Here is a 230,686-nt window from a genome sequence, read left to right as displayed (position 1 = left end):
TAGGCATTTGTTACAATAAATGGGAGAAAATATTTTATACTAATGGAGGATGTATTATAATGAGTGAAGAAAATTTCAACACTGAAAATGGAACGAATGAGCAGACATATAGCCAGCCACAGCAGACATATAGTCAGCCACAGCAGACATATAGCCAGCCACAGCAGGCATATGAACAGCCACAGCAGAATTATGACCAGCAGGCTTATAACCAGAATCAGCAGTATGCACAGCAGAACTATGGTTATGACCAGTCCCAGCAGGGATATGGAACTTATCAGCAGCCACAGCAGCAGGCATATGGAATCTTCGACCAGACACAGTATGGTTACAACCAGCCGGCTTCATCCGGAAAAGGAATGGCAATTGCATCCATGGTACTGGGAATTGTATCCATCCCGGCAATCTGTTTCTGGATTGTAGGACTTCCTTGTGCAATTGTAGGATTAATCCTTGGCATTCTTTATAATAAGAAAAACGAGCATTCCCCAATGGCAACAGCAGGTATTGTCTGCAGTATTATTACCATTGCACTTCTGGTGCTGGTACTTATCCTGTACATCGTTGGTGCAGTATCATTAAGTTCTTTGGGATATAGCTACTATTATTAAAAAGGAATTGGTGAAGCAGAATGTATCCAGATAACAGGAATCCATATCCGTTGAATCAAAATCAGAATCCGCAGTATGGGAATCCATACCCGCCGAATCAGAACCAGAATCCGCAGTATGGGAATCCATACCCGCCGAATCAGAACCAGAATCCGCAGTATGGGAATCCGTACCCGCCAAATTACAATCAGCGTCCGGCAGATAACCGGAAAGAGGAGCCGGGAAAAGGTTTCGCAGTTGCATCCATGGTGTTGGGGCTGATTTCACTGGTATTATTTTGCACCGGAATCAATATTATAACTGCAATTCTGGCAATTGTTTTTGGAATTATACATCTGGTGAAACAAAAACAGAACCCTGGAATGGCAGTTGCAGGTATTGTAACAGCTGTAGTTGGTATACTTGCATTTGTAACGTACTGGCTTTTGATTATTCATGCAGCAGGCAGAACCAGTGGGCCGGATGAATTCCTAAGACGTTATGAATATCAGTTTGATGGTGAAATGAAAGCACCGGATGACTATCAGGATTTAGAGGATTATCTGCAGCATAATTTTGAGAATTTTTAAGAAGAACATAAGAAGCATTGAATGGAGAATCAAATCTGTTCAGTGCTTTTTGCTTCATTTACCTGGAAATACCGGAAAGTAAAAGGAAAGCACTAACCGTTGAAAAAAATAGTGCTTGACGCACAGATACACAAGTGTAATAATACAATAGTACAATCAAGACGATAACTGAAAGGAGAAGTTATGGAGGAGATTATGAAGGTAAAGGGTCTCAATAAGACCTTTACATTATCCCAGAAACAACAAAAGATTGAGAAAACCAATGAGAAGAAGCGAATTGCAGTGCATGATTTATCATTTACTTCTTATCGGGGAGAGGTGTTTGGACTGCTTGGACCAAACGGAGCCGGAAAGACAACCACACTTCGTATGCTGGCAACACTGATTAAACCGGATTCTGGAGATGCTGTTTTAGATGGCAGCAGTATTGTTAATGCACCGGAAGAAGTACGTGGCAAGATCGGCTTTCTGACCAGTGAACTGAAATTAGAGGGCTTTTTTACACCAAATTATTTATATAATTTCTTTTCGGATTTATATGGAGTAGAGCCGGCTGTCCGGGATGAAAGAAAGAAGAGACTTTTTGACCGCTTCGGCATCACACAGTTTGCAGAAGTGAAAGTAAAGGATATGTCTACCGGTATGAAACAGAAGGTTTCTTTGGTTATTTCCTTAGTCCATGACCCGGAAATCATTATCTTTGATGAACCGACCAACGGCCTTGATGTTCTGACAGCCAAAGTAGTAACGGATTTCCTGTTAGAGCTTAAGAAAGAAGGAAAGAGCATCATCGTTTCTACCCACATTTTCAGCCTGATTGAGAAAATCTGTGACAGAGTCGGAATTATCATCAAGGGAGAAATGATTATCTGCGATACATTAGAGGCAGTGAAAAATGGCAAATCATTAGAAGACAGATTCTTTGAAATCTATGAAGAAACGGTAGGTGAAGCAGAATGAGAAACAATCTTATGACAATTATAAAGAAAGAACTTGCCCGCTTCTTCGGGGATAAGAGAATGGTATTTACGACTATTTTAATGCCGGGCTTACTGATTTATATCATGTACAGCTTCATGGGAAGTGGACTGACCTCCAGATTCGAAGCAGATGAGGATTATACTTACCGTATTTATGCAGAAAATATGCCATCTACTGTTTCTTCCATGATAAAGGGCAGTGATATTAAATTGGAATATTTAGACAGAGATGGCATCAGCGAAGAGGATATGAAGCAGGCAGTAACTGATAAAGATGCCGAACTTCTGATGGTATTTCCAGAGAATTTTGAAGCGGATGTGCAGGCATATGACAGTATGGCAGCAGCTACACCGGCTCCGCAGGTAGCCTTATATTATAATTCTGCAGATACCGAATCCACAGCATGTTACCAGATTATGACTGCAGTATTAGATGGATATGAAGCTTCTATGGCAAACAAGTTTGATGTCAACAGCGGGGACACAGAATATGACCTTGCCAGCAAGGAAGACAGCACCGGACAGATTTTCTCCATGATGCTTCCAATGCTGCTTATGATATTCCTCTTCTCAGGATGTATGGCAATTGCACCGGAATCCATAGCAGGGGAAAAGGAGAGAGGAACCATTGCTACCTTATTGGTAACACCGATGAAACGTGGGCAGCTTGCTATGGGAAAAATCATCAGCCTTGGCATTATCGGACTTTTAAGTGGAATTTCCAGTTTTGTGGGTACCATGTTATCCCTTCCAAAATTAATGGGAACAGAATCCAATGCAATGGATGCCAGCGTATACAGCGTCACCGATTATATCCTTTTATTGCTGGTGATTCTTACCACAGTATTGGTACTGGTTGGAGCATTAGCTGTAATTTCAGCATTTGCAAAGACAGTAAAGGAAGCCGGTTCTATGATTATGCCGCTGATGGTTGTGGTAATGGTAATTTCCATTACATCCATGCTTGGAAGCGGAGCATCGAAGGAATTTTACTGGTATCTGATTCCTTTCTATAACAGTGTGCAGGGCATGACCGGAATTTTTGATTTCTCCTACAGCGGAATCAATATTGTGGCATGTCTTGTCAGCAACCTTATTTATACCGGTATTTTATCAACGGTACTGGCGAAAATGTTTGGCAGTGAGAAAATTATGTATTCCTAGAAAAAAATACTAGACAAATAGCTTTTATAGGACTAAAATAATGAAAAAACATAGAACAATAGAAAGCTATAACACCAGGTTATAACATCTATTTGCGACAAATGAATGGAGGATGTTATTATGGAAAAGAAGGACTTAGACTGGTCTAATCTTGGATTCGGTTATGTAAAGACCGATAAGAGATATGTATCAAATTTCAAAAACGGAGCATGGGATGAGGGAGCTTTAACCGATGATGCAGATATTGTATTGAATGAATGCGCGGGTGTATTCCAGTATGCACAGACCGTATTTGAAGGATTGAAAGCATATACAACAGAGGATGGACATATCGTTACTTTCCGACCTGACTTAAATGCAAGCCGTCTTGCAGATTCAGCACGCAGACTGGAAATGCCGGTATTCCCGGAAGAGCGTTTTGTAGATGCAGTACAGAAGGTAGTAGAAGCAAATGCAGCATATGTTCCACCATATGGTTCCGGTGCAACACTTTACATCAGACCATACATGATGGGAACAAATCCTGTAATCGGTGTAAAACCAGCGGATGAATATCAGTTCCGTATGTTCTGTACACCGGTAGGACCATATTTCAAGGGTGGCGCAAAGCCAATTACCATCCGTGTCAGTGACTATGACCGTGCAGCACCTTGCGGAACCGGTAATATCAAAGCTGGTCTGAATTACGCAATGAGTCTTCATGCAATCGTAACTGCACATGCAGACGGATTTGATGAGAATATGTACTTAGACCCTAAGACAAGAACTAAGGTAGAAGAGACAGGTGGAGCAAACTTCATCTTCGTTACCAAGGATAATAAACTGGTTACACCGAAGTCAGATTCTATTCTGCCATCTATTACACGTCGTTCACTGGTATATGTTGCAGAACATTATCTTGGAATGGAAGTAGAACACAGAGAAGTATACTTCGATGAAGTAAAAGACTTCGCAGAGGCAGGACTTTGCGGAACAGCAGCAGTTATTTCCCCAATCGGAAAGATTGTTGACCACGGTAAAGAAATCTTAATCCCAAGTGGAATGGAAGAAATGGGACCTGTAACCAAGAAACTTTATGATACTCTGACCGGAATCCAGATGGGACGTATCGAAGCTCCAGAAGGATGGATTAAGAGAATCCTGTAAGAGACATATTGTAAATGAAATATAAGAAACACTCATTGCGGGTTTCCTACATAAACGAGAGGCGGTATCCGGAAGGATGCCGCCTCGTTTTGTGTTGTTCAGTATTTGTAAGAAGCTGCCAGAAATCTGTAAGAACTCCCGGTGGCAGCATCTGTAGATATAGAAAATTTGAAAATAGGAATTGACATTTAAAAATACAGGTTCTATACTTATTAAGAATATGAAAAGACGATGACGAAGAGAGTAGTTTTCCATGGAAAGTCAAAGAGAGCCGGGGCAGGTGGAAACCGGCATGAGTAAATGGAAAATGAAAATCACTTCCAAGTTGCAGTTCGAACAGGCAAAGCTGCGTTAGTAGAAACTGACGGATTTCCCCCGTTACGGGAACGTATATGCGAAGCTGTAAGCTTCAAGTATGTTGTAACAAGGTGGTTAGAAACGACAGGCGCGCGTCCTTATTACAGGACGGCGCCTTTTTTACTTTACAGGAAATTGCTTTCCTGTAAAGTAAAAAACGCTCCGCGAGGATGCACACTGCGGCGTATAAGGTAGATGTCGCAAGCGACCGCCGCAGGCGCGAGAATGTGCCAAGGCACATTCTTTTTTACGCGGCTAGCGAGAAACTGAAAATTTTAAAGGAGGACTAACATGTACGAAAAAGTTTCCCCAAATCTGAATTTTGTGGACAGAGAAAAACAGACCGTAAAATTCTGGAAAGAAAATGACATTTTTAAGAAAAGTATGGAGAACCGGAAAGAAGGCGAGACCTATACTTTCTATGATGGACCGCCAACAGCAAATGGCAAGCCACATATCGGTCATGTATTAACCCGTGTTATCAAGGATATGATTCCAAGATACCAGACCATGAAGGGCAAATATGTCCCACGTAAAGCCGGATGGGATACCCATGGACTTCCGGTAGAGCTGGAAGTAGAAAAGCTTTTAGGCTTAAACGGAAAAGAGCAGATTGAAGAATATGGTATGGAGCCATTCATCAAGAAATGTAAGGAATCCGTATGGAAATACAAAGGAATGTGGGAAGATTTTTCAGGAACCGTTGGATTCTGGGCTGATATGGAAAACCCATATGTAACCTATGATGATAATTTCATTGAATCTGAGTGGTGGGCTCTTAAGAAAATCTGGGATAAGAAGCTGTTATACAAAGGTTTCAAGATTGTTCCTTACTGCCCGAGATGTGGAACTCCGCTTTCTTCCCAGGAAGTAGCACAGGGATATAAGACGGTAAAAGAACGTTCCGCAATCGTAAGATTCAAAGTAATCGGAGAAGATGCATATTTCCTGGCATGGACCACAACTCCATGGACACTTCCATCTAACGTTGCACTTTGTGTAAACCCGGACGAGACTTACTGTAAAGTAAAAGCTGCTGACGGATATACTTATTATATGGCAGAAGCACTGTTAGATAAGGTACTTGGCAAATTTGCGGATGAAGAAAATGGCGTAAAAGCATATGAAGTATTGGATACTTTCCCAGGAAAGTCCTTAGAGTACAAGGAATATGAGCCATTATTTGACTGCGCAAAGGAAATCTGTGAGAAACAGCATAAGAAAGGCTACTATGTAACCTGTGATACTTATGTAACCATGACAGATGGTACCGGTATCGTTCACATCGCACCTGCATTTGGTGAAGACGATGCCCAGGTTGGCCGTAGATATGACCTTCCATTTGTCCAGTTAGTAGACGGAAAAGGAGAACTTACCAAAGAAACTCCATATGCCGGTGTATTTGTAAAGAAAGCAGACCCAATGGTATTAAAAGACCTGGAAGAAAAAGGACTGCTCTTTGATGCACCAAAATTTGAACATGAATATCCACACTGCTGGCGTTGTGATACTCCGCTGATTTACTATGCAAGAGAATCCTGGTTCATTAAGATGACCGCTGTAAAAGAGGATTTGATCCGCAATAACAATACCGTAAACTGGATTCCGGAATCTATCGGAAAAGGACGTTTCGGTGACTGGCTTGAAAATATTCAGGACTGGGGTATTTCCCGTAACCGTTACTGGGGAACTCCGCTTCCTGTATGGGAGTGTTCCTGTGGACATCAGGAGTGTATCGGAAGCCGTGCAGAATTAGCAGAGCGCAGTGGTAACCCGGATGATGCCAAAGTAGAATTACATCGTCCATACATTGATGCAGTAACCTTCAAGTGCCCGGATTGTGGCGGCGAAATGCATCGTGTACCGGAAGTAATTGACTGCTGGTTTGACTCAGGAGCAATGCCATTTGCACAGCATCATTATCCATTTGAAAATGAAGACCTCTTTAAACAGCAGTTCCCTGCACAGTTTATTTCCGAGGCAGTAGACCAGACCCGTGGATGGTTCTATTCCCTGATGGCAGAGTCTACCTTATTATTTAATAAAGCACCATATGAAAATGTTATCGTATTGGGACATGTACAGGATGAAAATGGACAGAAGATGAGTAAGTCCAAAGGAAATGCCGTTGACCCGTTTGATGCATTAGAGACTTACGGAGCAGATGCAATCCGCTGGTATTTCTACATCAATTCTGCACCATGGCTGCCAAACCGTTTCCATGGAAAGGCAGTACAGGAAGGACAGCGTAAATTCCTTGGAACACTTTGGAATACTTATGCATTCTTCGTGTTGTATGCAAATATTGATGAATTTGATGCAACCAAATATACACTGGATTATGAGAAACTTTCTGTTATGGATAAATGGCTTCTCTCCAAACTCAATACACTGATTAAGACTGTAGATAATAATCTGGGTAATTATCGTATTCCGGAAGCTGCAAGAGCACTGGATGAATTTGTAGATGAGATGAGTAACTGGTATGTAAGACGTTGTCGTGAGCGTTTCTGGGCAAAGGGCATGGAGCAGGATAAAATCAATGCATATATGACTCTTTATACTGCACTGGTAACTGTATGCAAGGTAGCAGCGCCGATGATTCCTTTCATGACAGAAGAAATTTACCAGAACCTGGTATGCAGCATCGACAAGAGTGCGCCGGAAAGCATCCATCTTTGCGACTATCCGGTGGCAAACGAGAGCTGGATAGACAGTGAATTAGAGAAAAATATGGACGAAGTATTGAAAATCGTTGTTATGGGCCGTGCCTGCAGAAATACTGCAAATATCAAGAACCGTCAGCCGATTGGAAATATGTTTGTAAAAGCACCATTTGAATTATCCGAATACTTTACAGAGATTATCGAAGATGAGCTGAATGTAAAGAAAGTGACATTTACAGAGGATGTCAGTGCATATACTAGCTATACCTTCAAACCACAGCTTCGTACCGTTGGACCGAAATTCGGTAAATATTTAGGTCAGATTCAGAAAGCACTTGCAGAATTAGACGGCAACAAGGCAATGGCTGAGCTTAAGAGCACAGGTGCACTGAAACTTGACAGTATAAGCGACGAAGTTGTATTATATGAAGAGGATTTACTTATCACCATGACACAGCAGGAAGGTTACATGACAGAAGGTGATAATGAAGTGACCGTAGTTCTTGATACGAACCTTACTCCGGAACTTTTAGAGGAAGGAATGGTAAGAGAATTAATCAGCAAAATCCAGACAATGCGTAAGGAAGCAGGATTTGAAGTAATGGATAAAATTACTGTTTCTTATAAGGCAGATCAGAAAGTAAAAGACATCTTCGCAAAATATGGAGATGAAATTGCAAAAGAAGTTCTGGCTGAGAGTGTTGTGGCTGATACGGTGAGCGGATATCAGAAAGAATGGAACATTAATGGTGAAACGGTTGTGCTTGGCGTGGAAAAGAAATAAGCAGAATAAAGATAAGGGAGCGGAGCCGACAGTGGCTTGCTCCCTTTTTGCACAAAAAACACCGGAATCGAAACAAAAGGAGAACATTATGAAAAGCAAAATGTTTGAAAAGGAAACCTTCAAAAAAGAGGTAGTTGAGAACGTAAAATACCTCTATCGTAAGACAATGGATGAAGCAAGCGAGCAGGAAATTTTCCAGGCAGTATCCTACGTTGTAAAAGATGTAATCATTGACCAGTGGCTTGCAACCCAGCAGGAATTTGATAAAGCAGATCCAAAGATTGTATACTATATGTCCATGGAGTTCTTAATGGGCCGTGCATTAGGCAATAACCTGATTAACTTAACGGTATACAATGAAGTGAAAGAAGCTTTAGAGGAAATGGGAATCAACTTAAATGCCATAGAGGATCAGGAGCCGGACCCGGCGCTTGGAAATGGTGGACTGGGAAGACTTGCTGCCTGCTTTATGGAATCTTTGGCAACTCTGGGCTATCCGGCATATGGTTGTGGAATCCGTTACCATTATGGAATGTTCCGTCAGAAAATAGAAAATGGTTATCAGGTAGAAGAGCCGGATAACTGGTTACAGAATGGATATCCATTTGAATTAAAACGTCCGGAATACAATTTCGAAGTAAAATTTGGTGGATATGTACGTGCAGAGGCACAGCCAGATGGAAGAACCAGATTCGTACAGGAAGGCTATCAGTCTGTAAAAGCAATTCCTTATGATATGCCAATCGTAGGTTATAACAATAATGTAGTAAATACATTGATGATCTGGGATGCAGAGCCAATGGAATGCTTCGAGCTGGATTCCTTTGATAAAGGTGATTATCATCGTGCAATCGAACAGCAAAACCTTGCAAAGAACTTAGTAGAAGTTCTCTATCCGAATGATAACCATATCGCAGGAAAAGAGCTTCGTTTAAAACAGCAGTACTTCTTTGTATCTGCCAGCTTGCAGCGTGCTATTGCAAGATTTAAGAAGAATCATCCAGACATCCATATGCTTCCTGAAAAAGCAGTATTCCAGATGAATGATACCCATCCAACCGTAGCAGTTGCAGAGTTAATGCGTATCTTACTGGATGAAGAAGGCTTAGAGTGGGAGGATGCATGGAATATTACAACAAAATGCTGTGCATATACCAACCATACCATCATGGCAGAAGCATTAGAGAAATGGCCAATCGAGATTTTCTCAAGACTGCTTCCTAGAATTTACCAGATTGTAGAAGAAATTAACTGTCGTTTTGTACTGGAAATCCAGCAGAAATATCCTGGAGACAACCATAAGATTGAGAAGATGGCAATTGTATATGATGGTCAGGTAAAAATGGCTCATCTGGCAATCTGTGCAGGATATTCTGTAAATGGTGTAGCGGCACTTCATACAGAAATCCTTAAGAAACAGGAATTAAAAGATTTCTACGAGATGTTCCCGGAGAAATTTAATAATAAGACCAATGGTATTACACAGCGTCGTTTCTTAATGCATGGTGATCCATTACTTGCAGACTGGGTAACCAAATATGTTGGAAAAGACTGGATTACAGACCTTTCCCGCATCAAGAGATTAGAGTTCTATGCAGATGATGAAAAGGTTCAGCAGGAATTCTTAAATATCAAATACCAGAATAAGCTGCGTCTTGCATCTTATATCGAAGAACACAACGGAATTGAAGTAAATCCTCGTTCTATCTTTGATGTACAGGTAAAACGTCTGCATGAGTACAAACGCCAGCTCTTAAATATTCTTCATGTAATGTATCTTTACAATGAATTAAAAGAGCATCCGGATATGGAATTTATTCCAAGAACTTTCATTTTCGGAGCAAAAGCAGCAGCAGGCTACCGCAATGCAAAACTTACCATCAAATTAATCAACTCTGTTGCAGATGTCATCAACAATGATAAGTCTATCAACGGAAAGATTAAGGTTGTATTTATCGAAGACTACAAGGTATCCAATGCAGAGATTATTTTTGCAGCAGCAGATGTCAGCGAGCAGATTTCTACCGCAAGTAAGGAAGCTTCCGGAACCGGTAATATGAAGTTCATGCTGAATGGAGCGCTTACTATCGGAACCATGGATGGTGCAAACGTTGAGATGGCAGAAGAAGTCGGCAAAGAAAACATGTTTATCTTCGGTATGAGCTCTGACGAAGTGATTGCTCATGAGCAGAAACGCGATTATGACCCAATGCAGATTTTCAACAATGATCAGGATGTCCGTAAAGTTCTGATGCAGTTAATCAACGGATTTTATTCACCAAATGATCCGGAATTGTTCCGTGACCTTTACAACTCACTGCTGAATACACAGTGCACACAGTACGCAGATACTTACTTTATTCTGGCAGACTTCCGTTCTTATGTGGAAGCACAGAAGAAGATTAATGCTGCATATGCAGATGAAAAAGAATGGGCTAGAAAAGCAATCTTAAATATTGCAGCTTCCGGCAAATTCTCATCTGACCGTACGATTCAGGAATATGTGGATGATATCTGGCACCTGAACAAAATCACTGTTACAGTAGATGACAAAGCAGAATAAAATTAAGAAATAAGAGCATAAGCATAAAAACAGAAAGAGGCAGCAGCCCGGCAGGGCGGCTGTCTTTTTCTGTTCAAGCAAATCAATTCTGCTCTTCCACAAGACTGCTATAGATTATGTTTTCGGGTTATGTCTGCCGGAAAAAATTTACTTGTATTCAATGGGCTTATTTGTTACAATCAACACAAAGCATATATTCTGATTTTCGAATGGCGAAAGCCAGTCTAAATTTCTAGTATCAATTCAATGAATTCTATGCTTTTAAATTCTAATTACAATTAATAAACGCATAGTGCATTGAATAGGCGGAAGTTTAGGAAAACATGAGATATATGCAATCCTGCTTTTCACTGCATTATGGGAAAAGGAGGAAAAATGAGAACTTTAGAAGAACTGAATCTGGTGGATGACTTTCTAGTAAACAGCTTAACCAGTCACAAAATTTATGGGGAACAGTCAGCGAGGTATATTTTGGAATGCATTCTGCATCGACAGATAGGAAAGCTTACGGTAGTGCCGCAGCGTTTCTTTTGCGGAGAGAATACAGAAACCCACGGAATCCGGCTGGATGTATATCTGGATGAAGAGAATGGTGAAATCTTTGATATAGAACCGGATCAGAATGATGGGAAGAACGAGATGGCAGCATTACCAAGAAGAGTCCGGTTTTATCATGCAAAAATTGATGCCGGAAATTTACCATCGGGCGAAACCTATGGAAGTCTTCGGAATGTTGTTGTTATTTTCATTACAACCTATGACCCCTTTGGACTGAATCGTATGGTGTATACCGTTAAGAACTGCTGTGTAGAAGTGCCGGAGTTAAAGTATGAAGATGGGGCACAGACCATATTTTTGTATACAAGAGGAAGTGAAGGAAATCCGCCGGAGGAATTAAAACAGCTACTGCATTACATGGAACATTCATCCGTAGAGAATGCTTCCACCGAGAAACTGAAAAAGTTACACCGGATGGTAACAGCAGTCAAGCGGGATGGAGAGGTAGGTCTTGCATATATGAAGAGCTTTGAGAGAGAAGAAAGAATTCGGAAACAGGGCGAAGAGGAAGGTAGAAAAGAAGGTCTGGAAGAGGGCGAAATAGTAGGAAAAGCGAAGGAAGTTATAAAACTTGGACGCAGATTCGGAAAGTCAGAGAAGGAAATTATTTTATTGCTGCAGGAGGAACTGCAGATAGATAAAGATAAGGCAACGTATTTCCTGGAAAAGTATGATAAGTAAGACGATTAGAAAGAATGTGAGAATTACAGCATGAGCAACAAATTGGCGAAGCATCAGAAACAAAAAGAACGATTAACCGGAAAGCAGAAGAAAGTTCTGTTCTGGAGTTGTTTTGCTGCTTTAAGCATAGCTTTTCTGGCGGTCTGGTTAAACGTATTTTTGACGTCGAAGGCACTTCACAGGCAAATGGAAGATATGGTATTAGGAGAAGATTATGATAGAGAAGATGTTGTGATAACGGATAAAAAGAGTGAAGATGCTACGGCGGATAATGCCATTTCTCAAAATTATTTCTTCTATTATCATGATGGCAAAACGAATGAATATAATAAGCGGATGCAGGTGCCGGAAAGTGTATATGCAGAATATAAAGTGGGAGATACCATAACTGCATATACCACAGATCATATAAAATATTCTTATAATAAAGCGGGCATTCTTCCAGATAAAAAATTTAGGAACAATGAATTAATGAAAGTAGCCGGAGTGGTGCTTGGTGCTGCAATAGGTTTCCTGAGTTTGTGGGGCTTATTAAACAGAAAGATAAGTTAAAAACTATGATTTTAGGAGAAATTCAAAATGTTATATATTATGCGGCATGGAAAAACGGAATGGAATGCATTACATAAAATACAGGGAAGAACGGATATCCCATTAAATGAAGAAGGACGCCTGATGGCGGAAAAAGCATGGGAAGAGTATAAGGATTTGCACATAGATGTGTGTTATTGTTCTCCGTTGATAAGGGCTGTTGAGACAGCACAAATTGTGTTAAAAACCCGGAAAATTCCAATAATAAAAGACGAACGGCTGATGGAAATGAGTTTTGGCGATTATGAGGGAATCGAAAACAGCTTTGCTATTCCGGATTGCCCGATTAATATTTTGTTTCAAAAGCCGGGAGAATATCACGAATCGATAGGTGGAGCAGAAACCTGGGAGGAACTCTTTGCAAGAACCGGAGCATTTTTGAAGGAAGTGATAGACCCGCAGCTACAGGAAGGTAAGGATATCCTGATTGTGGGACATGGTGCGATGAATGCAAGCATTATCTGTCAGGTGAAAGGTATGCCGATTGAGGAGTTTTGGAGTGCGGGACTTGAACAGTGTAAAATTTTGGAAGTGTAAATTGGATAGATGTTGGAATATGATAAGTGAATGGAATGGAAAAACGGAATGACATGAGTAAATTGGAGTGGACAATAAAATTAATTATTATAGTGGCTGGTTCAGTCGTTGCGGCATATGGCATTACGCTGGCGCTGTATGCGGGATTTGGTGGTGCCACCCTTGCGGTATTATGGCAGGGAATTTCAAAAACATTTCATGTAAGCATCGGTATGGCATCCATGATAGTAGCCATAGTTATGATTGTATTTGCGTTTTTCTATGACAGGTCACAGATACATATCGGCACGATACTTTATCAGATTGTATATAGCCTTTGTGTAGATTTGTTTGCAAATGCACATGTGTACAGTACGCATATATGGGTGAATGCACTTATCATGTTATTTGGAATTGTGCTTTTTGCCATAGGAACTGGCTTTTATGCGGCAGCCTCCCTGGGGCGGGGTTCCTATGAGGCACTGACTTTTTCTCTTGCAGAGAAGAACAACTGGCAGGTAAAAATTGTACGAATGGTACTGGATGTCGTGATGGTTGTGACAGGTGTTATGCTGGGTGGAAAATTTGGCATATGCACCATAGTAACAATCCTCATTTCCGGACCGGTCATCCAGTTTACTGCGGCAAAAACGAAAAAGTTAATTTGTGTTGCTTGTGGCAACGACCGTTCTGATATCTAATAGAGGTATCAAAACATAGGAGGTACACAGGATTGTCCCACTGTGCATCTTATAATTCAAGAATAACTCCTTTGCCGGCATATGGAGAATGCGAAGAATAAGAAACAGACAGAGTCGGAGAGGGCAGAAGCAGAGAGAGTGGAAGCAGAGGCTGAATTGGAGGAATAGACATGGCTGCTACAATTATTTATTTGGTAATTTCATTATTGGTTTCACTTATTTTTATTATACTTGGAATTATGCAGTATAGGTCTGAAAAACCAGTATCAATAAATACGGGAGAGAAACCACTTCGTAAAGAGGAACTGACAAATGTTACGGAATGGAACCATAGACATGGCAGAAATTTTATTATTTTTGGTTGTGTGCTATTTATTACACAAGCTGTTTTTGGATATTTTATTAAAAAGCTGGATGGCGTTGTGGTTCAGGTGGTTATTTATATGATAGTTCTATTTTCTGAAATCGCATGGGTTGAGTTTGAACATAATATGATGAAAAAGAAAATGATAAAAAAGCATTGAAATAACAACTTATAATTGACCGAGCTCTTTGAGCGAGGGATACTTCTTGTCCGAAGGGCAAGAAGGTGGAACTGAGAAGAATTAAAACAATCGGGAGTTATAAAGGAGAAACACTATGGGATTATTTGGTAAAAGCAAAAAAGAGCAAGAAAAAGAGTATATGAACAGATTAGATGTTCCATTATGTTTAAAAGAAGACTTTGAATTGATTATTGATGATGTATTTACAATTATGGGGGTTGGAACAGTTGCCACAGGAAACATATCAGCAGGAATGTGTAGAGAAGGAGAAAATGCGTGCGTTTATAAAACAAATGGAGGTGTATTAGAGACTATAATTACTACCATCGATATACATACAAAAGAACGAAAATCAAATGGTTGTGGATATAAAACAGAGCATGTTGGACTTGGGTTAAGAGGAGTTTCTAAGGAACAATTAGAAAAAGGAGATAGAGTGATTGTAAAGAATGCCAATATGTATGGAATGTAATTACAAATTCCAGTTTGATGGAGAAAAAATCATTCATGCCCTATGTTATATAGTTTTTGTATGTTTTCAGGAAGACTCCTTTATATAGTTCGTTTTGCCTTCCTGATAATGTTCTTACACATAGGCGTGTAAGGAATGTTATTCCTTGATTTTTTTCATACGCCAAATCCATGAAGTCGATGAAGATAATCTTGATGTCAGGAGTGCCATTCAGTTCAATGATTCTATCGATATATTTTGCTCTCGTGATTGTTTTTATATAGGCACCCACTTTCAAAAACACAAATTTTTTTATTTTTTGAAAGTGGAAACTATGTAAAGGCAACCCGAAGGCTGCCCGGACATCAAAGCCTATAGAAACGCTCAGAGGCTGTTTTACAGTGGGAAAAAGAAAAAATATCAAAAAATTGATGATTAATGGTGAGCTTGTGATAGAATGAAAAAAGAGAAAAGCAGAAAGGATGTAGTTGTGGAGAATATTTGTTATGATTAGAAAGTTGCTGAACGGAGATATCGATAGAGTTGCTGACATATGGTTAAAGACAAATCTGAAAACGCATTATTTTATTTCCAATCAATACTGGAAAAGTAATTATGAATTAGTGAAAGAAATGATGTCACAATCCGAAGTCTATGTGTTTGAAGTGGATAAGATGATACAAGGATTTGTAGGACTAAATAATGAATATATTGAAGGTATTTTTGTTCCTGAAGAAATGCAGTCATGTGGCATAGGTAAGCTTTTATTGAATTATATTAAGGATAAAAAAGATAGATTACAATTAAATGTATACCAGAAGAATGCCAGAGCAATTTCTTTTTACCAAAGAGAAGGGTTCATTATTCAATGTAAAGGTTTGGATGAAGCTACTGGTGAAAAAGAATACACTATGCTATGGAAACAAAAATAGAAATCAAAATTTGACGGAGTGACAATATATGAAGTATTTATATTTGCATGGACTAGGGCAAAAACCAGACAGTTGGAATAGAGTAATAAAAGAAACGAAAGTATCGAAAAGCAGTTGCAGTTTGAGTTTATCAGAGCTGTTAGAAAGGAAATCTGCTACATATAAGGAATTATATTCAGCATTCTCATCAGAATGCGACAAGGAGAACGAAGAAATTGTCTTGTGTGGGCTTTCTCTAGGAGCTGTTCTGGCACTTAATTATGCGATAGACCACCCGGATAAAGTAAAGGCACTCGTATTAATTGCAGCACAATATAAAATGCCCCGAAAATTATTGAAAGTTCAGAATATATTGTTTCATCTTATGCCGAATTCGGCATTCAATAAAATGGGCTTCAAAAAAGCAGATGTTATTAAACTATGTGGTACGATGGCTGAATTAGATTTCAGTGACTCACTGCATAAGGTGTCTTGTCCGGTATTAATCGTTTGTGGAGAGAAGGACAATGCAAACAAAAAAACTTCAAAAGAACTTTGCCATTATCTGAACAATTCCTACTTCCATGAACTTATGAAAACAGGTCATGAAGCAAACATAGAAGCCCCGGAAGAGTTGGCGATTGTGTTGCAAAGATTTTATGATAGTATCAGTTAACTTCCTGCTTGTGAGGATTGCACCATTTGCATTATATGTAAATAATCTGGAAGAAGCAAGAAATTTTTTTGTGAAATATTTTGATGCAAAATCAAACGATGGATATCATAATTTTCAGACGGATTTCCGCTCTTATTTTCTTTCATTTGATGATGATACACGCATAGAGATTATGAATAAACCAGAAATGTCGGATTGTCCCAAAGAGCTTACTCGTACCGGATATGCGCACATTGCTTTTAGCGTAGGCAGCAAAGAAAAGGTTGATGCTTTGACTGCAGAGTTAAGGGCGGATGGTTATAAAGTTGTCAGCGGTCCAAGAAAGACTGGAGATGGTTATTATGAAAGTTGTATTGTTGCGTTCGAAGATAACCAAATTGAAATTACAGTCTGAAAAATAGGAGGCACAAATCGGAAATGGACGAGGTTTGGAGAGATAATCAAAAAGCAGGCAATGCAGGAAGAGAGGGAAAACCTTGAATCCTGCATTTTTTATACGCACTAAACCAGGAGTAGAGTGCAAAAATATCGAAATTCATATAGAATAAAGGTATCAAAATATCAGGGAGGAGAAGAAGTCCGGCAAACGGACGAGGATGGGTATGGATAAAGAAAAAACAGGCGAATATATCAGAAACCTTCGGAAAAAGAAAGGCTGGACACAAATGCAGCTTGCAGAACAGCTTCATATTTCAGACAAAGCAGTTTCGAAATGGGAGCGCGGAATCTCATTTCCAGATATTGAATTAATGGAGGAGCTGGCACAGGTATTTCAGGTGGATGTTGCTGATATTATCCGGGGAGAAGAGGCTGGCAGGGCAGAGCATACGGTAAATGAGCTGGTAAAGGATACTATAGATATTGCAAAACGGGAGAAAAAAAGACAGATACGAAAGTACCGGTGGGTGTTGTGTATTCTGTTTGTGCTATTTGGAGTTTTAATCGGATACAGTGTAGAGAACATTCAGAAAAATTATATTTTAGAATATCATTTATGCATGAATGCAGTGGTTGAATCGAAGGGTGAGGTGATTTATGTAAGAGAGACAGATGCAAATGGAAAAAATCCCGGAAAGGTATATCGTCTGGCGCAAGATGATGCAATCCCGGTAACATTACCGGATGGAAGTGCCGGAAGTTTTAAAGATATTAAAGAAGGACAACATATTCAAATCTGGTATTTGGGACACCGGGTATTATGGAAAAATGCATGGATACCGGGCGTAGAGGAAGTAGAGATTACAAAGGAGGTTAAAAAAGATGTATAGAATAAAAAGTAATTTGTTGTGTGATAGTATTGGCAATATTGGGGAGTATGCCAGTAAATGCAAAAGAAGTATTACAGAATGAAAATGAGGCATGGGATATAGAAAAAGGAAACGCAAGAACTATATTAATAATTACAAAAGATGTTTGGAGTCCTTCTGATAGAGTGTGTGTACGGGCAACATTACAGATTCAAGATTCATATGGCCAGATAGTGGGAATATCAAATGTAGAAATATGCGGCTCGTTAGCAACAGGAGTATCAAAAATGAAAGCAAGTACACCTAAAATATGTGCAGATGGAAGTTATGCTACAGTAGAGGTAACATATAAATATAAAGGCAAAAATTATCATGAAATATGTACGTTTTATCCAAATTAGAAATAGGACATAAAGGGGAAGAGTGATTGCGTTAAAATCCCAAAGGATTTCTTTGTCTTGCTCGGATTGGAACAAATACCTTCAAATGAGGTTGTTATACTACCATCATTACTTAATTACGGTTGCAAAAAAATAAGCTAAAAAGAAATATCCACTTGTAAGGACAATCTTATAAGTGGATATATTTTTACTGATATTTTTCAAAGTAAAGGTAACGATTTGCTACTTTAGATATGAAAAATTACCGTAGAAAATAATTTAATACTTTTTTTAATAGATTTTCTCAATAAAGTATGCTATCTTATAAATGTTTATGGACAAACAAATGTGATAAAAGATCAATAATTTACAAAGGAAGGGAAAACTATCATGGAAAAGATTAAAAAGCGTATAGCTAACTTAAAGGTTGCAGGAAAATTAAAAGTATATCGAATGACAGTGCTTGTTATGACATTATTTTTAGTGTTCGTGGCACTGATCTCGACATTAGTGATCCGTTCAAATATAGAGAAGATTACGGAGGTCTGGTCTCCGTCATTGGAATATCTGCAGGATTTAGAGACAATGACTGCGAAATACAGAATCAAACAGTATCAGCATCTGGTAGAATCAGATGATGCAGTCATGAACTCCTGTGAAGAAGAAATCCAGAAGCTGGAGAGTTAGATCCAGGATACCAGTGTGAATCTGGATGCAATCATGTCCGCAGACAGTGATGCTCAAAAAGGACAGGATGATTACAAAGCAGCAAGCGCTGCATGGGAAACATACAGAGATGCTTCAGATGAAATCCTGAAGTTGAGCCGTGAGGGTAAACAGCAGGAAGCATCGAAACTGATGACCGGAGAGGTGTATGAAGACTATAAGTCATTTGCTGAGAAATTAACTAAATTAAGTGATGCGTTCCAGGCAGAATTAGACCGGGCAAAGACCATGGCCAATGTATGCACCATCATCATATTTGTCGTGATCGTGGCAGCAGGTCTTGCGATTGCTGTAGTGACGACACTGATCGGAAAGATCATTACCAATTCCATTACCGAGCCGGTAGAACAGATAGAGGCAGCAGTTGCCAGCCTGCGTAAGGGCGAACTGTCTAATGTAGAAATGCTTACCTATGAGTCTGAGGATGAGCTTGGCGATACCATCAGGAATCTGAAAGAAGCCATGGGTATTCTGGCAGATTATGTCAGCGAGATCTCTGTGGAGGTAAAGGCAATAGCGCAGGGTGACCTGACCAGAAATGGTGATGATATTACAGATTTCCTAGGAGATTTCTCGGAATTGAAGGCATCACTGCTGTATATTCTGAAACGGTTTAACAGTACCCTGACTGAGATCAGCAATCTGGCAGAACAGGTATCATCGAATTCATCCGAGGTGGAAAATGCATCAAAATCCCTGGCGGACGGTGCAACAGAGCAGGCAGGAGTCATCGAGGAATTGAATGCCACCATTGATACGGTCGTGGATCTGGCGGCAAATACGGCGAAGGAAACACAGAGTGCATCTGCACGTGTAAAAGCCTCTGCAAATAAAGCGAATGAAGAAAAAGAAAAAATGAACGATCTGCTGAAGGAAATGGAGCACATTACAGAAATCTCCAAGGAGATCGGTAATATTATCACAGATATCGAGGATATTGCATCCCAGACCAATCTGTTATCCCTGAATGCTTCCATTGAAGCTGCCAGAGCAGGAGAAGCAGGAAGAGGATTTGCAGTAGTGGCAGATCAGATCGGCAAGCTGGCAGCAGACAGTGCAAAATCTGCTGTAAATACAAGAGATCTGATCGATAAGACCTTAGTGGAAATCGAAAAGGGCAATATGATTACAAGAACAACAGCAGAATCATTCAATCAGATCATTGCAGATATGGAGTCCTTTGCAGAGCTTGCAGAGAACACCATGGAGAAAGCCAACTCCCAGGCAGAGTCCTTGGAGCAGATTGGCCAGGGAATTGAACAGCTGTCCGGCGTAGTACAGGGCAATGCTGCATCCTCCGAAGAGAATACTGCGATTAGTATTAATCTGGCAGAGGGAGCATCCAAGATGCATGACCGTGTGAATATCTTTAAGCTATTCTAGAAAATGGCAGGAATAGAGTGAAGTTGTCGGAAGGAAGGTTCTTGTTGTGATTAATGATATATTTAGAGTGTTTGGAGAGCAGACAGCAGAAATCTTATTTGAGATCATTACAGGATGTATGGATGATTACCTGTATATATTTGATTTGCAGAATAATACCTTTGAGATTTCACAGTCAGCTGTGAAACGGTTTAATATGTCGAAAAATGTTCTGACAGATGCTGCAAATGAAGTTATGAAGGTAGTATATGAGGAAGACCGCAGGATGCTTGCAAAGCATCTTGCGGATATATGCGAAGGAAGAGAAAATGTACATAATCTTCATTACAGGTGGCTTGATAAAGACGGTATGCCGGTCTGGATTAACTGCCGTGGTATCGTGATCATTGATCAGCAGGGAAAGGCAGAGTATCTGGTCGGGTGTCTGAATGAGACCGGCAACAGGAGAAGAGCCGATAATGTCACAGGACTGCTTGGCGAGCCGGAATTCCTTGCTTACCTGCGTGCACAAAAGGAACCCATTTCCAAGGGTTTTCTTATGCATATAGGAATTGATGATTTCGGAGCAATCAATAGTTCCAGAGGAGCGGATTATGGTAACTATATCTTAAAAAGTGTTGCCGACTGCATGGAGAGCTGTCTTTCTGATAATCAAAGGCTTTACCATCTGGTTGCGGATCAGTATGTGATCGTGGATTTGGAAGCTTCCTCTGCAGAAGACGCTGTGGCACTGAAAGAAAAGATTACAGATAAACTTCGTAATTTCATAGTAGCCGAAAATTATGAAGCTATATTTTCTATTTCGATTGGTGTTATAGATGCAGCAACCTTTTGTGAGGGAATCGAAGAATGCCGCAAAAAGTTTGAATTTGCCTTGAAACAGGCAAAAAGCATGGGTAAAAATGGATTCTATATTTTTGACCAGGATGACTATGAGGTCTTTTTACGAAAAGGAAGAATCATAGCAACACTTCGTAATGCTATTGTGAACCATTATGATGGCTTTGAAGTATACTACCAGCCGATCGTGGACTGTCAGTCCGAACAGATCATTGGAGCAGAGGCACTGATGCGTTTTTCCATGATAACGGAAGAAGGGCGGGAGTTTGTTTCACCGATGGAGTTTATCCCATTATTGGAAGAGACCGGATTGATCATTCCCGCTGGAAGATATATTTTGAACGAAGCTGCAGCAATGTGCTGTGAAATGCAGAAATATATTCCTGACTTCCGGATGAATGTAAATGTATCCTATGTTCAGATTCTGCAAGGCAATGTGGAGCGGGATATTCTGGATGCAATTCAAAAATATTCATTACAGCCGGAATGCTTATGTGTTGAAATGACAGAAAGCGGATTTATGGATATGACACCTTCGTTCTGTAAATTTCGTAAAACTCTGGACAAGAACGGAATTCCCTTTGTGGTCGATGATTTTGGAACAGGATATTCGAATCTTCATTGTATCCGTGATATGAATCCAAGTTACGTGAAAATGGATAGGGATTTTACTGCCAAGGCGATGAACAGTGCGAGGGATTATGAATTATATAAAAATATCATCCCAATGGTACATAGTATTAACGTCAGGATATGCGCAGAAGGCATCGAGGAAAAAGAATGGCTTCTGAAAATGAAAGAAATGAAGGTTGATTATCTGCAGGGATATTATTTTGGAAGACCATGCGGAAAAGAACAGTTTCTGCAGCAATATGTCAGTGGCAGCAATGTTAAATAAAGAGAGTAAGGTAGACTCAGCTATGTGGGGCTGCCTTATTTTATGGTCTTATCAGAAGGATGAGTTCCTAACGGCTTGTCTGAGTCTCTCCAGGTCATCTGCATCAGGGTGAGACAATGCACAGTCAAAATTCTGGATCAATACATCAAGATTTGCCGGATGATCGGGAGCATCCTTCATTTTTAAGTAGCGTTCCCGGACAGACTGTGGCATTCTGCCCTGACACATATACTCTCCGACGATAACATTACTTGCATCAACGAACTGCTTAACCTGATTCAGGATTTTCCGGAAATAGATATCACTGCCACCAAAGCCAGCAGTTCCAAACAGAAAAATCTGTTTATTCTTTAACTGTGATAATAGCTGTAATGTCTTGGTATCGGCATTTCCCTTGTCTGTCCAAAATCCGATATAGAGCAGTTCGGAAGAAGGGATCACTGTGTCGGACACACCGAAATACTCACATTCATCCTGAGGTAATGCCTCGTGGATTGCATCAGCCAGCACCTTGGTATTACCTGTTAAGCTGCTATAAACGATGGAATATTTTTTATTCTTCATATCATGTTGTCTCCTTTCATAGGATCATGAAATTATCATATCGCATTCCTATTTTAGCTCGGAAAGCATGATTTGTCGAATGAATTTTCCATAAACATTTTACAGAGCGAAATGGATAGTTGCTTTTCCTGCCGCTTGTGATAAACTTGTTCATAAGTGGGGGAAAAATCATGGACAGAACCCCGATAAGGGAAATGGTCACGGAGGAAAGCATTACTTATACCGGAACCTTTTACCGGGTGCTGGCAGACGGAACCAAAGAGGAAATCCCGGTTCCGGGCAAATGTGATGTGCCTGCCGGAGAGCCTCTGGTTATCCGGTCAGTGCTCCCACAGGATTATCATGAAAATACAATCGCCATCAGGTCCTCTCTGGAGAATGTGCGCATTTACATCGGTGGGGAACTGAGGGCGTTGTATGATACGGAGAATACCAGACCTTTTGGGAAAAATTCTGCCAGTGGGTATGTGTTCTGCGAGACATCCGGCGAGGATGCGGGGCAGGAAGTGCGGATTGAACTGCAGTCCTTTACCGACAAGTATTCCGGTGTCGTCAACACGGTATATTGTGGGGACAAATCAGATATCTGGGCATATATACTCCACTGCTATTTTATGGTAACTCTGATCGCCTGCACCATGCTGTTTGCCGGACTGGTCGTGCTGATCATCAGTCTGGTGCTTGATATTATATATAAGACGAGATTTGATCTGGAGTACCTGGGATGGTGCATGATTCTGGGAGCAGTGTGGATGCTGGGAGAATCGAAGCTGCGCCAGCTGTTCGTTTCCAATGCTTCTATTCTGTCGAATATGTGCTTCTTCGTTGTGATGCTCTGCCCGGTTCCGCTCATGTTCTATATTGACAGTGTGCAGCAGGGAAGGTACCGGAAGGCCTATCATGTGGCAGAGTGTATCACCTGTGTGAACTTTGTACTATGCACGTCCTTACAGCTACTGAATATCGCAGATTTTATCTCGACAATGTTCTTGTCCCACCTAGTGATTGCAGGAACGTTCCTGACAATATTTATCACCATTTGCCGGGATCTCATCAAGGGAACGGCGAAACATTACAAGCTTCCGCTGATCGGACTGGTAGTTGCCATGATTGCAGTCATGCTGGAGGTGACAGAGGTGTATCGAGTGGTGTCAATGTCAGGAATTTTTATCGCAACCGGACTGGTGGTCCTGCTGGTCGTTACGCTGATCCAGACAATGGACCGCATCCGCGAGCTGGAGCTGGCCAGGCAGAGAGAGGCCAGGGAAAGCCTGGATTATCTGACGGGTCTTCCTATGCGTCATAAGGGTGAAAAGCTGATCCTTGAGAAAATGCAGGAGCATGATGGCTGTCTGGGATTTGTCGATATGGATAATCTTAAGAAGATCAACGATGTCTATGGACATAAGGCGGGGGATTGTGCTCTCAGGCTGGTAGGAGCAATGCTCACAGAGTGCATGGAGAACGCAGTGGTCTGCCGGCTGGGAGGAGATGAATTCCTGTTCTATCTGCCGGAGGCATCAGAAGAAGAGATGAACATGCGGATGAGAAAGCTGTTTGAAAGCTTTGGTGCGGCAAAAAATCTCACGGCAGAGACTTCACCGGCATCCCTGTCCTGCGGTCTGTGCATGTGCAGACAGGGAGGAAACTTTGAAGAATATTATATAAGAGCGGACAAGACATTGTATTATGTCAAACAGAATGGTAAGAACAGTTACCGGTTTTATGAGGAGCTTGAGGAACAGCAGACGGATGCATAGGCCAGAAAAAATGACCTGGAGGTAATCGCCGGAGCATCATCCTTGCGTGAAGCCATCAAACGATTCTGGACCTTCCGTGTTCCATGGGGATGGACATACATGTGGTGAACATGGATGTGGAAACCATAGCTGTCATTAAGAAGAATAAAAAATACAACACGAAAGGATGTGTCAAGGTATTGCAAGAATTATCGTGATACATCCTTTTGTATTTGGATTGATTATTTTTCTTTCCCTGCTTGTCGGAAGTAATGGATGGAATGTATAATATTGTTAATGATCCAGAGATATTTATTTTGGAAACAGCTTAATCAATTTGGAGGTATAAAATATGTTAGAAGTAGGAAAAAAAGCACCGGACTTTGAATTGCCGGATCAGAATGGAGAAATGCATAAATTAAGTGATTATGCAGGAAAAAAAGTAATCCTATATTTTTATCCAAAAGATAATACACCAGGATGTACGAAGCAGGCATGTGGCTTTTCTGAGCGTTATCCACAGTTTACTGAGAAGGGAGCTGTTATTCTCGGAGTAAGCAAGGACTCTGTAGCGTCTCACAAGAGATTTGAAGAAAAATACGGACTGGCATTTACGCTATTAGCAGATCCGGAGCGTAAAGTTATTGAAGCATATGATGTCTGGAAAGAAAAGAAAAATTATGGAAAAGTATCTATGGGTGTAGTAAGAACTACATATCTTATTGATGAGCAGGGAATCATTATAAAGGCAAATGATAAAGTCAAGGCGGCAGATGATCCTGAAAATATGCTTAAGGAATTGGCATAATGAAGATTATTTTATCACCTGCAAAAAAGATGATTGTAGATACCGATAACTTAGCACCGGTTGAACTGCCTGTCTATATTGATAAGACAGCAGAAGTATTAAACTGGATGAAAAGCAAATCAAAAGAAGAACTGAAAGCTATCTGGAAATGTAATGACAAGATTGCAGAGCAGAACTTTAACAGATTGGAAAATATGGATCTTTATAACAGGCTTACTCCGGCTGTTTTAGCATATGAAGGGATTGCATTTCAATATATGGCACCATCTGTGTTTGAAAACCAGCAGTTTGAGTATTTGCAAAATCATTTAAGAATCTTGTCTGCGTTTTATGGCATTTTAAAACCAATGGATGGTGTGACTCCTTATCGTCTTGAAATGCAGGCAAAGGTTGGAATTGGAGATGCAAAAAATCTGTATGAGTACTGGGGAGAATTGTTATACCGCTTAGTAATCGATGACAGTAGGATTATCATTAATCTTGCATCAAAAGAATACTCAAAATGTATAGAAAAGTATCTGACACCACAGGACAGATATATTACGATTGTATTTTGTGAGTTATCCGGAGATAAATTGGTAACAAAAGGTACCTATGCCAAGATGGCTCGTGGTGAAATGGTCAGATTCATAGCGGAAAATAATATTGAAAATCCGGTGGAGATTCAGAAATTTGACAGACTCGGATATTCGTTTAGGTCTGATTTATCTTCAGATTCAGAATATGTATTTGAACGCAAAATAAAATAGTTATTCAGGTAAAAGATGCTCAGTTTGGCATCTTTTATAATAATGAGAATTATTACTATTTTTATTGACAACGGGATGATAGTGATATATAATCGTTATTAAGAACTAATCCTAATAAGGAGGACAAATGACAAGTAGGAGAAATACCATTCAAAAAGATCTTGTAAGAAATGCCGTATACGAAATGAGAAGACACGTTACGGCAAATGAAGTGTATGAATTTATAAAAGAAGCATATCCAACAATTGGAAAAGGAACGGTATATAGAAATCTTGATATATTGGTAGAGGAAGGTGCATTAAGAAAGGTTGAAGTTCCGGATGGACCGAACCGATTTGATTTTACATTGAAAAATCATTACCATGTAAGATGTATAAAGTGCGGTGAAATTTTTGATGTGGATATGGATCAAATACCGGATTTGCTGGAAAGAATTCATAACACTCATGGAATTGAATTTGTGGATTATGATATTTCATTTAAAGGCATTTGCCAAAAATGCAGGGAGAAAAAGTAGTAAAGAAAATGGAGGTAAAAGAGATGGCAGCAAACAAATATGCAGGAACACAGACAGAGAAGAATTTGCAGGAGGCATTTGCAGGGGAATCACAGGCAAGAAATAAGTATACCTATTTTGCTTCTGTAGCGAAAAAGGAAGGTTACGAGCAGATGTCAGCATTGTTTTTAAAGACTGCAGATAATGAGAAAGAACATGCAAAGATGTGGTTCAAGGAATTAGCAGGAATTGGTGATACAAAGGAAAACCTGGCGGCAGCGGCAGAAGGCGAAAATTATGAGTGGACAGATATGTATGAAGGCTTTGCTAAAACAGCTGAGGAAGAAGGATTCCCTGAGCTTGCAGCGAAATTCAGGGCAGTAGGTGAGATTGAGAAGCACCATGAGGAAAGATATCGTGCACTTCTTAAGAATATTGAAACTGCACAGGTATTTGAAAAGAGCGAAGTTAAGGTATGGGAATGCCGTAACTGCGGACATATTGTGGTAGGAACTAAGGCGCCTGAAGTATGTCCGGTATGTAATCATCCACAGAGCTATTTTGAAGTACATGAAGAGAATTATTAAGGAGATGAGATTATTACGAAGAAGAAAGTGATTAATTCAAAAAAAGCAGTAATGATAGGCTGTGGCTTTGTTGGTTCTGCATCGGTATTTGCTCTGATGCAGAGTGGCTTGTTTACAGAGATTGTCCTTATCGATGCAGATAAGAACAAGGCAGAAGGAGAAGCGATGGATATCAGTCATGGTATTCCATTTGCGAGTCCGATGAAAATATATGCCGGAGATTATGATGATGTGGCTGATGCTGCAATTGTTGTCATATCTGCCGGAGCGGGACAGAAACCGGGAGAGACAAGGCTTGATCTCGTAAATAAAAATGTAGCAATATTTAAGTCAATCATTCCTGAAATAGCAAAGAGAAATTTTGCAGGTATCATGCTTGTAGTTGCGAATCCGGTAGATATCCTGACTCAGGTAGCCATAAAGTTATCAGGACTTCCAGAAAACAGGGTTATTGGATCGGGTACTGTATTAGATAGTGCCAGATTAAGATATAAGCTTGGTGAGCATTTATCTGTGGACAGCAGGAGTGTTCATGCATTTATAGTAGGTGAGCATGGAGACAGCGAAGTTGTAGCATGGTCATCAGCCAATGTATCTGGTGTTCCATTAAGTGAAATGTGTGAAATGCGTGGACATTACAAGCACAAGGAAAACACGGCAGAAATAGCTACAGCAGTCAAGAACAGTGCTTATGAGATTATAAACAAAAAGCACGCTACATATTATGGAATTGCAATGTCTGTAAAAAGAATCTGCGAAGTGATTATGAGAGATGAAAAATCAATACTTCCTGTATCACACATGATGCATGGAGTATATGATATTGACGGAGTATCGTTAAGTATGCCAGCTATTGTAGGTGCAGATGGTATTGAGTCTGATATACCTATTAATTTAAGTGGAGAGGAAGCGCTAAAGCTTAAGGAATCTGCAGATTCATTGAAAAAGATTATGGAGACAATTGAATTATAAATTTTACACATGGAAGGAGAAAAAGGCATGGAAGTAAGATATTATATTTGTAAGCATTGTGGAAACATTGTTGAAAAGGTAAAGGATAAGGGTGTACCTGTAATTTGTTGCGGAGAACCTATGCAGGAATTAAAAGCCGGAGTGACAGATGCTGCTGTCGAGAAGCATGTACCTGTATATACGATAGAAGGCAGTCATGTTCATGTCGTGGTCGGAGAGACAAAACATCCAATGCTTGAAGAGCATTTCATTGAGTGGATTACATTAAATACAAACCAGGGAATATACAGAAAACAGTTAAATCCAGGGCAGGAGCCGGTAGCAGATTTTTGTCTTTGCGATGGTGAACAGGTAGAAGAAGTATATGCATATTGTAACCTGCATGGATTATGGAAATGCTAGAAGCATAAATGTGTTATGATAGGATTATACCAATGAAAGAAGAACTAAGTATAGATATCATCGGACTTGCAGGAGCCTGTTCTTATGCTTTGGACTGTATAGAAGCAGAGTTGGTGAATATCAAAAACAAACATGGAAAAAGAGTGGCTTATATAAGTATATGCATGGCTGAATATTGGAAAATTCAAGGTGATGAATTACAAGATTTAGCCATGTGTGCTTTACTGCATGATAATGCTTTGACACAATATATTTCGGAAGAACTGAAAAAGGATTCCATCATTAATTGCAAAAAAGATTTATCCGAGAAAAAAACAAATCTTCATTGTATTTATGGTGAAAAAAATATTACTAAAATTCCATTTAAAACAGATGTGTCAAATGTGATTTTGTATCATCATGAACATGCCGATGGAACTGGTCCTTTTCAAAAAAAGTGGAATCAAATTCCATTGTTTGCAAGGATTATTCATCTTGCAGATACCATTGATATTATAGGAAATAACACGGGATCTGGAAATAACAGTTGGAATTTTATATGTCAGTACCTTTTAAAAAATAGGGATGGATTATTCGATTCAGAATGTGTGAATGCCTTTTTTCATGCATTCACACATTCTGAATCATTTATATGTTTAAGTGATAATTCTTTTGAAATGAAGCTATGGGAGATTATCCCAAGACAAAAACGGGTTTTTGATTGGAAAACGTGTAAAAATGTCGCAGATTTTTTTGCAAAGATTGTAGATTATAAATCTTCTTTTACAAGCAGACATTCTATAGGAGTGGCTGAAAAAGCAGCTTTTTTTGCTCAATATATCGGATATGATTCTATTAATGTGCAAAAAATTTATCTGGCTGGTGCACTGCATGATATTGGGAAGATGGCAGTAGGCAATGAAATTTTGGAAAAACCGGATAAGCTTACGGATGATGAATTTTCAAAAATGAAGAATCATGCTGGCTATACATACCTTATATTATCAGAGGTTAATGATTTTGAAGAAATACGAGACTGGGCAGCTTTCCATCATGAAAAATTAAATGGAAAAGGGTATCCTTTTGGAAAAACCGCAGCTGAATTAAATGAGCCGGAACGTATTATGGCATGTATTGATATTTATCAGGCATTAACCGAGGACAGACCATATAAGAAAGGTTTATCGCACGAAAAAACGTGTGAGATGCTCGATGACATGGCGCAGAAAGGTTTTGTTGATTCTGATATTTCCAAGAAAATTAGGGAATGTTTTGGTGGAATCTATTAATTATAAGAAGATATTTACACAGAAAGTTCAACATCAGGAATTTATGCATAAACTTGATGAATTTATGGAACATCACAATGATGAGGTAGAAGATCAAGATGAACAGATTATGGGAATTTTAAAATATCTCACAGAGTGGTTAGTTAATCACATTCTGTATGTCGATGGTCAAATTCCAAAAGGCTGATATAGTAAGAAAGGCTGTTATTTTTCAGAGTAGCAGCTTTTTTTATTTTGAATATAAAATATGACACATACACTTGACAATATGCATACGTAGAAGAAACGCATCAAGTGCTTGCTAAGCGAAACTTTGTGCTGGCAGTAAGAGGAGGTATCTTTGGTGATAAACCAACTGCTTACTATGACTTTGGAGAGTGGAAAGCGACAAGATAGCTGTTTATTGGATGAAATAGGACATTTCTTCCCAAAAACAGTATGTTTATGGTATACTAGCTATTAGTAATGCGATTTCAACCGATATTACATATTATGATGAGAAATTAATACAAAGGACTATTCTTTCACAGCTTATGATGCAGGTGCAGGGCAGTGCTGCCCGGGTAAATGGTGAAGGTACCTATACGGACAGCAGAGACCATGGTAAACAGTTTTCAGTGGGCAGATTAGGTAACTTTGACAAGAGCGAGGAAACGAAAATGACGGAAAGTAAGATACTTCTGGTATTAGATAAAAAAGATTATAAGGATGGCATGCCGGTATTTGAAAGAAAGTGCGTCCGGGCAATCATAAAAAAGAATGGAAAAATTGCAGTCCAGCGCGGCAGGGCTGGGGACTGCAAAATATTAGGCGGCGGCATGAATGGTGAGGAAGATTTTGAAACGGCACTTTCCAGAGAAGTATTAGAAGAGGGCGGATTGATATTATGCCCGGGAAGTATGCAGCTGTTGGGCGGGATAGAAGAAAAACGCCGTGATTTATTTGAAACAGATAAAATATATCACTGTCACACCTATTTCTTTGCCTGTGCAGTTGAGGAGAGAACAACAGAACCGCATATGACAGAAAGCGAGAAGGCAAAAGGCTATCATCTGGAATGGATGATACCGGAAGAGATTGTAAAAGCAAATGAGCCATTTTCGAAGGAACCGTGGATATATCGCGATACTGCATTTATTAAAATGTTGATGGAGGGAAATTTATGAACACAGGATATGAGGGAATCCTGCAATTTCGGGGAAAATGGAGAGATTATCAGGAAAGAGTACTCTTACATGCACAGCAGTATTTGAAGGATGGAAAGATACATATTGTGGCAGCGCCGGGTTCCGGCAAGACTACACTTGGAATAGAACTGATTCGGAGGCTGGGAGCACCCTGCCTTATTTTTTCACCCAGCATTACCATCCGCCAGCAATGGCTGATGCGTATACAGGAGGGCTTCTTAACCGAAGAGGCAGATCCGCAGGAAATATTATCCAATAATTTGAAACAGATGAAACAGATGACTGCAACGACTTATCAGGCATTGTACAGTGCCATGAAGCGGGAACAGGGCACACTGGAAGAGGACAGTGGGGAAGCGGCAGAGGAAGAAGCAGCAGCCAGTGAAGCGGTGGATGGAGTAGATGCGGCAGACAGTAAAGTGGCAGCCGGCGGAGTGACAGAAGAAGCAGATGGAGAGAAGGAAACGGAGCAGGTTGACTACCGGGATTTCGATATTTTTAAGGCAGTAAAGGAAGCCGGTATTACAACAATTTGTCTGGATGAGGCGCATCACCTTCGCAGTGAGTGGTGGAAGGCACTGGAGACTTTCTTAGACAAGCTGCCGGATGTGAAAATCATTGCATTGACAGCAACACCGCCATATGACAGCACACCGGCACAGTGGAAGCGTTATATCGATATGTGCGGACCGATTGATGAAGAAATCTTTACGCCGGAACTGGTAAGAGAAGGAAGTCTCTGCCCGCATCAGGACTATGTTTATTTTAACTGGCCGACAAGAGAAGAGGAAGCATATGTCAGGGAACATCAGAAGCGGATGCAGATGCAGGTGCAGAAAATGATGGCAGATGAGACTTTGCGAAGAATCGTATCTTCCCATCAGGGGCTTATGCATCCGGAAGAATACAGTGAGCGGTTCTTAGATAAACCGGAGTATTTTACAGCGCTGCTGGTATACTGCCAGGCAAAAGGGATTCCATTTTCAGGTTATTTAAGGAAGCTCATCGGAACAAAGGGAAAGCTGCCGGGAATGGATGCACACTGGATGGAAGTGTTACTGCAGGGTGTTCTTTATGAGGACAGAGAGTCCTATACCATGCTGGAAGCAGAGCGGGAAAGCCTGCTGCAGGAATTAAAAGAGGCAGGAGCCATCTACCGGAACAAGGTTGCACTGCGGGATAATGAATCCATTAAAAAGGTACTTATGAAAAGCCAGGGAAAGATGGAGAGCATCCATACCATTGTGCAGGCTGAGTATGAGGCACTGGAAAATGATTTACGCCTTCTGGTTCTCTGCGATTATATTAAGAAAGACAAATTGCCGGAGATTGGAAGTAAAGATACACTGGTTACAGAGCTTGGTGCAGTGCCGATTTTTGAATATTTAAGGCGGCAGAACATGGCTGGAATCCGTCTTGGTGTGCTGAGTGGAACAGTGATAATCGTTCCAATGGAAGTCGAAGCAAAACTGCCGGAATTGCTGGCACAGTATGGCTGCAGCGGAACGTTAAATCCACTGGGAGATACCGGATACGGACAGCTTATGATAAAGGGAAAGAGCACCCACACCGTAGCTGTTGTGACGGAGTTATTCCGTCAGGGAGAGATTCATACATTGATTGGAACCAAGTCATTGCTGGGAGAAGGCTGGGATGCACCGTGCATCAATTCCCTGATACTGGCAACCTATGTAGGGTCTTTTATGCTGAGTAACCAGATGCGTGGAAGAGCAATCCGTACCGACAGAGAGCAGCCGGATAAGACCGGAAACATCTGGCATCTTGCCTGTATTTTTCCAAAAGAGCGGGGACAGCAGAGTAATACTGAGGCAGAGGGCGATTATGAAATGCTGGAACGCCGGTTTGAATCATTTTTAGGAGTATCCTGCAGGGAAGATGTAATCGAAAGCGGAATCGGTCGGCTGGGCATTCCAAAGATAACATCAAAATATGAGGTAGATAAAGCAAACCGCATGATGCTTGAGCGTGCAAAGGACAGAAATGCATTGAGGCAGCGATGGAACCAGTCCTTGCAGGAAGTACGAAATCAGATGGAAATAGAACAGATAGATGAAATTGCAGCAAAAGAAATAGAAACAGGATATATCTTTATTAATGCGGTCTGTATAGAAATCATACAGGTGATACTTGCAATGCTCTTAATGAGTGGAAGAATGATGGCACAGAAGCTTGGTAATCATCCAGCTTTCCTGTTACTTGGAATTGCGCTGTTAGCCGCATTTGCCGGAATTGTCTATCAGGGGATACGTCTGTTTAAATTCAGCACCCCGGCAAGACGGATGAAACAGCTTAGCGAAGCAATGCTAGATGCATTGAGGGAATGCGGGGAATTAGAGGATGGTGCCCATTGCAGGACAGAAGTAGAATCCTTTAACGGACTTGTGGTAGGTACCTGGCTTAAAGGTGGAACCACCAGAGATAAGACAACCTATTCTGCCTGCATGGAAGAATTGTGGGGTGTTATTGATAACCCAAGGTATCTTCTTATCCGGGAAAAAATCTTTGGCACATCAAGAGAGTGTTACAGTGTCCCGGAAATATTCGGAAGACAAAAGGAGCGTGCCCTGATTTTTGAAAAGCATATGAAAAGGGCTCTTGGACCATACCATGTGGTATATACAAGAACCCCGGAAGGACGAAAATTATTATTAAAAGAGCGGACACGCTCCTTTGTAAATCAAAACCAGAGCCTTTTGCAGGGAAAGAAAATTGCAAAAGGATATTAAGAATAATAAGAATTTTCAATTTTCGGATACTTTTTATTTACTCCAAAGAAAAAGAGGAACAGTCCTGCAACCAGTAGTCCTGCACCAACAAAGAACCACAGGAAGAAGAACGGAACGGTATCTGCTTTGTACATAAACCAGTCCGGAGAGAAGGTTCCCCAGATGTTAAAGAGGATATGGAAAAGCATGGAAGGATAAATGCTGCGGCTTTTCTCGCAGATAAATCCAAGAACAATTCCTACCACAAAAGCATAAACACCCTGAATCATATTCATATGGAACACACCAAAGAGCAGTGCCTGCAAGAGGTTAGCAACCCAGAAAGGCATTGCTCTTTTGGCATATTTCAAAGTCAGTCCACGGAAAATCAGTTCTTCACAGACAGGTCCAATCAGAACGGAATAGAGAACCAGAATCAGGGAAGGCTCATCCAGTCCCACCGATTCTACCAGGTTACTGTAATATTCCAGCCAGTGCGGGTTAATGGCTGCAGTAAAAGATACAATGTAATTGGTAATATACTGTAATCCTACTGCAGTAATAAGAATGCCGAAGATAACCGGAATATTAAATGGTTTCCGTACATTTTCCGGTTCTGTCTGCCGGAACTTTTTATAATACCAGTAGGCAAATACCACAAGGGCAACAGTACCGTAGGCTGCACTGACACCGGCATTAAAATTGGCGGTGGAAATAATATTTAAAAATGCATTCATACAGTCATCGATAGAAGTTGCCCCTTTGGTATAAAAACCACCCAGCAGGGCAAGCCCTACTGCCGGAATGGAGATAAGCTGCTGCAGGCCAAATGCCAGCAGAGCCGGAAGAAAACAGAACATAATTCTGCCAAATCGCTTCATGAAAAAACCTCCTCAAGTATCATCACTTTTCTTGGCACATTATAACAATTATGAAGCGAATATGCAAACTACTGAGGTACCGCCTGTTTAAAAATACATGGAAAAATGTATTTTTAAATGCAGACAAATACTCTCCGGGTACTTGTGAAATAGGCGGAATCATGCTATACTAGGCGTTATGTTGATATATTTTATGATGCTGTATGAAATATAAATTCACATAATTATAATCAGAGGAGGAATAAATATGAAGAACATGAAGAAATTTGCAGCACTTTTATTAACTGCAGCAATGACAGTAGCAATGGTAGGATGTGGCTCATCTGTAGCTGCAAACACAGTAAATTCCAAGGATGACCTTCCGGGAAAGAAAATCGGTGTTCAGCTTGGAACAACCGGAGATGCCGATGCAACAGCATACGAGGACGAAGGAAGCACCGTAGAGCGTTACAACAAAGGTTCTGATGCAATCCAGGCATTAAAGACCGGTAAGATCGACTGTGTAATCATCGACAAGCAGCCTGCAGAGGCATTTGTTGAGAAGAATGATGACTTGAAAATCTTAGATGATACCTTTGATGCAGAGGAATATGCAATCTGTATCGCAAAAGATAACACAGATTTAACAGACGAATTCAACAAAGCAATCGAAGAGTTAAAAGCAGACGGAACAATCGATACTATCATCAGCAACTATATTGGTGATGAAACAGGAGAGCATCCATATGAGACTCCGGAGGGAACAGAATATCCAAACGGAAAACTTACCATGGCAACCAATGCACAGTTTGAGCCATACGAATATTATGATGGTGACAACGTAGTTGGTATCGATGCAGATATCGCAAAAGCAATCTGTGACAAGCTTGGTTATGATTTAGAGATTGAAGATATGGAATTTGATGCAATCATCGCAGCAGTATCTTCCGGTAAAGCAGATTTTGGTGCAGCAGGAATGACTGTAACAGAAGACCGTCTTAAGAACATTGACTTTACAGATACTTATGCAACAGCAAGCCAGGTTATTGTAGTAAGAAATAAATAATCGGTATAGGAGGAAAGACCTTGAGCGATTTTTTAAGCAGCTTTCAACAGGATTTTATAGAGAAAGACAGATATCTTTATCTGTTACGTGGCCTTGGCAATACACTGCTTATTGCAGTGCTTGCAGTACTTCTGGGTATTGTGGTTGGATTTTTAGTCGCAATTATCCGTTCCACCCATGATAAACATGGTGGATTAAATGTTTTGAATTTTATATGTAAAGTGTATCTTACCATATGGCGTGGAACCCCTACGATGGTACAGCTTTTGATTATGTACTATATTATTCTGGTTGCACTCGATAATAAGATTGCAGTGGCTGTAATCGCTTTTGGTTTGAATTCGGCTGCCTATGTGGCAGAGATTGTACGTTCCGGAATCATGTCTGTAGACGAAGGACAGTTTGAAGCTGGACGAAGCCTCGGATTGAATTATTCGCAGACCATGCGTCTGATTATTCTGCCACAGGCATTTAAGAATGTACTTCCGGCACTGGCAAATGAGTTTATTACCTTACTGAAAGAGACTTCCATCAGTGGATATATTGCAATCCCGGATTTGACAAAGGGTGGCGATATCATCCGCAGCCAGACTTATGACCCATTCTTACCATTGTTCGGGGTTGCAATTATCTACCTGATAATCGTTATGATTTTAACGGCTGGTGTACATAAACTGGAAACGAGGTTGAGAACAAATGAGCGATAAGAAGGTATTGATTGAAGTAAAGGATTTGTGTAAATCCTTTGGAAATGTAAATGTATTAAATGGTATCTCCACAGAAATCGCCCAGGGAGAGGTGGTTGCCATCATCGGACCATCCGGTTGTGGTAAATCCACATTCTTACGTTCCTTAAATCTTTTAGAGGAGCCGACTTCCGGTGTGATTACTTTTGAAGGAACAGATATCACGGATAAATCCGTAGACATCAACAAGATGCGTCAGAAGATTGGAATGGTATTCCAGCAGTTCAATCTGTTCCCGAATTATACCGTAAAAGGAAATATCATGCTGGCACCGGTTCAGACCGGACTTATGAATAAGGAAGAGGCATCTAAGCGTGCGGACGAGCTTTTGATGAGAGTCGGACTGTCTGATAAAGCAGATACCTATCCGGCAATGCTTTCCGGTGGACAGAAACAGCGTATTGCAATTGCAAGAGCACTGGCAATGAATCCGGATGTCATGTTATTTGACGAGCCGACTTCCGCACTGGATCCGGAAATGGTAGGAGAAGTTCTTGAAATTATGAAAGAACTGGCACAGGACGGAATGACTATGGTAGTGGTAACGCACGAAATGGGATTTGCAAGAGAAGTGGCAAGCCGTGTCATGTTTATCAATGAAGGACAGATTCAGGAAGAGAATACACCGGCAGAATTCTTCGCCAATCCACAGAATCCGCGTCTTTGCGACTTCCTTTCCAAAGTATTGTAGGGAAAGAACAGATAAAACGGAAAAAATAGTTGATAAAAAGTTTTCATAAGCTATTGCAATCAGAAAAGAAATAGTCTATGATAAAACCGTTATATGACTGACGGATAAGTGGAAAAACCACATGAAGTATAACGAAAACGAGCCGACCGTCTGGGCGATGAACCTGGAGGACTGGCTCGTTTTCTTTTGTATGTTATTTTGAACACCAAAAGATATTGACAAAAAAATGACAGTCAGTATATACTAACTACAGTTAAACAAGACTAATTAGTAACCATTCAGTGTTCATACTGAATACATTTTTTTAGGAGGATATCGTAATGATTGAAATGAAAGAGTGGGATGGATTCGAAGGACGTCTCTGGAAAGAAGAAATCAATGTTCGTCAGTTCATTCAGGACAACTACACTCCATATGATGGAGATGAGAGCTTTTTAGCTGAGCCGACAGATGCAACCAACAAGCTATGGGATGCACTTCAGAAATTACAGAAAGAAGAGCGTGCCAAGGGCGGCGTTCTTGATATGGAGACAGAGGTTGTAACCGGAATTACAGCTTATGGTCCGGGATATATCGATGAAAGCTTAAAAGATTTAGAGCAGGTAGTTGGTCTTCAGACTGACAAACCATTAAAGAGAGCTTTCATGCCATATGGTGGAATCAAGATGGCTGTTCAGGCATGTGAGACCTACGGTTATGAAGTAAATGATAAATTAAAAGAAATTTTCACCAAGTATCATAAGACACACAATACAGCAGTATTTGATGCTTATACACCGGAAATGATGAAGGTTCGTCATGCTAAGATTTTAACAGGTCTTCCGGATACCTACGGTCGTGGACGTATTGTAGGTGATTACCGCCGTGTAGCATTATACGGACTGGATTACTTAATCGCTGAGAAGAAGAAGGACAAAGCCAACTGCGGATGCGGACAGATGACAGATGATGTCATCCGTTTAAGAGAAGAAATTGCAGAGCAGATTAAATGTCTGGAAGACATGAAGAAACTGGCTGAGATTTACGGATATGATATTTCAAGACCTGCAACCAATGCAAAAGAGGCTGTTCAGTGGTTATACTTCGGATACCTTGCAGCAATCAAGACACAGAACGGTGCAGCGATGTCAGTAGGACGTGTTTCTACTTTCCTTGATATTTATATTAAGAGAGATATGGATAAGGGAATTCTTACTGAGCAGCAGGCTCAGGAGCTGATTGACCATTTCACAATGAAACTTCGTATGGTTAAATTCGCACGTATTCCTTCTTATAACCAGTTATTCTCCGGTGACCCTGTATGGGCAACCCTTGATGTAGCAGGAACAGGTGTAGACGGACGTTCCATGGTAACCAGGACAGACTTCCGTTTCCTTCATACTTTAGAGAATATGGGACCGGCACCGGAACCAAATCTTACTGTATTCTATTCATCCAGACTGCCACAGACCTTCCGTGATTATGCAGCACGTATCTCGATTGAAACAAGCTCAATCCAGTATGAAAACGATGATGCAATGAAACCGGTATGGGGCGATGATTATGCAATCTGCTGCTGTGTATCTGCTACACAGACAGGTAAAGAGATGCAGTTCTTCGGCGCTCGTGCAAACCTTGCAAAATGTCTGCTTTACGCAATCAACGGTGGTGTTGATGAAAAATCAGGCGAGCAGGTAGGACCAAACTACGCACCAATTACAGCTGAATATCTTGACTATGATGAAGTAATGGCAAAATATGACAAGATGATGGACTGGTTAGTAGACATCTATGTAAATACACTGAACCTGATTCAGTATATGCATGATAAATATTACTATGAAGCAGCAGAGCTTTCTCTGATGGATACCGACTTAAAGAGAACTTTTGCAACCGGTATTGCAGGATTTTCACATGTTATCGATTCTCTTTCTGCAATCAAATATGCAAAAGTAAAAGTCGTACGTGATGAGAACGGACTTGCAAAAGACTTCGAAATCGAAGGAGACTTCCCGAAATATGGAAATGATGATGACCGTGCCGATGAAATCGGAGTATGGCTGCTTAAGACTTTCATGGATAAATTAAAGAAACATCATACTTATCGTGATTCTGAGCCTACAACTTCTATCCTTACCATTACTTCTAACGTAGTATATGGTAAAGCAACCGGAGCTATGCCGGATGGACGTAAAGCCGGCGAACCGCTTTCACCGGGAGCTAACCCATCTTACGGTGCAGAGCAGAACGGACTTTTAGCTTCCTTAAACTCTCTGACCAAGCTTCCATATGAGTGGGCATTGGATGGTATTTCCAATACACAGACCATCAATCCTGGCGCACTTGGAAACAACGAGCAGGAAAGAATCGATAATCTTGTAAATGTAATGGACGGATACTTTGACCAGGGTGCTCATCATCTGAATGTTAATGTATTTGGCAAAGAAAAGCTTATTGATGCAATGGAGCATCCGGAGAAAGAAGAGTATGCAAACTTCACAATCCGTGTATCCGGCTATGCAGTTAAGTTCATCGACCTGACAAAAGAGCAGCAGCTTGATGTTATTGCCCGTACCTGTCATGAGCGTATGTAATTTAAGACAGTAACCGAACTGCGGGGAGTATACGATTTTCCGCGATTCAGGTAAAGCAGAATGTGCAGGCTTAATGAAAAAAGCCTGCACATTTTTATCACAGGTTGTTAAACATCCGTAAGTATTTTTGTGTATAGGAGGCAATATGAGTGAAATAAAAGGACGCATCCATTCCGTAGAAAGCTTTGGCTCGGCAGACGGGCCGGGTGTAAGATATATTGTATTTTTAAAAGGCTGTAATATGAGATGTCAGTACTGCCATAACCCGGATACCTGGGCGAAAGATGGCGGAGAGCTGATGACACCGGAAGAAGTGTTAAAAAAAGCACTTCGCTATAAAACATATTGGAAAGAAAAGGGCGGAATCACCGTAAGCGGTGGAGAGGCTCTTTTACAGATAGATTTCGTAACAGAACTGTTCCGGCTGGCAAAAGAAAAAGGGGTAAATACCTGTCTCGATACCTCTGGCAATCCATTTTCCTTGGAAGAACCATTTAAAAGTAAATTTGATGAGCTGATGAAATATACAGACCTCTTTATGTTAGACATTAAGCATATGGATGATGCGGCACACCGGAAACTCACCGGACAGACGAATCAGAATATTTTGGAAATGGCAGCTTATTTATCAGACCATGGCAAAGCAATGTGGATCCGCCATGTGCTGGTGCCGGGTATTACAACAGAAGAGGATGAGCTTCACCGCTTAAGAAGTTTTCTTGATACCCTTAAGACAGTAGAGCGGGTGGAAGTGCTGCCATATCATACCTTAGGCGTCTTTAAATGGAAGGAACTTGGAATTCCATACCAGTTAGAAGGCGTAGACCCGCCTACAAAGGAGCAGATAGACCGGGCAAAAGAGATTCTTGGGGCACTGTAAAATAGATAAGCAGCATTACAGGAAAATAAAAAAGTAATGCTGCTTTTTAGATTCTGACGATAATGCGGGTAAGGTATTCACTTCGTTTATCCGTCATGGTAGCGTTAATCAATTCTTCTTCATAGAATCTGCCATCGGATGAAGTAATCTGGTGCTGCTTCATGTAGCTGCGCAGCCTGTCATAAGCGAGTGAAATATCATCCCAGTCTCCCAGGTGATAGGCGGCGAGACATTTAGAAGCCGGAAGAATCTGGTAAGGCATTTTCTTGGGAGGGGTCTGCATGGCAAGGCATACTTCGTGATAAAGATTGTGGGCACCCCGGGCAAGATCACGTTCCATCTGGATATAAAGCACCGTAAAACCGGTAGTTTCCTTGCTTTCATAATAGGAGTTCAGAAGCTCACTGACTTTTACGGAGATGGTCTTATCATCGGAAGAACTGATAGGGTGTGCTGCAATATAAAATCCTGGCAGAGAGACTTCTTCAATGATATCCGGATTTGTAGTCAGGCTGGTTTTAATTCGTTTCTGCTGTCTCTGAATCCACTTCTGCTTTTCTTTTAATGCACGAATCTGCTGCTCGATGACAGCGTTTTCTTTCGTAAGAAGTGTGGCATAATTTTCCGGGCTTCGGTGTTCCATGTATTCTTTAATTTCCGACAGAGGCATGCCAAGTTCCCGCAGCGTGATAATAGCATCTAACACATCCATCTGGCGGACGGTGTAGTAGCGGTAGTCATTGTCCCCTCTTGCTTCGGGTGAAAAAATGCCAAGCTGGTCGTAGTGAAACAGTGTATTTTTTGTAGTGCCCATCATCCTGGCAACTTCTCCGGTGGTCAGATATTCATTTCTACTCATTAAAAAAATCTCCTTGACTATATGGTTACCATATAGTTTATGATAGCAAATAGTGATTCATAAGACAAGGAGGTTATCATGTCGAATTCATTAAATCAGAACTTTAAAACATTATCCTTATTGAAATTTGCATTGCCATCTATGATTATGATGGTATTTATGTCATTGTATACAATCATAGATGGAATCTTTGTGTCAAGACTGGTAGGAGAAAGCGCTCTTTCTGCAGTCAATATTGTATGGCCGGTTATTTGTATTCTCATTGCAATCGGCGTTATGTTAGCAACCGGTGGAAGTGCAGTGGTAGCGAGAAAAATGGGTGAGGGAGATGAAAAGGGAGCGTGTGAGAACTTTACTTTTCTTGCAGTGGCAGGAGTTGCTGTAAGCCTGGTGCTGCTGGTTATTGTATTACTTTTTCATAAACCGATTGTATATGCATTAGGAGCAGACGACTCTTTATTCGAAAATGGGAAAACATATCTTATTGATATGATGTATTTTGGACCGTGCTGTATTTTGCAGAGTTTATTTCAGTGCTTCTTTGTGACTGCAGGAAAACCTGCATATGGACTCGGACTGATTACTGCCGGAGGTGTAGCCAATGCAATCTTAGATTATGTCTTTATGGGGCCAATGCAGCTTGGCATTGCCGGAGCAGCTATTGCAACAGGCATCGGACAGATGATTCCTGCGGTAGTGGGAGTCATCTATTTCCTTGTGAAAAGAAAAGGACTTCATTTTACCCGCTTCCATTGGGATGGGAAAGCATTGTGGCAGTCCTGCACCAACGGTTCTTCCGAGATGGTAACGAACCTTTCCAATGCAGTAATTACATACCTTTTTAATATTATTCTGATGCGTATGGTTGGAGCAGACGGGGTAGCTGCAATTACCATTATTTTATACGGACAGTTTTTATTCAATGCGCTGTATCTTGGATTTTCCATGGGTGTGGCACCGGTTATCAGCTTCCAGTACGGAGCAAAGAACAGTGAAAAATTAAGTAACGTTTACCATATCAGTAACCGGTTTGTAAAAATATCCTCCGGCTTTATGGCGGTGGCATCCGTCCTTCTGGCGAAGCCGATTACATCAGTATTTGTCTCAGAAAGCAGTCATACTTTTGCAATGACAGTTACGGGATTTGCATTGTTTGGCATCAACTATCTTTTCAGCGGCTATAACGTATTTACCTCTTCGCTGTTCACGGCACTTTCTGATGGAAAAACATCTGCACTGGTATCCTTCAGCAGAACCTTTGTCTGTATTCTGGCCTCTTTACTGATTCTGCCGCAAATTATCGGATTAAAGGGAGTCTGGCTGGCAGTTCCGGTGGCAGAATTTGTGACATCAGGACTTTCTTTTTACTGTCAGAGAAGAAATTTATCGAAATACGGAATTTAAGAAACTTTTTTTTCATCTGGAACGTCTAATCTATAAAGAGTATAATGAATGGTAAAGAATGAATGGATAATACCATTTTAAGATAGTAAAGAGAGGATACGAAAGATGGTTTTTAGCAGCATAGCATTTATCATGTATTTTATGCCGGTATTTTTTCTGGTTTATTATATCCTGCCGGCTTCTTATAAGAATGCCTGGCTTTTCCTTGCCAGCCTTGGTTTTTATTACTATGGTGTCAGGGGAAATCCGGGTTATCTTTTACTTATGATTATGTCCGTGGTGGTCAATTTCGTGGCTGGAAAACTGATTGAGGCACAGAAGACGAAGCGGGCACGGAAAGCCTGGCTTGTGGTTGGAATCGTCTATGATTTAGGATGGCTCATTCTGTTTAAATATCTGGGCTTTCTTATAGAGAATCTGAATGCCCTTTTTGGTGCAATGCACGTTAAGGTACAGCTGGAAACATGGAATCTGATTCTGCCGATTGGAATCAGCTTTTATACGTTCCAGATTATTTCCTATCTGGTGGACGTGTACCGGAGGGAAACGAAAGCGGAAAAATCGTTGATTTCACTGGGAACGTATCTTTGCATGTTCCCGCAGTTAATTGCAGGACCGATTGTCAATTACCATCTGATTCAGGAACAGCTTCATAAGAGAAAACATTCCATGGTAAAGGTGGAATCCGGACTTAAGGTATTTGCACTGGGACTTGCTTATAAAGTATTGCTGGCAAACCGGGTGGGACATCTTTGGACAGAGGTGACAGCAATCGGTTATGAGAGCATTTCCACACCGCTGGCATGGATGAGCATTGTGGCATACAGCCTGCAGTTATATTTTGACTTCTATGGGTATTCCCTGATGGCAATCGGACTGGGGCGGATGATGGGCTTTGACTTTCCACAGAACTTTAACAATCCGTATATGGCAGTGTCCATGACGGATTTCTGGCGCCGCTGGCATATGACACTGGGTGGCTGGTTCCGGGAATATGTATACATTCCGCTGGGCGGCAACCGCGGTGGTTTTGCAAAGACCGTCCGCAATATGTTTGTGGTATGGCTTCTGACAGGGCTCTGGCATGGCGCAAGCTGGAACTTTGTACTGTGGGGACTTTTGCTTTTTGTCTTATTATTCGTGGAAAAAGCCGGACTTGGAAAAGTGCTGGAGCGGCATAAGGCGCTTGGCCATATTTATATGATACTCTGGATACCACTTTCCTGGCTGGTCTTTGTGATTACGGATTTAAGCCAGCTTGGCATTTATTTACAGAAATTATTCCCATTCTTTGGCAGTACCGGAACGGTATTGTTTCAGGGAGATTATCTGAAATATGGTAAGACCTATGGCATTTATCTGGTGCTTGGTATCCTGTTTGCAACAGGTGTTCAGGAGAAGCTCCTTAAGAAGAATAAGAACCGCCTCTGGGTGATTTTACTGCTGCTGGCATTATTCTGGGCGAGCGTATATTGTATGTATCTTGGAATGGATGATCCATTCTTATACTTCAGATTCTAGTGAGGAAATACGATGAAAAAATATAAATTTACTATACTTTTACTGCTGACATTTGTGATTGCATTCCCGGTGATTACCGTAAAGCTTGTAACTGCGGAGCAGGAGAAGAAGGCAAGGCAGGAAGAACTGGCACAGGTGACAGACACAGAAAAAGAGCCGGCGGAAGCAGTTGCCGGAACGGAAGAAAACAGCACAGATAAAGCCGGTACAGGACAAGAAGATATTGATAGTACAGAAAATACAGAAGATAAAACAGGTACCAAGGATAATGAAACGGTGGCAGATACGGAGCAGGAGAGAACCTTTACAACAGAGGATATCAGCTATTTTTCCGATGCTTTATTTATTGGAGATTCCAGAACAGTAGGATTATCGGAGTATGCAGACCTTGGGGATGCGGATGTATTTGCAACGATTGGCTTAAGTTCCTTTAAGCTGTTTGAAACAGAGGTGGATATGCCGGGCTATGGAAAAGAAACTTTGGATGAAGTGTTAAGCCGGAAAAATTACGGAAAGATTTATCTGATGCTAGGTATCAATGAACTGGGATATCCACATGCAAGCATAGAAAAGCAATATCGTGAAGTGGTAGAGAAAATACGGGAAATGCAGCCGGATGCCATTTTATTCTTAGAGGCGAGTCTTCATGTTTCCAAGGCAAAATCCGATTCGGACAGCCTTTATAACAATGCCAATATTGACTGGCTCAATGGCGTGGTGGAGTCCTTATGTGACCAGAAGCAGACCTATTATATTGATGTGAATGAAATCTTTGATGATGGGGCAGGAAACCTCGATGCCCAGTATACCAGTGATGATGCCCATCCTCTAGGAAAATATTATGCCCAGTGGGCAGAATGGATTCTGACGAAAGCTATTGTAAAGGAAAAATAAGACCAAAACTCTTAGGAAAACGCAGTGGAAAACCGATGTATTATTTATAAAAGTGTATACAACAGTGAAAGAAATATCCGATAACCGGATAAGCGTTGCAGAAAGGCAAGGGAAGCGTATATGAATGGAATCAATACCAGTTTTGGGACACAGAGCTTATATCAGAATGACGGGACACAGGGAAGTGCAAAGTCAGATGATAAGAAGCAGGATAATAAGAATGACAGCAATGTAATAAAAGGTGCCGGTCTTAATCTGAATCAGACAGATCTGATTGGACAGAAGATGGCAAATGCCCAGAAAGAAGCATTAAAGAAGATTATGGATACATTTTCCGGTGAGCACGCAGTGGATGAAGAGATGGACGAGCGGCGTGCCCACATTAAGGAAATTGACAGCGAGATAAAAGATTATCAGAGTGAAATCCGCGACTTACAGAATAAGGAAGCTGAATTAAAGGGACGTTACCAGGTAGCGGATGGCAGCCAGGAAGAGGCAGACCTTGACCTTTTAAAGAAAGCCAGTACAGCAGAAGGAAGAAGCATGCTTTCCAAAGAAGAATTAGAGCATGTCTCAGAATTACAGAAAGGCGGAATGACAGACTATCAGAAAGAGTCCATGGACTACTATAAAATGGAGTCAGAATACAGAAGCAAGATAAAAGAACTTGGAAAGGAAAGAGCCGAGGATAACGGATACCTCCGGGCAGTACATACGGAACGGTTAAAGCATCATGATATGATAGACAGCCAGAAGGAAGCGGAAGAAATATTAGACAATGCATCCGATGAAGCAACATTAGGACTGATTGGGGAAGCAGTAGACCACATCGATGAGACCATCAAAGAAAATGAGAAAGATACGGATAAGAAGGATGCAGACAAGAAAGAGGATAAGAAGACTGATACAAAATTAGACAAGGAGACCCAGAGCAGCCTTTTAAAGAGTGAAGCAGAGAAAAAGGTTGCGGAGCATAAACTTGCCGAGGACGATATCAAAGGACTTGTCTATGATGAGCAGTTATAAACAAAATGGACAATTTGTGCTGTCAGATATACAAATTGTCGAAAAAGTATAACTTGACCATACAAAAAAAATCTATTGTATATGTCAAAAAAACGCATTGTTTCTTATACTAATAAATGTTAAAATACATAGAAGAAAAAAGAGGGAGGAAGTTAGCATGGCTTCATTCGTTGAAAACACACAGCACAAAGTAGAAAGAAAAGCTTTTGAGATAATGACCAATAGCATCGTAGGTAAGTTGACTAAGACAGATGATATCGCGAAAAGACAGGAAACATTCCTTGAACTTATTGATAAGGCAGAGACTTTCTGGGGAAATGGCGCAGACAAGGCAACATTGGATAAGGTCAGAGAGTATGTAAAGAATCCGGAGAACAGATGGGTGAAGTTTGTAAACCGTGTTCTGGATGAGACAAATCCAAATTATGCTAAGAAATTCCTTCTGAATTTAGGATATGAAGCATTTTTCCGTGGAACAAAGACAATCAGGGCAAACCGTGAGAAGTACAACTGTAATATTCCATGGCTGATTCTTTTTGACCCGACAGACGCATGTAATATGCATTGTGTAGGATGCTGGTCCGGCACATATGGCCACAAGAATAACATGTCCTATGAGGATATGGATAAGATTGTTACACAGGGTAAGGAACTTGGAACTTATCTTTACTTTATGACAGGTGGAGAACCGACTGTTCGTAAGAATGATATTTTAAAACTTGCTGAGAAGCATAATGATTGTATGTTCGGTCTTTTCTCCAACTCTACTCTGATTGATGAGGAGTTGTGTAAGAAGATTGTAGAACTTGGAAATATTACATTCCTTCTTTCCATTGAGGGAACACCTGAGACAAATGACGGACGTCGTGGTGACGGACATTATGCAGCCGTTATGAAGGCAATGGATCTGTTGAAACAATATGGTATCATATTCGGAACTTCTATCTGCTATACCAGAGCCAATGTTGAGGCTGTTACCGATGAGAAATTCTTACGTTTCATTGCTGATAAGGGCGCACGTTTCGGTTTCTACTTCCATTATATGCCGGTAGGACAGAACGCAGCTCCGGAGCTGATGCCGACATTGGAACAGCGGGAAGAAATTATTAAGAAGATTCGCTGGGTTCGTACCGGAGACAATGATATCGGATTTTTCCCAATGGACTTCCAGAATGACGGAGAATTTGTTGGCGGATGTATTGCCGGTGGACGTAACTACTTCCATATTAATGCGCAGGGAGACGCAGAACCGTGTGTATTTATCCATTTCTCGGATTCGAATATCCATGATAAGTCAATCCTTGAGATGCTGCAGAGTCCATTGTTTAAGGCATATCATGAAGGACAGCCATTTAACAGAAACCACCTGCGTCCATGTCCGATGCTTGAGAATCCAAAGCTCTTAAGAGAAATGGTAAACAAGACTGGTGCGAAGGGAACAAACGCTGAGGCAGAAGAGACTGTTGAGCATCTCTGCTCTAAGTGTGATCACTATGCAGAAGAGTGGGGACCGGTTGCAGACCGTATCTGGGCAGAACAGAAACATAAGAAAGCACCTTATGAGAACTATACGGAAGAAAAGAGAGAACATCCGGAACTTGCAGCATTTGAGCATGCGGATGGTTCCAATGGATTAAGAGATGAGGATCTTCAGTAATTAAATCAGATGATAAAATAGGACTAAATCAAGAGAAACCTTATACAACAAGGGTTTGAATGATTTAAGTCCTATTTTTTTGAAAGTCCGCGAGAGATAAGTAAAGCATCTTGAAGTCTTATACCTGATACAGTAAAATAGATACATCCGGCAACAGGGAGGTCTCAAATGAAACAGGAATCCATTACAATCATATGATGAAATAGCTTTCTCTTAAGATAACCGCAGCATAATATTTGAAATAAACTCCGTTTCCTCATTATAAAACCGGGTAGAACCATGATAACGTTCGGCAGTGGTTTGGATAGAAAGAAGTCCAATACCGCTGCCGCTTTCTGTTGTAGACAGAAACTGCCCGTTCATCTTTTTTGCAATTCCATTGAAGCTGTTTACCATTGTGATATATATGGTGCCCGGACTGTTAAGGTCAGAACTGAGGTGGATATATCTATTTTCCACCGGAACCTGACAGCAGGCATGGATGGCATTTTCCAAAAGATTGCCGAAAAGCAGGCTTAAGTCTACATCAGAAATAGAAATCTTCCGGGGAACAATAACCTTAAAATCCATTTTGATATGACAGGATTCTGCAAGGGAAGCATAGTAACTGATAACTGCATTCACAGCCATGTTTTGGCAGAAAAGATACTGCATGGAATGTCTTCCGGTTTCCAGCTGGTAGTCAGCCATATAATTTTTTAATTCTTCATATTGCCCGGATTGGGCCAGCTCCTGCATAACTGCAATGGTATGTTTGAAATCATGCCGCTCCTGACGGGACTGATCGAGATAATTCTGAAGCTTGACATATTGGCTTGCCTGGGCGCGGTACATAATCGAAGTGGTATCTGCTTTGATTTTCTGTGCAGTTGTAACGGCAATGAGATAAAGCAGAATCTGGAAGGTTATAAAAAAGATAAAAAGAACCACCTCGATAACCATGGCAATTACAAATACCCGGCCTACACGGATATTGTTGTAGTCCTTAGGCAGCATAAAGATATTACAAAAAGTAATAATGGCAGGAATAATCCATGTAAGCCACCAGAATAAAGGCTGATTTACATTTTCGAAAATCCATTTCAGCTTATCTTTTATGACGATAAATAAGAACATAATAAGAAAGCTGATGGCGTATTGTAAGAGCAGTCCCGGAACAGAGCTGTCATCTACATTGGAAGAAGGGACGGTATAAGCAATGATATAATCGTTGGCAATGCAGCCAAAGGAAAGGGCTGCGGTGGCACATAAAAATAAATACCAGAGCTTTAGATTACTCAGGCGGACCGTAATAAAATATACAATAAGGCATACGGACAGGAGTGGGAAAAAGAACAGATTTGCATCATAATTCCCGGTGGATTCAACGCAGCCTAAAATCAGACAAATTGCAGTCATAACCGGAATCAGAACAGAAAAGAGTTTCCGCAGGGGAATTGATATCCAGTCAGCAACCGGAACGATGCAGATAAAAATACCCGGGAAAATAACTCCGTAATGGGCTGCGGCAATCAGAACAGTAAAAGGATTCATGACAGACCTCCGTGTAAAAGTGACTTTGTGCGTTGGGTAAATTGCCAGGTAATATAAGTCTGCTGAAGGGTATTAGACTGCTTTTTGTTCATGGAAAAGGATGCTCCATCATTCATCATGCAGACTGCTCCGTCCATGGAAGAGACATAGTCCAGATTTACCATAACACCACGGTTAATGGTCAAAAAACGTTCATCCTCCGAAAGTGTGCGGGTAACATCCCGAAACAGCATACGGCAGCGGATTTCTTCGCTGGTATGAATAATAAGATAGTTTGAATCTGAAATAATATATTGAATGTCCGAATAAAGAATCGGAAGCTTCGTCTTGTTGGTATTTACGGTCAGAAATAAATGGGAATCCAAAACAGGACGGACAGCCAGAAGGTCATCTAATAACGGATGGATGGCAGCTTTGGTAATCGGTTTTTGCAGATAGTCGAAAGCGTGGACATGCAAAGCTTCCACATGATATTCCGAGCTGGAGGTCAAAAAGACAATCGGTGTCTTCGGTGAAATTTTTCGAAAAGAAACCGCAAGGTCAATCCCGTTTGCTTCCTTAAGATAAATATCGAATAGCACAAAATCATAGGAATTCGAGGCGGCAGACAACAAAAAAGCATCCCCTTCGGTAAAGGTATCACAGCAGACCGTCATGTTATGGCTGCCGCACCAGTCCCGGATGAGCAGCTCTGTCATATGTATTTCTTCTATATTGTCATCAACAATCGCAAACCGCAATAAGATAGCCTCCTTTCGATTTCATGGCTTTTCAGGCATTATTATAGCATACCTGTCGAAAAAATACGAATCTTTCATCCCACTAAAGTGCTTTTCATCCCACCTCGGTTGACAATCCTTAAATAAGAATGGTATAAAGAAAATTGGTATACAAATTCATTTTGAAAAATATTTCGTAAGAGAAAAATAAATTTTGGAGGGAACTTATGAAATTAAAAAAGAAAACATGTGGAATCTTGGCAGTGTTACTGCTGCTGATGACTGTATTTACCGGAATGCAGGAAGTAATACCGGTACATGCAGAGGGACTGAAGGTATCCATAAACGGAACGGAACTAGAGGATGGCAGATACTATGAATTCGGAGGAAGCAGAGGGAGTGGAACCATGAGTGAATGTGACCCGGCGGCTCTTCCGGAAGCATATATCTATTATAGTGCAGGTATAATGGAAGTAAAAGGAAGTGTAAAAATATATTCGAACGGAGGAAGTTCAACAGAAATCTTAAAGATTGAAAATGGAACCCTGACATTGAAAGGGGATGGTAACTTTTATTTGACAAATGATAATGATACAGAAACATTGGTTACAGGAACTGCAGATGCAGTACTTAAGGCGGATGAATATACCGGAGATATTCAAGTTTCTGGAAGGGGTGGAAATGCTCTTATAAAGGGACTTTCTCTGGTGGATTTAAAAACCGCCGGGGAGATAACTTTAGATGCAGACGATGTTACTGGTGATGTATTTATCTCTGCCGGTTCAGTTAAGCTTGAGGCGGATCAGTTGGACATCTATTTATCAGGTGGAGCGGTGAAGTATCTGATAGAGGCAACGGATGAGCAGAACGGAGAAATCAGCCTGAAAAAGACTGGTTCCCTGAATTCGTTTGATCTGGTAAATGGAAATAATATAAATGTAACAGAGGCATTTTTTAAAGCAAAAGATACATTTCTGTCATCCAATGGAAACAGTAATTCGAACAGTTCGAGTGGCAGGATAGTTCTTGTGGGTGAAACAATAGCAGAAGGCAATCTTGAATTAGAAACAGTAAAAGATGTAACAATCCGCGCAAAGAAGACTGCGGTAAAAGGAAATCTCGCTGTCAATGCAGAAAATGGATATGGTGTTGAGATAACCAGTGAAGGGGGAGCGGTATCAACCGGAAGTACAGAGATTACGGCACCTTCATTAGTTGTTATGCTGCAGGCAAATGGAGATGCTGCCATAATCGAAGGAAATGCAAAGATAAATGCAAATAGAATATCCATGCAGAGTGCGAACAATGCAGCAATTGCAGGGGATGCAGACCTTCAGGCACGAAATTACATTACACTTCTGGGAGCAGAAGGGCATTCTGTAATAGGGGGAAGCAACATTTTAATGAATGCAGCAGGCGGTGAGCTTTCCATATCCAGAACCGGAAGTGCTGCTACCGGTACTCCGCCACTTCTGGGAGGAACATTGCAGACGCAGAATGATATCGTAAAATATAGCGATGGCGGGGAAAACTGGGTACAGATAATGGCAACCGGCGAGACATATGATGCAGATAACTGTGAACATCCGATTTTAGCAGGATATTCCGGCAGATGTATGGTCTGTGGAGCAAGTGACATAGAATATGCAGAGCTGATTGGAACGGATGGAACGACTAAGAGAATGCTGAATGGAGACTTCGGTGGAACCGGAGCACGTAATGATTTCAGATACCTGGAAGATGGAGATACCATCAAATTTGTGAAGGATATTTATGGAAATGGAAGAACCGCAGCAATCGGAGACAGTAAAGCCGTAACCCTTGACCTGAACGGACATACATTGATTCTGGATACGATTTCCTCAGGGAACAATCTTACCATTGCAAATGGTAATTATAAGGGAAAGATTACCAATGGCGGTGTCGGACTTACAAAGGAACTGACCTTTAAAAATGCAAAAGCAGCACTGACTGATTTACAGTGGATGACGAACAGTGGAGTAAAGCTTGAGGGAAGTGAAGTTACAGTATCCGGAAATGATGGTTCTGGACAGTGCTGGTTAGAGAAGCTTACAATGGATGAAGATTCAAAGCTGGTATTAAAGAATGTAAGCCAGGGTATTTCGAATTATGCTAATGTTGCACTGGAAGAAAGCCTGGGAACAATCCGGGGATTCCTGCCAAAAGATTATTCTATTGCAAATAGGAAGAGAAATCCGGCAGATGTTGATTACAGAAATACCATTGTGGATGCAGATGGTCAGATTGCCCAGAATGTGGAGCTTCGTTATCGTAAGATGACAGATGCAGATTTATCAGCAACATTGAATCCAACGACCTATACTTATGATGGAACAGCAAAGGAACCGGAAGTACTTGTGGTATATGACGGACAGACACTGACAAAGGATACGGATTATACCGTTGCTTATTCGGATAACAAAAATGCAGGAAATGCAGAGGTAACAATAACAGGTATTGGAGTGTATCATGAAGCAGCACATCTGCAGTTTACGATAGGGAAGGCAGGTCAGGCGGCACCAACAGGACTGAAGGCTGTAAATACCAGTAAAACAGGTGCAAGTGATGGAGCCATTGAAAACCTGACTACTGCAATGGAATACAGCACAGATGAAATTCATTGGACCAAGGTTACAGATGGTACAAAGATAAGCCAGCTTGCAGCGGGTGACTATTTCGTACGGTATGCAGAGACAGGAAACTATCTGGCTTCTGCATCTACAAAGGTGACAGTTGCCGTAAAGGAAGCCCCTTCCACTGGAAACGGTTCCAATCCAGGTGAAACCACAGGCAGTAATGGAACTACAGGCAGCACTGGAACGAACGGTTCCGGCACAGTAGCGGGAACTTCAAATAGAAGCAGCTCTGATGCAGCCGGTTCCAATACGGCAGCCCTGACGGGAACAACACAGAAGACTGCAACCATAAAAACTGGTGATGAAACACCGGTTGGAAGAATACTGCTTCTGATGTTTTCCGCAGCTGGATTGATGGTTGTGGCAGCTGCTGGCAGAAAGAAATATTGTTAATTGTTTAAGAAGGCACGCAGCGCATCCTTTTGTGCTTTATAATCACTGATTCCTAAATCATAAAGCTCCTGCATGATTTTCGGGTCAGTGGTAAAAGTGCCAATCTTAACCTGATGGGACGGTGCAAAGAGAAATGCCCGTCCTTCTTTTTGTAATTTTGCAGCAACTTCTACCGAGTGCCGGTAATTTAAGTGTCTGTTATCAATTGCAGTAATCGTATTTGGAAATTTCCGTAACATCTTTTTGTAAAGAAAACGGTAACTCTCCGGCTGCTTGACATAGCCAAGTGGACGGCAGTAGATAATTACTACCTTGTCGCAGCCATCTGCAATGGCACGTTCAACCGGAATGGAATCTGCAACACCGCCATCATAGTAATAATTGCCGTGAAAAGAAATCGGTTTGCAGAAGCCCGGAAGGGCACAGGTTGCCATAATGCCGCGGTAATCATCACGGCCTAAATCTTCTTTGGAAAAATATTCTGCCTTTCCGGTGGCAGCATTGGTTGCCGGAAAATGAAATTCACTTGGATTTGCTGCTAAGGCATCATAATCCAGCGGGTCGTTTCCTGTGGAATTGGTTAAGGTTCCGTAAATATATTGAAGTCCGAAGAGAGAACCGGTTTTAATCAGATTTTTGATACTGATGTAGCGGGGGTCTTTTACATGCTCTATATAGAAACGCAGATTACGGCCACGTTGCCCGGCAAGGTAAGAAGCAGTATTTGCCGCACCGGCAGATACCCCCATACAATAATCAAATGTAACATTGTCGTCTAAGAAGGCATCCAGAATTCCGGCACTGTAAGCGCATTTCATACCGCCGCCTTCTACAATCAATCCAGACTTTTCCACGATATTCACCTCTTGAGATATACTTCGTTAATTTTTTCACATATAGTTTAGCACATTGAAGAAGAATGTCAAAATACATTTTTTATTGTATGTATATTCCGGAAAAATATATGAGTTTGCGGCATTCGGGCTGCTACCCATATATTAACAATGCAGTGACATATGGGGAGCAGCACGAATGCCGCAAATTGATATAATTTCCCCGGAATAATCCACACAGAATCTCCTTCCGGTCGTTGAAACCTTCCGCAAAAAACGTTATAATATGAGACAGTGATAAAAGGCGAAGAATAGAAACAGCGGAAGAGAGGAAACGGGAATGGCATTTGCCCATTTACATGTACATACAGAATACAGTCTGTTAGACGGTTCAAATAAAATAAAAGAATATGTGGAGAAAATCAAGGCACTTGGCATGACAGCAGGGGCGATTACCGACCATGGTGTTATGTATGGTGTCATTGATTTCTATAAGGCAGCCAGGGAGGCGGGAATTAACCCGGTTCTTGGCTGTGAAGTCTATGTGGCTCCTGGCTCCAGATTAGACCGCGAGATGGTACATGGAGAGGACAGATACTATCATCTTGTGCTTCTGGCAGAGAATAACACAGGCTATAGCAATCTGATGAAAATTGTATCCAAAGGCTTTGTGGAGGGATACTATTATAAGCCGCGTGTGGACATGGAAGTGTTAGAAAAATACCATGAGGGAATCATTGCCCTAAGTGCCTGTCTGGCAGGTGAAGTACAGCGTAATCTGGTACGTGGAATGTATGAAGAAGCAAAAGAAGTAGCTTACCGCTATGAACGCTGTTTTGGAAAAGGCAATTTCTTTTTAGAGCTGCAGGATCATGGAATCCCGGAGCAGAAGCTGGTAAACCAGCAGCTTCTCCGCATGAGTCAGGAGACCGGAATTGAGCTGGTGGCAACCAATGATGTGCATTATACCAATGCAGAGGATGCAGAGCCTCATGACATCCTGCTCTGTCTTCAGACCGGAAAGAAATTAGCGGACGAAGACAGAATGCGCTATGAAGGCGGACAGTATTATGTCAAATCCGAAGAGGAAATGAAATCACTTTTTCCATATGCACTGCAGGCACTGGAAAATACCCAGAAGATTGCAGACCGCTGTCATGTGGAAATTGAATTCGGACATACCAAGGTGCCGCATTTTGAGGTGCCGGAAGGCTATGATTCCTGGACTTATTTAAATAAATTGTGTCATGAAGGACTGGATAAGCGGTATGGAGCCGATGCACCAAAATATTTACAGAAATTAGATGACGAGCTTGCCGTTATTAAAAATATGGGATATGTGGACTATTTCCTGATTGTGTGGGACTTTATCCATTATGCGAGAGAGCATGATATTATGGTGGGACCGGGACGAGGCAGTGCCGCAGGAAGCCTTGTTTCTTACACCACCGGAATTACAGATATTGACCCGGTTCGTTACAATCTGATTTTTGAGCGTTTCTTAAATCCGGAACGTGTATCTATGCCCGATATTGATGTGGACTTCTGCTTTGAACGAAGACAGGAAGTTATTGATTATGTGGTAGAAAAATATGGCAAGGACTGTGTGACACAGATTGTAACCTTTGGTACGCTGGCAGCCCGTGGAGTAATCCGTGATGTGGGGCGTGTCATGGATTTGCCTTATAATTTTGTGGATACGATTGCCAAGGCAATTCCAAATGAACTTGGAATCACCATTGATAAGGCACTGATGATGAACCCGGAGCTTCGGGGCATGTATGAATCCGACGAGTCGGTAAAGAAGCTTATCGATATGTCAAGAAGATTAGAAGGTCTGCCGAGGCATACGTCCATGCATGCAGCAGGCGTGGTAATCAGCCAGAAACCAATGGATGAATATGTTCCGTTGTCAAGAGCATCCGATGGCACCATAACCACACAGTTTACCATGACTACCATTGAAGAATTAGGACTTCTGAAAATGGATTTCTTAGGACTCCGGACACTGACTGTAATCCAGAATGCAGTCCGTCTTGCAGAAAAGAGCAGCGGTAAAAAAATTGATATGAATGCCATTGATTATAACGATAAGAAAGTGCTAGACTCTCTTGGAACCGGCAAAACCGATGGTGTCTTCCAGTTGGAAAGTGCCGGAATGAAGAACTTCATGAAGGAGTTAAAGCCACAGAGCTTAGAGGATGTTATCGCAGGCATTTCTCTTTACCGTCCGGGTCCAATGGACTTTATTCCGGCTTATATCAAGGGAAAAGACCACCCGGAAAGCATTACCTATGACTGCCCGGAATTGGAGCCGATTCTGGCGCCGACCTATGGCTGTATCGTATATCAGGAACAGGTTATGCAGATTGTACGTGACCTCGCCGGTTATACATGGGGCAGATCTGACCTGGTGCGCCGTGCCATGTCTAAGAAAAAAGGCAAGGTAATGGAGCAGGAGCGGAAGAACTTTGTCTATGGTAATCCGGAAGAAAATGTTCCGGGCTGTATTGCAAGAGGAATCGATGAGAAAGTGGCAAACAAGATTTATGATAACATGATTGACTTTGCCAAATACGCATTTAATAAATCCCATGCGGCAGCTTATGCAGTGGTTGCATATCAGACCGCATATTTGAAATACTATTATCCGGTAGAGTTTATGGCAGCGTTAATGACATCAGTCTTAGACAATACTTCCAAAGTCTCAGAATATATCTACACCTGCCGCCAGATGGGAATCGCAATTCTGCCGCCGGATATCAATGAAGGCGAGGGTGGTTTCTCCGTATCCGGTCAGGCAATCCGCTATGGACTTTCTGCCATTAAGAGTATCGGAAGACCGGTGATTGATGCCATTGTGGAGGAGCGTAAAATCCGTGGGCCGTTTACCACGTTAAAGGATTTTATTACAAGACTTTCCGGAAGAGAAGTGAATAAACGGACCATAGAAAACTTTATCAAAGCGGGAGCCTTAGACGGACTGGAAGGAAACCGCCGTCAGAAGATGATGATATACGGTTCTCTTTTGGATGCACTGAATCAGGAAAAGAAGACCACAATGGCTGGTCAGATGACACTTTTTGATATTGCACCGGAAGAGGACAAGGCAGAGTACGAAATCAAGCTTCCGAATGTAGAAGAGTATGACAAAGAAGTGCTTCTTGGCTTTGAAAAGGAAGTCCTGGGCATATATATCAGCGGACATCCGCTGGAAGAATATATGGAGCGTTTAAAGAAGAATACCAATGCCGTTACCACAGACTTTGTACTGGATGAAGAGACCGGAACCCTTAAGGTATCGGATGGCACAAAGGTGCGTATCGGTGGAATGATTACCGATAAAGTCATCAAGTATACCAAGAATAATAAGGCAATGGCATTTATTACGTTAGAAGATCTGGTGGGAACAGTGGAAATCATCATTTTCCCGAAGGATTATGAGCGTTATGCAAAATATCTTGAAAATGATGCCAAAGTATTTGTGGAAGGTCGTGTAACTGCAGAAGAAGACCGCAACGGCAAGCTTATTTGTGAGAAAATCATTTCCTTTGATGAAGTGAAACGGGAGCTGTGGCTGCAGTTTCCAAGTAAGAGCGATTTCGAAGAAAAAGAAGGTGCTCTTTATGGAAAAATGATGGATGCCGATGGCTCAGAGCATGTCGTTATTTATCTTGCAGCAGAAAAACAGATGAAGCGTCTGCCGGAAAACAGAAATGTTGCAATTACAAAAGAGCTTTTAGAAGAACTTGGGAATTTCTTAGGTAAAGACAATGTAAAAGTTGTAGAAAAGTCATTGTAGCCATTGCAAAACCACAGTTTAAGGATTAGAATAAAAATGATTGGATAAAGAACAAAGAGAAGTGTTTACATATAGGAGGTAACAGGGAATGTCAAAAGAAATTCAGACAATTGGTGTTTTAACCAGTGGCGGGGATGCTCCGGGCATGAACGCTGCTATCCGTGCGGTAGTAAGGGAAGCTATTGCAAAGGGAAAGAAAGTAAAAGGAATTAAGAGAGGTTATGCAGGTCTTTTGCAGGAAGAGATTATTGATATGGAAGCAAAAGATGTAGCAGACATTATCCAGAGAGGTGGAACAATTTTACAGACTGCACGTTGTCTGGAATTCGTAACACCGGAAGGACAGCAGAAGGGTGCTGAAATCTGCAGAAAACATGGCATTGATGGAATTATCGTAATCGGTGGAGACGGTTCCTTTAAGGGAGCACAGAAGCTGGCAGCACTTGGAATCAACACCATCGGATTACCGGGAACCATTGACCTTGATATTTCCTGTACCGATTATACCATCGGTTTTGATACCGCAGTAAATACTGCCATGGAAGCCATTGATAAGGTACGTGATACCTCAACCTCCCATGAGCGCTGCTCCATCATTGAAGTAATGGGCAGAGGCGCAGGCTACATTGCACTGTGGTGTGGTATTGCCAATGGAGCAGAGGATATCCTGCTTCCGGAGAAATATGATTATGACGAGCAGAAGCTTGTAAATAATATTATAGAGAACAGAAAACGTGGAAAGCAGCATCATATTATTGTAAATGCAGAAGGTATCGGTCATTCCGCAAGCATGGCAAAGAGAATTGAAGCAGCAACCGGAGTTGAAACCAGAGCGACCATCTTAGGACATATGCAGCGTGGTGGAAGCCCGACCTGTAAAGACCGTGTTTATGCATCTACCATGGGATGCATTGCCGTAGATTTGCTGTGCGAAGGCAAATCCAACCGTCTTGTAGCATATAAAAATGGTGAATTCGTAGATTATGATATTGACGAGGCACTGGCAATGACCAAATCCATTCCGGAATATCAGTATGAAATTTGTAGAAATCTTTCCAGATAGGATGTTATTATGATTACCAGTACAGCAAATCCGCAGGTAAAAAATTTAATTCAGTTAGTAAAAAAAGCCAAAGTTCGTAATGAACAGAGGCTTTTTGTTGTGGAAGGAATCCGTATGTTCCGGGAAATCCCGGAAGGCTGGCTTGATAGAATTTATGTTTCCGAGCATTTCATGGAAGAGGAATCCCATGTAAAAGTTCTGCAGGGAAAAAATTATGAAGTACTTGCCAATCATGTGTTTGAAAGTGTGTCCGATACCAAGACACCGCAGGGAATCCTTTGTCTTGTGAAAATGCCGGATTATACCTTAGAAGAAGTAATACCAAAGGAAAATGCCCATCTTCTGATTCTTGAAAGTATTCAGGATCCGGGCAATTTAGGCACGATGTTCCGGACCGGAGAGGGAGCGGGAATCAGCGGAATTATCATGAACCGCACCACTGTAGATGTTTTTAATCCAAAGACCATCCGCTCCACTATGGGCAGTATCTTTCGCGTACCATTTTTCGTGACGGAAAACCTGCAGGATATATTGATGCAGTTAAAGTCCCGGAAAATAAAGCTTTACAGTGCCCATCTGCAGGGCAGTGTTTCTTATGAGGAGCCGGATTATAAAGAACCCACAGGCTTTTTAATTGGAAATGAAGGAAATGGATTATCGGATGAGATTGCCAGAATGGCAGATGCCTATATCCACATTCCAATGGCAGGAAAAGTAGAATCACTGAATGCAGCAATTGCGGCAACACTGCTGATGTATGAGGCAGCACGCCAGAGGAGGTAAGGGATGTTCCGGTTATGGGCAAAAGAATTTAAAGACAATCATATGTTAAAGGATACCACCATCTGTGATGACTCCGGGGATACCAGAACCCATAAGGTGTTCCGGGCATTAGATGAGGTGTGCTATACCTTTGATTTGGGAAAACCAATCTGGTTAGACCGCAATGTGGATGAATTTAAGCGGCATGCAAAGACCAGGTTTTATCAGGATAATTTTGTGGAAGAAATTGAATTTGATTTTTTGGAAATTCATGTGATTGAAGAGGATTAAGTAACTGTGTCAGGAGGAAAGAAAATGGAAGGGCAGATGCGCCGGGATACCATCATTAAGATGCTGGGGGAGAAGGGAAAACCTTTGTCCGGAACAGAATTGGCAAAAGAATTAGGAGTCAGCCGTCAGGTGATTGTACAGGATATTGCATTGCTTCGTGCAGTAAATAAGAATATTTTAAGCACCAACAAAGGCTATGTGCTTTATGACCCTTCGGAAGAGACACAGAAAGCAAGAAGAACCATTGCAGTAAGCCACAGTGATGAACAGACACAGGATGAGCTTTATACCATCGTGGATTTCGGTGGAAAAGTCTTAGACGTCGTAATCGAGCATGATATTTACGGACAGATAACGGTGGATCTGATTTTAAAAAGCCGTCAGGATGTGGACGAATTTATTGCAAAGGTTGCAAAGAGCAAGGCAAAGCCGCTTAAGACACTGACCGGAAATAAACACTTTCATACCGTAGAAGCAGATTCAGAACAATTACTTGACATCATAGAAGAAAAATTACGGGAAAAAGGCTACGCAAGATAACAGCTTGACTTTTTTTTTCGATATGGTAAACTACTCCTTGACTGACAAGACAACTGACAAGACAGTTAAAGTCAAGGAGGAAGAAAAATGGAAAAGATAAAAGCGTTCTTAAAACGCAAAAATATTATTATCTCAGCAAAAAGATATGGCATTGATGCCTTAGGTGCAATGGCACAAGGTCTTTTTGCTTCTCTTTTAATTGGAACAATTATCAGTACAATTGGTGAGCAGGCTGGCATCCAGCTTCTGGTGGACATCGGTGGATATGCCAAAGCAGCAACCGGCCCGGCAATGGCAATCTCCATTGGTTTTGCTTTGCAGTGTCCGCCACTGGTGCTTTTTTCACTGGCAGCCGTCGGTGTGGCCGCAAATACCCTGGGTGGAGCAGGCGGACCGCTGGCAGTATTGATTGTCACCATCTTTGCAGCCGAATTCGGTAAAGCAGTATCCAAAGAAACCAAAATTGATATTATCGTCACTCCGTTTGTAACCATTTTCATCGGAGCAGGCTTATCCATCTGGTGGGCACCGGCAATCGGAGCCGCAGCCAGTGCAGTAGGAAATGCCATTATGTGGGCAACCGAATTGCAGCCGTTCTTTATGGGAATTTTAGTCTCTGTAATTGTAGGTATCGCACTGACGCTGCCAATCAGCAGTGCTGCAATCTGTGCAGCTTTGGGACTGACCGGACTGGCAGGAGGAGCTGCAGTAGCAGGATGCTGTGCCAACATGGTAGGTTTTGCAGTACTGAGCTTCCGGGAAAATAAATGGGGTGGACTTTTCGCACAGGGAATCGGAACTTCCATGTTACAGATGGGAAATATCGTGCGGAATCCAAGAATCTGGCTTCCGGCAATTTTAAGCTCCGCCATAACAGGTCCAATAGCAACCTGCGTCTTCCATCTTCAGATGAACGGTGCAGCCGTAGCATCCGGAATGGGAACCTGTGGACTGGTTGGTCAGATTGGTATTTATACCGGCTGGATTAATGATATTGCATCCGGCACCAAGGCAGCCATTACACCAATGGACTGGATTGGAATGCTGTTAGTATGCTTTATCTTACCGGGTGTTTTAACCTGGGCATTCGGTCTGTTCTTCCGTAAGATTGGCTGGATCAAAGAAAATGATTTGAAGCTCGATTTATAAGAAAGATTTAAGAAAATATAGATAAAAGTTATACCATAAGAAAACAAAAACAATACCTCTTGTGCATAATTATTAAAAATTGATAAAAATTTAACTAATAACAAACATATTATACAAAGATGTGCTATACTAAAATTAGATTGTTATTGCATATATTATAACTTACGAGGAAAATTTCGAAAATATAAAAAGGTTATTTTCCGCAGTAGATGCATGGAGGAGTAGAAAATGGAATCACCAATTGAAGTGACAGAAGGTGTAGATGGTTGGAATACCATAATCTTTCTTTATAATTCTGCATTAAAAGAAGTTGGAACCAAGCTTGAAATATTAAATGATGAATTTCAGCATGTACATCAGTACAATCCGATAGAATATATAAAGCGGCGGATTAAGACGCCGGAGAGTATCGTAAAGAAGCTGAAACGATATGGTTACGAGAGTACCATTGATAATATGGTCAATTATGTAAATGACATTGCAGGAATCCGTATTGTATGTTCCTTTACCTCTGATATTTATCGTATGGCAGAGATGATTGGAAAACAGAATGACCTTACCGTGGTATCGGTAAAGGATTATATCAGGCATCCGAAGGAAAGCGGCTATAAGAGTTATCATATGTTGGTTACGGTGCCGATTTTTTTATCAGACCGTGTAGTGGATACAAAGGTTGAGATTCAGATACGGACCATTGCAATGGATTTCTGGGCGAGTCTTGAACATAAGATATATTACAAATTCGAAGGAAATGCACCGGAATATATCAGTAAAGATTTGCGGGAGTGTGCAGAAATTGTTTCTATGCTGGATGCAAAGATGTTATCCTTGAACGAAGCAATTCTAGAGGCCAAGGCAGCACAGGAAGCAGAGCTATTGCAGAAAGAAAAAGATAGAGCGGATAAAGAAAAATAAAAGAAGCTGCCAAAACCGGCAGCTTCTTTACGTTACAGGAAATTGCTTTCCTGTAACGTAAAAACGCTCTGCGAGGATGCACACTGCGGCGTATAAGGTAGATGTCGCAAGCGACCGCCGCAGGCGCGAGAATGTGCCAAGGCACATTCTTTATTCTATTTAGTCCTCTTCTCCATTCATCCAGCTATCGAATTTTTCTAATACTTTATCATAGGTCTGCTGGGAAATATCAGGAAGCTTTCCACCCCAGGCTTTGGTAGCCTGATCGAAGCCCTTTTTAAAAGCATCTGCTAATTCCTGGGCCTTGGACTTATCATTACCGGATAATGCTTTTGCAAAATCTAAAATACGGTCAGAGGTCTGGTTTACACCCCAGTATCCGTCTTCTGCAATATCAGCCTGTGCCTGTGCCTTTACATCAGCAGAAACAGTGAAGTTACCGCCTGCAAGGAAAGACCACATATCATCGGCTTTGCCAATGGCTGCGCCCTGTTTGCTCATCATCTGTTCTACAATTCCGCGAAGCTGTGAAATACGGCTGTCAGAATCAGCTTTCATCTTTGCAATGAGAGCAGAGTTCTGTGTCTTTTGGGAAGAACTGCTCTTGTCACTGGAGCCTTTTTCATAGATAACACCAGTAGAGGTGTTATTCTTCGAAGATTCGGTCTTCTTAGAAGAAACTTTGGAATCTGTGGCAACAGTGGATGCAGCAGATACATAATTGTTAATAGAATTAATTGCCATAATCTTAACCCTCCTTGGTCAAATGCTTACTAAGTATCCATTCTTAGTCTTATTCATATATTTTATCGGTAAGAATGGGACAAAATATAAGAGGAAGAATTGACCTTTTTTAGAAAAAATGATAACATAAATTTGTATCATGTATACAAAATACAGGAGAAAAACAATGGACGAACTTGCAGTAAAAGCGCTGGCAAAAATTAATCTTGGATTGGACGTATTACGTCGGAGAGAAGATGGGTATCATGAAGTAAAGATGGTTATGCAGACCATTCATTTATATGACCAGCTTCATCTTAAGAAAATAGAGTCTGGCATACATTTAGAGACAAATCTTGGATTTCTTCCGGTAGATGAAAGTAATCTGGCTTACCGGGCAGCGAGACTTATGAAAGAAAAATATCAGATTGAAGAAGGCATTGATATCCGGCTGAATAAGCGGATTCCTGTTGCTGCCGGGATGGCAGGTGGAAGCACGGATGCCGCAGGCGTGCTTTATGGAATCAATGAATTATTCAATCTTGGAATAAAGCGGAAAGAACTGATGGAACTGGGCGTTCAGATTGGGGCTGACGTACCGTATTGCATCATGCGTGGTACAGCTTTGGCAGAAGGCATTGGAGAAAAATTAACTTCACTGCCACCGATGGTGAAGTGTCCGGTAGTGATTGCCAAACCGCAGGTCAGTGTATCTACTAAATATGTCTATGAGAATCTGAAGCTGGATGAGGATACACAGCATCCTGACATTGATGCCTTGATACAGAATATCCGCACAAAGGATTTGCCGGCAATTGCAGGTAGTATGGGAAATCTTTTAGAAACGGTTACTGCAAAGAAGTATCCGGAGATAGAGAAGATAAAAGAACTGATGCGGGAAAATGGTGCATTGAATGCCATGATGAGTGGAAGTGGCCCGACAGTATTTGGACTTTTTGATGAACTGGAAACGGCAAAAATGGCAGCAGCGATTGTACGCCAGAGCGGGCTCGCAAGGCAGGTCTTTGTAACAGAGATTTATAATAATAGAAGATAACAACATGCTCTTTATAAAAAAGGGTTGGAGGGTTAATATATGACAGATAATCTGGAATTAAATATGAATGCATATCTTCCTTTGCGAGATGTTGTATTTAATACACTTCGTGAGGCAATATTAAAAGGAGAATTAAAACCGGGTGAAAGACTGATGGAGCTGCAGCTGGCATCTAAGCTTGGAGTCAGCCGGACTCCGATTCGTGAGGCCATCCGGATGTTAGAGCAGGAGGGGCTTGCTGTAACCATACCGAGAAGAGGAGCCGAGGTTGCCCGCATGACAGAAAAGGACATGGAAGATGTGTTACAGATCCGGGCAGCTTTAGATGAACTGGCAGTGCAGCTTGCAACAGAACAGATTACAGATGAACAGTTTGATGCATTAGAACAGGCAAGACAGAATTTTGAAAATTCTTTAAAAAGTGATGATGTAAAAGAAATTGCACAGGCAGATGTAGCATTTCATGATGCTATTTATAATGCTACCGGAAATGCAAAACTGGTATCCATGCTGAACAATCTGCGGGAGCAGATGTATCGTTACCGTGTAGAATATTTAAAGGACGAGACGATTTATCCGAGATTATTAAAGGAACATAAGGATATTGCAGAGAGTCTTCGCAGGAAGGACAAGTCCCGTGCTTCAGAAACCATGCGGGAGCATGTGAAGAATCAGGCAGAAGCAGTCAAAGATATGATCCGTCAGCAGGAACAAGACCAATAGCATAAAGAAACAGGAATAAAAAAACAAAATACGGAAACACTAAGGACAGACCACACAGGGTCTGTCCTTTTTGCATATGCACAGGTGACTGGAAAATCGCATGTTTATATGCAGAGCTGGCGGACATCCGATACTATAAAAATTATGCCAAGGAGTTGATTTATGCAGCAGAAAGAAGAGAAAATCGCAGAGCACACCGCAAAGCATATCGTAGGACACACCGCAGAACATACAGCAGAACGTAATGCAGAACACAATGATGAAATTACAACCAGTTTGCAGGAAAATGCTGCACGTTTTCAGAAGATATTTTCCGGGTGTGCGGATATTAAAATGCGAACCATGAAGATAGGACAGAAGCAGCAGATTGCGTGTATGGCAGCATACATAGAGATAACCGGTGGTGGAGCAATTTTTGAAAAATCTCTCGTTGGCAGGCTTTTAAACGAATTGTGTCATTATAATGAAAAAGAAGTCTATGAGCGGCTGTCGCAGAATGCCCTTGGATTATCGGATGTTACGCCCTTTGATACTTTTTCGGATGCAGCAGCAGGTCTTCTGACCGGAGATACCATTCTATTTATAGATGGCTATGATAAAGCATTAAAGATTCCGGATAAGGGATACCCGTCTATGGGAATTTCTGAAGTAAATTCAGAAAAGGTAATCCGGGGCTCTAATGAAGGATTTACCGAGTCCGTAAAAGCAAATACGGCATTGGTACGTAAAAGGATTCGTTCTCCGAAAGTAAAGGTAAAAGAGAAAAAGGTAGGGCTGCGCAGTAAGACCAATGTGGATTTGATGTATATGGAAGATTTGATTTATCCCGGAGTTTTAGAGGAGGTAGAAAAGCGGCTTGATGGATTTGAAATTGACGGAGTCTTAGACAGTGGAATTATTGAACAGCTTACAGAAGAAAAATGGTATTCTCCATTTCCCCAGTTTCAGACCACACAGCGGCCAGACCGTGCAGCAATGGCAATTTTAGAGGGAAGGGTAGTACTGATTGCGGATAATTCACCAATTGCACTGATACTGCCGACGGATTATAACTCCTTCATACAGACCAGTGATGACTATTACAACCGCTGGGAAATTGCATCATTGGGAAGAATGTTACGTTTTCTGGCTTCTTTTTTTGCCATGACATTACCGGGACTGTATCTTGCAGTCTGTAATTTTCATACACAGATACTGCCGACGAAATTGCTGTTATCCTTTGCAGCAGCAAGACAAGGAGTGCCGTTTCCCGGGGTGGTAGAGGTGCTTTTGATGGAATTATCCTTTGAACTGTTGCGGGAAGCAGGCGTACGCCTTCCGGGAGCTATGGGGAATACCATAGGAATTGTCGGTGGGCTGATTATCGGACAGGCGGCGGTGGAAGCAAATCTGGTCAGTCCTATCGTGGTAATTGTGGTGGCATTTACAGCACTTTGTTCCTTTGCGGTACCCAATGAAGAATTTGCAACAGCATTTCGCATCTTGAAATTTTTCTTTATTGCCATGTGTGCGTGGCTGGGCTTTTTCGGCTTTTTGATGGCTTTGCTTGCGGTACTCATTCATCTGTCACATCTTAAGAGTTTTGGCATTCCATATCTGATGCCCTTTGTAGGCGCAGATGTAACGGATTATCAGGATGAGCGGGACAGTCTGCTGCGTCTGCCATTATATCAACTGCGGCACAGACCGGTTTTTGCGAGACGCCACAATCGTCTGCGGCTTAGGAGGAAAAAGTAATTATGTTTTCAGAAAATCAGAAAATATCAGAGAGGCAGATGGCAAGGCTCCTGATTTTTGATATGTGCGGAATCAGTACGTTGCTGCTTCCCGGACTGTTAGGAAAAATGCTTGGGACAGACGGCGTATTTGCCATATTGCTGGGAGCAGTGCCGGTGTATCTATTTACCTTTCTTCCAGAGCTGCTACAGGAAAAGCGGAAAAACAGTAATACCAGAAATGGCAGTAATACCAGCAATATCAGTAACATCGGGAAAAGTTATCCGGAGATTTTAAAGAAACAAGGCAATGGTTTTATTCGCATTTTTGTATTGGTAGTCTATACAGTCGAGGGAATTCTGCTGGCGGGCTATGGCTTATTTCTTTTAAGTGACCTGATGGTGAGTGAATTGTTAAAGGACAGTTCATTTGTGCTGGCAGCAGTTTTACTAATGCTTTTATGTGGCTATGGAATCTGGCAGGGCATCGAAGGGCGTGCCCGGGTGTATGAAATCCTGTTCTGGTTTGTATTTCTTCCACTTATTTTAATGCTGCTTCTGGCAACAAAGGATGTCAATACGATTTACTGGACTCCGGTAATGGTACATTCCTGGGGAAACTTTGTGAAAGGGACAGCGGCAGTCGTGCTCCTGTATGGCACAATGGCATTTGTTTTGTTTTTACAGCCCTATCTTGCAGAAAATGTCCGTGTAGGACGGACATGCCGGAAAAGCCTTTGTGTTACAGTGATTTTTAATGCTGCAATCTATCTGATTACGCTTGGCATCTTTGGCAGTGGCATGCTGCCGGAAATGAAATATCCGGCGATTACATTAATGAGCATGATAAAACTGCCAGGCGGTTTCTTCGAACGGCAGGATGCCTTTATGGTAGCAATCTGGTTCTTTACAATTTACGCATTTATCAATACCGGAATGTTTTATGCCTCGGATTTGCTGAAAGCTGTATGGCAAAAGGAAGGGCACCAAAAAGCGGATGGGAAAAATGAAGCGATTCAGGGAAAAGCCGATGCGAAAAGTATAGAAAAATTGATAATACTAATTGTAATGGTTCTTACATTTGCAGTCACATTGCTTTTTTACCGGTTACCGGAGTGGAAAATAATATTTATATGGATTCAGGCAATTGCATTTCTTCCGTTGACGGTAATTCTTCCGCTGTGCATTGGAGAGATAAGTAAATGCCGGGAAAAGGGATAGTGAAAAAGGATAGCGGAAAAAATGGTGAAAAGGAGCAGCAGTATGAAAAATAGAATCGTGACAATTGTTTCCATGATATTTTTGGCAGTCTTATGCCTTGGCGGCTGTGGAAATACAGAGTTGGAAGAACGGAATTTTCCATTGGCAGCAGCGGTGACTTTGACAAAGGAGAACTATCAGATGGCATTTGGCTTTGAGCAGCTTAAGAATGTGGCAGATGAGAAAAGCGAAAAAGAGAATACATCGGTACTTCTGGCGGAAGGAAAAGACTGCATGGAGCTGTTTTTACATGCAGATGGGGAAAATCCTGGAGAGATGGATTATAACCATTTAAAGGCATTGATTCTAAACAGGTCGCTGTTAGAGAATGAAAAGCAGCTGGGGGCATTTCTTGGGTATCTGGAAGAGGAAAATCTTTTTTCGAGGAATACGCTGCTTTTTGTTACGGAGGATGAACCGGATCAGGTGATGGAGATGGATACAGTTTTAAAAGAGCCGGTAGGAACTTATCTGAATGAAAGAATTGCCTCGGATGAACGTTTTAAGGACAGTGAGGCAGTTACCCTGGGCAGCCTGTTCCGGATATGGGAAAATGAGAACGAAAATCTGTGGATTCCCTATATTAACTGTGCAGAAGATAAAATGATACTGGAAAAATATTATCTGATGCAGGGCAGGACGGCAGCAGGCAAAGTGGACCGGGAAACGGGAGAACTGGCTTTGCTCTCAGAGCAGAAGATGAAAAGCTACAGCATTTCACTTGAAGATGCAGAAAGTGTAACACTTAGTAATTTATGCTGCAGCTATGCTTTTACGGAGCAGAATGGCCAGGTGACGGAAACTGTTACAATAAAGGCGGATGGAAAGTATCAGGGCAACAGGGAACTGCTGCAGAAAACAAAGCACAGGGATGAAAAATTGGAAGACCTTCATACAGACAGTCAGGATGAAAATGCACTGCTGGAAGTGGAAGCAGAAATAGAGCAGACTTTGGAAGAAAAGATGGATGCCATGACAGAAAAATTGCAACAGAATCAGAATGCAGATGGAACAAACAGTTATTATAAATTAGGGGCATATGCAAGGGATATTTATTTGCAGTTTCAGAAGGATTGGAGCGGTTACCGGAAAAACCTGACAGTGGAATATCATTGGGATGTCACGCTGGTGACATCTCCGTAGGATGCTGGACACCCGGTTACACTGGTAACATTGGCAACATCTTTGTAAGATGTCTGGTTCTGGTGATGCTGACGGCAGCCTATTATTTCTTAAGTTAATTTATTAATTTGACTTAGATTGGGCAAAAACAGAAAGATTACATTACTTTTTGCCCAAAATGAGTTGCAGAAGGAAGCATAGTCTTTGTTATTTGCTTCTGATTGGGTAAAAAGACTTCATTTTTCTAGAATCTTACCCAAACCGAGAGAACTTCGGAGATAACAGCAGAGGAGATTGGGCAAAAAAGAGTCATTTTTCTTAAATTATACCCAAATCAACTTCACCAGCGACTTTTGAGAGAAAAGTCGCAAACTCAACCGTGTCCCCAAAAAGAAAAGTTACAAGCTCAGCCGCATCCCACCAAGAAAAATTTACAACCCCACCCCATTTCTACATAAAATTTTCTCCCCCAAAAAGTTATCAAAATGTATAGAAAAAATTTTTTCGGTTATATTCCAGATAGAAAGTCAGAATGGTATGGCTAAAGAAAGCGTAGCAAGGAAAAGCAGAAATAAGAAATCAGAAACATGAAAAGGAGTTTTACCATGAAAGAATATAACCGAAAAAAATTGTATTTAAAAAGGGCGTTGTTCTATGGCATGCTGTTATTACTGTTGGTATTTACGGCAGGCAGTGCGAAAAAGGCTTATGAGGGGCGAAGAATGCAGGAGGACATTGCAGAAAAGATTCTGCGTTTCCATGTCAGGGCAAACAGTGACGGAGATGAAGACCAGAAACTGAAACTTAAGGTGCGGGATGCGGTTGGAAAAGAGATGGGAGAACTTTTGCAGGATGCTAAGACAGCCGAAGAAAGCAGCCGGATTGCAAGAGAACACTTCCCGGAAATTATACATATTGCAAAAGAAGTCATCCGGCAGGAGGGCTATGATTATCCGGTAGAGGTGAAATTATCTTCCGTGGAGTTCCCGGTAAAGACCTATGGCAGTTATACGTTCCCGGCGGGAACTTATCAGGCACTGGAAGTGATTATCGGAGCAGGCATGGGACATAACTGGTGGTGTGTCATGTATCCGAATATGTGCTTTGAAGGAAGTGTCTATGAGGTTGTGGATGGTAAATCAGAAAAGGTATTGAAGGATACCTTGAGTGAGACGGAATATCAGTCTCTGATGGAAGAGAAGAATTATAAGATTTCATGGAAATGGCTGGATTTCTGGGATAAATAGTGCTATACTGACCTGGATTTCTATAGAAGGAGCGGATTAGATGACAAAAGATGTAATTGTATCAATCAGCGGATTACAGATGCCGGCAGAAGGAGAAGCAGAGCCAGTTGAAGTGATTACGGTAGGGGATTATTACCAGAAAAACGGAAAACATTATGTGTTGTATGAAGAAGTAAATGAAGGTTTTGAAGGCAGCACAAAGAATATAATCAAGATGCAGGAAAACTGTATTGATATTACAAAAAAAGGAGTTTCCAATGTACATATGGTCTTTGAAAAGAACCGGAAAAATATGTCTTATTATGGAACGCCATTTGGAAATCTTCTGGTTGGAATTGATGCAAAGGATATTAAAGTGGAAGAGACAGAACATTGTATTGATGTGCAGATAGATTATGCATTGGAGGTAAACTATGAGCACCTGGCAGACTGTACCATTAAGATGAAGATTGCATCAAAAGAAAAAGGCGAATTCAGTCTTGCGTAGCTGGATGTATAAAAATAGAGCTGGGTGAAAACCCAGCTCAAGTTATTTTATTTACCAGCTTTTTCTTTTAACTTTGCCATAAAGCCTTTTTTCTTTTTGGCAGGTGCTTCGATAGGACCACGCATTCCTTTTACTGCGGTAATGTAAAGCCCGCTGACAGTAGCTTTTACTTCCTTCTTAACCGGAACGGAATCAAAAATCTGTCCGTCACAGATTAAAGTCATAACCTTTGGACCAACCTTTGCTTTGACGATTGGAAGTTTGGAACGGCGGAGCATTTTCGGAGTCTGGGCAATGACATTTGCCGGAAGACCGGAATCTTTAAGCCGCATCTTCTTCTTATCGATAATCAGCATGGAAATGGTCTGTGCTGCTGCTGCAATCTGGGCATCCTGTTCTTCTTTCTTTTTCTGAGCTCGTTTGCCCACAAAATAAAGAACAATCAGGGCAATAATCATAATAATCAGTATTGTTAATAATACAATCGCAAATTTTGGCACGATGAAAACCTCCTTAAGTAAAATCCAAATATGATTGTATCATTGATTGGCAGGATTGACAACCTGCAAATGCGAAAAATTCTATGAAATGCTTTTATTTTCGGTGAAAATGTGGTATCTTTAGAAAGTATGACTGACTGGAAAAATCCAGCCTTTGAATGAAAGACAGAAGGGAAATAAACATGAAGAAGAAATTAGTAGCAGTATTGTTATGCCTGACACTGGCATTTTCAGTAACTGGCTGTGGAAAAGACAAGAAAAGTGAATCGGTAGAGAATACAGAGAGCACAGAAGTGGTATCCAGTGCGGCAATTGATTTTGACCCGCTTGATTATGTGGAACTGGGCGATTATATGGGATTATCAGTAGCTTTGACAGACGATTATTCCGTAAGTGATGATGATGTGAAGACTTTTATTGAGAATAGCGTAATTACCAACTATCCGTACTATGCAGATACGGATAAAACAGTGGTAGAGGATGGAGATGCTGTAAATATCGATTATGAAGGATTAAAAGATGGCGTGGCATTCAGTGGTGGAACTGCAACAGATACGGTCTTAGAGATTGGAAGCAATACGTTTATTGACGGCTTCGAAGAAGGACTGATTGGTGCAAAAGTAGGGGATAAAGTAACCTTGAATCTTACATTTCCGGAAAGCTATAAAAATACAGACCTGGCAGGACAGGCGGTTGTGTTTAATGTAACCATCAATAAAATTGTTGAGAAGCAGGATATTACTTATGACAATATGACAGATGAATATGTGGCATATGTCAATGCTAAGGCCAGCCTTGGCTATGATACGGTAGATGAGATGAAGGCAGATGCACGCAATTATCTGGAATCTTCTAAGGAATCCTCTAAGAAATCTGCAATCCGTTCTGCAGTAATGGACAAGTTAGGAGAGGTATGTACCGTAAAGGAACTTCCGGATGGACTTCTGGATGCCCGTATGGAAGAAGTAATGGCACAGTATGAATCCTATTACTGCAGCGATGGAAGCAGCCTTAAGGATTATGTGGAAAATACAGCAAATCAGGATTATGATGAATTTGTAAGCAATGTAACTGACGAAGTGACATCAGATCTTAAGACACAGATGATTTTAGAGGCAATTGCAGAAAAGGAAGGCATTGAGTTTGACCAGGATGGCTTTGACAGCTACGTTGGAAATCTTATGAGCAATTACAGCTACAGCGATGAATCCACATTATACAAATCATATGGATTGAGCGCAGACAGCGGAAAAGAATATTTAAAGAAAGTATATGTATGCAATCTGGCACTTCAGAAAGTAGTTGACAGTGCAACTGTTGAAGATGAGGCAGGAACAGAAAATGTTACAGATACTGAATTAAATACAGAAAACTAAAAAGGATTAGAAAAATTTTTATCTAAGGGGGATAGAAAAATGGAACTTGTTGACATCAGAGATTTATTTCACCATCAGGAAGATTATGTAGGTAAGAAGATTACCGTCGGAGGCTGGGTAAGAAGTAACCGTAATTCTAAAAACTTCGGATTTATCGTAGTAAATGACGGAACTTTCTTTGAACCACTGCAGGTAGTATATGCAGACGGACTGGAGAATTTTCAGGAGCTTACCAAAATTAATGTTGGTGCAGCTATTGTTGTTACCGGAGTGCTGGAAGCTACACCGGAAGCAAAACAGCCATTTGAAATTCAGGCAGAGGAAATCGTAATTGAAGGCGCATCTGCACCGGATTATCCGTTACAGAAGAAACGTCACAGCTTCGAATATTTAAGAACTATTTCACATTTAAGACCACGTACCAATACCTTTGAGGCAGTATTCCGTGTACGTTCCCTGATTGCATATGCAATTCATAAGTTCTTCCAGGAGAGGGACTTTGTCTATGTACACACTCCGCTGATTACCGGAAGTGACTGTGAGGGTGCGGGAGAAATGTTCCAGGTTACTACCATGGACTTAAATAACATTCCACACAAGGAAGACGGAAGCATTGATTATACACAGGATTTCTTTGGAAAACCAACCAATCTTACCGTAAGTGGACAGTTAAACGGAGAGACCTTTGCACTGGCGTTCAAAAATATTTATACCTTTGGACCAACCTTCAGGGCAGAGAATTCCAATACTACAAGACATGCTGCAGAGTTCTGGATGATTGAGCCGGAAATTGCATTTGCAGATCTGGAAGATGACATGGTACTGGCAGAGAGTATGCTGAAATATATTATTTCCTATGTTATGGAACATGCACCGGAAGAAATGCAGTTCTTTAATTCCTTCGTAGACAAGGGACTGATTGAACGGCTGAATAATGTATTACATTCCGATTTCGCAAGAGTGACTTATACAGAAGCCATTGAACTTCTGGAGAAAAATAATGATAAATTTGATTATAAGGTATCCTGGGGCTGTGACCTTCAGACCGAGCATGAGCGTTTCTTAACAGAGCAGGTTTTCAAGAGACCGGTATTTGTAACAGATTATCCAAAGGAAATCAAAGCCTTCTATATGAAACTCAATGAGGATGGCAAGACAGTTGCAGCAGTTGACTGTCTGGTGCCAGGAATCGGAGAAATTATCGGAGGAAGCCAGAGAGAGGATGACTACGATAAATTATTAGAAAGAATCCATGAACTTGGATTAAAAGAGGAAGATTACAGCTTCTATCTTGATTTACGTAAATATGGTTCTGCAAGACATGCAGGCTTCGGACTTGGATTTGAAAGATGCGTTATGTATCTTACCGGTATGGCAAACATCCGTGATGTCATTCCGTTCCCAAGAACCGTTAATACCTGTGAATTGTAAGAGCAGCAGGTTATAAAAGAAGTATATAGAAGAAGGGCGTATGAAAAAACTTTCGTTTTTCATACGCCCTTCTTTTGAATCATGGATTGATTTTATATAAGATAAATAAAGGGAGGTATTTTGCTTAACCCATAATTACTTCAACAGTAACTTCTTTCTTAGACGGATCAAATGGAATTATATTGCCATCAGCAATAGCACCATCTACTGTAAGAACCTTGACACCTTTCTGTACGCCATTTGGATTCTTTACCTGAATGTGATAAGTTACACCACGGAAATCACGTTTTGCGGTAAAACCGGATAAAGTAGATGGAATACATGGGTCAATTACAAGACCATCATAATCCGGACGGATACCTAAGATATACTGGGATACATCAAGGAAAGTCCATGCAGCAGTACCGGTAAGCCAGCTGTTCTTTGCTTCACCGAAGTTTGGCGCATCTTTTCCGGCAATCATCTGAGAGTACACATATGGCTCAGTGCGGTGGATTTCGCTGATATCTTCGATATAAGCAGGACAGGTTCTGGTGTATACCTGCCATGCACGGTCGCCACGTCCAACGACTGTTTCTGCAATGGAAATCCATGGATTGTTGTGACAGAAGATACCTGCATTTTCTTTGTATCCAGGTGGATAGGAAGAAATTTCACCGAGCTCTACATGGTATTTGTGATAAGGTGGCTGCAGCAGTACAATACCGTATTTGGTATCTAAGTATTTTTCAACAGACTGCATTGCCTGAAGACAATTGCCTTCTTTCAGTCCGATTTCTGCCATAACACAGAATCCCTGCGGCTCGATAAAGATTTTACCATCGTCACATTCTTTGGAACCGATTTTCTGTTTGTAGTGGTCGTAAGCTCTTAAGAACCATTCGCCATCCCAGCCGGCATCGAGAACGGTTTTTTCCATGGAAGCAATTGCTTCTTCCGCTTCTTTGGCTTCTTCTTCCAGACCTCTGTGTTTGCAGATTTCTACATAATCTTTACCATATTTTACAAACATGCCTGCGATAAATACAGACTCTGCATTTGGTCCCTCAGATGGTCCGAAGGTCTGGAAGGATTCACCCGGCTCTTCTGAGAAGCAGTTTAAGTTCAGACAGTCATTCCAGTCAGCACGTCCAATCAGAGGAAGTCCATGTGGTCCTAAGTGTGTTCTGGTATAGTTGAAGGAACGTCTTAAATGTTCCATAAAATCGGTTGCTTTGCTTTCGTCATTATCATAAGGAGTGATTTCATCTAAAATGGAGTAATCTCCGGTCTCCTTGATATAAGCAGCAGTACCGGCAATGAGCCATAACGGGTCATCATTGAATCCGCTTCCGATATCAGCATTTCCTTTTTTGGTAAGTGGCTGATACTGATGGTAAGCACTTCCATCCTCAAACTGGGTAGATGCGATATCTAAAATACGCTGTCTTGCACGGTCCGGAATCAGATGAACAAATCCTAAAAGATCCTGACAGGAATCACGGAAGCCCATGCCTCGTCCAATTCCGGATTCGAAATAGGAAGCGGAACGTGACATATTAAAGGTAACCATACACTGGTACTGATGCCAGATGTTTACCATACGGTCTAACTTCTCTTCGGAAGAAGATACGGTAAAGTGGTTTAAAAGATTATTCCAGTATTCTTTTAATTCTGCTAAAGCAGCGTCAGCTTTTTCTGTGGTATCAAAACGTTTTAATAATTCTTCTGCCGGTTTTCTGTTGATGCATCCGTTTTCAGCAGGACCATCCCATTTCTCGGCAACCGGATTCTCTACATAACCCAGTACAAAAACAAAGGATTTTGATTCGCCCGGTGCAAGAGAAACCTTGATATGGTGGGAACCAATCGGAGACCAGCCGCTTGCTACAGAGTTCTTAGAGGTTCCGTTTATGACAACTTCCGGCGCGGAATTTTCGCCATAAGCACCAAGGAAAGATTCACGGTCGGTATCGAATCCGGCAAGCTGGGTATTTACAGCATATACCGCATAATGATTACGGCGTTCGCGGTATTCTGTCTTATGATAAAGGGCAGAGCCGTGAATTTCCACTTCACCAGTACTGAAGTTACGCTGGAAGTTTGTCATATCATCCATGGCATTCCACAGACAGAATTCTACATAAGAGAATACGGAAATTTCTTTGTGTTCGCTGCCGTGGTTGGTCAGTGTCAGTTTGTTAATCTCACAGGTATTTCCCATAGGAACAAACATGGTCAGCTCTGCGGATAACTGATTTTTGCTTCCTTCAAAAACAGAGTAGCCTAATCCATGCCGGCACTGATAGGAATCTAATTCAGTCTTGGCTGGCATCCATCCCGGATTCCAGATGGTGTCACCATCTTTGATATAGTAATAATGTCCATTGCTGTCATAAGGAATATTGTTGTAACGATATCTTGTAAGACGAAGGAGCTTGGCATCTTTATAGAAACTGTATCCTCCGCAGGTGTTAGAAACCAGTGAAAAGAAATCTTCACATCCTAAATAGTTGATCCATGGAAGTGGAGTCTTTGGGGAAGTGATGACATATTCTTTTGCTGCATCATCGAAATGTCCAAATTTCATAATTAAATAACCTCCTTAAATACAATAAGTCCGAAAACGATTAAGAGAGGTATTTCTTTAGGTTGAGTATAATATAAGAATCAGGAAAAAGCAACAGAAATATTGAAGAAAGTATGCATTTTAGGAGAAAAGAGCGAAAATGACAGCTTTTTGTCATATGAATCGAAAACACAGAGTGATAACGATTAAGTAAAGAGAAAGAAAAAAATCGACTTAATATAGAAGAAAGAAAACAAGATTAGTAAAAAATGCACAAAACTGACGACTTAAAACTGGATAACTGTTACAAATATACAAAAAATAGTTGCATTTCACACTGGATATGTTATGATAAAGCTACGAAAACGATTAAGAAAAGCAACTCAAAACAGTGAGGTGCAAAAGATGGTATCTTTAAAAGACATTGCGAAAGAATGTGGTGTATCAACTGCAACAGTTAGCAAAGCACTGAATGGACAACATGATATTGGAGAAGAAACAAAAGCAAGAGTAAGAGAGACAGCAGAGCGGATGGGGTATTTTCCAAATGCAGCTGCCAGAGCATTAAAGACCAACCGTTCCTACAATGTAGGAGTCCTGTTTCAGGAAGAAGCAGGAAGTGGTCTGACACATGAATATTTTTCAGGTGTGCTAAATGGAATTAAGGTGCAGGTTGAGAAGATGGGATATGATGTAACATTTATCAACAACAGTTACGGAGTAAAGAAAACCTCATTTTTTGAACATTGCAGATACCGGAACTTTGAAGGAATCGTTATCGTGTGTGCTGATTTTGCCAGCCAGGGAGTGCTTGAATTAATGAACAGTGCATTCCCGGTAGTGACCATTGATTATACACATTACAATTGCACAGCAGTTTGTTCCAATAATGTAAAAGGAATGGAAGAGCTGCTGAAGTATATATATAAGAAGGGTCACCGAAAAATTGCTTACATACATGGACAGAAAAACTCGAATGTAACAAGAGAAAGACTTACAAGCTTTTACCGGACGATGGAAGAACTTCATATTAAGGTAAATGAAGATTACATTCGGGAAGCTGCTTATCTGGAAACAAGGGGAGCGGCGGAGCAGACAGAAATTTTACTTGATATGGATGACCCGCCAACCTGTATTCTTTATCCGGATGACACCTCTTTAATCGGAGGAAAAAACGTGATTATGGAACGTGGGATGCATATCCCGGAAGATGTTTCTATTGCAGGATATGACGGAACAAGAATTTCCCAGTTATCTCATCCGAGAATCACAACGATTCGTCAGGATACAGAAGAAATAGGAAGAGAAGCAGCACGGCGTCTGATTGATGCCATCGAGAAACCGAGAACTACTCTCATAGAGAGAGTCGTTATAGAGGGCACATTGATTACCGGCCAGTCGGTAGGAGAACTGCCTGAAACAACATCCGAAGAGGATGAAAAATGAGAAGGAGGAGAACTCAATGAAAAAGAAACTTATCAGTACTTTATTATGCGTATCCATGGTAGCAGCTATGGTAGCTGGATGTGGATCAGGGGATGACACAAAGGATGCGAACAATGATACATCCAACACAGAAGGAACAGCAGATGCAGATACGGACACAGACAGTGGTTCTGATTCTACAGAAGTAGAGAACACCATCACCGGTGATCCAAGTGCAGATGATGCATTCGTAGTATGGGGCTGGAACGATGACATCAAGAACATTTTGGATGGACCGTTTGCAGAGCAGTACCCAGACCTTGCAAAACGTATCGTATTCGTAAATGCAGGTGGATCTGATTATTATCAGACAAAGATTGATGAAATCTTAGATGATCCTGATAATGAATTGTATCCAGACCTGATGGGACTTGAGGTTGACTACGTTTTGAAATATGTAAACAGTGACTGGCTGACCTCAGTTGGTGACTGTGGAATTACAGCAGATGATTATGCAAATCAGTATCAGTACAATCTGGATCTTGGAACTGTATCCGGCGAAGATTCTTCTGATGCAAACAATGTAAAAGCATTATTCTGGCAGGCTACTCCTGGATGTTTCCAGTTAAGAGCAGACCTTTGTGAGAAATATCTTGGAACAACTGATGTAAATGAATTAAGCACAATGTTCTCTACATGGGATGGTGTTCTTGATGCAGCAAGAAAAGTAAATGATGCATCTAATGGAAAATGTAAACTGTTCTCCGGTTATGATGAGTGCTTCCGTGTACTTTCTAACTCAAGAGCAACCGGCTGGTATGGCGATGACGATGTTATTTCTGTTGATGATAACATGACACAGTATATGGAACTTGCTAAGACAATGGTAGACGAAGGATTAACCTATGAAACAGACCAGTGGTCAACAGACTGGTATGCAAACATGGAAGGTGACGGCGAGACATCTAATGCAGCAGTTGCTTACTGTGGATGCCCATGGTTCACATACTGGAGCTTAAAAGATACCTGGAAAGGTAACACAATCCTTGTAAATGCTCCGGAACAGTTCTACTGGGGTGGTACAGGACTTGCAGCAACAGCTAACTGTGCAGACAAAGAAATGGCTGGAACAATTATCAAAGCATTTACCTGTGACACAGACTTCATGGTATCTATCAATGCAAAGAACAGTGATTTCGTAAACAACAAAGAAGCTGTTAAGAAGATTTCTGAAGCAGGCGCAACATGTGACTACTTATATGAAGCAGCTGGTCAGGATATCATGGCATTCTACTTACCAATGGCTGATTCCATCAGTGCTAAGAATGCAACAGCAGAAGATCAGAACATCAACTCTGCTTGGTCTACTCAGGTGAAAGAGTATGCAGCAGGAAACAAGGATAAAGATACTGCAATCGCAGATTTCAAATCCGCAGTACATGACTCCTATTCATACTTAAAAGCTGAATAATCAGTAAAAGAACAATAACTATGCTGCCCTTTCCGGCATGGGAAGGGCAGCATTTATAAACAAAACTATTGGAGAGTTATTTTAAAATATAGGGAAATGGAAGATGGATTGAGAGGAGTTGGCAAAGATGGACAAAAAGAAAAAACGTAAACATATTGAATATGGCAGATATGGATACTTCTTTATCGCCCCATTCTTCATTGCATATTGTCTGTTTCAGTTATGGCCGTTATTTAATACATTTTACTATAGTACATTAAGCTACTATAAGAGAAACGGTAGAGAATTTATTGAATTTTGCGGATTAGACAATTTCAAAAATATTCTCGGACTGACAGCCGGTGAAAAAGGATATGCATTGATTTATTTGAAAAATACACTGACAATGTGGGTATGTAACTTTATTCCACAGATTTTAGTTTCATTGTTACTGGCAGTATGGCTGACTGATAACATTGTAAAATTAAAAGCTCAGGGCGCATACAAAATTATTATTTACTTACCTAGTATTATCACAGCAGCGTCTGTATCTGTTTTATTCAATGCAATGTTTTCCCAGTATGGACCAATTACACAGACTTTACGTGATATGGGAATCATTTCACAGAAATTTAACTTTATGACAAGCGTCGGCGGAACGCGGGGATTAATATCATTTATCCTCTTCTGGATGTGGTATGGAAATACAACCCTGTTGCTGATATCAGGAGTTTTGGGAATTGACCCAAGTCTTTATGAAGCGGCTGATATCGATGGAGCAACCGGATGGAAGAAATTCCGTTATTTAACACTTCCATTATTAAAACCGATTATGTTATACGTATTGATTACTTCCGCAATCGGTGGTTTACAGATGTACGATATCCCGGCATTATTCAATGTCAGTAAGTCAGGACTTATCGGACAGCCGGATGATTCATCCACAACAATGGCAATGTACATCATGAGATTATATCAGAGTGATGTAGGTAAGGCAGCAGCAGTATCTGTATTCCTGTTTATTCTGACCTTGATTATTAGTCTTATCTTCTTCGGAACGATGACGGATCGGAGCGAGAAGAAACATAAGAAAGGAGGGAATCGATAATGGCAAGTTTTGATATGGCAATGAGCGGACAGACATCCCAGCCAAAACAGAAAAGTTATTCGAAAGTATTACATACAAAAAGAGCAATCCGAGGTTTGATTTGTATCCTCTTTTGTCTCCTTAGTTTACTGCCATTCCTTTTAATGGTTATGAATGCGACCAGAACTTCTGGAGATATTCAGGCAGGTGTATCCTTGATTCCTTCCTCCCACCTGATGGAGAACTGGAACATGCTTCTTCAGAAGCAGAATGGTATGAGATTAACATTAGGAAGAGCAATGTTGAACTCCTTATGTATCACAGTACCAGGTACCTTCCTTGCAGTATATTGTTCCTGTATGACAGCTTATGGAATTCATGTATATAACTTCAAAGCAAAGAAGTTTGCATGGGCGTTCATCATGGCAATCATGATGGTGCCGAACCAGATTACAATCATTGGTTTCTACCGTTTTATGTTAAAACTGAATCTGGTAGATACTTATATCCCATTGATTATTCCTTGTATCGCAGCACCGGCAGTTGTATTCTTCATGAAACAGTATATGGAAAGTACCTTATCCATTGAAATGATTGAAGCTGCACGAATTGACGGAGCAAGAGAATTCCGGATTTTCAATACCATTATCATGCCGATTATGAAACCGGCAGTAGCAACACAGGCAATCTTCCAGTTTATTGCACAGTGGAATAACCTCTTTACCCCAACCATCATGTTAACAACTGATGAGAAGAAAACACTTCCATTGTTTGTACAGATGCTGACATCTGATCAGTTCCGTGTAGATTACGGTGTTGTATATGTAGGTCTTACCGTAACGGTACTTCCGTTAATCATTGCTTACCTTATCCTTTCAAAATACATTGTAGCAGGTGTAGCACTTGGTGGTGTAAAGGGCTAATAAAAATACAAGTAATTCTTTTTTTCCATTTCCTCATACAAAATATAATTAAGCGCAAAGAGAGGTTGCCGAAAGGCAGCCTCTCTTTGTGGTCTCTTTGTGGGTGAATACAATCGCTTGCAATTAGACGAGTTCTGTGATACACTTTCAAACGTTGCAAGTACCCCGTAAAACCAAGGTCTTTGGGGAAGAAGAAACCGAGTGTTCGAGACCTTCCACTCGTAAAACAAAACTAGAGGAGACAAAAGAATATGAGAAACAAAAAAGTATTATTTATTGTGCAGGCTGCGTTAATTGCAGCAATCTATGTGGCACTGACTTATCTTAGCAGTATTGCAGGACTGGCATCCGGTACGATTCAGGTGCGTATTTCAGAAGCATTATGTATTCTGCCAGTATTTACGACTGCAGCAATTCCGGGATTATGGCTGGGATGTTTTCTGGCAAATATGCTGACAGGCGGGATTCCGGTGGATGTTGTGTGCGGAAGCATTGCAACTTTGATTGGAGCGTTTGGAACTTATGCATTAAGAAAGCATAAATTCGCATGTACATGGCCGCCGGTTATTGCAAATATGGTGATTGTACCTTTTGTATTACGCTATGGTTATGGCTTTATTACAGAATATAAAGGCGTTGACTGGTCGATTCCATTTAATGCACTTACTGTCGGAATCGGAGAAGTTATCACCTGTGTGATTTTGGGCAGTGTATTACTCCGGGTACTGAATAAGTACCGCAATGTAATCTTTCATGAATAAAAATAAAATAATACTTGCAATTTAAAATGCCATAAAATATAATGGTTTTAGACCAAAGAGGGTATATTCGAAAGAATATGCCCTCTTTTTACATCTGAAAAATACTTAAAGAGGGTGATTAATTGAAAACATTAGAGACAAATGACTGGATGATTTTAAATAGTATTATTTATAAGATTTATACGACGGAAGATGCAGATATTATGCGGGAGCAGTTTTTAGAGCAGATGAAGATGGTGCTGGATTTTGACAGTGCAGATTTTTTTCTCGCAGACAGCCAGGAGAGCAGGCATCTGGTAAGACCGGTCACTTATAATTGTGATGATGAATCCTCGATGTATGATGAAATGAATTCGAACCGCGGAATTGTATATAGCGGAAAGAGTCTGGTGTACCGGGAAACAGATATGATATCGGATGAAAAAAGGGTACAGACAGAATATTATCAGAAGGTGTACCGGCCAAATAACTGGCATTATGCAATCCAGATGATATTGGGAAGAAATAAAGAATTTTTAGGCGTTGTCACTTTTTACCGGACAATCGGAAAAGATAATTTCCAGTATGATGACATTTTTATTCTGGACATGTTGAAAGACCATCTGGCATTCCGGTTATATAAGGACGGACAGCAAAAGGATGAAAGGGCAGAGAAACTAACGATAACAGAAGTAACAGAGAAATATGAACTGACAAAGCGGGAGCATACGATACTGCAGCTTCTGATGCAGGGAAAGGATAATCATACCATCTGTGAAGAATTGTCCATAAGCGTAAATACATTAAAGAAGCATATCTTAAATATCTATCGGAAGCTGGGTATCAGAAATCGTGTTCAGATGTTTAAGATGATTAAAGAAAAAGAGTGATTTTTCTATATCGAAAAGATGATGGAAAAGGAGATTTTTCTGTGAATGAGGCAGAGAAATCTTCTTTTTTTTGTTTACGCGAGTAGCGAGAAAAATCGCATGCTTGCATGCAGATTTGGCGAGCACCGCGATAACTCGAGAAACTCGCAAAGCGTGTTTCTCGTAGTTTAAGTTGCCAGGCATCCGCAAGAAGATGCCAGTGGCAGGTTTTGCAGTTATAAAATTTTTCTGAAATAACAGAAGGGCATATTGACTTATTAAGAAGTGGCAGGTATGATGGCAGTATCGAAAGCAAATCATTTGCTTTGATTTCGTAGAGCGGGAATATTTCCCAGATTCATTGGCATTTTCGCCAAAATTTCCAAGAAACAGGATGAAAAGTAAAAAAGAGACGGTAAAAGAGTTGGAACAAACGAACTGGTTTGGGTTGTCAAGTCGGGACTCTTTTACTATAATGAAAGGAGAACTATTGTGTATGGCAAGAAAATGTAAAAGCTATGAGGAACTGGAACTTTCCGATGATTTCATGTTTGCAAAGGTGATGCAGAACAAGGCTCTTTGCAAGGAATTGCTGGAACTGATTATGGGCTTTCCGATTGCGGATATTGTATATCTGGAGGAGCAGAAAACTCTGGATGTGGCAGCAAATGCCAAAAGTGTGCGTATGGATGTGTATGCTGCGGATGAGAATCAGACGATTTATGATATTGAGATGCAGACAGGAAAGAAAAAGCATCTTCCGAAACGAAGCCGTTATTATCAGGGAATCATAGATATTGACGAGACAGATAAGGGAATCGAATATCAGAGCTTAAATAAAAGTTATGTAATATTTATCTGCACCTTTGATCCATTTGATGCGGGCAGACATATTTATTCCTTTGAGAACCGGTGCATACAGGATTTGAATCTGGAACTGGGGGACGGAACAGGGAAAATCTTTTTGAGCGCAGTGGGGCGGCAGAACGATGTCAGCGCAGAGATGAAAGCATTTTTGGAATACTTGTCCAAGAAAACAATAGAAACAGACTTTGTGCATCGACTGGACCGGGAAGTTCAGCGGGTCCGTGATAACCAGAAATGGAGGAAAGAGTATATGCAAAGACAGTCGGATTGGATTGAAGATAGAGAAGAGGCAAAAGAAGAAGGAAAATTAGAACTGCTGAATCAGTATGTAAGCGGAATGAAAGCTAAGAACATATCAGAAACTGAAATAAAAAATAATCTGATGGATATTTTTGCATTGCCGGAAGAGGAAGCGGATAATTTATTGCAGGGTGGTAAAGAACAGTAAAATATATATTGGAATAGCATGATTTAAGGAGAAGGTTCGCTATTGTCATAACCGATGGAAAGGGGCAATAGGGAATCTTTTTTTTACTTTACAGGAAATTGCTTTCCTGTAAAATAAAAAACGCTCCGCGAGGATGCACACTGCGGCGTATAAGGTAGATGTCGCAAGCGACCGCCGCAGGCGCGAGAATGTGCCAAGGCACATCCTTTGTTACGATAAACTTGAAAATATGTTTCAAGTAGTTTATGGCAGGAGCAGAATTTGACAATCTGGGGTATAATAATTGAAGAAGAAAAGAGAATGAGGAAGATGATATGATAGAATTTAGACCAATAACCATAGATGACAGAGACTGGATGAGTGAAAAACTGAGGGAAGATAACCGACAGGGCTGCGAATACAGCTTTGCAAATAACTTTATCTGGTCTGTGATATATAAAGTGGAAGTGGCAGAAGTCTGCGGCTGCTGCGTGATAAAATTCGATGCAGAAGGGGAAGACTGTTATGCATTCCCAATTGGAGCCGGAGATAAGAAGGCAGCAATTATGCAGCTCCTTACACATGCAAAAGAAGATAACAGCAAGCTCTATATTGAAAGTATTGAGGAGGCAGACCGGGAGTTTTTAGAAACGTATTTTTCCGGTATTTTTCAGATCGAAGAAAACAGGGACAGCTTTGATTATATTTATACAGTGGATAAGCTGACCAGTCTGGCAGGAAAGAAGCTTCATGGCAAACGAAATCACATTGCAAGATTTAAAGATGACGAGGATTGGAGTTATGAGCCAATGACAGCGGAAAATAAGCAGGAATGCTATGATATGAATCTTAAGTGGTGCGACCGGAGAGCCTGCAAGTGGAATGAGGATATGAGTGATGAGCAGTGTGCCCTGAATCAGGCAATGAAATATTTTGATGAGTTGCATTTAGCGGGCGGCATATTGCGTAAGGCTGGAGAAATCGTAGCATTTACCATAGGAGAACGATTAAATTCCGATACTTATGTAGTGCATTTTGAAAAAGCATTTCCGGAAATACAGGGTGCTTATCCAATGATTAACCAGCAGTTTGTAATGCATAATTGTCAGGAGTATAGTTATGTAAACCGAGAAGATGATGCCGGGGATGAAGGACTGCGAAAGGCAAAATTATCCTATTATCCTGATATTTTGCTGAAAAATTATACTGCACGGGAGATTTAAGATGGAAATACGGTTTGCAACAAAAGAGATGATTCTACAGATAAAAGAGATTTGGCATCGGTGCTTCGGGGATGAAGAGGACTATATGGAATTCTATTTCACGCACCGGTTTACGGAAGAAAATATGCTGGTGTGTATGGAAGATAAGAAGCCTGTGGCAATGACAACATTTCTTAAGGCGTATCTTGTGACCGGGGAAGGTGAGATACCGGTACATTATGCTTATGCAGTAGCAACCCTGCCGGAATACCGGGGCAGGGGCTATGCAAAAATGCTGTTAGAAAAAGGAAAACAGCATTTTCAGACACCGATTGTCTTAGAACCAGCCAGCGAAAGCCTCATATACTATTATGAGAAGCTGGGATTCCGTATGGCATTTTGCGTAGCAGAGCGAACCATTCTTCCGGATGAAATTGCAGAAGCAAAAGGGGAAGAAAAAGGGCAGCAGGAATACTGGCTGCTTACAGTGACACCGGATGAGTATGTGCAGCTTCGGGATGATTATTTTATGGGAAATGGTTATATCCGCTGGGATAAGGATGCAATCACTTATGCGTTGCTGGAAAATGACTATGCAGATGGTTATGCTTATAAAGTGCAGCACCATGGCAGAGAGGAGCTTTTATTATTCCGGGAAGAGGAAAATGCCATCGAAGTATTGGAGACAACTTTATCAGAGCAGGATTTGCTGGCGGTATTAAAGCGTCTTCGGATAAAAGTTCCGGTCAGAGTCAGAAAATCTTTGGCGGCAGTTGAAAGAGAAGAACGAGTCGGAAATGATAAAAAAGAACAGGACTATCAGAAAGAAGATTTTGGCATGATAACCGGCTGTGATGAGGTAAAGAATGGGTACTTGAATCTTACGCTGGAGTAGAAACTTTATGAGATAAATTCTATATGAGAGAAGAATTTTATAAGAAGATAATGAAATGCTACTTTAGAATAGCAAGTGTGAAAGGAGGTTTTATATGATTGGAATATATATCTGGATTCCGTTTGTAGGAACATTTTTAGGGGCGGCCTGTGTGCTGTTTATGACTGGGGAGTTGAAGCCGCTGGTGCAGAAATCCCTGCTGGGATTTGCATCCGGAGTCATGGTGGCAGCGTCGGTATGGTCGCTATTGATTCCGTCTTTGGAAATGTCAGAAGAAATGGGAAGGTTGTCATTTATTCCGGCAGCAGTTGGATTTGCCCTTGGAATTGCATTTTTGCTGATTTTGGATAGGATTATTCCGCATTTACATTTAAACAGTGATGAGCCGGAGGGAATTAAAGCACACCTAAAAAAAACAACCATGCTGGTACTAGCAGTTACCTTACATAATATTCCGGAAGGAATGGCAGTGGGTGTAGTATTCGCAGGATTTCTGATGGGCAGTGGAAATATTACTTTGACAGGAGCACTTGCCCTGGCAATCGGTATTGCCATTCAGAATTTCCCGGAGGGGGCAATTATATCCTTGCCGCTTCGCAGTGAAGGAACCGGAAAAGGAAAAGCATTTCTTTACGGTGCATTGTCTGGCATTGTAGAGCCGATAGCTGCAATTATAACCATTGCAGCAGCATCCATAGTGATTCCGATTCTGCCGTATCTGTTATCGTTTGCAGCAGGCGCCATGATTTATGTGGTAATCGAGGAATTGCTGCCGGAGGCATCCACAGGCAGCCATTCGAATATTGCAACCATATGGTTTTCAATAGGATTTCTGCTGATGATGATACTGGATGTGGCACTGGGATAGAAAATCCCGGATAGCTGATAATTTGAGGAACATCTCATTTTTATCAGCTATCCGGGATTTTTTTGCTGTCGGAAGATACCACTTTTAAGATAAATTCAATAATTTCTGTATTGCTTCCTGCATTTCCGGGTGCTTCCGGTATTGTAGAATCAATTCTTTTTCATGTCTGGTCAGAATAATTTTTTCGGAATCGTCATAACCGAAAGTTCCAAGAATGTCATTGATTTTATATATTTCGCATAAGAGCAAAAGCGTATCGGCATCCGGCTGGGTCTGACCGCTTTCCCAGCCATAAATGGTTTTTGGCGCTACCGGGACAGATTTCTCACTTAACTGGATGGAGACATCCGTTACGGAAAGCTGGTTGCGTTTGCGATATTCTTTTAATACTTTTGCGATTTTTGCATTTTTCATTTTTTCACCTCTTTTTTAATCATAAACTAACATATTTTGAACGTCAAACAATTCTCGGATAACAGGAAAAATGAATATTGATATTCTCTTTAAGAAAGAATATAATGCTATTTATAAGAAAATATTCCCGGAGTCAGAGAATATTATGAGTTGGAATCTTTTAAAGAGAGAAAGAAAAATGGCAAAGACAATAACAGAAAAATTAGCAATATACATAGCAGATAATCATTTATCCGTAACACAGGTTGCACGGGATACCGCCATTTCGGAGGATAAACTGCAGGTGGGAGCAAAAGAAAGCCTGAACGCAACAGAGTTTCTGGAATTGTGTTCCTATTTGAATGTGAAACCGGAAGAATTGAAGAAATGGTGAGTTAAATGCAAAGATATCGATGCACGAAAGATAATATCATAACACAGACCAGCGTCTGCCCGGTATGCAAGGAACGGGCGGAACTGGAAAAATCCGACATTTACTGGTGTGATACCTGTAACATTCCTTTATATCAGAAAAAATGTTCCTGTGGCAGTAAGCCAAGGAGAATGGTATCGGATATCCGCCCGGTATTTCCGGAGGAAAGATTGCTGTTAGAAATTTTGCTGAAAAAGCCATTTGCATTTTTAAAAGATTCGGTATGGAACGGCTCCGGAAATAAATATTATGTCAATGGCAAACGAATTGACTTTTCTGTAAAAGATTTAATAGAAGTAGACGCAGAAGAAGTGCGTAAGCAGTATGAGGATTTGAGAGAACAGAATACCTATCAGTATTTTGATTCCTATATAAAAAGATTCTTAGAGGAGAACCGGGAGCGTTATGAAGAGATAACCACAGAAGCGACCGGTTATATCAGAGAGAGCACGAAGAATTATAAGATTCAGGATATGTTTGTCTCTTTTTCCGGTGGAAAGGATTCCACGGTGGTATCCAGTCTTGTAATGAGGGCGTTATCAGAACCGAAGATACTTCATATTTTCGGGGATACTACATTGGAATTTCCGGAAACCATGCACTATGTGGAGCGGTTTAAGAAAGAGCATCCGAAGACACCGGTTCTGTCATCGAGAAATAAAGAAAAGAATTTTGAAGAACTGTGTGAACTGATGGGACCGCCAAGCCGTGTCATGCGCTGGTGCTGTACTATTTTTAAAACGGGAGCAATCCAGCGGAAGATAAAAGCGTTGTTTGGTGATAAAGATAAAATAATTACATTCTATGGAATCCGGAGAAGTGAGTCTGCCAGCAGAAGCAAATATGAGCGGGAGACAGAAGGCTCGAAGATTACGAAGCAGATTACGATTTCGCCGATTATTGACTGGATGGACTTTGATATCTGGCTGTATCTTCTGACTACAAAGACAGATTTCAATGACGCATATCGCTGGGGTTATACCAGAGTAGGCTGCTGGTGCTGCCCGAATAACAGTGCCTGGTCAGAATTTTTATCAAGAATTTATATGCCGGAGCAGTCAAAGCACTGGCAGGAATTGTTGATTGACTTTGCAAAACGGATTGGTAAGCCGGATGCAGAAAGTTATATCCGGGATGGCAAATGGAAAGCCAGACAGGGCGGAAATGGCGTGGAATATGCCAATAAAGCAGTGGTATCATTTAAACCCTGTGTATTGGAAGAAAACAGCTTTAATTATGAATTGCAGCGGCCGATTTCAGAAGAATTATATGAGTTATTCCGGCCGTTTGGATATATCAATAAGAATCTTGGAAATGAGCGTTTGGGAGAAGTGTTTATTACCACAAAAAATGGCAATCCAAGAATCAAATTGCAGGGACGGATTGGTAAGACTACTCTGAAGGTGACAATTTATGATATGCATCTGGATGGAGCAAAAAATCTGGAAACAGCGGAAGATAAGATAAAATGCCAGCTGACCAAATATCAGCTCTGCATGGGCTGTAAGGCCTGTGAAAGTATCTGTAAACACAATGCGATTGTTATCCGGGATGAAAAGGATGGGAGCATTTCCTATCATATTCTGGATGAAAAATGTGTCCGCTGTGGAGAGTGTGTCAACCATTATGTAGGTGGCTGTTACATCAGAAAAGTGCTGGCAACAAAACGAGGAAAAAGGGAAGAGTAAGAAGAATGGGAGCAATGATAAAAAAGATTCGACTGAAAGGTCATGAGACATTTATATTGCGGGAAGGCTGGCTGACAAAGGGACTGGCAGCAGCAGAAAAGGATGGAACGGTATTCAGTAAAAACTCCGGGGCAGATGCTTTGGGAGTCGGAACCAATATGGCAAAGGCAATCCGTTACTGGATGCAGTCGGCCGGATTCATTGGAAAAACTGAAAACAGGGCAGCCGTAAAACTGGAATTACTTGGTCAATTAGTATATCAGAAGGACCCGTATTTTGAGGATGATTTTTCCTATTGGCTGGTACATATGAATCTGGTGACAAATGCCGAGGCAGTTACAAGCTGGTATCTTTTCTTTAATACGCTGCAGGCAGAAGAATTTACAAGAACAGAACTGGAAGATTATATGCTGCGGGAATATGCAGTGGAAACGGGACGGACAGAGATACCAAGACGTTCGCTGGCAGATGATTGCAGTGCCATACTCCGGATGTATAGCAGGGATCATGTGGAGGATTACGACCCGGAGGATAAGAGCATCAGTCCTTTTGCACACCTTGGATTATTAAAGCTGGATGGTGGGAAATACCGGAAGAGCCAGCCGAATTTAAACCGGCTCAGCTCATTTGCAGTCTGGTATCTTATCGAAAAGATGTGGGAAGAAAATAAAACGAACAGCATCAGTATTGCAAGCCTTTTGGAAGATGCAAAAGGTCCGGGAAAAGTCCTGCAGTTAAAACGGGCTGCATTGAATGAATATCTGGATAAACTGGATAACTATGGCTATATCCGGCTGAACCGGACGGCAGGGCTGGATATGGTATACAAAAACGAAGAGAAAAAACGGGGACCGTATGAAGTTGCGGAACTATATTATGAAAAATAAAGGGAACGATGAAGATGAAGAGACTGAAAGATTTCGTTGAGATAGATAAAAGATTTCAAAATTCTATAAATTTGCAACTGGATTTGCAGGATGATACCAAGCTGGAAAGTTATATTCCAACCAAATCATCTTTATTAATTCTGCAAAAATATCTGAAATCCGTAATGGGACAGGAACAGGAAAAAGCAACGATTCTGATTGGACCTTATGGAAAAGGAAAATCACATTTACTGCTGGTATTGTTGCAGATTCTTTCTGCACCGGAAAATGAAAAGGTAAATGATTTGCTTCAAAGAATCAGCAAATTAGATGCAGAAACAGCAGAATTGGTGGAACAGTACCGGAGTCAGGAGAAAAAATTCCTTCCGGTTATTGTATCCAGTTCGAATATGAATCTTTCGGATGCCTTCGTCTTAGGACTGACAGAAGCATTGCAGTATGCAGGACTTAGCGACATTGTTCCGGACAGCTATTATAAGGAAGCAGAGAAGGCAGCGGATAACTGGATGGAAAATTATCCAAAGACTTATCAGAAGTTTGCAGAACTGATGCATTCAGAGCATGGTCGCTTCATTGAACAGTGGAGAAAACAGATGGATAAAATGCAGGAAGATGCCTTAGAAGCATTCCGGGAAATTTATCCGAAGGTGACCTCCGGCAGCCAGTTCCAGCCGATTGTAAATATTGAAACCATGAAGGTCTATGAGGGCATCAATCGTATTTTATGTGAAAAATACGGTTATGCAGGCATTTTCCTTGTATTTGATGAGTTCAGCAAGTATGTGGAAGGACATGAAGAGGCAACCTTTGCAAGAGATATGAAGGTATTGCAGGACATGTGTGAGCTGGCAAATTCCGGCAAAGAGGAAATTCATATCGTATGTGTTGCCCACAAGAGTATTAAGGAATATGGACATCAGTTATCAAAAAATATAAAGGATGCTTTTGATGGAGTAGAAGGAAGATTAAAAGAAGTCCGGTTCGTAGTATCTGCGAAGAATAATTTTGAACTGGTGATGGACGCCATTCATAAGGATATAGAGGAATGCAGACGTGTGGCAGCAAAAAATGCAGAGTGGAAAAAGGTGTTAGAAGATACCTATCAACTGCCTTGCATTTCTGCACTTTTTGAACAGGAAGAGTATGACACAGTAGTAAAGGAAGGCTGTTTTCCTTTGCTGCCGCTTACCGTTTATCTGTTATTAGGAGTCAGCGAAAAAGTGGCACAGAATGAACGCAGCGTGTTTACGTTTCTTGCAAATAATGAGCCGGGTTCACTGGTACGCCTGATTGAAGAAGATGAAAAGGAAGTCCATGGAATCGGTGCGGCAGTCGTTTATGATTATTTTTCCAGATTATTCCGGGAAAATACAGACCTTATCCATATTCATGCGGAATGGCTGAAGGCAGAGTATGCCCTTGGAAAGGCAGAGTATGAGGAAGAAAAAAACATTATCAAAGTAATGGCATTGCTTAAGATGATGGGAAATGAAGAAGAACTTCCGGTAAACGATGAAAGCATCTATCTGGCAAGCGGACTGGAATATGGAATTGTAAAAGAAAAATTAAAACAGTTAAAAGAAGCACAATTAATACAGTGGAGAAACCGGACTGCTTCTTATGATTTTAAAAATAATGTCGGTGTAGATATCGAAAAAAAGATTCAGGAAGAAATACAGAAACAGAAAAAAGTAAATATCGAAAAAGTGTTAGGTGAAATTGCAGAATTAGATTATGTCCTGCCAAAGCAGTATAATCAGGAATTCACCATGACCAGATATTTTCATTATGAATATAAAAAGTTAGAGCAGTTTCTTGCCTTAAAGAAGGCAGAATATCTTTTTGAAGAGAAACCCGCAGACGGAAAGATTATCGCATTGACGGATGCAGATAAGACAACAGATATGGAAAAAGTCCGGCAGCATCTGAAGGAGTTAAAGGACGAGCGAGTCGTAGTCCTCATTCCGCGAGAACCGTTAATGGAAGAAGAAAATATCCGGCGTCTGATAGCAGTCCGGCAGTTAAAAGAGGATAAGACATTTTTAGAAGAAAATGCAGTATTGCAGCAGGAATTACAGCTATATGAAGAAGATTTGATTTATGAAATCAATGCGGCATTAGAAAAGCGTTATCTTCCGGAGAATGGAAACTGCACAGTATTATGTGGAATTGTATCCAGGAATAAAAGTAAATCAGTAGGTGAATTTAACCGTACGCTCAGTAGAATCTGTGAGGAATACTATAATCTGACTCCGAAAATTAATAATGAAATGATTAACCGCAGAAAGGTGTCGTCCCAGACAAAACGTGCCAGAAGAACCATTGTAGATGCTGTTTTAAATGGAAAAGGAATGGCACAGTGGGAGAATGGTTCGGCGGCAGAAGCAACCATTTACCGGGCAACCTTACGGGCACTGGATGAAGGAAGAGCAGAAGAGGGAAGCCAGCAGGTATTACAGGAAATCATGGAATATATCAACCGCTGTGCCGGGAAAAAGCACAGTTTTTCCGAACTTTATGAAAGCCTTTCCGGAAAAGGCTATGGAGTAAGGGAAGGTATCATTCCCATTTATATTGCAAGGCAGATTGCGGAACTTGAGGATACACCGGTCATTCTTTTACAGGAGCGTGAAGTGGAGATTACGCCGGAAATATTTGACAATATAGAAGAACATCCGGAGAACTACAGCCTTTATGTGGAAAAGGAAACGGTAAATAAAGAAAAGTATATTAAGCAGTTAGAAGAAATTTTTTGCGGACAGGATACCTATCAGAGTATTGGAAAACGAAACCGGCTTTATGAATTGGTACGAGCAATGCAACGGTGGTACAGAAGTCTGCCGCAGATTGCTGTTTCCTTTCAGACCTGCCCGGAAGGCATGGATGAGGAAGCTTATGTATTTATCAAGGGGCTTCGTAAGATTCTTAAAAATATGGAGCCGAACCCAAGGGAAATGCTGTTTGAACAGCTTCCAGGACTGGTAGAGAAAAAGAATTTAAAGGAAACGGCACGGCAAATCAAAGAGGGAAAAGAATATTTAGATACCTTCCTTTTTAAGAAAAATGAGCAGGCAATAGAAGTCACAAAGAAAATCTATGGCGCAGCAAAAGAAGACAGTCTTTCCGGTGTTTTGAAGGCATGGTATGAGGAGCAGGGAAAGGCGGCAAAGAGTTTTCTAGCCAGCAATCAGGTGACGGCATTGATGGGCTATTTATCCAGAATGCAGACCCACAATGAACAGGAAATTGTAGAACATCTTTCCAAGGCAGTTCTTGATATTTATATGGAAGACTGGCGGGATGAGTCCTTGAAGCAGTATGAAGAAGAGCTTGCCCGGTTAAAGGCAGAGATTGAACACATCGGAATGGAACAGAGTGAGTCCGGCAGCAGGCAGATGATAGAATTTACCGGAAGTGATGGAAAAAAGGTAAAGAAATTCTATGAAGCAGAGGATGACAGCACCAGTTATTTCCTGAAAAATGCCATGGAAGAAGCTATGGAGGAATTCGGAGACAGTCTGGAAGTGAACCAGAAGGTAGCAGTACTGGTTCAGATGATAGAGAAACTGACGAAGTAGCAAGGAGTTGTAGTTATGAATACAGAAGAAATTATTTATCTTGACAATGCAGCAACAACATATCCAAAACCGGAAACGGTATATACAGAAATGGACCGGGTCAACCGCAGCCTTGCATTTAATGCTGGGAGGGGTTCTTATGCCCTTGCAAAAGAGGCAGATGAAATTATCGCAGAAACAAGAGAAGCGCTGCTTGATTTAGGGCATGCAAAAGAGGAAGCAGAGGTGGTTTTATCCGCCTCTGCTACTGTTGCTTTCAATCAGATCATTGGCGGAATGGACTGGAAGGAATCGGATGTGGTTTATGTCAGCCCTTATGAGCATAATGCAGTGGTTCGCCCGCTGGATTTATGGAAAGAGCGGATTGGATTTACCATAATAGAGCTTCCACTGGAAAAAGAATCCTTAAAAATTGATTTGGAAAAAATGGAATATCTTTTTACGGAGCAGCCGCCAACTCACATCTTTCTGTCACAGGTCAGCAATGTGACAGGTTATATACTCCCCATCGAAGAAATATGCAAAATTGCAAAGAAATATGATGCAATCACAGTAATCGATGCATCACAGTCCCTTGGACTAACAGAGCTTGATATGCGAAAAGTTCCGGCAGATATTGTAGCATTTGCCGGTCATAAAAATCTTTATGGTCCATTCGGAACAGGAGGATTTTTCTTAAGACATGGCATAAAGCTGAAGGTTTTTCTGGCAGGCGGAACCGGCAGTGATTCCTTGAATCCGAAGATGCCATTAGAAAGCCCTGCCCGTTATGAGGCAGCCAGTCCGAATATTGTAGCAATAGCAGGACTTCGTGCAGCTCTCATGGAGATAAAGGCAGCCGGAACAGCAAACTGGCTGGCACATGAACAACAGTTGACTGATAAATTAATTGCGCAGCTAAAACGGATTCCTGGCGTGAAACTATATGGAGATTTCGGGCAGGACAAAGTCGGAATTGTTCCTTTTCATATCCGGGGCTATCAGGCAGCCGAGGTGGGCATGCTTTTGGACACAGACTATGGAATTGCCGTAAGAACCGGATATCACTGTGCACCACTGATACATAAGCATTTAAAGGATGAAGCTTTCGGCGGCATCGTCCGGGTCGGAATCGGAAGATATACCACGGAGAAAGAGATAGATACACTGGTTGCCGCCGTCGGGGAACTGGCGGAGTAGGAGGAAGAAGATGGAGAATGAAGTTATGAGATCTCATATGATGAAATTTTCCTTGGAAGATTTAAAAAGTTTTCTTGGAGAAGATCTTGTGGAATCTTTACTTGAATGGAATACAGGGAGTGAAGCCCTGCTTACGAAGAAAAGATTGGTTGATATGATCATGTGCATCTATGGGGTGAATATTTTAAAGAGTAAGGAATTCAGACATCATATTTTGAGTACCTTTCAAAAAGAAGATATTCTGGATTTTCGTGTAGAATTGCCTGAAAAATATAGAACCTGTGAGGATCCGGAACTGATTATAGATGTAGTAGCGAAGAAAAACTGGCGTGAAAGCCAGATAAATAATCATGTACTTCATTTGTTGAACTATTCGGAAAAAGATATTTTTCAGGAACAAAGTGTAGAGGAAGTTTCATCTGAAAAAATTGCATCATATGATAAGTTTTATGAATTGTTGGATTATCAATATATTATTCGCCAGAGAGCACTTAATATACTGACTTCAGAATATAAACAAAGACGTTTTTTAATACATATGCCGACCGGAACAGGAAAAACCAAGACGGCAACGCATATCATATGTCATCACTATAATTATAATTTAAAGAAACAGGGATTAATTGTCTGGATAGCACATACAACAGAATTGTTGCAGCAGGCATATGATACCTTTGTTAATGTTTGGAAGAACATAGGAAATGGAGAAATTTCAACGTATAAACTTTGGGGAGAACATAATATAGAAGCTATTCCGGAAGATATGTCTGGTTTTATGGTCTGTGGAATACAAAAATTGCAGTCTATGAAGGAAAATCAACCGGACAAATTTCAGAAGCTTGTAAATGCTACCAGATTAGTTGTATATGATGAGGCACATAAAGCAGCAGCTCAGGAGACGAGAAATGTAATTGAACATTTTATGCGTAGAACGGGAGAAATGAAGGACTGTGCGTTGATGGGATTATCGGCAACGCCGGGCAGAACAACAGAAATGAGTTTTGAAAATGATTTGTTAGCATCGACGTTTGGAAACAAAATCATATCCATTGATACGAAAGTTATGAATGAAGTGAATATGTCCAGGCAGGAAGCTCTTAATGCTGAAGTGGAAAAAGACATTATCCGTTATTTTCAAAACAGAGGTGTACTGGCAAAGATAAAGAAGAAAGAGCTTACATATGCAGAAAAATTAACAGATGAAGAACTGTCAAAGATAAAAGTAATAGCCACGAAGAATGGTTATTCCGATTTTTCACCTGCAGCACTTAATGTGATTGGAAAAAATAAGAGTAGAAATTTGAGGATTATGCAGGAATTAAGAGCGCTAAATCAATCACAGACGCCTACAATCGTTTTTGCGTGTTCTGTAAAACATGGACAATTACTTTCTTCTATGCTTACTTTGGAAGATATACCTAATGCATTGGTAATCGGAGAGATGTCAGCAACTGAGAGAAGAGAAGCAATCCAGAAGTTTAAAGATACAAAAAATGATATGAATATTTTGATTAATTATGAAGTGCTGACAACAGGGTTTGATGCAACAAATATTGAATGTGTTTTTATTGCAAGGCCAACACAATCGGTAGTTCTATATAGCCAGATGTTAGGACGCGGGCTTCGTGGACCACAGATGGGCGGAAAAAAGGAATGCTTATTAATAGATGTAAAAGACAATTTGAATCAGTTTAATGAAAATATGGCATTTTCACACTTTAATAATTATTGGAATGCATAGGAGGAAAAGTTATGGCAAAAGACATATTTGTAATTCAGACAATGGGAGATGCACTGAGAAATACGGGTTATAAAAATATTGAATGTGCAATGGCAGAAATTATTGATAACTCTATTCAGGCAGAGGCAAAAGATATTTTAATAATTGTATCGGAAGAATATAATCCTGAAACAGGAAGAAATAATATTAAAGAAATCGGATTCCTGGATAATGGAAAAGGAATGGAGCAGTTAGAACTGGAAAGCTGTCTTGGAATTGGATATTCCACAAGAACTGACAGAAAAGGAATGGGAAGATTTGGCGTTGGTTTGCCACAGGCTTCTTTATATGCATGCCCATCAGTTGATGTGTACTCCTGGCAGAATGGATATGATAATTGCAAGAAAGTATTTTTGGACATAAATAAAGTAAAGGATGGAGAACAAACCGTATTGGAAGATCCGGTACAAAGTGAGATTCCTTCAAAATATAAGAAGTATTTAACCTATAAAATGCAGGGGCAGAATGATGCTGTAAAAGAGTACAATTTTATGGAGAGTGGCACATTTGTATTGTGGAAAAACTGTGATAGAGTAGTGCCTAAAACAGTATCATTTCTGTTTAAAAAATTGGAATTTGCATTAGGACAAAAGTTCAGATATTTTATTCATGATGGAATCTGTAATATCAGTTTAATTCATCATGAAAATCAGGATAATTCAAAAAGAATAATGCCAAATGATCCGCTGTTTCTCATGAAACCAAATTATGTATTGGGAAATCCTGCAACACCGGAAAATATCTGTCCAGGCGATAATATAAATTACACAGAAAGTATTTTTGAACCTTATACAGATGAGAAGCATACAGATGGAGTTATTTATTTTCCTATTCAATATATTGATAAGATAACAGGAGAAACAAAGGAACACAACATTGAAATTCGTTTTTCAAAAGTAAAAAAGGAATTTTATGACAAGACAGCAGTAGCAGGAGATCCGGGTGGAAAGCCATTAGGAAGCTATGTAAAAAAATTGGAAGGAATATCAATTGTACGGGCAAATAGAGAAATTGATTTTGGACAGTTCGATTTTTATGAAAATATTAATCAGCCGCAACATAGGTGGTGGGGCTGCGAAATTAAATTTGATCCTGTTCTGGATGAAGCGTTTGGAGTGGCAAATAACAAGCAGTTTGTCGAATTGAGAAAGATAGATAAAGATGATTATTTGGATGAGCCTGTAAAACCGGTATGGGTACAGTTGTATAGCATAATTCATCCTACAATAGAACGGATGTATAAAGAAAATAAGAAGACCAGAGAAAATACAAGGTCTTCAAAGGATATAGATTCTCCGACAACGAAAATAATAAATAAAGTAGAAGAAAGTGAAATACCGAATGAGGAAAGTGAATCCGCAGAGGTAAGAAGAACTACTTCCAAAGAGGAATTATACGAAAAGAGCAAACAACAGTTAGAAGAGAGAGGGGTTATAGATCCTCAGCAGGAAGAAATCGTAAATAATCTTAAAAATCAGGTTAATATAGACTATCAGAATATGGGAAAACTGGCAGCTTTATTTGACTATTCATTTGGTTTGGGAAACTGTTATGTAAAGTTTAATATGGATCATATTTTTTATAAGACATTTCTTGAAGATTTGATAAAATCAAATGATGCAAAGGTGGCATTTGAACTTTTTGTGGCATCCTTAGTTAAGGCAATTGATGAGACTAATCGCAGACAGGAAGATGAGAATGATAATCTTATTGCTACATGGAATGAAAGATTAAGAAAATATATCAATGCACAACATGGAAGTTTGAAATAGCAGGTGATAACGTGAGTATCTTAATATCTGATGAAATAAAGAAATGTATCTATAAGGAATTACAAAGTTGTCATCAATCCATTGTAGTTATTACTGCGTTCTGCAAGCAAAATGCACTTGAGTTTATGCAGAAAAATTGTAATGAGACAATAAAGGATAAGACGTTAATTGTGCGTTTTCAATTAAAAGATATTATTAATGGTGCAACTGATTTGCAAATTTATGAGTATTGTAAATCACATGAATGGAAAATGTATGCTTATTTTGATTTGCATGCAAAAATGTATATATTTGATGATAAGAATGGAGTGATAGGAAGCGTAAATTTAACAAATAAAGGAATACTGCTGGAAGAAGGCGGTAATCTTGAAATGGCTGAAAAATGTGAAGTGGATGAAACAGATATACAAAGAGTAAACTGTCTTATAAAAGGCTCCGTGGAAATGGATGACCGAATATATAGTATTATGAAGGCAGAAGCATTAGACAAGATGAAAAATAGAACTTCTTCTGAGTTGGGCTGGTCAAAAAGGATTACCGACTTGTTTCGTCCGGTAGAAAACATGTTATTCGTAAATGATTTTCCGGAATATGATACAGCGAAGGAAAGCTTAGGGCAGAAAATAGAATTTCTGGAAATGAGTAAAGGAGAATCATTAACTGAAATACAGCAAGCATTTTCGTTATGCAGAGCATACCGATGGCTCTTAGAATTATTGCAGAAACATGGTGGTGAAATGTATTTTGGTGAAATTACGGTAGAATTACATAGTGCATTAGTAAATGATCCAAAGCCATATCGAAAAGATGTAAAAGTACTTCTGGCAAGATTGTTAGAGTGGACACAGGAGTTGGAATGCAAAGAAGTCATTGTGGACAGACCGAGGCATTCGCAACGGGTGAGATTGAGCCAGAAAGTGAATTAGAATATTTAAATAGTATTTTTAATAGACTACACATTTTGAATGAATTTTCAAGGTGTGTAGTTTTTTTGGGTCGAAAAATGTAGATGGAATTCATGGAAGTGGAAATCTTTGCCACAATGTTAAGTGGTGAACTTAAATTATTTTTGATTTTGTGCTTGTGTAGCAGGAATGAAGGAACTTCTCTTATATGGTTATTTATGGTATCATATAAGAGAAGTAGTACTATATAATCAGAAAGAAACAAATAACCTTGATTACAGGAGGTATGGCAATGAGAAATTGGATGGATTTAAATGGCGATGGAGAAATAGATAGCTCAGAAATGATGTTTGCAGGAGAAATGCTTTGCACTAGCAGGGAAGAACATGAAGTATTATTTGGAGATGCCGGAGACTTCGAGGATGACGCAAAGGATGATTTGTATGAGAAAGAATTCATTTGGACAGGGACTGGCAATATTCCTTGTAATAATAGGCGTTCTGTTTGTAATAGGTTCCATAGGTGAAGCAAGTGAGCCTAAGTGCATTAAGGCAGGATGTGATAATAAGCAGGCAAGTGGAAGCAGCTATTGTTATTTGCATAAACCATATACGGGAAGCAGTACATCCCATAGCAGTTCATCATATAGCAATAAATCGTCTGGCAGTACTTCTAAGAGCAGTACAAGTAACTCTGGTTCAAGTAGCAGTTACAATAATAAATCAAATTCTACAAACAAGTCATCATATAGCAGTGGTACAAAGAAAAGTACAACGACAAAGAAGAGTACATATGACTCTTATGATGATGGCTATGATGATATCTATATGGATGACGATTATGACTATGACAGATATGACAGAGACAGCGATTATGCAGATGGTGTAGATGATGCAATGGATGAGTATGGAGAAGATTGGTAATGCTGACAAAGTTTTACGGAAAGGAGACCACTATGGAAGAACTTTATTTTACCATCAGGAGTTTTCAGTTAAGAACCAATACTTGAATCACCACACCATACTTCATTTATGTGAGGTCTTTCATAGCGGCGCATATCCTGATTGCTGGTTGTTTTGAGCTTAAGAGCCAGGAGATTAATATATCTGTTAACCGTGGATTCAGATACATCCCCTTTTTTGATGCTTCCGTTTTCATGAAGCTGTCTGTAGATAGCAGAAAGTCTGATGATGTTATCGTTCCAAGCGTACCTAAAACCGGAAAGGCAAGGTAAGTGCTTATGACAGATAAAGAGAAAAGGTACTGGGCATATTTTCTGAATGGAGGGCGATTCATCTTATGGTGGATTGCTCTTTTTGTCGTTTTGCTTGAAAAAGTAAAAAAATTCCAGGTATATTTTTTTGAGAAAAGCAAAATATATTAATGGCACTAAAATAATAATAGTGCCGAAAAAATATTGACAAATATGAAAAGAGATATTACGCTATTCATATATTTCCGGCACTTGGCTGGGTGAAGTGCCGGAAAAATAATTGGAGGTGATATCACGATGACTGAAGAAATTTATTTCAGGGGTGTTCATAATGTGACGGAATTTACGCGCAATGAATTATTCGTCTCTTTTCGTCAGGGAGGATATCAATTAAGTGAAGCTTCGTTCTACAAAAAGGTTGAAGATATGGTCAATGATGGTGAGATAGTAAGGGTGGGACGTAATCATTATTGTTTGCCGAATGATAAGCGGCAGGTGTACCGTCATGACTATTCGGAATTGGCGGAAGAAGTGGCATTGCAACTAGAGGAACAATATCCATATTTGAATTTTACAATATTTGAATTTGTTCAAATGAATGATTTCGTAAATCATTTAGTGGCTCATAATGTTATATTCCTATCAGTAGAATCAGATATTATGGAATTTGTTTTTGATACATTAAAGGAGAAATATCCTGGAAAAGTGCTTATCAATCCAACGGCAGATATCTACCATCAGTATTGGTCGGATAACATGATTGTAATTGTAAAGCTTATAACAGAAGCACCAAAAGGACAGGAAAAATCGTGGCATACAAGATTGGAGAAGCTATTAGTAGACATTATGTCAGAACCGTTACTTCTGGCATCTATAAGTGAGTCAGAATATCCGGGTGTATATATGGATGCTTTTGCAAGATACTATATTGATGAAAATTGTTTGTTTCGATATGCAAATCGAAGAAAGAGCGCAAAGAAAATAAAGAAACTGCTACATGATAAAACGGATATTATATTAAAAACAAAGGAATAGGTGCAAATGCTTTTGAAAGAAAATTTTAGTGAGGAATATATTCGCAGTCTACAAAAGGACAGCAAGAGAGATCCGGTGCTTTTAGAACGTACTGTATATGCTTTTGGACTTCTTGAAGCTTTGGCAAGGGTGAGGATGCCATTTATTTTTAAAGGTGGTACCTGCCTTATGATGCTAATGGATAAGCCACGTCGATTATCTACAGATATTGATATTATTGTGGAACCAGGGACTGATTTGGATGATTACTTAGAAAAAGCATCTGCTATATTTCCATTTCAGATGGTGGAAGAACAGAAGAGAGTCGGAAAAAACAATATAGAAAAGCGGCATTTTAAATTTACTTATGATTCACCAATTAACAATAAACAATTTTATATATTATTGGATGTGCTATTTGAAAATAATCATTATGCAGAAGTTGAGACAAAGGAAATAAGAAATGATTTACTACTGACGGAAGAAGAGTATCTAACAGTTAAAATTCCGAGTGCAGATTGTATTCTTGCAGATAAACTGACTGCATTTGCTCCTCATACGACAGGTGTCGAACTTAATAAAGGTAAGGATATGGAAGTAATGAAGCAGCTTTATGACGTGTGTTCTTTAATAGAGGTTTTTAAAGAATGCGATGTTGTAAAGCGTACATATGAACCGATTGCGTTGGCGGAGATTGCATACCGTGGAATAAATGCAACACCAACGGACTGCTTATGGGATAGCTTTGAGTCAGCTTTATGTATTGCGTCACGAGGCAAGGTCGGAGCAGAGGAGTATCCGATATATGTTAAAGGTATACGTGACTTACGTGGACATATTTATGCAGAAAACTATAGTCCGGAAATTGCAGCAGGGAGAGCAACCATGGTTATGTACATGGTAATGTGTTTGTTGACAGATACAGAGTTTGAAAAGGTGAGGGACTTCCGGGAATATGCCAATCATAAATTAGTGCATGAAAAGTTATTGACTCTTCGTTACTTGAAAAAGGCAAATCCAGAGGCCTATGCTTATGTGGTGAAGACTGATGAGATAATGAAATAAAATGATACTTGAAGAATTAATATCAAAAGCTAATCTTTGAATAAATATTTTTTGAATTTAAGTGACTCTTGACACATTTTCCCCGTCTATTAGGGTGAAAGGCCTTAATACAAAGGAGGAGAAGCCTATGGATGATAAACAGATATTAGATTTATATTGGGAGCGCTCCGAAGCTGCTATATCCGAAACTTCAAAAAAATACGGAAAGTATTGCAGATACATAGCCTTTAATATTCTTCACAATGACGAAGACAGCGAGGAATGTGTAAATGATACTTATTTAAGAGCTTGGAACAGCATACCGCCTAACCGTCCATCTGTTCTAAAAACTTTTTTAGGGAAGATTACTCGCAACTTATCTTTGGACAGGTACGAACTGCTCAATGCAAAGAAACGTAATGGCGGGCAAATGCCATTGATTTTTGATGAAATACAAGAGTGCATACCATCGTTGGATAGTACAGAAAACATTGTTGAAGAAATTGCTCTAACGGATATTCTCAACCGCTTTCTTTCTTCCCTGTCATTAGAACAGCGAAAAATCTTTATGAGAAGATATTGGTATTTATCGCCCATTAAAGAAATTGCAACGGAATATGGTATGAGCGAGAGCAAAATCAAGATGTCATTATTTCGTTCAAGGAACGAACTCAAAAAATTGTTAGAGAAAGAAGGTATCTCTGTATGAAAGAAAAGAAACTTTTAAGGGCATTGGGAAATGTCGATAATCAGTATATTAAAGAAGCTGAACCTATGAAAAAAACAAGTAAAATAACTAATCGGCAAAAATGGGTGTCTGTTGCTGCTTGCTTCGTACTCGTTGCTGTGATTGGAGTGGGAGTTTTTCAAAGCAAACTGTTTGGTACAAAAAACGATATTGCCACGCTGGATAGTGGAGAAACAATTACTTTTGTTAAAAATGACTTATCACAATCTTCAATTGACTTAAATGTAACAACAAGACCTTTGAGCGATGCTGAAATTGAAATGCTTTTTGCAGACTTGCCTGTTACCGCAGATGCTTACTTTGATGCTGACAATCATAATATTCTGGGTTTTGAGGGAAAAATTGGTGATACAAGAATGGTAGTTTCTAAACAGGGTGTAAATCTATTAGATACTATCATTGATGGAAATACAATCACTTCAAGTGTAGACGGCGTTGATATCAATGCAGGATATTTCATAACAAAGTCAAATAGTCAAGGTATCAAAACCGTAATATATTATGCAACCTTTGATATGGGAGAGAACACTATTTATGTAGAGTATTCTGGCACTGAAAATGAAAGTGAAACTGTAAAGAACAACTTGGTAGACACAATTTTGCAGTTGATTGAGAACGGTGCATTTGATTTGAGCCAAATCCAAGAATAATCTGCAAATTTGTACGATAAGGCAAAGCTAACAGCATTGCATATTATGGAACGGTGTGCATTGTGCTGCTTGGATTAATGTGGAGTATAGTCATGGAATTGAAGCAGGAATTAAAAGAAGACCTTTTGGGGTTTCCACAGGAACATTGGCTTGTTCCGTGTTCTAATAGTTCAAGATATAACAAGGTGTTTCGTTTTATATGGTTAGTAGGCGTCGTTTTAAGAACGATATTTTTATTAATGATTAAAAGGGGGATGAGTCTTTGATAAAAGTTATATTTTATTTTTTGCTTGTAAGTATAGGAGCAGGTTTGGTGCAGATGAAAATACCGCTGTTTGGTGGTCATGGCAAGCGGTGGGAAGAACAAAATTATGCACAGCGGTTTGGCGGTATCTTTTTTCCGGCATTCATTGCGCTTGTAGTTATCTTTTTATTTAATGAGTATAAGACGGCTCAATTACCCACTTTGAATGAAGAAATGCTGATGAATGGAGCGGAGTATTGTTTGGTAACTGATCTGAATGAGATAGGAGATGCGGATTATGCTTATGAGATAAAAAGCGGAAGCTCACAAGAGGAGATTTGTGGAATTATATCAAGTATATGTATAGACTTAAAAAGGGAAGATGATTTGGTAAATGCCAGATATGAAAACGGAGAATATATTATCATCAGCAATGGCATAACAATAGGACGGGCTGTCATAAATGACAAAGCAACAACAGATTTGTTGAAAATATACTTTTGCGACTAACAGTGGATGAGCGTTTCTGTGTAACTTTAGGCGAGAATATCAAAAAATTTTCGTTCTGTTCACATTAACTGCTATATATTCGTTGAAGAATTTGCTATAAAATAAGTGGTTAAGGATACCTGTTAGCCCATAACACGAAAGGCGATGTTATGTATGCGTATGTAAGCTCAGTAACAATTCTGTCTTTCTGCTAACGACAAGGCTTCCTATGACGTGACGTAGATTATAAAAGATATTAAAGAATGGATTACATCATGGAACGAGTAGTACAATTTTTAAAAGAAGCAAGACAGTCTATGCTTGATGCTTATCCTTCTTTAACTATGGAAAAGTAAGAGGATTGCGTGATGTAATAGATTATCGTACAATGGATTATTATCAAAGAAGATATATGGCAGGAAAGGAACAGCAAACCAACCAAAGTGAAATAAAATTATGAGCAGTAAAGCAGAAAGCAGAAGAAAAAGTATCGGGATGACATCCGGCTCTTTATGGAAGAACATCTTCCTCTTTAGCATACCGTTGATGTGTTCTCAGATATTAGAAGTATTATTTAATTTAAGTGACGTAGCAATTGTAGGAAAATATGCAGGATATATCCCCCTTGGGTCGGTTGGCTCGACCACGCTGTTGGTGTCCTTATTTACCGGCTTCCTGATTGGAATGGGTGGCGGTGTTAATGTAAGGGTAGCGCATAAACTGGGCGTAGGCGATGCGAAGGGAACGGAAGAAACCGTGCACACGGCGGCATTGATTTGTCTGGTGGCAGGACTTATACTGTGCCTGATATGTAATATATTTGCGGAGCCATTTTTAAACATTTTACATACAAAATCAGAGTTTATGGATGGCGCAGTACTATATTTTCGGATTTATGCACTGGGGCTTCCGGCACTTGCAATTTACAATTTTGGAAATGGTGTTTTAAGTGCATCCGGCGAGACGAAGCTTCCACTTATTTATCTGAGTATTGCCGGTGTGTTAAATGTGTTATTAAATCTTTTCTTTGTTATCCAGTGTAATATGGCAGCAGGCGGAGTGGCAATTGCCAGCGTTATTGCTCAGTATGTGTCAGCTATTTTGGTGGTTTCTCATCTGTGCCGGAGAAAGGATAGCTGCAGGCTTTACTTTTCCAGACTGCGTTTTCATAAGGAAGCGGCGAAAAGTGTGCTGATGCTTGGCGTTCCGGGCGGAATGCAGAATGCAATCTTTGCAATTGCAAATCTTTTTGTGCAGACCGGAGTCAACTCCTTTGATGCGGTTATGGTGTCCGGCAATTCAGCGGCAATCAATGCAGATACGCTGATTTTTAATATTATGACAGCATTTTATACGGCATGCGCCAGTTTCATGGGACAGAATATGGGGGCAGGAAACAGGGAACGCATGATAAAAAGTTACCGCATCAGTTTATTGTATTCGTTTCTGGCAGGCGTAATTTTTGGTGGGCTGCTGGTGGTTTTCGGAAGACAGTTCCTGTCTCTTTTTGCCAGCAAACCGGAGGTAATTGAAGCCGGAATGGAGCGGATTAAGATTATGGGATTTTCCTATGCACTTTCCGCATTTATGGACTGCACTATTGCGGCATCCCGCGGAATTGGAAAGAGCATTGTGCCGACCATTATTGTTATCATGGGCTCCTGCGTATTCCGTGTAATCTGGGTATATACAATTTTTGCATATTTTGGAACCATTGCATCCTTATATCTTTTGTATGCATTTTCCTGGTCGATTACAGCAATTGCCGAGATTATTTATTTCAAAGTATGCTTCCGGAAGCTTCGGATAGCGGCATAGAACCATAGAGTCATGGAAGAAAGTAAAAAAGAAAGCGGAAGAGAGAAAGAAAAATGGAAGAAAGACGTTCGGAAAATACAACGCTTTGCTATATAGAAAAGGAAAATTGCTACCTGATGATGCACCGGGTGAAGAAAAGCCATGATGTAAATAAAGATAAATGGGTTGGTGTTGGCGGTCATTTTGAAGCCGGAGAATCTCCGGAAGAATGCCTGCTTCGGGAAGTGAAAGAAGAAACCGGGCTTACCTTGGATTCTTATCGGCTGCGGGGCGTGGTCACTTTTGATTCCGATGCGTGGCCGACGGAGTATATGTTTCTATATACGGCAGATGAATTCTACGGTACGATGACCGAGTGCAACGAAGGAACACTGGAATGGGTGCCAAAGGAAGAAGTATATAATTTGCCTATCTGGGAAGGTGATAAGATATTTTTCCGGCTGTTAGAAGAGAGGGAGAGCTTCTTTTCACTGAAATTATCCTATCAGGGAGATACTTTGACCCATGCCATATTAGATGGGACAACCCGATTGAAATAAAAGTAAATTATAAGTAGAAATAAGCAACCAGATACCATTAATTAGAAAAACTAATTAGTGGTATTACTATATATAATTGGTCTTTATAAGCAAATGACGTTATAATGTAAGTAGCATTGAGCAGTGCCAGACCTTATAAGCAGTCCGTTGGGCTGCTGGCAGTCCAAACGGGCTGATTAAAAGGTCTGATAGGGCGAAAGCCCGTAGTATGGAAATGCGAAGCATTTCCATACTTGCACTGAAAAAATAAAGAGCAAGATAAAGAATAATTTCAGGAGGAAGAACAATGGATTACAAGAACGCAGGCGTGGATATTGAGGCAGGATATAAGTCCGTAGAACTGATGAAGGAGCATGTAAAGAAGACCATGCGTCCAGAGGTTCTTGGAGGGCTGGGCGGATTTTCCGGAGCATTTTCATTAGAGAAGATTAAAGAAATGGAAGAACCGGTACTGTTATCCGGAACAGATGGCTGTGGCACGAAAGTAAAGCTCGCCATGATTATGGACAAGCATGATACCATCGGTATTGATGCAGTAGCAATGTGTGTAAATGATATTGCCTGTGCAGGTGGAGAACCATTATTCTTCTTGGATTATATTGCATGTGGTAAGAATTATCCGGAGAAAATTGCAGCCATCGTAAAAGGTGTAGCAGAAGGCTGTCTTCAGTCTGATGCAGCATTAATTGGTGGAGAGACTGCAGAGCATCCGGGTCTGATGGCAGAGGATGAATATGACCTGGCTGGATTTGCAGTAGGTGTATGTGATAAGAAAGATATGATTACCGGCGAGACCCTGGCAGACGGTGATGTTCTGATTGGTATGGCATCAACCGGAGTACATTCCAATGGATTTTCACTGGTTCGTAAAATCTTTACTATGGATAAAGAAACCCTTGATACATACCATGAAGAACTGGGAACTACTTTGGGAGAAGCATTACTTGCACCAACCAGAATTTATGTAAAAGCACTGCGTGCCATCAAAGATGCCGGCATCCGTGTAAAAGCCTGCAGCCATATCACAGGCGGTGGTTTCTATGAAAATGTTCCACGTATGCTTCCGGAAGGAAAACATGCAGTGATTGAAAAGAACAGCTATCCGATTCCGCCAATCTTTACCCTGATGGCAAAAGAGGGAAATGTAGAAGAAAAAATGATGTACAATACCTACAACATGGGACTTGGTATGGTACTCGCAGTTGCACCGGAAGATGTAGATAAAACCATGGAAGCAATCAAATCTGCCGGAGACAAGCCATATGTTGTTGGTAAGATTGAAAACGGAGAAAAGGGTGTTACATTATGCTAAAAGTTGCAGTATTAGTATCCGGTGGTGGAACCAATCTTCAGGCAATTATCGATGCCATGGATAATGGAACCATTACCAATGCAAAGATAGAAGTGGTAATCAGTAATAATCCGAATGCCTATGCCTTAGAGCGTGCAAAAAAACATAATATCAAGGCACTTTGCATTTCTCCGAAATCTTATGAGAACCGGGCGGCATTCAATGCTGATTTCTTAGAAAAATTGAATGAATATAAAGTAGATTTGGTGGTGCTGGCAGGATTTTTGGTGGTAATTCCACCGGAAATGATTGCACAGTACCGCAACCGGATAATCAATATTCATCCATCCCTGATTCCATCTTTCTGTGGAACAGGCTTCTATGGATTAAAAGTCCACGAAGGAGCACTTTCCCGTGGAGTGAAGGTAACAGGAGCTACGGTGCATTTTGTGGATGAGGGAACAGATACCGGCCCAATCATTTTACAGAAAGCAGTTGCAGTTGAAGAGGATGATACGCCGGAGATTCTGCAGCGTCGTGTGATGGAACAGGCAGAGTGGAAAATTATGCCACAGGCAATTGATCTGATTGCCAATGGAAGAGTAAAGGTAGAAGATGGCAGGGTGAGAATTCTGCCAGAGACGAAGTAGAATTACCCGCATAAATAGAAAACCAGATAGTGTGTCATAAGTTGGTACACTAGCTGTTTTTTGCAGAAAACAGGAGGATTAACATGAACGTATTAGTAGTTGGAAGCGGCGGAAGAGAGCATGCAATTGTGACAAGCGTAGCAAAGAGCAGCCGTGTAGATAAGATTTACTGTGCACCGGGCAATGCCGGAATCGGACAGCTGGCAGAATGTGTGAACATTGGAGCCATGGAATTTGACAAGCTGGTAGCTTTTGCAAAGGAAAAAGAGATTGATTTTACCATTGTAGGAATGGATGATCCATTGGTCGGTGGAATTGTAGATGTATTTGAAGCAGAAGGATTAAAAGTATTCGGACCGAGAAAGAATGCTGCAATCTTAGAGGGATCCAAAGCATTTTCCAAAGATTTGATGAAGAAATATAACATTCCGACCGCAGGATATGAGACCTTTGATGACCCGAAAAAGGCATTGGAGTATCTGGAAACTGCAAAAATGCCAATCGTATTAAAGGCAGACGGACTGGCACTTGGTAAAGGTGTTCTGATTTGTAACACCTTAGAGGAAGCGAAAGCCGGAGTAAAAGAAATCATGGAAGATAAGAAATTTGGTTCTGCCGGCAACCATATGGTAATAGAAGAGTTCATGACAGGCCGTGAAGTATCCGTGCTTTCTTTCGTAGATGGCAAGACCATTAAGATTATGTCTTCCGCACAGGACCACAAACGTGCCAAAGATGGAGACCAGGGCTTAAATACCGGTGGAATGGGTAACTTCTCTCCAAGTCCTTTCTATACCAAAGAAGTAGATGATTTCTGTAAGAAATATATCTATCAGGCAACCGTAGATGCCATGGCAGCAGAAGGAAGACCATTTGTAGGTGTTATTTTCTTCGGTCTGATGCTGACAGAGGATGGACCAAAGGTATTAGAGTACAATGCCCGTTTTGGTGACCCGGAGGCTCAGGTAGTTCTTCCGAGAATGAAAAATGACATCATTGATGTAATGGAAGCCTGCGTAGACGGTAAATTAGATACCATTGATTTACAGTTTGAAGATAATGCAGCCGTATGCGTTGTTCTTGCATCTGACGGATATCCGGTGGCATATGAAAAAGGATTTGAAATCAAAGGCCTTGAGAACTTTGATGGCAAAGAAGGTTACTACTGTTTCCATGCCGGAACCAAGTTAAATGAGGAAGGAAAAATTGTAACTAACGGAGGCCGTGTACTTGGCATCACAGCCAAGGGAGCTACCTTAAAAGAAGCAAGAGCCAATGCTTATAAGGCAACGGAGTGGGTAGACTTCGAAAACAAGTATATGCGCCATGACATTGGAAAAGCCATAGATGAAGCATAAAGTTAAAAAATGATTTAACGAATCGACAAAATAGAAAGATAAGAAAAGTATCCGTAAAAAACAGAAAAATTTACGGGTACTTTTTCTATACTTAAAAATGCAATGCAATAAAGAGACGAGAATCAATGAAGAATTCTTGAAATTAAAACAAGACATAATAAATTTTGATAAAATAAAAACCAATCATACTACGATAATTCAATTCATATTAGAACAGACCGGTTCATATTGGGATAGACCAATTCTTCCGCCCATCCCCCAGTCCGGCATATTCCCTTCTTCTAAAAAATAATAAAATCAGAAAACAAATTAACATAAATCTTAAAAGAAAGATTTTAAGATTACATAATATATAAAATAATAAAAATTGATAAGACAACTTGCAGGAGAAAAAGAAAATGCACAAGCTGCAATCATAAATTTGTAATGTTAAATTTTCTACTCTTGCGCTTGGTGGGATTATCCGATACAATATTAATTTAGAATATACTCTAAACAGTGAAAAAACTAGCGCAGGAGGTGCCGCAGCATGAGTCTGGCAGATAAAATTTTTATCGATATGTGTCAGGATATATTGGACAACGGGGTAAGTACAGAAGGAGAAAAGGTCCGCCCACATTGGGAGGATGGAACCAGTGCTTATACAATTAAGAAATTTGGTGTGGTAAACAGGTATGATTTATCCAAAGAATTTCCGGCAATTACATTACGAAAGACAGCAATCAAGAGCTGTACCGATGAGATGTTATGGATCTGGCAGTTGAAGTCCAATAATGTCAATGACTTACACAGCCATGTCTGGGATGAATGGGCAGATGAGACAGGCTCCATTGGAAAAGCATATGGCTACCAGATGGGAGTAAAGCATAAATATAAGGAAGGAATGTTTGATCAGGTAGACCGTGTGATTTATGACCTTAAGAACAATCCTTTCAGCAGAAGAATCATGACCAACATATATGTACATCAGGATTTAAGTGAGATGCATCTTTATCCATGCGCATACAGCATGACCTTTAATGTAACCCAGAAGAAGGGGGACGATAAGCTGACTTTGAATGCAATTTTAAATCAGCGTTCCCAGGATATCTTAGCTGCCAATAACTGGAATGTCTGCCAGTATGCAGTACTGATGCATATGCTGGCACAGGTGTGCGATATGCGTGTGGGAGAGTTAGTGCATGTGATTGCAGATGCACATATTTATGACCGGCATATTCCTATTATAAAGGAACTTATTCAAAGACCGACGTATGACGCACCGACATTCTGGCTGAATCCGGATGTAAAGGATTTCTATGAATTTACCAGAAATGATGTACGTCTTGATAATTATGTGACAGGACCACAGATTCAGGATATTCCAATCGCAATATAAAAGGAGCAGGTGAAAGAGATGAATTTAATCGCAGCAGTAGATGCTAATTGGGCAATTGGCTATAAGAATAAATTACTGGTAAGCATTCCGGATGATATGAAATTTTTCCGTCAGACCACAACCGGGAAAGTGGTAGTCATGGGACGTAAGACCTTGGAAAGCTTTCCAAATGGACAGCCTCTTAAGAAACGTGTCAATATTGTACTGACCAGTGATAAGAATTATAAAGTGAAGGATGCCATTGTGGTGCATGATTTAGACGAACTGCATAAAGAGTTAGAGCAGTATAACAGTGAGGATGTCTATGTTATTGGCGGTGAAAGCATTTACCGCCAGCTTTTGGATGAGTGCGATGTAGCGCATATTACGAAGATTGACTATGCATATGATGCAGATGCCTATTTCCCGAATCTGGATGAAAAGGAAGAATGGCAGATTACAGAAGACAGTGATGAACAGACCTATTTTGATCTGGAGTATTACTTCTTAAAATATGAAAGAATAAGATAAGCAGAAAGAAACGTGTAAGAAATGAATAATCTTATTTTCAGTTTAAATACCACCATGCCAATCTTTCTTGTGATGGTAATCGGTTATATCTTAAAGCAGATTGGTATGCTCAATGATAATTTTGTGACGGTGGCGAATAAGTTTAATTTTAAGGTGACCTTGCCATTTATGTTATTTCGGGATATTTCTACGGTAAATATCCGGGAAATCTTTGATTTGAAATATGTGCTTTTCTGTGCACTGGCAAGTACCGTCTGTTTCTGGGTAATCTGGGGAGCTACAAAGCTTTTTGTAAAGGATAAATCCATCCGTGGTGCATTTGTGCAAAGCTCCTTCCGGAGCAGTGCCGCAGTCATGGGACTTGCCTTTATTGAAAATATTTATGGCAGTTCTGCCATGGGACCATTGATGATTATCGGGGCAGTGCCGCTTTATAATATCTTTTCTGTTATTGTACTGACCTTTGAAGCCAATGAAGATGGAGCGGGAGAAGAGGCAGTACATGGTGGCAGAATCAAGAAAGCATTTCTTAACATATTAAAGAATCCGATTATCCTTGGAATTGCCTTTGGTATGGTGGCAGCATTATTGTCCCTTGATTTTCCCGCCATGGTAGATAAGACCATTGAGAATGTGGCAAAGATGGCAACACCACTGGCGTTGATTGCACTGGGTGCAGGCTTTGAGGGAAGAAAAGCCCTGGCAAAAATCAGACCGACCCTTGCAGCATCTGCAATCAAGCTTGTGATACAGCCGCTTTTATTACTTCCGGTGGCAGCAGCCTTGGGATTTACCGGAGAAAAAATGATTGCAATTCTGATTATGCTTGCATCACCAACTACACCAAGTTGCTATATTATGGCAAAGAACATGAAAAATGATGGTGTGCTGACAGCAAGTATTATTGTGACAACAACGCTTTTGGGAGCATTTACCTTAACTGGCTGGATTTTTATCCTTAAGACCATGGGATTGATATAGAGGAGGACGTTAGATGGATATTACAGGAAGAAAATTATTTGTAAAGGCGATGATGGAAGAAGGCGTGGATACCATATTTGGCTATCCGGGCGGAATGGTCACCGACCTTTTTGATGAATTATATAAACAGGATGATATTCACCTGGTGCTTCCCAGACATGAGCAGGGATTAATCCATGAGGCAGAAGGCTATGCGAGAGCAACCGGAAAGCCAGGCGTATGCCTGGTAACCAGCGGACCGGGTGCCACCAATATTATTACAGGACTCGCAGATGCGCATTTTGACAGCATTCCGCTTGTCTGTATTACCGGTCAGGTGCCACTTCCGTTGATTGGAAATGATGCCTTTCAGGAGGTTGATATTGTAGGAATGACCCGTTCCATAACAAAATACGGCGTAACCGTTCGGGACAGAAAAGATTTGGGAAAAATAATCCGCATGGCATTTCACATTGCAACCACCGGAAAACCGGGACCGGTTCTTGTGGATATCCCAAAGGATATCCAGTTAGAGAGTGGACCATCCGATTATCCGAAGAGTGTGCAGATTCGTGGTTACAAGCCAAATGAAGGCGTACATATCGGACAGTTGAAAAAGGCATATAAGCTTTTAAAGAGTGCCAAGAAACCATTGATTCTCGCCGGAGGCGGAATCAACATTGCCCGTGCCAATGATATTTTTGATGAATTTGTTACTAAAATGCAGGTGCCGGTTGTTACCACCATTATGGGAAAAGGAGCCATTGGCACATCCAATCCTTATTATATGGGAAACTGCGGTATGCATGGAAGATATGCAGCCAATATGGCCGTTTCTGAGTGTGATGTATTATTTTCCATTGGAACGAGATTCAATGACCGCATTACCGGCGATTTGAATGAGTTTGCACCAAAGGCAAAAATTGTTCATGTAGATGTGGATACAGCATCCATTTCCAGAAACGTTGTGGTGGATGTACCGGTAGTAGCAGATGCAAGAACCGCACTGGAAAAATTATCAGAGTGGGCAGAACCGAAGAAAACAACAGCCTGGATAGCCCGCATTGAGGAATGGAACAAAGAAAATCCTCTGGAAATGCGAAGAGATAAGGGACTTTCCCCACAGATGATTATGGAAGGAATCAATGAGCATTTCAAAGGAGCCATTATTGCAACAGATGTTGGGCAGCATCAGATGTGGGCAACCCAGTATCTTGAGATGGAACGTGGCGGAACCTTTATTACATCAGGGGGCCTTGGAACAATGGGCTTTGGATTCCCGGCAGCAGTCGGAGCAAAAATCGGCTGTCCGGAAAAAGAGGTTATCTGTATCACCGGAGATGGTGGATTCCAGATGAATATGCAGGAAATGGCAACTGCAGTATGCCAGGATGCACCGGTAATTGTCTGCATTTTAAATAATTTTTATCTTGGCATGGTTCGCCAGCAGCAGCAGCTTTTCTACGGAAAACGTTATTCTGCAACCTGCCTGCGTCAGCATAAGGAATGTCCGAGCAACTGTAAGGGACCGGGAAAAGACTGCCCGGTATATGAACCGGATTTTGTGAAATGGGCAGAAAGCTATGGCGCAAAGGGTATTCGTGTGACGAACACCGAAGAAATGAATGCAGCCTTCGAAGAGGCAAAGAAGAATAAAAAGACTTCTACCGTAATAGAATTTATGATTGCAACAGAGGACATTGTACTTCCGATGGTTAAGAGTGGAACTGCAATGAGCCAGATGATTTTGAAATAGGAGGAACGTTGGTATGAAAAACAGATGGATTGCATTATATGTAGAAAACCAGGTTGGTGTACTGGCGAAGGTTTCCGGACTTTTTTCCGGCAAATCCTATAACCTCCAGAGTCTTACCGTAGGAACCACGGAAGATGAGAGTGTGTCCCGTATGACAATCTGTGTAACCAGTGATGATATTACATTTGAACAGATTAAGAAGCAGTTAAACAGTATGGTAGAGGTCATTAAGGTAATTGATTTAACCAATGTACCAATCCATATGAAAGAGATTCTTTTTGCAAAAGTGCTGCATTGCAGCGTGGAAGATAAAGCGGAGGTATTTCAGATTGCAACAACCTTTAAAGTAGATGTGGCAGATATTGGGGAAGACAGCGTATTGTTAGAGTGCAAGCTGACAGAACGCCGCAACAATGAACTGATAGCTCTTTTAAAACGCCGCTTCAGGACCATCGAAGTAGTGCGTGGCGGGGCAGTAGCCATTGAATCAATCAGCACATCCTGCCGGTAATATTAAATACCAGGAATATGGGAAGTCCGTAATGCGGAATTCCCATATTTTTTATAATCTTTTTTTCAACAGTGCAATAAACTTCTCAAACTGCAATGGTGTTCCCTGAATTTCCTGTACCTTCAGGCGGTTCTTTTCGTTGAAGCCTACAAGAATATCATGATTTGCTTCTGCTAAGTAGTCGATGATACCGTCGATATCGGATTTTAAGTTCTTCGGACACTGGATGTATAAGTGCTTTTTCGCAGAGATACACAGCGTATAGGAGATACTGAAATGGTACCAGAAGAACTTGTGCAGGGTGGAATGTTTATAAAGCCAGATGATTTCCTGAATCGGAACAAAGGCAATTCCATCCGTAGAGATTTCAATAAAGAAATGCTCGGTAATAAACATATCTTCCGTAGCCAGCTGTGGCAGTGTCGCCAGTTCTTCTTCTGCCTGCATAAGAAGAGTCTTCGGAGAACCGAACCGGGCAAGCTGCTGGCAGGGCGGTGACAGCCATGGAAAATGAATGTATACAAAATAACATATGATACTGAAAATGGCATAAAGTCCACTGCATGCAAAAAGCAGAATCAGAAAGATACTGAAGCCGTAACGGAAACCGGGCTCACTGATATAATAGGAGGAGCTTTCTCCGTAAATACCGCTGTCTGTCCAGTTCAAATCTGCTGCAATTTTAGAAAGCAGGGTATGGTAGGATTTGGTTGCGGTCTGGATTTTGGCATGGACGGTTACTTTGTTAATATTTGGAAGTCCCTCTTCGCTGGTCTTCGGAGAGAGCAGTACGATATTACAGCACCCATCCTGAATTGTATAGTAGTAATATCCATGGGTCTGCCCTAAGACTTCCTGTGTGTATCCGGTAAATTTTAAATCCGTCAGCGTAATACTGACATACCGGTCATTCTCTTTATATAATTTATCAAGAGAAGTTTTTTCGTTGATAACCTTCGGACTTAAGATGGTGCCGATGGGAAAGATAATCCAAAGAACAATCAACAGTATCATATATAGAATCGGCGAAAAAAGCTTATGCCGGTAAAGACTTTTGATGTGGCTGGATATATAGTGGTCTAATTGGTTTGTCATAATTCCTCCCAGTAGTGTTATGATTTTAAGTATAAAGTTTTAGGGAAAAATAATCAAGCCTTAGGGAGCGACTACTTGCTTTTATCAGGGAAAATTGTTAGTATTACAGAAGAATAGGACAGAAAGAGTGGTTGTGTGGAAGCATATACAGAATTTGCAACAGTTTATGATACATTTATGGACAATGTCCCTTACGAAGCATGGAAAAAATATCTGGTGGACATATTAAAAGCAGAGGGAATAAACGATGGCCTGCTTTTGGAACTTGGCTGTGGAACCGGAAGGATGACGAGACTTTTAGCGGCAGAAGGTTATGATATGATTGGGGTGGACAATTCCGAGGAAATGCTCTCGGTAGCCAGAGAATATACCATGGAAAATACAGAGATACTGTATCTTCTTCAGGATATGAGGGAGTTTGAATTGTATGGAACCATCCGGGCAGTAGTAAGTGTCTGCGATTCCATGAATTATATCCTGTCAGAAGAGGATTTGAGACAGGTATTTTCCCTGGTCAATAATTATCTCGACCCGGGCGGAATCTTTATTTTCGATATGAATACCAGATATAAATATGAGGAACTCTTAGGAGACAACAGCTTCTGCGAGACCAGAGAGGACAGCAGCTTTATCTGGGAAAATTTTTATGACCCGGAGGAACAGATTAACCAGTATGATTTAACACTTTTTATCAAAGAAGAGGATGATTTGTTCCGGAGATATGAAGAAACACATTTTCAGCGGGCGTATGAGATAGAAACCGTACGAAAATTAATCGAAGAAGCCGGTATGAAATGGGAAGGTGTCTTTGACGTAGAGACGGGAAAAGAACCGACAGCCTGCAGTGAACGGATTTATATCATCGCAAGAGAACAGGGAAAATAAGAAGAAAGAGGAAGAGAAAATGTCAGATTATATGGTGAGAGCAACAGCTGCAGATGGACAGATTCGTGCATTTGCGATTACATCAAAAGAGATGACGGAGGAAGCAAGAGTCCGTCATAACAGCAGCCCGATTGTAACAGCAGCATTAGGACGTGTCATGAGCGCAGCAGCAATGATGGGCAGCATGATGAAGGGAGAAAAAGACCTTCTGACCCTGCAGATTCAGGGCGATGGTCCGATGCATGGCCTTACGGTAACTGCCAATGCTAACGGGGGTGTAAAAGGCTATCCCGGCGTGGCAGACGTGATATTGCCACCCAATGCAGCCGGTAAATTAAATGTAGGCGGAGCCATTGGAAATGGTGTTTTAAGTGTTATAAAGGACATGGGATTAAAAGATCCGTATGTGGGACAGACAGAGCTTCAGACCGGTGAAATCGCAGAAGATTTAACTTATTATTTTGCGGTATCTGAGCAGGTACCATCTTCCGTAGGTTTGGGAGTCCTCATGAATAAAGACAATACGGTGCGTCAGGCAGGCGGATTTATCATTCAGCTGATGCCGTTTACAGAGGATGCAGTCATTGATGCCTTAGAGCAGAAAATCGCACAGATAGCATCCGTAACAGAAATGTTGGAAAAGGGCATGACACCGGAAATGATTTTAGAGGAAATCTTAGGAGAGATGAAGCTTGAAATCAATGATACGATGCCGGTTACCTTCCACTGTGACTGTTCCAAAGAGCGTGTGGCAAAAGCACTGGCAAGCTTAAGCAAGAAAGATTTGGATGATTTAATCAAGGATGAAGAACCGATTGAAGTAAAATGTCATTTCTGTAATGAGAATTATGTATTCAGTCCGGATGATTTAAGGGAGATAAGAAAATGAGAGATGGATTTATCAAAGTAGCAGCAGTAACACCAAAAGTAGTAGTCGCAGATCCGGTAGAAAATACCATTCGAATAAAAGCGGCAGTAATGGAAGCAGCAGCAAACGGAGCCAAAGTCATTGTGTGCCCGGAGCTTTGCATTACCGGATATACCTGTGGCGATTTATTTTTACAGGAGACTTTATTAAGAAGCGCAAGGGAGCGGCTGGTATGGCTGGCAAAGGAACTCGGTGCTTTGGATGCCGTTGTATTTGTTGGTCTGCCCCTGATGCATGAAGGCAAGCTTTATAATGTGGCAGCAGCTTTAAACAAAGGCGAGATTATCGGCATCGTGCCAAAGACCCATATTCCAAATTACAATGAATTCTATGAAGCAAGATATTTTACTCCGGGAAAAGAAGAAGCAGAGGGTGTAGATATTGCACCGGCTTATCATGTACCGATGGGAAGCCACATTTTGTTCCAGTGTGATGATGTATTGCCGGAGCTGGTAATCGGTGTGGAAATCTGCGAGGATGTCTGGACACCGAACCCGCCGAGTATTTCCCATGCTCTGGCAGGAGCAACTTTAATCGTAAATCTTTCAGCCAGTGATGAGACAACCGGAAAGGATATTTACCGGAGAGAGCTTGTTGCAGGACAGTCTGCCCGCCTGCTCTGTGGCTATGTCTATGTCAGTGCCGGAGATGGAGAATCCACACAGGATGTGGTATATTCCGGTCATAATATCATTGCAGAAAACGGAGCGGTTTTAGCAGAATCCGAACGTTTTACCAATGAGACGGTATATTCTGAAATTGATATGGAACGCCTGGTATCCGAGAGACGGAGGATGAGCACTTTTGCTGCAGGCAGCAGAAGAGAGGATTATCTTAGATTTTCTTTCTTTATTGATAAGTCGGATACGAAGCTGAGCCGCTTTGTGGACCCGGCACCATTTGTACCGGGTAATAAAGATAAGCGTGATAAACGTTGTGAAGAGATTTTAGCTATTCAGTCCATGGGACTTAAGAAACGGTTAGAGCATACCGGATGCAAATGCGCAGTGGTGGGCATTTCCGGTGGACTGGATTCCACACTGGCACTTTTGGTTACGGTACAGGCATTTGACCGGCTGAATCTTCCGAGAGAACAGATATATGCGGTTACCATGCCGGGCTTTGGAACCACAGACCGTACCTATGAGAATGCATTAAGTCTCATTCGCTGTCTTGGCGCAAAGCTGATAGAAGTAGATATCAAAGAAGCAGTACGCATTCATTTCCGGGATATTGGTCAGGATGAAAGCGTACATGATGTCACTTATGAAAATGGACAGGCAAGGGAACGTACCCAGATTCTGATGGACATTGCCAATAAGAATAATGGTATGGTAATCGGAACCGGAGATATGTCAGAGCTGGCATTGGGCTGGGCTACCTATAACGGTGACCATATGTCCATGTATGGAGTGAATGCATCCGTACCGAAGACGCTGGTGCGCCATCTGGTACACTACTATGCAGACACCTGTGGAAATAAGGAACTTTCAACTGTACTTTATGATGTCTTAGATACACCGGTCAGCCCTGAACTGCTTCCGCCGGAAAATGGAAAAATCGCCCAGAAGACAGAGGATATTGTAGGACCGTATGAACTGCATGATTTCTATTTATATTATGTGATGCGATTTGGCTTTCCTCCGGCAAAAATATATCGCCTGGCACAGGTGGCATTTGAGGGGCAGTACGACAATGCAGTGATTTTGAAATGGTTAAAGACCTTCTACCGCCGTTTCTTCTCACAGCAGTTTAAACGTTCCTGTCTGCCGGATGGACCAAAGGTCGGTACGGTAGCAGTATCACCAAGAGGTGATTTAAGAATGCCAAGTGATGCATCAGTGCGTATCTGGATGGATGAAATCGAACATTTGAAATAAAAAAACTGCTGCTCAAAATGGAGCAGCAGTTCTTTTATAAAAACTATATGTGCTTAAGCTGTTTTTCTAAAGATTCTTTTGCCTTGCTGCGGCCGAAAGCAAAGTTCCTGCCGTAGACGAAAGAGTACATGACAGCAGCCATTACAAATGCAGTAACCACATCAAATACAGAATGCTGTTTTAAGAACATGGTTGCAAGAATAATGCTGACCATAAGAATGAAAGAAGCCAGCTTTAACTTCGGACGATCCTTAAATTCTTTACTGTTACAGATTGCAATGTGAACACCGAGCGAATTATAAACATGAATACTTGGAAACAGGTTTGTCGGTGTATCGGTTGCATAAAGCCAGGTTACCATATGGGTGAAGACATTGTCATGCTCAAAGGAATGGGGGCGGAGATAATGTCCGTTTGGATAGAGGCTGGATACTACCAGAAATACAGTCATTCCCACAAACAGGAATGTACAGAGCCGGTAATAATCTTCTTTATTTTTGAAGAAAAAGTAAAGAACCGCATATGCGACATATCCAAACCATAACATATATGGTACGATGAAAAATTCTATAAATGGGATTTTATCATCCAGTGCAGTATGTATTACGTTGAAATTTGAAGTCACATGTTTTTCCAGATAGGTAAACCATGGAAAATATATGAATACATACAGCAGAACCCATGCGTGCTTATATTTTTGAAAAAATGCTTTGAGATTTTGCTTAAAGTTATCTTTTTTCAACATCGGATTCCCCTTTTTTAATGTAAGAATACTACTTCTATTGTGGAATTCTAGCACAGCATTTTTTAAAAAACAATGCTATAAAATCGAATTTAATAATTTTTATGGAATTCTTAAGATTTTAATGGAAAAGGAACATTTTCATTGTGCAAGAATACAAGAAAATGTATTTCATTTTTTAAATAAATATTACAAATGCGGGATTTCATTGACAAAGAAAAACGGTCAACTATAATGGAAACTAGCAAAATAGAAAGGTTAAGGGATATGAAGAAGAATGAAGAGAAACAGCAGGAAACTGCAAAGAAAAAAATGAGCAGAAAAAAACTTCTTTGTGTAATCGGAATTCCTGTAGGAATATTAGTTGTGATTTATCTGGTACTGGCACTGTTTTTTCAGAGCCATTTTGCATTTCGTACCACGATAAATAATGTGGGGGTATCCGCTTCCTCAACCAGTGGTGTGGAAAAGAAGATTACGAAGCAGGCCTCCAGGTATGAGATGAAGCTGGTGGAGCGTGAGGATAAGACAGAGAACATCAATGGAACAGACATTGACATGGAGCCGGTATTTGATAAGCAGATAAAAGAGCTTTTAAAGAAGCAGAATGGATTTGCATGGCCGTACTATCTTATTTCTCCACGGAAATACGAAGTGGAAACCATGATAACTTTTGATGAAGAAAAATTGAAGAATGTTCTGGATGATTTGTCCTGTATGGATGAAAGCAAATGGACGGATTCCGAAAATGCACAGATTAAGGATTATACAAAGGATGGCTATGAAGTGCAGCCGGAGGTATATGGAACAAAAATCGATAAGGATGCATTTACGGAGAAAATCAAAGAAGCCTTGGATAAAATGCAGCCGGAATTTGACCTTTCCGGGGAAGGCTGTTATGAAGACCCTAAGGTAAAAGAAGAGGATGATGTATTTCAGGATGCATTGGATACCTTGAATAAATATACCCAGATGAAGATTACCTATCAGGCAGAAGGCAGGGATGATGTGGTTTTGGATGGAGAAACCATCAGTACATGGCTTTCTGTGGATGATGATTTCAATGTGTCTGTAGATGATGAGGCATTGAGCTCTTATGTAAAAGCTATGGCAAAAAATTATAATACCGCTTATGGAAACCGGACACTGGATACTTCCTATGGACAGACAGTGACAATTTATGGTGGAAATTACGGATGGTGGGTAGATAATGCAGCCGAAAAGGAAATGATACTGGAGGATTTGAAAGCCGGTAAGGATGTAAAAAGAGAGCCGGTTTATTCCCAGACGGCTAACAGCCATGGTGAGAATGACTATGGTAATACATATGTGGAAATCAATCTGACCGCACAGCATTTGTTTTTCTATAAGAACGGATCGCTGGTGGTAGAATCTGATTTTGTCTCCGGTAACCTTGCAAAGAATCATGGAACGCCGTCCGGCTCTTTTGGTGTTACTTATAAGGCAAAGGATGCGGTGCTTCGCGGCGAAGATTATGAGTCTCCGGTATCTTTCTGGATACCTTTTAACGGTGGTGTTGGAATGCATGATGCCAGCTGGAGAAGTACTTTTGGTGGAACAATTTATAAAAGAAGCGGTTCACATGGATGTATCAATCTTCCATACAGTGCAGCAAAAACAATTTATGAAAATATAGAAGCTGGTTATCCGGTGCTTGTTTATGAACTGCCGGGAACCGAGAGCCAGAAGGGCAAGGATATGGATGCAGCATCTGCAGTAGATGAGGCAATCACCTCCATTGGAACAGTAACCCTGGACTCCGCAGGAACCATTGCATCTGTCCGTTCCCAGTATGATGCTTTATCTGACAGCGCCAAAGCATATGTAAAGAATCTGAATGTGCTGACAGCAGCCGAGTCAGCTCTGTCACAGTTGCAGTATGAACAGGCACTGCAGGAATTGCAGAATCAGGAAAGTATCGATGCACAGAATGTAACGAATACAATCATGGCATTGCCAGATACGATAACTGCCACAGATGCAGCAGCAGTAGCCAATGCAAGAAATGCCTATAATGCCTTAAGCGAGGGCGCAAAAGCGAAGGTACCACAGAGTGCACTGGACAAGCTGGCAGCCGCTGAAGCAGCATTGTAGGGAATTGGAATAAAGAATAAGAATAAAGAATAAAGAATAAGAACGCCAGCTTCTGTTCAGACAATTTTAGTATGATGAATGTCTGTAGGAACCACTGAAAATAAATTGAAATTAGAAATAACACCAGACTCTGCCTGGATGATTGCAGATACATGAGGGAGGGCTGTTAGGGACTTATGAAATTCGTTCGGAAACAGGCAACGCCGGTACAGGGATGTACCGGCGAGGCGCAGATGAACATGGATGTGAATTTGCGCCGGTTGTCAGAATCATATATGTTTTTATCGAATTTCCAATGTCCCTTACAGCCCTCCCTCGTATCTTATTCATTCAGTCAGAGACTGGTGCTTTTATATTTTCACAGTTATTTATAAATCCTTATCTTGCATATGGAAAAATGTTGCCAAATAGCAATTGAGATGTTGCAGACTAGAACAGCAATATTGCAAAGAAACAGGGCACATAGTATAATATTATCAGGAAGTAAAAAAATATAAATTATGTTGCTGACGAGCACAAAGACAGCTGAATAATATCCTGTGAAAATGTGCCGGATAACAGGAACGGATGAAAATAAATCGAAAGGAGAATGTATTGATGAAGGAGCAGGTTTTGACAAGGTTTAAGGAATTATTTGGGGATGAAGGAGACATCCGTGTGTATTTTGCACCGGGACGTGTGAATCTGATTGGAGAGCATACGGATTACAACGGAGGTCATGTATTTCCATGTGCACTGACCATTGGAACTTATGGCGTGGCAAGAAAACGTGCCGATAAGAAACTGAGATTTTATTCCATGAATTTTGAACAGCTTGGTGTGCTGGAATCTTCCATTGAAGGCTTGAAACCGGAGAAAGAAGCAGACTGGACGAATTATCCGAAGGGTGTTATCTGGGCGTTTGGAGAAAAGGGCATGCAGGTAGATACCGGACTGGATTTGTTATTATTTGGAAATATCCCGAATGGTTCCGGACTTTCTTCTTCTGCATCTGTTGAGGTACTGACCGGATATATCTTAAAGGACTTATTCGGATTTGGTGTAACGAATCAGGATCTGGCTTTAATCGGACAGTTTTCAGAGAATAAATTCAATGGTGTGAACTGTGGCATCATGGATCAGTTTGCCATTGCCATGGGAAAAGCAGAGCATGCAATTTTCTTAGACACGGCTACTTTAAAATATGAATATGCGCCGGTTCGTTTAAAAGATGCTAAAATTGTAATTTCCTGCAGCAATAAGAAGCGTGGTCTGGGTGATTCGAAATATAATGAACGTCGTGCAGAGTGTGAGGAAGCACTGGCAGAATTACAGAAGGTGGTGGACATCAAAAGTCTTGGTGAATTGTCCGAGGAACAGTTTGAAGAATATAAGGGAGCCATCGGAAGTGAGGTCCGCATGCGTCGGGCAAAACATGCGGTATATGAGAACCAGAGAACCCTAAAAGCAGTGGAAGCTTTGAAAGAAAATGATGTGGAAACCTTTGGAAAGCTGATGAATGCATCCCATGTATCCTTAAGGGATGATTATGAAGTAACCGGAATTGAACTGGATACCTTAGTGGAAGAAGCCTGGAAGGTGGATGGAGTCATTGGATCCCGTATGACAGGTGCAGGCTTTGGCGGATGCACCGTCAGTATTGTAAAGGATGAAGCAGTAGAACATTTTATTGAAGCAGTAGGCAGTGCCTATGAAAAGAAAATTGGATACAGCGCAGATTTCTATGTAGTAGAAATTGGAGACGGTCCATCCAGACTGGCATAAGAAACAGGAGGTAAGTTATGATTTGTGAAGATATCTTAAAATTAACAGAATATGGCATGGTAACCGGACTGGTTCCGAAGGAAGATGAAAGATTTACCATCAACCGCCTGCTGGAATTGTTTGAATTAGAAGAATTAGATGAGGACGCTGTGACAGCTTATCAGTCACGGACACCGATGAGCAGAGAAGAAGCAGAAGAGAGTCTGGAAGAATTATTAAACCGTCTGCTGGATTATGCTTATGAAAAAGGCATTTTAAAGGAAAACAGTGTAGTATACCGAGATTTATTTGATACGAAAATCATGGGAATGCTGATGCCAAGACCAGGTGAAGTAATTCATAAATTTCAGAGCCTTTATGAGAAGGATGCAAAGGCGGCAACAGATTATTATTATACTCTCAGCCAGGACAGCAATTATATCCGCAGATACCGTATCAGACGTGATATGAAATGGACCGCAGAGACGGAGTTTGGTGAACTGGATATTACAATTAACTTATCCAAGCCGGAAAAGGACCCGAAAGCCATTGCAGCTGCAAAGCTGGCAAAACAGAGCGGCTATCCGAAATGCCTTTTGTGTAAGGAAAATGAAGGTTATGCAGGAAGAGTCAACCATCCGGCAAGACAGAATCACCGTATTATTCCGGTAACCATCAATCATAGTGACTGGTTCTTACAGTATTCTCCTTATGTGTACTATAATGAGCACTGCATCGTGTTTAATGGAAAGCATACACCGATGAAAATCGAGAAGGCAACCTTTGGAAAACTGCTGGATTTTGTAAAACAGTTTCCGCATTATTTCGTTGGCTCCAATGCAGACCTGCCGATTGTAGGAGGTTCGATTTTAAGCCATGATCATTTTCAGGGTGGACATTATGAATTTGCCATGGCAAAGGCACCGCTGGAAAAAGAGATTACCTTTGCGGGCTTTGAAGATGTGAAAGCCGGAATTGTAAAATGGCCGATGTCAGTTATCCGCCTGTCCGCACCGGATACAGAACGGCTGATTGAGCTGGCAGATAAAATACTTCTGACCTGGCGTGGCTATACGGATGAGGCAGCATTTATTTTTGCAGAAACAGACGGGGAGCCACATAATACCATTACGCCAATTGCAAGAAAACGAGGCAATAATTACGAACTGGATTTAGTGCTTCGTAATAATATTACAACAAAGGAGCATCCGCTGGGCGTATATCATCCGCATGCGAAGCTTCATCATATTAAGAAGGAAAATATCGGCTTAATCGAGGTAATGGGTCTGGCAGTGCTGCCGGCACGTCTGAAGGACGAGATGGCACAGCTTAAGACGGCAATTCTTTCCAGGGCTGATTTACGGAGCAATGAAGTTTTAAGTAAGCATGCAGACTGGGTAGAGGAATTTTTGCCGAAATATGAGAGCATTACGGAAGAAAATATCGACGGGATTATCCGAAAGGAAATCGGACTGGTATTCCGTGAAGTTCTTCTGGATGCCGGTGTATACAAATGCACCGAAGAAGGAAGAGAAGCATTTTTACGCTTTATTGACATGGTAAATAAATAGAAAAAGGTGTTTATCCGGGAGAGAGATTCTGGTTAACATAAGAAAAGAGCATCATTGGCATAAGGTGTCATCCAATGGGAAGGATGAGAAGCACCGCCTTTGATGCTCTTTGTTGTATGTTATGACTCTTGCAAGAAGGAAAGAAATGCATTAATATAAGAGCAATATGATAAATTATGCAAAAGAATAAGGACAGAATGGAGATTTTATGAAACAGCAGATAAAGAGTTCTTTGATATTATTATTGACCGCAACCATCTGGGGCGTTGCTTTTGTAGCCCAGAGCGTGGGCATGGAATATATTGGTCCCTTTACCTTTAACGCAATCCGATGCGTTCTGGGGGGACTGGTGCTAATCCCGGTTATTCTGGTTTTAAAGAAAAAGAAAGAGACAGGAGCAGAAAATCAGGAAAAAGAGGATAAAAAGACTTTGTGGACAGGCGGAATTGCCTGTGGTGTAATTCTTTGCATTGCATCCAATCTGCAGCAGTTTGGCATTATGGAAGCAAGCGTTGGTAAATCTGGCTTTTTTACGGCGTTGTATATTGTGATGATTCCGGTTATCGGCATCTTTATTGGAAAGCGTCCGGGAATCAAGCTGTGGTTTTGTGTAGCACTGGCAGTTGTGGGAATGTATCTGCTTTGTATGAAGGACGGCAGTTTTACCATTGAGCGGGCAGACATCATGCTTCTTTTATGTGCACTGGCATTTTCCGTTCATATACTGGTGGTTGATTATTTTTCACCGAAGGTAGACGGCGTAAAAATGTCCTGTATACAGTTTTTTGTATGCGGAGTACTTTCAGCAGTAGGAATGCTGTTTACAGAGACACCGGATATTTCCAATATTCAGGCGGCATGGATGCCTTTGTTGTATGCGGGACTTCTTTCCTGTGGCGTGGGTTATACACTGCAGATTGTGGGACAAAAAGGGATTAATCCGATAATAGCATCCCTTATTATGAGCCTGGAGTCGGTGATATCTGCACTGGCAGGATGGGTGATTTTAGGACAGGTTTTATCACTGAAAGAAATTATAGGCTGCGTGCTGATGTTTGTGGCAATTGTTATCACGCAGATTCCCATCGGAAACAAGAAAACAGATTGATTTTACGGATAGTCTCAGCTATACTGTAACAGAATAGAAAGAGAAAGAAGGCATAAGATATGTTGTCAAAAAAGATAAAACAGGCAATGGCAGGAAGCTCTGCAATTCGTGCCATGTTTATGGAAGGAAAAGAAATGGCTGCCAGATATGGGGCAGAAAATGTGTATGATTTCAGCCTTGGCAATCCGGCTACACCGGCACCGGAAAAAATTAAGACAGCAATTTATGATATTTTGGATAAAGAAGACCCGCTTGTGGTGCATGGATATATGGCAAATGCAGGCTATGAGGAAGTAAGGGAGGCAATTGCAGAGAACTTAAATGAACGCTTCGGAACCAATTTCCATGGGAAGAACCTGATTATGACAGTTGGTGCAGCAGGCGGTCTGAATATTATTTTTAAGACGATTTTAGATCCGGGCAATGAAGTTATGGTATTTGCTCCGTATTTTGGTGAATATAAAAGCTATGCCGCAAACTTCGATGCAAAGATTGTGGAAGTCATGCCAGATGAAGCAGATTTTATGCCGGATTTAGCAGACTTTGAACGAAAAATTACAAAAGATACAAGAGCGGTTATCATCAACAATCCGAACAACCCGACCGGAGTGGTATATTCAGATGCTACCTTAAAAGAGATTGCCAGAATTTTAACTGCGAAGGAAGAGGAATTTGGAACCGATATTTATCTTATTTCCGATGAACCATACCGTGAACTGGTTTACGACGGCGTACAGGAGAATTTCCTGACGAAATATTATAAAGATACGCTGGTAGGATATTCCTTCAGTAAATCTTTATCACTTCCGGGCGAGCGGATCGGTTATGTGGTAGTGCCGGATGAAGCGGCAGATTCCGCAGAATTAATCGAGGGAATTACCGTATCAAACCGTACTCTTGGCTTTGTAAATGCACCATCCCTCATTCAGAAAGCAGTGGCAGAGTGCTTAAAGGAAAAGACCAATCTTGAATTTTATGACCGCAACCGTATTGCTTTATATGAAGGACTGACGAAGCTTGGATTCACCTGCATCAAACCACAGGGAGCATTTTATCTGTGGCTGAAATCTCCGGTTGCAAAGGAAGAAGAATTTGTAGAAGCTGCGAAGAAATACCATTTGATTCTGGTAAAAGGAAGTGCCTTCGGCTATGGCGGTTATGTACGCCTTGCATACTGCACTTCTTATGAGACAGTAGTAAATTCCATGCAGGCATTTGCAAAGCTGGCAACAGAGTATGGACTGAAGGCAGCAGAATAAAAAATCGGAAAACGAAAGAATGATAAAATCAAGCAGCAGATAGAAGGAGTAAGACATGAAAGCATGGGAAAATAATATACGCAAAGTTATCCCGTATGTTCCGGGAGAACAGCCGAAGAAAGAGAAAATGATAAAACTGAATACCAATGAGAACCCGTATCCACCGGCACCGGGAGTAAAGGATGTTTTAACCTCTTTTGATACCGAACGGCTGCGTCTTTATCCGGATCCAAAGATTGAGAAACTGACGGACGCAATTGCAGAACAATATGGTTTAAATTCCAATCAGGTATTTGTGGGCGTTGGCTCAGATGATGTACTTGCCATGTGCTTTATGACATTTTTTAATTCCAATCGTCCGATTCTGTTTCCGGATATTACTTATTCTTTCTATGATGTCTGGGCAGAGGAATTCCGTATTCCATATAAGCAGATTCCACTGGATAGGGATTTTACGATTCGCCCGGAGGATTATGCTGGGGAAAACGGAGGAATTGTATTTCCAAATCCAAACGCACCGACAGGAAAACTGCTTCCGTTAGAAGATGTGGAACGCATCATTGCACAGAATCCGGATGTCATTGTTATTGTGGATGAAGCATATATTGATTTTGGTGGAACATCTGCATTGCCGCTTATTGATAAATATGACAATGTGCTGGTAGTCCAGACCTTTAGTAAATCCCGTTCCATGGCAGGCATGCGGATTGGATATGCGATGGCACAGCCTGAATTAATCAAATATTTGAACGATGTTAAATATTCATTTAATTCTTATACCTTAAATTCCCTTACGATTGAAATGGGAACGGCTGCTATTTTGGATGAAGCTTATTTTAAAGAGACAACACAGAAGATTATTGCAACGAGAGAGCGTACCAAGGAAGAACTTCGGGCACTGGGATACCGGATGGATGATTCAAAGAGCAACTTCCTCTTTGTAACCCATGATACGATTTCCATGGAGAGGCTGTTTGAAGATTTGAAGAAGAAAGACATTTATGTCCGTCATTTCTCCAAACCGGAGCGGATTGCAAATTACCTGCGTATTACCATTGGTTCAGATGAAGAAATGGATATGCTGATTACGTTTTTGAAAAACTATAAACAGTCATAATTCATTAGGAAAGGAGTATTATGTTATTACATTATCTGATTGTATTTTTTGTTTCCATGGTACCACTGGTTGAACTGAGAGGAGCGATTCCATTTTCACAGGGCTTTGGACTTCCATTGATACCATCTTATATTATTTCCATCATTGGAAATATGCTGCCGGTACCATTTATTTATTTTTTTGCAAGAAAAGTACTGATTTGGGGTGCAGATAAGCCTGTTATTGGAAAATTCTTCGCCTGGTGTCTGGAAAAAGGTGAAAAGGGTGGTAAGAAGCTGCAGGCAAAGGCAGGAAGAGGATTATTCTTGGCATTACTGCTCTTTGTTGGAATCCCGGTGCCGGGAACCGGAGCCTGGACAGGAACTCTGGCAGCCAGCATCTTAGATATGGATTTTAAATCATCTGTTATCGCAGTGATGCTTGGCGTATTGCTGGCTGGTGTAATTATGATGTTAATCAGTGTTGGTGCATTTTCTATGATTCGCTAACAGGGTGGAATGTAAAAGGATATCTAAGTGATAAAAGCACAGCGTGTATAGTAATGTTATTTACTATATATTCTGTGCTTTTTAAATAATGATTTAATTTCTGATATTTTAAACTACGGTGTGGATGCTTTTTCTGCAAAATCTGTATTTACAAGATCTTCATAAGGAGCGGCACCGGAGAGAACACCGGACTCTTCTAAAATAGTAAGCATTAAGTCATAGCCTTCTTCCCGGAGTATTAAATCTGTGTTCCAGGTTTCCTGGTCGTAGTAGCGGCTTACAATAAGTGTAAGGGTTTTAAGATCTGTTTCACTAAACTGTGGTGCAATGACAGTTGCGATTTCTTCCGGACTGTGACCTGCTACATAATCCATGCCTTTCTGTAAAGCATTGGTGAAATGCTGGATAAGGTCGGCATTTTCCTTAAGATAGCTTTCTTTGGCACAAAAAGCAGTATATGGAAGATAGCCGGAATCCACGCCAATGGACGCTACCACATAGCCGTCACCGGACTGCTCCAAAGCAGTAGCGGATGGTTCAAATTCAATGGTATAATCCCCCTGCCCGCCGGAAAAAGCCGCTGCTGTAGAACCAAAGTCAATACTCTGGTCGATTTTGACTTCGGAAGGAGAAACACCATTTTCCCGGAGTACATATTCATATACCATTTCCGGTGTGCCACCGGCTCTTCCGCCCAGCACATCTTTTCCAATCATATCTTCATAGGAAAAGGAATCGGTGTTTTCCCTTGCAACCACAAAGTTACCGGCACGCTGGGTAAGCTGTGCAAAATTGATGACATGGTCTTTTGCACCTTCCGTGTAGGCATAAATGCTTGCCTCCGTTCCCATGAATCCTACATCTGCATCCCCGGAAACAACGGTAGCCATGGTTTTATCCGCTCCAAAGCCGGTGGTCAATGAGAGCTCGATTCCCTCATCTTCAAAGTAGCCTTTTTCGATGGCCACATACATCGGTGCGTAAAAGATGGAATGTGCCACTTCATTTAATTTTACGGTTGTTAATGCTTTAGAATCATCTGATTTGCAGGCACAAAGCGGGAAGGACATAAGAAGAATTAAGAAAAGAGAAATACCTTTTTTATAAAATCGTTTCATAGAGCATCCTTAAAAGACATTTGTATTATAGTATGAAAGACAGATGAAAATGTGCTATGATGGATAGGATAGGATTGTCTGAAATTTAGAAAACAGTATTAAGACAAGAGATATAAAAGGAGAACAGAACATGAACGACTACGTAGACCTTCATACTCATACAATTGCAAGCGGACATGCTTACAGTACTATTGAAGCAATGATAAAGGCGGCAGAGCAGAAAGGAATCCGTCTCTTTGGTATTACAGAGCATGCTCCGAAAATGCCGGGAACCTGCAGCGAGTTATATTTTAATAATCTTCGCGTGCTGGAAAGAAAGCATGGAGAAATGTATACGCTGTTTGGCGCAGAACTTAATATCATGGATATGGAAGGGCATGTGGATCTGCCGGAGCGTACCTTAAAGCAGATGGATTTGTGCGTTGCAAGTATGCATGGTCCGTGTTTTCATCCGGGAACCATAGAAGAAAATACGAAAACTTATCTGAATGTGATGAAAAATCCCTATGTAAACATTATCGGACATCCGGATGATTCTTATTATCCGGTGGATTATCGTGCATTGGTGGAAGGTGCAAAGGAACATCATGTATTGTTAGAGGTCAACAATGGCTCCCTGACACCGGGTGGCTTCCGGCAGAATACGAAGGAAAACAGCTGCAAAATGTTAGAACTTTGCAAGGAATATAAAGTTCCGGTTATCATGGATTCCGATGCGCATGTGGATACTGCAGTTGGGAATCATCAATATCCATTGGAAGTTATTCAGATGGTAGATTTTCCGGAAGAACTGGTGGTCAATACCAATGTGGAACTGGCGAAGAGTTTCTTGAATTATTTTAAATCACCGGAACATCTATAAGGAGTTATCACAGGTGAGAAAAGAATATCAACAGCGGTATTGACAGAAAACAAGAGTTAGCATAAACTAACTCTTGTAAGGAACATTACAATACACACAAAATACTTTGGACGTAAAGGGAGCAGACTTTTGATGCGGGTCTGCTCCTTTTATATGTCATCCATTAAGGGATTGAGATGTGGGAGATAACATTTAGAATCAAAGAATTTTGCAGCAGTCAAAGTACATCTGATTTTCTTTTATGTGAAATGTCAACCGTTCTTAGGGGTCTGTTTTTCTTGATGATAAACTGTCTTTTCGGTTGCTTTGACAGAATATTGGTACTGTCCGTCGAGGACAGATGCCACCTAATGTCTGCAAGGGGCACTGGGAATTTCGATATACTTTTCATTTCATCTGGCAACCGGCACAAATTCACATCCATGTTCAATTGTGCCTCGCTGGTACATCCTTGTACCAGCGTTGCCTGTTGCCAGACGAAATTCCAAGTGCCCCTAACAGCCCTTATCAGGCATCTGCACTTCGACGATCAGTACCAATATTTTGTCAAACATAGAAAAGACGGTTTTTATCGTAAAAAGAAAAACAGACCTCTTAGAACGGTGACGTTTCATCATATGAAAATCAATGCGCTTCGACTGCTGCAAAATTTTTTAATAAATTTATCTCCCACATCGCAATCCCCTAATTCTGCCAGTGAATCTCACCTGCATCAAGAACCGCAAACCGGATCAACTCTGCACTGTCCAGGTTCTCATGATGCATATCGATTCCGTTAATTGAATGATTATCATAGGTCGTATAGTAATAAATTCCCTTATCCGCATTGCAGCAGGAAGTATAGATTGTAATTTCATATTTGTTATCAGCAACTTCACAGCAGCCCCGCTGCTGGTCGACGGAACCTAAGATATGAAAGAACTGGCTGACACTTTCGATTTCTGAACTGCCGGAAATGGAATGCAGTCTGGTGAAAGCAACCCGGATAAAACGGGATTGGGAAGATAAATCGCCCGGCAGACCCAAAGCCCCCATACCGCGGCTGTAAGCCTGTAAGTTGAGTTTGTCGGAAAAATGATTTTCCGGCTGCCTGGATGAGAGCGCTGCATAATTATTTAAAGCAAACATCTGCATTGGAAAAGGTGGATTGTTGGTCAGCACACCGGCAGGATTGTCATAGATATGAAGCCCGTCTGCCATGGATTCCACAACGATGTTTTCGCTTTTATCGGCAATCATCCAGTGAAGCTGTGCTGCCGGAAAATGGCTGGCAAAAACAGTTCCAACGAGATTCATCTGTACTAATTTTTCTTTGGCTTCTGAAACAGAAGCACACTGGCTTAGAATCCATGGAATAAATTCAAATTGTGCAACATTTTCTTTTGTATCAATAATATCAGCATAAGCGGCATTTCCCACAAAGTTAAGCCCTGCCATGCAGACACCTTTTTCATTGCAGGCATCATAATAAAGAGGATAGTCAACACCATTGTCTGGTGCTACATGAGCCATGCCAATCATGGCATAGTGGGAGCTTAAAGTCCCGGCATGACGGAAATGAAACGGATAGTTGCGGGGGGTAATGGTGACTTCATCGCCATAGGAAAATTCATAATCAAGGGTTCTGCCCATGTAGAAGTTCTTTGTTTGATAAGTAGCTGCGGTGCACATAAAATAGCCTCCTTTTATCTTTCTTTTGTATTAGTATTCTGCTGAAAAATCAGATTTATGTAATAGGACTATTATAACGTGGATACAGGTGTAAATCAAATTAAGAAATAATGAGAAAAAATATCGATAAGAAAGGTTCTATTTTCAATAACAGATGTTATAATACAACTGGATTAGAAAGAACTAACATAAAGTAGTAATAACTAAGAAAGGAAGCACATTATGGGAAGATATTATCGGATGTCTAAAAAAGTAACAGAGGATCAGGTAAAAGAAATTCTTCGTGAAACATTAGAATTAGAAGATGTAGAGGAAGCAGAATATGAGGCAGAGACACAGCTTCTTAAAATTGTAACCAAAGATAACCAGTTTGCAGGTGTTATGACCAGAGTGGTAAATATCTGCAGCAGAATCGGCAAAGGAGCAGAATTATCATTTGCAAAATTTGTCATTGAAGGATAGAAAGTGAAGGGATTATTTGAAAACTTGTGAATATTGCGGCGAGATAGATTATCATGAAATTATAGAATGCATTACCTGCGCACTGGATGCAAAGGACCCTTATACGGCGGGGCATTCCCAGCGTGTCAGTGATATGGCTATGAAAGTATGCCAGTTAATTGGCTTAAAAACGGAGAATATACAGCAAATCCATATTGCGGCACATCTCCATGATATTGGAAAAATCGGTGTTCCGGATGCTGTTTTAAATAAAGAAGGAAAGCTTGATGATGAGGAATGGGAGACAATGAAGAAACATCCCTCTATTGGAGCTGAGATTTTGAGTAAATCAAGACATTTAAAAGAACTGAAATATATCGTGCTCTGTCATCATGAACGATTCGATGGAAAGGGCTATCCGCTTGGACTCAAAGGAGAAGAAATTCCGGTTGGGGCAAGAATCATTGCAATCTGCGATTCCATTGATGCCATGACTTCAAACCGGAGTTATCGCAAAGCGCATGATTTTGACTACTGTTATCAGGAAATCAAAAATAATCTCGGCAAAATGTATGACCCGATTATTGGACAATATGTTTTAGACCACTGGGAAGAGATTATTTCCGTAATTAAAATTTCAAGATAGGATTCCGTTGTTGATAAGAATTCTCAATAACAGAAAAGAGTATGGACAATGGGTTTTATTGGCGGTAAGCTAAAAAACAAACAGAAATAGGAGGAATACATATGTTTGATTTTGTAAAAAAATTTAACTGGAAGAAGACCGGAATCTTTGCTGCCGGTGTATTGTTTGGAACAGCCGGAATTAAAATATTAGGTAGCAAGGATGCAAAGAAAGTCTACACAAACTGTACAGCAGCAGCATTACGTGCAAAGGAATGTGTCATGAAGACTGCTTCTAATATCCAGGAGAATGCAGAGGATATTTATGCTGAGGCACAGCAGATTAATGAAGACAGAGCTGCTAAAGCAGCAGAATATACAGATGAATCTGTAGAAGATGCAACAGAAGAAACTGTAGCAGAATAAACATTGGGCATGCGATTTTGCACGCTGTTCACGTAAACTATGAGAATCACCTGCAGAATATGCTGTAGGTGATTCTTTATCTAAGGAAGTATGTAATATGAGATTTGTTATAAAACATGAGATAAAAGGAAGACTTCGTATTCATATCATTCAGGGCGGGATGAGTTTCCGCCAGGCAGATATGATGGAATATTACCTGAGTAACTGCAAATGTGTCACTTCAGTGAAAGTAAATGAACGTTTACAGGATGCAGTAGTCTGTTATGTGGGAAATCGTGAGGAGATGATAGAGACACTGCGTCATTTCTCTTATCAGAAAGTGGATGTGCCAGAGACTTTTTTACAGAATTCCGGCAGGGAGCTGAACCGGACTTACTGGGACAAGCTGGTAAATAAAGTGGTACTCCGTATGGGCAGTAAGATGTTCCTGCCATATCCAATCCGCGCAGGAATTACCATGGTCCGTTCCGTGAAATATTTGTGGGCTGGAGTGTCTGCATTGGCGAAGGGCAGGATAGAGGTTCCGGTGCTGGATGGAACAGCTATTGGAGTCTCTCTGCTTCGCAATGATATCAATACAGCAGGTTCCATTATGTTCTTACTGGGCATTGGAGAAATCTTAGAGGAGTGGACACACAAGAAATCCGTCGATGATCTGGCAAGAAGTATGTCCTTAAATATCAGTAAAGTATGGCTGTGTCAGGATGGACAGGAAATACTGGTATCGGCATCTGAGATTAAAGAAGGCGATGAAGTCTGTATTCATATGGGAAATGTCATTCCGTTTGATGGCGTGGTAACGGAAGGGGATGCGATGGTAAATCAGGCATCCTTAACCGGCGAATCCCTTCCGGTGCATAAGAGTGTAGAAAGTTATGTCTATGCCGGAACCGTATTGGAAGAAGGAGAACTGACCATTCGTGTCAAAGAAGTAAATGGCTCCAGCAAATTTGAAAAAATTGTCACGATGATTGAAGAGTCAGAGAAGTTAAAATCTTCCCTGGAAAGTAAAGCCGAGCATCTGGCAGACCGCCTGGTTCCGTATACATTACTAGGAACAGGAATTACCTGGCTCTTTACCAGAAATGCCACAAAAGCATTAGCAGTTCTTATGGTGGACTTTTCCTGTGCATTAAAACTTGCAATGCCGGTATCTGTATTGTCTGCAATCCGTGAAGCAAGTGTGCACAATATTACCGTAAAAGGTGGCAAATTCTTAGAGGCAATGGCAGAAGCAGATACCATCGTCTTTGACAAAACAGGTACTCTGACCAAAGCACAGCCTACCGTAGTAGATGTGGTTTCTTTTACGGATAAGTCCACGGAAGAGCTTTTACGTATTGCTGCCTGCTTAGAGGAACATTTCCCTCATTCTATGGCAAAAGCAGTTGTAGATGCAGCCCAGGAAAAGAATCTTGTGCATGAAGAACTACATTCTAAGGTGGAATATATTGTAGCCCACGGAATTTCTTCCACCATAGAAGGAAAGAGTGTGGTAATCGGAAGCTATCACTTTGTATTTGAAGATGAAAAATGTGTGGTTCCGGAAGGCTATGAAGAACAGTTTAACAGCCTTCCATCAGAATATTCACACCTTTATATGGCAATTGAGAACCGCCTTGCAGCCGTTATCTGTATTGAAGATCCGCTTCGTGATGAAGCAGCAGCCGTTGTAAATTCCTTAAAGACAGCCGGAATTAAGAAAGTTGTTATGATGACAGGGGATAGTGAACGTACAGCATCCGCCATTGCAGCAAGAGTGGGCGTAGACGAGTATTACTCCGAGGTACTTCCGGAAGATAAGGCAAGTTTTGTAGAGAAAGCCAAAGCAGAAGGACACAAGGTCATTATGATTGGAGATGGTATCAACGATTCACCGGCATTATCTGCGGCAGATATTGGAATAGCCATCAGTGATGGAGCAGAGATTGCAAGAGAAATTGCAGATGTAACTATCGGTGCAGATAATCTTTATGAGATAGTAACCTTAAAGGTGCTGAGTAATGCATTGATGAAACGGATTCATAAGAATTACCGGACAATTGTTGGATTCAATACAGGACTGATTGTGCTTGGCGTGGCAGGAGTCCTGCAGCCAACCGTATCTGCATTACTTCATAATACATCTACCTTGGTAATTACCTTAAAGAGTATGCAGAATCTTCTGGATTAAAAATTTCCAGAAACAGAAATCTTACGGTTCAGGAAAAGAAAAATTTTGAATAGAAAATTGAAAAGAAAATTTTTCGAAAAACGGTTTACTTTCACACTTTAATATGCTAACATTTTTGTATTGAAAAAAGTATAATACGAAAAGGAGAGGCAGAATGAGTAAGAATGTAAGAACGGAAGCAGTGGATCATTTGTTTGATGCAATCTTAAGCCTTGAAAATAAAGAGGAATGTTATAAATTCTTTGAAGATGTCTGTACGGTAAATGAATTACTGGCATTCTCACAGAGATATGAAGTGGCAAAGATGCTGCGTGAGCAGAGAACTTATCTTGATATTGCAGAGAAGACTGGCGCATCAACGGCAACCATCAGTCGTGTGAATCGTTCCCTGAATTATGGATGTGATGGATATGATATGGTATTTGCAAGAACGAATGTAAAACCTTTGGAAGAAGAGAAAAAAGCGGAAAAGAAAAACGAAGAGTAGAAATAAAATTAAAACGATATTTAAATTTTGTACAAAATTACGCAAATGCTAAAGAAAAGCACCGGTTCGAACCGGTGCTTTTTTCCTGGCATATGGCTTTTTATTCGTTCGACTTTTTTCCGGAAGTCTTTTTCTCGGAAACTTTTTTCTCTTCGGAAGCTTTCTTTTCTGCAGCACGCTGCTCATCTTCGGCTTCTTTTTCCATTTCTTTCGTCTCGTCAATCAGCTTTTCAATCAACATACGCTTTACAAATACATCAAAGCTTAACATGCAGATAAAAGAAAAGGTATGAAGAAAATCCTGGTCTTCTTCCGGCGCATCTGCAAAGGTGGTAGAACTGGTGTTAAATTTCTTGGTAATATCTTTCATCAGATTTTTTACTTCATCCCGTTCCAGACTGAACACCTCTTCATAGACAGTTGTCAGATTGAATTCTCCTTCTGCATTGAAGAAACGTTTTGCCAGAGGATTTAAGATACTTTCGATATCATTGATACTTAATATGCTTTTGAAATAATAAATGAAAATCAGCATCAGAATATGTTCTTTGCTGTATTTCTTCTTGACCGGCGGTGGAAGCAGATTGTTTTTCGCATAATTGTTAATCATGGTTTTGGTCAGAATCTTGTCATCAGGATGACGCTTGGAAGCTGCAAGCTGGGTATCCATGAAGGTTGTAATCTGATCCATGTAAAGGTCAATATTTGGAATACTTTCCGGACGGATATAGTCAATCCGCGACAGACTGGATAAAATACTGTTTAATAAATCTTTTGCATCAATTGTCATTTGAATTCACCTCATACCTATTATATAGTATTGAAAACTAGATAACAAGAAGAAAAATGACAGAAAGCATATACAATGACGCTGTGATGTGTAAATGACATTGCGTGATGCAACTACAATAGAATAAACATAAGGGAAAAGAACTCATGAATGCGTTCGACGGACAGTACAAAAAGAAATCTGAAAAGAAATACAGAAAATATGTTCCCATCCCCTAAGGAAGTATGGTATACTGAGCGGAGTGGTATTGAGGAGAGTAAAGGAGCATTATGAGTATATACGATTCATTAAATGAAGAACAGAAAAAAGGTGTATTTACAACAGAAGGACCTGTGCTGCTGCTGGCGGGCGCAGGCAGCGGAAAGACCCGTGTGCTGACCCACCGGGCGGTATATCTGATAGAGGAACTGGGAGTCAATCCCTATCATATCCTTGCGATTACATTTACCAATAAGGCTGCAGGCGAAATGCGGGAGCGTATTGATGACATGGTGGGCTATGGCTCGGAAAATATCTGGGTATCTACCTTTCATTCTACTTGTGTGAGAATTCTGCGCCGTTTTATTGACCATATCGGATTTGGAACCAACTTTACCATATATGATACAGAAGATCAGAAGACCATTATGAAGGATATCTGCAAGCGTCTGGAAATTGATACGAAGATGTATAAGGAAAAAAGTTTGCTTGCGGCCATTTCTTCTGCAAAGGACGAGCTGATTAGTCCGGAAGCATATGCCCTTCGGGCGCAGGGAGATTTCCGGAAAATGAAGGAAGCAGCCGTTTACCGGGAATATCAGCAGGTGTTGCGGAAAAATAATGCACTGGATTTTGATGATTTGATTGTGAAGACCGTAGAGCTTTTCCAGTCAGACATGGAAGTGCTGGATTATTATCAGGAGCGGTTCCGTTATATTATGGTGGACGAGTATCAGGATACCAATACGGCACAGTTCCAGCTGATTAAACTGCTGGCAGGCAAATATAAGAATCTCTGCGTGGTAGGTGATGATGACCAGTCCATTTACAAATTCCGTGGAGCAAACATTTATAATATATTGAATTTTGAAAAAGAATTTCCAAATGCAGTCACCATCAAGCTGGAGCAGAATTACCGTTCCACCCAGAATATTTTAAATGCAGCCAATGGGGTCATTGCAAATAATGTGGGACGAAAGGCAAAACGTCTCTGGACGGAGAATGAGGAAGGCGAAAAAATTGCATTTCATCAGTTTGAAACCGGATTTGATGAAGCAGACTATGTTGCAAAAGATATCCGGAGCAAAGTGCGGGAAGGCCTGTATCATTACGGAGACTGTGCCGTGTTATACCGTACCAATGCCCAGTCCCGGCTTTTCGAGGAACGTTTTATCACAGCCAGCATACCATATAAGATTGTGGGTGGCGTAAACTTCTATTCCAGAAGAGAAATCAAGGATTTACTGGCTTATCTTAAGACCATTGACAATGCCATGGATGATCTGGCAGTACGCCGTATTATCAATGTGCCAAAACGTGGAATTGGAGCAACGACATTAAGCAGGGTGCAGGATTATGCCGATGAAAACGGTCTTACCTTTTATAATGCCTTAAAAATGGCAGAAGAGATTGGCACAATCGGACGGGCATCTGCAAAAATCAGACCGTTTGTAATGCTGATTCAGAGCATGCGGAGCAAGTTACCATATATCAGTGTATCAGAGCTTCTGCAGGAAATTATTGAAGAAACCGGTTATGTCCGTGAGCTGGAAGCAGAAAATACAGAGGAAGCGCAGCAGCGAATGGAAAATATCGATGAGTTGATTTCCAAAGCGGTTACTTATGAGGAAAGCGAAGAAGAGCCGACCTTAAGCGGATTCTTAGAGGAGGTAGCACTGGTTGCGGATATTGACAGTGTGGATGAGACACAGGACTATGTCGTGCTGATGACGTTACATAGTGCAAAAGGTCTTGAATTTCCACAGGTTTATCTGGCAGGAATGGAAGACGGACTGTTTCCGGGATTTGGTGCAATCTGTGCGGAAAATCCAACAGCGGAAATCGAAGAAGAACGTCGTCTTGCCTATGTGGGAATCACAAGAGCCAAGGAGCGGTTGTCCATATCCTGCGCAAGAATGCGTATGATACGAGGAGAAACACAGTATAATAAGGTGTCCCGTTTCGTAAAAGAGATTCCGCGGGAACTTTTGGCGGGAACCATCCAGAAGGAAAAAATGCCGGATATTCCGAAACCAAGCATGCTGGCGAAGAATGCATTTTCGGCAAAGCCGATGGCGCTGCGCAGAACCGGCGTACCGGAGGCAAGGAACTTTGGCAATTCCGCAATGAAAAAGCCGTTGGATTATGCTGTGGGTGATACTGTTTCCCATATGAAATTCGGCACCGGAGTCGTAAAGCAGATTATTGACGGCGGCAGGGATTATGAGGTTACTGTTGATTTTTCCGGTGTAGGTGTGAAGAAGATGTTTGCATCCTTTGCCAAATTGAAAAAGTTATAAAAATTTTATGAATTTGTAATTTTTTCTAGTAGATTAGGGAAACATATGCTATAATGAATTAATAAAAAGAGTTCGAGGTAGCAGGAAAATGAAAAACTGTTGTTGGCATAAAAAGGAGTGGTCAGAAATGGAAAAAATGGAAGAATTAAAGAATTTATTAACCGCAAATGTGAACAAAGTAACAGAATTATTGCATAAAAAGGAGAAAGAGGAAATAATGGAAGAGAAGAAAAAATCAAAAGCTGGTTTAATTTTTGCAATCATTGGTATTGTTGTAGTAGTTGCTGCAGCTGCTTATGGATTATATCGTTTCTTTGCACCAGATTATCTGGAGGATTTTGAAGACGATTTCGATGATGATTTTGAAGATGATTTCTTTGACGAGGATGACGAGGAAGAGAAATAATCATTATCATTTGCATAATTTAACAGGTGAAGATGTAAAGGGCTGTGTGATATCATGCAGCCCTTTTACTGAGTGTGCCGGAAACGCTGCGGATGACATGTGTTTCTGGAAAAGAATTGTTCGTGTGAGGTAAGTATGAAAAAAGGTCAGGTATTACAGGGAACTGTTGCATATGTGGATTTCCCGAATAAGGGAGTCGTAAAAGTAGAAGAAGGAAAGCAGGTAATCGTAAAAAACGTATTACCGGGACAGGAGATTTCCTTTTCTGTAAATAAAGTAAGAAAGGGAAAAGGCGAAGGCCGCTTACTGGAAGTTTTTAAGAAAGCACCTAATGAGCTGCCGGAAGCACCGTGCCCGCATTTTGGAATCTGCGGAGGCTGTACTTATCAGAATCTATCCTATGAAGATCAGATTGCATTAAAAGGACAGCAGGTGAAGAAACTGATGGATGCGGTAGTAGACCCGGAAAACTGCAGCTTTGAGGGCGTAAAAGCAAGTCCGAATGAATTCGGATTCCGTAATAAGATGGAATTTACTTTTGGGGATGAATATAAGGATGGTCCCCTTGCCCTTGGCATGCATAAGCGTGGCAGTTTTTATGATATCGTTTCGGTAACAGACTGCAAAATTGTGGATGAAGATTATCGGAAGATATTAAGCTGTGTGCAGCAGTATTTTGCAGAAAAAAAGATTTCCTATTATCACAGAATGCGGCATACCGGATATCTGCGTCATTTACTGGTGCGTAAAGCGGTAAAGACCAAAGAGATCCTGATTGACCTTGTAACGGCAGGCGCAGAGCATATTCTGGATGGCCTGACAGAAGCAGTATCTTCAGAAAAAGAATTGTTGGCTGGAATGAAAGATGCATTATGTAAACTTGATTTAGACGGCAGCATTGCAGGAATTCTTCATACGAAAAATGACAGTGTAGCAGATGTAGTAAAGGATGAAGGAACAGAGATTTTATATGGAAAAGATTATTTTTACGAAGAATTATTAGGACTTCGTTTTAGAATCACACCATTTTCTTTCTTCCAGACCAACTCTCTTGGAGCAGAGGTGCTTTACCAGACTGCAAGGGACTATATCGGAGATACGCTGACCGAGAAGGCAGACAAGGTGGTATTTGATTTATACAGCGGAACCGGAACCATTGCACAGATGTTAGCACCTGCCGCAAAAAAGGTAGTGGGTGTGGAAATAGTAGAAGAAGCCGTGGAAGCCGCAAAGGAAAATGCGGCATTAAATGGTCTTGAAAACTGCGAATTTTTAGCCGGTGATGTCTTAAAAGTATTGGACGATATTACCGAAAAACCGGATTTTATCGTATTAGATCCTCCACGGGATGGCATCCATCCAAAGGCATTGGAGAAAATTATCCACTATGGCGTAGACCGTATGATTTATATTTCCTGTAAGCCAACCAGTCTTGCAAGAGACTTAGAGGTTTTAACCGCCAGAGGATATCAGGTGGAGAGGATATGCTGCGTGGACATGTTCCCATGGTCCGGAAATATTGAGGCGGTAGTACTGCTTTCCCACAAAAAGCCAGACGGACATATCAACGTAAAAGTTGAGTTTGGCGAGGGTGAGGGAAAAGTTCCACTTGATAATATTGCTAAAAGAGCGGAAAGCTATAAGCCCAAAGAACGAGTGACCTACAAAATGATAAAGGAGTACATAGAAGCTAAATACGGTTTCAAGGTACATACCGCATATATCGCAGAGGTAAAGAGAGATTTAGGCTTGCCAATGTACGATGCTCCTAATGCGGTAGAGGAATTGAAACAGCCGAGGAAGCATCCGACAGCGGAAAAGGTAGAAGCAATCAAAGATGCTTTGAAATATTTTGGGGTTATTTAATAGGTAGCCTGTTTATAGAATATCACATGGATTAGTAAAGCAAATAAATGATGGAAAGGGTGAGGATTATGGGTGGAAAAGAAGCATCACGGGGATTTTTATACCAGGGGTTTGCTTCAGTATTAGAGGCCTTAACTGATAAAGGTAACTGGGATAAGATATATGTCGAATTTCCAACATCAAATGATAAGGTTGATATAGCATTAGAGCAGCAAAATCAAATTGTTAAATGCATACAAGTAAAATCAACGATAAATACTTTTACCAAATCAGACATTAAAATATGGCTAGATGACCTTATAAAGGATATAGAAAGTCCTGAATATGAATTATTTTTAATCGGGCAATGTGATAAGTCCGCCAACACATTTATAAAGTCAATCGAAAAGTATTATGGGAAAGTGCTTGATAAAGAAGCAAAATCGTCGCTAAATGGGTTTGATACAGATTTGCTTGATAATAAGAGAATACGGTTTTTTATTTTGCCGTTTGAAATAGAAGTTTTAGAAAAAATTGTAAGAGATTCGTTGCATCAGTATATTTCAGATAGCAATCAAATGATGACGTTTGACCAAATTAGGTTTATTGCTTCAGCGACTGTAAATGATCAGATGATTTCTTCAACACATGGTAAAGGTATTGATAGAAAAGACTTTGATGAAGAAATGGAAAAACGCATTTTTCTTGTTGCCGATAAGTATTCCCCTAAAAGAATATCTATTGGTGTGAAAAGCTTTACCCGTGGAGCAGAAAACCTGGAAAAAGACACAGAGAGTTGTTTATCATTCATTAATAAGTTTGATGGTCGCAATATAAAGGGTGAATACGATTGGAACAAAGATATTTATAGAAATTTGGAGGAATTTTTGCTCACAAATACAAGCAACAAGTATGCATATCAAATATTTTTAGATACACATGCGTCTATAGCCTTTGCAGCAGGAAGAATTCTTGATAGTAAATCAGGTATCAACGTATTTCCGATACAAAAATCGTCGACCAATGGCACTGTATTATGGGATGTGAAACTGTCATCTAAAAGGAACTATACTAATTGGAATATTTCCCACGAAAAGTTTAATGAGAATCAATATGATTCTGCATTAGTATTAAATGTCACTCGTAACATTTACAATGACGTGGTAAAATTCATAAAAGAAAACAATCTATCAATTGGATGTATCATTAATTGTATGCCAAGCGATGTTGGTGCTACAAATTTTTCGATAGAAGATGGAACACATGCAACTGCTTTAGCTAATTCAGTTTATAACGCTATTGGCAGAAGAAGCACTGTGGAACGGCGTGCAACACTACATATTTTTGCTGCTGCTCCAAATGCATTTATGTTTTTCTTAGGTCAAAATTCAGTTGGATTTGGCAAATGTATTCTATATGAATATGATTTTGAGCAAAGGAATTCTTGTACATATTCACAATCAATAAGTTTTACTAATTAAGGGAGGATTATTTATGTCTACTGTACCGTCATATTTTAAAGATTTTCTATCTAATATTCGTTTGTCTGACAATCAAGTGAAGGATTTGAAAACAGGGCATACGACATTAAGAAGGAGATTAGAGGAAGATGAAACATTATCAAAGATTATTATTAGTACTTTCTTACAGGGAAGTTACCGACGTTCCACAGCAGTAAAACCCAAAAACGGCAATAAATCAGATGTCGATGTAATTGTTGTAACGAAATTAGACTCTGAAGAGTTTACACCAGAGGAGGCTTTGGATTTATTTGTTCCATTTTTAGAAAAACATTATAAAGACAAATATAGAATTCAAGGCAGGTCAATTGGTATAAGTTTAAGTTATGTTGATTTGGATATCGTACCTACTTCTGCACCTAGTGAAAGCGAAACAGGAGTACTTCAAGATGAGGCGATTATTTCGGAATATACAATTGAAGATTTCCAACAAAAGTTACTTACAAAATCGTTCAATAATGACTTACTTAAAAGTGCATATAACATATTTTATAAATCAGATAACGAACCTCAATGGAAATCCGAACCGTTGCTAATTCCTGACCGTGAAGCGGAAAAATGGGATAAAACACATCCACTTGAGCAAATTCGATGGACGGTTGAAAAAAACAAGAATTGCAATACCCACTATATAAATGTTGTTAAGGCATTGAAGTGGTGGCGCAAAACACAATATCCAGATATGAAACATCCCAAGAGTTATCCGTTGGAACATTTTATTGGTGATTGTTGTCCAGATGATATTAAAAGTGTTGCCGAAGGTGTTGTATTAACTCTTGAAAATATCGTTTCCCAATACACTAATAAACCTTTTTTAGCTGATAGAGGCGTTCCTGAACATGATGTTTTTGCACGAATTACAGATGAAGAATATTCTGATTTCTACGATACGGTTTGTGATGCTGCTAAAATAGCTCGTGAAGCTTTTGATTGTGAAGAATTATATGATAGTGTTTGCAAATGGAGAGAGCTATTTGGTAATGAATTTCCACCAGCTCCAAAGCCATCAAAATCTAATTCTTCAACGGGATTTACAACCCGTACTGAAAAATCGGCAGCCATTCCAGAAGGAAGATTTGCATAGATGGAGTCAAAACAAATTCTTGATAAATTAAATCAGGCTCGAAGGGCTTTAGATTCATTATCTCAAGTTGAGATAATGAATGAGTGGCAATTTGATAATGAATTAAATGTTTGGTATTTACACTTAAGTATTGTGATTGAATGTGAAACACCATATTTCCCTCAGAAATCTCAATGGTTTTTCGTTGTTGGATCCGAATACCCAAAGGGAAAAATTAAAGTATATCCAGACGTCGAAAACAGTATAACGGTTACATTGTATCATCAAGCTAACAACTCCAAAATTGAAAGAAACGGATTGTGGAGAAAAGGAGCATTATGCCTTGAGGTGAATACAATACCTAATTATCAATCGGAACCATATAGTGTAGATGAACGCTTGTTGTATCATGCAAAACGAGCAATTTGTTGGCTAGAGCTAGCGGCAAAAGGAAAATTAGTTACAGAAAGCGAGCCATTTGAGCTGCCCGAATTTTCTATGAGCAATATTTTAGAAATGCAGTTTGCTTTCTCGGAAGATGTGGTTACCTTCATGCAATGGGAGAGTGTCGAATGTCGGTATGGAATAGCAGAATTAGATGTGTATAAAAGTAAACCATTTGTATACTATGTTAAGGTGTTTAAATCGCTAAGTAACAACATCCAGCATTATACAGAATGGGGAAAATATCTTTCAAAAACAACTATATCACCTCCCATTATTGCCCCGTGGATACTTATGAATCAGATCCCAGTTGTTAATGAGTGGCAAGCACCAGAAACATTTGGCGAATTGTTAGTTGCCTGTGAAAAACAACATATTAATATAATGTGTATCCTTCAAAATATTGTCTCAAAAATTCGGGACGGAAAACGGCATTTGCTTTTAATTGGTTTCCCTGTTCCCCGAATTTTTGGTGGAGACCCCGAGATAATTTCTTGGAAAGCTCTGTATTTACCGACTGTATCATATGGCAAAAGGACAGCAAAAGGATTCAGAAATAATCAACAGGGATGGTGGATGTGTGATAGATGTGAGGTATTCACTAAAAATGCAAAATTGGATTGGATTGTTTCAGAAAATTGGAACCAACACGAAATATCTCAACGAGGTAAAATGAGTGACCTGTTACTAAGAAAAAGAATATTGCTCATTGGAGCAGGTTGCATTGGAGCATCAATCGCAGAAATATTTGTAAGAGCAGGAGTATATAATATTACTATTGCAGATTCAGATATATTTGAAGTCGGGAACTTATCCCGCCATATCTTAAATCTAAATAATATTGGTGAATTTAAAGAATTATCGGTATGTAATTATCTTAACTCCCTAAATCCACACGCAAATGTTAAAGTTATAAATGATACTCTTTCAAATGATGACTCTTTTAAAACAAATATTGATTTGGATAGATATGATGTTATTGTTGATTGTACTGGGGAAAATAATGTACTTGATATTCTTCAAAGAACTAATTTTAAGAGAACCCATATTATAGCTTCAGTCTCTGTTGGATTGGGTGCAAAACGATTATATGTTACACTGATGAATGGTAACACTTTTAAATTTAATGCTTTTTATGATTTGATTTCCCCGTACCTACAAGCAGAAAAAGTCTTATATGATGATTACGACTTGCCAAGGAATGGAATTGGTTGCTGGCATCCGACTTTTCCTGGAAGAAGTGATGATATTTGGATTGCTGCTGCAACTTCCGTGAAGGTAATTGAAAATTACATTATATCAAAATCTCAAAAGACGCTTTCGCTCATTTACGAGCAAAAAGAGAGCGATGGGATATTTGAAAGCTATGAGGTGGTGGAGAAAAGAGAGAATGGATAATTTGCTTTTTCAAGATAAGAATCAATCATATACTGTAAAGTTCGACACAAAGGCTTATGAACAAATGCTTTATTATTGTGCTATTTCTAATCCTTATGAAACAGGGGGCATTTTAATTGGAAATTATTCTTCCAACCAAGCAATAGCCAACATTTTGCAAATAACACCACCACCCAAAAATTCTAGACATTCAAAGTGTACTTTTTATAGGGGTATAGATGGATTGAAAAGAATTTTAGACTTGGCATGGGACCAAGGCCAGTATTATTTAGGAGAGTGGCACTATCATCCAAATGCATCGTCGGCACCAAGTAATATTGATAAAAATCAAATGATAGTTTTATCTCAAGACCAAAAACTAAAATGTCCAGAACCTATATTAATTATTGTTGGAGGTTATCAAGAAAGTTGGAATATAAATGCTCGGTTATTTGTTAATAAGCAAGAAATTATTCTCAATAAGCGGTAGCACTAGCCTCTTGATAAGACGCAGATTTTTGTGTCAAATTATAAGCTGTACTTGTCGAGTGAGGAAGAATTATTACGAGGATTGAAACAGGCGTATCAATCGTTAGAAACGGAAAAGATGGAAGAAGATAATGATACTGAAGTAATGGAAAAAAGTAATTGTGCCATAGGCTGTTGCACAATTAGTATGGTGCAAAATTAGTACCATCCATGATTTTGTGGGAAAAGGCTGCACGAACGGTATTAGTACTGTAAAAATATTGTCCAGATATCCATAGTTTTGTGGGGATATAATTTGAATTTGTACGCATGTGGAGACGGTAGTACTGCTTTCCCACAAAAAGCCCGACAGTCATATCAACGTAAAAGTTGAGTTTGGCGAGGGTGAGGGCAAAGTTCCTTTAAAGGCAATCTCCGAAAGGGCAGAAGCCTATAAGCCAAAAGAGCGAGTCACCTACAAAATGATAAAAGAGTACATAGAAGCAAAATACGGCTTCAAAGTACATACTGCATATATTGCAGAGGTTAAGAGAGATTTAGGCTTACCGATGTATGATGCTCCCAATGCGGTAGAGGAATTGAAACAGCCGAGAAAACATCCGACAGCGGAGAAAGTGGAAGCAATCAAAGATGCTTTGAAGCATTTTGAGGTAATCTAAATGGATAAGCGTATCATTAGAAATAGTGGTACGCTTATTTTTTTCGCTCAAATTTGCACCTTTGAACAGTTTTGGGCTTCTATATATAATGAAACCAGAAACGGAGGTGCTGTTTATGAGAGAGCAAACATATCACATATATCTGGATAGTCGCCAAAGGACAACCTTATTACATAGCCTTGTAGAGCTGAAAAATCAGCTTATACAACAAGGCAGATATACGGACTGCGTTGATGAGCTTATCTTCAAAGTCATAAACGCACCTGTTAAGAGGTTGAGAATCGAATATGTTTAACCCAAAAGGTTGAGCCGCTTATTCTTATTTTAGAGTAAGCGGCTTTTTGCGTTCTCCACCGATTTACATAGCCGCCTTGACAAAGCGGCTAAATTTATGCGAAAGGAGGACGCACAAATGTCAAATTGCAAAGTAATTGCTCTGACCAATCAGAAAGGCGGTGTCGGCAAGACCACAACGGCGGTCAATCTGGGCGTGAGCTTGGCACAGCAGGGAAAGAAAGTCCTGCTTGTCGATGCGGATGCACAGGCTAACCTCACAATGTCGCTTGGCTATCCACGACCAGATGATTTACCAATCTCCCTTGCCACCATTATGCAGGACATCATCGTCGATAATCCCATAGATGTTCAGAAAGGTATCCTGCACCACGGTGAGGGCGTTGACTTGATACCCTCTAACATTGAGCTGTCTGGTCTGGAAGTAAGGCTTATTAACGCTATCAGCCGTGAGCGTGTTCTAAAGACCTGTATTAACGAGGTCAAAAAGAATTATGATTATGTGCTTATCGACTGTATGCCGAGCTTGGGGATGTTGACAATCAACGCATTGGCGGCGGCAAACAGCGTGATTATCCCCACGCAGCCGCATTATCTTTCAGCGAAAGGTCTGGAGCTGTTGCTACGCTCCGTGTCAAAAGTCAAGCGGCAAATCAATCCCCACCTGCGGATTGACGGTATCTTAATGACGATGGTAATGCCACGCACCAACATTTCTAAGGAAGTGACAGCATTGGTAAAGAGTGCATACGGTCAGAACATCAAAGTCTTTGATGCCCAGATACCGCACTCTATCCGTGCAGTTGAAGCCACGGCAGAGGGAAAAAGCATTTTCGCTTATGACAAAAGCGGAAAGGTTGCCGCAGCTTATGAGCAGTTCGGAAAGGAGGTGGCAGACATTGGCGAGAAGCAAAGAAACAAAAATCGAGCTGACCGCTTACGATGACCTGTTTGAAACAGACCAGAGCCGTGAAGAAGCGAAGCTCAGTAAGATAAGGGATATTCCCATTTCAGAAATTGACGAGTTCCCAGACCACCCGTTTAAGGTTTTCATAGACGAGGATATGGAGCAGCTTGTTGAGAGTATCAGACGAAACGGTGTAATGACCCCTGCTACTGTTCGGCTCAAAGAGGACGGACGGTATGAGCTTATCAGCGGACACAGGCGGAAAAAGGCGTGTGAGCTTGCAGGACTGGAAACGCTGAAATGCGAGGTTAAGGATTTAAGCCGTGACGAAGCCATTATTGTAATGGTGGAGAGCAACTTGCAGAGGTCAACTATTCTTCCGAGTGAGAAAGCCTTTGCCTACAAAATGCGGCTTGAAGCGATGAAGCGGCAAGCAGGCAGACCGACAAAAGATAATTATTCCCCAATGGGTAATAATTTAGAGTTTGCTACTTCAAGTGATGAACTTGCCGAAAAGGTTGGAGAAAGTAAAAACCAGATTTTCCGCTATATCCGCCTTACCGAGCTTGTTCCCGAAATCTTGCAAATGGTCGATGACAGGCAGATTGCTTTTCGTCCTGCGGTGGAAATCTCTTATCTGCCCGAAGAACAGCAATACACTCTGCTTGAAGCTATGGAGTACAGCGACGCTACCCCGTCACTTGCACAGGCTATCAAAATGAAGAAGTTTATGCAGGATGATAAGCTCACAGACGAGGTTATCCAATCCATTATGGAGGAGGAAAAACCTAACCAGAGGGAGAAGCCTGCCTTTCGTGATGAACGGATAACCAAGCTCATACCAAAGTCTGTTCCCAGAGGGCAGGAATCGGACTTTGTTGTGAAAGCGTTGGAGTTTTACAACCGCCATTTGCAGCGGAGCAAAGACCGTGAACGATAGCCACACACCGAGGGTGAGGTCTGCCTGTTTGCGGTGGATAGCCATATTTTCGGCTTCCCCCTCTCCACACCTCTCCCTCTAACTACTACCAGTAACTATCCGAAAAAAGAAAATATATGAGCTGCCAACAGGCGGCTTTTTTCGGTTGGTAAGGAAAATTCAACTCAACAATAACAGGAGGTAAACGATGAAATTTCGTAGATTATTCAAAAAGGCTGCGGCTACTCTTATGGCTGCGGTCACGGCATTGTCCGTCCTGCCTGCGACAACGGCGTTTGCTGCGGGCGATATAGGCACGATTTCTTTTGCCCACACCTATGACAGCAGCGGGAATGCGATGAGATACAATTCAAGTGCTGTCTTTGACGGCTATACCGCAGGCGGTACGGGAGAATACAAATACCGTATGTTTGTGGACGGAGAAAATGCGTTCTGTATTCAGCCGGGCGTACCGCTGAAAACAGGAAATACCTTGAAAAAGGCTTCCTCAGACACTTGGAACGCCCTTTCTGCAAACCAGAAAAAAGCGGTAGGGCTTGCCCTGCTCTATGGGTATCAGGGCAACCGCAGTCATCTGTCGGGAAGTGATGATGAAAAGTGGCTTGCGACACAGACTCTTGTATGGGAGTTTGTAACAGGCTGCCGTGAAGCCACAGGCTCATATAAGCAGAACAGCACAAAGGCGTACAGTCTGCACTTCGGCTCAAATTATCCAAACAGCGGAGCAAAGGCTGCCTATGACCAGATTGTTTCTCTGATGGCAAAGCATAATACCATTCCGAGCTTTATGTCGGGCGGAAAAAATGATATTACCAAAGAGCTTGCCTATAAGGACGGGAAGTACAGTATCACGCTGACGGACAAAAACGGTGTCCTTTCCGATTACAGCTTTTCAAGCTCTGACGGAAATGTAAAGGTGTCAAGGTCTGGCGATAAGCTGACAATCAGCTCTGCCGCTGCCGTTTCTGGCTCTGTCCGTATCACGGCAAAGCGAAACGGCGTGCCGACAGTCAGTGACAGTGCAAAGATGATTGCTTACGGCGACCCGAACTTGCAGGATTTGGTAACGGGCGTTGAGAACGCCGATACGGTTGCCGCATATCTCAACATTGAAACGCCGACAGGCACGATTGCCCTGAAAAAGACTTCCGAGGACGGCGTTGTCGGCGGTATTCAGTTTAATATCAAGGGCGATAACTTCAACAAGACCGTAACGACAGACAAAGACGGAAATATTACCGTGGAGGGCTTATTCCCTGCCACCTATACCATTACCGAACAGTCCATTGACCGTTACGAACCGCAGAAATCCCAGACTGTAACCCTTATTGGTGGAAAAACGACCACGGTAAACTTCAACAACACCTTGAAGTGTGGCTCTCTGGAGGTTATCAAAAATTCCGAGGACAATCTGGTAGAGGGTGTGAAGTTCCACCTTTACGGAACATCTTTAAGCGGCTTGCCTGTTGACGAATATGCCGTGACCGACGCAAAGGGTGTGGCGAAATTCTCTGATGTCCTTATCAGCGGAGATACGCCGTATGTGGTTGAGGAAGTGGATACGGCTATCCGCTATGTCGTTTCTGCATCCCAGACAGCACCGATTGAATGGGAAAAGGTCACAAGTCGTACCTTTGTGAATGTGCTGAAAAAGTTCAATGTGACCGTGACAAAAACGGATGCAGAAACAGGCACACCGCAGGGCGACGCTTCTCTTGCAGGTGCAGTTTACGGTATCTACAAGGGTGAAGAACTCATTGACACCTACACCACAGATGAAAATGGACAGTTTACCACAGAGTATTATGTCTGCGGTGATGACTGGACTATCCGAGAAATCAGTCCGTCCGAGGGTTATCTGCTTGACCCGACCGTTCACAAGGTTGGTGCAGAGCCAGAGCTTTATACCGTGGAATATAACTCTGCAAAAAATGATGTAAATGAGCAGGTTATCAAGGGTAACATTGCCATTATCAAGCACACCGATGATGGTGAAACCCAGATTGAAACGCCCGAAGTCGGGGCGACCTTTGAAGTCTATCTGAAATCGGCAGGCAGCTTTGAGAACGCAAAGGAAACCGAGCGTGATGTCCTCACTTGTGATGAGAACGGCTTTGCCCAGACAAAGGATATGCCATACGGTATCTACACCGTTCACCAGACCTCTGGTTGGGAGGGGCGTGAGCTGATGAAGGACTTTGATGTGTTTATCAGTGCCGACGGGCAGACCTACCGTTTTCTAATCAACAACGCCAACTTTGAAAGCTATATCAAGATTGTCAAGAAAGATGCGGAAACAGGAAACACTATTCCGTATGCAGGTGCAGGCTTTCAGCTTTATGACCCGAATGGAAACCTCATCACAATGACATTCACTTACCCCGAAGTAACGACCATCGACACCTTTTATACCACATCAGACGGTTATCTCATCACGCCCCAGACTTTGGAATACGGCAAGGGCTATTCTCTTGTAGAGGTGCAAGCTCCGTATGGCTATGTCTTAGATTCCGAGCCTGTCTATTTTGATGTGGAGCAATCCGATTCCACCGAAGAAAGCGGCATTACCGTGATTGAGGTGGTACGCTCCAATCTGGCACAGAAAGGCACGATTACTGTTTCCAAGTCTGGCGAGATGTTCAGCTCCGTATCCGAGAATAACGGTCTGTATCAGCCTGTTTACGCAGTCGGCGGTCTGGAGGGTGCAGTTTATGAGATTACCGCAGCCGAGGATATTTACACTCTGGACGGAACGCTCCGAGCAGAAAAAGGCGAGGTCGTGGATACCGTTACCACAGGTGCAGACGGTACGGCAAAATCAAAGGAGCTGTATCTTGGAAAATATGAGGTCAGGGAAATCGAAGCTCCTTACGGTATGGTGCTGAATGAGGAAATCCACAATGTCGAGCTTGTCTATGCAGGGCAGGATGTGGCTGTGACCGAAACGGCAACGAGCTTCTATAACGAGCGTCAGCGTGTGGAAATCGACCTTACTAAGAGCCTTGAGGTGGATAAAGATTACGGTGTCGGCAGCAATGGGGAAATATTTGATGTAACCTTTGGCTTGTATGCCGCAGAGGACTTGACTGCCGCAGACGGTACGGTACTCCCTGCCGATGGTTTGATTGAGATTATCTCTTTTGACGAGAACGGCTATGGCAAGGTGGCAACCGATTTGCCCTTTGGCAGCTACTACGTCAGAGAAATCTCCACGAACTCCGCATATATCATCAGTGACCAGAAATACCCTGTAACCTTTGAATATGCAGGACAGGACACCACAACCGTTCACATCACAGCAAATGAGGGCGAAGCCATTGAGAACAAACTCATTTACGGCTCTGTCAGCGGTAAGAAATCAGACGAGGACGGCAAGGTGTTAGGCGGTGCGGTCATCGGTATCTTTAAATCAGGCACAGAAGAATTTACAAAAGAAAATGCCATCCAGACTACCACATCAAAAGATGACGGTAGTTTTTCTTTTGCCAAAGTGCCGTATGGAACTTGGATAATCCGTGAAATCGAAAGTCCGAAAGGCTTTGTACTCTCCGAAGAAGAAATCGCCGTTACTATCGGCAAGGTGGACGAGGTTGTAGAAATCGAGCTTGTCAACTACTTCATTCAGGGCAACATTGAGCTGACAAAGGTGGATAAGGATTATCCAGACAACAAGCTCTCTGGTGCTGTCTTTGAGGTATTTGCCGATACCAACAAAAACGGCGAATTTAATAAGGACGATGAGCTGATTGGCGAAATGAGTGAGATTGACGGTGGCATTTACCAGATGAAAGAACTCCGATACGGTAAATATTTCGTCCGTGAGAAAACTGCACCGACAGGCTTTGTCCTTGATGAAAAGGTCTATACCGTATCCATTGAGGAGGACGGTAAGACCTATGTGGTAGAAAATGAAGCAGGCAAAGGCTTTGTGAACGCTGCACAGACTGGCTCTCTTAAAATTGTCAAGACATCTTCTGACGGCAAGCTGGAGGGCTTCTCTTTCAGAGTGACGGGTATGGACTATGACAAGACCTTTAAGACCGACAAAAATGGCGAAATCTTCATTGAAGATTTGAGGATTGGCGAATATACCGTATCCGAAGTAAACGACAAGGCTTCCGCAGGATATATCCTGCCTGCCGACAAACAGGCAACTATCAAGGTCGATGCGACCACGATTGTCCAGATGCACAATGAGTTCAGAGATACCCCGAAAACGGGCGATGACTTCAATCCTGCTCTCTGGGTAAACCTTGCGGTCGTTTCCCTTGCAGGTGCAGGCGTACTCGGCTTTGTGGGCTTTAAGAACAGAAAGAAAAAGGAGGACTAAGGAATGGATGCGAAAACGATTGTCGCCATAGTGCTTGTAGCATTTATTGTAGGCGGAGCAATCTGGCTGAATATCCGTAACAAAAAGAAAAAGTAACCGATTGTGGCGGCTGAAAATGCCGCCCTTTTCCTATTTATATGGAGGTGTACGATGAGAAATCTCAAAACCATTGAGGGCAAAGTGAAAGCTATTCTGGAAAAGGACGAGGAAGCCAGAAATGACGATATGCTGTTGTATCTAAAGGTGTGCAATACCTGTTTGAAAGACACAGGTGCAATGCCCTTTGCAGAGGTAATGCTGCAATACCGTTATCTTGGGCTTCCGAGCATTGAGAGCGTGGGCAGGACACGGCGGAAGCTGCAAGCGGAGTTTCCAGAGCTTATGGGAAGCAGTCGTGTTCAGAAGCTCCGTGCCGCAGGCGAAAAGGCTTATTGGAAGTATGCCAAAGAATGAGAGGTGCTTATGAACGAAGAAAAACGCATAAACGGTGGTTATGAAATTATCGAGAGCTGTACTATCGGGAGTAACGAGCTTGTCATCGGTCATAACCCAAAAGCTCCTAATCCGTATGTCTGTTGGTATTGTAAAAACGGCAAGGAATATTTCTGGGGCTATTACTGCAATGAGCTGTCCTCTGCCAGAGAAAAGCTGAATGAACGGTATAAAACCGAGTGTAATATGCCGTACAATCAGCCCCAGAAAAAGCAAAGGCAGCGTGATGACCGTGAGCGATAAAAAGAAAATATATGACTGTACGACCTGTCCTTATCCCCGATACAAGGACGGGTCTATTGTTTTCTGTGATGTCTGTATCCGAAAGATTTTAGACGAGCAGAACGAGAAAAAACGAAGAAAGGAGCAATCCGATGGAGAATGAAGAAAAGCGTATGCTTGCCGATTATGAGGTCAAACAGAGTATCCATATCGGCAAAAAAGAGGTTGTATTTGGTGTAAACGAAGCAGATAAATATCCCTTTATGGTCTGCTACTGCACCTATGATAATCCGTTTTCCGCAGCGTGGGCAACAGAAGCGGTGGGTACGGACGACTATCTGGAAGCAATGCAGATATTTACTGACCGAGTGCAGGCACAGATTGAGGTCGTCAAAGAGGAGCAATCCCGATTTGATTTTGATATGACCCCGTTTACCAAAGACGATTGTATTCCTGATAACCGAAATGAGAACATTGTCGGCAAGGTGGTGGTTATCAATGCAGAGCTTAACCGCTATGAGTATCGGCACTCCGCTTATCAGCTTGTATTGGTGGACGGCGGACACGGTGCGGTTGGCGGCAGAGGTCAGGCGGTATTCGGTACTTGCCTTGCAGACGGTAAGCGTGCCAGATGGGAAAGGTACGATGTGCTTGGCGTTATCAAACCAGAGAAAATGCCCGATTGGGCAAAGGAAGCGGTTGCCGCAATCAAGAAACAGGAAAAGGCAAAGAAACCCCACAGTAAGGAGGAACGCTGATATGGAGATACGGGCGATTGCACCGAATGAATGGAAATACACCTATTCCCAGAGTATGCAGATAACAGGACAGACAGGCAATATCGGTCATCTTCGTGGCGACTTCGACTCTGGCGGTTATGGCTTTTACACTACTTGGAACGATCACAGACCGCAATGGAAAACAGACGAATTTAAGACCGAGCTTGACGAGGTTATCAACGCTCTGCGTTCTTCCGAATATGGGCTGTTACAAAATCGTCCTGCTATGAGCGAGTATGCAAGGCGTTTTCCCGATAGTGCATTTAAGGGAAACTACTGCACCGAGTACGGCTTCCGAGTGGATACCGAAAAGTATGCCTATCTGCTCCGCTGCAATCCCACAAAGGGCGACTATAACTTTTACTGCTATTGCTATGTCAAGGAGTGGCTTGATAAGCATATCAGCAATGCGGAAAAAGGTATCCGCTTTATCAGTTCCGATTACAAGGAGCTGTTTCGTATTCCAGACGACGGCAAAATTCGTGTTACCTCTGCTTGGGGCGAAAAGTCGGAACACACCTGCCGTTATATCGACGAGTATCATACCGAAGTCGGCAATAACCTCTATCATATCTGCGAGTTTGCCGAGCGTATGGAGAAAAACGGTGCGACCTATGAGCCGATACCTGCCGAGCCGCAGGCGGTCAAAGCACCTAAGCATAAGAATTTAGAACGATAAGGAGGATTGAGAAAATGGCTGTAAATCAAAAAGCAATTAAAGTCTTGAATAAGATTTTTGAAGCAGGCTTTACCGATGAAAAAGCAATTTCCGCTATGACAATGGACGATATTCTCTCTATACAGGGTATCACGATTGCGGACATTGGGCTTATCAATGACCTACAAAAGAGTATCAAGGCAAACAAGGTCATTTCTTTTCTGGGAGGTGCTTCAGAATGAGAAAACACAGATACAAAGATTTAAGACGATAAGGAGGTGTACGAAAATATGGCTGCAAAGTATCAGCTAATCACAGAGCTGTATCGGCGTACAGGCGTGTCGGTTGCGAAAAGTCCGCAGGCGTGGCAGAGCTTTCTGTCCTCTGCCTGCCGAAACTATAAATGCCGCTTTGACGAGCAGCTTTTGATTTTCGCACAACGCCCCGATGCTACCGCTGTAACCACTCTTGAAACTTGGAACAGGCAGTTTAAACGGTGGGTCAATAAGAACAGCAAAGGCATAGCGGTGTTTGACACGAAAGGTCGCAGGAATAACCTCAAATATTACTTTGATATTTCCGATACCCACGAGGGATATTATAACAGCCGCCCTGTTCCGATATGGCAGATGAATGAGCAATACGAACAGGCGGTCATAGAACGACTCTCCGATAGGTTTGGAGATTTAGAGAGTGGCGATTTGGACGAAGCTCTTATGCAGACCGCTAAAAACGCCGTTGAGGACAATTTGCCCGATTATCTGGCACAGCTTAAAGAGTGTACGAAGGACAGCTTTTTAGAGGAACTTGACGACTTAAATGTTGAGGTTATCTATAAGCGGCTTGCGGTGAACAGCGTAGCTTTTATGCTGATGAGCCGTTGCGGTCTGGATACAGGAGAGTATTTTGAAACCGAAGATTTTTCGGACATTATCAATTTTAATACTCCTGCCACGATAAACGCTATCGGACTTGCCACAAGCGATATTTCCGAAATGGTACTCCGAGAGATTTCCCAGACCGTCCGAAATGTGCAAATTGCAGAGAAAAACCAAAATCGCACCTTTGCATCAACAGTCCGAAATCAGTATGATAAGGGCAGAAAACAACCCGAAAGGAGCAACGATAATGAGCGAAATCACTTACACGAAACAGGGGGATTACCTTATTCCCGACCTAACATTACCGACAGAGCCAGAACTTCAGCTTGGCAGATACGCTATGATGCACAGGAATTATCTGGAGCAGAACAAGCGAGTGACTTATCTCAATCTGCTGACATCGGGCAAATTGAACGAACATCTCTACCAGACCGAACAGACCGCACTCCAGAGATTGGAGCTTCTGACGAAGCAGCTCTCCGAGGAACAGGGCGTGACGGAGGAGCTGAAAGAGAAAGCACCGATGCAGTGGGTAGGAATGATGAACAATATCCGCAGTCAAGCGGAGGAGGTCATCTTGACCGAACTGATTTACAAGTAAGCATTGCCAACGAAGATGAGGTCAGAGCCAATCTCCCCACAGTGGATGAACAGATTGAAATGATGGTTGAAGCAGAGGAAGAAAAGTCCTCTGCTTTTTCCGTTTCACAGGAGGATATTGACTCTGTTCTGGTAAAGGGAAGCGGTTTTCAAGACGGCAAGTACCGTATTTATCGTCAGTTCTGGAAGCACGAGGATGGCAAGAAGAATATTGAATTTCTTAAAAAGGAATATGGTATCGGCGGCGGTACGCATTTCTATCCAGACGGTACACAGGGCGGTGCTTGGTTTAGTGGAAAAGGTATTGCCATAGAAAAGCACGGTTCATATACCGAACCCGATGTACTTTTCCCTTGGTCAAAGGTTGAAAAACGCTTGCGTGAGTTGATAGTGAAGAATAAATGCTATCTCAATCCAAAAGAGGAAGAACATTACGCCGACTATCTGGAAAAGGTCGAAGCTCCGCAATATGAGATTGATAGCCAGCGGAAGATAAGGCGACAGATTTTTATTGACTCAAAGCGTGATTTGCCCCCTGCTGATAAACGAGATACCCTTGCTTTGCGTTTGTCCGATTTCATTCGTGACTTGGATAGATATGAGAAAGACTTGCTTGCCAATGTGGAACGCACAGACCTTGAAAATGTAACTGCCGAGCAAATGGAGCAGCATTTGTCCGACCCTGCCACCGTTCAACAGCTCATTGATTTTTTGAAATCCATACAATGGAAAACAAGTGATGTTTTCAGCCGCAGTAATGCGTGGAGCTTCGGACAGGAGCTTTTAGAGCTGCACCCTCTGCACTACCTCTATCACGAGGGCGATGTGGTGTATATTGATGCGTATCAGTATGAGATAATGACAATTTCCGAGGATAGCGTTTCTCTGCAAAATGTGGAGTTTCCTCTGTTTGGTAAAGAGTTTAGCCGTGGCGACCTTGAAGAAAAGCTAAAGGAAAATGCTGCAAACGACCATTTAAAAGTAGTCGTTACCGAGAAGCAGAAAACAGAAACACTATCCGAGAAAAAGCCCGACAGCTTGACATTCTCTATCGGTTTTTCGGAACACCCTGCCTTTTATGATAAGGAGTTCAATGACCGCTTTACCAATTTGAGCTTTGCTCTGGGAAATAAGCTGCTTGGCGTTCTGGACGGAAAACAGCACCGTGAGCGTGAGGGCGATAAAAATATCGGTTGGTATCATAAGACCGACTTTGAGATTTCCGCTGTTATCGGCGGCAAAGATTTCCATTATGACGGACGGTTTGACATTGGCGACGGCGAGGGCGATTTGATTGCCCATATCAAGAATTTCTATGATTACTGCGTATCCCCGAACTGTCCGTTTATCCCAGAGTGGAAAAAGAAAGGCGAAGATTATTACCGAGAGCAGATGGAAAGTTTGCGTTTCGGGCGTGAGCAGTTCATTCCTTTTCTGGAGCAGCACACAGAGCTGACCCCAGAGGACGAAAAGCTCCTTGCCGAGATAATGGCTACCGAAAGCGATTGGTTTAGAGTACCCGAAGAAGCGGAGCAATCTGAAGATACACCACGCTTTACCGTGGAACAGACCTCAGACGCATTTGACGAGCCGTTTATTATTCGTGATAACAATGTTGTTTCCGATACACAGGACGGCAGATATTACGATATTGACGGTATCTACCAGACTTTTAACAGCGAGGAAGAAGCACAGGCGGTTGCGGATACGCTTAACGGTGCGGAAGCTCCTGCCTCTGCTATGGAGCAGACAGACGACCTTATCGGCAAGGAAATCACGCTTGATAACCGCCGTTATGTCATTGAAAGCGTTGGTAAAATCAGCGGTGATGTTTCTATGCGTGACATCACATTCCAGAACGAAGCAGGCTTCCCGATTAACCGTGTGGAGAAGCTGCCCCGTGTCCGTGAATGGCTTAAAGCACAGGAGCAGGCAGAGTCACTTCCCGAAAAAGAAAAAGCTCCTGCCGTTACCTCTGACCGCAGCAACTACCGTATTACCGAGGATACTTTAGGTATTGGCGGAGCAAAGGAAAAGTTTAAGGCAAATATGGCGGCAGTCAATCTCTTACACGACCTTGAAATCGAAAACCGTCTTGCCACACCCGAAGAACAAAAAATACTTGCAGGATATGTGGGTTGGGGCGGTCTGTCTATGGCGTTTGATGAGAACAATGCGGCGTGGGCAAATGAATTTAAGGAGCTGTATGCAACCCTCTCCCCAGAGGAATACCGTGCCGCAAAGGAATCCACGCTGACCGCCTTTTATACGCCGCCTGTTGTTATCAAGGCAATGTTTGAAGCACTTGACCGTCTGGGCTTTACCGAGGGCAACATCTTGGAGCCGTCCTGCGGCACAGGCAATTTCTTCGGTCTGCTTCCCGACAGTATGGCAAAATCAAAGCTCCACGGTGTAGAAATCGACTCATTGACAGGCAGGATTGCAAAGCAGCTCTACCAGAAAGCGAATATCGCCATTGAGGGCTTTGAAAAAACAAAGCTCCCAGATGACCACTTCGATGTGGTGCTTGGCAATGTGCCGTTTGGCGATTTTAAGGTAAACGACAGCCGATACAACGCCCAAAAATTCCTCATACACGATTTCTTTTTTGCAAAGGCATTGGATAAAGTCCGTGCCGGCGGCGTGGTGATGTTCATTACCTCTAAGGGTACGATGGATAAAGCAAGCCCAGAGGTGCGGAAATATATCGCCCAGAGAGCAGAGCTGTTAGGAGCAATCCGTCTGCCCGACAACACCTTCAGAGCAAACGCAGGCACAGAGGTCACAAGTGATATTCTCATTTTGCAGAAGCGTGACCGAGTAATCGACATCGAGTCAGATTGGGTACACCTTGATACGGATGAAAACGGCGTTACGATGAACAGCTATTTTGTTAAACACCCAGAGATGGTTATGGGCGATATGGTAATGGAAAGCACACGCTTCGGGAAGATGGACGCTGCCTGCAAAGCGAAAAAGGATATTCCCCTTGCCGAGCTGCTCCACGAAGCCGTGCAGAACATCAACGGCGAAATTCCAGAATATGAGATTGACGAAATCTCCGACGGGCAGGACGAGGCTATCCCTGCCGACCCAAGCGTTAAAAACTTCTCCTACACTCTGGTAAACGGCAAAGTGTATTTCCGTGAAAACAATGTGATGACCCCTGCCAATCTCTCAATGACCGCTGAGAGCCGTGTGAAAGGCTTGGTGGAAATAAGGGATTGTGTGCGGAAGCTCATAGCATATCAGACCGAGGACTATCCAGAGGAACTCATACGCACTGAGCAGGAAAACCTTAACCGTCTGTACGACGCCTACACCGCAAAGTACGGTCTTATCAACAGCCGAGGGAACTATCTGGCGTTTGCTTCGGACGAGAGCTACTTCCTTTTATGCTCTCTGGAGGTACTTGACGACGAGGGCAATTTCAAACGGAAAGCCGATATGTTCTCCAAGAGGACTATCAAGCCCCACCGTGCCGTGACTTCCGTGGAAACGGCAAGCGAAGCCCTTGCAATCTCCATCGGAGAAAAAGCCCGTGTGGATTTGCCGTTTATGACGGAGCTGACAGGCAAGGAGCAGGCAGAGCTTATCCGTGATTTACAGGACGTTATCTTTAAAATACCCCACTCCGAGCCTGCAAAGTATGTAACCGCAGACGAATATCTGTCTGGCAATGTCCGCAATAAACTTGTGATTGCAGAAACGGCGGCAAAGACAGACCCAGAGCTTATAATCAACGCCGAAGCACTCAAAAAGGTTATTCCAAAGGATTTGAGTGCGGGCGAAATCTCCGTGCGGCTTGGTGCTACTTGGATACCGCAGGAGGATATTCAGCAGTTTGTAATGGAGCTTCTGACTCCGTCAAGCTATGCGGCAGGTAAAATCAAGGTACGCTATACGGCGATAAACGGCGACTGGTTTATTGAGAATAAGAGTTCCGATTATGGAAATGTCAAGGCGGACAGCACCTACGGTACAAAGAGGGCTTCCGCCTATCGTATTATCGAGGATACGCTGAACTTGCGAGATGTGCGTATCTTTGACTATGTTTACGACGAAAACGGCAACAAAAAGGCAGTATTCAACCACAAGGAAACTACGGCGGCACAGGCAAAGCAGGAAGTTATCAAGCAGGCGTTTCAGGATTGGATTTGGAAAGACCCCGAACGCAGAAACCGCCTTGTCCGTTCTTACAATGACACTTTTAACTCTGTCCGCCCCCGTGAGTATGACGGAAGCCATATCACTTTCGGCGGCATCAGTCCAGAAATCACGCTCCGACCCCACCAAGTCAATGCGATTGCCCATATCCTTTACGGCGGCAACACGCTCCTTGCACACAAGGTCGGTGCGGGCAAGACCTTTGAAATGGTCGCCGCCGCACAGGAAAGCAAGCGGCTCGGCTTATGCCAGAAATCCATGTTTGTCGTGCCAAACCACCTTGTCGGTCAATGGGCGTCCGAGTATCTGCGATTGTATCCGAGTGCCAATATTTTAGTGTCACGGAAGCAGGATTTTGAAACCGCCAACCGCAAAAAGTTCTGCGGCAGGATTGCCACGGGCGATTACGATGCGGTCATCATAGGGCATAGCCAGTTTGAAAAAATACCGATGAGTATGGAACGCCAGAGGGAGCAGCTCCAAAGACAGCTTGACGATATAGAGATGGGCATTGACGATATTCAGAAATCCCACGGCGAACAGTTCACGGTCAAGCAGCTAATGAAAACCCGAAAATCAATCCAAGCGAAGCTCGACAAGCTCAATGACACGAAGCGGAAAGACACCGTGATTGACTTTGAGGAATTGGGCGTTGACCGCTTATTCATTGATGAAAGTCATTTTTACAAGAATTTGTACCTCTACACCAAGATGAGAAATGTCGGCGGCATTGCCCAGACCGAAGCACAAAAAAGCTCCGACCTCTTTATGAAGTGCCGCTATCTGGACGAAATCACAGGCAACCGAGGTACGATATTTGCAACGGGTACGCCTGTTTCAAACTCAATGGTGGAGCTGTATTCCGTTCAAAGATACTTGCAGTACGACACGCTTATGCAAAACGGCTTGCAGCATTTTGACAGTTGGGCTTCGACTTTTGGAGAAACGGTCACGGCTCTGGAGCTTGCCCCAGAGGGTACGAACTACCGAGCCAAGACGAGATTTGCCAAGTTCTATAACCTGCCAGAGCTTATGCAGATGTTCCGTGAGGTGGCGGATATTCAGACCGCCGATATGCTAAAGCTCCCCGTTCCAAAGGTCAATTACCACAATATCAAGACCAAGCCGAGCGAGATACAGACGGAAATGGTCGCCAACCTTGCGAAGCGAGCCGAGAAAGTCCGTGCCAGAGCTGTTGAGCCACAGGTCGATAATATGCTCAAAATCACGAATGACGGGCGGAAACTTGCTCTCGACCAGAGAATGATTGACCCGATGCTGCCCGATGACCCTGACAGCAAGGTCAATGCCTGCGTGGATAATGTGTACCGTATCTGGGAGGAACACGCCGACACGAAAGCAACGCAGCTTGTGTTCTGCGACCTCTCCACTCCGAAAGGCGACGGCAGTTTTAACATCTATGATGATATTCGGGGTAAGCTCATCGAGAGAGGTATCCCTGCTGAACAGGTACGCTTTATCCACGAAGCTACCACCGACGCACAGAAAAAGGAGCTGTTCGCAAAGGTACGAAGCGGCGAAGTCCGTGTGTTACTCGGCTCTACCCCGAAAATGGGAGCAGGCACAAATGTCCAAGACCGCCTTATCGCCATTCACAATTTAGATTGTCCGTGGCGACCCTCTGACCTTGAACAAAGGCAGGGGCGAATTGAACGGCAGGGAAATATGTTCCCAGAGGTCGAGGTTTACCGCTATGTGACGGAACAGACCTTTGATGCCTACCTCTATCAGTTAGTGGAAAGCAAGCAGAAATTTATCAGCCAGATAATGACGAGCAAAAGCCCTGTCCGTTCTGCCGAAGATGTGGACGAGGTGGCATTGTCCTTTGCGGAGGTCAAAATGCTTGCCACAGGCGATGAGCGTTTCAAGGAAAAAATGGACTTGGATATACAGGTATCGAAGCTTAAAGTATTAAAGCAGAGCTATCTGTCCGAGCATTATGACCTTGAGGACAGAATCTTACAGCAGTTCCCGAAGCTGATTAAAGAGTATGAGGAACGCATTACGGGCTATGAAGCGGATACTGCACTTGCTGAACAGCACAAACCGCAGGGCGAGGATAAGTTCTGTCCGATGACCTTGCAGGGCGTGACCTATACCGAAAAAGCAGACGCAGGACAAATGATGCTTGCTGTTTGTAAGGAGCATCCTCTGTCACAGCCGACTGAAATCGGCAGCTACCGTGGCTTCAAATTAGAGGTTTATTACGACCCTGTTAATTCAAACTATTGCTTAAATCTCTGCGGAAAGAGCAGGCACAAGGTCGAGTTAGGCTCGGACGCTTTCGGTAATCTGACCCGAATTGAGAATGAGTTGTCAAGACTTCCTGCTATGCTTACAGCCGCAAAGACCAGAAAGGAGGAAATCGTCACACAGCTTAAAAATGCGAAGGTCGAAGTCAAGAAGCCTTTTGCATTTGAGGAGGAGCTGAAAGAGAAAACCGACAGGTTGAACGCTCTCAACATTGAGCTGAATTTGAACGAAAAAGACCCCTCTGCCATTGATACCGAGCCAGAGCAAGGTAACGAACTGCCCGAAAGAAAAAATAAGGATTTGGAACGGTAACGGCATTTGCACATTTGTATTGTGGAAATCTGGGCATTATAATAGGTGTAGATTAGCAAACAGCGGAGGTGGTAAAGGTGTCTGGCGAGTTCAGATTTGAAACATTTGTAGATGTCCACAGCAATATTTTTAATGAGTATCTCAGCTCTGTCATAGCGAAGCTCCCAAAGGAGAATGAGGAATACCGTGCCGTGCAAGCCGAGATTGAGGAATTGTATGAGAAATATCCAAAGGTTTTCGGCGTGTTCGATACGGAGAAATCTGCGGAGCTGACCGAGGAAGAATGTGCGACTCTCATTGAGGTAATGGAGTTAAAAAACAAGCTCACGGACTTGGAAATGCAGTCCGTTTATTTCCGTGGCTGCTATGACAGCGTAGGGTATCTGAAAAAAGCAGGGATTTTATAACGAACTGACCGAAAAAAGACGGCGTTAGCGTGAAGCTGATGTCGTCTTTTACATAGCCGAGAGGTGGAAAATAATATGCCTTTGTGGTATAATTGGTGACACGAAAAAATTTAAATTAAAAGAAATGAGGTAATAAAATAGATGGGCTTTAAAGAATGGTTTGATACAAATTGGTATTCAAACTGCTTTACTATGATAACCGTTGTGTTATCGGGAATAGTATCATTGATAATTTCAGCAGTTTATTATCATAAAGGCAATAGGAACAACTTAAAAATGTCAGTTATCTATCCAATAGTTAGATTGTTAAAAGACGGATATACTCGGCAAAATTACAATTCATTATGCGAGATTTCCAAGGAGTATAGTACACGATATATGAGTAAGAATGAAGCAAAAAAATTGATGTTGCTTTTGGTTGCTTATAAAGAGGTCAGCACTTATAGTGATATTTATGTCAAAGCTGCTATATTATTTTCATATTTTGAGTACAAGCTGAAGAAAAATCAAATAGAAGTCAAGCCCGTTCCTATGGAATATGATGGAGAAATTGTTTATTATGATTATCCCCCAGACCTGCATTATTTGTCTAATGATTTAGAAAAAGCATTAAAAAATTTCGACCCCGATTGTGAGCCAGATGAATGCAAAGATGCAATAATTTCTCTTTATTCGCATTATTGCAAGGAATACTATTCTTCAAAGGAAATCGAATATTTTGATGATTATACACTTCAAGAGGTATTAGAAAAATCAAAAATTCGTGAAGAATGGGATAATAAATTCGATGCTGTTAAAGATGCAAAAGAGCAGTTTTTGACTTTGAAAATAGCTAAGGAAATTACAACTGAATAAGGTTATATACTGTTTTACATAGCCGAGAGATTTTCTTAACGGAAAATCCCTCGGCTATTTCTATTTAAGGAGGTGATTTTACACATTGAGAAGCAACAGACCCTATGTGCAGCTTGACCCTGCCGTGATTGAGCAGGCACGGCAAATGGACTTGCTGACTTATTTGCAACACTATGAGCCAAGTAATCTAAGGCGTGTGGCAGGCAATGTTTACTGTACCAGAGAACACGACAGCTTGAAGATTTCCAACGGCAAATGGTATTGGTGGTCGAGGGGCTTCGGCGGAGTTTCCGCCCTTGATTATCTTATCAAGGTCAAGGAATATTCCTTTGTGGAAGCCGTGCAAACTCTCACAGGCGAAGTCAGTAATTGGATACCGCCACCCCCTGCCCCAAAGAAAGAAGAACCGAAAGAATTGTTAATGCCAAAGAGATTTAAGAACTGTGACAGAGTGATACAGTATCTTTTTGGGCGAGGTATTGACTATCAGCTCATACAAGACTGCGTTGCGGACGGTACGATATTTGAAAGTGCCGAATACCACAACGCTGTTTTTGTTGGGAGGGACGAAAGCGGAACACCAAAGTATGCTGCCTGCCGCAGTACCCTCGGAAGCTCTTTTAAGCAGGACGCATCGGGTAGCGACAAGCGGTATTCGTTCCGACTGTTGGCAAGAGAGCCTTGCGTATCGGTGCATTTATTTGAAGCTGCCATTGATTTACTCTCTTATGCCACCTATTTAAAGTGTGAGGGAAAGGATTACAGAAAAGAAAATCTGCTCTCTCTTTCGGGTGTGTATCAGCCAAAGAAAGAGATGAAGGACAGCAAAGTACCGATTGCCCTGACCACATTTTTGAAAGCAAATCCCCATATCAAGACCATTGTCCTGCATCTGGACAATGACAAAACAGGTCGGCTCTGTACCGCCGCCCTCAAAGAACTTTTGAATAAGGATTACAAAATCGTTGACGCACCGCCGCCTGTCGGTAAGGACTTCAACGATTTTTTGTTGTCCTATTTAGGTCTGGAACAGCGAAAACCGAACCGTGAAAGGAGTGATGCCCGTTGATTGTCTGCTGATTTTGTAACCCGTAAACCAAGAAACAAAATCAATTTTAAGAATGAAAGTGAGGAAACTGACTAATGAAAAAGTATGCTGTTACCCTGCGTGGACACTATGAAAAGACTATCTCCGTCTATGCTGATACCCCAGAAGAAGCCAAGAAAAAGACCGAAATTGTCCTCTTTGATACCGACCTTATCGACTTTACCGATGATGATTTTGTCTGCGGCGAAGCCGATATTACCGAGTGTCTGGAGGACGGCTGTGAAGAAAATGCGGACGGGAACGGCGGTCTTGAGATGGAGGATTGCTCGGATTGTCCTTATTACTGTTCCGTGTGCGGAGAATGTATGTATGAGGACGATTGTGAAGATTAAGTCTTACCAAGCACTGAATTTGGCTAACCAAATTCGCTTGTTAGGGGCTGCCCCTAATACCCCATAAAAACAGGAACACCGCAAGGGTATCCCATTTTGCCGTGAAGAACACGGCATACAGAAGAAAGGAGTTTTTAAGAATGAATGAGCTTTTGTTTTTTATTATCGGCACAATGCTCGGCGGTCTGGTCGGCGTTGTGCTGATGTGCCTTTTACAGATAAACAGGCTCTCCCAAAGAGAGGAAGTGGAAAATGCGAAAACGAAATGTGCAGATACTTTTCCGCTTGAATGAGGAAGAAGCAGACTACCTTTATGACCTTGTCAAACGCTCTGGTCGTTCCAAAGAAGCGTTACTCCGTTCAATGGTCAAAGGGTATCGGCTCTGCGAGAAGCCAGACCCAGAGTTCTATCAGATTATGCGTGAGCTGTCCGCCATCGGCAACCGTATCAACCAGCTTGCAGTTAAGGCAAACGCCCTTGACTTTGTGGATACGCCTATGCTCCGTGAGGAAGTGAAAAAGTGGCAGCAGTTCCAGATGGATGTCCGCAAAAAATATCTACTCCCTAAAGGGAAGTCGGACTAATGGCAGTCTGCGAGATATGGGACGTACGTGGCAGGCTCGACCACCCAATCGACTATGCCAAAAATCCAGATAAGACCGCCAATCCGAAATATACCGAAGCTGACTTGCAGGCTCTCGGAGATGTGATGAAATACGCCACCAACGGCGATAAGACCGAGAAGCAGTTTTTTGTTACAGGCGTAAACTGCGATACCGCAACTGCCAGAGATGAAATGCTGATTGCCAAAGCCCAATGGAATGATGAAAGCGAGATTGTCTGCTATCACGGTTTTCAGAGCTTTAAGTCTGGAGAACTAACGCCAGAGCAGGCTCACGAGGTCGGAGTAAAACTTGCCGAGAAAATGTGGGGCGATAGATTTCAAGTGATTGTTGCCACCCACCTTAATACGGACTGTCTGCATAATCACTTTGTGGTCAACTCCGTTTCCTTTACGGACGGCAAGCATTATCACGACAACAAAGCGAACCTGCGGCTTCTGCGTCAGCGTTCCGATGAGCTATGCCGTGAGTATGCTCTGTCCGTGATTGAACACCCAAGCGGCAGGAAAAAGCCATACGCCCTTTATCAAGCGGAGAAGCAAGGACTTCCCACCAGAGATAATGTGGCAAGACAGGCGGTTGATGAAGCTATCTCAAAATCATTTACGCTCAAAGACTTTGACCGTCTTATGGCGGAAATGGGCTATAAATGCAGTTTTGACCCCAACCGCAAATATTGGACGATTATCGGCAGAGGTTGGAAACGCCCCAAGAGGTTATACAAGCTCGGAGAGGATTATACCAACGAGCGAATTATGGAGCGTATCCGTGAAAACTCCTACGCCGTAAAGTTTAACCGATTTACCGAGCCGACAAAACAGGTCAAAGCTTATCGACTTAAAGGTTCTTTGTCTGGAGCGAGAAAAATCGGGGGCTTGCGTGGGCTGTATCTCCATTACTGCTACAAGCTCGGTATCCTGCCGAAGGGCAGAAAACAAAATTATGCGAAGCTCCATTATATTCTCAGGGACGACCTTATGAAAATGGACGCTATCACAAAAGAAACAAGGCTGCTTTGCCGCTGTCACATTGACACCGCAGAGCAGCTTTTGTCCTATCAAGGCTCTTTGGAAACGGAAAAGAATGAGCTGACCGAACAGCGTAAGGAACTTTATTCCCAGAGCCGCAAATTAAGCGGCGAAGAAAAAGAAGCGGTCAAGGCTCAAATCTCCGACATTTCAAAAAGGCTTGGCGAAATCAGAAAGGAGGTCAGGCTCTGCGAGGGTATCGCCGCCCGTAGCGGTACGCTCAAAGAAAAATTGCAGACAGTGCGGGCAGATGAACAGGAAATTAAACGAAAGGAGCTGATGAAGAATGAACACAGGCGGCGATGCGGCGGAACAAATCGTGAGGATGAGCTTAGAGGGATTTGAGGTTGCCGCAAAACTGACAGGTGCAGGTGCGAAGAATATCGCTGTACTTCTGTATTCCATTCTCAAAGAGGAACAGAAAACCAAAGGTAAAGCAAGGCTGACAAGTATGCTCCGTTCTGGCAAGGAGCTGAAAGTCTTTACCGTGAAGAATGAGGACTTGAAACGCTTTACGCAGGAGGCGAAAAAATACGGCGTTCTCTATTGCGTTTTGGCTGACCGTAAGAACAAAGACCCCAATGCGGAGGTGGATGTGATTGCCCGTGCCGAGGACGCATCGAAAATCAGCCGTATTGTGGAACGCTTCAACCTTGCTTCGGTGGATACCGCTTCCATTGTGACGGAGGTTGAGAAAAGTAAGGATGAAAAAATCGATATGCCAGAGCCAGACATCGGCGTGCAGGAAAAGGCAGAGAAAGATAAGCTGCTCGACGCTCTTATGGGCAAGCCAACGCAAAAGGAGGAAAACTCTACAGAAAACCCCTCGGTGGCAAAGACAGAAAAATCCCCTCCGTCCGAGCCTTTATCCGAGAAGCCAAGCAAGTCCGCAGAGGGGGCTACTATGACTGACAGGAAACCGTCCGTCAAAGAGGAATTGCGGAAAATCAAGGAGAGCCGCAAAGAGCAGGAAGCCGACGCCCCTGTTGCCCAGGACAAAAGCAGGGCTTCCGACAGGGCAAAAGGTAAAGTCGGCAAGACTGAGCATAAGCAGCCACCGAAAAGAAAATCCCCTAAAAAATCGAAAGGAGAAAGATAAACAGTATGAGTATTTATGATGTTTTCAGCGGCGGTAATAAGCCGTATGACAAAGAACAGTGGGCGGCACAGAAACAGGCGGAGCGTAAGGAAGCCTATGAGCTGATTGACAACACCTGTTCGGAAATGGCGGTAAACGGCGACAGCTTCCGTCAGTATCTTGATGTGCAGGGGCGTTTTGACCGCTACTCCGTTGCCAATGCCGTTCTGGTATCGGCACAAATGCCCGAAGCGACACAGCTTAAAGATTACGGCAAGTGGAAACAGAGCCGTGTCTATGTGAACAAGGACGCACAGAAAATCACTATCCTTGAGCCGAGTAAAGAATATCTCCGTGATGACGGCACAAAGGCGGTATCGTATAACGCCAAAGCGGTCTATGACATTTCCGAAACCTCGGCAAAGGACAGGCAGGAAGCCGCAGAGCCGAAATCAATGCGTGAGCTTGTGTCCGCAATGATTGACGCAAGCCCCGTTCCGTTTCAGCCTGTTGATGACCTTGAGCTTCCTGCCTATTATGACAGCGAACAGCAGACTATCTTTATCCGCACAGGCTTGAATGAAGAACAGCTTTTCGTCAGTATGTCAAAGGAGGTCGCTGCGGCGGTTTATGATTTTAAGTACAACGAGAGCCGTAATGCTTCCGAGTTCAAAGCCTACTGCGTTGCCTATATGGTCAGCTCCCGTTACGGCGTGGATACCAGAGGTTTTAACTTTGACAGACTCCCGAAAGAGTATGCCGAAATGGAAACGCAGGATTTCAAGAGCGAGCTTGGTTCTATGCGTGATGTTCTGGGCGAGGTGCAGTCGGAAATGTATAAGAGTATGGAAAAGAACAAGCCTGCCAGAAACAAAGAACAGGAAAGATAATCGGAGGTGCAGCCTATGAAAGAAGAACGATACCACATCGCCCTTGACAGGTACGATAAGAATATCGTTTTGAATGCCTTAAACACCCTGCGTAATCAGCAAGTCAAGGAGGAACGCCCCACCGACCCTGTTGACGATTTGATAAGCACGGTGGCTCACGCTCCTACACGAAAGGTAAGGGTTATGCCCTGTAAGTGCCGTGAGGAACGATAGCGATAAGAAAGCGAGCTTAATCCTTGCACTCTGCGGTATCGTTCCTGTCGTGTGGTTTGCCCTGCTGACAGCACCTTTTGTCAGCGGCGGTCTGGTAGAGATAGTGCGAAGCCTGCCCCAAGCAATGAATAATCCGTTTTCCGTAACGGTGTGTGAGGACAGCCTAAAAACTGTCCTTATTTTTCTGCTTGCTTACGGTATGGGTATCGGTATCTATCTCTCCACACGCAGGAACTACCGCAGGCGTGAGGAACACGGCTCTGCAAAATGGGGCGACGCAGGGGCAGTCAACAAAAAATATCGGGATAAAGACCTGTCAGCAAATAAGCTGCTGACCCAGAATGTTCGTATCGGTCTGGACGGGAAAAAGCACAGAAGAAATCTGAATATCCTTGTGTGCGGCGGCTCTGGTGCAGGCAAGACAAGGTTCTTTTGCAAGCCGAACGCTATGCAGTGCAATACCTCAATGGTAATTTTAGACCCGAAAGGCGAAATCGTCCGAGATGTAGGCGGTCTTTTGGAGAAGAAAGGATATGAGGTGCGTGTGCTTGATTTAATCAATATGCAAAAGAGCTATTGTTACAATCCCTTTGTGTATCTAAGGAACGACAACGATGTGCAGCGGCTTGTGACCAATCTCTTTAAGGCGACCACGCCGAAAGGAAGCCAGTCGCAAGACCCGTTCTGGGATACGGCGGCAAGTATGCTCCTGCTATCTCTGGTGTTCTATCTGAAATACGAAGCACCGCCAGAGGAACAGAATTTCCCGATGGTAATGGAGCTTCTGCGTGCAGGCGAAGTCCGTGAGGACGACGACAGCTATGTAAGCCCTCTGGACGAATTGTTTGACCGTCTGGAGATGGTAAACCCAGAGCATATCGCCTTAAAGTATTACAGGGATTACCATTCTGGCTCTGCAAAGACCTTAAAGAGTATCCAGATAACCCTTGCGGCAAGGCTTGAAAAATTCAACTTGGAGAGCCTTGCAAGTTTAACCGCAACCGACGAGCTTGACCTGCCGAGTTTGGGCGAGAAGAAAGTCGCTTTGTTTGCTCTGATACCCGACAACGACACGAGCTTCAATTTCCTTGTGTCGATTTTATACACGCAGCTATTCCAACAGCTTTTCTATCTTGCCGACCACAAGTACGGCGGAAGCCTGCCCGTGCATTGCCACTTTATAATGGACGAGTTTGCCAATGTTTCGCTGCCCGATGACTTTGATAAGATACTCTCGGTTATGCGTTCCAGAGGTGTGTCGGTCAGTATCATTCTGCAAAACTTGGCACAGCTCAAAGCATTGTTTGAGAAGCAATGGGAAAGCATTGTGGGCAACTGCGACGAGTTTTTGTATCTGGGCGGTAACGAACAAAGCACACACAAGTATGTGTCGGAACTTTTGGGCAAGGAAACCATTGATACCAACACCTACGGAAAGAGTACGGGGCGAAGCGGTAACTATTCTACCAACTATCAAATATCAGGGCGTGAACTGATGACACCAGACGAAGTGCGTATGCTTGATAACCGCTACGCACTTCTTTTTATTCGTGGAGAACGCCCTGTTATGGACTTTAAGTATGACATCTTAAAGCACCCGAATGTGAAACTGACAACTGACGGAGGTCAGCCGCCGTATATCCACGGTGAACCGACGCAGGCTGTCGCAACCCTTGTATTTGACAACGCTTTGATGAAGAACGCTGTAAGCGTAAAGCCTGTTAAAACATCTTATGAACTTCTGTCCGAGGAGGACTTGGAGGAACAATTCAAAATTTAAGGAGGATTTATCTATGAAGTATTTTAACAAGAAGAACACCCAGAACAAGGAAACCACCAAACTGCCGATGACGGGCAAGTTAAAAAAGGGATTTCGTCATTACTGCGTGGCGGTACTCGCTGTCACAATGGTACTCGGAACTTCCGTGACAGCCTTTGCTGCCAACGACCCGATTACCGTAGTCAACAACCTTTCCGATTTTATCTTCGGTTTAATCCGTGCTGTCGGTATGATTTTGCTCGGCTTCGGTATCGTACAGATTGGTCTTTCGCTCAAATCTCACGACCCGTCCCAGAGAGCAAACGGCTTTTTGACCCTTGCAGGCGGCGTCATCATTACCTTTGCAAAAGAGATTTTGACTCTTATCACAGGCTAATATCAGACAATAAAAAGACACAAGACAGAGCTTACGGGGCAGATCCGCTTTGCGGTTTGCTCCGTAAGGCTATTTTAAGAACGGAGGTGGTTTAAGTGTCTGATAATTGGGTCGTACAGAATTTAGAAAACGCTCTGAATACTTGGAATGAGAAATTAGCGGAAATATGGCAGCTCGTTACCCAATCTCCAGAGCAGTTTAAGGGCGGTACGATATGGTCAGTTATCGTCAATATCCACGGTGCGTTGCAGGCTATCGGGCTTGCCCTGCTCGTATTGTTTTTTGTCGTAGGCGTAATGCGTACCTGCGGTAGTTTTGCAGAAGTCAAGAAGCCCGAGCACGCACTCAAACTCTTTATTCGATTTGCCCTTGCCAAAGGTGTTGTAACCTATGGCTTGGAGCTGATGATGGCTCTGTTTAATATCGTACAGGGCGTGATTTCCACCATAATGAATACCGTAGGTTTCGGTACAGCAGCACAGACAGTACTACCGCAGGAGATTGTAACTGCCGTTGAGGAGTGCGGATTTTTTGAGAGTATTCCTCTATGGGCGGTTACGCTTATAGGCGGTCTGTTCATTACGGTTCTGTCATTCATTATGATAATGTCGGTTTACGGACGATTTTTCAAGCTTTACCTTTATACCGCAATCGCTCCCGTGCCGTTATCTACTTTTGCAGGAGAGCCGAGCCAGAGTGTCGGCAAGAGTTTTATAAAAAGCTATGCCGCCGTTTGTCTGGAGGGAGCAATCATCGTCCTTGCCTGCATTATCTTTTCTCTGTTCGCAGCCACGCCCCCTGCGGTTGACCCCAACGCTGCGGCAGTATCAATGGTGTGGAGCTATATAGGAGAGCTTGTATTTAATATGCTTGTTTTGGTTGGTGCGGTCAAAATGGCAGACCGTGTTGTCCGTGAAATGATGGGCTTGTAAAGGAGGTGCAACCTATTGGAAGTCAAGATAAATAAGGAAATCCGTAACTACACGGAAAGTATGTTTTTTGGACTGTCACTAAGGCAGTTCATTTTTTCTGCCCTTGCCTGCGGCGTGGCTGTAGGTCTGTTTTTCCTGCTCCGTCCGCATTTCGGAACAGAAACCCTCAGTTGGGTATGTATCTTAGGTGCTTCGCCCTTTGCGATGATGGGCTTTGTGAAATACAACGGTATGACCGCCGAGCAGTTTGTCTGGGCGTGGATTAAGTCAGAGTTTTTGATGCCGAAAAAGCTGATGTTCCTGCCAGACAATCTCTACTATGAAGCATTGAAGCCTAATATCGAAGCCCGTGAGAAAGGTTTGCCTGTTGCTCAAAAGAAGCAGAAACGGCAGACGGTGAAGGCAGAGAAAAAGAAACCAAGAAAATCAAAAAAGCGTAAGGAGGCAGACTATGATAAAAACGCTTAGAAACCTGTTCAAGCAGGACAAGGAGAAATTTGTTGTGCCGAAGTCGGTGCAGGCGGTTATCCCCATTAAGACAATCTGGGAGGACGGCATTTTCCTTGTGGGCAAGAACAAGTATGCAAAGACCTTTAAGTTTGAGGATATAAACTATGCCGTGGCAAGCCGTGAGGACAAGGAAGCGATGTTCCTTGAGTATTCGGAGCTTCTCAATGCCCTCGACAGCGGTGCGACCACGAAAATCACTATCAACAACCGCCGCTTGAATAAGGCGGACTTTGAGCAGACCATTTTAATCCCTATGGCGGAGGACGGTTTGGATAAGTACCGCACAGAATACAACAAAATGCTCCTTGATAAAGCGACAGGAGCTAATTCTATCGTGCAGGATAAGTATGTGACCATATCCGTCTGCAAGAAGAATATCGAAGAAGCACGACACTACTTTGCCCGTGTGGGAGCTGACCTTATCGGGCATTTCTCAAGGCTCGGCTCAAAATCCACCGAGCTTGACGCAGAAGAAAAGCTCCGTATCTTCCACGATTTCTACCGCACAGGCGAGGAAACGGCATTCTGCTTTGATATGGTGCAGAGTATGAAAAAAGGTCACGATTTCAAGGACTATATCTGCCCCGATACCTTTGAGTTTGAAAAGGACTATTTCAGAATCGGCAACCGATACGGGCGTGTGATTTTCCTCAGAGAATATGCTGCCTATATCAAGGACAGTATGGTAGCCGAGCTTTGCGAGCTGAACAGAAATATGATGTTGTCCGTGGATGTCGTTCCCGTTCCCACAGATGAAGCGGTGCGTGAGGTGGAAAACCGTCTTTTAGGTGTGGAAACTAACATCACGAACTGGCAGAGAAAGCAAAACCAGAACAATAACTTTTCGGCGGTCATCCCTTATGACCTTGAACAGCAGCGGAAAGAAAGCAAGGAGTTTTTAGATGACCTGACCACCCGTGACCAGAGAATGATGTTTGCGGTGCTGACAATGGTGCATACGGCGGAAACTAAGGAACAGCTTGACAATGACACCGAAGCCCTGCTTACTACGGCAAGAAAGCACCTCTGTCAGTTTGCGGTGCTGAAATATCAGCAGATGGACGCACTCAATACAGCCCTGCCATTTGGTGTGCGAAAGATAGATGCTCTGCGTACCCTTACTACGGAAAGCCTTGCGGTGTTTATCCCGTTCCGTGTGCAGGAAATCTATCACGAAAACGGCGTGTATTACGGACAGAATGTAATCAGCAAAAATATGATTATCGCCAACCGCCGCCACCTGTTGAACGGCAATTCCTTTATCCTCGGCGTGTCTGGTGCAGGCAAGTCCTTTACGGCGAAAGAGGAAATGACGAATATCATTCTCACAGACCCTAACGCTGATGTGATTATTATAGACCCAGAGCGAGAATATTCGCCCCTTGTGAAAGCGATGCAGGGCGAGGTCATTCACATCTCTGCCACAAGTGAAAACCATATCAACGCTATGGATATGAACTCCGATTACGGCGACGGTGCAAACCCCGTTATCCTCAAATCGGAGTTTATTTTATCCCTCTGCGAGCAGCTCATCGGCGGTAGCACTCTGGGGGCAAAGCAAAAGTCTATCATTGACCGCTGTACGGCGAGCGTGTACCGCTACTATCAGCAGGGCAATTATCAGGGAACGCCGCCCACCTTGCAGGACTTCCGTGAGGAGCTGTTAAAGCAGAACGAGCCAGAAGCACAGGAAATCGCCCTTGCCATTGAGCTGTTTACGGACGGTTCTCTCAACACCTTTGCCAAGCACACCAATGTGGATACCAAGAGCCGACTTATCTGCTATGACATTTTAGATTTAGGCAAGCAGTTACAGCCTATTGGTATGCTTGTTGTCCTTGACAGCATCTTAAACCGTATCACACAGAACAGAGCCAAAGGCAGGAACACATTTATTTTCATTGATGAGATTTATCTGCTTTTCCAACACGAATACTCTGCGAATTTTCTCTTTACCCTCTGGAAGCGTGTGCGTAAATACGGTGCGTACTGTACGGGTATTACGCAGAATGTTGACGACCTCTTACAGAGCCATACGGCGAGGACAATGCTTGCAAACTCCGAGTTTATTATTATGCTCAACCAAGCGTCTACCGACAGGATTGAGCTTGCCAAGCTCCTTAATATCTCTGACCTTCAGATGAGCTATATCACGAATGTCGGTGCAGGACAGGGCTTGCTCAAAGTCGGCAGCTCTCTTGTGCCGTTTGTCAACAAGTTCCCACGAAACACCGAGCTTTATAAATTGATGACAACTAAATTTGGTGAGGTTTAGGAAAGGAGAATTTTCAATGTCTAATATCCGATTTCGCTCTGCAGCTCATCGGGATTTCTTTCTGGAAATGATGAACAAGAGCAAAGTAAACGACTGTTATCACAGAGCCTTTTTCTATGTAATGGGCATTGCCGCAGAAACGAGGGCAAACATTAACCAGATGTTTGACTTTAAGATGGACTGTATTGAACCAGAGGGTATGCACGGCGGCTGGCAGACAAGCGGCACGGTCAAGGTCTGCCACCTTGCCTTTAACCTCTGGAACGGATACACCGATAAGGAGCGTCCGCAGGACTTCACGCCAGAGGACTTATTCTGCTGTGAGTTTGCCCCCTACTTTATGGAGGGAATCAAGGTAAGGTATCCAGAGTATTGCAGGGAGCTTCCTGCACCGAAACAGCAGACGGAACATTCAAGATGAGAAAGGATAAGCTTATGAAAAAATATAAAATGCAGATTTGTATCGCTGCCGCTGTTGCCCTGTTGGGTACGGCGGTTTTTTGCGGCTTTCAGATTTATCACCATTATGCACAGGTGGAGGAACAGACGGAAGCCTTTGAACAGATGGCGGAGCTTGTGGAGCAGGCTCCCGAAGAAGCAATCCCAGAGGATACGCCTGTCAGTGAGGGCGAAGATGTGCTTGCGAAATACAACGAGCTGTATCTGCAAAATGAGGATATGGTCGGTTGGATTTCCATTGCCGGCACGAAGCTCAATTATCCTGTGATGCAGACCCCGAACAATCCGAATTTCTATCTGAAGCACAACTTTGAAAAGGCGTACAGTGATTTGGGAACGCCCTATATCCAAGAGAACTGCAACCTTTCAGAGAGCGACAATCTTGTGATTTACGGTCATCACATCAAGGGTGGCAAGATGTTTGGAGCGTTGGAGGACTACAAGGCAAAGAGCTTTTATGAAAAGCACAAGACCATTCAGTTTGATACGCTGACCGAGCAGGGCGAATATGAAATCGTGGCTGTGTTCAAGACTGTTGCGTACAGCTCGGAGGGCTTCCGCTATTACGATTTTGTGGATGCAGAAAATGAAGAAGCCTTTGATGCGTATGTTGCCAAGTGTAAGGAGCTTTCCCTGTATGATACGGGCGTGAGTGCCGCATATGGCGACAGGCTGATTACCCTTTCCACCTGTGAATATTCTGCCCAGAACGGCAGGCTTGTGGTGGTGGCGAAAAAGGTATCTTGATATGACCGCAAAACTTCTGGGAAAGGAGGTTTTGTATGGCGAATATAAAGACCAGAGATGCGGTCAAGGGTACGATTAAGACCATTGACAAGGCGGCTATCGCAGGTGAGCGTATGAAATCTGCCTATGCCAAGACAAAGGATAAGGCGGAACAGGGCTATTATTCTGAGGAAAGCTCTGCCACCGAGTATGCTTCCGATAAGGTGTCCTATGCGGCTGACTGTATCAAGGACGAGGGCATCCATCAATTCAATAAGCAGGGTCAGAAAAGTGTGCAGACCACAAAGGAAAATGTCGTCAAGGCAAAGGATAAGATTGCGGACTTTAAGACCAAACGGGCAATGAAAGCTGCCGAGCAGAAACAGGCACAGGCGGCTTCTGTACGAAGCGGCTCTGCTGTCCGTCAAAGTGCCGCTAACCGTGCGGCTGTTCCCGACACCCCTGCCCCGACCATAAAGACAAAGCGGCAGGTGGAAAAGACGATAAAACAGTCTGCCAAAAGTACAGGAAAAACGGTCAAGACTGCCGCCAAAGGTACGGTAAAGTCAGCCGAAAAAGGTGTTAAAACGGCTCATTCCACCTCAAAGGCGGCGATTAAGACCACACAGGCTTCGGCAAAAGCGGCACAGAAAACCGCACAGGCTTCTGTTAAGGCGACACAAAAGGCAGCACAGGCAGCGAAGGCAACGGCAAAGGCTACCGCCCAAGCGACAAAGGCGGCGGTCAGAGCGACTATCGCCGCTGTCAAGGCAATCATTGCAGGCACAAAGGCTCTAATTTCTGCCATTATCGCAGGCGGTTGGGTTGCGGTTTTGATTATCCTTATCATTGTGCTGCTTGGATGTGCAATATCCTTATTCGGCGGTGGCGGCAACAGCAACTCCTATACGCCAGTCAGTGCCGAGGTGGAAGCCTATGAGCCTTTGATACAGCAGTATGCAAGGCAGCACGGCATTTCTGAATATATGGAGCTGATTAAGGCGGTGATGATGCAGGAATCTGGAGGGCGTGGGAATGACCCGATGCAGGCTTCCGAGTGCGGATATAATACCCGTTACCCGAATACGCCAAACGGCATTACTGACCCAGAGTATTCCATCAATGTAGGTATCCAGAATTTAGCCGCCTGCCTGAGTGATGCGGAAGTGGAAAACCCGATTGATATGGAGCGTATCAAACTTGCTTTGCAGGGCTACAACTTCGGAAACGGCTATATCTCGTGGGCGAAAACCAACTATGGAGGATATTCCTATGCCAATGCGGTAGAGTTTTCTACTACACAGGCAGAACGCTTAGGGTGGGACAGCTACGGCGATACGCAGTATGTTTCCCACGTCCTGCGGTACTATCCATACGGACGGGCATTTACGGGCGGCGGCAATCAAGCCATTGTGGAGGTTGCCTTAACGCAGCTCGGCAATGAGGGCGGTCAGCCTTATTGGTCGTGGTACGGTTTTGACAGCCGTGTGGAATGGTGTGCCTGCTTTGTATCTTGGTGTGCCGACCAATGTGGCTATATCGAAAGCGGGCTTATCCCGAAATTTGCAGGCTGTGTGGACGGCTCGAATTGGTTTAAGGGCAACGGGCAATGGCAAGACCGAAGCTATGAGCCGCAGGCAGGCGACATCATCTTCTTTGATTGGGAGGGCGATGGAGAAACAGACCACGTTGGACTTGTGGAGCGTGTTGAGAACGGAACAGTTTATACTGTTGAGGGTAATTCTGGCGATGCTTGTCGTCAGAACAGCTATGCTATCGGCAGCAGCGTGATTTACGGTTACGGCGTACCTGCCTATTAAAAAAGGGCAAAAGAAAAACCAGAGGTTTTTTATTCCTCTGGCTCTTTTGCCTTACATAGACCATTTGCGGTTGCTTCAATAATTGCAAGCTCTTTATCATCAAGTTTATCAAGTAACGTATCGAGCTGTCTGCGTTGAGAAGTCTTTTCTACTTTTTCGTCAGCGAAAATAAACTCATCAAGCGAAATATGAAACATACGGACAAGATAAATAAAAAGCTGTATGCTCGGAAACTGACCCTCATTTTCAATGGACTGAACGTGACGGATGGAATATTCTATGATGCCTGCTAATTGCTCTCTTGTCATATTTTGTGCAATACGGGCTTTTTTAATCGCCTGCCCAATCGGTGCAAAGTCGATACCGAAGTTGTTATCTCTGCCATCCATTTAATCACCACCTGTCCTTGAATTTTCTACTCTATATTGTACAGAAATCTCACTTCTTATTAAAGAAAGTGACATTTCCTATAACAAGAGATATTATCTCCTGTTGCAAGAGAAGAAAATTCATATTTGCACACTTGTATTCTTCGGACAAACGAAGTATAATGTATATCATTATGTAGGAGGTGCGATATGGATTACATTACCACAAAAGAAGCAGCCGCAAAATGGGGCATATCAGATAGACGGATTTTACAGTATTGTAATGATAAGCGAATTGATGGGGCAGTTAAAATGGGCAATACTTGGCTGATACCTAAAGACGCTAATAAGCCTGCTGATGGTCGATATAAAATGAATAAAGAGAAACAACTTGGAACAAAAGGAGATTTGTTAGATGAATAAATATAAAATAATGCTTGTCGATGATGAACCAGATATTTTAGATTTGCTTGATAAGGCTCTTACCATAGAGGGATATTGTAATATTACGAAAATTGATAATGGGCTGTCTGCTATAAATACTTGTAAAGAAATAAATCCAGACATTATTGTTTTAGATGTTATGCTTCCCGATATTGACGGTTATGAGGTGTGTAAGAAAATCCGTGAAATTTCGCATTGTCCAATTCTTTTTCTTTCTTCTAAAAATGACGAGTTGGATAAAATACTTGGATTGGCTGTCGGCGGTGATGATTATGTAACAAAGCCATTTAGTCCGAAAGAAATTGCATATAGGGTGAAAGCACAATTACGCCGTGCAGAATACAAGTACAATCCTAAACAAGATTTCTCTGTCAGAATAGGCGAACTGATGATTGACGCTGACGGCTGCCGAGTAATGAAAAACAATAAAGAAATCGAATTGACTGCAAGAGAATTTGAAATATTACAATATTTAGCTCAAAATGTAGGGCGGATTATCAGCCGAGAACGCCTGTATGAAACTGTATGGGGAGAGGACAGCTTTGGTTGCGACAACACTATTATGGTGCATATCCGCCATTTGCGTGAAAAATTAGAAGATAATCCTACTGCTCCACAATACATTATTACAATGAAAGGCTTAGGATATAAGTTGGTAAATCCAAATGAAAAGTAAAAGAAAATATAAGTTGCTTGGCAGAACAGTAGCTTTTATTATCACATTGATTTTAATGATTTGCATAATGGCAATCGGCTTGTTTTATTACATATTCTCAATTCCTGAGCCATATGGAATCAGTATCACAGATTTTCCGAAGAATTTTACAAATAGCTATACGGTGTGGACAACCTATGAAAATGGAAAGCTAACGATAGAAGAAAAAGGTCTGAAGCGACTGGACGAATATGGTTTATGGATTCAGTTTATTGATGAAAACGGCGAAGAAATATTCTCTCATAATAAGCCAGAAAACTTTCCTACAAAATATACCGCCGCCGAGTTGCTTGCACTTACTACAAGCGATTATGAAAATGGTTATACGCTGTTTGTAAACATCCTTGATGATACAGACAAAGAATGTAGTTACATTGTTGGATTTCCGTATGATATTGGGAAATATATGCTCTATTATAACGGCTCAAGAATTTCACGGCTTTCTCCAGCGGCAAAGCTGCTTACTATGGTCGGATTCGGGATTTTAATGATTTTTATTTTTGCTTACAGTGTTTGGCTTTCACGTAAGCTGTCAAAGGTTACAAAAGGTATAAGCGGAATATCACATCGTACTTATACGCCGTTAAAAGAAAATGGCATATTCAGCGAAGTCTATCAAGAATTAAATAAAATGTATTTTGATATTCGACACGCCGATAAAGTAAATGAAGATACAGAACGGGTACGTAGAGAATGGATAACCAATATTACACACGACTTAAAAACGCCACTTTCTCCGATTAAGGGATATGCAGAGCTGCTTACGGACAGTTCCAATCTCACAGGTGAAACTTCAAAAGAATATGGAGAAATCATTTTAAGGAATGTCAATCATACAGAGAAGCTGATTAACGATTTGAAAATGACTTATCAGTTGGATTCTGGTGCATTTGCGTATAGTCCAAAAGAAACACAACTCACACGCTTCATAAGAGAGTTGGTTATTGATATAGTGAATGACCCTGCTTTCTCAAACCGCAATATTGAATTTGAAAGCAATACTGATGAATGTATTGTTTTGATTGACCCAGATTTATTCCGCCGTGCCATTCAGAATATTATCATAAACGCATTGACACACAATCCGCCCGAAACAAAAGTATTGATTTCTACTCGTATAGATGTTCAAAGCAATGTCCATATATCAATTTGTGATAACGGAGTAGGGATAAGTGAAGATGAATTACCAGAACTCTTTAGCAGATATTATAGGGGAACAAGTACGAAAGAAAAATCTGAGGGCAGCGGACTTGGACTTGCTATTGCAAAACAGATTATAGAGCTTCACGGTGGGAATATTACAGTGAGCAGTAAGCGTGGGAAAGGGACAAAGTTTGAGATTTCCATTCCAGAACAAAGAAAATAGTTAAGGTTAAATTAAGATACGCAAAAGCCACACCTAAGATGGGTAGTTTATGCTATAAGCATAGGCTGCCTTTTCTTTATGCCTATTAAAATGGACAGGAGGTTTTTGTATGGAATTACAGTTACAAGAATTAAATAAACAGTACGGGACAAAGTGTGCTGTAAACAATGTGAGTGCGACATTAACATCTGGGGTCTATGGACTTCTTGGAGCGAATGGTGCGGGTAAGACAACCCTTATGCGAATGATATGCGGCGTGCTAAAACCAACCTCTGGCAGTATCAGATTAAACGGAAAGTCGATTGGTGAATTAGGAGAACGATATTATACCCATTTAGGTTATATGCCGCAGGATTTCGGCTTTTATCCCGATTTTACTGCACGTGAGTTTATGATGTATATGGCTGCTGTAAAAGGTCTTGATAAACGACAAGCAGTATCCAGAACGGAAGATTTACTCAATATGGTAAATCTGAAAGATGTAGCGGACAAGAAAATTAAATCTTATTCGGGAGGTATGAAACAGCGTTTGGGCATTGCACAAGCAGAGCTAAATAATCCATCTATCCTTATTTTAGACGAGCCGACAGCAGGACTTGACCCAAAAGAGAGGGTGCGTTTTCGTAATATTATATCTGATTTAGCAAAAGAAAAAATTGTTGTATTATCTACACATATTGTATCAGATGTTTCGTATATCGCTGATACAATTTTGATGATGAAGCAGGGACAATTCATTTTGCAAGAGCCGATGACCACGGTTACAGACCACATTCAAGGAAAGGTTTGGGAACTATTTGTCCCTGAAAGAAAGGCTGATGAATATAGCAGGCATTTTTCTGTTGTCAATCTTCATCACGAAAATAATATGGTACGATTACGCATTGTAAATGAAACCGCACCATCAGCAGATGCCTATACGGTAGAGCCAAGTTTGGAGGATTTATTTTTGTATCATTTTGGCGAAGAAACACAGGAACAGGAGGAAAAATAAGTATGTTGATTAAATATGAGTTTTTAAAAATTTTGCGTAAAAAGTCAACTTTAATTGTTATGGTGGTCAGTTTACTTTTAACAGCGTTTCTTTTTGGATTACCTATTATGCGATATCAGACCTATAATCAATACGGTGTTATAAAAGGCACAGAGGGTATTGCATACGAAAAGGCACAAGCCGAGAAATATGCTGTTCCTTTGACTGAGGACTATGTAACCGAAACAATCCAGGATGTGCAGAAACTTTTTGAAAATCCAGATAATATAGGAACAGATGGAAATGAACAGTTTTTAATAGGCGATGCCTATTGGAACAACATTGCACCGAGAGAAAAAATGCTTACTTTGATTGCAAAAGCTTATAGTAAGCCCAATGAATATGTTGGCTATAATAGTATGCCAGATTTAGATGTATCAAACGGAGCAGATTTCTATCAAGCAATGGAAAGCAAGAGGGAAAACATACTCAATGCTCCATCTTCTAATTTATCCAACGAGCAAAAAGATTATTGGAGAAATATGGCAAGCAATATAAATATGCCGTTAAAATATGGCTATTTTGAAGGTTGGGAGATTATTACAACTTCTTTTGAACTTTTAATGTTTGCTATATTAGCAATCTGCATTGTGATAGCTCCCGTTTTTTCTGGCGAATATCAAGCAGGTACTGATGCTGTAATTTTGTCTGGGAAATACGGAAAAACAAAATTGATAACGGCAAAAATTTTAGCTTCTCTTTTGTTCGGAACTATTGCATTTGTACTTCACATTATTGTGGCGTGTGGATTGCCGCTAATTGCATTTGGTATAGATGGGTGGAATTTACCGTTGCAGGCAGCTGGTTTATCAATCCCATATCCGTTTACATTTCTGCAGGCGACTCTAATCAATGTAGGCGTTATTTACTTGGTACAGTTGGCAATGATTGGGCTGACGCTCCTTTTATCTGCAAAAATGAAAAGTCCTTATCTTGTTTTGATTGTACTTGTACCAATACTTTTCATTCCGTTGTTCTTGGCACCAAATGGAACGACAGGAATATATAACCTTACTCTGTTTTTATTACCTTATCGTGCAACTATCCCCGAATTAGGTAAATATATTTCTTATCAGTTTGGAGGGTTGGTATTGGATACATTTTCTATGAGGGTAATAGTATATGCTGCATTAACAGTAATAACGCTTCCACTTGCCAGATTAGGATTTAAGAAACATCAAGTTGCATAAGGAGAGATATGAAAAAGAAAAAATTGATTATCATCGGAGTTGTTCTATTTGTTATGATAATTGTTGCTGTAATCACAATTAATCAAGTTTCTAAATGGTCTGAAATGTCATTTGAGGCGATTGTTCAAGAAACTGTTACTCAATCAGATGGCGAAATCCGTTTGATAGTTGAACGGACAACAGAGATTTATGGAAGTCCATTTAATTCACTTTTAATTAGTGATAGCACTAAGTTAGTAGACGAAGAAGATAATATAATATCAATTACAGATTTTAGTCGAGGTGATACCGTAATGGTGGTATTGAAAGACTCATTTGATGAAGAACTTATCTTTTATTATCCTACCGTTTATCAAGTAAGGCTTATAAGCTCGGAAAAATAGTTAAAAAAAGAAAGAAACCCACTGAATAAAAAAAACGGTGTTTTTGGTGGGCTGTTTCTTCACGCTCAGATAAACAGAAATCCCTCCAGACCCGTTTGAGTTTGGAGGGATTTCTTATGTGTTGGTCAAGTACCGACAATTCACTGCTTATCAGAAGCAGTAGCTTTCTACATAGCAACACGGATTAGCGAGGATAGTCTGTTAAAAAAATCCTTGCTTCAGCGAAGGAGTATTCTGCTTCACAGGTAGAAGCTAAATATCTATATAATAGAAACAATAACACCTATATCCGCATTGGTTTGACGACCTTTGCGGATTTTCTTTTGTCGTTTTTTGCAGAAATACGCCGCAGGGCTATTTCTGCCGTGGGATGCCGTTCTCCGCCTTTCAATCTGGATTTACAAAAAAATTCAGATTGGAGGTAACAGATTATGGCTTACAACAAAGCCAAAGAAGAACGGAAATGGCGGCTCTGGAAAGAAGCCGAAGAAAAGAAACTGCGAAGTTTAGGTGTCAGCGAGGATGCTATTGAACAGCTCCATATCCATGACTGGGCGGTTTTCAATTCCGACAGGAGGTATTATCAGCGTTTGCAAGACGCAGGTACATACCTTGAGGAGATTGCAGAACAAGACCAACCGATAGAAGCAAAAACGGTTGAGGATTTACTTGCCGACATTGAAAACGAAAAGCTCTATGCCGTTTTGATTAAAGTGGACAAGCAGACTTTACAGGCGTTGTTGCTCAAAATGCAGGGCTATTCTACCCAAGAAATTGCATCGAAGCTCGGTATCACGGAAAAAGCTGTTTACAGGCGAATGGACAGGCTCAAAGAAAAAATAAAAAAGTTTTTTGAATAGAGGGGAAATTTGAGGTTTCCCACGGGCTACTGGGTGAGAGGACAAAAACTCTTACCCAGTTTTCCTTTGTGTGGCGAAGATTGGGCAGTTCCTTGACAACCGAATACCTATTCGCCAAATACTTCCTCTTTGTGATTGTGATGAGCATAAGCGTGTGCAGCGGTACGCCATGACCTGCCGAAAGGCAGAGAGCGATAAATGCCGACTCAAAATATCGGGCAGCTCCCGATTCCGCCATAACCCACAAAGAGAACAATGGTACTCCCGTCCAGTCACAGTCCGAGCGTGATTAAACTGTCGCAGGCAATGAGGGCGGCTCTGTCAGACCGACAGTTGGGGTGAAACTCCCGTGGTGTCAGTTCGCTGCTGACCGTTTGGCGACTTCCCATAGCATTTCGGGGTGTCGAGGACAAATTGAAATGCTTCCTATCATAATGCCAGATACAGGGCGGTCATAAGAACAGAGCTTTGTTTATATGCTCCCGACCTTAAATACTTCCTTGTGTTTGGCTGTTACATAGGCAGGATGCTCCTGCCTAAATCCAAATGGGAGGTCAAACACTATGGATAGAATCATTAAGCGTGGCGACATCTACTACGCAAATTTAAACCCCGTCATCGGCTCGGAGCAGGGCGGTACACGACCTGTACTTATCATTTCTAATGATACAGGGAATAAGCACAGCCCTACGGTCATTGTAGCGGCGATTACAGGACAGATTGGAACAAAGAAAAAACTACCGACACACACTATCGTACACAATGTCAATGGACTTGATAAAGATTCCATTATCTTATTGGAGCAAATTCGTACCATTGATAAACAACGCCTGCAAGAGTATTTAGGAACCCTTGATGGGCGTTTTCTTGTTGCTGTTGATAAAGCTCTGGCTATCAGCGTTTCGCTTGAAAAAAGAATTGATAAAAATGTGTAAATGTGAATGTGTGGGTGGATTTGCACATTCGCCAAAGGGCGACTGTATCTCTATAATTTAGAGTGAACAGCCGCTTTGCTCTTGCGGAGGTATTCAGATGGAAAATGTAAAAATAATAGAGAATGCAGAACAGCAGCCTGACATTGTAGCTGATGAAAAGGAAAACTTTGACGCTTTTATCAGTGCTATGGTGCAGATAGTTGAAAAATACGGAAAATCAGTTCTGCAAGATTTAGATTGTGTTGCGTAATCTTACGCAACCTTACATATCACATTTTTCTAAACTATCGGAGGTAACAGAATGAACAGAGAGGGAAAGAAATGTGTTTTATATCCAAGAGTAAGTACAGAAATGCAGGTTGATGGATATAGCCTTGAAGGTCAGAAAAATAGTTTGAAACGATTTGCAGACAGAGAGGAAATGGAGATTGTAGGTGTATATGAGGACGCAGGAAAGTCAGGAAAATCTATTGAGGGGCGACCTGCATTTAAGAAAATGCTGTCTGATATAAAAAACGGATTAGAGATAGATTATATTTTAGTATATAAGTTGTCACGCTTCGGAAGAAATGCAGCAGACATCTTAAATTCATTGGAGTTCGTTCAGTCTTATGGCATAAACCTTATTTGTATTGAAGAAGGAATTGATTCATCACAGACAAGCGGAAAGCTTTTAATATCTGTTCTTTCTGCTGTTGCAGAAATTGAGAGAGAAAATATTATAGAGCAGACAATGAATGGACGCAGGGAAAAAGCCAGACAGGGCGGTTGGAATGGTGGCTTTGCTCCTTACGGATATTATCTTGAAAATAATCAGCTTTTAATAGAAGAAACGGAAGCGAAAGCTATTCGCATTATCTTTGAGAAGTTTGGTAATTCTGATATTGGACTTGGCGGAGTGGCGAAATATCTTAATCTTCAAGGAATTAAAAAGATACCACGCCAGAATGGGAAATTGGAAACTTGGAGCAGCCATCTTATACGGCAGATATTAGATAATCCTGTTTATTGTGGTAAAATTGCTTACGGAAGAAGAACAAGGGAGAAAGTAAAAGGAACTAAAAACGAGTATAAACAGGTTCACACCGATGATTATATTTTAGAGGAAGGACAGCACGAGGGTATTGTCAGCGAGGAATTATGGGAAAAGGTTCGTGCAAAGCGTATCGCCACGGGAATTAAGCAACCGTCAAAGGTTGGCAAAGATAGGTCGCATCTTTTGACAGGTGTATTGAAATGTCCTATGTGTGGAAGCTCAATGTATACTAACAAACACGCTTGGACAAATAAGGACGGTACATATAAGGAAGTCTATTATTATATATGTGGGAGAAATAAGCAGGAGCGAGGACATCATTGTGATTATAAGGCTTCTTTGAGAAAAACAGATATTGAGCCGCTTGTTATTGAAGCAGTCAAAGAGTTGGTAAGTGACAAGTACTTTGCCAGAGAGATAAAAAGCAGAATTGGAATACAGACAGATACAAGTAATGTTGATAAGGAAATTGCAAATTATGAAAGTAAGCTGAAGGAGGTTGATTTGAATAAAGCTCGTCTGGAACGGGAGATTGATAATCTTCCTGCTGATGCCCGTTATCGTGAGAGAAAAATCCACGATATGACATTAAGACTTGATGGGCTGTACGATACGATTGTTGAGTTGGAGGAACGAATTGAAGATGCAAAATTACGAAGAAGTTCTATTGAGATGGAAGCCATTACTCTGGAGAATGTTTACAAAATAATGAAGAATTTTGGAAAGCTCTATGCTATAATGAGTGATGAAGAAAAGAAAAGCGTTATTTCTTATCTCATAAAAGAAATTCAAATATACCCAAACGGAGAGTCGGAAATGCCGTTGAAATCAATAGAGTTCAATTTTCCGATATATCGTGACGGTAAGGAAGTAAGGAAAGTTTTGTGGGAAAGAGGTAATACCGTTGAGACGGTAGTATTGCTGTCAAAGGTAGAACGGTAAAAACCTCTGGAAGCCCATAAAACAAAGGATTTTTGCTGGAGGGGTGCCTTTGGGGAGCTCTGGGCAAAGTCAAATGCAACTATTTATATAGGAAAAATCGTTCTCGTGGAAAGTGGTCTACGGGGATAGGTTGTGGAGACAGGATAGTTATATGGCTGGGGTTGTGTTGACGGGATTGTTATTCACATAGGTTGAGTTGATTACGTTGTTGCAGGAGGAAGCGGTCCTTGCTAACTGAGAGAGAAAAGAAATTAGTTCAGGACCCGTATTTCCAGGTGCTGAGATTAATCGAAGATTACGATGAAGATTATGTTGAGGTCAAATCGAAATGCACAATGCACTGTTGGGCTATTCGGAGAAAGGGCAACAACGTAGTTTTGTTTCACAAAAGATAACTGTTTTTTGACAACTACTTCGAAGTCGAATTTAAGGCGGGACTCAAGATTGAGATAGAAAAATGAATACTCCAAAAAGGTTGCTCCGGGCGTGGGATTTTATGCTCGGAGTGTTTTTTGTTAATGTAAGGCTATACAAAAGCATTGAAAGTATCAACCTGGAGGTTTATAATATACATTTGGAGGATATTACGGATGAAGACATCAGACCTGGTTAGAGAGCTTTGTAAGAAACAGCATATTTCATTAGCGGAGCTCAGCCGCAGGATCGGACAGACACCTCAGAATCTGAATAAGAAGCTAAAGAGGGATACACTCTCAGTAGATGAATTAAAGCAGATCGCGGATGCTGTCAGGGTGGATTTTGACCTGGGATTTGTGCTGCCGGATGGCTCTAAAATAAATAACGAAGCGGAGTGAGAGCATGAATATTAACAATATCAATGTAAACAAGTATCCAATCTCTCAGATTCTTGATCCGGAGTCTAAGACGATTTATGAGATCCCGAAATATCAGAGAGAGTATATTTGGGGCACTAAGCAGTGGGAAGAACTGTTTAATGACTTGATGGAGAATGGAGCAGGCTATTTCCTGGGTTCTATTATTTGCATTAATACTACACAGGACACCCTGAACAATCCGAAATTCGAAGTGGTTGATGGTCAGCAGCGTTTGACTACACTCAGCCTTCTGCTCGCGGCCTTATACGTCACTCTTGACTCTAACCGCGATTCTCTGGATGAAGATCAGCAATCCGATATCCTACAATTAAAGAGAAAACTTGTTATAAAGAAGACGCAGTCTGAGATTCGTATTGTTCCTCAGGTACAGCATAAAAACCTTGAGGATTACATGGGACTGCTTGCAGATAAGAAGATCATTGCGCCACATCAGACACCTAAGTTTGCTGGTAACCGTAGAATCTTCCAAGGCTATAACTATTTCAAGAGGCGTATCGATAGTGAACTGGAAGCTTCCAATAATAAGGTTGCTACAATGTTTGAGATTCTGGAGAAGGTCAACACGGCTATTCTTGTTATGATCGAGGTCTCAAATCACTCTGATGCGTACACTCTTTTTGAGTCATTAAACGATCGTGGTACGCCGCTTACATCACTTGACCTGATAAAGAACTTACTCCTGGCCAGGTTGGACATCACCGACAGTGATAATCTTGATTATTACTTTGGCCGTTGGACCCAGATAATGGATGCGCTTGGTGATGATGATAGCGCGAGGGAGAGATTCTTCAGACAGAATTATAATGCCTTCCGTAAGGATATGAATGTTCCGTTTCTTGTAGAAGGCGATGATAGGCTCTATCCGTTGGGGACTATTGCGACCAGATCTACAATGCTGGATATCTATGAAAAGATTGTAGTTAAGGACCCGTCTAAGTTCCTGGACGACGTATATGAAAATGCACAGATATATTCGAGAATCATTCTTCAAAATACGGATGATCTTACGGCGGCTGTTAAGGAAGCGTACTTGGACCTGCAGCGCGTGGGAGGCGTTCCTTCATATCTGTTCCTGCTTTATCTGGATAAGAAAAAAGATGCGCTGGGGATAGATGAGGCGTTATATGTAAAGATAATCCGATTCCTGATCACATTCTTTGTAAGACGTAACATGACCGACGTTCCGCCTACGCGAGATGTAACTCGTTTGTTCATGGCCTTCATCGAAGAGATGGAGAAGCAGAGCTATACCGGCGAGACTATTTATACGAAACTGCGTGAAAAGCTGATGGCGGTTTCTGCAGATGATGCTGTTTTCGAGGAGAAGCTTCGTGGACCGGTTTATAAAGAAAATACCGGTGCTACAAGATTTATTCTTTGCATGATAGCAAAGCAGGGTATGACAGCGGAGAGCCAGAAAAACCTGTGGGAGAAAAACGGAAGCAATCAGTATATTTGGACCATTGAACACATCTTCCCGGAAGGAAAGAACATCCCGGATGCCTGGGTTGATATGATTGCCGGTGGCGATAGAGACAAGGCTAATGAGTACCTTGAGGAGTATGCTCACACATTCGGAAATCTGACAATCACTGGATACAACAGTTCGCTCGGTAATAAATCCTTTAAAGAGAAGAAAGAGCGTAAGGACAGCAATGACAATCCAATCGGTTATTTGAATGGACTGAATTTGAATGCTGACCTTGTAAGCACAGACAATTGGACGGTTGATCAGATTAAGGCAAGGACGGATAAACTCGTAAGTGAAATACTCGCATTGTTTACTCTGTAAATGATGCTGGCTGGAGGCGCCCATGGCAAAGAAGCAAAAGCAGAGTCTTGAGCAATGGTGCCAGGATAATGATAGAGAGGATTTGCTCCGGGAATGGGATGAGGAGAAGAACTCCAAGTCGAGATTTCCGATGGCATCAGATACAACAGAATATTGCACTGCACTTTCTGCATGGTGGAAATGTAGCGAGGGGCACGAATGGTATGCTCCTGTACAGAAAAGAACCACGTTTGGACTGGGCTGCCCGATTTGTCATCCGGAACAGGCGGACATCCCTGTTGGTACTAAGTATGGGTGTTTGACGGTTCTTAGCGTTACGCCAGTGGATGAGGCAAATCGTTATAGCAGAATTTATGGCTCTACATATAACTGTGTATGCGATTGCGGTAAGAAGGTGAGTAAGTCTGAGTTTCAGTTCTTGGAGAAAAAACACCGCTATTGCACTGAGACGATCCGCAGGAGCAGGAATTCCAGATGGGCGTTTGCTGAATGGGATAAAGCAAACGAGTGTGGCCTGAAGACCGCTCAAGAAGAAAAGAAGAAAGCGACTTACAAAAGGGTCCTTGATGAAAGCTATACGTTGGACCTTGTTGGCACGATTCATGAATCACTTGAGGTGTTGGAATGTGTCAATGATCACTATGAGGAGCTTCGGTATATAACCGATCTGCGAAAAAAAGGCGGAGGCACTTACTTCATATATAAATTGTACAAGTGCCGGTGCTATTTGTGCTGTAAGGAGCAGGAGATAAAATCATCGAAGTTTTCCATTAACCCGCCGACCGAGTATGGCTATGACGCCTACAACGGATACTGGAGCGACGCACATTGTGATTGCCACCCGATTTCCTCGTTCCAGTGGATTGTAACCAAACTACTGAAGGAAAACGGAGTGCCTTATAGGGTTGAGGTTTCTTTCCCAGATTTATATGGAGCCGGGAAGGTGAATCTGCTCAGGTATGACTTCGGGGTATACGACGAGGCAGGAAATATAAAGAGCCTGATTGAATGCCAGGGTGAACAGCACTACAAGCCGGTTGATGAATTTGGAGGAAAGTATCAATTCACGGCCCAGAAGAAGAACGACGAGCTGAAACGATCCTACGCTAAGGAGCATGGAATACCGCTTTATGAGATTCCATACAAAAATAAGAAATTCGAGAAGGTAGAAGCGTTTCTGCGTGAAAAGGAAATTATAAAGTGATGGTCGAGCAATTACCGCGGACAGGCAAAGCGGGCGTTTGCAGATTGAGAAATTACCACGGACGACCAGAGGCTTATTTTGCACGGTGGACCAGTTTTTCTGGATGACCGTTGGCAGCAGACGTACTTGCTGTCATCTCAAGCCATGTTGAGACGGTTGTTCTTTTGTCCCAACTAAAACAAAAGCCGGATGATTACATTAATGTCACGATTGAACTTGATGATATGGATATAACATCTGCAGAGACTAAGGCTACATATGATGAGATAAAGAAGTATGTGGCTGAACATAATGCCGGCATGAAGGTTTCCAATCTGTATATTTCGCAGGTAAAGAGAAAATGCAGAATTGAAGTTGGAAAGAATTTGTGCGCTGCAACGAGGAGAATAGTTAATAAAGAGAGGTGCATATGCTATGCCAGGTATACTCGTGGTTGAAGATGATGAAAATTTAAATCGTGGAATTACATTCTCACTGAAAAAATCCGGATATGAGGTTTTTTCAGCAGAATCAGTGAAAAAAGCGAAAAGAATTGCAAGTGATCATAATGTGGATGTTACTATTTGTGATGTGAATCTTCCGGATGGGAATGGACTGGAATTTGTAAGGTGGATGAGATGCAATTATAATACATACATTATTTGCCTTACAGCACTAGATCAGGAGATGGATCAGGTTATGGGATATGAAGCAGGGGCAGATGATTACATTACAAAGCCGTTTAGTCTTTCGGTACTTCTTTTGAAAATAGAAGCACATTTCCGCCGCAGACAGGAGAAAACGGAAGTCGGCAAGATGATTTCGGGAGATATTGTATTTATTGCAGAAGAAATGAAAGTCCTGATAAAGAGTCGTGAAATCAGTCTGACAAAAACGGAGTTGAAAATGCTGACTTTTTTTCTTCAGAATCCGAAAAAGATTCTTTCAAAAACACAAATATTGGAAAATGTGTTTGATCTGGAAGGGGATTTTGTGGATGAAAATACAATCGCTGTCAATATCAGAAGACTCCGTGAGAAAATCGAAGACAATCCGGCTGCACCGGTCTATATAAAGAATATCAGAGGTCTTGGGTATATATGGAATCAGGAGGTAAGGCAGTGACAAAGAGATATCGCAAGAAGATCACAGTAGCGCTCTCCTTGGTTTTGCCTGTCATAGTATTGTTTGCAATATTAAATTGCTTTACCACATATGTGTTTTATGAAGATTATAAATATAAAATGAATCTTATGACAGAGATTGCTGCAAAGGAAGAATTTTCCGGGTTGGATGCTGTTTCGGAATTGCTTAAGGATAAGGATATTGAAACCAACGAACAGGGAAGGCAATTATTGGAGCAATATGGATACTGGGGAAATAATGGGAATGCATTTTATTCACAATTCCGGCATCAGGTTATGGTGACCGGTGCTGTAAGCACTGTGATATGCGTGCTTCTTTTGACTTTTTTACTTTATTGGAAGAAAAAAGAAGATGCGTGTCATCAGAAAATTTTAGACCAGTTGGAAGAAATTCTGATTAGATTCCGTGAAGATAAATTTGATGCTTTACTGAAAACGGAAAATCCAGCAGAACTGGAAAAATTGAATGACCAGCTTGAAGCAATCGGACATCATATTCAGTTGCTAAAGGAAGAAGCACGGGCAGAAAAAGAGAGCACGAAAGAAATGGTTTCTGATATATCCCACCAGTTAAAGACACCGGTTGCAGCTTTGGATACATGTTTTAGTGTGCTGATGCAGAATGACTTAAGTGCCACAGAACAGGAGGAGTTTCGTATCCGTTGTCGGAGTGCTCTGGATGGACTGGAGACATTATTGCAGTCGCTTCTTGAAATATCCAAGATGGAAACTGGACTGATTCAGATTAATAAGAAAAAACTTCCGCTTATGGATACTGTCATATCTGCTGTGAACTGTACTTATCCTAAAGCGGATGAGAAAGAAATGGAATTCGTTTTTGACTATGCAAAAGAGCTGGAAACATGCATGGTTATGCAGGATAAAAGATGGCTTGGTGAAGCTGTGATTAACGTTTTAGATAATGCAATCAAGTACAGTCCGTGTGGTTCAAAAATATTTATCCGGTTACAAAAAAGAAACGATCTTGTAAGAATGGAAATTGAGGATCAGGGAATTGGTATTCCGCAGAATGAGTATCACAAAATTTTTCAACGATTTTACCGAGGAAGTTCCAGGGAGGTCATGGAAAAGAGTGGTACAGGAATTGGACTTTTTCTATCGAGAGAAATTATCGAAAAACATGCAGGTACGATTACGGTAACCTCCGGCAAAAAGAAAAAAGGAAGCATGTTTGTGATTCAATTACCATATGTTGGTTAAATTTTAAGTGAGCAGAAATCTTACAATTCTGTAAGACTTCTGCTCGTTTTTTGAAAGTGAAATGAAAGATTATCCTGATACAATTTGGATGTAGGTTGAAAAGGTACACTTTACAGAATGAAAAAGGAGGCAACACATGAGTGTGATATTAGAAACCAAGCAGCTTTGTAAATTTTATGGCGCAGGTGAGAATCAGGTCAAAGCGGTTAATCAGGTGGGCATTCAGATTGAGCAGGGCGAATTTGTCGCAATTGTTGGAAAGTCAGGTTCCGGTAAAAGTACATTACTTCATATGCTTGGAGGGCTTGATACTCCGACAAAAGGCAGTGTTACTTTAGCGGGGAAAGATTTATACAGGATGAAGGAAGATGCCCTTGCTGTTTTCCGCAGAAGAAAAATCGGATTTGTTTTTCAGGCATTTAATCTGGTTTCATCTGTTAATGTCTGGGAAAATATTGTACTGCCACTGGGGCTGGATGGAAGAAAAGTGGATGAAGCGTATGTAAATGATATCATTGCAACTCTGGGGATTGAAAAGAGGATTTACAATCTGCCAAATCAGTTATCCGGAGGACAGCAGCAGAGAGTAGCAATTGCAAGAGCACTGGTGAATCGTCCGGAAATTATATTTGCAGATGAGCCGACAGGAAATCTTGATTCCAAGACCAGTGATGAGGTAATCGCCCTGCTTAAGATGACAGCAAAAAAATATGGACAGACAATTGTAATGATTACCCATGATGACGAAATTGCACAGGTCGCTGATCGTATTCTGGTAATTGAGGACGGACAGGTGGTGGATTTCAGATGAAGACAATAAGCAGGATTGCATATAGCAATGACAAAAGTAACAGGACAAGAAGCATACTGATTATGATGTCCATATGTCTGACTACGATGCTGCTTGTGATTATCAGTACTGTGGGAAATGGAATGATCCGTTTACAGAAAAGTCAGGCGGCAGGCTCATATGGAAGCAATTATGGTTTGTTTGTCGCAGCAGATGCCTCGCAGTTAAAAGAAGTAAACCGCCGTGCGGAAATAGATGCTACAGGCACTATGTGCACCGAAGGTATCATAAAAGGCAACGAAAACGGTGGTTTTGTCTGCATGGATGAGACTGCAAGAAAAATGCTTCCCTATAATAAGGAATATGAGTTAAAGGAAGGAAAATATCCGGGGGGAACGCAGGAAATTGCCGCAGGAAGAGCATTTTTTCGTGAAATGGGATATGATGATGTAAAGGTCGGAGATACGGTTACACTGGATTACCGCGCAGGGATGCAGTCAGAATATAAGCCGGAAGAATTTGTTGTCAGCGGAATCCTATATGACCGGGATGAGTATACCATCGAGGCATCTTATGTTGCTTTCGGGTCACAGGAGTTTTATGATGAGCACGTCGCAGAGAATGACAGACAGTATAATATTTATTTTACTTTAAATGATTCTGCAAATGTATCTATGAATAATATTGATTCGGTTATAAAGCAGATTGCAGCAGCTTGTGGGATCGAAGAAAAAAACGTTATAGTCAATGATCTCTATTTGCAATGGGTCTTGCAGCCGAGTTATGAAACGATTGCGGTATGCGGGGTTTTGATTCTTGCAATTGTACTTTTCTCTGTTGTGGTCATTTATAATATTTTTCAGGTCGGTATTGCCAACAAGATACAGGAGTATGGAAAAATCAAGGCTCTGGGAGCGACAAAAAAGCAGATGAAACAACTGATCTTCAGAGAGGGCATTTTTTTGACATTTTTTTCAATACCGGTTGGATTGCTTTTTGGCTTTCTGATTGCAAAATGCGGTTTTAACTGGCTGGTAGAACAGGGGAACCTTGTATCAACCGGAATTGGCTCTATGGGAGTTCAAAATCAGCAGGTGCCTCTGTTTTCCCTGCCTGTTATGCTTCTCTGTATTTTCGTATCATTTCTTACCGTTGCTTTGGCACTGCGTAAACCAATGAAAATTGTTTCACGGATTTCACCTATCGAAGCAACACGGTATTTAGAAAATGCAGAAACACAAAAAAAAGGAAAACGAAATGGCAGAAAAAATGTCACCGTGTTTTCTATGGCAATGGCAAATGTAACGGGTAATCCCAAAAGAACTATTGGTACTATCCTCACAATGGGTTTTTCTTGCGTATTGTTTGTGATTATCTCTAATTATGTGGGAAATATTGACACGGAGCATGAAGCACGTCTTTCCGTTAATCATGGACAATTTGAACTGCAGCTTGACTATTCTGCTGAGTATGATGAAAGATATCCGGAGAATAATCTGGATACGATTCTGACGGATGATCCATTGAATGATTCGCTGATTGAAGAAATCAAAAGCATTCCGGGAGTAACAGATGTTATGACGAGAGAGATTGTCTCTGTAAATCTGAACGGAACAAGATTTCCGGCTATTATTGTGAATAAAAAGGATTTTGATTTTATGCGCCAGGACGGGGATATTGGCTCTATGGACTATGATCAGGCGGTAAAGAATGGTGATATTTTCTTTGGCTGGTCAACGTGGATGGAACAAGATGGGTATGCTCCGGGTGAATCCATTGCATTTGACTTTGAGAATGGAAGTGGAACCTATACCTATCAGGGAAAGATTGCAGGATCTTTTGTAAGTGCGGACACTTATCTTGTCATTCCGGAAGGTGTATACCGTTCCATGCATCCGAGAGGAACAGCCTATGGCTATCTGTGGGTGGACTGTGATAAAAAAGATGTGGCATCTGTGGAACAGAGTTTGAATACTTTGATTTCTAAATCTTCACATATAAAAATGGATACCTATCATGCGCAGTTACAAAATGCAGAAGTCGCAGCCCGCATGATGAAGCTTGGCTGTTATCTGTTTATGGCGGTTGTAGGACTCATCGGTTTTATGAATATGGCAAACACCATGATTATGAATATTACGACAAAAAAGCAGGAATATGGTGTATTGCAGGCTGTGGGTATGACAAATAAACAATTAAATTTATGCCTGCAGTTACAGGGACTGATTTTTACAGTTGGCACCATATGCGTAGCTTTGATCATTGGTCTGCCGCTCGGCTATGCACTTTTTTCCTATGCAAAACATAATGGAATATTTGGAATGAATACCTATCATGTTCCAATCGTACCAATTCTTATTATGATTCTTTTGGTCGGTCTGTTGCAGATTGTACTTTCCTGCGTTTTAAGCAGTAATCTGAAAAAGGAAACGCTGGTTGAAAGAATAAGGTATCAGGGATAGCAAGTAATATGTAGTGAACTAGGTCTTAACGAAGAGGAGAAATAGATAACTTCCAATTTGTATGTATGGTAAATCTAAAATGTATTTTAGCAGTATTTCCTGAGTGGGGGCAGAAAGCGCCCCCATACCCACGTGAAAATATAATTGCAGGCGATTACATTTTAGCAGATACGCAAGCGTTTCTGAGTAAGCGTCACAGACAACAAAATAAGAAAATTTTGATAAGGCATATCACTGGAATAAGTGAGTGTTTTTTTTGTTTTCAAATATTCAATTAACTGAAAAAGTAAAAAAGTTTTCCTCAGGGGCTGTAAAAATACCTTTCAGCGTTTCGTATTAATGAAAGGGTATTTTTTGCAGGAAAAATAAAAAATTTTTATCAAGAGCCTGTGTTTATGCCCTTCATCTTTTATATATGTGTAAGAACATTTTTTAGCCGGCATAAAAATGATTTTTACAACAGTTAGAAACAGAAATGAGGCGAGAAAAGAATGAAATATGAATACATGAAGGAGTCAGAGCAGATGATTCAGTACTTCCGGTTTCCGAAGTTTTTGCTAAAACTGCGAATTTCTCAAACTGCAAAATTCCTTTATATGATTTTGTATGACCGGGCGCGGATATCGAGAAAGAATAGCTGGATAGACAAGTATGGAAACGTTTATCTGATATTTCCAATAGATGAATTGTCTGTTCAAATCGGCAAATGCAAATCTTCTGTAAAAACAACATTGAAGGAATTAGATGATGAGGGATTATTGGTTCGCAGATTCGGTGGATTTTCAAAACCTAATCATTTATATGTAAAAATTCCATCTGATGAGATAGGTTTACAGCCAGTTGATAATAAGGCGTTTGAAAAGATGGCGATAACAGAGTCAGAAAAGCAACCATCATCTAGCCGAAAAAATGGCTGTGCAGGAGTCGGAAATGTGGCACCTAGTAAAGTAACTGAGAAATATAAAAGAAATAAATATTATGAAGTAAATTAAGGTAGTTTAATATGGAAGTGGGATGACACTCTGGCTTAGGCTGGAGTGTTTTTCTGTGGAAAAAACATAAAAAAAATATTATAATAGAAAAGAATTTTTAAGAAAAATGGAGGAGTTAGGAAAATGAAATCCAAATCTGGAAATAAGAAATTATGGATAGCAATTATTGTTTTCGTACTGATGATAGCCGGAGCAATGGGCAATCATTCCGATAATAAGAAAGAAAATCCTGGCAGGGAAAGTTCCGCTGCCACGGAATCGCAGGCCGCAACAGAAACTGAGACCAGTACCAATACAGAGTCGGACGGTGATACCGAAGATTTTGTTACTGAAGGAGTCATCAGTAATACCTATAAGACAGATAGCAGTTCCGCCGGACAGATGCAGGTGCATTTCATAGATGTAGGGCAGGGCGATGCTGCCTTGATAGCTTGTGATGGTCATTACATGCTGATAGATGCCGGCAATAATGACAAAGGAACAACGGTACAGTCCTATCTTATGAGCCAGGGTGTAGAGAAACTGGATTATGTCATAGGAACGCACCCGGATGCAGACCATATTGGCGGACTGGATGTAGTAATTTATAAATTTGACTGCGATACAATTATCATGCCGGATGTGGCAAATGACACCAGAACTTATGATGATGTGGTGCAGGCAATGAAGTCCAAGGGCTATCAGACCACTTATCCGGTGGTAGGAGAGACCTATACCCTTGGAGGAGCAACCTTTACCATTGTGGCACCGAATGCAGACTATGGAAATGACATGAACGACTGGTCGGTGGGTGTGCTGGTGCAGAATGGCAACAACCGTTTCCTCTTTACCGGAGATGCAGAAGAAAAAGCGGAAGAGGACATTTTAAATAATGGAATTGATATTTCGGCAGATGTCTATGCGGCAGCGCATCATGGAAGCAAAACAGCCACAAGTCAGGCTTTTTTGGATAAGGTATCACCGGCTTATGTGGTAATCAGTGCCGGTGAAGGCAATAAATACGGACATCCTCATGCAGAGGTGCTGAACCGTTTGCGGGCAGCAGGCATATCCGTGTTCCGTACCGATGAACAGGGTACAATCGTAGCAACATCGGATGGTACAAATATAACATGGAACTGTTCTCCATCAGAAAGCTGGAAAGCAGGAGAACCTACCGGAAGCAGTGATAGTACAGCAAATAATTCCACAGCAGACAGCACTACATCATCAGGCAGCAGTGATGCAGGTATAGCTGCAGATGCATCCGGCAGTTCAAATAGTGACAGCAGTTCCGTTATGGTACATATTACAGACACCGGTTCAAAATATCATTCGGCAGGCTGCTCGTATTTGAAAAAGAGTGACCATGAGGTGACTTTGTCAGAGGCGAAGAACATGGGTTTGACACCATGCTCAAGATGTAACCCGCCACAGTAATGAGAAAAACGAATCGCCAAACCCCTTGCACTTTTTATAGGATTAGTATACAATAATTCGAGTTAGAAATAACTAACTTCGTGCAAATCATAGGGACTTCTTTAGAATATGGAGACGAAAATATCCGTATTCACCGGAAGAAATATTCTTCCGGGAGGCAGAGTCCTGTATCTGACAAAATATGAAGAGGAACTGCACCGAGCTTCAAAGTTATAAACTTCCAAAAGCTGGCACGGAATATACCGCAGAGCAGTTAATCGTACTCCTATAGATAAATGATATTCTTTAACAAACACCAAAGAAGCTGCAGTACGGCAGCTTCTTTTGGCGTGCCGGGAAAATGGAAGGGTGGTTATTATAGAGGGAAAAAGAAAAAATGCATAAAAAATGGATAAGTATGCATCAAACTTAGTGACTATTTGTTTTGCGAAAAAGGTTGAAAAAACCTTCCCGATATGGTAGAATTTTTACAATTTAGGTAGCCTGTGCAGGTTTGGTGCATTTTTTATGCAAAAGGAAGGAAAAAGAGATGACTGACTCTTTTTTTTTGCGCAGGTATCGGAAGAATAGAAAGGACAGGGTGAACAAATGAAAGCTTTTCTTATATTGGAAGATGGCAATGTATTTACCGGAACCAGCATCGGTTCAACACGGGAAGTCATCAGTGAAATCGTATTTAATACGTCGATGACAGGATATTTAGAGGTACTGACAGATCCATCTTATGCAGGACAGGCGGTAGTAATGACATATCCGTTGATTGGAAATTATGGAATTACACCGGATATGGAGTCAGGACGTCCATGGGTAGATGGATATATCGTAAGAGAATTATCCAGAATGCCAAGTAATTTCCGTTGTGAAGGAACCATTCAGGATTTTCTGAAAAAATACGATATACCGGGAATTGCAGGAATTGATACCAGAGCATTAACCAAGCTCTTGCGTGAAAAAGGAACAATGAATGGAATGATTACAACAGACGAGAATTACAATCTGGATGAGATTATTCCAAAATTAAAGGCTTACACCACAGGAAATGTGGTAGATAAAGTAACCTGTGAAGAGAAAAGCGTATTGCCTGGAAAGGGCAAAAAAGTAGCACTGTTAGACCTTGGTGCTAAGAGAAACATCGCCCAGTCATTAAATAAAAGAGGCTGTGAAGTTACCGTTTATCCGGCACACACCACAGCAGAAGAAATTTTAAGAACGAATCCGGACGGAATCATGTTAAGTAATGGACCTGGAGACCCGAAGGAGTGCAAGGAGATTATTGCAGAGATTCGTAAATTATATGAATCTGACACACCGATTTTTGCAATCTGCTTGGGACATCAGCTGATGGCACTTGCAACCGGTGCAGACACATATCATTTGAAATATGGTCATCGTGGAGGAAATCATCCGGTTAAGGATTTAAAGACCAACCGTGTATACATTTCCAGCCAGAACCATGGTTATGCAGTAGATACCAATACCCTGGATGAGAAAATTGCAAAACCGGCATTTGTAAATGTAAACGATGGAACCAACGAAGGATTAGAGTATGTCGGAAAGAACATTTTTACCGTACAGTTCCATCCGGAAGCATGTCCGGGACCACAGGATTCTGCTTACCTTTTTGACCGTTTTATTGAGATGATGGGAGGAACGAAATAATGCCTAAGAATAAAGATATTAAAAAAGTATTAGTAATTGGTTCTGGCCCGATTGTAATCGGACAGGCTGCAGAGTTTGACTATGCAGGAACACAGGCATGTCGTTCTTTAAAAGAAGAAGGAATCGAAGTTGTTCTGGTAAACTCCAATCCTGCTACCATTATGACAGATAAGGATATTGCAGATGAAGTTTATATCGAGCCATTAACTGCAAAAGTATTAGAGCAGATTATCATAAAAGAAAAACCGGACAGCGTCCTTCCTACTCTGGGTGGACAGGCTGGCTTAAACCTTGGTATGGAGCTGGCAGAATCCGGATTCTTAGAGAAACATGGTGTCAAACTGATTGGTACAACTGCTGAGACAATTTTCAAGGCAGAAGACCGTCAGGCATTTAAAGATACCATGGAAAAAATCGGTGAGCCATGTGCACCATCCCAGGTAGTACACAATGTAGAAGATGGTATTAAATTTACCAATACCATCGGATATCCGGTTGTACTTCGTCCTGCTTATACCTTAGGAGGAAGCGGCGGCGGAATCGCACATAATGAGACAGAGCTTATCGACATCTTATCCAACGGACTTCGTCTGAGCCGTGTCGGAGAAGTGCTGGTAGAACGTTGTATCGCAGGCTGGAAGGAAATCGAGTACGAAGTAATGCGTGATGCCAATGGAAACTGTATTACTGTATGTAATATGGAAAACATTGACCCGGTTGGTGTACATACCGGAGACTCTATCGTAGTAGCACCTTCCCAGACATTAGGTGATAAAGAGTACCAGATGCTGCGTACTTCTGCACTTAATATCATTTCCGAATTAAATATTACCGGTGGATGTAACGTACAGTATGCACTGCATCCGGAAACCTTCGAATATTGTGTTATCGAGGTTAATCCTCGTGTATCCCGTTCTTCTGCATTAGCATCCAAAGCAACCGGATATCCGATTGCAAAAGTTGCTGCAAAGATTGCACTGGGCTATACCTTAGATGAAATCAAGAATGCAATTACCGGAAAGACATATGCAAGTTTTGAGCCAATGTTAGACTACTGCGTAGTAAAAATCCCAAGACTTCCATTTGATAAATTCATCACTGCAAAACGTACGTTAACAACACAGATGAAAGCAACCGGAGAAGTTATGAGTATCTGCAATAACTTTGAAGGTGCCCTGATGAAAGCAATCCGTTCCTTAGAGCAGCATGTAGACAGTCTTTTATCCTATGACTTCAGCAAGCTTTCTGATGAGGAGTTACAGGAGCAGTTACATGTAGTAGATGACCGCAGAATCTGGGTTATTGCAGAAGCGCTGCGTCGTGGCGTATCTTATGATAAAATTCATGAGATTACAAAGATTGATAAATGGTTTATTGACAAACTGGCTATCTTAGTTGAGATGGAGCAGGATTTAAAGACAAAACCACTTACCGTAGAGCTTTTAAAAGAAGCAAAACGTATGGAATTCCCGGATAAAGTCATTGCAGAACTTACCGGAAAGAGTGAAAAAGAAATTCATGACATGCGTTACGAAAATGGTATCGTAGCAGCCTTTAAGATGGTTGATACCTGTGCCGCAGAGTTTGAAGCATCCACTCCATATTACTATTCCGTATTTGGCAGTGAAAACGAAGCAACAGAGACAACACCGAAGAAGAAAGTTCTGGTATTAGGTTCCGGCCCAATCCGTATCGGACAGGGTATCGAGTTCGACTACTGTTCTGTACACAGCACCTGGGCATTTGCCAAGGAAGGCTGGGAGACAGTTATCGTAAATAACAACCCGGAGACGGTATCAACAGACTTTGATATTGCAGATAAACTGTATTTTGAGCCACTGACACCGGAAGATGTTGAGGCAATTGTAAAATTAGAAAAACCGGACGGAGCTGTAGTTCAGTTCGGTGGACAGACCGCAATCAAGCTGACCGAAAGCTTAATGAAGATGGGTGTCAAGATTCTTGGAACCAAGGCAGAAGATGTAGATGCTGCAGAGGACAGAGAGCTTTTTGATGAAATCTTAGAGAAGACCGGAATCCCAAGAGCAGCAGGCGGAACTGTATTTACCGCAGAAGAAGCCAAAGAAGTTGCACACCGTCTGGGTTACCCGGTACTGGTTCGTCCTTCCTATGTATTGGGCGGACAGGGTATGAAGATTGCATACAATGATGAAGAGATTGAAGAATTTATCGGAATCATCAACCGTATTGCTCAGGATCACCCGATTCTGGTTGATAAATACCTGATGGGTAAGGAAATCGAAGTAGATGCCGTATGCGATGGTACAGATATTTTAATTCCTGGTATCATGGAGCATATCGAGCGTACCGGAGTACATTCCGGAGACAGTATTTCCGTATATCCGGCACCGACCATCAGTGATGAAGTAAGAGAAATGCTGGTAGAATATACCAAGCGTTTAGCACAGGCATTACATGTAGTAGGACTGATTAACATCCAGTTTATCGTAATGGACGAGCAGGTATATGTCATCGAAGTAAATCCACGTTCTTCAAGAACGGTACCATATATCAGTAAAGTTACCGGTATTCCAATCGTAGACCTGGCAACCAAGGTTATCATTGGAAATACCATCAAGGGAATGGGTTACACACCGGGACTTGCACCAACCGCAGATTATATCGCAATCAAGATGCCGGTATTCTCCTTCGAGAAACTGCGTGGAGCAGAAATCAGCCTTGGACCGGAAATGAAATCCACCGGAGAATGCTTAGGAATTGCCAAGACCTTTGATGAAGCTTTATATAAAGCTTTCTTAGGAGCAGGTGTTCAGCTTCCGAAATATAAGCAGATGATTATGACGGTAAAAGATGCGGACAAGCCGGAAGCAGTCGGCGTAGCAAAACGTTTTGCAGCCTTAGGCTACAAGATTTATGCAACCAGAAGTACTGCAAAATATTTACAGGAGCATGGCGTAGATGCACTGCGTGTCAATAAGATTACCCAGGAGTCACCAAACGTTATGGACTTAATCTTAGGTCATAAGATTGACCTTGTCATCGACACACCGACCCAGGGAAATGGTGATAAGAACCGTGACGGATTCCTGATTCGTCGTAATGCAATTGAGACCGGCGTATACTGTATCACGGCAATGGATACAGCCAACGCACTGGCAACCAGCTTGGAGAATGCTCAGTCAGAGCTTACTCTGGTAGATATTGCAACCGTGAAGAATATTTAAGAGCAACCCAAAACAGCCTCATGTGTTTCGAGTGGAACACATGAGGCTGAAATTTTTGTTGCCGTGCATCTGTAAGAAGCTGCCGGTAACAGGCACTGCAGGCGCAGGCAGCGTTTATATAATATATACAAAAACGGAAACATAATTTGAATAAAAATGACAATTGACAAAGAAATGTAAAATGGTTAATCTGATAGGTAGTTGCTGAAGAATCAGCGGGAGTACTGAGCTATGAAAAAATGAGATGAAATGATTAGATAGTACAATTCATAGATTCCGGAATTCTCCGGTGATAATCCCAAATGATATGAGGCAATAAAAATAGAATAGCAGGTCTTTAAGGAGACCAATAAGGTTGAATTATGAAAGAGGAAGATTTGGATGCTGCGTTTTATATGGAGAAAGAACAGTGGCATTAAGTAACTCACAATAATGGTGGGAAGAAGCTGATTTTGATGTCTTTTTTAAAGAATTAGAAAGAGAACTGAAGTTAAGAATTCCGGATAAATTCTTAAAAGCGCATCGTTGGCGATGATATGAAAGAAGCACTACTAAGGAGAAACAGACATTGCGTGATACAGTAATGAATGAAAAATATTTTAGGGAATATATTTTGGAAGGGACAGGAAGAATAAAAAATTTTCAAAATAAGTTAGAAAATAATGAGGTAAGAGAAGATAGAATTTATTCGGTAAAAAGAAAGATAGATGCGATACAATTTGAATTACTTATTGCAAGATATTCTGCCGGTGAAGACGTAGAAAAGTTAGAAAATGATTTTATGCAGTTATTAAATGATATGCCATTGTATTGGAATGGTAATTCCAGCTATATTGATATGCTGTGGATGATGGCACTTGCAATTTTATTTGATGTAAGTAGAGAAAAGTTTGGTATATTGTCGGATTTGGTAACTCAATATAATCGGAAAGATGCTTTGCTGGAATTTTTTGTTAATTACAAAATGAATGGAAACATAGGACAACTGAAAGGAGACTATTCTTATGGCTTCCCATATGATAAGCTGACGGATATTGTTGCAAATAGAGAAAAAGCAGTTGAAAAATTAAAAGAATATTTAGAAAAATATTGGTATGTGGGACATAAAAATATGGGATGGTACGATATTCATAAAGCAAAAGAAAAATTGTATTACGGTTACTGGAGTTTTGAAGCAGGAGCTATTGCAAAAATATTAAATTTAGATGACAGCAATTTGAAAGATGTACCATATTATCCATATGATTTGGTTCACTATAAAAGCAATAGTATCTAATCTGGATTAGAGGATATAAAAGGCGTTTTATATGTTGTGGGATAAATTAACGGAAGAGAATTATGTGGTATATGTAAACAGAGACATTGATTTAAAAATAAAAGTTTTTGAATTGATGGAGGATGATGAAGTATATATCAACTATAAGGGATTTAATTTGACAATACCTATGTTGATATGGGAGTTTGGAGAAGATTTAAAGATGGCATCAATAGAAGATGTTCGTATTGAAGGCAACGACCGATTTGATAAACATTTTGTTATAAAAAAAGAGGATAAAGAAAAGTTTTTAGATGAAATATATTTCTTTTTGGTTGATAATAATATGGATTCTGTTTTAAATGAAAAATATCGAGCAAATTGGTGATAAAGATAAAAAATATATTATAGGATGAATATGAAAATAAAAGTAAGAAGAGAAGCTGCTAAATGCACAAATTGTGGGAAAATTAATGAATTTTATTATTTGTCAGATTTTTCATATGGTGAGAGATTAGTGCTATTTCATAACGGTATGAGTTATGCATATATTAATTTGTTGGAAGATGATGTTTATAATGATTTTATTGATAAAGTGAAATCTATTTTAAATTTGCATCAAAAAGAATTTTCAGAAGAAAAATTGCAAAATATAATTAAACATATATTTGGCATGACTTGTGACAGGATACAGGAAAGTGAGATTGAATTTGCAATGAACCATAAAAAATGCATCTATTGCGCCGCGGATGATTTTGAAGATTTAATGGCTGAGCCGGAAAAAATTATTTGTGTGGAGATGCCCAATGTGACACATCATGCGTGGAAAACTCTGGATGATGTGAAAAAGGTGCAGCGAATAGAAAAAGCATTAATGGAAAATAAAGTTATCTAATGATACAGTGGTGTATACCAAATGGAGAAAATCAGGGAATGAGAGATTATATTAAAAGTGAACAATATTTCGACGAATTCATAGCAGAAGATACAGCTAGAATTTTAAAATTAACGAAAAAAGTAAATGGCGGAGAAGTAAGACCAGACATATTTCAAATAATGAAAGAGTTAGTTAAAGAAAGAGATAAATCAGATTTATTGGAGAAATATTTGAAAGAGGACTGGTATAATAAAGAATACGAGTGTTATGAGGCTCATAAAAGCAGCCAGAATATATATTATGGCTACTGGAGTTTTGAAGCAGGAGCTATTGCAAAAATATTAAATTTAGATGACAGTAATTTAAAGAATGTGCAATATTATCCATACGATTTGGTCCATTACAAAAAATAAAATTCCCGTGGAGAAAATGAAATGTGGAGAATCCAAAAGAAAGAAAAATTTGATATTTGGGAAAATGACTTATGTTCATTGAAAGTTCAATATGAAGAAAGTAAATGTAGAGTTTATGTTAATTATAAAGGGTATAATGTTGTTGTTCCGATGGGAATATGTGGATTTGAAGATGAAATTCAGGAAAGAAAGATAAAGTATGAGGTTGAGGGAGAAAAGGGAATTTTAAACTCTTTAAGTTATGTAGTCGAGAAAGATAATTTGAGACTGTTTTGCGATATGATATTCTTTTTTTGACTGAACATAGCTTAGACAGAATGTTATATGAAGAATTTAAATATTAAATAATAGCTGTCCCATTTAAAAGAAACCCACATATGTTCAAGGTTTTCTTGGATTGAACATATGTGGGCTATTCTGTATTGATAATCCTACACCAGCTTCTTTCTTGCAGTCTTTTTCTTTGGTGCCGGCTGGGCAGCGGCTGCTGCGGCAGCCTGATTCTGGCGCTTGCGGAACCGGTCGGCTACATCTTTGATATATTTGTCTGAGGTAAAATGCTTTAAAGTATTTTCATCAATGGCAATCCGGTTATCCATGGTCTTCATAATATCCTGAATCTGGATAATGTCATAGATGTGCGGGTCACGCAAATCAAAGATTTCATTATTAGTAAACTGTAAGATAAGAGGTTTGGAATAATCCTCCGGGTTATCTTCAAGAATCATCGCCTTTTCGCCATTGGATAAATCTACACAGGCACCTCTTGGAAGAATGTGGATGCAAAGAGAAAGTGCACGGACAATCTTTGTATCATATTTTTCCGGAAACTCCTGCAAATATTTCATGGCAACGATTTCGGAAATCGGCTCATTGGTTAGGCTCATGGCGGTCATCCGGTCAAAGGCATCTGCAACCTGTAAAAGCTTTGTGCCGCTGCTGCGGAAAATCTTGGATGGGTCAGCAGCCTCTTCCGGAGCGGAGAGTGTAATAAACTGGGTAATGATTCTTAAAGCATCCGGTGATAACTTTATACTGTGAGTCTGCGGATTCAGATAATCTAAGCTCTTGATACGGCAGGCAAGGATTTTCTTTTCGTCTTCTTCTGTTAAAGGATCCGTTTTTTCAGCAAGCTCGGTCGGAACTAAAAGCCAGCCAAAATCATAGAGCAGAGCAGCCGTTACACAGGTCTGCTGAAAATCATCCGGCATATTTAACTGGTGAGTCAGCATGGCGACCAGAATAGCAACGCTGATGGAATGCTTGTATACATAATCCGCAGAGCTTCTTAAATTCTGCGCAAAGTTCAGCTTGTGGTCAAGACGGCCATACTGGGACAGAATCGAAGAGACCAGCGTTGGAAGCTTGTCCGGCTGTCTGCCTTTACGAATCATATCCATGCAGTCGCGAAGCTGGAACATGGAAATGGTCTGGAACTGTTCGAAAGCAATATCCTCGTCGGATAATGGCGGAACCGGTTCGGCAGGCTCCAGAATATAAATACCAATCAGCTCGAAATTCCGGATACTTTCGATACCCTGCCGGGTCAGTCTGGTGTCGCGGTCATAAAGCATGACGCCCAATTTATTATAGATAGGTTTAGCAAGACGCATGCCGGGTTTTAAGTCATCTGTCCGTATAAATAGCATAGCGGTTACCTCCTTACAAAATATGTTTTTCTCCGTTAAAATTCCTAGTTCAAATATAGCACAAGCAGAGAGGAAAAACAATCTTGGGATTGAAAAAGAAGTGTAGTTTTTCGTTGCATTTTCATAAGAAAGCCGTCTATAATAAAGGAAGAAAACAAGAGGCGTGATAAATCCATAAAAGAGGATAAAGATATGAAGAAAAACAGTAAACGACGTATGTTTTCCGCATTGCTGATACTGTTTCTGATGATACAGATGACGGTGCAGGCAGACACCGGTACCAAGGAAAGAGTGGATCTGGCATCTAAGGACACCGGAAGCAGCGTGGAAGAGCTGGAACGTCAGAGAGAGGAACAGCAGTCGCAGCTTGATTCCTTGAAAGAATATCAGATAAATCTTTCCGATGAACTGACGGAATTAAATAATGGATTGCAGGAAATCAGCAACGAACTGGCGGATACCCAGGATGAAATTGCGGCGAAAAATGTGGAGATTGAAGCAGCAGAAAGCCGGATTGCAGAGCTGACAACACGTTCTGAGAGCCAGTACGAAGCCATGAAGAAAAGAGTACAATATATGTACGAAAATGGCAATCAGTCTTACCTGGAGCTGCTGCTTGGAGCAAGCTCCTTTTCGGATTTTTTAAACCGGATGGAATATGCCAAATCCATTTATGATTATGACAGGCAGGAGCTTTCTGATTATGAGGATACACTGGCTGAATTAAAACAGCAGAAGGAAGATTTAGAGACGGCAAAAGAAGAACTGCTTGCGGCAGAACAGACGAAGCAGGAGCAGAAGAGCAAGGCAGACAGTCTGGTGGCAGCCCAGCAGGAAAAAATAAGCGCAGCAAAGTCGGATGTTGCAGATGCAGAGACAGAAATAGCAGACACAGATGCGGAAATCGCAAGACAGAAAGCCTATGAGGAAGAATTAGAGACACAGAAGGCGAAAGAAGATGCTGCCCGTCAGGAGGAGATTAAGCGTCAGGAAGAGGAACTTATTAACAGTCAGCAGCCAGCTGCTTCAGATAATAATGCAAATCCGGATGGGACATCCACCGGGGATAATACCACAGGAAGCGATGCTTCCGGTGGCGGGACAGTGAATGCCAGTGATGTTGCCATGCTGGCAGCACTGATCCAGTGCGAAGCAGGCGGCGAAAGCTATGAAGGGAAGCTTGCCGTTGGAAGCGTGGTCATGAACCGTGTGGACAGCAGTTATTTCCCGGATACCGTGGTAGGTGTCATCTATCAGAGCGGGCAGTTCTCACCGGTAGCCAGCGGTCGTTTCGCAGTAGTGCTTTCATCCGGGGCAGATGCGTCCTGTGTGCAGGCTGCAACAGAAGTGTTAGCAGGCACAAGAACCTTAAACTGCTTATATTTCCGCAGAAACAACGGACTGATTAATGGAACTGTAATCGGAAACCATGTATTTTATTAAGGAAAGCTGAAAATCCGGCTCAATAAAGCAAGTTTCACTTGCAAAAATCCCCTTTCTATGATAACATCAGATTGTCGGGAAAGAGCCGGAAAGGCTTTCTTTTATTTTTTTTACAAAAGATTGTTAAAAAAATAACAATAGTAAAAGGCAAATTTAATTCAGAAGGAGACGAGAAAATGGCACAGAAAGTAGTTTTAGCAGGCGCATGTCGTACCGCAATCGGTAAAATGGGAGGAGCTTTAAGCAATACTCCAGCCGCAGATTTAGGCGCAATCGTAATCAAAGAAGCATTAAACAGAGCTGGTGTTAAACCAGAACAGGTTGATGAAGTAATGATGGGATGTGTAATCCAGGCAGCACAGGGACAGAACGTTGCACGTCAGGCTTCTATCAAAGCAGGTTTACCAATCGAGGTTCCTGCATTTACATTAAACGTAGTTTGTGGTTCTGGTTTGAAATGTGTAAACGAAGCTGCAAACATGATTATGGCTGGTCAGGCAGACATCGTTGTTGCAGGTGGTATGGAGAACATGTCTATGGCACCTTACGCTATGACAAAAGCTCGTTTTGGATATCGTATGAACAATGCAACAATTATCGATACCATGGTAAATGATGCATTAACAGACGCATTTAATCATTATCATATGATGATTACAGCAGAGAACGTATGTGACAAATACGGAATTACCCGTGAAGAGTTAGACGAGTTCTCAGCAAACAGCCAGCAGAAATGTGAAAAAGCAATTGCTGAAGGCAGATTCAAAGACGAAATCGTTCCTGTACCTGTTAAGGTTAAGAAAGAAACTGTTATGTTTGACACAGATGAGGGACCACGTCCAGGCACAACTGCTGAGTCATTAAGCAAATTAAGATGCTGCTCTGGTAAAGAGGGCGGACTTGTTACTGCAGGTAACGCTTCCGGTATCAACGATGGCGCAGCAGCAATCGTTGTTATGAGCGAAGAAAAAGCAAAAGAGCTTGGTGTTAAACCAATGGCTACATGGGTTGCAGGAGCACTTGGCGGAGTTGAACCGGAAATCATGGGTGTTGGACCTGTTGCTTCTACAAAGAAAGTTCTTGCAAGAACCGGAATGTCTATCGATGACTTCGACTTAATCGAGGCAAACGAAGCATTCGCTGCTCAGTCAATCGCAGTTGCAAGAGATCTTGGATTCGATATGTCTAAGGTTAACGTAAACGGTGGTGCAATCGCACTTGGACATCCTGTTGGAGCATCTGGATGCCGTATCTTAGTTACATTGCTTCATGAGATGCAGAAGAGAGACGCTAAGAAAGGTCTTGCTACTCTGTGTATCGGTGGTGGAATGGGCTGCTCAACAATCGTTGAGAGAGACTAATTCACTCTTTCTGAATAAGTAAATATACCCGGGAAGTGCAAAACGCTTCTCGGGTCTTGCGTTGCAAGTTATAACCCAGAAGGCTTTCGTTTTCGGGTAAATATAATACATAAATTTTTAAGGAGGACTAACATGAAAGTTGGCGTTATTGGTGCAGGTACCATGGGACAGGGCATTGCAAAAGCATTTGCTCAGGTAGAAGGATATGAAGTAGCTCTTTGCGACATCAAGCAGGAATGGGCTGATGGCGGAAAAGAGAAAATCGCAAAAGGATATGCAAGACTGGTAGAAAAAGGAAAAATGACACAGGAAACTGTTGACGGAATCCTTGCTAAAATCACACCAGGTTTAAAAGAGAATCTTTGCGCAGACTGCGATTTAATCGTAGAAGCAGCATTCGAAGATATGGGCGTTAAGAAGACAACATTCCAGGAGCTTGATAAGATTGCTAAACCAGAATGTATCTTTGCTTCTAATACATCCAGTCTTTCTATTACAGAAATCGGAAATGGTCTTACCCGTCCAATGGTAGGTATGCATTTCTTCAACCCGGCAGACAGAATGAAATTAATCGAAGTTATCGCTGGTGTAAATACTCCTGCTGAAACAGTAGAAGCTATTAAGAAAATCTCTGTAGAAATCGGAAAAACTCCGGTACAGGTAAATGAAGCTGCAGGTTTCGTAGTAAACCGTATCTTAATCCCAATGATTAACGAAGCTGCATTTATCAAAATGGAAGGTGTATCTGATATCGCAGGTATCGACGCAGCTATGAAGCTTGGTGCAAATCATCCAATGGGACCTCTTGAGTTAGGTGACTTCATTGGTCTTGACATCTGCCTTGCAATCATGGATGTACTTTACAACGAGACAGGCGACAGCAAATATCGTGCATGTCCATTAATCCGTAAAATGGTTCGTGGTGGTAACCTCGGCGCTAAGAGCGGAAAAGGATTCTATGTATACAACGCTGACCGTACAAAGACCCCGGTTGACGCTCAGTAAAATAAAATTTATGGAGGATTTCAGAACATGGATTTCAGTTTAGATAAGAAACATGAAATGGCGAGAACTCTGTTCAGAGATTTCGCAGAAAACGAAGTAAAACCTCTGGCTCAGGAAGTTGATGAGACAGAAGTATTCCCACAGGGAACAGTTGATAAAATGGCAAAATTTGGTTTCATGGGAATTCCGGTACCAAAGGAGTACGGCGGACAGGGATGTGACCCATTAACCTATGTTATGTGTGTAGAAGAGTTATCTAAAGTTTGTGGTACAACAGGTGTTATCGTATCTGCACATACTTCTCTTTGCATCGACCCAATTATGACTTACGGTACAGAAGAGCAGAAACAGAAATATGTAAAGCCACTTGCAACAGGTGAGAAGCTTGGTGCATTCGCATTAACAGAGCCGGGTGCTGGTACAGATGCCCAGGGAGCACAGACCAAGGCTGTATTAGATGGTGATGAGTGGGTATTAAACGGATCTAAATGCTTTATTACAAACGGTAAAGTTGCAGACGTTTATATCGTAATCGCAATCACAAGTGTTACCGAAGATAAGAGAGGAAGAAAGAAGAAGAACTTCTCTGCATTCATCGTGGACAAGGGAGCTCCTGGATTCTCCTTCGGAACAAAAGAAAAGAAAATGGGTATCCGTGGATCATCTACATACGAGTTAATCTTCGAAGACTGCAGAATTCCAAAGGAAAATCTGTTAGGACCAGAAGGAAAAGGATTCCCAATCGCTATGCATACTCTGGATGGCGGACGTATCGGTATCGCAGCTCAGGCACTTGGTATTGCAGAAGGTGCATTAGACAGAGCAGTTGCATACACCAAAGAAAGAAAACAGTTTGGTCGTTCTATCGCTCAGCAGCAGAATACCCAGTTCAAGCTTGCTGATATGGCAACCAGAATTGAAGCAGCTCAGATGCTGGTTTACAAAGCTGCTATGGCTAAAGCAACACAGAAGGTATATTCTGTAGAAGCAGCAAAAGCAAAATTATTCGCAGCAGAAACCGCAATGGCAGTTACTACAGAAGTAGTTCAGTTATTCGGTGGATACGGATACATCAGAGAATACGATGTAGAGCGTATGATGCGTGATGCTAAGATTACAGAGATCTACGAAGGAACAAGTGAAGTTCAGAGAATGGTTATTTCTGGCGCATTATTAAAATAGTTTCTGACAGATCGGCGCAAAAGGATTTTAAACGAAAAATCATGGCGCACACAAATTAAAAATATAAGGAGTGAATATACCGTGAAAATAGTTGTATGTGTAAAACAGGTACCAGATACAAAAGGCGGAGTAAAATTTAATCCGGATGGTACTTTGGATAGAGCTGCAATGCTCACTATCATGAACCCAGATGACAAAGCAGGTCTGGAAGCAGCATTAAGATTAAAAGATCAGTACGGTGCAGAAGTTACTGTACTTACCATGGGACTTCCAAAGGCTGATGAAGTTCTTCGTGAAGCAATGGCAATGGGCGCTGACAAGGGAATCCTTGTAACAGACCGTGTATTAGGTGGTGCAGATACCTGGGCTACTTCTACTACAATCGCTGGTGCATTAAGAAACCTTGACTATGATTTAATTATCACAGGCCGTCAGGCTATCGATGGAGATACCGCACAGGTTGGTCCTCAGATCGCAGAGCATCTTGGACTTCCGGTTATTTCCTATGCACAGGATATCAAAGTAGAAGGTGACAGCGTAATCGTTGAGCGTCAGTTTGAAGATGGATATCATGTATTAAAAGCAAAAATGCCTTGCTTAGTGACAGCATTATCTGAATTAAACGAGCCGCGTTACATGACTCCAGGCGGAATCTTCGATGCATTTGACAAAGAAGTAACTGTATGGGGCAGAGCTGACCTTAAAGACGTAGATGATTCTAACCTTGGTCTGAAAGGTTCACCGACCAAAATCGCAAAAGCATCTGACAAAGTCCGTAAAGGTGCAGGCGAGAAGGTTGCTCTCGATACCGACGAAGCAGTATCTTACTTAATTGGCAAATTCAAAGAGAAACATATCATCTAATAAAAATAAGGAAAAGTGGTGAATAAAATGGGTTTAGAAGAGTATAAAGGAGTATTTGTCTTTGCACAGCAGGTAGACAACACATTAAATGGTGTTGCTTTTGAGTTACTTGGAAAGGGCAAAGAACTTGCAAAAGATTTAAATACAGAAGTAACTGCAGTATTAATTGGTTCTGATGTGAAAGGTCTTGCAGATCAGCTTGCTGAGTACGGCGCTGATAAAGTTATCGTAGTAGATGATCCGGAACTGAAGAACTACAGAACAGAGCCATATGCACATGCATTAGCATCCGTAATCAACGAATTCAAACCAGAAGTTATGTTAGTTGGTGCAACAGCAATCGGTCGTGACCTTGGTCCTACTGTATCTGCAAGAGTTGCAACAGGTCTGACAGCTGACTGTACTGTTCTTGAGATTGGTGATTTCCCAATCAATCCGGTTGGAAACCAGGAGCAGAAACACAATCAGTTACTGATGACCCGTCCTGCATTCGGTGGAAATACCATCGCAACAATCGCTTGTCCGGATAACCGTCCTCAGATGGCTACTGTACGTCCAGGCGTTATGCAGAAAATTGCTCCAATCAAAGGTGCAAAAGCAGAAGTTATCGAGTTCAATCCAGGATTTACACCAAACAACAGATATGTTGAAATCATGGATATCGTAAAAGAAGTTAAGAATACAGCAAACATCATGGACGCAAAGATTTTAGTATCCGGAGGCCGTGGAGTTGGTTCTAAAGAAAACTTCAAACTGTTAGAGGACTTAGCAGAAGTTCTTGGTGGAACAGTAAGCTGCTCCCGTGCAGTTGTAGAGAATGGATGGCTTCCAGTTGACTTACAGGTAGGTCAGACAGGAAAGACAGTTCGTCCTCAGATTTACTTTGCAATCGGTATTTCCGGAGCAATCCAGCACGTAGCTGGTATGGAAGATTCTGATCTCATCATCGCAATCAACAAAGACGAAGATGCTCCAATCTTCGACGTTGCAGATTACGGTTTAGTAGGAGACTTAAACAAGATCGTTCCAGCTCTTACAAAAGCTTTAAAAGAGGAAATGGCTGCAAAATAATCCGTTTACGGATGTAATATTTCATCTTGGATGAGTCTCATTTGAGATGTGTGATAAAAGGGTGTCATGCAAACCGGAAGATTTGTGTGATGCCCTTTTTATGCACCTGACGGGAAATTTGCAAAGTATGTTGCCTGTAGTTAAACCGCAGGTATTTTTTTGGGTACATACATTGTATACAGTGGAAAAAAGTGGTATTCTAAACAAGGTTTGCAGGAAACTGTTTTGGCAGTGTGGCAGACAAATAATATTGCGGCATCGGCAGACAGATGCAGAAAAGAGGAAGAGACTATGAATAGAAGTAGCAGAACAGTGAAACTCGTTGAGATGGCTCTGTTGGTTGCAATCATTCTGATTCTGGCTTTTACCCCACTTGGTTATATTAAGACACTTGGTCTGGAAATTACATTGATTGTAGTTCCAGTTACAATTGGTGCCATTATTTTAGGACCATTGGGTGGAGCAGTATTAGGAGCAGTATTTGGAATCACAAGCTTTATCCAGTGCTTTGGAATGAGTCCTTTTGGAGCAGTACTTCTTGGCATCAATCCATTCGGAACCTTCGTGGTATGTGTAGTATCAAGAATTCTGATGGGCTGGTTGACCGGACTTATCTATAAGGGATTATCCAAATTTCCGAAAATGAAGAACTGGAAGATTTTAATTGCCAACCTGGCAGGTCCAATCTTAAATACCTTTTTCTTCATGTCAACACTGGTAATCTTTTTCTTCAGCTCCGATTACATACAGTCACTGGCAGGCGGATTAAATCCATTCCGTTTTGTCATTGCCTTTGTAGGTGTCAACGGACTGGTTGAAGCAGCAGCCTGCTTCGTGGTAGGAAGTGCAATTACCAAGGCATTGCAGGTTGCAATGAAAAATAAATAAAGAATATCTGCTTCAGATAAAAAGAGGAATGCTCTGTTTTCGTAATTAGAAAACAGAGCATTTTGTATGCTGGAAATTTGCTGAATATAAGAATGAAGTTATGAATTGTCATAACAAAAACGGTATTTACTGCCACAGATATATTCATATCCAACATGGATGAGCTCATTGTGAATATCATACATTTCTGTATGAAAAAGAAACAATGGGTCACCGGGTGAAATATGAAGAAGATTGGCTTGTTCCGTTGAGGCTTTTACTGCATCAATATAAGAATTCTGTGAACAACCAATGCAGATATCATATTTTTCACGAAATAGCTGATACAGAGAGCTATCTAAAGGTTCTGTCAGCAAAAATGAAAATTTGTGACATGGATAATAATTGTTCTCAATCATAATAGGTGTTGCATCTGCATATCGAATACGTTGGATATAAACAATAGAATCGCCCTCAAAGAGTTCAGCATTATCAAGATGATACTGTTCATATGGTATGACTTCACGTTTGGTTACAATAGTAGATGCCTCCATTTGATTGGCTTTGCATGCATCGGAAAAACTGAGAGTATGTTCCAGTTTACGAAAAATTTTCCGCTCTTTTACAAAGGTTCCTTTTCCCTGTTTCTTAATTAAGACCCCTTCATTACATAATTCAGTAATTGCACGCCTTATGGTAATACGGCTCACATGATATAGTTCAGACAATTCAGTTTCTGTCGGGATTTGCTGACCGGAAATATAAATTCCTTTTTTTATTTGTTCGAGTAAATCATTTTTTAACTGTTCAAACAGTGGTATATCACTGGTTGTGTTCAATTTCATAATAATATCACCTCACAAACATTATAATAACATATAATGTTTTGCATAACAATATGAATTTAAAAAACATCATATTGAAAAGATTATGTGAAAAATTGTATAAAAAGTAATAAAAAGTAAAGGGAAAGTATAAAAAATAGATAATAAAATGTTGAGAATGCTGAAAGTGATTTGAGAAAAAGAAACAATATTGCAATATAACGTTATATGATGATATAATCAATTTAACAAAAGGAGGTGGAAAAATGCAAAAAGAAGCAGACAAGATATTTCAATCAACCTGTATTTTTGATTCTGTTTCAGAAGAGGCATATCCAGGATATGTGGCAATAAAAGGAAAACAGATTCTTGAAGTCGGATGTGGAGATATCCCAAATGAACTGGTGGGTGAATCTACTGAAGTTGTGGACTATGGAGAGGGAACCATTTGCCCGGGATTTGGTGATACCCATACATTTTTCACAGGATATGTAGTGGATTATCTTGGTGTGGATTTATCAGAAGCAGTTAATCTGAAACAAATAGTTGAACGGTTATCAGAAAATCTGGAAATGAATCCGGAGACGGTCGTTTTATTTGGAAATCATTTACAACCGGAGCTGGCAGAAAAAATAAATAAGGGAGGTGAATTGGAACAGGTTAAAAGACCGGTTATTTTATTTACTGCCGGACATGGGTATTGTGCTATGAACAAAGTTGCAGAAGAAGTGTTTGGGTTTACACCAGATACATGCGGAAGTTCAGAGGCAATTTATAAAATTATGAAAATTTATCTGAATGATAGAGATTTTATTATTCCACAGTTTAAGGCATATATGTCTATGTTAAACAGCCATGGGATAACATCTGTAAAAGAAATGGGATTTGATAATTTTTATGGATTTACAGATATATTGGCTGAATTGGAACAGAAAGCAGAATTGAGCCTTCGGATTTCCTTTATGTCACAACCAGTAGGAAAGAAAATGGATTTAGCATATGGAAAAGAAATGAAGAAGAAATATCATTCTGATTTTTTAAGGTTTTCCGGTTATAATCAGATGACAGATGGATTGATTGTCTCAGAAGAGGCAGATCTGATGGAGCCATATGAGGGAAAAGATTATTGTTGCCAAAAGAATATTGATTATGCATTATTAGAAGAAGATGTACTTACAGCAGACCGTGAAGGATTCAGATTTACATTGCATTCTGAAGGGGATGGTTCCTTCCATAAAATTCTTCAGATTTATGATAAATGTGAAAAGGAAAATGGAAGATTAAAGAATCGACATGGAATTACTGATTTGGAATTGACGGGTGCAGTGGACGAAGAAAAAATGGCACAGCTTGGAGTCTTTGGTGAGATTTATACACAGGTTTATAAGTTGGATTCCTGTGAAAATTGGAAACAAGACTATGATGAAAAACTTGGTAGCAGGCGGAGCCGTTATATGAATTATCGTTCAATGGCAGATCATGGTGTGATTTTAAGTGGTGCAACGGATCTTCCGATGTTAATACCGGATATACCTGAGGCAATTTATTATGGATGCGGAACCTATGCCGCAGATGGAAAAGAACCGGTTCAGCCGGAAAATGGTCTGACAATACCGGAAATGTTAAAAACCTGGACAATTGGAAGCCAGTATGCCATGGAACAGGAACATATATTAGGAACGCTGGAAAGCGGTAAGCAGGCTGATATAGTAGTTTTTGACAGGAATCTTTTCAAAACAGATATTGAAGAAATTCGAAAGGCACATGTTTTAAGAACCATATGTGCTGGACAGGATGTTTATAAAGAAATGGAGAATAGGTAAAGGAGGTTTTGCGATGAGTGACAAAACAAAAGCACATTTGAGTGCAAAAACGTTATGGGTACTTTTTATTCTGGGACTTGTAAATGCAGTTATGTATTGTTTCCCTTATATCAGATATGTGTTTTATGATCAGCAGATTGCAGCTATGGGAATTACAAATACCCAGTCAGGAATTTTAATGACAATTTATGCGGCAGCAAATACGATTACATTGATTCCCGGTGGAATATTAGCTGATAAGTGGTCTGTGAAAAAATGTCTAGTAGGCTCTATTCTGGGTTCTGTAGTTATCGGAATTATTTATGCACTTACCATGAATTTTGCAGTAGCCTGCGTATTATGGGCTGGACTTGGTGTGTCTACAATTTTTGTATTCTGGGCAGCAATAACCAAAGCAGTAGGTCAGGTTGGCACAGCAGAAGAGCAGGGAATGTGTTATGGAATTTATTATGCTGCATCAGGTATTATTTCTGCAATTTTAAATGCAGTATGTTTACAGGTAAGCCGTTTATCAGATGACCCATCTACTTCCTTTAGTATTGCAGTATGGGCAATGGTAGCATTTACAGCAGTTGCTTTAATTCTGACAATGATATTTTTTAAAGAAAAAAGTATTACACAGACAAAATCTTCTGATGAAGAATTTAAAATTAAATATGTCGGTGAAGCGTTAAAGAATCCGATGACCTGGCTCTTTTCACTGATGGTATTATGTGCATATGGTCTGTATACAAGTGTATCCTATTTTTCACCATATCTGACGGATGTACTTGGTATACCGTTGGTACATTCATCTTTTATCAGTATTGTGAGAAGTAATCTTATGAACCTTTTATGTCCGATTGGTGGAATTATCGTAGATAAGATTTTTAAATCTTCTACAAAATGGTATATTACTGCATTTGGAATTACAATTGTGATTTATGGTGGAGTATTGATAATGCCATCCAACATCAGTCCGGTACTGGCAACAATTGTTTCTTTGTTACCAAGTGCAATTGGTATGATGCTTTACGGAGTAATCTGGTCGGGATTACAGGAATGTAAATTTAAACCGATATATGCAGGAACTGTAATTGGAATTGCATCTATTATCGGATATTTGCCAGATTCTTTTTACTATATAATTTTTGGAAAGTGGATGGATAAATTTGGAAATAATGCTTATCCAATGATTTTTGGCTTCCTGATGGGAACTGCTGTACTTGGTATGGCTATAACAATTTTAATGAGAAAACTGATTAAGAAAAATAACTAAGAAAGAAGGTATTTAAAAATGCATGCATCAGAATTTAACGTAGAAAAATTTGTTGATATAATTGAAAAGGAAAATGGAACAATCAGTGAAGTATATTTTGTGGCCTGTGGAGGCTCTCTGGTTGACCTTTATTCTTCATGTTACTTTATTAACCGAGAATCATCCACCATGACAGCAGAGTGGATTACCAGTAAAGAATTTGTTTTAACCCCTCCAAAGAAACTTGGAAAACACTCTGTTGTCATTATCTGTTCACATGGTGGAAATACAAAAGAAACGGTAGAAGCAGCAGAACTTGGTGTAAAGGAAGGTGCATTTGTAATTACATATACACATACACCGGGCAGTGCCTGCGACAGTGAAAAATTCCATGCAATTGTCTATGATTGGGAGCCGGAAACATTACAGAAGGATAGACCATTAGGATTAAATTACAGTATTATAAATGAGTTGATTCACAGACAGGAGCCGGAGTATAAACTTTATGAAGAAATGAAGGATGGAATCACTAAATGCGATGCAATTATCCGTAATGCAACAAAGAAGTTTCAGAATAAGGCATGGAATTTTGCAGAACATTATTATAATGCACCATTTTTATATATTATGGCATCCGGTTCTGCATATGCACAGGCATACGGATTTGCAATCTGTTCTCTTCAGGAGATGCAGTGGATGGACTGCTGTTATCTTGATTCCGCAGAATATTTCCATGGACCATTTGAGGTAACAGATAAAGACCATATTTATATCCTCTTAAAATCGGTAGGAAAAACAAGAATGATTGATGAAAGAGCAGAAGTATTTTTAAATAAATATGCGGAAAAATATGAGATTATTGATGCAGCAGATTGTGGAATGGATGCAATAGATGATTCCTGCGTAGATTATTTTAATGCTCCATTGTTCTATGAAATGAGCGTGTTATACCGTACTGCAATTCAGAATAAGAGCGGACACCCATTGGATATGCGCCGGTATATGGGAGTTGTAGAGTACTAGACGAAAGGAGAAACAGTATGAAATATGACGTAAGTGTGGTAGGCTTTGGGGATAACGTGGTAGATATTTATACTCACGAGAATGTACAGTATCCAGGTGGAAATTGTGTAAATCTTGCTGTGTATGCCAAAATGTTTGGTGCAAAAAGGTGTGCCTATATGGGCTATTTTGGTACTGATAAAAATGCAGATCATGTTATTTCTGCGTTGAGGGAAGAACAGATTGAACTGGTAAAGTGTAAGAAAATTGAGGGAGAAAATGGTTATTCCAGATGTACCTTAGAAGATGGTGACCGTGTATTCTTAGATTATAATGAAGGTGGAGTCCGGAGCAGACATATTTATGATCTGGATGAATTTGACTTGGAATATCTTGCAGAATTTGATCTGGTACACAGTGGAAATTACTGTTATATGGAGTCACAGCTTCCAAAGATTAAAGCAGCCGAACTTCCATTATCTTTTGATTTCTCGGATGATTCTGAACCGGAATATTATGAAAAAATAGCACCATTAGTAACATATGCATTTTGCTCCTTTGATGGAACGGATGATGAAGTAAAAAAACACCTTAAGAAAGTAGCCTCTTATGGACCGAAAATTGTGTGTGCATCCAGAGGCGCAAAAGGTTGTATGCTTTATGCAAATAATGAGTTTTTTGAGCAACCGGCATATCCGATTGAAAAAGCAATAGATACTATGGGTGCAGGAGACTCACTTATTACAACTTTTATGGTAGGTTATCTTGACCGTAAGAAAAAAGGTATAGATGATAATGTTTCAATCAAAGAGAGTATAAAAGAGGCTGCAAAGTTTGCAGCAAAAGTATGCCAAATGGAGGGTGCTTTTGGACACGGAAAGGAAGTTCAGATAGATGCTTTAAAAACAAAATAAAAGAATAAAAAACGAATCGTAACACATACTATTCCGGAAAATGCAGTAAGCAAGGAGGAATGGCATGAAATATAAAACGTATCGTATCTGCCTCCTTTCACTGGTGATTCTTGCAGTGATAGGAGGCATTCTTTATTATGCGAATGAGAATGGTGATAAAAGTGCAAAAGGAGAAGGAACATTTGTAACCAGATTTATAGAAAGGATGCCATTTTCATGAGCAGTCAGCAGACAAGTCTTTATATTAAAATCGAAAAGAATTCCGTGGTCAGAGACCGCAATGTCAGATTGTCGGATGTTGCCAGGATGACAGGAACGGATGAAGCAATGATACGTCAGTTGAAGCAGATGAAAATCTATTCCTTTCCACAGAAAGCAAAGAAAACAGAATATGTCCAGGTGATGACTTCATTAAAAATAATTGAAATGATACAGGCACAGTATCCGAATGTAAATATTACCAATGAAGGAGAAGCGGATTTCGTCATAGAATATGAGCCCAAACTACAACCGGGCAAAGCATCAGAGGTTATCAAAACCAGCATTTTATGTATCCTGATTTTCTTCGGGGCAGCATTTACGATTATGGCATTTAATAATGATATTTCAGTGACAGAGCTTTTCCAGAAACTCTATTATCAGGTGATGGGGAAGGAGTCATCGGGGATTACAGAACTGGAAATCTGCTACAGTATTGGTCTGCCGATTGGTGTTATCATTTTCTTTAATCACTTTGGCAACAGTAAAATAACCAATGATCCGACACCAATCCAGGTGGAGATGCGTAAGTACGAAAAAGATGTAGATGATACTTACATTGCCAACTGCGGACGGGGAGGCAAGACGATTGATGTGGATTAGACATGTTTTCCTAGGACTGGCAGGACTGACCGCCGGCGCTGCGGTGGCTGGAGGAACCTTTGCATTCCTGATCATGCTTAATATCATCCCGCGGATGATTGGTAAATCCAAGACGGCAGGAAGGATTTATCTATATGAAAATATGATCGTGCTGGGTGGAATCGGAGGCAATCTTTTGTCGGTCTTTCTTACAATGAGAATTCCATTGGGACATATTTTCTTAGGAGTATACGGTATCTGTGCCGGTTTCTTTGTGGGCTGTGTAGCAGTTGCACTGGCTGAAATATTAAAGACTTTTCCGGTTATATTCCGGCGGCTTAAGGTAAAGACCGGATTGTGGGTGATTCTTTTATTTATGGCATTTGGAAAAATGGCTGGGGCACTTTTCTATTTCATAAGACAGCTGTCGGATTCCTGAATCACAGGGCAGGCAATTCCTTAAACGATAGGGGAATCTACAGGAGAAGTCTGTAGGACAATATGCGGCTAGGGTTGATGTTTTTCGTGGAATGTTATAAAATGAAAATATAAAAATCCGTAAGGAAGAAGTGAAAAAATGATACAGTCAATTGCACGTCAGAGTGTTGTAATCAAATGTAATCTGCAGGCATCTATCATGATGGGAAACTATGAATTCTATTATGCGGCAGGTCTTGCATACAAACTGACCGGAAATATGGCAACAGAGATTTTACAACCACAGCAGTTAATTGAAGAGGTCAACCGGATGCTGGCAGACTATTTGACAGATGATGTGCGGGAGCAGCATCTGATTCGGATGTTAAAAGATTACGAACCGGATGATAAACTAGATGAACAAATGCGTGAATTATTTCAGGAGGGACAGACAGAACAGCGTTTGTGGCAGGAATAGGAAGCGATGTTATGGGGAAGAAATTTACAATTGGGGTATTGATTGGAAATGTGCATACAGCACATCCGAAGGACCTGATGAGGGGGATTCGGGCAGCAGCAAGCGGGATGGATGTTAATATGATTTATTTTCTGGGAACGCAGAGTGTGCGTTTCAACCAGAAATTTGCACTGGAGGATTTTGATTATCAGTATAATACCGTCTATGATTATGCAAAATTAGCAAAAGTAGATGTATTGATTATTGCATATGGCTCTCTTTGCATTTTTCAGGAAAATGAAGATAAACAGGCATTTTTGGATAAATTTGCGGGAATACCATATGTACTGTTAGAAGATGCAACGGATGATCCACGGGGTATCTATGTCATGGTGGATAACTATGGTGGTATGCAAAAATGTGTGGAGCATCTTATTATAGAACATCATTTAAAGCATCTGGTTTATCTTGGGGGACCGGAAGACAATCAGGATGCCATAGAGCGGAAAGCAGCATTTTTAAATGTTATGGCAGAACATCATCTGCCCGTGACGCCGGAAATGATGGCGGTGGGAGATTATTCGGAATTCGTGGATAATCTTGTAGAACAGCTGCTAAGGGACAATCCGGATGCCGAAGCAATTATATCAGCTAATGATGAAATGACAGTGGCGTGTTATCGTGTATGCAAAGCCCATGGACTCCGGATAGGAAAAGACATTTTGATTACCGGTTTTGATGATGTGGAGAGGGCGCGTTATAGTAATCCACCATTGACGACTGTCTCCCAGGATGCTTATAAAATGGGGCAGATAGCGGTAGAAAAGGCAGTAGATATCTGTGCAGGCAGACCGGTGGAATCTGTCCGGTTGGATGCAGAACTTATAATCCGGGAATCCTGTGGCTGCAAAGTAACACGAAGAGCGAAAGAAAAGGCAGATGAGAAAACAGAGCTGCTTCATATTATTGATGAATTAAGGCTTTTTCAGCATAAATCGTGGCTTGGCCCATTTCTGATCCGGGACCTGATGCAGGAAGCAGAGAATGAGAAATCTTTCTACCGGAAAAGTGGAGAAGTATTTTATCATCTGGGTATACGCAGTTCCCTGCTTTATCTGTTGGAGCAGCCGGTTACCTACGAAAAGGGACAGAAATGGAAGATGCCCCAAAGGATGTATTTAACTATGCACCAATACAGGGAAAATATTCAGGTATTTGAGAAAAAGGAACGTCCATATATAGATGGAAGCTTTGGTGTACCGGATTGTTGCAGCTCCGGTGAAGATCATTTTTCTTATATCAGCTTTCTATTAATTGATGGAAAGCGGCAGTACGGACTATTGATGCTTGAGATTGAACCGGAAGAGATTTCTTTTTATTATATACTGGCATTGCAGCTTGGAACATCTCTCCGTTTTCTGGAAGCAAATATTAAACAGAAAAAATATCGTGACCGGCTGCGGGAAAAGAATGAAGTATTAAATTTTATTGCAATTTATGATGAACTGACCGGAATCTATAACCGTAGAGGACTGATGGAGAGTCTGGTCCGGTTTAATCAGGATAATTTAGGGAAAAAAGCCTGTCTTATGATAGCTGACCTTGACCATTTAAAGGAAATCAATGATAATTTTGGCCATGCAGAAGGAGACTGCGCAATTCGGACAGCAGCAGGAATTGTAAAAGAAGTCTTTGGACAGTATGGAGATGTGGGAAGATTCGGAGGGGACGAATTTGCAGGCATTGTAAGATATAGCGAGATGGAAGAGAAGGAACAGCTCATTTACAATATTCACCAGAAATGTGAACAGTACAATGAACATTCCATGAAACCGTATTATGTTGGAATTTCAGTTGGAGTAGTAGAATTTGTCTGTGAAAAGAAGATTGATTTTATTGAGATGTTTAAGCATGCTGATGAATATCTGTATGAGGAAAAAAAGAAACGGCGCAAGACAGTCTGCCGTAATGTAAATTTCGAGAATTCGTAATAAGCCGGTGTTGAAAAACAAACGAAAATATGCTAGAATAAAGCAAATCATATGGTAACGTTTCCATGCAAATGAAGACGTAAAGAGCGGACAGAAACAGCGGGGAGAAAGATATGCTTACAAATGGAAAAACGGGGTAATACGGATGAAGATAAGAAAGCAGTTGGAAGTAAAGAAAGAGAAACTTAAGAAAGTAAAACCAAAAAAGGATAAGTTAAAGAAAGAAAAGGTAAGAAAACCGAAGAAAGAACGGATTAAGAAGGAAAGACCGGCAAAACAGACGGAAAGAAAGCCACAGCCGAAGAAAACAGGCAACAGTAGAAAGGCTGCGAAGGATAAGGGAATGGGGCTTCGTGGCATTCAGGTAAAATTAATCGGGGCATTTATGATTCCGGTTATCCTGTTTGTTATCATCGGTTTTATGATTTATTCAAAGTGCAGTACTACCTTGAATAGTACATACGAGGCTTCTGCAAATACCAGTGTTGGTACATTGGAAGAGTATCTCGGACTTGGTTTTGAGAATATTGAACTGATGGCAACACGTCTTTCTATTAATTCTGCAATTACAAGTTATTATACAGGTTCAGAAGTAAAGTCAGAGTCTATGCTGATGGATGCAAAGGTTGCATTGAGCAATGAATCTACTGCAGACAAATTCATCGATCACATTATAGTTTGTGCGAAGAGTGGAACAGCATGCAGTGAAAAGGGTGCAATCCGTGGAGATGTATATAATGCGTTTGTTGAGTCGGAAGAAGGAAAGAATGTAGAGTCTGAGATTGGCATGGGAAGTATGTGGATCAGCAGCCACCCAGCCATTGATGAAGTCACCGGATATGACAGTGATGAGTATGCATTATCTCTTGTTACCGTTCTTAAGAATAATAGCAATAAATCTGTTGGATATATCATCATTGATGTTAAGACAAGCTTTATCCAGGATATATTAGACAATGCACAGATTAGTGATAACAGCATCAAGGGCTTTGTATTAGAGGATGGAAGCCAGGTGTTAAGTGGAGATAGTGATATAAAATTTACAGATACGGACTTTTATCAGGAAGCATTAACAGGAGAAAATCTGCAGGGTTCTA

At 41.3% G+C, this 230,686-nt stretch carries 204 protein-coding genes, 6 pseudogenes and 1 riboswitch (1 of these 211 running past the window's edge); of the genes and pseudogenes, 190 read left to right on the top strand and 20 right to left on the bottom strand.

The genetic code is table 11. The features are described from left to right. Positions 1-59: 59 nt before the first annotated feature. The 13 genes from DWW33_RS15975 (at position 60) to DWW33_RS08265 (ending at position 14,904) form a co-directional block, all read left to right on the top strand. The gene (locus tag DWW33_RS15975) at positions 60-611 is read left to right on the top strand and encodes a DUF4190 domain-containing protein (RefSeq protein WP_243088595.1); all 552 of its coding nucleotides are present in this window, start codon (positions 60-62) and stop codon (positions 609-611) included. 20 nt (positions 612-631) lie between these two features. Beyond that, positions 632-1,180, top strand: a complete 549-nt coding sequence (locus DWW33_RS08320; protein ID WP_117699086.1) for a DUF4190 domain-containing protein — start codon at positions 632-634, stop codon at positions 1,178-1,180. A gap of 183 nt (positions 1,181-1,363) precedes the next feature. Beyond that, positions 1,364-2,140 (top strand): ABC transporter ATP-binding protein, encoded by a 777-nt coding sequence (locus DWW33_RS08315; protein ID WP_117699085.1) that lies wholly within the window; start codon positions 1,364-1,366, stop codon positions 2,138-2,140. Beyond that, a complete protein-coding gene (locus DWW33_RS08310) occupies positions 2,137-3,324 on the top strand; it encodes an ABC transporter permease (RefSeq protein WP_118639260.1) in 1,188 nt (395 codons plus the stop codon). Before DWW33_RS08315 ends, DWW33_RS08310 begins: the two co-directional genes overlap by 4 nt. Before the next feature lie 120 nt (positions 3,325-3,444). Continuing rightward, positions 3,445-4,470 carry a branched-chain amino acid aminotransferase gene (locus tag DWW33_RS08305; protein ID WP_117699083.1) on the top strand — a complete coding sequence of 342 codons (1,026 nt, stop codon included), beginning with the start codon at positions 3,445-3,447 and terminating at the stop codon, positions 4,468-4,470. A 648-nt stretch (positions 4,471-5,118) separates the two neighbouring features. Continuing rightward, positions 5,119-8,277 (top strand): isoleucine--tRNA ligase, encoded by a 3,159-nt coding sequence (gene ileS / locus DWW33_RS08300; RefSeq protein WP_118639259.1) that lies wholly within the window; start codon positions 5,119-5,121, stop codon positions 8,275-8,277. An 88-nt stretch (positions 8,278-8,365) separates the two neighbouring features. After that, a complete protein-coding gene (locus tag DWW33_RS08295; RefSeq protein WP_118639258.1) occupies positions 8,366-10,840 on the top strand; it encodes a glycogen/starch/alpha-glucan phosphorylase in 2,475 nt (824 codons plus the stop codon). Positions 10,841-11,215: 375 nt separating this feature from the next. Continuing rightward, positions 11,216-12,079 (top strand): Rpn family recombination-promoting nuclease/putative transposase, encoded by an 864-nt coding sequence (locus DWW33_RS08290; RefSeq protein WP_118639257.1) that lies wholly within the window; start codon positions 11,216-11,218, stop codon positions 12,077-12,079. A gap of 30 nt (positions 12,080-12,109) precedes the next feature. Then, entirely contained in the window at positions 12,110-12,631 is a 522-nt protein-coding gene (locus tag DWW33_RS08285) for a hypothetical protein (protein WP_118639256.1), read from the top strand. A gap of 27 nt (positions 12,632-12,658) precedes the next feature. Beyond that, positions 12,659-13,207 (top strand): histidine phosphatase family protein, encoded by a 549-nt coding sequence (locus DWW33_RS08280; protein ID WP_118639255.1) that lies wholly within the window; start codon positions 12,659-12,661, stop codon positions 13,205-13,207. Positions 13,208-13,242: 35 nt separating this feature from the next. Continuing rightward, entirely contained in the window at positions 13,243-13,887 is a 645-nt protein-coding gene (locus DWW33_RS08275; protein WP_330419812.1) for a YczE/YyaS/YitT family protein, read from the top strand. Between the two features lie 170 nt (positions 13,888-14,057). After that, the gene (locus DWW33_RS08270; protein WP_118639254.1) at positions 14,058-14,411 is read left to right on the top strand and encodes a hypothetical protein; all 354 of its coding nucleotides are present in this window, start codon (positions 14,058-14,060) and stop codon (positions 14,409-14,411) included. Positions 14,412-14,526: 115 nt separating this feature from the next. Beyond that, positions 14,527-14,904 carry a hypothetical protein gene (locus DWW33_RS08265; RefSeq protein ID WP_118639253.1) on the top strand — a complete coding sequence of 126 codons (378 nt, stop codon included), beginning with the start codon at positions 14,527-14,529 and terminating at the stop codon, positions 14,902-14,904. A gap of 117 nt (positions 14,905-15,021) precedes the next feature. Here DWW33_RS08265 and DWW33_RS08260 read toward each other — a convergent pair. Continuing rightward, positions 15,022-15,199: pseudogene (locus tag DWW33_RS08260) on the bottom strand (ATPase); the annotation flags it as partial. Positions 15,200-15,389: 190 nt separating this feature from the next. Here DWW33_RS08260 and DWW33_RS08255 point away from each other — a divergent pair. The 8 genes and pseudogenes from DWW33_RS08255 (at position 15,390) to DWW33_RS08225 (ending at position 21,944) form a co-directional block, all read left to right on the top strand. Next, complete coding sequence (locus DWW33_RS08255; protein WP_117841712.1) at positions 15,390-15,815, top strand: GNAT family N-acetyltransferase; 426 nt, start codon at positions 15,390-15,392, stop codon at positions 15,813-15,815. 28 nt (positions 15,816-15,843) lie between these two features. Continuing rightward, positions 15,844-16,470 carry an alpha/beta fold hydrolase gene (locus DWW33_RS08250; protein WP_118639252.1) on the top strand — a complete coding sequence of 209 codons (627 nt, stop codon included), beginning with the start codon at positions 15,844-15,846 and terminating at the stop codon, positions 16,468-16,470. After that, positions 16,454-16,864, top strand: coding sequence for a VOC family protein (locus DWW33_RS08245; RefSeq protein ID WP_330414822.1), 411 nt, complete (start codon positions 16,454-16,456; stop codon positions 16,862-16,864). Before DWW33_RS08250 ends, DWW33_RS08245 begins: the two co-directional genes overlap by 17 nt. Positions 16,865-17,072: 208 nt before the next feature. After that, entirely contained in the window at positions 17,073-17,738 is a 666-nt protein-coding gene (locus DWW33_RS08240) for a helix-turn-helix domain-containing protein (RefSeq protein ID WP_158577468.1), read from the top strand. A gap of 47 nt (positions 17,739-17,785) precedes the next feature. Beyond that, entirely contained in the window at positions 17,786-18,118 is a 333-nt protein-coding gene (locus DWW33_RS08235; protein ID WP_118639250.1) for a hypothetical protein, read from the top strand. A gap of 369 nt (positions 18,119-18,487) precedes the next feature. Beyond that, positions 18,488-19,009 (top strand): annotated as a pseudogene (locus DWW33_RS15970) (MCP four helix bundle domain-containing protein); the annotation flags it as partial. 42 nt (positions 19,010-19,051) lie between these two features. Then, positions 19,052-20,206: a methyl-accepting chemotaxis protein gene (locus tag DWW33_RS08230; RefSeq protein WP_243088598.1), complete on the top strand. Its 1,155-nt coding sequence runs from the start codon at positions 19,052-19,054 to the stop codon at positions 20,204-20,206. Between the two features lie 46 nt (positions 20,207-20,252). Then, positions 20,253-21,944 (top strand): EAL domain-containing protein, encoded by a 1,692-nt coding sequence (locus DWW33_RS08225; protein WP_118639249.1) that lies wholly within the window; start codon positions 20,253-20,255, stop codon positions 21,942-21,944. Positions 21,945-21,995: 51 nt separating this feature from the next. On the opposite strand, the gene bilS is transcribed toward DWW33_RS08225, so the two are convergent. After that, positions 21,996-22,508 carry a flavodoxin family protein BilS gene (bilS, locus tag DWW33_RS08220; RefSeq protein WP_117841715.1) on the bottom strand — a complete coding sequence of 171 codons (513 nt, stop codon included), beginning with the start codon at positions 22,506-22,508 and terminating at the stop codon, positions 21,996-21,998. Between the two features lie 170 nt (positions 22,509-22,678). Between bilS and DWW33_RS08215 the strand changes: the two genes are divergently transcribed. The 11 genes and pseudogenes from DWW33_RS08215 to DWW33_RS08160 all read left to right on the top strand — a co-directional run bounded on the left by DWW33_RS08215 (position 22,679) and on the right by DWW33_RS08160 (position 33,463). Then, positions 22,679-24,268, top strand: coding sequence for a GGDEF domain-containing protein (locus DWW33_RS08215; RefSeq protein WP_118639248.1), 1,590 nt, complete (start codon positions 22,679-22,681; stop codon positions 24,266-24,268). A gap of 331 nt (positions 24,269-24,599) precedes the next feature. Beyond that, positions 24,600-25,055, top strand: a complete 456-nt coding sequence (gene bcp / locus DWW33_RS08205) for a thioredoxin-dependent thiol peroxidase (RefSeq protein ID WP_005604299.1) — start codon at positions 24,600-24,602, stop codon at positions 25,053-25,055. After that, a complete protein-coding gene (yaaA, locus tag DWW33_RS08200; RefSeq protein WP_118057285.1) occupies positions 25,055-25,804 on the top strand; it encodes a peroxide stress protein YaaA in 750 nt (249 codons plus the stop codon). The genes bcp and yaaA overlap by 1 nt, the downstream gene beginning before the upstream one ends. Positions 25,805-25,931: 127 nt before the next feature. Beyond that, positions 25,932-26,321, top strand: coding sequence for a Fur family transcriptional regulator (locus tag DWW33_RS08195; protein ID WP_118639247.1), 390 nt, complete (start codon positions 25,932-25,934; stop codon positions 26,319-26,321). A 23-nt stretch (positions 26,322-26,344) separates the two neighbouring features. Next, on the top strand, positions 26,345-26,887 hold the full coding sequence (gene rbr, locus DWW33_RS08190) for a rubrerythrin (protein ID WP_117947600.1): 543 nt from the start codon (positions 26,345-26,347) through the stop codon (positions 26,885-26,887). A 27-nt stretch (positions 26,888-26,914) separates the two neighbouring features. Continuing rightward, positions 26,915-27,859, top strand: a complete 945-nt coding sequence (locus DWW33_RS08185) for an L-lactate dehydrogenase (protein WP_117841718.1) — start codon at positions 26,915-26,917, stop codon at positions 27,857-27,859. A 27-nt stretch (positions 27,860-27,886) separates the two neighbouring features. Continuing rightward, entirely contained in the window at positions 27,887-28,261 is a 375-nt protein-coding gene (locus DWW33_RS08180; protein WP_023920586.1) for a desulfoferrodoxin family protein, read from the top strand. Positions 28,262-28,269: 8 nt separating this feature from the next. Next, on the top strand, positions 28,270-29,529 hold the full coding sequence (locus tag DWW33_RS08175) for an HD domain-containing phosphohydrolase (protein WP_199650749.1): 1,260 nt from the start codon (positions 28,270-28,272) through the stop codon (positions 29,527-29,529). Then, positions 29,516-29,716: pseudogene (locus DWW33_RS08170) on the top strand (bacteriohemerythrin); the annotation flags it as partial. The gene DWW33_RS08175 and the pseudogene DWW33_RS08170, both read left to right, overlap by 14 nt. 346 nt (positions 29,717-30,062) lie before the next feature. Continuing rightward, a complete protein-coding gene (locus DWW33_RS08165) occupies positions 30,063-30,695 on the top strand; it encodes an NUDIX domain-containing protein (protein ID WP_118639245.1) in 633 nt (210 codons plus the stop codon). Then, entirely contained in the window at positions 30,692-33,463 is a 2,772-nt protein-coding gene (locus DWW33_RS08160; RefSeq protein WP_118639244.1) for a DEAD/DEAH box helicase family protein, read from the top strand. Before DWW33_RS08165 ends, DWW33_RS08160 begins: the two co-directional genes overlap by 4 nt. On the opposite strand, the gene DWW33_RS08155 is transcribed toward DWW33_RS08160, so the two are convergent. After that, positions 33,460-34,323, bottom strand: a complete 864-nt coding sequence (locus DWW33_RS08155; protein ID WP_118639243.1) for a type II CAAX endopeptidase family protein — start codon at positions 34,321-34,323, stop codon at positions 33,460-33,462. The two genes, DWW33_RS08160 and DWW33_RS08155, sit on opposite strands and share 4 nt — an antisense overlap. Positions 34,324-34,570: 247 nt before the next feature. Here DWW33_RS08155 and DWW33_RS08150 point away from each other — a divergent pair, with 247 nt between their 5' ends. The 5 genes from DWW33_RS08150 to pflA all read left to right on the top strand — a co-directional run bounded on the left by DWW33_RS08150 (position 34,571) and on the right by pflA (position 40,258). Beyond that, positions 34,571-35,368, top strand: coding sequence for a transporter substrate-binding domain-containing protein (locus DWW33_RS08150; RefSeq protein ID WP_117841721.1), 798 nt, complete (start codon positions 34,571-34,573; stop codon positions 35,366-35,368). Positions 35,369-35,388: 20 nt separating this feature from the next. Next, positions 35,389-36,075, top strand: coding sequence for an amino acid ABC transporter permease (locus DWW33_RS08145; protein ID WP_022242707.1), 687 nt, complete (start codon positions 35,389-35,391; stop codon positions 36,073-36,075). Further along, positions 36,065-36,805 (top strand): amino acid ABC transporter ATP-binding protein, encoded by a 741-nt coding sequence (locus DWW33_RS08140; protein WP_022242706.1) that lies wholly within the window; start codon positions 36,065-36,067, stop codon positions 36,803-36,805. The genes DWW33_RS08145 and DWW33_RS08140 overlap by 11 nt, the downstream gene beginning before the upstream one ends. Positions 36,806-36,888: 83 nt before the next feature. Further along, a riboswitch (ZMP/ZTP riboswitch) is annotated at positions 36,889-36,968 on the top strand. A 157-nt stretch (positions 36,969-37,125) separates the two neighbouring features. Next, positions 37,126-39,378 carry a formate C-acetyltransferase gene (gene pflB, locus DWW33_RS08135; RefSeq protein WP_117697969.1) on the top strand — a complete coding sequence of 751 codons (2,253 nt, stop codon included), beginning with the start codon at positions 37,126-37,128 and terminating at the stop codon, positions 39,376-39,378. 145 nt (positions 39,379-39,523) lie between these two features. Next, complete coding sequence (pflA, locus tag DWW33_RS08130) at positions 39,524-40,258, top strand: pyruvate formate-lyase-activating protein (RefSeq protein WP_118639242.1); 735 nt, start codon at positions 39,524-39,526, stop codon at positions 40,256-40,258. Positions 40,259-40,304: 46 nt separating this feature from the next. Here pflA and DWW33_RS08125 read toward each other — a convergent pair whose 3' ends face one another. After that, positions 40,305-41,117, bottom strand: a complete 813-nt coding sequence (locus tag DWW33_RS08125; RefSeq protein ID WP_118639241.1) for a MerR family transcriptional regulator — start codon at positions 41,115-41,117, stop codon at positions 40,305-40,307. Positions 41,118-41,195: 78 nt separating this feature from the next. Here DWW33_RS08125 and DWW33_RS08120 point away from each other — a divergent pair, with 78 nt between their 5' ends. The 5 genes from DWW33_RS08120 to DWW33_RS08100 all read left to right on the top strand — a co-directional run bounded on the left by DWW33_RS08120 (position 41,196) and on the right by DWW33_RS08100 (position 47,619). Beyond that, on the top strand, positions 41,196-42,521 hold the full coding sequence (locus tag DWW33_RS08120) for an MATE family efflux transporter (protein ID WP_117947552.1): 1,326 nt from the start codon (positions 41,196-41,198) through the stop codon (positions 42,519-42,521). 105 nt (positions 42,522-42,626) lie between these two features. Then, positions 42,627-44,042, top strand: coding sequence for an MBOAT family O-acyltransferase (locus DWW33_RS08115; RefSeq protein ID WP_117841725.1), 1,416 nt, complete (start codon positions 42,627-42,629; stop codon positions 44,040-44,042). Positions 44,043-44,054: 12 nt separating this feature from the next. Beyond that, entirely contained in the window at positions 44,055-44,936 is an 882-nt protein-coding gene (locus tag DWW33_RS08110) for a GDSL-type esterase/lipase family protein (protein WP_118639240.1), read from the top strand. Between the two features lie 120 nt (positions 44,937-45,056). After that, the gene (locus tag DWW33_RS08105) at positions 45,057-45,962 is read left to right on the top strand and encodes a hypothetical protein (RefSeq protein WP_118639239.1); all 906 of its coding nucleotides are present in this window, start codon (positions 45,057-45,059) and stop codon (positions 45,960-45,962) included. 157 nt (positions 45,963-46,119) lie between these two features. Beyond that, entirely contained in the window at positions 46,120-47,619 is a 1,500-nt protein-coding gene (locus tag DWW33_RS08100) for a radical SAM protein (protein ID WP_118639238.1), read from the top strand. A 213-nt stretch (positions 47,620-47,832) separates the two neighbouring features. Here the strand turns inward: DWW33_RS08100 and DWW33_RS08095 are convergent, their stop codons facing one another. Continuing rightward, on the bottom strand, positions 47,833-49,152 hold the full coding sequence (locus DWW33_RS08095) for a sensor histidine kinase (protein ID WP_118639237.1): 1,320 nt from the start codon (positions 49,150-49,152) through the stop codon (positions 47,833-47,835). Next, positions 49,149-49,892, bottom strand: a complete 744-nt coding sequence (locus tag DWW33_RS08090) for a LytR/AlgR family response regulator transcription factor (RefSeq protein ID WP_118087760.1) — start codon at positions 49,890-49,892, stop codon at positions 49,149-49,151. Before DWW33_RS08090 ends, DWW33_RS08095 begins: the two co-directional genes overlap by 4 nt. Positions 49,893-50,098: 206 nt before the next feature. Here DWW33_RS08090 and DWW33_RS08085 point away from each other — a divergent pair, with 206 nt between their 5' ends. Beyond that, positions 50,099-52,921 carry a hypothetical protein gene (locus DWW33_RS08085; protein ID WP_118639236.1) on the top strand — a complete coding sequence of 941 codons (2,823 nt, stop codon included), beginning with the start codon at positions 50,099-50,101 and terminating at the stop codon, positions 52,919-52,921. Here the strand turns inward: DWW33_RS08085 and DWW33_RS08080 are convergent. Beyond that, complete coding sequence (locus DWW33_RS08080; protein ID WP_022242317.1) at positions 52,918-53,775, bottom strand: patatin-like phospholipase family protein; 858 nt, start codon at positions 53,773-53,775, stop codon at positions 52,918-52,920. The two genes, DWW33_RS08085 and DWW33_RS08080, sit on opposite strands and share 4 nt — an antisense overlap. A 319-nt stretch (positions 53,776-54,094) precedes the next feature. On the opposite strand from DWW33_RS08080, the gene DWW33_RS08075 reads away from it, so the two are divergent. The 7 genes from DWW33_RS08075 to DWW33_RS08045 all read left to right on the top strand — a co-directional run bounded on the left by DWW33_RS08075 (position 54,095) and on the right by DWW33_RS08045 (position 62,276). After that, positions 54,095-57,556 (top strand): DNA polymerase III subunit alpha, encoded by a 3,462-nt coding sequence (locus tag DWW33_RS08075; protein WP_118639235.1) that lies wholly within the window; start codon positions 54,095-54,097, stop codon positions 57,554-57,556. 88 nt (positions 57,557-57,644) lie between these two features. Then, positions 57,645-58,619: a 6-phosphofructokinase gene (pfkA, locus tag DWW33_RS08070; protein WP_117697980.1), complete on the top strand. Its 975-nt coding sequence runs from the start codon at positions 57,645-57,647 to the stop codon at positions 58,617-58,619. 9 nt (positions 58,620-58,628) lie between these two features. Continuing rightward, positions 58,629-59,402 carry a TrmH family RNA methyltransferase gene (locus DWW33_RS08065; RefSeq protein ID WP_118639234.1) on the top strand — a complete coding sequence of 258 codons (774 nt, stop codon included), beginning with the start codon at positions 58,629-58,631 and terminating at the stop codon, positions 59,400-59,402. A 3-nt stretch (positions 59,403-59,405) separates the two neighbouring features. Next, entirely contained in the window at positions 59,406-59,672 is a 267-nt protein-coding gene (locus tag DWW33_RS08060) for a hypothetical protein (protein ID WP_022242313.1), read from the top strand. Between the two features lie 24 nt (positions 59,673-59,696). Further along, entirely contained in the window at positions 59,697-60,212 is a 516-nt protein-coding gene (locus DWW33_RS08055) for a transcription repressor NadR (protein ID WP_022242312.1), read from the top strand. 87 nt (positions 60,213-60,299) lie between these two features. Further along, on the top strand, positions 60,300-61,361 hold the full coding sequence (locus DWW33_RS08050) for a PTS transporter subunit IIC (protein WP_117697982.1): 1,062 nt from the start codon (positions 60,300-60,302) through the stop codon (positions 61,359-61,361). A gap of 228 nt (positions 61,362-61,589) precedes the next feature. Then, positions 61,590-62,276, top strand: a complete 687-nt coding sequence (locus tag DWW33_RS08045; RefSeq protein WP_118639233.1) for a GTP pyrophosphokinase — start codon at positions 61,590-61,592, stop codon at positions 62,274-62,276. Positions 62,277-62,435: 159 nt separating this feature from the next. On the opposite strand, the gene DWW33_RS08040 is transcribed toward DWW33_RS08045, so the two are convergent. Next, positions 62,436-63,020 (bottom strand): hypothetical protein, encoded by a 585-nt coding sequence (locus DWW33_RS08040; RefSeq protein ID WP_118639232.1) that lies wholly within the window; start codon positions 63,018-63,020, stop codon positions 62,436-62,438. Positions 63,021-63,186: 166 nt separating this feature from the next. On the opposite strand from DWW33_RS08040, the gene ispE reads away from it, so the two are divergent. The 7 genes from ispE (at position 63,187) to DWW33_RS08005 (ending at position 70,610) form a co-directional block, all read left to right on the top strand. After that, positions 63,187-64,056: a 4-(cytidine 5'-diphospho)-2-C-methyl-D-erythritol kinase gene (gene ispE / locus DWW33_RS08035; protein WP_117841735.1), complete on the top strand. Its 870-nt coding sequence runs from the start codon at positions 63,187-63,189 to the stop codon at positions 64,054-64,056. A gap of 39 nt (positions 64,057-64,095) precedes the next feature. Then, a complete protein-coding gene (locus DWW33_RS08030) occupies positions 64,096-64,779 on the top strand; it encodes a GntR family transcriptional regulator (protein ID WP_117841736.1) in 684 nt (227 codons plus the stop codon). Positions 64,780-64,941: 162 nt separating this feature from the next. Then, complete coding sequence (locus tag DWW33_RS08025; RefSeq protein ID WP_117841737.1) at positions 64,942-66,516, top strand: spore germination protein; 1,575 nt, start codon at positions 64,942-64,944, stop codon at positions 66,514-66,516. A 2-nt stretch (positions 66,517-66,518) separates the two neighbouring features. Next, on the top strand, positions 66,519-67,715 hold the full coding sequence (locus DWW33_RS08020; RefSeq protein ID WP_118639231.1) for a GerAB/ArcD/ProY family transporter: 1,197 nt from the start codon (positions 66,519-66,521) through the stop codon (positions 67,713-67,715). A gap of 42 nt (positions 67,716-67,757) precedes the next feature. Beyond that, positions 67,758-68,897 (top strand): Ger(x)C family spore germination protein, encoded by a 1,140-nt coding sequence (locus tag DWW33_RS08015; RefSeq protein ID WP_158577467.1) that lies wholly within the window; start codon positions 67,758-67,760, stop codon positions 68,895-68,897. A 584-nt stretch (positions 68,898-69,481) separates the two neighbouring features. Continuing rightward, positions 69,482-70,123, top strand: a complete 642-nt coding sequence (gene spoIIR / locus DWW33_RS08010; protein WP_243088592.1) for a stage II sporulation protein R — start codon at positions 69,482-69,484, stop codon at positions 70,121-70,123. 40 nt (positions 70,124-70,163) lie between these two features. Further along, positions 70,164-70,610, top strand: coding sequence for a DUF1934 domain-containing protein (locus tag DWW33_RS08005; RefSeq protein WP_118057301.1), 447 nt, complete (start codon positions 70,164-70,166; stop codon positions 70,608-70,610). 47 nt (positions 70,611-70,657) lie between these two features. On the opposite strand, the gene DWW33_RS08000 is transcribed toward DWW33_RS08005, so the two are convergent. Continuing rightward, a complete protein-coding gene (locus DWW33_RS08000) occupies positions 70,658-71,068 on the bottom strand; it encodes a hypothetical protein (RefSeq protein ID WP_117698024.1) in 411 nt (136 codons plus the stop codon). A gap of 224 nt (positions 71,069-71,292) precedes the next feature. Here DWW33_RS08000 and tig point away from each other — a divergent pair, with 224 nt between their 5' ends. Together tig and asnS are read left to right on the top strand one after the other, a co-directional pair. After that, positions 71,293-72,486 (top strand): trigger factor, encoded by a 1,194-nt coding sequence (gene tig, locus DWW33_RS07995; protein WP_158561839.1) that lies wholly within the window; start codon positions 71,293-71,295, stop codon positions 72,484-72,486. 39 nt (positions 72,487-72,525) lie between these two features. After that, the gene (gene asnS / locus DWW33_RS07990) at positions 72,526-73,917 is read left to right on the top strand and encodes an asparagine--tRNA ligase (protein ID WP_117697991.1); all 1,392 of its coding nucleotides are present in this window, start codon (positions 72,526-72,528) and stop codon (positions 73,915-73,917) included. A gap of 124 nt (positions 73,918-74,041) precedes the next feature. On the opposite strand, the gene DWW33_RS07985 is transcribed toward asnS, so the two are convergent. Further along, a complete protein-coding gene (locus DWW33_RS07985) occupies positions 74,042-76,486 on the bottom strand; it encodes a GH36-type glycosyl hydrolase domain-containing protein (RefSeq protein ID WP_118639229.1) in 2,445 nt (814 codons plus the stop codon). A gap of 384 nt (positions 76,487-76,870) precedes the next feature. Here DWW33_RS07985 and DWW33_RS07980 point away from each other — a divergent pair, with 384 nt between their 5' ends. The 10 genes from DWW33_RS07980 (at position 76,871) to DWW33_RS07935 (ending at position 87,218) form a co-directional block, all read left to right on the top strand. Next, positions 76,871-77,911, top strand: a complete 1,041-nt coding sequence (locus tag DWW33_RS07980; RefSeq protein ID WP_117947540.1) for a LacI family DNA-binding transcriptional regulator — start codon at positions 76,871-76,873, stop codon at positions 77,909-77,911. A gap of 16 nt (positions 77,912-77,927) precedes the next feature. Next, on the top strand, positions 77,928-79,361 hold the full coding sequence (locus tag DWW33_RS07975) for a hypothetical protein (RefSeq protein WP_147340207.1): 1,434 nt from the start codon (positions 77,928-77,930) through the stop codon (positions 79,359-79,361). A gap of 127 nt (positions 79,362-79,488) precedes the next feature. Beyond that, positions 79,489-80,448, top strand: coding sequence for a carbohydrate ABC transporter permease (locus tag DWW33_RS07970; protein ID WP_117697995.1), 960 nt, complete (start codon positions 79,489-79,491; stop codon positions 80,446-80,448). Further along, the gene (locus tag DWW33_RS07965; protein ID WP_022243701.1) at positions 80,448-81,350 is read left to right on the top strand and encodes a carbohydrate ABC transporter permease; all 903 of its coding nucleotides are present in this window, start codon (positions 80,448-80,450) and stop codon (positions 81,348-81,350) included. The genes DWW33_RS07970 and DWW33_RS07965 overlap by 1 nt, the downstream gene beginning before the upstream one ends. Before the next feature lie 251 nt (positions 81,351-81,601). Then, positions 81,602-82,111 (top strand): QueT transporter family protein, encoded by a 510-nt coding sequence (locus DWW33_RS07960; protein WP_022243700.1) that lies wholly within the window; start codon positions 81,602-81,604, stop codon positions 82,109-82,111. A gap of 122 nt (positions 82,112-82,233) precedes the next feature. Beyond that, positions 82,234-82,980 (top strand): helix-turn-helix domain-containing protein, encoded by a 747-nt coding sequence (locus tag DWW33_RS07955; protein WP_118057304.1) that lies wholly within the window; start codon positions 82,234-82,236, stop codon positions 82,978-82,980. Positions 82,981-83,455: 475 nt separating this feature from the next. After that, the gene (locus DWW33_RS07950) at positions 83,456-84,274 is read left to right on the top strand and encodes an Rpn family recombination-promoting nuclease/putative transposase (RefSeq protein WP_158561535.1); all 819 of its coding nucleotides are present in this window, start codon (positions 83,456-83,458) and stop codon (positions 84,272-84,274) included. 314 nt (positions 84,275-84,588) lie between these two features. Then, a complete protein-coding gene (locus DWW33_RS07945; protein WP_118639228.1) occupies positions 84,589-85,476 on the top strand; it encodes a DUF2156 domain-containing protein in 888 nt (295 codons plus the stop codon). Between the two features lies 1 nt (position 85,477). Further along, complete coding sequence (locus tag DWW33_RS07940; protein WP_118639227.1) at positions 85,478-86,350, top strand: GNAT family N-acetyltransferase; 873 nt, start codon at positions 85,478-85,480, stop codon at positions 86,348-86,350. 94 nt (positions 86,351-86,444) lie between these two features. Continuing rightward, positions 86,445-87,218, top strand: coding sequence for a ZIP family metal transporter (locus DWW33_RS07935; protein ID WP_118639226.1), 774 nt, complete (start codon positions 86,445-86,447; stop codon positions 87,216-87,218). 84 nt (positions 87,219-87,302) lie between these two features. Here the strand turns inward: DWW33_RS07935 and DWW33_RS07930 are convergent, their stop codons facing one another. After that, positions 87,303-87,632: a helix-turn-helix domain-containing protein gene (locus tag DWW33_RS07930; RefSeq protein WP_118639225.1), complete on the bottom strand. Its 330-nt coding sequence runs from the start codon at positions 87,630-87,632 to the stop codon at positions 87,303-87,305. Positions 87,633-87,702: 70 nt separating this feature from the next. On the opposite strand from DWW33_RS07930, the gene DWW33_RS07925 reads away from it, so the two are divergent. From DWW33_RS07925 to DWW33_RS07885, 9 genes are all read left to right on the top strand, one after another. Further along, entirely contained in the window at positions 87,703-88,005 is a 303-nt protein-coding gene (locus DWW33_RS07925) for a helix-turn-helix domain-containing protein (RefSeq protein ID WP_118639224.1), read from the top strand. Positions 88,006-88,010: 5 nt separating this feature from the next. Beyond that, a complete protein-coding gene (locus DWW33_RS07920) occupies positions 88,011-89,732 on the top strand; it encodes a phosphoadenosine phosphosulfate reductase domain-containing protein (RefSeq protein ID WP_118639223.1) in 1,722 nt (573 codons plus the stop codon). Between the two features lie 5 nt (positions 89,733-89,737). Then, positions 89,738-90,619, top strand: a complete 882-nt coding sequence (locus tag DWW33_RS07915) for a DUF4007 family protein (protein WP_158577466.1) — start codon at positions 89,738-89,740, stop codon at positions 90,617-90,619. A 14-nt stretch (positions 90,620-90,633) separates the two neighbouring features. Next, on the top strand, positions 90,634-94,197 hold the full coding sequence (locus DWW33_RS07910; protein WP_118639221.1) for a hypothetical protein: 3,564 nt from the start codon (positions 90,634-90,636) through the stop codon (positions 94,195-94,197). Positions 94,198-94,212: 15 nt separating this feature from the next. Further along, entirely contained in the window at positions 94,213-95,376 is a 1,164-nt protein-coding gene (locus DWW33_RS07905) for an aminotransferase class V-fold PLP-dependent enzyme (RefSeq protein ID WP_118639220.1), read from the top strand. Positions 95,377-95,386: 10 nt separating this feature from the next. Then, positions 95,387-97,117, top strand: a complete 1,731-nt coding sequence (locus DWW33_RS07900; RefSeq protein WP_118087734.1) for a DEAD/DEAH box helicase — start codon at positions 95,387-95,389, stop codon at positions 97,115-97,117. An 11-nt stretch (positions 97,118-97,128) separates the two neighbouring features. After that, on the top strand, positions 97,129-98,928 hold the full coding sequence (locus DWW33_RS07895; RefSeq protein ID WP_118087733.1) for an ATP-binding protein: 1,800 nt from the start codon (positions 97,129-97,131) through the stop codon (positions 98,926-98,928). Between the two features lie 11 nt (positions 98,929-98,939). Further along, entirely contained in the window at positions 98,940-99,854 is a 915-nt protein-coding gene (locus tag DWW33_RS07890) for a phospholipase D-like domain-containing protein (RefSeq protein ID WP_158577465.1), read from the top strand. Positions 99,855-100,276: 422 nt separating this feature from the next. Then, entirely contained in the window at positions 100,277-100,756 is a 480-nt protein-coding gene (locus DWW33_RS07885) for a hypothetical protein (RefSeq protein WP_199534303.1), read from the top strand. 74 nt (positions 100,757-100,830) lie between these two features. Here the strand turns inward: DWW33_RS07885 and DWW33_RS16315 are convergent. After that, a pseudogene (locus tag DWW33_RS16315) lies at positions 100,831-101,013 on the bottom strand (IS481 family transposase); the annotation flags it as partial. 330 nt (positions 101,014-101,343) lie between these two features. On the opposite strand from DWW33_RS16315, the gene DWW33_RS07875 reads away from it, so the two are divergent. The 15 genes from DWW33_RS07875 (at position 101,344) to ilvN (ending at position 116,006) form a co-directional block, all read left to right on the top strand. Then, entirely contained in the window at positions 101,344-102,081 is a 738-nt protein-coding gene (locus DWW33_RS07875) for a DUF6577 family protein (protein WP_117698008.1), read from the top strand. A 6-nt stretch (positions 102,082-102,087) separates the two neighbouring features. Continuing rightward, a complete protein-coding gene (locus DWW33_RS07870) occupies positions 102,088-103,125 on the top strand; it encodes a nucleotidyl transferase AbiEii/AbiGii toxin family protein (protein WP_117698009.1) in 1,038 nt (345 codons plus the stop codon). 127 nt (positions 103,126-103,252) lie between these two features. Next, positions 103,253-103,813 carry an RNA polymerase sigma factor gene (locus tag DWW33_RS07865; RefSeq protein ID WP_022243687.1) on the top strand — a complete coding sequence of 187 codons (561 nt, stop codon included), beginning with the start codon at positions 103,253-103,255 and terminating at the stop codon, positions 103,811-103,813. After that, positions 103,810-104,502 (top strand): hypothetical protein, encoded by a 693-nt coding sequence (locus DWW33_RS07860; RefSeq protein ID WP_117698010.1) that lies wholly within the window; start codon positions 103,810-103,812, stop codon positions 104,500-104,502. The genes DWW33_RS07865 and DWW33_RS07860 overlap by 4 nt, the downstream gene beginning before the upstream one ends. Before the next feature lie 319 nt (positions 104,503-104,821). Further along, a complete protein-coding gene (locus DWW33_RS07850; RefSeq protein ID WP_227710007.1) occupies positions 104,822-105,256 on the top strand; it encodes a hypothetical protein in 435 nt (144 codons plus the stop codon). A gap of 435 nt (positions 105,257-105,691) precedes the next feature. Further along, positions 105,692-107,053 carry an MATE family efflux transporter gene (locus DWW33_RS07845; RefSeq protein WP_117698012.1) on the top strand — a complete coding sequence of 454 codons (1,362 nt, stop codon included), beginning with the start codon at positions 105,692-105,694 and terminating at the stop codon, positions 107,051-107,053. Positions 107,054-107,106: 53 nt separating this feature from the next. Next, on the top strand, positions 107,107-107,592 hold the full coding sequence (locus tag DWW33_RS07840) for an NUDIX hydrolase (protein ID WP_117698013.1): 486 nt from the start codon (positions 107,107-107,109) through the stop codon (positions 107,590-107,592). 286 nt (positions 107,593-107,878) lie between these two features. Continuing rightward, complete coding sequence (purM, locus tag DWW33_RS07835; protein ID WP_022243386.1) at positions 107,879-108,904, top strand: phosphoribosylformylglycinamidine cyclo-ligase; 1,026 nt, start codon at positions 107,879-107,881, stop codon at positions 108,902-108,904. Continuing rightward, positions 108,898-109,533 carry a phosphoribosylglycinamide formyltransferase gene (gene purN, locus DWW33_RS07830; RefSeq protein WP_117841759.1) on the top strand — a complete coding sequence of 212 codons (636 nt, stop codon included), beginning with the start codon at positions 108,898-108,900 and terminating at the stop codon, positions 109,531-109,533. Before purM ends, purN begins: the two co-directional genes overlap by 7 nt. Before the next feature lie 83 nt (positions 109,534-109,616). After that, on the top strand, positions 109,617-110,891 hold the full coding sequence (gene purD, locus DWW33_RS07825; protein ID WP_117841760.1) for a phosphoribosylamine--glycine ligase: 1,275 nt from the start codon (positions 109,617-109,619) through the stop codon (positions 110,889-110,891). Between the two features lie 529 nt (positions 110,892-111,420). After that, complete coding sequence (gene thyA, locus DWW33_RS07820) at positions 111,421-112,269, top strand: thymidylate synthase (protein WP_117698015.1); 849 nt, start codon at positions 111,421-111,423, stop codon at positions 112,267-112,269. 18 nt (positions 112,270-112,287) lie between these two features. Then, positions 112,288-112,779, top strand: coding sequence for a dihydrofolate reductase (locus tag DWW33_RS07815; RefSeq protein ID WP_118639218.1), 492 nt, complete (start codon positions 112,288-112,290; stop codon positions 112,777-112,779). Between the two features lie 21 nt (positions 112,780-112,800). Further along, complete coding sequence (locus DWW33_RS07810) at positions 112,801-113,760, top strand: AEC family transporter (protein WP_118639217.1); 960 nt, start codon at positions 112,801-112,803, stop codon at positions 113,758-113,760. 13 nt (positions 113,761-113,773) lie between these two features. Then, positions 113,774-115,495 carry a biosynthetic-type acetolactate synthase large subunit gene (gene ilvB, locus DWW33_RS07805; RefSeq protein WP_118639216.1) on the top strand — a complete coding sequence of 574 codons (1,722 nt, stop codon included), beginning with the start codon at positions 113,774-113,776 and terminating at the stop codon, positions 115,493-115,495. Positions 115,496-115,508: 13 nt separating this feature from the next. After that, positions 115,509-116,006: an acetolactate synthase small subunit gene (ilvN, locus tag DWW33_RS07800; RefSeq protein WP_117698016.1), complete on the top strand. Its 498-nt coding sequence runs from the start codon at positions 115,509-115,511 to the stop codon at positions 116,004-116,006. Between the two features lie 51 nt (positions 116,007-116,057). On the opposite strand, the gene DWW33_RS07795 is transcribed toward ilvN, so the two are convergent. After that, positions 116,058-117,101, bottom strand: coding sequence for a DUF6709 family protein (locus DWW33_RS07795; RefSeq protein ID WP_118639215.1), 1,044 nt, complete (start codon positions 117,099-117,101; stop codon positions 116,058-116,060). A 135-nt stretch (positions 117,102-117,236) separates the two neighbouring features. Here DWW33_RS07795 and DWW33_RS07790 point away from each other — a divergent pair, with 135 nt between their 5' ends. The 3 genes from DWW33_RS07790 to DWW33_RS07780 are packed head-to-tail and all read left to right on the top strand — an operon-like array spanning position 117,237 to position 120,794. Continuing rightward, positions 117,237-117,986, top strand: coding sequence for a class I SAM-dependent DNA methyltransferase (locus DWW33_RS07790; protein ID WP_118639214.1), 750 nt, complete (start codon positions 117,237-117,239; stop codon positions 117,984-117,986). Between the two features lie 19 nt (positions 117,987-118,005). Then, entirely contained in the window at positions 118,006-118,875 is an 870-nt protein-coding gene (gene hslO, locus DWW33_RS07785) for an Hsp33 family molecular chaperone HslO (RefSeq protein ID WP_118639213.1), read from the top strand. After that, entirely contained in the window at positions 118,872-120,794 is a 1,923-nt protein-coding gene (locus DWW33_RS07780) for an NAD(+) synthase (RefSeq protein WP_118639212.1), read from the top strand. Before hslO ends, DWW33_RS07780 begins: the two co-directional genes overlap by 4 nt. 43 nt (positions 120,795-120,837) lie before the next feature. Here the strand turns inward: DWW33_RS07780 and DWW33_RS07775 are convergent, their stop codons facing one another. Then, complete coding sequence (locus tag DWW33_RS07775) at positions 120,838-121,539, bottom strand: phosphatase PAP2 family protein (RefSeq protein ID WP_118639211.1); 702 nt, start codon at positions 121,537-121,539, stop codon at positions 120,838-120,840. Between the two features lie 264 nt (positions 121,540-121,803). On the opposite strand from DWW33_RS07775, the gene DWW33_RS07770 reads away from it, so the two are divergent. The 7 genes from DWW33_RS07770 to DWW33_RS07740 all read left to right on the top strand — a co-directional run bounded on the left by DWW33_RS07770 (position 121,804) and on the right by DWW33_RS07740 (position 130,937). After that, the gene (locus DWW33_RS07770) at positions 121,804-123,651 is read left to right on the top strand and encodes a peptidoglycan binding domain-containing protein (protein WP_243088588.1); all 1,848 of its coding nucleotides are present in this window, start codon (positions 121,804-121,806) and stop codon (positions 123,649-123,651) included. Between the two features lie 597 nt (positions 123,652-124,248). Continuing rightward, positions 124,249-125,415 (top strand): galactokinase, encoded by a 1,167-nt coding sequence (locus DWW33_RS07765; protein WP_199534364.1) that lies wholly within the window; start codon positions 124,249-124,251, stop codon positions 125,413-125,415. A 17-nt stretch (positions 125,416-125,432) separates the two neighbouring features. Continuing rightward, the gene (gene galT / locus DWW33_RS07760) at positions 125,433-126,965 is read left to right on the top strand and encodes a UDP-glucose--hexose-1-phosphate uridylyltransferase (RefSeq protein WP_118639210.1); all 1,533 of its coding nucleotides are present in this window, start codon (positions 125,433-125,435) and stop codon (positions 126,963-126,965) included. A 208-nt stretch (positions 126,966-127,173) separates the two neighbouring features. Continuing rightward, positions 127,174-128,073: a DMT family transporter gene (locus tag DWW33_RS07755; protein WP_118639209.1), complete on the top strand. Its 900-nt coding sequence runs from the start codon at positions 127,174-127,176 to the stop codon at positions 128,071-128,073. Positions 128,074-128,132: 59 nt separating this feature from the next. After that, entirely contained in the window at positions 128,133-129,332 is a 1,200-nt protein-coding gene (locus DWW33_RS07750; protein WP_118639208.1) for a pyridoxal phosphate-dependent aminotransferase, read from the top strand. Between the two features lie 55 nt (positions 129,333-129,387). After that, entirely contained in the window at positions 129,388-130,449 is a 1,062-nt protein-coding gene (hisC, locus tag DWW33_RS07745; RefSeq protein ID WP_118639207.1) for a histidinol-phosphate transaminase, read from the top strand. 20 nt (positions 130,450-130,469) lie between these two features. Continuing rightward, entirely contained in the window at positions 130,470-130,937 is a 468-nt protein-coding gene (locus DWW33_RS07740) for a COG2426 family protein (protein ID WP_118639206.1), read from the top strand. Positions 130,938-131,050: 113 nt separating this feature from the next. Here DWW33_RS07740 and DWW33_RS07735 read toward each other — a convergent pair whose 3' ends face one another. Next, positions 131,051-132,055 (bottom strand): ABC transporter substrate-binding protein, encoded by a 1,005-nt coding sequence (locus DWW33_RS07735; protein ID WP_118639205.1) that lies wholly within the window; start codon positions 132,053-132,055, stop codon positions 131,051-131,053. A gap of 130 nt (positions 132,056-132,185) precedes the next feature. On the opposite strand from DWW33_RS07735, the gene DWW33_RS07730 reads away from it, so the two are divergent. Then, positions 132,186-132,917: a phosphatase gene (locus DWW33_RS07730; protein ID WP_118639204.1), complete on the top strand. Its 732-nt coding sequence runs from the start codon at positions 132,186-132,188 to the stop codon at positions 132,915-132,917. Positions 132,918-133,601: 684 nt separating this feature from the next. Here the strand turns inward: DWW33_RS07730 and bsh are convergent. Continuing rightward, positions 133,602-134,588: a choloylglycine hydrolase gene (bsh, locus tag DWW33_RS07725; RefSeq protein ID WP_117841775.1), complete on the bottom strand. Its 987-nt coding sequence runs from the start codon at positions 134,586-134,588 to the stop codon at positions 133,602-133,604. A gap of 222 nt (positions 134,589-134,810) precedes the next feature. On the opposite strand from bsh, the gene DWW33_RS07720 reads away from it, so the two are divergent. The 5 genes from DWW33_RS07720 to DWW33_RS07700 all read left to right on the top strand — a co-directional run bounded on the left by DWW33_RS07720 (position 134,811) and on the right by DWW33_RS07700 (position 138,739). Next, complete coding sequence (locus DWW33_RS07720) at positions 134,811-135,050, top strand: hypothetical protein (protein ID WP_117699171.1); 240 nt, start codon at positions 134,811-134,813, stop codon at positions 135,048-135,050. 16 nt (positions 135,051-135,066) lie between these two features. Beyond that, a complete protein-coding gene (locus DWW33_RS07715) occupies positions 135,067-135,675 on the top strand; it encodes an HD-GYP domain-containing protein (protein WP_118639203.1) in 609 nt (202 codons plus the stop codon). 101 nt (positions 135,676-135,776) lie between these two features. Further along, complete coding sequence (locus DWW33_RS07710; protein ID WP_022243411.1) at positions 135,777-136,079, top strand: DUF6110 family protein; 303 nt, start codon at positions 135,777-135,779, stop codon at positions 136,077-136,079. Between the two features lie 97 nt (positions 136,080-136,176). Beyond that, entirely contained in the window at positions 136,177-138,252 is a 2,076-nt protein-coding gene (locus DWW33_RS07705) for a heavy metal translocating P-type ATPase (RefSeq protein WP_118639202.1), read from the top strand. Between the two features lie 154 nt (positions 138,253-138,406). Beyond that, positions 138,407-138,739 (top strand): YerC/YecD family TrpR-related protein, encoded by a 333-nt coding sequence (locus tag DWW33_RS07700; RefSeq protein WP_117699169.1) that lies wholly within the window; start codon positions 138,407-138,409, stop codon positions 138,737-138,739. 100 nt (positions 138,740-138,839) lie between these two features. Here DWW33_RS07700 and DWW33_RS07695 read toward each other — a convergent pair whose 3' ends face one another. Next, a complete protein-coding gene (locus tag DWW33_RS07695) occupies positions 138,840-139,529 on the bottom strand; it encodes a DUF1836 domain-containing protein (RefSeq protein ID WP_118087713.1) in 690 nt (229 codons plus the stop codon). Between the two features lie 269 nt (positions 139,530-139,798). Here DWW33_RS07695 and pcrA point away from each other — a divergent pair, with 269 nt between their 5' ends. The 37 genes and pseudogenes from pcrA (at position 139,799) to DWW33_RS07515 (ending at position 182,099) form a co-directional block, all read left to right on the top strand. Further along, entirely contained in the window at positions 139,799-142,027 is a 2,229-nt protein-coding gene (gene pcrA / locus DWW33_RS07690; RefSeq protein ID WP_118639201.1) for a DNA helicase PcrA, read from the top strand. A gap of 127 nt (positions 142,028-142,154) precedes the next feature. Next, positions 142,155-142,433 carry a hypothetical protein gene (locus tag DWW33_RS07685; RefSeq protein ID WP_022242638.1) on the top strand — a complete coding sequence of 93 codons (279 nt, stop codon included), beginning with the start codon at positions 142,155-142,157 and terminating at the stop codon, positions 142,431-142,433. A 135-nt stretch (positions 142,434-142,568) separates the two neighbouring features. Further along, positions 142,569-144,299, top strand: a complete 1,731-nt coding sequence (gene rlmD, locus DWW33_RS07680) for a 23S rRNA (uracil(1939)-C(5))-methyltransferase RlmD (protein ID WP_118087711.1) — start codon at positions 142,569-142,571, stop codon at positions 144,297-144,299. 68 nt (positions 144,300-144,367) lie between these two features. Continuing rightward, positions 144,368-145,759, top strand: a complete 1,392-nt coding sequence (locus tag DWW33_RS07675) for an SAVED domain-containing protein (protein ID WP_118087969.1) — start codon at positions 144,368-144,370, stop codon at positions 145,757-145,759. Between the two features lie 13 nt (positions 145,760-145,772). After that, positions 145,773-146,882 (top strand): SMODS domain-containing nucleotidyltransferase, encoded by a 1,110-nt coding sequence (locus DWW33_RS07670; protein WP_118087710.1) that lies wholly within the window; start codon positions 145,773-145,775, stop codon positions 146,880-146,882. After that, the gene (locus tag DWW33_RS07665; protein ID WP_118087709.1) at positions 146,883-148,703 is read left to right on the top strand and encodes a ThiF family adenylyltransferase; all 1,821 of its coding nucleotides are present in this window, start codon (positions 146,883-146,885) and stop codon (positions 148,701-148,703) included. It abuts the gene before it with no gap. Further along, a complete protein-coding gene (locus DWW33_RS07660) occupies positions 148,696-149,172 on the top strand; it encodes a Mov34/MPN/PAD-1 family protein (protein WP_199534936.1) in 477 nt (158 codons plus the stop codon). Before DWW33_RS07665 ends, DWW33_RS07660 begins: the two co-directional genes overlap by 8 nt. A 307-nt stretch (positions 149,173-149,479) precedes the next feature. Continuing rightward, a pseudogene (locus tag DWW33_RS07655) lies at positions 149,480-149,830 on the top strand (RNA methyltransferase); the annotation flags it as partial. A gap of 115 nt (positions 149,831-149,945) precedes the next feature. Continuing rightward, positions 149,946-150,125 carry a hypothetical protein gene (locus DWW33_RS15960; protein WP_074044962.1) on the top strand — a complete coding sequence of 60 codons (180 nt, stop codon included), beginning with the start codon at positions 149,946-149,948 and terminating at the stop codon, positions 150,123-150,125. A gap of 117 nt (positions 150,126-150,242) precedes the next feature. Further along, positions 150,243-151,070, top strand: coding sequence for a ParA family protein (locus DWW33_RS07645; protein WP_118639199.1), 828 nt, complete (start codon positions 150,243-150,245; stop codon positions 151,068-151,070). Then, positions 151,024-151,971, top strand: coding sequence for a ParB/RepB/Spo0J family partition protein (locus DWW33_RS07640; RefSeq protein ID WP_074044964.1), 948 nt, complete (start codon positions 151,024-151,026; stop codon positions 151,969-151,971). The genes DWW33_RS07645 and DWW33_RS07640 overlap by 47 nt, the downstream gene beginning before the upstream one ends. A 187-nt stretch (positions 151,972-152,158) precedes the next feature. Beyond that, positions 152,159-156,301 (top strand): SpaA isopeptide-forming pilin-related protein, encoded by a 4,143-nt coding sequence (locus DWW33_RS07635; RefSeq protein ID WP_074044965.1) that lies wholly within the window; start codon positions 152,159-152,161, stop codon positions 156,299-156,301. Positions 156,302-156,451: 150 nt separating this feature from the next. Further along, entirely contained in the window at positions 156,452-156,754 is a 303-nt protein-coding gene (locus tag DWW33_RS07630; protein WP_118639198.1) for a hypothetical protein, read from the top strand. A 9-nt stretch (positions 156,755-156,763) separates the two neighbouring features. Next, positions 156,764-157,036 carry a hypothetical protein gene (locus tag DWW33_RS07625; RefSeq protein ID WP_021983563.1) on the top strand — a complete coding sequence of 91 codons (273 nt, stop codon included), beginning with the start codon at positions 156,764-156,766 and terminating at the stop codon, positions 157,034-157,036. A gap of 131 nt (positions 157,037-157,167) precedes the next feature. Then, positions 157,168-157,773, top strand: coding sequence for a hypothetical protein (locus tag DWW33_RS07620; RefSeq protein WP_074044967.1), 606 nt, complete (start codon positions 157,168-157,170; stop codon positions 157,771-157,773). 1 nt (position 157,774) lies between these two features. After that, positions 157,775-158,473 (top strand): hypothetical protein, encoded by a 699-nt coding sequence (locus DWW33_RS07615; RefSeq protein ID WP_074044968.1) that lies wholly within the window; start codon positions 157,775-157,777, stop codon positions 158,471-158,473. Between the two features lie 14 nt (positions 158,474-158,487). Next, entirely contained in the window at positions 158,488-158,694 is a 207-nt protein-coding gene (locus tag DWW33_RS07610; protein ID WP_074044969.1) for a hypothetical protein, read from the top strand. Positions 158,695-159,481: 787 nt separating this feature from the next. Further along, entirely contained in the window at positions 159,482-159,934 is a 453-nt protein-coding gene (locus DWW33_RS16310) for a TnpV protein (protein ID WP_417921709.1), read from the top strand. 59 nt (positions 159,935-159,993) lie between these two features. Further along, a complete protein-coding gene (locus DWW33_RS07605) occupies positions 159,994-166,686 on the top strand; it encodes an LPD25 domain-containing protein (protein ID WP_442970216.1) in 6,693 nt (2,230 codons plus the stop codon). A gap of 77 nt (positions 166,687-166,763) precedes the next feature. Then, positions 166,764-167,093 carry a DUF6664 family protein gene (locus tag DWW33_RS07600; protein ID WP_074044971.1) on the top strand — a complete coding sequence of 110 codons (330 nt, stop codon included), beginning with the start codon at positions 166,764-166,766 and terminating at the stop codon, positions 167,091-167,093. 378 nt (positions 167,094-167,471) lie between these two features. Next, positions 167,472-167,948: a hypothetical protein gene (locus DWW33_RS07595; protein ID WP_237673141.1), complete on the top strand. Its 477-nt coding sequence runs from the start codon at positions 167,472-167,474 to the stop codon at positions 167,946-167,948. Positions 167,949-168,033: 85 nt separating this feature from the next. After that, positions 168,034-169,017, top strand: a complete 984-nt coding sequence (locus DWW33_RS07590) for a DUF3991 and TOPRIM domain-containing protein (RefSeq protein ID WP_079767411.1) — start codon at positions 168,034-168,036, stop codon at positions 169,015-169,017. 74 nt (positions 169,018-169,091) lie between these two features. Then, complete coding sequence (locus DWW33_RS07585) at positions 169,092-169,388, top strand: hypothetical protein (protein WP_074044973.1); 297 nt, start codon at positions 169,092-169,094, stop codon at positions 169,386-169,388. A gap of 140 nt (positions 169,389-169,528) precedes the next feature. Further along, a complete protein-coding gene (locus DWW33_RS16220; RefSeq protein WP_006506509.1) occupies positions 169,529-169,681 on the top strand; it encodes a DUF3789 domain-containing protein in 153 nt (50 codons plus the stop codon). Continuing rightward, complete coding sequence (locus DWW33_RS07575; protein ID WP_118639196.1) at positions 169,641-169,973, top strand: plasmid mobilization protein; 333 nt, start codon at positions 169,641-169,643, stop codon at positions 169,971-169,973. Before DWW33_RS16220 ends, DWW33_RS07575 begins: the two co-directional genes overlap by 41 nt. After that, entirely contained in the window at positions 169,973-171,385 is a 1,413-nt protein-coding gene (locus DWW33_RS07570) for a relaxase/mobilization nuclease domain-containing protein (protein ID WP_006506507.1), read from the top strand. Before DWW33_RS07575 ends, DWW33_RS07570 begins: the two co-directional genes overlap by 1 nt. Then, entirely contained in the window at positions 171,327-172,139 is an 813-nt protein-coding gene (locus DWW33_RS07565) for a PcfB family protein (RefSeq protein WP_040390093.1), read from the top strand. The genes DWW33_RS07570 and DWW33_RS07565 overlap by 59 nt, the downstream gene beginning before the upstream one ends. 5 nt (positions 172,140-172,144) lie before the next feature. Continuing rightward, positions 172,145-173,008 carry a hypothetical protein gene (locus DWW33_RS07560; RefSeq protein WP_006506505.1) on the top strand — a complete coding sequence of 288 codons (864 nt, stop codon included), beginning with the start codon at positions 172,145-172,147 and terminating at the stop codon, positions 173,006-173,008. Positions 173,009-173,023: 15 nt separating this feature from the next. Next, on the top strand, positions 173,024-173,221 hold the full coding sequence (locus DWW33_RS07555; protein ID WP_021983580.1) for a hypothetical protein: 198 nt from the start codon (positions 173,024-173,026) through the stop codon (positions 173,219-173,221). After that, on the top strand, positions 173,208-175,001 hold the full coding sequence (locus DWW33_RS07550; protein ID WP_118639195.1) for a VirD4-like conjugal transfer protein, CD1115 family: 1,794 nt from the start codon (positions 173,208-173,210) through the stop codon (positions 174,999-175,001). Before DWW33_RS07555 ends, DWW33_RS07550 begins: the two co-directional genes overlap by 14 nt. A 13-nt stretch (positions 175,002-175,014) precedes the next feature. Next, the gene (locus tag DWW33_RS07545; protein WP_006506503.1) at positions 175,015-175,377 is read left to right on the top strand and encodes a hypothetical protein; all 363 of its coding nucleotides are present in this window, start codon (positions 175,015-175,017) and stop codon (positions 175,375-175,377) included. Between the two features lie 95 nt (positions 175,378-175,472). After that, positions 175,473-176,309 carry a hypothetical protein gene (locus tag DWW33_RS07540; RefSeq protein ID WP_006506502.1) on the top strand — a complete coding sequence of 279 codons (837 nt, stop codon included), beginning with the start codon at positions 175,473-175,475 and terminating at the stop codon, positions 176,307-176,309. Between the two features lie 15 nt (positions 176,310-176,324). Further along, positions 176,325-176,777, top strand: coding sequence for a PrgI family protein (locus tag DWW33_RS07535; RefSeq protein WP_040390092.1), 453 nt, complete (start codon positions 176,325-176,327; stop codon positions 176,775-176,777). Further along, the gene (locus DWW33_RS07530) at positions 176,761-179,094 is read left to right on the top strand and encodes a VirB4-like conjugal transfer ATPase, CD1110 family (RefSeq protein ID WP_006506500.1); all 2,334 of its coding nucleotides are present in this window, start codon (positions 176,761-176,763) and stop codon (positions 179,092-179,094) included. Before DWW33_RS07535 ends, DWW33_RS07530 begins: the two co-directional genes overlap by 17 nt. A gap of 16 nt (positions 179,095-179,110) precedes the next feature. Next, positions 179,111-179,515: a DUF6075 family protein gene (locus DWW33_RS07525; RefSeq protein ID WP_006506499.1), complete on the top strand. Its 405-nt coding sequence runs from the start codon at positions 179,111-179,113 to the stop codon at positions 179,513-179,515. Between the two features lie 14 nt (positions 179,516-179,529). Further along, positions 179,530-180,300, top strand: a complete 771-nt coding sequence (srtB, locus tag DWW33_RS07520) for a class B sortase (RefSeq protein ID WP_040390110.1) — start codon at positions 179,530-179,532, stop codon at positions 180,298-180,300. Positions 180,301-180,335: 35 nt separating this feature from the next. Further along, the gene (locus DWW33_RS07515) at positions 180,336-182,099 is read left to right on the top strand and encodes a lysozyme family protein (protein ID WP_006506497.1); all 1,764 of its coding nucleotides are present in this window, start codon (positions 180,336-180,338) and stop codon (positions 182,097-182,099) included. A gap of 29 nt (positions 182,100-182,128) precedes the next feature. On the opposite strand, the gene DWW33_RS07510 is transcribed toward DWW33_RS07515, so the two are convergent. After that, a complete protein-coding gene (locus DWW33_RS07510) occupies positions 182,129-182,488 on the bottom strand; it encodes a helix-turn-helix transcriptional regulator (RefSeq protein WP_006506496.1) in 360 nt (119 codons plus the stop codon). 189 nt (positions 182,489-182,677) lie between these two features. Here DWW33_RS07510 and DWW33_RS07505 point away from each other — a divergent pair, with 189 nt between their 5' ends. From DWW33_RS07505 to DWW33_RS07365, 27 genes and pseudogenes are all read left to right on the top strand, one after another. Beyond that, positions 182,678-182,890 carry a helix-turn-helix domain-containing protein gene (locus tag DWW33_RS07505; RefSeq protein WP_006506495.1) on the top strand — a complete coding sequence of 71 codons (213 nt, stop codon included), beginning with the start codon at positions 182,678-182,680 and terminating at the stop codon, positions 182,888-182,890. Then, the gene (locus DWW33_RS07500; RefSeq protein WP_118639194.1) at positions 182,883-183,587 is read left to right on the top strand and encodes a response regulator transcription factor; all 705 of its coding nucleotides are present in this window, start codon (positions 182,883-182,885) and stop codon (positions 183,585-183,587) included. Before DWW33_RS07505 ends, DWW33_RS07500 begins: the two co-directional genes overlap by 8 nt. Continuing rightward, positions 183,577-184,992, top strand: a complete 1,416-nt coding sequence (locus DWW33_RS07495; RefSeq protein ID WP_006506493.1) for a sensor histidine kinase — start codon at positions 183,577-183,579, stop codon at positions 184,990-184,992. The genes DWW33_RS07500 and DWW33_RS07495 overlap by 11 nt, the downstream gene beginning before the upstream one ends. 109 nt (positions 184,993-185,101) lie before the next feature. Then, complete coding sequence (locus DWW33_RS07490; RefSeq protein ID WP_006506492.1) at positions 185,102-185,986, top strand: ABC transporter ATP-binding protein; 885 nt, start codon at positions 185,102-185,104, stop codon at positions 185,984-185,986. Positions 185,987-185,988: 2 nt separating this feature from the next. Continuing rightward, the gene (locus DWW33_RS07485) at positions 185,989-187,215 is read left to right on the top strand and encodes an ABC transporter permease (protein ID WP_006506491.1); all 1,227 of its coding nucleotides are present in this window, start codon (positions 185,989-185,991) and stop codon (positions 187,213-187,215) included. 8 nt (positions 187,216-187,223) lie between these two features. After that, positions 187,224-187,598 (top strand): hypothetical protein, encoded by a 375-nt coding sequence (locus tag DWW33_RS07480; RefSeq protein WP_118639192.1) that lies wholly within the window; start codon positions 187,224-187,226, stop codon positions 187,596-187,598. 431 nt (positions 187,599-188,029) lie between these two features. Further along, complete coding sequence (locus DWW33_RS07470; protein WP_006506489.1) at positions 188,030-188,458, top strand: RNA polymerase sigma factor; 429 nt, start codon at positions 188,030-188,032, stop codon at positions 188,456-188,458. 563 nt (positions 188,459-189,021) lie between these two features. After that, positions 189,022-189,393, top strand: a complete 372-nt coding sequence (locus DWW33_RS07460) for a type II toxin-antitoxin system PemK/MazF family toxin (RefSeq protein WP_006506488.1) — start codon at positions 189,022-189,024, stop codon at positions 189,391-189,393. A gap of 97 nt (positions 189,394-189,490) precedes the next feature. Then, complete coding sequence (locus DWW33_RS15840; protein WP_006506486.1) at positions 189,491-189,643, top strand: hypothetical protein; 153 nt, start codon at positions 189,491-189,493, stop codon at positions 189,641-189,643. Positions 189,644-189,694: 51 nt separating this feature from the next. Beyond that, on the top strand, positions 189,695-191,371 hold the full coding sequence (locus DWW33_RS07455) for a recombinase family protein (protein ID WP_118639191.1): 1,677 nt from the start codon (positions 189,695-189,697) through the stop codon (positions 191,369-191,371). A gap of 590 nt (positions 191,372-191,961) precedes the next feature. Beyond that, positions 191,962-192,186, top strand: a complete 225-nt coding sequence (locus DWW33_RS07450) for a helix-turn-helix domain-containing protein (protein ID WP_118087708.1) — start codon at positions 191,962-191,964, stop codon at positions 192,184-192,186. Between the two features lie 4 nt (positions 192,187-192,190). Further along, positions 192,191-194,020, top strand: a complete 1,830-nt coding sequence (locus tag DWW33_RS07445) for a DUF262 domain-containing protein (protein ID WP_118087707.1) — start codon at positions 192,191-192,193, stop codon at positions 194,018-194,020. A gap of 22 nt (positions 194,021-194,042) precedes the next feature. After that, positions 194,043-195,224 (top strand): zinc-ribbon domain-containing protein, encoded by a 1,182-nt coding sequence (locus DWW33_RS07440; RefSeq protein ID WP_158561533.1) that lies wholly within the window; start codon positions 194,043-194,045, stop codon positions 195,222-195,224. Positions 195,225-195,367: 143 nt separating this feature from the next. Then, a pseudogene (locus DWW33_RS07435) lies at positions 195,368-195,589 on the top strand (23S rRNA (uracil-5-)-methyltransferase RumA); the annotation flags it as partial. A 49-nt stretch (positions 195,590-195,638) separates the two neighbouring features. Next, complete coding sequence (locus DWW33_RS07430) at positions 195,639-196,328, top strand: response regulator transcription factor (RefSeq protein ID WP_117841785.1); 690 nt, start codon at positions 195,639-195,641, stop codon at positions 196,326-196,328. Beyond that, positions 196,304-197,569, top strand: coding sequence for a sensor histidine kinase (locus DWW33_RS07425; protein ID WP_118639190.1), 1,266 nt, complete (start codon positions 196,304-196,306; stop codon positions 197,567-197,569). The genes DWW33_RS07430 and DWW33_RS07425 overlap by 25 nt, the downstream gene beginning before the upstream one ends. A gap of 136 nt (positions 197,570-197,705) precedes the next feature. Then, positions 197,706-198,380, top strand: a complete 675-nt coding sequence (locus tag DWW33_RS07420) for an ABC transporter ATP-binding protein (protein WP_117841787.1) — start codon at positions 197,706-197,708, stop codon at positions 198,378-198,380. Further along, positions 198,377-200,821, top strand: a complete 2,445-nt coding sequence (locus tag DWW33_RS07415) for an ABC transporter permease (RefSeq protein ID WP_118639189.1) — start codon at positions 198,377-198,379, stop codon at positions 200,819-200,821. Before DWW33_RS07420 ends, DWW33_RS07415 begins: the two co-directional genes overlap by 4 nt. Before the next feature lie 491 nt (positions 200,822-201,312). Further along, positions 201,313-201,813 (top strand): replication initiator protein A, encoded by a 501-nt coding sequence (locus DWW33_RS07405; protein WP_118639188.1) that lies wholly within the window; start codon positions 201,313-201,315, stop codon positions 201,811-201,813. Positions 201,814-201,936: 123 nt separating this feature from the next. Beyond that, positions 201,937-203,232 (top strand): ComEC/Rec2 family competence protein, encoded by a 1,296-nt coding sequence (locus DWW33_RS07400; RefSeq protein ID WP_118639187.1) that lies wholly within the window; start codon positions 201,937-201,939, stop codon positions 203,230-203,232. A gap of 588 nt (positions 203,233-203,820) precedes the next feature. Next, a complete protein-coding gene (locus DWW33_RS07395) occupies positions 203,821-204,891 on the top strand; it encodes a carbamoyl phosphate synthase small subunit (protein ID WP_118639186.1) in 1,071 nt (356 codons plus the stop codon). Further along, a complete protein-coding gene (gene carB / locus DWW33_RS07390; protein ID WP_118639185.1) occupies positions 204,891-208,097 on the top strand; it encodes a carbamoyl-phosphate synthase large subunit in 3,207 nt (1,068 codons plus the stop codon). The genes DWW33_RS07395 and carB overlap by 1 nt, the downstream gene beginning before the upstream one ends. Before the next feature lie 568 nt (positions 208,098-208,665). Next, positions 208,666-209,373, top strand: coding sequence for a PoNi-like cognate immunity protein (locus DWW33_RS07385; protein WP_118639184.1), 708 nt, complete (start codon positions 208,666-208,668; stop codon positions 209,371-209,373). A gap of 31 nt (positions 209,374-209,404) precedes the next feature. Beyond that, the gene (locus DWW33_RS07380) at positions 209,405-209,740 is read left to right on the top strand and encodes a hypothetical protein (protein WP_118544505.1); all 336 of its coding nucleotides are present in this window, start codon (positions 209,405-209,407) and stop codon (positions 209,738-209,740) included. Between the two features lie 30 nt (positions 209,741-209,770). After that, positions 209,771-210,247 carry a hypothetical protein gene (locus tag DWW33_RS07375; RefSeq protein WP_118639183.1) on the top strand — a complete coding sequence of 159 codons (477 nt, stop codon included), beginning with the start codon at positions 209,771-209,773 and terminating at the stop codon, positions 210,245-210,247. Between the two features lie 38 nt (positions 210,248-210,285). Continuing rightward, a complete protein-coding gene (locus DWW33_RS07370) occupies positions 210,286-210,642 on the top strand; it encodes a PoNe immunity protein domain-containing protein (protein WP_243088583.1) in 357 nt (118 codons plus the stop codon). A gap of 21 nt (positions 210,643-210,663) precedes the next feature. Then, a complete protein-coding gene (locus DWW33_RS07365) occupies positions 210,664-210,939 on the top strand; it encodes a hypothetical protein (protein ID WP_118639181.1) in 276 nt (91 codons plus the stop codon). A gap of 134 nt (positions 210,940-211,073) precedes the next feature. Here DWW33_RS07365 and DWW33_RS07360 read toward each other — a convergent pair whose 3' ends face one another. Beyond that, on the bottom strand, positions 211,074-212,291 hold the full coding sequence (locus DWW33_RS07360; RefSeq protein WP_117947692.1) for an HD-GYP domain-containing protein: 1,218 nt from the start codon (positions 212,289-212,291) through the stop codon (positions 211,074-211,076). Positions 212,292-212,483: 192 nt separating this feature from the next. On the opposite strand from DWW33_RS07360, the gene DWW33_RS07355 reads away from it, so the two are divergent. The 7 genes from DWW33_RS07355 to DWW33_RS07325 all read left to right on the top strand — a co-directional run bounded on the left by DWW33_RS07355 (position 212,484) and on the right by DWW33_RS07325 (position 220,105). Next, complete coding sequence (locus tag DWW33_RS07355; RefSeq protein WP_117841800.1) at positions 212,484-213,734, top strand: cell wall hydrolase; 1,251 nt, start codon at positions 212,484-212,486, stop codon at positions 213,732-213,734. A 176-nt stretch (positions 213,735-213,910) separates the two neighbouring features. After that, on the top strand, positions 213,911-215,095 hold the full coding sequence (locus DWW33_RS07350) for an acetyl-CoA C-acetyltransferase (RefSeq protein WP_117841801.1): 1,185 nt from the start codon (positions 213,911-213,913) through the stop codon (positions 215,093-215,095). Between the two features lie 132 nt (positions 215,096-215,227). Then, a complete protein-coding gene (locus DWW33_RS07345) occupies positions 215,228-216,100 on the top strand; it encodes a 3-hydroxyacyl-CoA dehydrogenase family protein (RefSeq protein WP_022244335.1) in 873 nt (290 codons plus the stop codon). Positions 216,101-216,127: 27 nt separating this feature from the next. Beyond that, positions 216,128-217,282: an acyl-CoA dehydrogenase gene (locus DWW33_RS07340; RefSeq protein WP_022244336.1), complete on the top strand. Its 1,155-nt coding sequence runs from the start codon at positions 216,128-216,130 to the stop codon at positions 217,280-217,282. A gap of 81 nt (positions 217,283-217,363) precedes the next feature. Next, positions 217,364-218,146: an electron transfer flavoprotein subunit beta/FixA family protein gene (locus DWW33_RS07335; protein ID WP_022244337.1), complete on the top strand. Its 783-nt coding sequence runs from the start codon at positions 217,364-217,366 to the stop codon at positions 218,144-218,146. 27 nt (positions 218,147-218,173) lie between these two features. Then, positions 218,174-219,217 carry an electron transfer flavoprotein subunit alpha/FixB family protein gene (locus DWW33_RS07330; protein WP_117699200.1) on the top strand — a complete coding sequence of 348 codons (1,044 nt, stop codon included), beginning with the start codon at positions 218,174-218,176 and terminating at the stop codon, positions 219,215-219,217. A 291-nt stretch (positions 219,218-219,508) separates the two neighbouring features. Continuing rightward, a complete protein-coding gene (locus DWW33_RS07325; protein WP_117699203.1) occupies positions 219,509-220,105 on the top strand; it encodes an ECF transporter S component in 597 nt (198 codons plus the stop codon). Positions 220,106-220,203: 98 nt separating this feature from the next. Here the strand turns inward: DWW33_RS07325 and DWW33_RS07320 are convergent, their stop codons facing one another. Further along, on the bottom strand, positions 220,204-220,929 hold the full coding sequence (locus tag DWW33_RS07320; protein ID WP_117699199.1) for a GntR family transcriptional regulator: 726 nt from the start codon (positions 220,927-220,929) through the stop codon (positions 220,204-220,206). 245 nt (positions 220,930-221,174) lie between these two features. Here DWW33_RS07320 and DWW33_RS07315 point away from each other — a divergent pair, with 245 nt between their 5' ends. The 10 genes from DWW33_RS07315 to DWW33_RS15665 all read left to right on the top strand — a co-directional run. Further along, on the top strand, positions 221,175-222,731 hold the full coding sequence (locus tag DWW33_RS07315) for an amidohydrolase (protein WP_117698961.1): 1,557 nt from the start codon (positions 221,175-221,177) through the stop codon (positions 222,729-222,731). Positions 222,732-222,744: 13 nt separating this feature from the next. Continuing rightward, positions 222,745-223,989, top strand: a complete 1,245-nt coding sequence (locus DWW33_RS07310; protein WP_158561532.1) for an MFS transporter — start codon at positions 222,745-222,747, stop codon at positions 223,987-223,989. An 18-nt stretch (positions 223,990-224,007) separates the two neighbouring features. Beyond that, positions 224,008-224,991, top strand: a complete 984-nt coding sequence (locus DWW33_RS07305; RefSeq protein ID WP_242995116.1) for an SIS domain-containing protein — start codon at positions 224,008-224,010, stop codon at positions 224,989-224,991. Positions 224,992-225,008: 17 nt separating this feature from the next. Next, positions 225,009-225,884 carry a PfkB family carbohydrate kinase gene (locus DWW33_RS07300; RefSeq protein WP_117698959.1) on the top strand — a complete coding sequence of 292 codons (876 nt, stop codon included), beginning with the start codon at positions 225,009-225,011 and terminating at the stop codon, positions 225,882-225,884. Positions 225,885-225,948: 64 nt separating this feature from the next. Then, positions 225,949-226,104 (top strand): hypothetical protein, encoded by a 156-nt coding sequence (locus DWW33_RS15670; RefSeq protein ID WP_156454679.1) that lies wholly within the window; start codon positions 225,949-225,951, stop codon positions 226,102-226,104. Next, positions 226,101-226,745 (top strand): stage V sporulation protein AA, encoded by a 645-nt coding sequence (locus DWW33_RS07295; RefSeq protein WP_118177150.1) that lies wholly within the window; start codon positions 226,101-226,103, stop codon positions 226,743-226,745. Before DWW33_RS15670 ends, DWW33_RS07295 begins: the two co-directional genes overlap by 4 nt. Continuing rightward, a complete protein-coding gene (locus DWW33_RS07290; RefSeq protein ID WP_118177149.1) occupies positions 226,735-227,163 on the top strand; it encodes a stage V sporulation protein AB in 429 nt (142 codons plus the stop codon). Before DWW33_RS07295 ends, DWW33_RS07290 begins: the two co-directional genes overlap by 11 nt. Positions 227,164-227,301: 138 nt before the next feature. After that, the gene (locus DWW33_RS07285) at positions 227,302-227,619 is read left to right on the top strand and encodes a DUF3837 domain-containing protein (protein WP_117698956.1); all 318 of its coding nucleotides are present in this window, start codon (positions 227,302-227,304) and stop codon (positions 227,617-227,619) included. A gap of 11 nt (positions 227,620-227,630) precedes the next feature. Then, positions 227,631-229,589 carry a GGDEF domain-containing protein gene (locus DWW33_RS07280; RefSeq protein WP_118639180.1) on the top strand — a complete coding sequence of 653 codons (1,959 nt, stop codon included), beginning with the start codon at positions 227,631-227,633 and terminating at the stop codon, positions 229,587-229,589. Positions 229,590-229,734: 145 nt separating this feature from the next. Beyond that, positions 229,735-230,686, top strand: the 5' portion of a protein-coding gene (locus tag DWW33_RS15665; RefSeq protein ID WP_118639179.1) for a methyl-accepting chemotaxis protein. It continues 1,268 nt past the right edge of the window; the window shows 952 of its 2,220 coding nt (coding positions 1-952); its start codon is at positions 229,735-229,737; its stop codon lies beyond the right edge, outside the window.

The organism is Roseburia sp. AF15-21, from assembly GCF_003479505.1.
Taxonomy (GTDB): Bacteria; Bacillota; Clostridia; order Lachnospirales; family Lachnospiraceae; genus Roseburia_C; species Roseburia_C amylophila.
This window is presented reverse-complemented; position numbering and strand designations above follow the sequence as displayed.

Bases quoted from the DNA above. Each gene is read 5' to 3' on its own strand.
- DWW33_RS15975 (WP_243088595.1), top strand. From the start codon at position 60: ATGAGTGAAGAAAATTTCAACACTGAAAATGGAACGAATGAGCAGACA.
- DWW33_RS08320 (WP_117699086.1), top strand. From the start codon at position 632: ATGTATCCAGATAACAGGAATCCATATCCGTTGAATCAAAATCAGAAT.
- DWW33_RS08315 (WP_117699085.1), top strand. From the start codon at position 1,364: ATGGAGGAGATTATGAAGGTAAAGGGTCTCAATAAGACCTTTACATTA.
- DWW33_RS08310 (WP_118639260.1), top strand. From the start codon at position 2,137: ATGAGAAACAATCTTATGACAATTATAAAGAAAGAACTTGCCCGCTTC.
- DWW33_RS08305 (WP_117699083.1), top strand. From the start codon at position 3,445: ATGGAAAAGAAGGACTTAGACTGGTCTAATCTTGGATTCGGTTATGTA.
- ileS (WP_118639259.1), top strand. From the start codon at position 5,119: ATGTACGAAAAAGTTTCCCCAAATCTGAATTTTGTGGACAGAGAAAAA.
- DWW33_RS08295 (WP_118639258.1), top strand. From the start codon at position 8,366: ATGAAAAGCAAAATGTTTGAAAAGGAAACCTTCAAAAAAGAGGTAGTT.
- DWW33_RS08290 (WP_118639257.1), top strand. From the start codon at position 11,216: ATGAGAACTTTAGAAGAACTGAATCTGGTGGATGACTTTCTAGTAAAC.
- DWW33_RS08285 (WP_118639256.1), top strand. From the start codon at position 12,110: ATGAGCAACAAATTGGCGAAGCATCAGAAACAAAAAGAACGATTAACC.
- DWW33_RS08280 (WP_118639255.1), top strand. From the start codon at position 12,659: ATGTTATATATTATGCGGCATGGAAAAACGGAATGGAATGCATTACAT.
- DWW33_RS08275 (WP_330419812.1), top strand. From the start codon at position 13,243: ATGGAAAAACGGAATGACATGAGTAAATTGGAGTGGACAATAAAATTA.
- DWW33_RS08270 (WP_118639254.1), top strand. From the start codon at position 14,058: ATGGCTGCTACAATTATTTATTTGGTAATTTCATTATTGGTTTCACTT.
- DWW33_RS08265 (WP_118639253.1), top strand. From the start codon at position 14,527: ATGGGATTATTTGGTAAAAGCAAAAAAGAGCAAGAAAAAGAGTATATG.
- DWW33_RS08255 (WP_117841712.1), top strand. From the start codon at position 15,390: ATGATTAGAAAGTTGCTGAACGGAGATATCGATAGAGTTGCTGACATA.
- DWW33_RS08250 (WP_118639252.1), top strand. From the start codon at position 15,844: ATGAAGTATTTATATTTGCATGGACTAGGGCAAAAACCAGACAGTTGG.
- DWW33_RS08245 (WP_330414822.1), top strand. From the start codon at position 16,454: ATGATAGTATCAGTTAACTTCCTGCTTGTGAGGATTGCACCATTTGCA.
- DWW33_RS08240 (WP_158577468.1), top strand. From the start codon at position 17,073: ATGGATAAAGAAAAAACAGGCGAATATATCAGAAACCTTCGGAAAAAG.
- DWW33_RS08235 (WP_118639250.1), top strand. From the start codon at position 17,786: ATGCCAGTAAATGCAAAAGAAGTATTACAGAATGAAAATGAGGCATGG.
- DWW33_RS08230 (WP_243088598.1), top strand. From the start codon at position 19,052: ATGGCCAATGTATGCACCATCATCATATTTGTCGTGATCGTGGCAGCA.
- bilS (WP_117841715.1), bottom strand. From the start codon at position 22,508: ATGAAGAATAAAAAATATTCCATCGTTTATAGCAGCTTAACAGGTAAT.
- DWW33_RS08215 (WP_118639248.1), top strand. From the start codon at position 22,679: ATGGACAGAACCCCGATAAGGGAAATGGTCACGGAGGAAAGCATTACT.
- bcp (WP_005604299.1), top strand. From the start codon at position 24,600: ATGTTAGAAGTAGGAAAAAAAGCACCGGACTTTGAATTGCCGGATCAG.
- yaaA (WP_118057285.1), top strand. From the start codon at position 25,055: ATGAAGATTATTTTATCACCTGCAAAAAAGATGATTGTAGATACCGAT.
- DWW33_RS08195 (WP_118639247.1), top strand. From the start codon at position 25,932: ATGACAAGTAGGAGAAATACCATTCAAAAAGATCTTGTAAGAAATGCC.
- rbr (WP_117947600.1), top strand. From the start codon at position 26,345: ATGGCAGCAAACAAATATGCAGGAACACAGACAGAGAAGAATTTGCAG.
- DWW33_RS08180 (WP_023920586.1), top strand. From the start codon at position 27,887: ATGGAAGTAAGATATTATATTTGTAAGCATTGTGGAAACATTGTTGAA.
- DWW33_RS08175 (WP_199650749.1), top strand. From the start codon at position 28,270: ATGTGTTATGATAGGATTATACCAATGAAAGAAGAACTAAGTATAGAT.
- DWW33_RS08165 (WP_118639245.1), top strand. From the start codon at position 30,063: ATGATGCAGGTGCAGGGCAGTGCTGCCCGGGTAAATGGTGAAGGTACC.
- DWW33_RS08160 (WP_118639244.1), top strand. From the start codon at position 30,692: ATGAACACAGGATATGAGGGAATCCTGCAATTTCGGGGAAAATGGAGA.
- DWW33_RS08155 (WP_118639243.1), bottom strand. From the start codon at position 34,323: ATGAAGCGATTTGGCAGAATTATGTTCTGTTTTCTTCCGGCTCTGCTG.
- DWW33_RS08150 (WP_117841721.1), top strand. From the start codon at position 34,571: ATGAAGAACATGAAGAAATTTGCAGCACTTTTATTAACTGCAGCAATG.
- DWW33_RS08140 (WP_022242706.1), top strand. From the start codon at position 36,065: ATGAGCGATAAGAAGGTATTGATTGAAGTAAAGGATTTGTGTAAATCC.
- pflB (WP_117697969.1), top strand. From the start codon at position 37,126: ATGATTGAAATGAAAGAGTGGGATGGATTCGAAGGACGTCTCTGGAAA.
- pflA (WP_118639242.1), top strand. From the start codon at position 39,524: ATGAGTGAAATAAAAGGACGCATCCATTCCGTAGAAAGCTTTGGCTCG.
- DWW33_RS08125 (WP_118639241.1), bottom strand. From the start codon at position 41,117: ATGAGTAGAAATGAATATCTGACCACCGGAGAAGTTGCCAGGATGATG.
- DWW33_RS08120 (WP_117947552.1), top strand. From the start codon at position 41,196: ATGTCGAATTCATTAAATCAGAACTTTAAAACATTATCCTTATTGAAA.
- DWW33_RS08115 (WP_117841725.1), top strand. From the start codon at position 42,627: ATGGTTTTTAGCAGCATAGCATTTATCATGTATTTTATGCCGGTATTT.
- DWW33_RS08110 (WP_118639240.1), top strand. From the start codon at position 44,055: ATGAAAAAATATAAATTTACTATACTTTTACTGCTGACATTTGTGATT.
- DWW33_RS08105 (WP_118639239.1), top strand. From the start codon at position 45,057: ATGAATGGAATCAATACCAGTTTTGGGACACAGAGCTTATATCAGAAT.
- DWW33_RS08100 (WP_118639238.1), top strand. From the start codon at position 46,120: ATGGCTTCATTCGTTGAAAACACACAGCACAAAGTAGAAAGAAAAGCT.
- DWW33_RS08095 (WP_118639237.1), bottom strand. From the start codon at position 49,152: ATGAATCCTTTTACTGTTCTGATTGCCGCAGCCCATTACGGAGTTATT.
- DWW33_RS08085 (WP_118639236.1), top strand. From the start codon at position 50,099: ATGAAATTAAAAAAGAAAACATGTGGAATCTTGGCAGTGTTACTGCTG.
- DWW33_RS08075 (WP_118639235.1), top strand. From the start codon at position 54,095: ATGGCATTTGCCCATTTACATGTACATACAGAATACAGTCTGTTAGAC.
- pfkA (WP_117697980.1), top strand. From the start codon at position 57,645: ATGTCAAAAGAAATTCAGACAATTGGTGTTTTAACCAGTGGCGGGGAT.
- DWW33_RS08065 (WP_118639234.1), top strand. From the start codon at position 58,629: ATGATTACCAGTACAGCAAATCCGCAGGTAAAAAATTTAATTCAGTTA.
- DWW33_RS08060 (WP_022242313.1), top strand. From the start codon at position 59,406: ATGTTCCGGTTATGGGCAAAAGAATTTAAAGACAATCATATGTTAAAG.
- DWW33_RS08055 (WP_022242312.1), top strand. From the start codon at position 59,697: ATGGAAGGGCAGATGCGCCGGGATACCATCATTAAGATGCTGGGGGAG.
- DWW33_RS08050 (WP_117697982.1), top strand. From the start codon at position 60,300: ATGGAAAAGATAAAAGCGTTCTTAAAACGCAAAAATATTATTATCTCA.
- DWW33_RS08045 (WP_118639233.1), top strand. From the start codon at position 61,590: ATGGAATCACCAATTGAAGTGACAGAAGGTGTAGATGGTTGGAATACC.
- DWW33_RS08040 (WP_118639232.1), bottom strand. From the start codon at position 63,020: ATGGCAATTAATTCTATTAACAATTATGTATCTGCTGCATCCACTGTT.
- ispE (WP_117841735.1), top strand. From the start codon at position 63,187: ATGGACGAACTTGCAGTAAAAGCGCTGGCAAAAATTAATCTTGGATTG.
- DWW33_RS08030 (WP_117841736.1), top strand. From the start codon at position 64,096: ATGACAGATAATCTGGAATTAAATATGAATGCATATCTTCCTTTGCGA.
- DWW33_RS08025 (WP_117841737.1), top strand. From the start codon at position 64,942: ATGCAGCAGAAAGAAGAGAAAATCGCAGAGCACACCGCAAAGCATATC.
- DWW33_RS08020 (WP_118639231.1), top strand. From the start codon at position 66,519: ATGTTTTCAGAAAATCAGAAAATATCAGAGAGGCAGATGGCAAGGCTC.
- DWW33_RS08015 (WP_158577467.1), top strand. From the start codon at position 67,758: ATGAAAAATAGAATCGTGACAATTGTTTCCATGATATTTTTGGCAGTC.
- spoIIR (WP_243088592.1), top strand. From the start codon at position 69,482: ATGAAAGAATATAACCGAAAAAAATTGTATTTAAAAAGGGCGTTGTTC.
- DWW33_RS08005 (WP_118057301.1), top strand. From the start codon at position 70,164: ATGACAAAAGATGTAATTGTATCAATCAGCGGATTACAGATGCCGGCA.
- DWW33_RS08000 (WP_117698024.1), bottom strand. From the start codon at position 71,068: ATGATTATTGCCCTGATTGTTCTTTATTTTGTGGGCAAACGAGCTCAG.
- tig (WP_158561839.1), top strand. From the start codon at position 71,293: ATGAAGAAGAAATTAGTAGCAGTATTGTTATGCCTGACACTGGCATTT.
- asnS (WP_117697991.1), top strand. From the start codon at position 72,526: ATGGAACTTGTTGACATCAGAGATTTATTTCACCATCAGGAAGATTAT.
- DWW33_RS07985 (WP_118639229.1), bottom strand. From the start codon at position 76,486: ATGAAATTTGGACATTTCGATGATGCAGCAAAAGAATATGTCATCACT.
- DWW33_RS07980 (WP_117947540.1), top strand. From the start codon at position 76,871: ATGGTATCTTTAAAAGACATTGCGAAAGAATGTGGTGTATCAACTGCA.
- DWW33_RS07975 (WP_147340207.1), top strand. From the start codon at position 77,928: ATGAAAAAGAAACTTATCAGTACTTTATTATGCGTATCCATGGTAGCA.
- DWW33_RS07970 (WP_117697995.1), top strand. From the start codon at position 79,489: ATGGACAAAAAGAAAAAACGTAAACATATTGAATATGGCAGATATGGA.
- DWW33_RS07965 (WP_022243701.1), top strand. From the start codon at position 80,448: ATGGCAAGTTTTGATATGGCAATGAGCGGACAGACATCCCAGCCAAAA.
- DWW33_RS07960 (WP_022243700.1), top strand. From the start codon at position 81,602: ATGAGAAACAAAAAAGTATTATTTATTGTGCAGGCTGCGTTAATTGCA.
- DWW33_RS07950 (WP_158561535.1), top strand. From the start codon at position 83,456: ATGGCAAGAAAATGTAAAAGCTATGAGGAACTGGAACTTTCCGATGAT.
- DWW33_RS07945 (WP_118639228.1), top strand. From the start codon at position 84,589: ATGATAGAATTTAGACCAATAACCATAGATGACAGAGACTGGATGAGT.
- DWW33_RS07940 (WP_118639227.1), top strand. From the start codon at position 85,478: ATGGAAATACGGTTTGCAACAAAAGAGATGATTCTACAGATAAAAGAG.
- DWW33_RS07935 (WP_118639226.1), top strand. From the start codon at position 86,445: ATGATTGGAATATATATCTGGATTCCGTTTGTAGGAACATTTTTAGGG.
- DWW33_RS07930 (WP_118639225.1), bottom strand. From the start codon at position 87,632: ATGAAAAATGCAAAAATCGCAAAAGTATTAAAAGAATATCGCAAACGC.
- DWW33_RS07925 (WP_118639224.1), top strand. From the start codon at position 87,703: ATGAATATTGATATTCTCTTTAAGAAAGAATATAATGCTATTTATAAG.
- DWW33_RS07920 (WP_118639223.1), top strand. From the start codon at position 88,011: ATGCAAAGATATCGATGCACGAAAGATAATATCATAACACAGACCAGC.
- DWW33_RS07915 (WP_158577466.1), top strand. From the start codon at position 89,738: ATGGGAGCAATGATAAAAAAGATTCGACTGAAAGGTCATGAGACATTT.
- DWW33_RS07910 (WP_118639221.1), top strand. From the start codon at position 90,634: ATGAAGAGACTGAAAGATTTCGTTGAGATAGATAAAAGATTTCAAAAT.
- DWW33_RS07905 (WP_118639220.1), top strand. From the start codon at position 94,213: ATGAATACAGAAGAAATTATTTATCTTGACAATGCAGCAACAACATAT.
- DWW33_RS07900 (WP_118087734.1), top strand. From the start codon at position 95,387: ATGGAGAATGAAGTTATGAGATCTCATATGATGAAATTTTCCTTGGAA.
- DWW33_RS07895 (WP_118087733.1), top strand. From the start codon at position 97,129: ATGGCAAAAGACATATTTGTAATTCAGACAATGGGAGATGCACTGAGA.
- DWW33_RS07885 (WP_199534303.1), top strand. From the start codon at position 100,277: ATGAGAAAGAATTCATTTGGACAGGGACTGGCAATATTCCTTGTAATA.
- DWW33_RS07875 (WP_117698008.1), top strand. From the start codon at position 101,344: ATGACTGAAGAAATTTATTTCAGGGGTGTTCATAATGTGACGGAATTT.
- DWW33_RS07870 (WP_117698009.1), top strand. From the start codon at position 102,088: ATGCTTTTGAAAGAAAATTTTAGTGAGGAATATATTCGCAGTCTACAA.
- DWW33_RS07865 (WP_022243687.1), top strand. From the start codon at position 103,253: ATGGATGATAAACAGATATTAGATTTATATTGGGAGCGCTCCGAAGCT.
- DWW33_RS07860 (WP_117698010.1), top strand. From the start codon at position 103,810: ATGAAAGAAAAGAAACTTTTAAGGGCATTGGGAAATGTCGATAATCAG.
- DWW33_RS07850 (WP_227710007.1), top strand. From the start codon at position 104,822: ATGAAAATACCGCTGTTTGGTGGTCATGGCAAGCGGTGGGAAGAACAA.
- DWW33_RS07845 (WP_117698012.1), top strand. From the start codon at position 105,692: ATGAGCAGTAAAGCAGAAAGCAGAAGAAAAAGTATCGGGATGACATCC.
- DWW33_RS07840 (WP_117698013.1), top strand. From the start codon at position 107,107: ATGGAAGAAAGACGTTCGGAAAATACAACGCTTTGCTATATAGAAAAG.
- purM (WP_022243386.1), top strand. From the start codon at position 107,879: ATGGATTACAAGAACGCAGGCGTGGATATTGAGGCAGGATATAAGTCC.
- purN (WP_117841759.1), top strand. From the start codon at position 108,898: ATGCTAAAAGTTGCAGTATTAGTATCCGGTGGTGGAACCAATCTTCAG.
- purD (WP_117841760.1), top strand. From the start codon at position 109,617: ATGAACGTATTAGTAGTTGGAAGCGGCGGAAGAGAGCATGCAATTGTG.
- thyA (WP_117698015.1), top strand. From the start codon at position 111,421: ATGAGTCTGGCAGATAAAATTTTTATCGATATGTGTCAGGATATATTG.
- DWW33_RS07815 (WP_118639218.1), top strand. From the start codon at position 112,288: ATGAATTTAATCGCAGCAGTAGATGCTAATTGGGCAATTGGCTATAAG.
- DWW33_RS07810 (WP_118639217.1), top strand. From the start codon at position 112,801: ATGAATAATCTTATTTTCAGTTTAAATACCACCATGCCAATCTTTCTT.
- ilvB (WP_118639216.1), top strand. From the start codon at position 113,774: ATGGATATTACAGGAAGAAAATTATTTGTAAAGGCGATGATGGAAGAA.
- ilvN (WP_117698016.1), top strand. From the start codon at position 115,509: ATGAAAAACAGATGGATTGCATTATATGTAGAAAACCAGGTTGGTGTA.
- DWW33_RS07795 (WP_118639215.1), bottom strand. From the start codon at position 117,101: ATGACAAACCAATTAGACCACTATATATCCAGCCACATCAAAAGTCTT.
- hslO (WP_118639213.1), top strand. From the start codon at position 118,006: ATGTCAGATTATATGGTGAGAGCAACAGCTGCAGATGGACAGATTCGT.
- DWW33_RS07780 (WP_118639212.1), top strand. From the start codon at position 118,872: ATGAGAGATGGATTTATCAAAGTAGCAGCAGTAACACCAAAAGTAGTA.
- DWW33_RS07775 (WP_118639211.1), bottom strand. From the start codon at position 121,539: ATGTTGAAAAAAGATAACTTTAAGCAAAATCTCAAAGCATTTTTTCAA.
- DWW33_RS07770 (WP_243088588.1), top strand. From the start codon at position 121,804: ATGAAGAAGAATGAAGAGAAACAGCAGGAAACTGCAAAGAAAAAAATG.
- DWW33_RS07765 (WP_199534364.1), top strand. From the start codon at position 124,249: ATGAAGGAGCAGGTTTTGACAAGGTTTAAGGAATTATTTGGGGATGAA.
- galT (WP_118639210.1), top strand. From the start codon at position 125,433: ATGATTTGTGAAGATATCTTAAAATTAACAGAATATGGCATGGTAACC.
- DWW33_RS07755 (WP_118639209.1), top strand. From the start codon at position 127,174: ATGAAACAGCAGATAAAGAGTTCTTTGATATTATTATTGACCGCAACC.
- DWW33_RS07750 (WP_118639208.1), top strand. From the start codon at position 128,133: ATGTTGTCAAAAAAGATAAAACAGGCAATGGCAGGAAGCTCTGCAATT.
- hisC (WP_118639207.1), top strand. From the start codon at position 129,388: ATGAAAGCATGGGAAAATAATATACGCAAAGTTATCCCGTATGTTCCG.
- DWW33_RS07740 (WP_118639206.1), top strand. From the start codon at position 130,470: ATGTTATTACATTATCTGATTGTATTTTTTGTTTCCATGGTACCACTG.
- DWW33_RS07735 (WP_118639205.1), bottom strand. From the start codon at position 132,055: ATGAAACGATTTTATAAAAAAGGTATTTCTCTTTTCTTAATTCTTCTT.
- DWW33_RS07730 (WP_118639204.1), top strand. From the start codon at position 132,186: ATGAACGACTACGTAGACCTTCATACTCATACAATTGCAAGCGGACAT.
- bsh (WP_117841775.1), bottom strand. From the start codon at position 134,588: ATGTGCACCGCAGCTACTTATCAAACAAAGAACTTCTACATGGGCAGA.
- DWW33_RS07720 (WP_117699171.1), top strand. From the start codon at position 134,811: ATGGGAAGATATTATCGGATGTCTAAAAAAGTAACAGAGGATCAGGTA.
- DWW33_RS07710 (WP_022243411.1), top strand. From the start codon at position 135,777: ATGTTTGATTTTGTAAAAAAATTTAACTGGAAGAAGACCGGAATCTTT.
- DWW33_RS07705 (WP_118639202.1), top strand. From the start codon at position 136,177: ATGAGATTTGTTATAAAACATGAGATAAAAGGAAGACTTCGTATTCAT.
- DWW33_RS07700 (WP_117699169.1), top strand. From the start codon at position 138,407: ATGAGTAAGAATGTAAGAACGGAAGCAGTGGATCATTTGTTTGATGCA.
- DWW33_RS07695 (WP_118087713.1), bottom strand. From the start codon at position 139,529: ATGACAATTGATGCAAAAGATTTATTAAACAGTATTTTATCCAGTCTG.
- pcrA (WP_118639201.1), top strand. From the start codon at position 139,799: ATGAGTATATACGATTCATTAAATGAAGAACAGAAAAAAGGTGTATTT.
- DWW33_RS07685 (WP_022242638.1), top strand. From the start codon at position 142,155: ATGGAAAAAATGGAAGAATTAAAGAATTTATTAACCGCAAATGTGAAC.
- rlmD (WP_118087711.1), top strand. From the start codon at position 142,569: ATGAAAAAAGGTCAGGTATTACAGGGAACTGTTGCATATGTGGATTTC.
- DWW33_RS07675 (WP_118087969.1), top strand. From the start codon at position 144,368: ATGGGTGGAAAAGAAGCATCACGGGGATTTTTATACCAGGGGTTTGCT.
- DWW33_RS07670 (WP_118087710.1), top strand. From the start codon at position 145,773: ATGTCTACTGTACCGTCATATTTTAAAGATTTTCTATCTAATATTCGT.
- DWW33_RS07665 (WP_118087709.1), top strand. From the start codon at position 146,883: ATGGAGTCAAAACAAATTCTTGATAAATTAAATCAGGCTCGAAGGGCT.
- DWW33_RS07660 (WP_199534936.1), top strand. From the start codon at position 148,696: ATGGATAATTTGCTTTTTCAAGATAAGAATCAATCATATACTGTAAAG.
- DWW33_RS15960 (WP_074044962.1), top strand. From the start codon at position 149,946: ATGAGAGAGCAAACATATCACATATATCTGGATAGTCGCCAAAGGACA.
- DWW33_RS07645 (WP_118639199.1), top strand. From the start codon at position 150,243: ATGTCAAATTGCAAAGTAATTGCTCTGACCAATCAGAAAGGCGGTGTC.
- DWW33_RS07635 (WP_074044965.1), top strand. From the start codon at position 152,159: ATGAAATTTCGTAGATTATTCAAAAAGGCTGCGGCTACTCTTATGGCT.
- DWW33_RS07630 (WP_118639198.1), top strand. From the start codon at position 156,452: ATGAGAAATCTCAAAACCATTGAGGGCAAAGTGAAAGCTATTCTGGAA.
- DWW33_RS07625 (WP_021983563.1), top strand. From the start codon at position 156,764: ATGAACGAAGAAAAACGCATAAACGGTGGTTATGAAATTATCGAGAGC.
- DWW33_RS07620 (WP_074044967.1), top strand. From the start codon at position 157,168: ATGGAGAATGAAGAAAAGCGTATGCTTGCCGATTATGAGGTCAAACAG.
- DWW33_RS07615 (WP_074044968.1), top strand. From the start codon at position 157,775: ATGGAGATACGGGCGATTGCACCGAATGAATGGAAATACACCTATTCC.
- DWW33_RS07610 (WP_074044969.1), top strand. From the start codon at position 158,488: ATGGCTGTAAATCAAAAAGCAATTAAAGTCTTGAATAAGATTTTTGAA.
- DWW33_RS16310 (WP_417921709.1), top strand. From the start codon at position 159,482: ATGTGCAAATTGCAGAGAAAAACCAAAATCGCACCTTTGCATCAACAG.
- DWW33_RS07605 (WP_442970216.1), top strand. From the start codon at position 159,994: ATGATGGTTGAAGCAGAGGAAGAAAAGTCCTCTGCTTTTTCCGTTTCA.
- DWW33_RS07595 (WP_237673141.1), top strand. From the start codon at position 167,472: ATGAGTAAGAATGAAGCAAAAAAATTGATGTTGCTTTTGGTTGCTTAT.
- DWW33_RS07585 (WP_074044973.1), top strand. From the start codon at position 169,092: ATGAAAAAGTATGCTGTTACCCTGCGTGGACACTATGAAAAGACTATC.
- DWW33_RS16220 (WP_006506509.1), top strand. From the start codon at position 169,529: ATGAATGAGCTTTTGTTTTTTATTATCGGCACAATGCTCGGCGGTCTG.
- DWW33_RS07575 (WP_118639196.1), top strand. From the start codon at position 169,641: ATGCGAAAACGAAATGTGCAGATACTTTTCCGCTTGAATGAGGAAGAA.
- DWW33_RS07570 (WP_006506507.1), top strand. From the start codon at position 169,973: ATGGCAGTCTGCGAGATATGGGACGTACGTGGCAGGCTCGACCACCCA.
- DWW33_RS07565 (WP_040390093.1), top strand. From the start codon at position 171,327: ATGAACACAGGCGGCGATGCGGCGGAACAAATCGTGAGGATGAGCTTA.
- DWW33_RS07560 (WP_006506505.1), top strand. From the start codon at position 172,145: ATGAGTATTTATGATGTTTTCAGCGGCGGTAATAAGCCGTATGACAAA.
- DWW33_RS07555 (WP_021983580.1), top strand. From the start codon at position 173,024: ATGAAAGAAGAACGATACCACATCGCCCTTGACAGGTACGATAAGAAT.
- DWW33_RS07545 (WP_006506503.1), top strand. From the start codon at position 175,015: ATGAAGTATTTTAACAAGAAGAACACCCAGAACAAGGAAACCACCAAA.
- DWW33_RS07530 (WP_006506500.1), top strand. From the start codon at position 176,761: ATGATAAAAACGCTTAGAAACCTGTTCAAGCAGGACAAGGAGAAATTT.
- DWW33_RS07525 (WP_006506499.1), top strand. From the start codon at position 179,111: ATGTCTAATATCCGATTTCGCTCTGCAGCTCATCGGGATTTCTTTCTG.
- srtB (WP_040390110.1), top strand. From the start codon at position 179,530: ATGAAAAAATATAAAATGCAGATTTGTATCGCTGCCGCTGTTGCCCTG.
- DWW33_RS07515 (WP_006506497.1), top strand. From the start codon at position 180,336: ATGGCGAATATAAAGACCAGAGATGCGGTCAAGGGTACGATTAAGACC.
- DWW33_RS07510 (WP_006506496.1), bottom strand. From the start codon at position 182,488: ATGGATGGCAGAGATAACAACTTCGGTATCGACTTTGCACCGATTGGG.
- DWW33_RS07505 (WP_006506495.1), top strand. From the start codon at position 182,678: ATGGATTACATTACCACAAAAGAAGCAGCCGCAAAATGGGGCATATCA.
- DWW33_RS07500 (WP_118639194.1), top strand. From the start codon at position 182,883: ATGAATAAATATAAAATAATGCTTGTCGATGATGAACCAGATATTTTA.
- DWW33_RS07495 (WP_006506493.1), top strand. From the start codon at position 183,577: ATGAAAAGTAAAAGAAAATATAAGTTGCTTGGCAGAACAGTAGCTTTT.
- DWW33_RS07490 (WP_006506492.1), top strand. From the start codon at position 185,102: ATGGAATTACAGTTACAAGAATTAAATAAACAGTACGGGACAAAGTGT.
- DWW33_RS07485 (WP_006506491.1), top strand. From the start codon at position 185,989: ATGTTGATTAAATATGAGTTTTTAAAAATTTTGCGTAAAAAGTCAACT.
- DWW33_RS07480 (WP_118639192.1), top strand. From the start codon at position 187,224: ATGAAAAAGAAAAAATTGATTATCATCGGAGTTGTTCTATTTGTTATG.
- DWW33_RS07470 (WP_006506489.1), top strand. From the start codon at position 188,030: ATGGCTTACAACAAAGCCAAAGAAGAACGGAAATGGCGGCTCTGGAAA.
- DWW33_RS07460 (WP_006506488.1), top strand. From the start codon at position 189,022: ATGGATAGAATCATTAAGCGTGGCGACATCTACTACGCAAATTTAAAC.
- DWW33_RS15840 (WP_006506486.1), top strand. From the start codon at position 189,491: ATGGAAAATGTAAAAATAATAGAGAATGCAGAACAGCAGCCTGACATT.
- DWW33_RS07455 (WP_118639191.1), top strand. From the start codon at position 189,695: ATGAACAGAGAGGGAAAGAAATGTGTTTTATATCCAAGAGTAAGTACA.
- DWW33_RS07450 (WP_118087708.1), top strand. From the start codon at position 191,962: ATGAAGACATCAGACCTGGTTAGAGAGCTTTGTAAGAAACAGCATATT.
- DWW33_RS07445 (WP_118087707.1), top strand. From the start codon at position 192,191: ATGAATATTAACAATATCAATGTAAACAAGTATCCAATCTCTCAGATT.
- DWW33_RS07440 (WP_158561533.1), top strand. From the start codon at position 194,043: ATGGCAAAGAAGCAAAAGCAGAGTCTTGAGCAATGGTGCCAGGATAAT.
- DWW33_RS07430 (WP_117841785.1), top strand. From the start codon at position 195,639: ATGCCAGGTATACTCGTGGTTGAAGATGATGAAAATTTAAATCGTGGA.
- DWW33_RS07425 (WP_118639190.1), top strand. From the start codon at position 196,304: ATGGAATCAGGAGGTAAGGCAGTGACAAAGAGATATCGCAAGAAGATC.
- DWW33_RS07420 (WP_117841787.1), top strand. From the start codon at position 197,706: ATGAGTGTGATATTAGAAACCAAGCAGCTTTGTAAATTTTATGGCGCA.
- DWW33_RS07415 (WP_118639189.1), top strand. From the start codon at position 198,377: ATGAAGACAATAAGCAGGATTGCATATAGCAATGACAAAAGTAACAGG.
- DWW33_RS07405 (WP_118639188.1), top strand. From the start codon at position 201,313: ATGAAATATGAATACATGAAGGAGTCAGAGCAGATGATTCAGTACTTC.
- DWW33_RS07400 (WP_118639187.1), top strand. From the start codon at position 201,937: ATGAAATCCAAATCTGGAAATAAGAAATTATGGATAGCAATTATTGTT.
- DWW33_RS07395 (WP_118639186.1), top strand. From the start codon at position 203,821: ATGAAAGCTTTTCTTATATTGGAAGATGGCAATGTATTTACCGGAACC.
- carB (WP_118639185.1), top strand. From the start codon at position 204,891: ATGCCTAAGAATAAAGATATTAAAAAAGTATTAGTAATTGGTTCTGGC.
- DWW33_RS07380 (WP_118544505.1), top strand. From the start codon at position 209,405: ATGTTGTGGGATAAATTAACGGAAGAGAATTATGTGGTATATGTAAAC.
- DWW33_RS07375 (WP_118639183.1), top strand. From the start codon at position 209,771: ATGAAAATAAAAGTAAGAAGAGAAGCTGCTAAATGCACAAATTGTGGG.
- DWW33_RS07370 (WP_243088583.1), top strand. From the start codon at position 210,286: ATGAGAGATTATATTAAAAGTGAACAATATTTCGACGAATTCATAGCA.
- DWW33_RS07365 (WP_118639181.1), top strand. From the start codon at position 210,664: ATGTGGAGAATCCAAAAGAAAGAAAAATTTGATATTTGGGAAAATGAC.
- DWW33_RS07360 (WP_117947692.1), bottom strand. From the start codon at position 212,291: ATGCTATTTATACGGACAGATGACTTAAAACCCGGCATGCGTCTTGCT.
- DWW33_RS07355 (WP_117841800.1), top strand. From the start codon at position 212,484: ATGAAGAAAAACAGTAAACGACGTATGTTTTCCGCATTGCTGATACTG.
- DWW33_RS07350 (WP_117841801.1), top strand. From the start codon at position 213,911: ATGGCACAGAAAGTAGTTTTAGCAGGCGCATGTCGTACCGCAATCGGT.
- DWW33_RS07345 (WP_022244335.1), top strand. From the start codon at position 215,228: ATGAAAGTTGGCGTTATTGGTGCAGGTACCATGGGACAGGGCATTGCA.
- DWW33_RS07340 (WP_022244336.1), top strand. From the start codon at position 216,128: ATGGATTTCAGTTTAGATAAGAAACATGAAATGGCGAGAACTCTGTTC.
- DWW33_RS07330 (WP_117699200.1), top strand. From the start codon at position 218,174: ATGGGTTTAGAAGAGTATAAAGGAGTATTTGTCTTTGCACAGCAGGTA.
- DWW33_RS07325 (WP_117699203.1), top strand. From the start codon at position 219,509: ATGAATAGAAGTAGCAGAACAGTGAAACTCGTTGAGATGGCTCTGTTG.
- DWW33_RS07320 (WP_117699199.1), bottom strand. From the start codon at position 220,929: ATGAAATTGAACACAACCAGTGATATACCACTGTTTGAACAGTTAAAA.
- DWW33_RS07315 (WP_117698961.1), top strand. From the start codon at position 221,175: ATGCAAAAAGAAGCAGACAAGATATTTCAATCAACCTGTATTTTTGAT.
- DWW33_RS07310 (WP_158561532.1), top strand. From the start codon at position 222,745: ATGAGTGACAAAACAAAAGCACATTTGAGTGCAAAAACGTTATGGGTA.
- DWW33_RS07305 (WP_242995116.1), top strand. From the start codon at position 224,008: ATGCATGCATCAGAATTTAACGTAGAAAAATTTGTTGATATAATTGAA.
- DWW33_RS07300 (WP_117698959.1), top strand. From the start codon at position 225,009: ATGAAATATGACGTAAGTGTGGTAGGCTTTGGGGATAACGTGGTAGAT.
- DWW33_RS15670 (WP_156454679.1), top strand. From the start codon at position 225,949: ATGAAATATAAAACGTATCGTATCTGCCTCCTTTCACTGGTGATTCTT.
- DWW33_RS07295 (WP_118177150.1), top strand. From the start codon at position 226,101: ATGAGCAGTCAGCAGACAAGTCTTTATATTAAAATCGAAAAGAATTCC.
- DWW33_RS07290 (WP_118177149.1), top strand. From the start codon at position 226,735: ATGTGGATTAGACATGTTTTCCTAGGACTGGCAGGACTGACCGCCGGC.
- DWW33_RS07285 (WP_117698956.1), top strand. From the start codon at position 227,302: ATGATACAGTCAATTGCACGTCAGAGTGTTGTAATCAAATGTAATCTG.
- DWW33_RS07280 (WP_118639180.1), top strand. From the start codon at position 227,631: ATGGGGAAGAAATTTACAATTGGGGTATTGATTGGAAATGTGCATACA.